The sequence below is a fragment of the Methylobacterium terrae genome (assembly GCF_003173755.1).
Taxonomy (GTDB): domain Bacteria; phylum Pseudomonadota; class Alphaproteobacteria; order Rhizobiales; family Beijerinckiaceae; genus Methylobacterium; species Methylobacterium terrae.
The window spans coordinates 1,042,607-1,268,452 of the sequence record NZ_CP029553.1; the positions used below are offsets into that span (position 1 = coordinate 1,042,607).

Genomic DNA, 225,846 nt, shown 5'->3' on the forward strand with positions numbered 1-225,846 from the left:
CCGCACCGGCTTCAGCCTCAAGGGCGACGGGCGGCTCGCCGGGGCGCCCCTGACCGTCGATCTGCACCAGTCGAAGGCCGGCGCGCCGGGCGAGGCGGTGGTGACGATGGCCCTCGACGACGCGGCCCGCGCCCGCAAAGGCCTTCCGAGCGCGCCCCAGCTCGCCGGTCCCGTCAACGCCCGCTTCGTCGTGCCGGTCGGCCGGCCGGGCAAGAACCCGATCCGGGTCGAGGCCGACCTCGCCCGGGCGAGCGTCGACGGGCTCCTGCCGGGCTGGACCAAGCCCGCCGGCAAGCCGGGCCGCCTCACCCTGTCCCTCACCGAGACCGGCCAGGGCAGCGACCTGCGCGACATCGCGCTCGATTCCGGCCCGGTGCAGCTGCGCGGCAGCGCCTCGCTCAACCCCGAGGGCGGCTTCGAATCGGCCGACCTCACTAGCCTCAAGCTGTCGCCGGGCGACGACATCCGCGCCCGGGTCGAGCGCAGCGGCAACGGCTACCGGGTCAGCGCCAAGGGCGGCGTCGCCGATGCCCGGCCGTTCCTGCGGGCGCTGACCGCGCCGCCGCGCAAGGGCGGCAAGGACGGCCCTGCCCGCGACGTCGAGGCCGATCTCAGCTTCGCGATCCTGACCGGCTTCAACGAGGAGGCACTGACCAACGCGACGCTCAAGCTGTCCCTGCGCGGCGACGACGTCCGCCAGGCCCGGATCCAGGGCCGCCTGCGCTCGGCCGGGGTGAGCCTCGAAGTGGCCAAGCCCGATCGCACCACCCCGCCGGTGCTCAACGCCGAGACCACCGACGCTGGCGCGGCCCTGCGCTTCCTCGACATCTACAAGCGCATGCAGGGCGGGTCCCTGTCGCTGCAGATGACGATGAACGACGGGCCGCAGACCGGCCTCGTGCAGGTCCGCTCCTTCGCGCTGCGCAACGAGCCGGCGCTCGGCCGGATCATGGCCCAGGGCGAGACCGAGGACCGACGCAGCGACGCCAACGACGTCGGCTTCGACCGCCTGCGCGCCGCCTTCCAGCGCAACGGCACCCGCATCGCCTTCTCGGAAGCCGCGATCTCCGGCCCGGCGATCGGCTTCACCCTCGGCGGCTGGATCGACACGGGCAAGGACCGCACCGACGTCTCCGGCACCTTCGTGCCGCTCTACGGCCTCAACAACGTGGTGTCGCAGGTGCCGATCTTCGGCCCCCTGCTGGGCGGCGGCCACAACGAGGGCCTGTTCGGCATCAACTTCCGGGTCGCCGGCGCGATGAGCGCGCCCAACATCAGCGTCAACCCGCTCTCGGCGATCGCCCCGGGCTTCCTGCGCAAGCTCTTCGGCGCCGGCGGCGGCGACCCGGGCACCGCGCAATCCGGCCGCATGGAGCGCTGACCCGGACCCTCCCGGCGAGCGCGGCATTTCAGGGTGGACAGCGCCGGGGCGACCCCGTATGACGATCCCCGACGCGGGCGTAGTTCAGTGGTAGAACGTCAGCTTCCCAAGCTGAATGTCGTCGGTTCGATCCCGATCGCCCGCTCCAGTAGATCTTTGGAACCGAACGCCTTTTGTCGGTCCGGGAGGACCGGTGTTCCCATGTTCCCCGTGGCGTTCCTCGCCTTTCGTGATCCGGTCCTCGGCGCCCTTTGCGATAGCCGCAGCTCGGCCACGGCGGCGAGACGTGGCCGGGGCCGACCTTCCTCGCCGGCCGGTTGCGACCCCGGAGAACGCATAGTTCCGATCGTTACAACCGGATCTTCCTCGGGGCCATCGCCCGGGGATCCCTGGCGGGGCTCAAAGCCGCTGCGGTTCCGTTTTCAGACTGGCCGGAGCGGCGTGCGCCAGGGGCCGTGCGGCCGACAGCCCGGACTTCGCCGCGCCGGTCATCGCGCAATGCGGCGCCTGCACCGTGCTGATGGACGGGCAGGCGACGCGCTCGTGCCAGGTCACGGTGGATTCCGTCGGCAACGCCAAGGTCGAGACGATCGAGGCGGCGGGGGCCGATCCGGTCGGCCGCAGGGTGGTCGGGGCCTGGATCGCCGCCCCGGTGCCGCAATGCGGCTACTGCCAGTCGGGCCGGGTGATGGCCGCGACCGCGCTGCCGCGCGAGCCGCCCAAGCCCAGCGACGACGACATTGCCAGCGCGATGACCAACCTGTGCCGCTGCGGCACCTGCAACGCCATTGCCGCCGCCGTGCGGCACGCCGCGGCGTGAGGGGAGGCGATCATGGATCGGATCCTGCGCACGCCATCCCGGGCTCCCGCCGGCCCCGTGAACCTCTCGCGCCGCAATCTCCTCGGCGCCGCGGCCGGTGCCCTGGTGCTCAGCATCGCGCCTCCCCACCGGGTGCGCGCCGAGGCACAGGGGCCGGCGGAAGGCGCCGGCGCCATCGCGCAAATGCCCGGCCCCCCGCGTCCCGGCCTTCCTGGAGATCCGGCCCGACGGCACGGTGCGCTTCCTCTCGCCCTTCGTCGAGGGCGGCCAGGGCGTCGCCACCGGCATGATCCAGATCGTCGGCGAGGAACTCGACGTCGATCCGGCGCGCTTCGTGGTCGAGTGCGCCCCGCCCGGGCCGGATTACGCGGGGGGATCAACGGCATCCGCATGTCCGGCGGCAGCGTCTCGACGCGCTCCAGCGACCCGCTGATGCGCCAGCTCGGCGCCACCGCCCGCGACATGCTGATGCGCGCTGGCGGCGCGCCTCAAGGTGCAGCCGGCCGAGCTCACCACCCGCGACGGCACCGCGGTCCGTGCCGCGGCCGGCCGCATCCTCGCCTACGGGGCGCTCGCCGCCGACGCGATGGCGCTCGAGCCGAACGAATCCCCAGCCCTGCGCGACGCCGAAACCTTCCGCGATGTCGGCAAGCCGGTGGCCCGGATCGACGTGCGCGACAAGTCGACGGGCCGGGCCGTCTACGCCGTCGATCAGACGGTCGAGGGCATGCTCTCCGCCGCGGTGGCGCACGCGCCGCATCCCGGCACGGAGCCGGTCGGGCTCGACAACGAGGCGGCGGTGCGCGCGATGCCCGGCATGCACTCGGTCCACCGCCTGCCCGGTGCCGTCGCGGTCGCCGCCGACAGCTGGTGGCGCGCGCGCAAGGCGGTCGGGGCGCTGACATTGCGCCGGAGCGCCCTGAAACCGATCGGGCTCGATCACCGTCGCGGCCGGCTTCACCTCCGACGGCCTGCTCGCGGCGCTGTAGGCCCCGGCGGAGGCCGGTCACGCCGCGGAAGCGGAGGGTGACGTCGCCGGCGCCTTCGCGCGGGCCGCCAAGGTGGTCGAGGCTGAGTACGCCGCGCCCTACCTGGCCCACGCCCAGCTCGAGCCGCCCTCGTCGGTCGCCCGCTTCAACCCCGACGGGACCCGCGCGGCCGAGCGCGTCGCCTCCGACATCGCCGCGCAGATCTCCATCCTCGAGACCGAGGCTGCCTCGGCCACGCTCCACGGACCGGACCTCGTCGCGCTCTACACCGAGGCCGAGCGGTTGCGACAGTCGCATCCGCTGTGGGCGACCGTCGAGCTCGCCGGGCCCGAAGGCACCCGGGTCGTCACCCTGCTCCGCTCCCTCGACGAGGAGCTCGGCCCGACGGCCGATCGCAAGAGCTTCGATACGGTCGTGCGGATCCATCGCGCCGTCATCGGCGGCATCGGACCGGTCGGGTCGATCTCGGGCAAGCGCCTCGTCGCGCTGCGCGTGCCCGTCCCCCGGGACGGACGCCTCCGCTGCGTCCTGTCGGTCCGGCTCGCCACCAATGCCGTCAGCGCGATCCTGCGCGACCCCGGCTGCCCGACGAGACCCCGACCGGCCTGTTCTACGGCGTCGTGTCGGACATCGGACCGCGCAAGCGTGGCGAGGCCGAGCGGCAGGAGTTGCTGCGCCGCCTCGGCGAGGCCCAGGAGAACGAACAGCGCCGGATCGCGCGCGTTGCACGATCAGGTCGGACGGACGGTGACCGGATTGTCGCTCGCCTTGAAGAGCCTGGAGCGGCTGCTCGCGCCAGACTCCAGCTGCGCGGCGTCCGGCGGCGCGAGCCCTCCGGTCGGCGCTCACGACGGGTCGGAGGGATCGACGGGATCGGCGATCAGCATGCCGGCGGTCGGCATGCCCGTCTGCGCCCCCGGGGTGAGGCAGGCGAGCGAGGCTCCTCGACAGGCCCGGGCCAGTGCCGAGGGCCAGCTCCGGCCCTCGTCGAGGGCCGCTGCGAGAATACCCACGAAGGTGTCGCCTGCCCCCGTGGTGTCGACGGGCCGAATCGATGCGGCCGCCGCGACCGTCCGCGCGCCGCCCGGATGGAGCGCGACGGCTCCCCGGGCGCCGGCCGTGAGGACGCAGACCGCGCCGCCCGCCTCGGCCAGGAGCCCGGCTGCGGCCTCGCTGCTCGATTCCTCGCGCCCCAGGCATGCGGCCGCGGCGCGGGCCTCGTGCTCATTGACGACGAGGACGTCCGTCACCGCCAGCAGCGCGCGCAGATCGTCGCGGTCGAGCGTCGCGGGCACGGGAGCGAGGTTCCAGAGCACGCGCCCGCCCGACATCCGCGCCCGCCGCGCAACCTCGTGCGATGCGGCGAGGGGCACCTCCATCTGAAGAATCAGCGTCGCCGCAGCGGGGACCTCCGTGAGGGCCCCCGCGCTCAGCGCCGCGTTGGCGCCGCTCGCCACCGTGATAGCGTTCTCGCCCTGCGCGTCGACGGTGATGAAGGCGCAGCCGGTCGCCTCCGGTCCGACGGTCACGCGAGCGACGTCGACGCCGTTCGCCGCGAGATTGTCCCTCGACATCCGGCCGAAGGCGTCGTCGCCGACGCGGCCGACCATCGCCACGGATCTCGGCGCCGAGACGCGGGAGGCGGCGACGGCCTGGTTCGCGCCCTTGCCGCCGAACAGGGTGGCGTAGCCCGGCGACAGGACCGTCTCGCCGGGACGCGGGATCGCCGCGACCTCGGCCACGAGATCGACGTTGATCGAGCCGAAGACGAGGATCATCGATCCCGCCTCCTCAGCCTTCCGCGTCCATGGCGTGAAGCTTCTCGACCCGGCGGCGGAAATCCGCGTCGGTGGAGAACTCGGCCTGGAGGTAGGAGGCAATCAGGTCCTTGGCGAGCCAGGGCCCGACGATCTGGGCGCCGATGCACATGACGTTGACGTCGTCGTGCTCGACGCATTGATGGGCCGAATGGATGTCGTGGCACACCGCGGCGCGGATGCCCTTCATCTTGTTCGCCGCGATCGAGGCGCCGACTCCGGTGCCGCAGACCATAAGGCCGCGATCCGCCTCGCCCGAGGTCACCTTGCGGGCGACCTCGCGGGCGATGTCGGGGAAGTCGACGGGTTGGTCGTCGAACGAGCCGACGTCGATGACCTCGTGCCCGAGGGCGCGCACGTGGTCGATCACGGCTCCCTTGAGCATCCAGCCGGCATGGTCCGATCCGATCACGAGCCGCATGTCACGTCACTCCGTTGGTGGCGGGCCGGGGCAGCAGCGCCGCGGCCCGGTTGGCGGTCACAGCCCGCGGTGTCACGAGCCGCGCATCTCGGGCGGCAGCTCGGCGCCGTGGTACTTCTTGTAGATCGCGTTGAGCTTGCCGTTCCGGAGGTTGTCGGCGATCCAGGCGTTCAGCCTCTCGACGAGCCGAGGCTCGCCCTTGCGCACGCCCATCGCGAGGTCGAAGGTCGTGATCGGCACCTTCGGCTCGAAGGCGCGCGATGGGTTCTTCACGCCGATCTGGCCCACGATCGTGGCCGAGGTCGCGACGCAGTCGGCCTGTCCCGACACCGCGGCGGTGACCATCGTCGCGTCGTCGTCGTAGCGCGCGATCTTGAGGTCGCGGTCGCGCATGTTCGTGAGCGTGGTGTCCTGCGTCGTCCCGCGCGACACCGCGATCGTCTTGCCCTTCAGGTCGGGCCAGTCCTTCGCCTGCATCGCCGTCAGGCAGCCGACGACCGACTGCAGCGCCGCGTAGGGCTTGGTGAAGTCGATCACCTTGGCGCGCTCCGGCGTGACGGAGAGCGTCGAGACGATGAGGTCCGCCTTGCTCGTCTGGACGTTCGGGATGCGGGTCGCCCCGGTCGTCTGGACGAATTCGAGCTCGAGGCCGAGATCCTTGGCGAGGAGCTGGGCCGTCTCGACGTCCGAGCCGATCGGCTTCAGGTTCGCGTCGATCATGCCCGAGGGCGGGATCGCGAGGTCGGTGGCGACCCTGATCTTCTTCGCCTTCATGACGTCGTCGAGGAGGTCGGCGCGTGCGGTGCCGTGCGCAGCGGCCAGCGCGGCGGCCGCGGCGAGTGCGGCGAGAAGCGGGCGTCCCATGGTCGTCTCCCTGTTGCGTCGTGGTTCTTGGTTCTAGAGACCGGAGCCCACGAACTGCCTCAGCTCCGGCGTGGTCGGGGCTCCGAGCATCGCGGCCGGACCCCGCTCGTGGACCCGTCCGCGATGCATGAACACCACCTCGTCGGCGATGCCGCGGGCGAAGCCCATCTCGTGCGTGACCATGACCATCGTCATGCCCGACGCGGCGAGCACCTCGATGACCTTCAGGACCTCGCCGGTCAGTTCCGGATCGAGGGCCGAGGTCACCTCGTCGAACAGCATCACCTTCGGCCGCATGGCGAGGGAACGGGCGATCGCGGCCCGCTGCTGCTGCCCGCCGGAGAGCTGCTCGGGATAGGCCTGGAGCTTGTCGCCGAGCCCGACCTGGGCCAGCACCTCGGCGGCGAGCGCGCGGGCTTGCGCGCGCGGCATCCCCTTCACCGCGGTCGGCGCGAGGGTGATGTTCTGCTCGATGGTGAGGTGCGGGAACAGGTTGTAGCTCTGGAAGACGATGCCGACGTCCTGGCGCAGGCGCCGCAGGTCGAGCCCCGGCGCGTCGACGCGGTGGCCGCAGACGCGGATCTCGCCCCGGTCGATGGTCTCGAAGCGGTCGATGCAGCGCAACGCCGTCGACTTGCCGGATCCCGAGCGGCCGATGATCGCCGTCACGGTCCCGCGCGGGACCTCGAACGACACGCCCTCGAGCACCTTGAGGGGCCCGAAGCTCTTGTGGACGTCGCGCAAGGTGACGACGGGATCGGGGGACGTGCCGGTCGCTTGGTTGAGCATGGCGCAGCGTCTCCGTCAGGCCGGCATGAGGGTGGTGCGCCCGCGCGCGCCCCGCCGCTCGAGGCGCAGGCTGAGGCGCGACAGCGGGAAGCACAGGACGAAGTACACGAGCGCGACGATCGCGTAGATCAGGAAGGGCTCGAACAGCGAGTTGTTGATGATCTGTCCGGCGCGCGCCAGCTCGACGAAGCCGACGACGGAGGCGAGCGAGGTGTTCTTCACGATCTGCACCATGAAGCCGACCGTCGGCGGCGTCGCGATCCGGACCGCCTGGGGCAGGATGACCTTGGCCATGCGCTGGGTGCGCGAGAGGGCGAGGCCCTCGGCCGCCTCCCATTGCGGGCGGGGCACGGACTGGATCGCGCCGCGCCAGATCTCGCCCAGATAGGCCCCGACGTAGATCGTGAGCGAGGCGCCGGCCGCCGCGAGCGGCGAGACGCTCAGGCCCAGCGGCGGCAGGCCGAAGAACGTCAGGAACATGATGACGAGCAGCGGCGTGCCCTGGACGAGCTGGACGTAGGCGCCGCTCGCGACGCGCACCGCGCGGAGCCCCGAGACCCGGCACAGCGCGATCAGGAAGCCGACGCCGCCGCCGCCGAGGAGGGCGATGAGCGAGAGCCCCACCGTCCAGAGCGCGCCCTGGCCGAGGAAGAGCAGGTGGTTGGCGTTGAGGGAGCCGGTCATCGCGAGCGCCTCACAGCGGGGTGCCGAGGCGCCGGCGGCGCGGGAACAGGACGAAGCTCAAGCCCCAGAAACCCGCTCGCATCAGGAACGAGAGGGCGACGTAGAACAGGGCCACCACGATGTAGGTCTCGAAGGCCCGGTAGGTGTCGGACTGGACGTAGTTCGCGACGGCGGTCAGCTCCTCGGCGGAGATCTGCGAGGTGACGGACGACGCGAGCATCAGGAGCACGAACTGACTGGTCAGTGCCGGATAGACGCGCTCGATCGCCGGCAGCAGGACGACGTGGCGGTAGATCTGCGCCCGGGACAGGGCGAGACCCTCGGCCGCCTCGATCTGGCCGCGGGGAATGGCGTCGAGCCCTGCGCGCACGATCTCGGTGGTGTAGGCGCCGACGTTGATGGTGAGCGCGAGCGCCGCCACCGTCACGGCCGAGAACTTGAAGCCGAGGCTGGCGAGGCCGAAATAGACGAGGAAGATCTGGACGAGGAGCGGCGTGTTGCGGATCGCCTCGACATAGACCTCGCAGAGCCGCCGGAGCGCGGCGTAGCGGCTGCGCCGCCCGATCGCCGCGATGCCGCCCAGCGCACCGCCCACGACCGTCGCGATGCCGGCGAGCTCCAGGGTGAGCCACGCGCCGTCGAGGAAGCTGGGCCAGCGCTCCAGGACGGCGCCGAAGTCGAGAGTGAGGGCCACGGCCGGCGATTTCCCTCTCTCAGCCCGCGATCCGGCCGGTCATGCGGTCGTAGACGCGAAACAGGGCCTGGTTCCCGTTCGCCCCCTCGCCGTGGGCGCGGGCCTCGATGTACTGGCTCGTGACGAGGGCGGTCCCCGGGAGGGGCACGTCAAGCGCGCCGGCCTGTTCGAGGACGAGCCGCAGGTCCTTCAGCATCAGGTCGATGCGAAAGCCGGCCGAGGCGTCGCCCTCGATCATCTGCGGGCCGAGCCGGTCGAGCATCCAGGAGGCGGCGGAGCCGCCGAGCAGGACGTGCCGCAACTGCTCGAGGTCGACGCCGGAGGCGCGGGCAAGCGCCAGCGCCTCGCAGATCGCCTGGATGTTGATGCCGCAGACGAGCTGGTTGCACAGCTTGACCGCCTGACCGGCGCCAGGGTCGCCGACATGGGTGATCGTGGTGCCCATGGCCTGGAAGTAGGGACGGGCCTTGGCGAAGCCCTCGGCGGAGCCGCCGACCATGATCGAGAGTGCGGCGTTCTTCGCCCCGACGGGGCCGCCCGAGACCGGGGCATCGAGGAAGGCGACGTCCACCGCCGCGAGATCCGCCGCCATGCGCCGGACGGCGACGGGGGAGATCGTGCTCATGTCGACGATGACGCGGCCGGCCGGGGGGGCCGCGAGGAGGCCGTGCTCGCCGTAGATCACCGCCTCGACGTGCGGCGTGTCGGGCAGCATCGTGATGGCGATCTCCGCGCCCCGCGCGGCATCGGCCGGGTTCGTCGCCGCGACGGCGCCTTCCGCCGCGAGTTCCAAGACGGCCTCCCCGCGCACGTCGTAGGCCCGCACGGCGTGGCCGGCCCTGAGGAGGTTGCGCGCCATCTCGCGCCCCATCGTGCCGAGGCCGATGAAGCCGATGCAGGCCGCGTGCTGGGTGTCCGTCACGTCGTCATCTCCCTGTCGCGCGGGCGGGCGCGGCGACGGCCAAGGCCGCCTGCCGGCGAAAGTCGTCGCCGATCGCGAAGTGCTCGCGCAAAACCGCGTCGGCCCGGACCGGATCGCGGGCCGCGACCGCGTCGAAGATCCGGCGGTGGTCCTCGATGAGGTAGGCCCGCATCGGCGCGACGAGCTGCACGAGCTCGCGGCGCGCGATGTGCGAGCGCATCAGGACGTGCGCCATGGCATCGTGCAGGACGCCGAGCGTGCGCGAGCCCCCCGCGGTGACGATCGCCCGGTGGAAGGCGTAATCCGCCGCGCCGCCCGCCTCGTGGTCGTCGATCGTCTCGACGATGCGCTGGAGCGCGCGCTGCAGGCGCTCGAGGTCGGCGACGGACGCGCTCGCGCAGGCGAGCCGGATCGATTGGCATTCGACCGCGATGCGCGCCTGCATCACGTCGTCCGCGAGACCGTCCTGCTGGGCGAGGGCGAAGGCGAAGAAGTCGTTGAGAACGGTGACGTCGGGCGTGCGGACCACCGTCCCGGACCGCTCGCGGATCTCCACGATGCCCAGGGCATTCAGCGCGCGCAGGGCCTCGCGCACGATGGGGCGGCTGACGCCCAGCAGCGCGGCGAGCTCGCGCTCGGGCAGCAGGCGGTCGCCCGGGCGCAGAGATCCGGCGAGCAGGCGTTCGCGGAGGAACGCGAAGACGAGCTCGAAGCCGGTCTGACCCTCGTTGGGGCGAGCGATATCCATCCCGTTCACGTTTTTCATACCTTGGTCATACCAGATAGGGGCCGAGGCGCGGTGCGTCAAGCTGCCTGTCATACCCTCGTGCCTTGGCATCGACACGTCGATGCCAAGGCGTCCCGCGCATGGCACATCGGCCTTGCTGCCTGAGGCCGTCGTCCCGCCCCGGGGCCGCGCGGACACGCAGGACCTGGGCCGGGCGGCCGCGGGAAGAGAACAGCGCCTGTGAACCGCGCGTCGGTGAACACGGTGCCGAGTTCATCCCCCGAGCCGCACGCAGGCACGGCCCCCGGGGAAAGCGGCTCGGGCCACGGCCGTGGTCCGGCTGGGAACCTTGGCGGGCGAGCTTGGCTGCAGCGACATCACGAGCCCCCGCGGGCGTCGGATTGCGCTGCCAGATCGACGAGCCGACCGGACAGGAGGATTCGCCGGCGGTATCGGAAAGAGGCAATCCCGGTTGACCCACGCGGTCGCTGATGGACCGCACGATCCTGATCCCAAACCCGTCGATGCCGTTGGTCCAGGGCGGCCTTCAAGTCGATGATCTGACTCTGGACACGTCAGGGCTGCTGATCACCGCCTCACGCCGCCGCGGACCAAGCGACCCGGCCGCGTTGCGAACGATCCTCGATGCGAGTGCCCGGCGCACGGCCCGCGCGCAGCGAGAGCCGACATGGGTCGCGGCTCCGAAGCGGGAAGCAGAGGTGGGCTTGGGCGTTGACTGCATTTCACCCCCCCTGGGAGCGATCGCTTTCGCCATCCCGCTCGGGGCCGGTCGCGCCCGATGTCGCGCTGGGGCTCCGGCAGAGGGTGTCGGGGGATTTATCGCGCGCAACGCCGGTAATCGACCCCCGTCGGGTCATGTTCGCCGTAGTAGCGCTTCAGACCGTCCGGGGGCGAGGCTGCCAGGAGGACCCTGACGTCGTTGGCCGCGACCGCATTGGCGCAGTCGAGGTGGAGAAGCTCACGGTCCCCGGCCGGGCGGACCGATCGGATCCGGCAGGTCGCCGCCGGGGTCGTGAGCCGCCGGCCGGAGACGATGAAGGCGGGAGCGAACATGTCGAGCGGCTTCTTGAACGACGCCTTCTTGCCCCCGGACGCGTACACGTCCTGGCAATCGTGTCCGCTCAGCACCCAGGCGCCCTGGTAGTCCGCGACCGCCGCTCCGGCGGCCGAGGCGCCGATCCCGACGGTGAACGCTCCGATGACGAGGGCGGCACCTGGACCAAGCATCGCGAGCTTCTCCTCGAGACAGACAGCAGAGTCGGCCGGACGCATCACCGGCCGGGCTCGACTCACCGATGACACTCGGCTCGTCGGTCATGTGGTCGATGGTCTCGTCGTTGATGGTCTTGTCGTTGATGGTCTCGTCGTTGATGGTCTTGCCGCCACGCGCCCGGTGCCGTTCCGGTCCAGCGTCGAAAGGCGTGCGTGAAGGCTGCCGGCTCGGAGAATTCCAGAGCAGCCGAGATTTCCGCAAGGCCCATCGTCGTGTCGGCGAGCAACTGCTTGGCGATGCCGAGGCGCGTCTGGTTCGTGATCGAACGGAACGGCGGTCCCTCCGCCCGCAGGCGGCGGCACAACGTGCGCGGATTGAGCGTCAGGGCCTGCGCGATCTCGTCCCGGTCGATGCGCGACCGGGTCGCCCTCGACCGCACGCGGCGTCGGACCTCGCGGCCGAGATCGACCGGGATCGCGGCCTTCGCGCTCCGAATGCGTTGTTCCGCGGCAGCCCGAAGAACCGGATCGGCGCCGGGGATCGGCCGCCCCAGGAGACGGGCGGGGAAGACCAGCGCGGCGATCTCCTGGGAGAAGCGGACCGGAGCCCGGAAGAAGCCCGTGTAGGGCGACGGATCGGCGGGTGCGGGCCGCGGGAGCCATACCTCGTCCGGGCACCAGGCGACGCCGCACAGGGACCGCATCACCCCGGTCAGGGCGCCGAGGGCGCACTCGCAATGATAGGCGATGCCTGCGGCTTCGGGATCGCAAGGCGCGCAGGTCACGGTTGCCACGAGACCGCCGGTCGACAGTTCGATCGCCGCGCCGCGGCCCGGCAGGACATGATGGGTCCCGAGAGCCTGCAGGGCATCGTCGATCGTCCGCGAGTGGCGGATCAGGGTGCCGAGCGGGCCGAACGACAGGAGATCCGTGCGTTGTCCGACGAGGAGGCCGAGATGCCCGCATCCGATCCGCCCGGCTGCCGCGGCCATCAGGTGGCCCAGCGACGCGAACGAGACGTCGTCCGTCTCGTACAGGGCGCTCAGGTCGATCGCTGCGTTCCGGCAGACTTCCTCGGGGCTCGTTCCCATCTCGGCCAGGACGGCGCGGATCGCCGGCAGCGCGTGGGCACCGATGAAGCGGTACCGAACGGCCGTCGAGCCGCGAAGGTCGCTGACGCGTAACGGCTCCGGCTCCAGGTCACGCCGCATCACCTGTGCATTCGACGCCAAAGAGGACATGGCTTTCCCTCTGGGCTGCGCAGATGAAAGGCGCCGAGGCATAGTAAAATTCTCGTCAGGACATCATGTAAGGTTAAGTCTGTTAAATGATTTCAGCGAGGGATTTATAGGTTGCAGGCATGAATCTCGTGTTCGAGACATCCGTTCGGGATTGACGGGTCGAGCGGCTCTCGCCGCCCCGGTCCCGCTCGCCGAGGATGTGGCGGTGCCGTCCAGCGGAAGCCTCGCGTCGTGCCGGCGACCTTCCGCAGGATCGTGCCGGCCTCGTGCTGAAAGTCCGAGACCGCCCGAGGGATGCCGCGATCGGCTTCCGCGCCTCGACAATCGATCCGCGGCGGGCCTGCCAGTCATCGGCGGCGGGGTCCGCGGCGATCAGGGCGATCATGGCCGTCGCCCTCGTCCCGTACTTCACCTCGCGGGAGCTCGGCGCCTCATCGGCCGCGACCGGTTGCGCGCCCTCGTCCTGTCCGGCACCGGGAGCCGCCGATCCGCCGCGCCGGCCGGGCGCCGCGCCGGATGATCGGCCGGGCTGTCCCGTCCGATCAAGCCGGAGGGCCGTGACCTGCAAGGATGGAGCGCTGCCCTCCGGCCTGAGGAACGATCATGCTCCGCCGCCTCGGGATCCTCCTTCTTCTGGGTCTGGCCTGGCCGATCTCCGCCCGCGCGCAGACGATCGAACCCGCCGCGGCGCTCCCGGTCGGCACGGTCGCGGCGCAGCGCAAGGCCATCGACAAGGCGCTCGACTTCGTCGGCCGGATCGAGGCGGTGAGCCGCGTCGAGGTGCGGGCGCGGGTCACCGGCTTCCTCGAGGCGGTCCTGTTCAAGGAGGGCGATCTCGTGAAGGAGGGCGCGCCCCTCTACCGGATCGAGCCCGACCTGTTCGAGGCGGCCGTCCGCGGGGCGGAGGGCGCGCTCGAGCGCAGCCACGCCGCCGAGACCCTGGCGGCGATCCAGCTCCAGCGCGCGCAGGACCTCCTCGACCGCAACTCCGGCACGGTCGTCGCCCGCGACCAGGCCCGTGCCGCCCTCGACCAGTCGCGCGGCGCCGTGATGGGTGACGAGGCCAGCCTCAAGACCGCCCAGATCAACCTCGGCTACACGAAGATCGTCTCCCCGATCGCCGGCCGCATCGGCCGTACCAGCGTCACCAAGGGCAACGTCGTGGGGCCCGACAGCGGCGTGCTGACCGCGATCGTCAGCCAGGACCCGATCTACGTCACCTTCCCGGTGAGCCAGCGCGAGTTCCTGCGCGTGCAGCAGGGCGGTGCCGCGCTGGATCGGAGCAAGATCGCGGTGCGCCTGCGCTTCCCGGACGGCTCGACCTACGACCAGGTCGGGCGAGTGAACTTCGTCAACATCAGCGTCGAGCGCGCCACCGACACGGTGCTGGTGCGCGCCACGATGCCGAACCCGGCCGGCGCCCTGCGCGACGGCCAGCTCGTGCAGGTGGCGCTCCAGACCGGCACGCCGGAGGAGAAGGTGGTGGTGCCGCAGGGCGCGCTCATCGCCGACCAGGGCGGCGTCTACGTCTTCGTCGTCGAGAACGACCGGGCGGTGACCCGGCGCGTGACGCCGGCCTCCGGCGCCGGAGGCACCGAGGCGGTGATCGAGAGCGGCCTCAAGGGCGGCGAGCTCGTCATCGTCGACGGGCTGCAGCGGGTGCGCCCCGGCCTCGCGGTCCGGGCGGTCCCGGCCTCTCCCGCGACCGGCAGGACGTGACCCGATGCTCTCGGCCATCTTCGTCGACCGCCCGCGCCTCGCGATCGTCATCGCCATCGTGACGGCGATCGCAGGCGCGCTCGCGCTCCTCACCATCCCGGTGGCGCAGTATCCCGACATCGTGCCCCCGCAGGTCTCGGTGACGACGACCTATCCGGGCGCTTCCGCCGACGTCGTCGAATCGACCGTCGCGCAGCCGATCGAGTCGCAGGTCGTCGGCGTCGACAAGATGATCTACATGAAGAGCGTGAGCGGCAACGACGGCAGCTACACGCTCACCGCCTCGTTCGAGCTCGGCACCGATCCCGACATCAACGCCGTCAACGTCAACAACCGGGTCCAGATCGCGCTCGCGAAGCTCCCCGAGGACGTGCGCAAGCAGGGCGTCACGGTCAAGAAGAAATCCTCGGCGCTGCTCGGCGTGCTGGCCGTCTACTCGCCGAAGGGCGCGCAGGACCCGCTGTTCATCTCGAACTACGTCACCATCAACCTGCTCGACCGGATCAAGAGCACGCCGGGCGTCGGCGACGCGACCTTGTGGGGGCCACAGGACTACGCCATGCGGGCCTGGGTGCGGACCGATCAGCTCACCGGGCTCGATCTCACCGCCGGCGATGTCATCGGCGCGATCAAGGCGCAGAACGTCCAGGCCCCTGTCGGCCGCATCGGCGCGCGCCCGGTCTCCGACGAGCAGCAGCTCCAGCTCAGCATCCAGACGCAAGGGCGGCTCACCTCGCCCGAGCAGTTCCGCAACATCGTGCTGCGCACCAACCCGGACGGCTCGCTCCTGCGCCTGGGCGACGTCGCCCGCATCGAGCTCGGCGCGGCGAGCCTCGACCGCGAGACGAGGCTCAACGGCAGCCCGGCGACCGTCATCGCGATCTACCAGTCGCCCGGCGCCAACGCGATCGCGACGCTGAAGGAGGTCAAGGCCCGGGTCGAGGCTCTCGCTCCTTCGTTCCCCGAGGGCCTCGCCTGGAAGGTCACCTACGACCCCACCGCCTTCATCACCGAGACCGTGCACGAGGTGCAGAAGACCCTGGTCGAGGCCTTCGTGCTCGTCGTCGTCGTGGTGTTCCTGTTCCTCGGCAGCCTGCGCGCGACGCTGATCCCGACCCTCGCCGTGCCGGTGAGCCTGATCGGCACCTTCATCGCGCTGAAAGCCGTCGGCTACTCGGCGAACTCGGTCTCGCTGCTCGCCATGGTGCTGGCCATCGGCATCGTGGTCGACGACGCCATCGTGGTGGTCGAGAACGTCGAGCGGGTGATGGAGGAGCACCCGGAGCTCTCGCCTCGCGAGGCGACGAAGCGCGCGATGGCGGAGATCACCGCGCCGATCGTCGCGATCACCCTGGTGCTGCTCTCGGTGTTCGTGCCGGTCGCCTTCGTGCCGGGCATCTCGGGCGAGCTGTTCCGCCAGTTCGCCGTGGCGGTCGCGGTCTCGATGGTCCTCTCGGCCATCAACGCGCTCACGCTCTCGCCGGCGCTCTGCGGCGTGCTGCTGCGGCCCCATCACGGGCCGCGGCGGGGCGTCATGGGCCTCGTCATGCGCTCGATCGACGCCGTGCGCGACGGCTACGGCGCCGCGGTCTCCCGCATCGTGCGCCTGTCGATCCTCGGGCTCGTGCTGTCGCTGGCGGCCGCCTGGGGCACGGTGGAGCTCGCCAGGATCACGCCGACGGGCTTCCTGCCCGAGGACGACCAGGGCGCGTTCTTCGTCGTGGTGCAGTTGCCCGAGGGCGCGGCGGTCGGGCGGACCTCGGAGGTCGCCGCGAAGGCCGAGGCGATCCTGCGCGAGGAGCACGCGGTCGCCGACACCACCACGGTCGTCGGGCTCAACTTCATCGACAACTACTCGCAGAGCAACGCCGCCTTCATGGTGGTGACGCTGAAGCCGTTCGAGGAGCGCAAAGGGGCGGGCGAGGGCGCGGCGGCGCTGATCGCGCGGCTCGGCCAGCGCTTCCGCACGATCCCCGAAGGCACGGTCGTGCCGATCGCGCCCCCGCCGATCATCGGGCTCGGCACCGGCGGCGGCTTCGCCTACGTGCTCGAGGACCTGCGCGGCGGCGACCCAGCGGCGCTCGCCCAGGTGCTGCGCGGCCTCGTCGTCGCGGCCAACCAGGAGCCGAAGCTCAACCGGGTGTTCAGCACCTTCTCGGCGACGAACCCTTCCGTCTTCCTCGACATCGACCGCAACAAGGTCCAGATCCTCGGCGTCTCGCTCGACGCGGTGTTCCAGGCGCTGCAGGCCTCGCTCGGCGGCTACTACGTCAACGACATCAACCTCTTCGGCCGCACCTGGCAGGTCCAGGTCCAAGCCGAGGCCGACGACCGCCGCCGGATCGACGACATCTACCGCATCAACGTGCGCAACAAGGACGGTGGGATGGTGCCGCTGCGCTCGCTGGCCGAGGTGCGGATCGTCGTCGGACCGCCCGCGCTCATCCGCTACAACAACCTGCGCGCCGTCACCGTGCAGGGCGGGCCGGCGCCGGGCGTCTCCTCCGGCCAGGCGCTCGCGGCGATGGAAGCGGTCGCCGTCCGCACCCTGCCGACGGGCTTCGGCGGTGAATGGACCGACACCGCCTTCCAGGAGAAGCGGGCCGAGGGCAAGACCGCGATCATCCTCGCCTTCGCGGTGCTGTTCGCCTTCCTGTTCCTAGTCGCGCTCTACGAGAGCTGGACGATCCCCGTGCCGGTGCTGCTCTCGGTCACGGTCGGGATCGTCGGCGCCTACGCGGCGATGGTGTGGGGCGGGCTCACCCTCGACCTCTACGCCCAGATCGGCATGGTGGTGCTGATCGGGCTGGCGGCCAAGAACGGCATCCTGATCGTCGAGTTCGCCAAGGAGCAGCGCGAGAAGGGCGTGCCCCTGCGCGAGGCCGCGACCGAGGGCGCGCGGCTGCGCTTCCGCCCGGTGATGATGACCTCCTTCGCCTTCATCCTCGGGCTGCTGCCGCTCGTCATCGCCACCGGTGCCTCCCAGCTCGCGCGGCGCGACGTCGGCACGCCGGTCTTCGGCGGCATGATCGCCGCGTCGTTCCTCGGCATCTTCGTGATCCCGCCGCTCTACGTCGTGTTCCAGGGCCTGCGCGAGCGGGCCTGGCGCCTGATGGGCGGAGGGAGAAGCGAGGCGCGTCCGCCCGCGAAACCCGATGCGCCCGCCGGCGCGCCCGAGCACTTGCCGCCGGAGCACCTGCCGGCGGAGTAGGGGAGGCGGGATAGGGAGGGATCCGCCATGGACGAGACCGACCAAGGGCTGCTGTCGGAAGCCCGCGACGAGGCGTCCGAGCCTGTCGCCGGGGAGGGACGGCTCAAGCGCAAGGCCTATGAGCGCGAACTGCACAAGCTCCAGGTGCAGCTCGCCTACCTCCAGACCTGGGTGCGCGAGACCGGCGCGCGGATCATCGTCGTCTTCGAGGGCCGCGACGCGGCGGGCAAGGGCGGGACCATCAAGGCGATCACCGAGCGGGTCAGCCCGCGGGTGTTCCGGGTCGTGGCGCTCCCGGCGCCCTCCGACCGGGAGAAGTCCCAGCTCTACCTGCAGCGCTACCTCGCCCACTTCCCGGCCGCCGGCGAGGTCGTGATCTTCGATCGCTCCTGGTACAACCGGGCCGGCGTCGAGACCGTGATGGGATTCTGCAGCGAGGCCGAGCGGGAGCGCTTCTTCGCCCTGTGCCCGCCCTTCGAGCGGGTGATCACCGGCAGCGGCATCCGTCTCGTCAAGTTCTGGCTCGAGGTCGGCCGGCACGAGCAGCGCCGACGCTTCGAGGCCCGCATCCACGATCCCTTGCGTCAGTGGAAGCTCAGCCCGATGGACGTCGAGTCGTACCGGCGCTGGTACGCGTACTCGCGCGCGCGCGACGCCATGCTGGCGGCGACCGATACCGAGGACCTGCCGTGGCACGTCGTGCGCTCCGACGACAAGCGGCGGGCGCGGCTGAACTGCATCGCGCATCTCCTCCACCTGATCCCCTACGAGGAGCGCGAGGCCGAGCCGGTGGAACTTCCCAAGCGCAGCAAGAAGGACACCTACGACGACGTCCTGCGCAACCGGCGCTTCGTACCGGAGCTGTATTGATCGGCCGATCATCCGGGTCGCGTCGCGGCCCGGGGCGGCCTCACAGCCCGAGGCTCGCCCTGATCTCCTCCAGCCGCCGGATCGCCGCGTCGCAGCGGGCGCGGCGGTCGTAGTCGCCCGTGCTGTCCTGCTCGAGGCGCAGCTCCGCGATCTCCTGGTCGAGCCGGTCGCCGTTCAGCTCCTCCATCGGCGTCACCCGCTCGGCCAGGATCGTGACCCGGTCCCCCGTCACCTCGGCGAAGCCCCCGCTGATGAAGGCCCGGCGGCCGGTGCCCGTTGCGTCGGTGGCGAAGACGATCCCGGCGAGAAGCGCGGTGACGAGCGGGACGTGGCCGGGCAGCACCGTCATGTCGCCCTCCGCGGCCGGCAGGAGAACGGAGCGGACCTCGCCCGAGAACATCAGGCGCTCGGGCGCGACGAGTTCGGCGAAGAGAAGGGCCATCGCGATCTCCTCATGCCATGATGCTGAGGCCGCCATCGACGTAGAGCGTCGTGCCGGTGAGCCGGGCTGCGTAGGGCGTGGTCAGGAAGGCGGCGGTCAGCCCGACATCGTCGATGTCGACGAGCTCGCCGATCGGCGCGCGTGCGACCGCCTCGTTGAGCAAGAGGTCGAAATCCTTGAGGCCCGAGGCCGCGCGGGTCTTGAGGGGACCCGGCGAGACGGCGTGGACCCGGATGTCGCGATCGCCGAGCTCGTAGGCGAGGTAGCGCACGGCGCCTTCCAGCGCCGCCTTGACCGGTCCCATCAGGTTGTAGTTCGGCACGACCTTGGCAGCGCCGTGGTAGCTCATCGTCAGGAGCGTGCCGCCCCCGGTCATCAGCGGTGCGGCGAGCCGGGCCATGCGGATGAAGGAGTGGCAGGAGACGTCCATCGCCACCCCGAACCCCTCGGCCGAGCTGTCGACGAGGCGGCCCTGCAGGTCGGCCCGCGGCGCGAAGGCGATCGAGTGGAGCGCGATGTCGAGACGGCCCCAGGTCTCGGCGATCCGCTCGAACACTCCCTCGAGGTCGCCCGGTGTCTGCACGTCGCAGGGTGCGAGGATCGGCGCGTCGAGCTCGCGCGCCAGGGGCTCGACGAAGGGCTTCGCCTTCTCGTTCAGGTAGGTCAGGGCGATCTCCGCCCCGAGCCGCCGGAAAACCCGGGCGCAGCCATAGGCGATCGAGTGCGCGTTGGCGACGCCGAGCACCAGGGCGTGCTTGCCGGCGAGGGCGTTGCCGTCGGGGATCTGAGTCATGGCTCTCGTCTCCGTTGCGCGTCGGCTCCTGGTTTCCCGGTCCGGGTCGTGACGTGTGCGGTCACCCTCGCGATGCGGCCGTCCTCGCTCAGCCGGCTTTCTGCCGGGGCACGCCGGATTCCACCGGAATGCCGGCGGGGGCGAGGCCGAGGAGGTCGCGGAACCGCGGCAGCAAGGCGCGCTGCTCCGGCCCCAGGCCGAGGCGGTTGCCCAAGCGATCGACGACGTCGAGGAGGCGGCGGCGCTCCTCCGCTTTCCGCACGAGGTCGGGCAGAGATGCCATCGCGGCGTCGGGCGCGTGCTCGACGATCGCCGCCTGCCGGCGGACCACCCGGGCCGCGTCGCTCGCCGACAGGGCGAGTAGGCCGACGTCGCGGCCGACGAGCTCGCGGATGCGCTTGAAGGTCGACAGCCGCCGCTCCTTCGGGCCGAGGCGGGCCATCAGCAGGCACGCCCGGACGGCCGCGTCGGTGAAGCCGCCTTCGTCAATGCGGGCCATCGCCTCGCGTAGCGCCGCCGTGCCCTCGGTCGCGGCGGCCGGTTCCTCGGTGCGGGGCAGGACGGTGCTCAAGCTCGCGTAGGTGGCGTAGAACAGGTTCTCGGCCGAGGCGTCGCGCATCTGCCGGTAGAAGTCCCAGGCTGCGGTGATCCCGGCGGCGCTCCTGCGCTCGGTCGCCGCCCAGAACCCGGCCTCGTCGCGGCGCACGCGGTGGCTCCGTGCGAGGTCGGCCCACGGCGCGAGGGCGGCGAGCGCCGGGTTGATGTCGGACAGCGCCCAGCGCCGCATCCGCAGCGGGTGCAGCGCCCTGAGCGCCGCGCCGGTCTCGCGCGGCACCCACGCGCTCACGACCGGGTGCACGAAGGTTTCGTAGGCGGCGGCGTTCAGCTCCGACACCCGGCGCACCGCCTCGAACGGCACCTCGTCCTTGCGGGCGTATTTCTGCAGCCGCTGCAGGTCCTCGACCTCGAGCTCGCGCAGTACCACGTCGTAAGCCGGCCCGCTTCCGTTTCCCGTCTCCTCGACCTTCATGCCGTAGAGGCCGGGCGGCAGGTGCTCGATGTAGTCGAGGAGGTCGACGATCTGGGCGTGCTCGCGCCGCGCCACGCTCCCTGAGACGAAGATGCCGAGATGGCCGACGCTCTCGTGCATCAGCCCGACGATGACCTGCCCGTTGGCCTTGAGGTCCGCGGTGGTCGGATAGAGGTCGGCGACCCAGTTGAAGGCCTGCTGCGGCGGCGTGATGGTGTCGCCGAGCGAGGCGAACAGGATGATCGGCGAGCGGATCGCCCGGAGATCGAAGGCCTTGCCCTCTTCCCATTCGGCGCGGCCGGCGGCGAGCCGGTTGCCGACGAACAGGTTGTCGACGATCCAGGCGATCTCCTGGCGGTTCATCAGGTAGTAGCCGCCCCACCACCGCTCGAACTCGAGGAAGCGCGCCGGCTCCGTGTCGATCTTCGAGAACAGCCCGTAGGCCTTACCGAAGTGGGTGTTGGCCGGATTCAGGGACTCGAAGTTCTCGACGAGGTGGGCGCCGTCGAAGACGCCGCCGCCGAGGTCGCTGGCCAGCAGCGCCGGCCACGACCCGCCAAGCAGCCCGCCAGCGTAGCGCATCGGGTTCTCGGCGTCGTTGCCGGCCCAGTACGACATCGGCGCGCCGTTGATCACCAGCGGGCCGGCATGCTCGGGATCAAGCGCCCCGACCAGCATCGCGGCCCAGCCGCCCTGGCAGTTGCCGACGATCACCGGCCGGCCGCGGGTCGGATGGCGCTCAGCCACGAGGCGCAGGAAGGCGGCCTCGGCCTGCGCCACGTCGGCGAGCGTCTGGCCCGGGACGGGCTCGGGGAAGAAGATCACCACGTAGACCGGGTGGCCGGCGGAGAGGGCCACGCCGACCTCGGATTCGGGCTTGAAGCCGCCGATGCCCGGACCGTGGCCGGCCCGCGGATCGATGATGATGTAGGGGCGCTTGTCGGCATCGATCGCGACGCCGTCCGGGGGCAGGATGCGCGCCAGCGCGTAATTCGCCGGCCGCTCGTAGCCGCGCGCGTCGGCGACGATCTCCCACGGGAAGGCGAGGAGCGGCGGCTTGCCGGCGGCCTCGTGCGCCAGCCAGTCGTTGCCGCGCCGGCGCAGCGTGTCCCAGAACAGGAGCGAGCGCTGGGCGAAGTCGGCCCAGTAGGTCGCCGCGTCACCAAGGCTTTGCGCCGGCGTGACGGGCTTGAGCGCCGCCGCCCAGGCGCTGTTGGCCGCGAGCGTCGCGTCGAGGCAGCCCTGGAAGGCCGCGGCGCAGCGCTCGCGGTAGAGCTCGGCCAGGCGGGCCTGGATCGCGAACGGGGAGGGCGGCACCCCGGTCGCGTCGGGGCGGGTCGTCCGGATCTCGGCCATGGTCGTCTCCCTCGCTCCGGCGCTCAGTGGCGCGTGTTCTCCCAGGTGAGGAAGAGGCCGACGTCACCCGGCATCCCGTCCGGCCAGTCGACGATCAAGGCCCGCAGGCCGTAGCCGGCCGGGTGCAGGCGCGCGTGCCAGAACTCGTAGGCCTGACGCGGCCGGCCGGTCAGGGTCGCGGGCCAGCCCGGCTCCGAATTGTTGATGGCTCGCCCCTTGTCGGTGCACATCAGGTTGGGGAAGCGCATCACCAGGAGCTCCTTCTTGCCCTGCTCGGCGGCGATGCGGAGCCGGTGCAGGAGCATCTGGGTGATCTCGTGCACCTTCTCGGGGGTCAGCGCGACCGGCTCGGCGAGCTGCTTGACGAGCTCGTCGCGCGCCTTGCCGGCGCGATCCAGCCCTTCCAACTCCTTCATCGCTTTGGCCGCCTTCACGCGGGCCGAGTAGGCGTCGAGGTCGTCGGCCGACATGAACGGCTCGTTGCCGAGGTCGACGGCCGGTTTCGTCGTCTGCGTCTCCATCGCGGGCTCTCCATCCTTCAGGGCGCCGGTCGGGATGCCGGCGCGAGCACCGCGCGCATCCCGCGCGCGATCATCGCCTCCTCGTCGGTGGGGATGACGAAGGCCTGCGGGCCGGGACCTCGCGTGATCCGCGGGCCGCCCGCTTCGTTGTCCGTCTCGTCGAGCCGGAAGCCGGCCCAGGCGGCGCCCCGCAGCACCTCGGCCCGGGTCGCGGCGTCGTTCTCGCCGATGCCCCCGGTGAAGACGAGCCCGTCGATGCCGCCCAGCGCCGCGACGAGCGAGCCGAGCTCGCGGCCGATCCGGTACACGAAGAGGTCGATGGCCTCGCGCGCGCCGCTGTCGGTCGCGGCGTGGGCGCGCAGGGTGCGCATGTCGTTCGAGAGGCCCGAGACGCCGAGGAGGCCCGAGCGGGTGTAGAGCATCCGTTCCGCCTCGTCCGGATCGAGGCGCATCTCCCGCAGCAGGAAGAACACCACGCCCGGATCGAGGCCGCCGCAGCGTGTGCCCATGGGCAGGCCGTCGAGGGCGGAGAAGCCCATCGTGGTGGCGATGCTGCGCCCGCGACGAAGGGCGCAGAGGCTGGCGCCGCTGCCGAGATGGGCGACGACCGTGCGGCCCTCCGCGAGGGCGGGCGAGCGCTCGCGCAGGGCCGCTGCGATGTAGGCGTAGGACAGGCCGTGGAAGCCGTAGCGGCGCACCCCGCGCGCCGTGACCTCGGCCGGCAGCGCGAAGAGCTGGGCCACCTCCGGCTGGCCGCGATGGAAGGCGGTGTCGAAGCAGGCGACCTGCGGCAGCGCGGGAAAGCGCCGCTGCACGACGCGGATCGGCGTCAGGTTGTGCGGCTGGTGCAGGGGTGCCAGGGGCACGAGCCGCTCCAGCTCCCGCATCACCGCGTCGTCCACGCGCAAAGGTGCGTCGTAGGCGATGCCGCCATGCACGACCCGGTGCCCGACCGCGGCGAGGCGATGGCCGCCGCGATGCGCGCGCAGCCACGCGGCGACGTGGAGGAGCGCCGCCTCGTGACCGTAGGCGTGCCCGTCCGGCCGCTCGTCGGCCACGACCGCGCCGTCACGATCGCGCACGACGAAACGCGGCGTGCCGCCTAAGCCCTCGACCCGGCCGCGGTAGAGGCGGTGCGGGATGTCGATCGCGTCCGGCCGCCGGTGGTCCGCTTCGACGCTGTCCGCCCTGAAGACCTGGAACTTCAGGCTCGAGGAGCCCGCGTTGAGGACGAGGTGGGCCGGGTTCATCGCTAGACCTCCGGCAGCGGCCCGCCCGCCCGCCGCGCCACGGCGACGAGCGAGGCGACCGCGCAGGACGCGAGCCGGGTCTCTTTCGAATCCGCCCGGCTCGTCAGGATGATCGGCACCCGGGCGCCGAGCACGATCCCGGCGGCGTCCGCCCCGGCCAGGAAGGTCAGGCTCTTGGCCAGCATGTTGCCGGCCTCGAGGTCCGGCACCACCAGCACGTCTGCCCGTCCGGCGACCGCGGAGCGGATCCGCTTGATCGCCGCGGCGCCGAGATCGATCGCGTTGTCGAGGGCGAGCGGCCCGTCGAGGACGGCCCCGGTGATCTGGCCGCGGTCGGCCATCTTGCACAGGGCGGCGGCGTCGATCGTCGAGGGGACCTTCGGGTTGACAGTCTCCATCGCCGAGACGATCGCGACCCGCACGGTCTCGAGCCCCAGGGCGTGGGCGAGGTCGACGGCGTTCTGGACGATGTCGCGCTTCTCCTCGAGGGAGGGCGCGATGTTGATCGCCGCGTCGGTGACGACGAGCGGACGATCGTGGCTCGGCACGTCCATCACGAAGCAGTGGCTCAGGCGCCGCGCGGTACGAAGGCCCCCCTCGCGCCGGACCACCGCGGCCATCAGCTCGTCGGTGTGCAGGCTGCCCTTCATGACCGCCTCGGCCGCGCCGGCATTCACCAGCGCCACCGCCTCCGCGGCCGAGGCGTGGCTGTGCCCGGTCTCCACGATCCGCCAGCCCGCCGGCTCGCGGGCCGGGCCGGCGCCGTCCTTCGCCGCGAGCGCGGCGGCGGCCGCGAGGATCCGCCCGCGCGGCCCGACGAGGATCGGCTCGATCAGCCCGAGATCGGCGGCGTCCAGCGCCGCGCCGAGCGCGGCCTCGTCGCAGGGGTGGGCGACCGCGACCCTGAGGCGGGCTTGCGCCTGCGCGGCCGCGATCAGGCGCTCGTACTTCTCGTGCCGGCGGCGGACCGGCGCCGCTCGCGTCGTCGCATGCACCACGGTGCTGCCTCCTGGCGAAGTGGGCCTCCTGAAGTGGACCCCTGGCGAAGTGGGCCCCCTGGCAAAGTGGGCCTCTTGGCGAACCGGGCCTCTTGGCGAACTGGGCCGCGGCCCGTCGCGCGATCGAGGCCCGGGCGCCGCCTCGACCAGAACGAGATCGCGACCGGAACCCTCCCCTGCGTGATCGGCCGGGCCGGCGGCCTGCGATCGGAACTCTCGCGAAGGGCGCTGGCTCGTGCTTGATCGGTCAGGACAGCCGGGACCGATTGACGACGGCGGTCCCCGGCATGCCGCGACGTCTCCCCGGGCGCGAGCCGGTCGTGCCTGCGACCGGGCCGGCGAAGCGGGGACACGCCGCCGCGCCGGCTCCTCGGCGGGGCGGCCGCGTCCCGCACGTGAGCGGCACGCCTGTCGGGGGGAGCCGCGGGAGCGCTGCTTCCTGCCCTAATGGGCGTACGCGGCCCGCACGTGTCGGTACGAGTGGGGATCGGCCCAGATCGGAGCCTCGATCGTCGCCGGATACGGAGAGGGATCGAAGGGCAGCGTCGAGGCGCTGAAGGCGACGAAGCCCGCCGCGTTCCTCACGTCGCCGGGCTGGCTCGGATCGCGCGAGATCAGGTCCGCCTCCCGGAACAGTCGCAGGTTGCAGCGCCGGGACGGTAGCCCGCCCATGGGCGTGCAGGCATCGTGCCGGGCGCAGGCCGCATCGAGCGCATCGACGGGTGGAAGCGGTGCCCGGTTGCCCAGGCCGCAATAGTTTCCGTGAAGCAGGAGGCTCGGCGCCGGAGCGTATCCTCCCGACTGGGCCAGAGCAGCCGGCGAGGCCAATCCTGCGACGACGACGCCCAGCGCAGCGATCGTGATGCGCATGACGAATACTCCGTATGTCTCCGAGGACCGTGATGGCAGAGACGGCTGAGCGGGCTGACGCTGGCCTCCCGCGCGGTCGCGCCGATCGCCGTTAGCCCGTCAGCCGCTCAATTTGGACGATAGTGTTCGAAATGTCAGTGCGCTTGATCGAATAGGACAGAAGGCGGTATCATCATCTGGTGGGAAGGCCGCGTTAGAAGCAATCAGGCGGATTTCGTGTGCGTCGACTCCGTTGCGCAGTTCACGGCCTCGATCTATGCTGGCGTAAGCCGCATTGTATCGGCGCACTTTGCCATCGGCGCGTCGATGGCAAAGCGTCCGGCGCATCAGCGCCGGCGCCCGTTCGGCCTTTGCCAGCGCCTTCGAACGACTCCGTTCGAAGGCGCCGCGGTATTCCTCCTCGGCGTTGCGAGGGCAGGCAATCGTGACGGCATCGACGCAGTGTTGCTCGAGCGGCGCCGAGATCGGGGCTGCCGACGCCGATATCGACCCGACGAAGTTCGATTCGATCATGTCGGACTCGCGGCTATTCGAGGTCAGGATCATCACGGGAGCCGCGGGCACGATCCTGCGCGCCGAGTCGGAGAGCGGGGCGGCGGGCAAGGCCGAGGAGCTCATCCGTCGAGCGCACCATCGCGGCAGCGACATCGCCCTGACCGTGTCGGGCCGCGACGTTCAGGCCGTCCATCGAATCGAACTCCATCTCGCGAGCACGATCCACGAGGTGGAGCGGGCTTAGAGCCTGTTCGAGCGGATTGTATCCGGGAAATCGGGTGGAATATGGGATATCCTACCGTTTTGCCTCATGATGAGGTGGCAGGGTATGACGATAAAAACTGCCTCGAGTCTTGAGCAGGAAAATCGTGCTCAAACAGGCTCTGAGTCTGGAGGACGGCGCATCGCGGCCGGATCGGCTCGCATGCGCATCCGGGACCGAGCTTCCCGGCGGGCCCCGACCGGATCGGTCGGACCCGGCGGGAGCGCCATCGATGGTCCCGGCGGGTTGCCGGGGGGCACGACGACCGGCAAGCACAGCCGCACGCTCGACGGCCATGCGCCCTGACGGTCCGGGGATCGGCCCCTGATCCCCGCGCGGCCCCTACTTCGCCCATTGTTCCTTGCGCCACGCGCTCGGCGCCGTTCCCGTCCAGCGCCGGAAGGCGTGCGTGAAGGCGGCCGGCTCCGAGAATTCCAGCACGGACGAGATCTGCGCCAGGCTCATGTCCGTGTCGGCCAGCAACTGCTTGGCGATGCCGAGCCGGGTCTGGTTGGCGATGGAACGGAACGTCGTTCCCTCCGCCTTCAGGCGGCGCCCCAGCGTGCGCTGATGGATCGCCAGATTCCGTGCGACCTCATCCTTCTCGATGCGGTTCTGAACGATCCTCGAGCGCAGGTGACGCCGGACCTCGTCCGTGACGTCGGACGGGATGGCGGCTTCGAACTGCCGGATCCGTCGCTCCGCGCTCGCGCGGACGAGAGGGTTGGCGCCCACGACGGATCGCCTCAGGAGCCGGGCGGGAAACACCAATGCGGCGATCTCCTGGGCGAAGCGGACCGGGGCTCGGAAGAAGCCGGTATAGGGCGTCGAGTCGAGCGGGTGGAGACGCGGCAGGAGAACCTCGTCGGGGTTCCACTTCATGCCGCAGAGCGAGCGGAGGACGTTGGTCAGGGTCGCGACGGCCCGCTCGCAATGCAGCGCGACGCCCTCGGTCTCGGGCTCGTAGGGAGCATAGCTCACGGTCGCGACGATCCCGTCGACGGCGATCTCGATCATGGCGCCGCGGTTCAAGAGATCGTGATGCGTCGCGAGGGCCTGCAAGGCCGTACCGACCGTTTCGGAATGACGCATCAGCGTTCCGAGCAGGCCGAGCGAGGTCAAAGTTGTGCGCTGGCCGACCAGAAGGCCGAAATGGGCGCACCCGACCTGATCGGCGGCCAGCGCGGTCAGGCGACCCAGCATCGCGAAAGAGACGGCTTCGACCGTTTGCAGGATCTGGGTATCTGTGCCGGCTCTGTCGAATATTGGTTCGGGATCTATCCCCATTTCCAATAATATATCACATACGGATTGAACTGAATGAATATGAACGAAATTATAAGGGATCAATCCAGTCGTCGTCTCTTGTGCGTCACGACATGGGAAGTCGCTCGTCGCTTTATGCAGTTCCTTCTCATGGCGCACCGGCAACATGTCGGGGGGCATGGCCGAAACTCCGCTGCTCCTCTATAGGGGTATCATTGTATATCGTCCATCTATGCCGTCGCAATGTTATCTTCAGCTATAAAATGGGAGCCCGTTCCAAGTATCTTGCCATCAAATTGAACGCGATTTTGTGGTGCGTCCCGGCCGACCGGTCGCAGGATGACGTGGCATCACATCGCGATGCGGGCGGTTCACGACGGATCCGGCCCGAGAGGGGTGGAGTACCCGCCTCCTTGAGCGGCGGGATCTCTCCGACACCTATGTCTCGGTGACGATGGTATCCTCCGGGTCTGCCCGGCAGCCTTCCGGCGTCCCGTCCTGCGGGGCATCCGCATTCGGGGTCGGGACGGGTGTCGCCAGCATGATCGCCGTTCTCACGGCCATGCGCATCTGCGCCTCGGTCGAGTCGCGCATGGCCAGTATCTCTCGGGCATGAGGATTAGTCTGCATGATTGCACAGACGTCGACCGCAATCTCCTGCGTCAGCGGGCGTGGGCCGGGTATCGGATCGTTCAGGTAGGCGGTCACGGCCGCGTCGATCTGCTCGTTGGTGATACGACCGCGCTTGTAGAGATCGCCGATCGTCGAGAATCCGGTCATTCTGACTTGCCTGGATACTGCGTCTGAGCGGGCGGTCGAGCCATGCGTCACAAGGTAAGTCGATCACGGCCGTCGTGGGTTCCAAGCGTCGTCGAAAATCCCGGCGAGCCGGCGTACGGGCGCACCGAGCCTTCCCCGCGAAGGCATCGGAAGCGAAGCGTCACGCCCTCCTCCGCTCGCGCCGGCAAGACCGGCGCCGCATGCCGAGGGCACGAGTGTCAGCCCCGAGCCGGAGACCTCGGGCGGGAGGACGGTCCGGCCGAAGGCGATGACACTTCATCGACTCCCCGACAGCCGGCGGCCGTTGCGAGCGTTCCGGAGCGGAGCGCTCCGCTCCAGGGATGGAGCCGGTCCGATGCGCCGCGGGCCTTGGTCGAGAGCCGATAAGTGGATGCGGGAGGGATCGATGATCGCCATGCGCCAGGGAGAGGAGCCTTACGGGCTCGGCGCGTCCGGCACGGCCGGCCCTCATCGCATTCCGGCTTTTCCTGCATGGCCTCGTAACGCTGGATCGCCAAGTGGACATCGAACAGCAGGCGATCCGGGCCGAGTTCGTCATCGAGGCCGTCGCCCCTCACCATGTCGAGCATCCCAGGATTCAGATCCGCGAGCCAGACCGTCACGTTGGTCTGCCTGACGCCCTCCTGGAGCATCGTCAGAGCCGAATACTCGATGTCCGGAACGCGGCTGAGATCGAGGGCGACCACGCGGGGCTCGTGTTGGTCCGGATGCGCTGTATGTCGGCGAGCACGGCGTTGAGCGCGGAAGCCATCAGCCGGTGCATCGCGGCCGGGTCGTCGCCCTCGACGAAGTGGGACGTGTAGCCGTAGCCGTGAGAGAGGTTGTCGAGTTCCTCGTGGCTGATCCGGGCCAGGACAGTGGGGCTGGCGATCTTGTAGCCGTTGAGGTGCAGGATCGGCCGCACCGTCCCGTCCGTTATGGGGTTGAGGACCCTGTTCGAGTGCCAGCTCGTCGTCAGCGGCCCGGTCTCGGCCTCGCGTCGCCGACCACGCAGGCGACGATCTGGTCGGGATTGTCGAAGGCCGCCCCGTAGGCGTGCGAGAGCGCGTAGCCCAGTTCGCCGCCCGGGAACGAGACCTGCTTGAACAGGCGCTTCATGCCCGCTTCGCCGCGGGAGATGTTCGGGTAGAGCTCGCTGTAGGTGGCTTCGAGACAGGCGTTGGCGATCAGGCCCGGTCCGCCGTGACCGGGGCCGGTGATGGACATCATGCTCAGGCCGTGCGGGCGGATCGATCGGTTCAGATGCACGCAGATGAAGTTGAGCCCGGCTTCGGCGCGGCGCCTCTGCGCCTCTGCGCCGAGGCGCTGCGAGTGTCGGTGAGCGATCATCGCTGGGTCTCCGGCCGATGCGACGCGCCCTCGGACGACGCGTCGGCCCATCGATGCGGCGCTGTCGCCGCGCTCGATCAAGCGGGGACGCGACCGTACCCGTCGCGCCGGCGCGTCCCTCAATAGGAGCGGCACGTGCCCGTATACGAATCGTAGTAGGCGTAGGGTCCGCAACCGCCGTGAGTCGAGCCGTAGTAGCCGGCCGCCGCGGCCCCGGCCGCGACGCCGACACCCGCCGCGGCCAGCCCGTAGCCGGGGCGGTAGCCGTACCCGTATCCGCCGTAGCGGTAGCCGTACCGACCGTACCCGGCACCGGGCCGACCCCATCCGGGCCGGCCGGCTATCGGGCCCGCCGCGCCCCAGCCCGGTCGTCCGATGCCGTGACGGAAGCCCGCGCCGCGATATCCGCCGCCGCGAAAGCCGGCCCCGTGGAACCCGCCGCCGCCGCGAAATCCACCGCCGCCGCCACGGAAGCCGCGAGCATCCGCCGCGACGCTCGTCAGGATCAGGGCGGCCATGGCCGTCATGCAGAGCATCGAGCGCTTCATGGGTATCCCTCCAGTCGCAATGATGTCTCGTCGCGCCGGGCAACACCCGGCGCGACGGTCGTGCCTGGCCGGCGAGACTCGGACACTGACGACTCGTCGACGGCGTGCCTTCGCCATCATGGTCGAACCCGGTGACGCCGCTTGATCGAAGAGGACACCCAGCGGCAGGGTCGGGTCTTGTGCGCGCAGTATCACCATAGCGAGTGCGCGTCTTGCTGTATCGCCGGCGTTATTTGCCTCAGGGAACTTTGATCCTGTCTTTTTGCTGCGGTACGGGCCGGGGGATCACCGGCTCCGCCGCCGTCAGGACGACCGGCTCCTCGCCATGCCAGATGTCCAGTTCCTGGCCATCGAGCAGAGTGGAGGCGGCGGCACGAGCGATCTCGATCCGGATTCGTCGACCGCGGACCTCCAGGGTGGAGCGCATCTTCATCCCACGCTGCGTCGCCAGGTAGCCGAGCGCGATCGCCGGATGGGTCTTGCCCGCGCCCGATGGCCGCAAGGAGCATCACGTTCTGCGCCCGCTCCACGAAGGCCAGGCTGGCCAGTTCCTGGATCTGCGCTCGCGGCGCCCCGGGGGCGAAGCCGAAGTCGTAGCCCTCCGGCGTCTTCACCGCCGGGAAGTCCGCCACCCGGGCGAAACATCTCCCGTGCCCGGGGGCGCCGGGCCTCGCGCCCGGCCCGCAGCGCCTCCTCCGGGAAGCGCCTCACCGTGTTGCGAGACAGTCCCGTCGCGCGGGCAACCTCGCGGATGCGCTTCCCGTGCCGATGGCAATACCCGGATCTCCAACGCTGCGGTTCGGGCGAACGCGCCCGGCGACATCACCCGGGATGGTGGCGTTCGCACATACCGGGCTCGTCGCCCCTGAGGCTCAGGCGAGCCGCGACAGTGCTGCGGCACCGCAGCATGATCCAGCCTCGCGACTTTCGCGCGAGCGGCGGGAACGTATCGAGCCCGAGACCGTAATCCGCGCAGACATGGCTCGTGCGATCCACGGCCGACATTTTTCTTCTGAAAGCCAGACTGTCATGTTGCTCTATGAAGTGACGGACGCCCTTGGCGTGGGCGGCCTCTTCCGTGATGTGATGAAGCCGCTCGACACCTACCTCTCCAACGGCGAGGTCGAGGCAGGACAGCCGATAGGGCGTGGCGATGCGGATGCCACGGCGACCGCGCTCCGCGACGGGACCATCCGGCGCAACGCCATTCGTCGCGTGCCGGAGACCGTTTCGGTTCGCGGGTGAGGCCCATGGCCTCACTGTGCCCTCGCCGATGAAGTGACCTGCCGGCCCCTCGCGGAACCGGGCGGACACGTGGGTCAACAGACACGCCCGATCGTCGTGGCCGATACCCCACCGACCTTCGCCAGCTTGCGCCGGCTCCGATGACGGGCGCCCTGCGGCCGCTCGGAGAGTGCGGTCGATCGGTTCGTCGCGATCCGGCGCGGCGCGCCTCGAGGGCGCGCGTCAAGCAGCCTGTCCGCGTGCCGACGGGCGAAGCGCCCGCGCCACTCGCCGACCCAGTGGCCGACCACGTGCTTGCCGGAGGCGAGTTCTGCCGCGATGGCGGTGTGGTTCCGCATGTCGGCGGCAAGCCGCACGGTTGAGGCCATCGGCGCTTCCCTGAACGCTCACCACTTCGACACAAAACTCAACAGCAAGACGCTCGATCACCTCGGTCCCGCCGGCCGCCGGCGAACGTGATTTTTCGCACGCGCGTCACGAGAAGGAGTAGATCAAACGCTATTCTTTGTCATCATGGATCTGGACCGTGCATCGAGCCGATCACCAAAGTCGCCGACTAAATTTCCGGGAATCGAGAGCATGCAAGCGATTAACCAGCAAAACTTCGCGCCGAAACGCATCCATTTGGCCTTGGATATTTCAGACATGCGTACACCCCTGCAAAATTTTTACAAAGCTTGTCGTCGCGCCCTCCAATAGACGCTGCAATTCTAAGCCGGCTGCAATAACATTTGCACCTGGGGTGGGGCATCAACACCGTTCAGATGGCCGGAAGCTTCGCCCCCTGCTCATCCGGCCGCCGCGCGTCCTGGCCGATGACGGGGGCGCAGCGGCTCGCGTATCCGGTCATGCGGAGTCCGGTCGATACCGCCGCCCCTTGGAACGGATCCGTTCCAAGGGGCCGGCTGAGCCCGGACGGGCGTCGGCGCTCATGCGCCGGACGCCTTGGCATCGACGTGTCGGTGCCAAGGCGCGAGTATGATTGGGTCGCCATGCCGGATCCCGGCTTCGCTCAGGCGTGGGGAGCCGTGGTCTCCACCGCGCGCGCTTGTGAGACCGTTTCCGGAAGCCATCGTCCGGACACGGTCTCATGCCCCGGAGCGGCGCCTTCGTCGTGCTGCACCGTGAGCGCGGCGCGGTGACCCCGTGCGCTGCCTGAGGGGTGCGCTCGGGATACGGCGCAGCAATAGCGGGATGCCCTCATCGGGGCCTGTTCGATCCGACTGACCCGCCCGGCACTCTCCGAGGCGGGTTTTTCGTGCATGCGGCCAGACCCCGGCAGGTCCCGATCGGCAACGAGCTGCCGGGGTTCGGGCGACAGCCAGTCGGTCGCCTTCGCGAGCATCTGGCGCGCCCGGACGGGCGTGCGCGGGCCGAAGCGCGACGAGCCCGTCGAGGAGGAGCATCGGCTGTTCTCGGTTCCTGACGACCGAGGCGAACGGCGTGGTCGGGCCGGCGCATCCGAAGGCGATGCCGGTGCTGCTCACCACCGTGGAGGAGCGGGGCACTTGGTTGGAGGCGCCAGGCGAGGGAGGCTTGCGGCGGCAGCGCCGGCTTCCGGACGAGAATGATGGTCGAAGTCGCGCGTGGCTCGCGCCAGGACGGCATCTAGGGGGCAGGAGGCGAGCCGCTGACCGGGATGAACTCCCGCGCCGTCTCGACGTGCCAACCGGATCGGACCGGCCTCATGGGGCTCGGCCATGTCCGGATTCCCCAGGACGGAGAACCCTCGACGCGCTGGCGCGCGTGCTCGTGCAGCTCGCGGGCGTTGCCGTCGAAGGACGCTGGGATGGCGGGTGAGCGATTGCAAACGACACCGCTCCGACCCGGGTGTGAAGCGGGGCGGGCTCTACGAGGCGTTTGTCTCGGATGAACCGCCCAAGGCAACCTCACGCGAGGCCATCCTCTGGTACGATGCAAGCAGAGCCTCCGCCCCCTGCTCATCGAGATCGGCGATGACTACCTGGCTCCCGATAAACACCGTCCAGCGGCCGTCGTAGGTTCTCTCTTTGCGAACGTCGGGCATAGCCTGGCTCCTCGTCTCTCAGAGAAACGCCAAGGTGCCGCTTTTGTGCCATCGTTCGCAAGCCGACTTTAGCGTCCGGGCATAGGCCGAAAGTGGGGATCGTAGGCCGTCGCCTGCGCGCGGGCGGAGTCCGGCGCCTGGCGAACGGTACGGTCATGCCGCGGGAAGTGCGGGTCGAACGCATCCGCAACCGGCCTGCGGCTCGGCACGGTCTTGGAACTCGCTTCCGCTCGCGCGTGATTTCTCTGCATCGTCGCCCCCAAACTTATGATGGTCGTACCCGTAGATGGTTAGCGATCTCTAATCTGTAGCGGCATCGCCACACTGGTTCAGGACTGGGCGCTCCCATGCCATCGCATCCCAGGCGCAGGACAGGACCGGGGTGGAAGCGGGGAGGCAGGTCGGGACGGTCAACGCGCGATGCCGTCCGTCGTGATCCGGTGCGGCGCTTCCGCGAAGGTCGGATACTGACCCTCGACCCGCATGTGGAAGGCACCTGCCATCGGCTCGGCGACGAACCACTCCCGGGTGAGGCCATCCTTGACTGCCGGCAGCGCACGGCCCGATCGGCTCGGCGTTGCGGCAAACCTGTCGCCAGCGAGAGCGTCCGCGCGGTTCTGATGCCCAGAATCAGTCAACGGTGATCACAGGCGCTCGCGTCTGCCCGGGCACGGGACGCGCTCGGCGCCTCGCACGACAGGTCGGTCTGCCTGGCACAAGCATCCCCCGATCGCGTCAGCAGGTCGCGCAAGCCGGCCACGAGATCCCGGAGGTTCCACTGATACTCGTCGGCGACAGCCGGGGTCATGCGGCGTCCATCGCGGATCGATAGAGTGCGTCCGGACGGGGTCTCCACGATCCTCACGTTGCCCTCGCCGAGGATGGCGCGCAGCCGCGCAAGGTACTGGCTCTCGGACATCCTGCGCGGCTGAAACAGGTAGCGCGCGCCGAAAGGGCGGGTGCGGCGCGGCCGCCCTGAATAGTCGCCCCGTCCTCGCATCGTGGTCCTCTTGCCTTCCGCCATCTTCTCGTCCCGCCGCCTGCCTCAGGCCATCGCCACGCTCCAGACGCGGTACAAGACCAAGTCATTCTCTATTTCGAGTCGGGGCGGCCTATTCGAAAGAGTGTAAAGCCTGCATGCGGTAGCCGTCCTTCCTGTGCTCCATAGATGTAAAAATGCTCGCTCGCATTTTTGCATACGCCGCTTCTTATGGCGGTCATCACATCTGGATATTTTAAGAGGTAGAATTTTTCATCTACTGGTATACGATAGGGCAATCTGCCCTCGAAATATCCGTGCTCGACAAAATGGTCTTTAGCGTTCAGGAAGATTCCCTCTTTTATTGCAGTACCAACATCTTTATATCTATCAAGATACCAATTTTCGTCAAAATCAATTTGTTTCAACGCAAATCGAACGATTTCAGAAAATATTTCATCGACGATAACATACTCTCTATTTCCATCTGAGATGCGTTGAATCGCGAGATTTTTATTTATACGGGATGAAAATTTCTTACGCTTTTTTAATACTATCATCTGGATTTCCCGTACGTAGCGATAATCTGCGATTTTATAGTATATGATTTAAATATCAAAATGAAGAAGATTTCAATAACGGAATTTGCCTCTGCGTTCCAAAATCCTGGCGTGGCATCCAAAAAATCGCCGAGACCAACAGCGCCGCCGTCTACACCGCATTCCGACGCCGCTTCGGTGTCGTACCCTCGACCGTCGGTTCGCCGGCTGAGCATCCAGCTCACGGCCAACGCCCCCGACCTGACGCGGTCGATGGCCTCATGTGCAGGGCAAGTGCGACAGGGAACAAGGTTCGGAAAGATCGGACAGGGACGATCGTGTACCACGCTGAATGGCGTCGGCTCGATCCCGATCGGCCGTTCCCTCTCGCGCTTCGAGGCGGCAGCCGTTTTTTGATCTGGCATTGACCTGGCGTTCCCCGCCCCTGTTTCGACCGGAGCATTCTCGCCGGGCTCACGTCGCCTGGAACGTGAGGACCGGCGCCGTGTCCGCGAGATGGATCGTCGCCGGTACGAATGACGTCGATGGTGACGGCATGTCCGACCCGACCCGGAGCGACACGACCGGCGGCAGCCGGTGGCTGGCGACCGGGTCGAGCCTCACCGGGAATGCCGCGACGGGGTCGGTCCCGAGGGACTGGACGGTCCAGGCGCATGGCTGACATCGGGCCGTGGCGGACGTGCCGTCGTCCCGCTGTGGAGCGTGCCGCTGATGGCGGATGCGGTCCGGCCGGCGCGTGGGAGGCGAGGCAGGTCGGCGAACCGCGTCACGTCGCGGCGAGCGTGATGCCGGCCGGCAGCGGCATGCCGGGCGGGTACCACGCCATCTCGTAATGCGGCGGCCGGATCGCCGTCACCCGGAAGCCGAGGCGCTCGTACAGGGGACGCGCGTCGGTGCCGTAGATCGGGGTGGACAGGGTGAGGGGCAGGCGCATGCGCTCGGCCCCGATCTGCAGGCTGCGCACGACGTCGCTGCCGATGCCCTTGCCGCGGGCCGCGGCCAGGATCCCGAGTTCGGAGATGCGCCAGTCGGCCTGGCCGAGATCGACGGCGAGGCGCCCGACCGCCTGGCCCGTGCGCTCGACGATGAAGTCGAGGTGCTCGGGATACATCGCCTCCAGTCCCGCCCGCAGGGTCCGGTATTGCTGCTCGTAGAGCGCCTGAAGGAAGTCGCGGTCGCCCGATGCCCAGGAGAGCCAGGGCCGGGTCTCGACGAAGAGGTCCAGCAGGAAGGCCTGATCCGCCGGTCGGACGGGGCGTAGGCCCAGGCCTCCGACCAGCGGGATGGAGCCGGCGTAAGCGACCATGCGGCGGATGTCCTGCTGCGCGAGCCCGGCGGTTGCCCGGGTGAGGTGGAACGAGGACGCCCCCGCCCGAGGGGGCGGGAGCGCGGGACGTGGCGGGTCGAGCCGCCGCTCAGATGAAGATCACCTGGTAGGCGGCGGAGCCCGGCGGGAAGCCCACCGGCAGGATGCGCCCGGCATAGAGCGGCCCGAACTCCCCGAGCGCGTCGTGCGACAGCACGCAGTCACCGTCCGGGAAGCCCTCGGCCGCGTCGGCCGGGCAGGTGAGGACGAGGTCGAACGCCGTCCGGGCGCTCCCCGGCATCGTCGAGCGGGGGTGCTCGACGCAGCGCGCCAGGGTCACGGCCAGGGTCCGGCCGTCCGGGCCGCGCAGCGCGAACGCCTCGCCCAAAGCCGGGGCGAAGAGCCCGGCGGACAGGGTGGCGAGCGCGGCGGTCACGGACGGCTCGGGTAGATGCCGGTCATCGTGATGATGAAGTTCAGCGCCATCGAGGGCTGGAGGTTGGTGAAGGCCTGGCCGGATCCGGTAACGGCGATCGCCACGGTGCCGCCGGTGACGGTGGAGATGTTGACGTTCTGGGCCGCGGTCGAGGCGTTGCCCGAGACCGTGGCCGCGGCGTCGGCGAGGGCCGTCATGGCGGTGGCGCCGCCGTAGAACTTCGGGCTGAGGCCCGTATTGGCCAGCACGACGGAGGAGGACGGCGTGCCGGTGCTCGGCGTGCCGGTCGAGGCGTTGACCTGGACCTTCAGGGTCCCGGTCTGGGCCGGGATGGTGACGGCCTGGCTGCCGGTCACCGGCGAGAACGTCGCCCCGTGGTTGTGGGGCGGCAGGTTGTTGAGCCCGAGCGTCGTCGTCTCGCTGCCGACCGTCGTGCCGATGCCGTAATTCGTCGGGCTGCCCGGGAACTGGCCGATACCGATCTGCGTGCGTCCCCGCAGGTCCGGCAGGGCGAAGCTGCCCTGGTTCATGCTGCCGCCGAAGCTGTTGCCGATCAGCGAATACAACGCCTGGTATTGGTTGATGGAGAGCACCTGGCCCTGGCAGTTCAGCCAGCCGTTCGGCGCCCAATTGTACGGCACCGTGAAGATCATGCCGGTCATTGCGTCCATGAGATCGATTCCCTGACGTTTTCGTGCGGAACAGACCGATGACGCGAAATCCAGTTGGCCCTGACTCGCGAATCACCCGGCGCTGAGACTGATAAACGACCGCGGTGGTCTCTCGCAAGCGAGTGCATGGAAAACATATTTGCGCTACGCGGGCATGAAGCCAGATCATTGCGGCCCGAGATGATCAAGAGCCCGGGATCACGCGCGCTCCAACCCCTCCGTCACGCCGACCGGACGTTCCGCCGCGCCGGACGGCGGGATGCGGGCCGGGGCGACGATGCCGCATGGGAGATATCCAGGGATGTTCACAAGTTACGGCGTCCGGATGGCGCAGGGGGCGGGCGGACATATGCAGGAATAGAGATGAAAAGCCATTATCATGCGAGTACGTGCGATTTCTTGGACTCCGCTCGCGCCAGACTGGAAAAAATTCCCCTATAGGTTGAATTACTGTCTATTATAGAATAAAAATCAACTATCAAAGATATTTTATTATCGTTCAAATTGTTTTCATGGCAAAAATGCCACTGATGCGCGAAACGCGTCCTGCCTCCCGGCCGAAGCCCGCAATTCTCCTTTCCTGGTATCGAACCGGCGGGCATCTTGCCGGCGGAGCAGGGACGACGATTCACGGCGCGGACGCGCCCGAGATGTGCTCGTCATCGAACGGCGTGGGACCTCCAAATGCCTCAAACACTGATAACACTGACCGGTACGAGCGTTCCTGCCAACAACGTCTACGATTTCTTCTACGGTCCCACGGGAGGAATTTCGAATACGACGTATCTCGGAACGGTCAATGGCAGCCTCAACGGTGGGACCAGCCCGTATCCGTACTCGTTCCAGTACATCGCGGATTCGGCCAGCGCTGCCGCCACGGCGACCGTCTATTCGGTTCGGGACGCGGCGGGTAACATCTTCCAGGACTCGACCGCGCCGGGCGCCACCTCGTCTGCGGGCAACCAAACCACCTTAGAGGCCACCCAGACCGGTCTGACCACCGGTCCGACAGGACCTCAGGGTGCGACCGGCGCCCAGGGTGCGACGGGTGCCCAGGGCGCGACCGGCGCGCAGGGTGCCACCGGCGCCCAGGGCGCGACGGGGACGCAGGGCGCGACCGGCGCCCAGGGCGCGACCGGCGCGCAGGGTGCGACGGGTGCCCAGGGCGCGACGGGGACGCAGGGTGCGACGGGCGCCCAGGGCGCGACCGGCGCGCAAGGCGCGACGGGTGCCCAGGGCGCGACGGGCGGCCAGGGCGTCACCGGTCCGCAGGGTGCGACGGGTGCCCAGGGCGCGACCGGCGCGCAAGGCGCGACGGGTCCCCAGGGTGCGACGGGCGGCCAGGGCGTCACCGGTCCGCAGGGTGCGACGGGTGCCCAGGGCGCGACGGGCGCCCAGGGCGCGACGGGTGCCCAGGGTACGACGGGCGGCCAGGGCGTCACCGGTCCGCAGGGTGCGACGGGTGCCCAGGGTACGACCGGCGCGCAAGGAGCCACGGGTGCCCAGGGCGCCACGGGCACGCAGGGCGCGACCGGCCCGCAGGGTGCGACGGGTGCCCAGGGTGCGACCGGCGCGCAAGGTGCCACTGGCGCCCAGGGGGCGACGGGTACGCAGGGCGCGACTGGCCCGCAGGGTGCGACGGGTGCCCAGGGTACGACCGGCGCGCAAGGTGCCACTGGCGCCCAGGGGGCGACGGGTACGCAGGGCGCGACTGGCCCGCAGGGTGCGACGGGTGCTCAGGGTACGACCGGCGCGCAAGGTGCCACGGGTGCCCAGGGCGCCACGGGCACGCAGGGCGCGACCGGCCCGCAGGGTGCGACGGGTGCCCAGGGTGCGACCGGCGCGCAAGGTGCCACTGGCGCCCAGGGGGCGACGGGTACGCAGGGCGCGACTGGCCCGCAGGGTGCGACGGGCGCCCAGGGTACGACCGGCGCGCAGGGCGCCGCGGGTGCCCAGGGCGCCACGGGCACGCAGGGCGCGACCGGCCCGCAGGGGGCGACGGGTGCCCAGGGTACGACCGGCGCGCAGGGCGCCACGGGTTCCCAGGGCGCCACGGGCACGCAGGGCGCGACCGGCCCGCAGGGTGCGACGGGTGCCCAGGGTACGACCGGCGCGCAGGGCGCCACGGGTTCCCAGGGCGTCACGGGCACGCAGGGCGCGACCGGCCCGCAGGGGGCGACGGGTGCCCAGGGTACGACCGGTGCGCAAGGTGCCACGGGCACGCAGGGCGCGACCGGTCCGCAGGGGGCGACGGGTGCCCAGGGTACGACCGGCGCGCAGGGCGCCACGGGTGTCCAGGGCGCCACGGGCACGCAGGGCGCGACCGGCGCGCAGGGGGCGACGGGTGCCCAGGGTACGACCGGCGCGCAGGGCGCCACGGGTGCCCAGGGCGTCACGGGCACGCAGGGCGCGACCGGCGCGCAGGGGGCGACGGGCGCTCAGGGTACGACCGGTGCTCAGGGTCCCGAGGGTGCGACCGGTGACATCGGCCCGACGGGCGCAACCGGTGCTGGTGCCACGGGCGCGACCGGCGGCACGGGCGTTGCCGGTGAGACTGGAGCTACGGGTGCGACGGGTGCTGCCGGAGCGACGGGTGCCACGGGAGCTGGTACCACGGGTGCGACCGGTTCTACCGGCGCCACCGGAGCGACAGGTAACGCGGGTGCGACCGGTTCTGCCGGTGCCACCGGAGCGACGGGTACCACGGGCGCGACCGGCACTGCCGGAGCGACCGGCGCCACGGGTGCGACTGGTTCTGCCGGTGCTACCGGAGCGACGGGTACCACGGGCGCGACCGGCACTGCCGGAGCAACCGGCGCCACGGGTGCGACCGGTTCTGCCGGTGCCACCGGAGCGACGGGTACCACGGGCGCGACCGGCACTGCCGGAGCGACCGGCGCCACGGGTGCAACTGGTTCTGCCGGTGCCACCGGAGCGACGGGTACCACGGGCGCGACCGGCACTGCCGGAGCGACCGGCGCCACGGGTGCGACCGGTTCTGCCGGTGCCACCGGAGCGACGGGTACCACGGGCGCGACCGGCACTGCCGGAGCAACCGGTGCCACGGGCGCGACCGGTTCTGCCGGCGCCACGGGTGCCACCGGCGCCACGGGCCCAACCGGTCCGGACGGAGCCACGGGTGCCACCGGTGCGACCGGTCCGGTCATCTGCTTCGCGGCAGGAACGATGATCCTGACGCCGCAGGGCGAGCGTCCGGTCGAGGCCCTGCGGCCCGGCGACGCCGTCGTCACGGCCTCGGGGGAGACGGTCCGCATCGCTTGGGTCGGTCACCGTCACGTCGACCTGCGGCGTCATCCGCATCCCGAGCGGGCCCAGCCGGTCCTGATCGCCGCGGATGCCTTCGGCCCCGGCCTGCCGCACCGCGACCTCGTCGTCTCGCCCGGCCACGCGATCTTCGTCGACGGCGTGCTGATCCCGGCCGGGGTCCTGGTCAACGGCACGTCGGTCGCGCAGCTCGACCGGGCCGAGGTCGTCTACCACCACGTGGAACTGCCGGTTCACGACGTGCTGGTGGCCGACGGGCTGCCCGCCGAGAGCTACCTCGATTGCGGCAACCGCGGCACCTTCGAGAACCACGACGGCCCGGTGACCCTGCATCCGGACTTCGTCGCGGTGGCGCTGAACCTGGAACTGGCCTGCGCGCCGTTCCTACTCCACGGCCCGGTCGTCGACCGCGTCCGGGCGCGGCTCGCCGCGGGGGCGGCGAAGGCCGGCGCCACGGTGAAGCCGGAGCGCTCGCTCCTCGCGCGCCTCATGCGGCGAGCGTGAGCCGCGCCGGCCTCCGGCCGGCCTGACGCAACCGCCCTGACACGGCCCGCGGCGCCTCCGAAGGAGCGCCGCGGGCCTTCAACGTGAGGGGGCTCGCCGCCGCCCGGCTCCCCTCGCGCAGGCGCGCGAGGGAAAACCCCGCTCCCGGAAAAGACCGTCCCCGCGCCTTCAGCAGGACTCCCATGACCCCGTCCGGCCAGACCCTCTGCCTCGCGATGATCGTCAGGAACGAGGCCGCGGTGATCCGCCGCTGCCTCGAGTCGGTACGCCCGGTCATCGACCACTGGATCGTCGTCGATACCGGCTCCACCGACGGGACCCAGGACCTGGTGCGGGAGGCGCTGGCCGATCTCCCGGGACGGCTCGTCGAGCGCCCCTGGGTCGATTTCGCCCATAACCGCTCCGAGGCCCTGGCGCTGGCGCGCCCGCACGGCACCTACACCCTGGTCATCGACGCCGACGACGAGCTGGTCCTGCCGCCGGGCTTCGTCGTGCCCGACCTCGCGGCGGACGGCTACGACGTCGCCATCGCGGATGCCGGGCTCGTCTACCGGCGCACGCAAGTGCTGCGGAACGCCGTGCCGTGGCGATACCGGGGGGTGGTGCACGAATTCGTCGACGGCCCGGCGGCGGCGACGAAGGCCTTCCTGGACCTGCCGATGCGGCGCAACCACGACGGCGCCCGCCGCCGCGACGGCGAGACCTACCGGCGCGACGCCGCGATCCTCGAAGCCGCCCTGCGGACGGAGACGGATCCGCTCCTCGTCGCGCGCTACACCTTCTACCTCGCCCAGAGCTACCGGGATTGCGGCGCCTACCGGGAGGCCCTCGACGCCTACCTGCGGCGGGCCGAGCTCGGGTTCTGGCACGAGGAGGTCTACATCGCCCTCGTCGTCGCCGCCGACTTGATGGGGCGCCTCGGCCGGCCGGCCGACGAGGTCGTGGCGACCTACCTCCGCGCCATCGCGGTCTGTCCCGACCGGGCGGAGGCGCAACACCGCGCCAGCCGGTACTGCCGCCTCGCCGGCCGGCCCGAGGAGGGCTTCCTCCTCGCCGAGGCGGCCCTGCGCCTCGGCCTGCCGGAGGCCGGGCTGTTCCTCGAGCCCTGGGTCTACGCCTACGGCCTGCGGGACGAGTACGCGGTCAACGCCTACGTGACCGGGCGCCACCGGCACTGCCTCGCGGCCTGCCTCGACCTCCTGGCCTGCCCCACGGCGCCGGAGGCCGAGCGCCCGCGCTACGCCGCCAATGCGCGCGCCGCCCTCGAGATGATGCCCGTCTCCCCCGCCGGGAGCGCCGCCGCGATCCCCGGCACGGCATGACGCCGGCCAAGACGCTGACCATGACACCGGCGGAGGAGTACCGCCTCATCGCGCGCTCGGGCCTGTTCGATGTCAACCACTACCTGCTCGAAGCGCCCGACGTCGTCGCGGACGGGGCCGACCCGCTGGTCCATTTCTGCCGGTTCGGCGCCCGCGAGGGCCGGCGCCCGAACCTCTACTTCGATCCGGCCTGGTACGCCGGCCTGTATCTCGGCGGGAATCCGGGCGGCGTGAACCCGGTCTGCCACTATATCCGCCTCGGCGAGCGCCGGGGCTTGCGGCCGATCGGCTACTTCGAGCCGGGCTGGTACGCGCGAACCTACCGCCTGCGCCGCGGCACCTCGCCCTTGCGTCACTACCTCACCCACCGCCGCAGCCAGCTCTACGCGCCGAACGCGCTGTTCGACGTCGCCTGGTACCTGGAGCGCCACGGCGCCGAGATCGGCCGCAACCGGGACGCCTTCGCGCATCTCCTGCGCCACGGCGCGCGGCGCGACCTCGCCGGGTCGCCGGGGTTCGATGCGGGCGCCTACCGCGCGCGCCACGGCCTGTCCGCCGCGCCCGCTTCGGCGCTCGTGGTGGACCAGGAGGCCTGCAACCCCCTGGTCCACCATCTGAAGGCGCAGGCCGCCCAAGAGTTCGCTAGCGGAGAGTTCGCTAGCGGAGAGTTCGCTAGCGGAGAGTTCGCTAGCGGAGAGTTCGCTAGCGGAGAGTTCGCCAACGAGGAGCTCGCCCGGCACGGGGCCGTGCGGCGCCCCTGGTGGCGGCGGATCCTGCGCTGATGAAACGCCGTCCGGGCCGGACGGTCCGGACGGCGGCGCGCTCAGAACGGCTTCGGCTTCATCAGCGAGCCGCGGCTCGACACGATCGCCACGACGATCCACGGACAGACGAAGACCAGGAAGAACAGCAAGCCCATCGCGAGCCTCCCTTCGATGTTGTCGCAACCAACCCCATCAATGCCGCGCGGCCGGCGGGGGTTGCACGCCGCCGCGGCCTACTCCTCCCCCGCCGGCGCGTCGGTGTCCTTCGCGCGGTGGAGCAGGAAGATCGACACCACCATCACCAGGATCAGCCCGGCCAGCACGCCGAGTTCGATCATCGAGGCGCGAAACAGCGCCTCCTTCTGCGGGCTCCACTCGGTGGCGTGCATCTGCTCGGCGGTCTGGAGCGTCAGCACCAGGACGCGCCGGATCGAGGCGATCAGCCCGACGATCAGGAACGGCTCGCAGGTGAGCCTGCCCGAGCGCATCGACACCCGCACCGTGTGCAGGATCTCGACCAGCATCAGCAGGAACAGCAGCCGGTCGACCACGTCGAGGAGCTGCGAGGCGCCGCCGACCGCCAGGATCGCCTTGCCCGTCAGGCCGGCGGCGTCGACGAGCGCCATCACGGCGGTGAGCGCCAGGAGCACGCCGAGGGCGGCGTAGATCGCGTGCTCGGTGTGCAGGAAGACGAAGGCGGAGAGCCGCGTCAGGCGCCCGCCCTCTTCCTCGGCCTTCTCGAGCTTCGTGGTCTCGACCATGCTCGTCTCCCGGGGCTCGCTACGGAGCCTGCCAATCGCGGATCGGTGGGGGAACGCGCTCAGCGCAGGTCCCGCGGCATGCGGAAGGGCAGCATCGCGCGCACCAGGGGGTTCGTGAACCGGTCGAGGTCGAGCGCCTCGTGCACCGGCTGCACCGCCTCGCCGCAGATCCGCGCCGAGAGGAGCGAGCGGGAGTAGAACGGCGCGTCCTCGAACCGGCGCAGCACCGAAGCCGTCCCGTCGTCGCTGCGGGTCGCCCGCTCCAGGCGCCAGAGCGTCGGCGGCAGGGCGGCGGGGACCGGCGGGTCGATGGCCTGCGGGGTGCCGTCGGGGGCAAAGCGCAGCGATAGGTCCTGCCGGCTGCCGTCGCGGCGCAGGACGTCGTAGAGGATCGCCGCGCCGTGGCGCAGGGTCGAGCGCGACCACGTCCAGCTCCGGAACGAGTCCTCGAGCGCGACGTCGCCGTCGTTGGTGTCGAAATAGGCGTGGCCGTTCCAGCGCAGGGACGGCCGGTCGAGCGCGACCTCGACCCGCGAGGCGGGCGCGAGCGGCCACCAGCGGTGGCGCCCCTCCGCGTCGAGGGCGAAGGGGCCGGGCGTGATCCCGGCGGGCCGCACCCGGATCGTCCCGGAGAGCCGCGCGGGCAGGGGGCTCGTCACCTCGTCGACCCGGATGGTCAGCACCGTGCCGTCCCAGTCGAGCGAGCTCGGCCCGATGGCGAGCGAGGTCGCGGTCCGGCTCACGCGGCCCCGGCGCCGCTCGGTCATCGCCCAGGCCTTCGGCCGCCCGTACAGGACCACGTTGACGGCGCAGTGGTCGATCGGGTCCTTGTCCCGGCTCCAGGCGTAGTAGGGCGAGAACACGCTGCCGAGGAACGCGATGATCGTGATCCCGTGCCGCCCGTCGTCGCTCACCCCGTCGACGTACCACCAGGCGTAGCCGCCGGGCGGCACGCTCAGGTCGAACCGAGGTCCCGGAGCACGCTCGCCGCCGCGAGCCGGCCCGACTGCGCCGCCATCGGCACGCCCGGCCCCGGATGGATGCTGCCCCCCGCGAGGTAGAGGCCCGGCAGCCGCGTGCGCGCCCCCGGCCGGCGGAACGACGCCATCCAGCCGTGCGAGGCCCGGCCGTAGAGCGCCCCGCCCGTCGCCGGGAACAACGCCGCGAACTCCGCCGGCCCCGTGACCGTGCGCGCCGTCTCCGGGATTGTCAGGCCGCAGGCGGCGAGCCGCCGGCTCATCGTGTCGTGGCATCGGGCGATCTCCTCACGGCTCAGGGTGGCGCCGCCGGCGGGCGCGTTGACGAGGCAGAGCAGGGCTTCGGGGGAGCGGGACGGCACGCCGTCATCCTCCCGGTCCTGGGCGCAGACGTAGACCGTGGGGTCGCGCGGCAGGCGGCCGGCGCGCAGGTCGGCGAACTCGGCCGCGTAGTCGCCCGAGAAGAACACGTTGTGCCGCACGAGGCCGAACCCCTCGGGCGAGCCCGCCGCCGCGAAGGTCACGGCCGAGAGCGAGCGCTCGCCCGCCGGCACCCGGTCGACCGTCCGGGCGGCCTCCCGCCCGAACAGCCCGTCGGCCAGGGCCGCGGCGTCGGCATTGACCACCACCCGGGTCGCCGGCAGCCGCTCGCCGGTCTCGAGCGCGACGCCGGTCACGCGTCCGCCCTCGACGACGATGCGATCCACCCCCGTGCCGTAGCGCAACTCCGCCCCGCGCTCGGCGGCGAGGCCGGCCACCGCGGCGGCGAGCCCCGAGAGCCCGCCGGCCACGGTCCAGACGCCCTCCATCTCGACATGGGCGACGAGCATCAGGGTCGCGGGCGCGGAGAAGGGCGAGGAGCCGCAATAGGTGGCGTAGCGGCCGAAGAGCTGGCGCAGGCGGGGATCGCGAAAATGCTCGGCCAGCGCGGCCCACAGCGTGGTGAAGGGCTGGATGCGCAGCAATCCGGGAAGGCCCGAGGGCCCGGCCCGCAGCGCGAGGTCGACCGGGCTCGGCCGCTGGCCGCGGATGAACGGCTCCTCCAGGGTGCGGTAGATCTCGGCCGCGCGGGCGCGGAACTGCCGAAACCCCTCCGCCTCCCGCGCATCGGCGAAGTCCGCGATGGCCGCCTCGGAGCGGGCGGGATCGGCGAAGAGGTCGAGGCGCTCGCCCGCGTTCCAGGCGTGGCGGGCCAGCACGGCAGTGGGGGCGAGGGCGACGCGCGCGCCGAGATCGGCGCCGCACTCGGAGAAGATCTCCTCGAAGACCCAGCGCATGGTGAAGACCGTCGGGCCGGCCTCGACCGCGAGCGGGCCGGCCTGGACCCGGCGCATCTTGCCCCCCGGCGCGGCGGCCTTCTCGAGGACGGTCACCGGCAGGCCGGCGGCGGCAAGCCTCAGGGCGGCGACGAGCCCGCCGATCCCCGCCCCGATCACCACCGCCCGCTCGTCCGCCACGCCGTTGATCTCCCGCGGCAACAGTGTCAATCTAAGTTGACAGTTTGAAATGTTCAAACGAAATGACAGCTAGGGAGAGATGCCGTGGATGACGGTCGGCGCATCGAACGGGCCCTGGACGTGGCCGTGGCCTACGCGGAGGCGCCCGGCGCGCCGCCGCTCCTGGCGGAGGCGATCCGCTACGCGGTTTTTCCCGGCGGCCACCGCATCCGCCCGCGCCTCTGCCTCGCGGTCGCCCGCGCCTGCGGCGACGACGACCCGGCCGCCTCCGACGCCGCGGCCGCGGCGATCGAGCTCCTGCACTGCGCCTCGCTCGTCCACGACGACCTGCCCTGCTTCGACGACGCGGCGGAGCGCCGGCGCAAGCCCAGCGTCCACGTCGCCTTCGGCGAGCCCCTGGCGGTGCTCACCGGCGACGCCCTGATCGTGCTCGCCTTCGAGACGCTCGCCCGCGGCGCCGCGCGCTCGCCGACGCGGCTCGCCGCCCTCGTCGGCCTCGTGGCCCGGGCGGTCGGCTCGCCGGCCGGCATCGTGGCGGGGCAGGCCTGGGAATCCGAGCCGCAGGTTGGGCTCTCGGTCTACCAGCAGGCGAAGACCGGCGCGCTCTTCGCCGCCTCCACCGTCACGGGCGCCGCCGCCGCCGGGGCCGAGCCGATGGCCTGGCGGTTGCTCGGCGAGTATCTCGGCGAGGCCTACCAGGTCGCCGACGACCTGCGCGACGTCGCCTGCCGCCAGGAGGAGATCGGCAAGCCGGTCGGGCGCGACGTGACCCTCGGGCGTCCCAACGCGGCGGCCTTGCTCGGCATGGACGGGGCGCTGCACCGCCTCTCCGACCTCGCCCACGAGGCGATGGAGGTGATCCCCGACTGCCCCGGCGTCGCGGCCCTGCGCGCCGAGATCCTGGCCCAGACCCGGCTGTTCCTGCCGGAGCGGCTGGCGAAGAGCCTGGTGGCGTAGACGATGGACCGGGAAGGCTCGCGCCCGAACCCTCCCCCCTCTGCGGGGGAGGGTGCCCGGCAAGGCCGGGCGGGAGAGGGGCAGCTCGACGCCGATCCAGTGGGCGCCCCTCAGACCGGTTCGGTCTTTTCCGGAAGCGGCGTCCCCTCTCCCGGCCTCCGTCGGGGGCCTCCCTCCCACGCGAAGGGCAGGACTGTCCGGGAGAATGAAAAGACGCGGGTTTCCCCTCTCCCTGCGGGCGGGGAGAGGCTTGAGCACCCCTTGTCGGGTGCTCGAGGAGCCCGCAGGGCGAGGGTGAGGGGGTGTTCCCGGAAGAGTCTCACTCGTCGAGACCCCCTCACCCTCGCTCCGGCTCCGCCTGCGCTCCTTTCACCCCCGGCAAGGGGGGCGAAAGCCTCTCCCCGCCCGCGGGGAGAGGAGAGAACCCGCGCCATTCTTTTCCCCGGACAGCCCTGCGCGGAGGGGGCAGGGTTGTGACGCCCGAACCTCACGCCCTTCCGGCAAGCTCTGCCGCCCCGCCCTCCTGGCGCGACCGCCTCCTCGCCTGGCGCCACGGCCTGATCGCGAGCCCCCGCTTCCAGCGTTTCGCGGCCGCCTTCCCGCTCACCCGGCCGACCGCGCAACGCAATGCCCGGGCGCTGTTCGATCTCTGCGCCGGCTTCGTCTACGCGCAGGTGCTCGCCGCCTCGCTTCGCCTGGACCTGTTCCGCATCCTCGCCGACGGGCCGATGACGGCGGAGGATTTGTCCCGCCGCCTCGACCTGCCGCCGGATCGGGCGCTGTGCCTCTTGCGCGCCGCCGCCTCCCTGGGGCTCCTGACAGCCTTGCGCGACGGCCGATTCGCGCTGGGCGATCTCGGCGCGGCGCTCATCGGCAATTCCTCGGTCGCCGCGATGGTCGCCCACCACGCCATGCTGTACGACGACCTGCGCGACCCCGTCGGCCTGCTGCGCGGCACGACCGGCCCGACGACGCTCTCCGGCTACTGGGCCTATGCAGGCACCGACGACCCGGCGGCGATCGGGGAGGCGGCGGTGGCGCCCTACGGCGCGCTGATGGGCGCCTCGCAGGCGCTGGTCGCCCGCGACATCCTCGACGCCTATCCGCTCGCCCGCCACGCCCACCTCCTCGAGATCGGCGGCGGGGAGGGCGCCTTCGCGGTCGAGGCGGCCCGCAGCGCGCCCGATCTTCGCGTCACGCTGTTCGATCTGCCGCCGGTCGCGGCCCGCGCCGCGCGCCGCTTCGCGGAGGCCGGCCTCGCCGACCGCGCCGCGACTCTCGGCGGCAGCTTTCACGACGGGCTGCCGCGGGGCGCCGACGTCGCCTCGCTGGTGCGCGTGGTCCATGATCACGACGACGCGCCGGCCCTCGCCCTGATGAAAAGCGCCCGCGCGGCGCTCGAGCCCGGCGGCACGCTCCTCGTCGCCGAGCCGATGGCCGGAACCCCCGGCGCCGAGCCGGTCGGCGACGCGTATTTCGGATTCTACCTCCTCGCGATGGGCAGCGGCCGGCCCCGCACCGCGACCGAGCTCACCGGCATGCTGCGCGAGGCCGGCTTTAAGCAGGTGCGCGAGTGCCGGACGCGGCGCCCGATGCTGGTGCGCCTGCTCGTCGCCACGGCCTCGCGAGCCGCCGTCCATGTCGAAAGTGTAAAGCAAACTTGACGCACAGAGCTGTCCATCTAAGATGACGGAAGCCGCGACGAGCGGCACGCATCGCCACCAGGCGGGGGCCGTACCGCATGCACGCGCAGGCCGTGATCCTCGACCGTCCCGAACGGCTCGGCCTCGCCGAACTCGCTCTCGACGCACCCGGTCCCGCCGACGCGACCGTCGAGGTCGCGTGGAGCGGGATCAGCACCGGCACCGAGCGCCTGCTGTGGTCGGGCCGGATGCCGGACTTCCCCGGCATGGGCTACCCGCTGGTGCCGGGCTACGAATCCGTCGGTCGCGTGGTCGAGGCGGGTCCCGAATCCGGCCGCCGCGTCGGCGAGACGGTGTTCGTGCCGGGCGCCCGCTGCTTCGGGCCCGTCCGCGGTCTCTTCGGCGGCGCGGCCTCGCACCTCGTCTCCGAAGGCCACCGGCTGCGGCCGATCCCCGAGACCCTGGGCGAGCGCGGCATCCTGCTGGCGCTCGCCGCCACGGCGCACCACGCGCTGGCGGGCAGCGGCGCCTCGGGGCGCCAGCTCATCGTCGGGCACGGCGTGCTCGGGCGGCTCATCGCGCGCATCGCGAGGATCGACGGTCTCGACCCCGTGGTCTGGGAACGCGACCCGGCCCGCCGCGGCACTGAGACCTACCCGGTGATCGACCCGGGCCAGGACGACACGACCTACACGCGCATCATCGACGCGAGCGGCGATGCCGGCCTCCTCGACACCCTGATCGCCCGGCTCCGGCCCGGCGGCGAGGTGGTGCTGGCCGGCTTCTACGAGGCGCCGCTCTCCTTCGCCTTCCCGCCCGCCTTCCTGCGCGAGGCGCGCATCCGCGTCGCCGCCCAGTGGCAGCCCGCCGACCTCGACGCCGTGGCGGCGCTCGCCGGCAGCGGCGCCCTCTCCCTCGACGGCCTCGTCACCCATCGCCGACCGGCGGCAGCGGCGTCGGACGCCTACCGCACCGCCTTCGGCGATCCCGACTGCCTCAAGATGATCCTCGATTGGAGAGCCCGGCCATGAACGCTTCGCTGAACGGCGCCGCTCTCCGGCAGGCCACGCTCCTGCGCGCCGAGGCCGCGATGCCCCAGGACCCGGTCCCGACGGCCGCGACCCGCGAGACGCAGATCATCGCCATCTACGGCAAGGGCGGCATCGGCAAGAGCTTCACGCTCGCCAACCTGTCCTACATGCTGGCGCAGCAGGGCAAGCGGGTGCTGCTGATCGGCTGCGACCCGAAGAGCGACACGACCTCGCTGCTGTTCGGCGGCCGGGCCTGCCCGACGATCATCGAGACCTCGACCAGGCGCAAGCTCGCCGGCGAGGCGGTGGCGATCGGCGACGTGTGCTTCAAGCGCGACGGGGTGTTCGCGATGGAGCTCGGCGGGCCGGAGGTCGGCCGCGGCTGCGGCGGGCGCGGCATCATCCACGGCTTCGAGCTCCTGGAAAAGCTCGGCTTCCACGAATGGGGCTTCGACTACGTCCTGCTCGACTTCCTGGGCGACGTGGTCTGCGGCGGCTTCGGCCTGCCGATCGCCCGCGACATGTGCCAGAAGGTCATCGTCGTCGGCTCGAACGACCTGCAGTCGCTCTACGTCGCCAACAACGTCTGCTCGGCGGTGGAGTATTTCCGCAAGCTCGGCGGCAATGTCGGCGTCGGCGGCCTCGTCATCAACAAGGACGACGGCACCGGCGAGGCGCAGGCCTTCGCCGAGGCCGCCGGCATCCCGGTCCTCGCCTCGATCCCCGCCGACGACGACATCCGCAAGAAGAGCGCCAACTACGAGATCATCGGCCGGCCGGACGGGCGCTGGGGCCCGCTCTTCGCCGAACTCGCCGAGAACGTCGCCGGCGCCCGGCCGCACCAGCCGGCGCCGCTCACCCAGGACGCCCTGCTCGGCCTGTTCAAGGGCGAGGCGGTCGGGCGCGGCGTCGTGCTCGATCCGGCGAGCGACGAGGACATGCGCGGTCGTCCGATCGAGCGCCGGCCCTCCCTCGAAGTCGTCTACGAGGCGGTCTGACCATGGGCGCCTCCCTCGATCTCGCCGCCCTGCGGGCACGAACACCGGTCGACGCCCCGGTCAACCTGGAGGCGACGCGCCAGGACGGGCTCGGCTGCCATTCCGGCAAGGAGACGATGCGCCAGGCCGCGCAGGCCGCCGGCATGGGCGAGACCCTGGACGCCTTGAGGCGCGACTATCCGGCCGGCCCGCACGACCAGCCGCAGAGCATGTGCCCGGCCTTCGGCTCGCTCCGGGTGGGCCTCAGGATGCGCCGCACCGCCACGATCCTGTCCGGCTCGGCCTGCTGCGTCTACGGCCTCACCTTCACCTCGCACTTCTACGGCGCGCGCCGGACCGTCGGCTACGTGCCGTTCAACTCCGAGACCCTGGTCACCGGCAAGCTGTTCGAGGACATCCGCGACGCGGTGCACGAGACTGCCGATCCGTCGCTGCACGACGCGGTCGTCGTCATCAACCTCTGCGTGCCGACCGCCTCCGGGGTGCCCCTGCGCCTGCTGCCGCGGGAGATCGACGGGGTGCGGATCATCGGCATCGACGTGCCGGGCTTCGGCGTGCCGACCCATGCCGAGGCCAAGGACGTGCTCGCCGGCGCCATGCTGAAGGTCGCGCGGGCGGAAGCCGAGCAGGGCCCCGTCGCGGCGCCGCGCCAGGGTGTACCGAACCAGGGCCGCGACGGGCGCCCGACCGTCGCGCTGCTCGGCGAGATGTTCCCGGCCGATCCGATGCAGATCGGCGCGCTCCTCGAACCGCTGGGGCTTGCCGCCGGTCCGGTCGTGCCGACGCGGGAATGGCGCGAGCTCTACGCGGCGCTCGATTGCACGGCGGTGGCGGCGATCCACCCTTTCTATACCGCGTCCTTACGCGAGTTCGAGGCGGCGGGCCGCCCCGCGGTCGCCTCGGGCCCGGTCGGCTACGACGGCACCGCCGCCTGGCTCGAGGCGATCGCCGAGGCCTGCGGCGTCGCGCCCTCCGCCGTCGCTGCGGCCAAGAACCGGTTCCTGCCGGCGATCCGCGGGGCCTTGTCCGCCAACCCGATCCGCGGCCGGATCACGCTCACCGGCTACGAGGGCTCGGAGCTGCTGGTCGCCCGCCTCCTCGTCGAGAGCGGCGCCGAGGTTCCTTACGTCGGCACCGCCTGCCCGCGCACGGCGATGTCGGAGATCGACCGCGACTGGCTCGAGGCGAGGGGCTGCCGGGTGCAGTTTCGCGCCTCCCTCGAGCAGGACCTCGCGGCGGTCGAGGAGTTCCGGCCCGACCTCGCCGTCGGCACGACGCCGGTGGTGCAGAAGGCCAAGGAGCGGGCGATTCCCGCGCTCTACTTCACCAACCTGATCTCGGCCCGCCCGCTGATGGGCGTCGCCGGGGCCGGCTCGCTCGCCCAGGTCGTCAACGGGGCGATGGCGCAAGCCGAGCGATTCGACGCCATGCGGTCGTTCTTTGCGGGCGTCGGGACGGGCCACGCCACCGGCATCTGGGAGGACGTGCCGAAGAAGCGCGCCGCCGTGAAGCGGGCGGCGCCCGAGAAACCGATCGGGGAGATGGCCTGATGCTCGTCCTCGATCACGACCGCGCCGGCGGCTACTGGGGCGCCGTCTACGTCTTCACCGCGGTGAAGGGCCTGCAGGTGGTCATCGACGGTCCCGTCGGCTGCGAGAACCTGCCGGTGACCTCGGTGCTGCACTACACCGACGCGCTGCCCCCGCACGAATTGCCGATCGTCGTCACCGGGCTCGCCGAGGAGGAGCTCGGCCGCCACGGCACGGAAGGCGCGATGCGCCGCGCCCACGCGACGCTCGATCCGACGCAGCCGAGCGTCGTCGTCACCGGCTCGATCGCCGAGATGATCGGCGGCGGCGTGACGCCGGAGGGCACCAACCTCCAGCGCTTCCTGCCCCGCACCATCGACGAGGACCAGTGGCAGGCCGCCGACCGCGCCCTGTCGTGGCTCTGGGCCGAATACGGGGCGAAGAAGGCGGCCAAGAAGGGCGTGATCCCGCCGCGGCCGGCGCGGGCGGAAGGCGTCAAGCCGCGGGTCAACCTGATCGGGCCGGCCTACGGCACCTTCAACATGCCCTCCGACCTCGCCGAGATCCGCCGCCTCGTCGAGGGCATCGGGGCCGAGGTGAACCTGGTGTTCCCGCTCGGCACCCACCTCGCCGACATCCCGCGCCTCGTCGAGGCCGACGCCAACATCTGCCTCTACCGCGAGTTCGGGCGCCTCCTCTGCGAGGCCCTCGACCGGCCCTACCTCCAGGCGCCGATCGGCGTGCACAGCACGACGAAGTTCCTGCGCGCGCTCGGGGAAATCCTGGGCGTCGATCCCGAGCCGTTCATCGAGCGGGAGAAGCACACGACGCTGAAGCCCCTGTGGGACCTCTGGCGGTCGGTGACGCAGGACTTCTTCGCCTCGGCGAGCTTCGGCATCGTCGCGACCGACACCTACGCGCGGGGGATGCGGAACTTCCTCGAAGGCGAGATGGGCCTGCCCTGCCGGTTCGCGGTCTCGCGCAAGGCCGGGGCCAAGCCCGACAACGCCGCCGTCCGGCAGGCCATCCGCGAGACGCCGCCGCTCGTCCTGTTCGGCTCCTACAACGAGCGCCTCTACCTCGCCGAGAGCGGGGGGAGGGCGGTGTTCATCCCGGCCTCGTTCCCCGGCGCGGTGGTGCGGCGCCACACCGGCACGCCGTTCATGGGCTACTCGGGCGCGACCTACCTGGTGCAGGAGGTCTGCAACGCGCTGTTCGACGCGCTCTTCCACATCCTGCCGCTGTCCCGCGACATGGACGCCGTCGAGGCGACGCCGGCCCGCGCCCGGCGCGCGCTCCCCTGGGACGACGACGCCCGCCTCCGCCTCGACGCCTCGGTGGAGGAGAGCCCGGTCCTGGTGCGGATCTCCTTCGCCAAGCGCCTGCGCGACGCCGCAGAGCGCGAGGCGGCCCGGACCGGGGCCGAGCGCGTGACCGGCCCTTGCGTCGAGCGCGCGCGCGCCGCGCTCGCGGCGGCCTGACGGCCGCTGCCCACCCGGCGCGGCCTGGGAGCTGCGCCGGTCGTCGAGATGCCTCGCGGAGTCCCGCAGGCAGGGAGGAGATCCGAGATCATGTCCCGTCCGTTCGTCACGGTTTCGCGGTCCCGTTCGGAAGCGGTCCAGTTCCGGGCCATTCTGGCGGCGACCTACCCCGTCTTCCTGGTCGCCGCCATCCTCCAGCGCCTGCGCCCGGGCGCGCCGGTGCCCGTCCCCCGGCGCTCGGTCTTCGGCGAGGCGCGGGCGATGGCGCTCTCGGCGATCCCCTTCGCCTTCATGGGCTGAGGCCCCCCAGGCGTCACGCCCGGGCCCGCCTCCCCATGGGGCCGAGTTTCCGCCGCCGACACCTGCGGCGGAGAGACCGCCCGTCCGTCGCGGCCGGGCAAACCCGCGCGGGAGCCCCCGCGCGGATCCGCATCCGGAGGTTCGGCAATGGCCAACGGCATGGACAAACCCAGCGTACTGTCAGGACTCACCGAAGAGGAGGCGAAGGAGTTCCACGGCATCTTCGTCACCAGCTTCATCATCTTCACGGCGATCGCGGTCGTCGCGCACTTCCTCGTCTGGCTGTGGCGGCCCTGGCTGCCGGGGCCGAACGGCTACTCCGCGCTGGAGAGCGGCGTGACGTATGCCGCCAACGGCATCCTGCCCTTCATCTCGTGAAGAAGGAACACACGCCATGCACAAGGTCTGGCTTCTCTTCGATCCGCGCCGCACGCTCGTGGCGCTCTTCACCTTCCTGTTCGTGCTCGCTCTGATCATCCACTTCATCCTGCTCAGCACCAACCGGTTCAACTGGCTGGAAGGTCCGGCGGCGAAGAGGGCGGAGATCGCGCAGACCCACGTTCTGCCGACCTGACGTCCCGCCGACCGGACCGGCCGGCGGACCGGGCGCCCATCTCCAGGCACCTTCGCCCCGGGCGTCCTCGCACCGCGGACGGGCGTGACGCCCCGCCCGCGGCCACCACGCATTCTCGCGGACGGGGAGGGCCGCGCCCATGGCCATGCTGAATTTCGAGCGCAAATACCGGGTCCGCGGCGGCACTCTGCTCGGCGGCGACCTGTTCGATTTCTGGGTCGGGCCGTTCTACGTCGGCTTCTTCGGGGTGACGGGCCTGTTCTTCACCCTGCTCGGCACCGGCCTGATCGTCTGGGGCGCGGCGATCGGGCCGACCTGGAACGTCTGGCAGATCAACATCGCGCCCCCCGACCTCAAGTACGGGCTGGCGCTCGCGCCGCTGCGCGAGGGCGGGCTGTGGCAGATCATCACCTTCTGCGCCGTCGGGTCCTTCGGCTCCTGGGCCCTGCGCGAGGTCGAGATCTGCCGCAAGCTCGGCATCGGCTACCACGTGCCCTTCGCCTTCTCGGTGGCGATCTTCGCCTACGTCACCCTGGTGGTGGTCAGACCCCTGCTGATGGGCGCCTGGGGCCACGGCTTTCCCTACGGGATCCTGAGCCACCTCGACTGGGTGTCGAACGTCGGCTACCAGTATCTCCACTTCCACTACAACCCGGCGCACATGCTCGCCGTGACGTTCTTCTTCACGACGACCTTCGCGCTGTCGCTGCACGGCTCGCTGATCCTGTCCTCGACGAACCCGCCGAAGGGCGAGGTGGTCAAGACCCCCGAGCACGAGGACACCTACTTCCGCGACACGATCGGCTACTCGATCGGCACGATCGGCATCCATCGGCTTGGCCTGTTCCTCGCCCTCTCGGCCGGGTTCTGGAGCGCGGTCTGCATCGTCATCAGCGGCCCGTTCTGGACCCGCGGCTGGCCCGAATGGTGGGGCTGGTGGCTGAGCCTGCCGATCTGGCGCTGAGTTCTTCGCCGCGTTCGCGAGACACCACCCTTCAGAAGGCACCCGCCGCCATGGGGTACTACCAGAACATCTACACCCAGGTTCAGGTCCATCCGCTCCACCCCGAGGCCGGCGTCACGGTCCCGGAGATCGAGAACCGCGTCGGCAAGGGAGGCTTCAACTACCTCGCCGGCCTCGTCGGCAACGCCCAGATCGGGCCGATCTATCTCGGCACCCTCGGCACGCTGTCCCTGGCCTGCGGCTTCATCGCCATCGAGATCATCGGCCTCAACATGTGGGCCTCGGTGAACTGGGATCCGATCCAGTTCATCCGCCAGCTGCCCTGGCTCGCCCTCGAGCCGCCCCGACCCGAATACGGGCTCCAGATCCTGCCGCCGCTCGCCGAGGGCGGCTGGTGGCTGATGGCCGGCTTCTTCCTCACCGCCTCGATCGTCCTGTGGTGGGTGCGGCTGTTCCGGCGCGCCCAGGCGCTGGGCCTCGGCTACCACGTGCCCTGGGCCTTCGCCTCGGCGATCTGGCTCTACCTGGTGCTCGGCTTCATCCGGCCGATCCTGATGGGGAGCTGGAGCGAGGCGGTGCCGTTCGGGATCTTCCCGCACCTCGACTGGACCGCGGCGTTCTCCTTGCGCTACGGCAACCTGTTCTACAATCCCTTCCACATGCTCTCGATCGTCTTCCTGTACGGATCGACGATGCTGTTCGCCATGCACGGCGCCACCATCCTGGCGGTCAGCCGCTACGGCGGCGAGCGCGAGATCGAGCAGATCGTCGACCGCGGCACCGCGACCGAGCGCGCCGCCCTGTTCTGGCGCTGGACCATGGGCTTCAACGCCACGATGGAATCGGTCCATCGCTGGCTGTGGTGGTTCGCGTTCCTCACCACGCTCACCGGCGGCATCGGCATCCTGCTCACCGGGACGGTCGTCGACAACTGGTACCTCTGGGCGGTCAAGCACGGCGTCGCCCCGCACTACCCGCAGATCTACGGCCCGGTGGTGGATCCGCTCGCGAACCCGGGAGGCACGCCATGAAGCTCGCCCTGCAGATCCTCGGCGTCGTGGTGGCGGTGCTGCTCACCGGCGCGATGTTCGGCACCGCGGGCTGGACACGGCCCCCGGTCCGCTCCGAGCAGACGGGTTTTCGCGGCACCGGCATGGTGCAGGTGCAGAACCCCCGCACGCTCGCCGCCAAGATCGACGAGAACGCCGCGCCGGCGCCGCAAGATCCCGTCCCGCCCGGCGGCGAACCCGCGACGCAGACCTACCAGAACGTCAAGGTGCTGACCGACCTCTCGACCGACCAGTTCAACCGCGTGATGGCCTCGATCACCGAGTGGGTGGCCCCCGAGCAGGGCTGCGCCTACTGCCACAACGTCGAGAACATGGCCGACGACAGCGTCTACGCGAAGACGGTCGCGCGCTCGATGCTGCGGATGGTCCGCCACATCAACGCGGACTGGAAGAACCACGTCGGCGAGACCGGCGTGACCTGCTACACCTGCCATCGCGGCAACCCGGTGCCGAAGGCGGTCTGGCACGACAATCCCGGACCTCCGCACGCCCTCGGCTTCGCCGCCCGCGACGGCGGCCAGAACCACCCGGCGCCCGAGGCCGGCCTGACGTCGCTCAACTACGATCCCTACAAGGAGCTGCTCGGCGATCAAAACATCGACCAGAACGCCGTGCGGGTCGCCGCCAGGACGGCCCTGCCGACGAGCCCGTCGAAGCCGATCCAGACCACCGAGCGGACCTACGCCCTGATGATCCACATGGCGGAGGGCCTGGGGGTCAACTGCACCTACTGCCACAACAGCCGCGCCTTCTTCTCCTGGGAAGAGAGCACCCCGAAGCGCGTCACCGCCTGGCACGGCATCCGGATGGTGCGCGACATCAACGGCAACTTCATCGAGCCGCTGACGCCGGTGCTGCCCGAAGCGCGCCTCGGGCCGGAGGGCGATCCGCCGAAGGCGAACTGCACCACCTGCCACCAGGGCCTGGTCAAGCCCCTCAACGGCGCGCAGATGCTCAAGGACTACCCGGAGCTCGCCGGAGGGCCGATGCCCGCGGCCGAGAACCCGGCGGCCAAGTAGCCGGCGGCCAAGGAGCCGGCCGGCAAGTAGGCCCGCCGCGTCCCCGCCACGCCGCCATGAAGAGACCCCGGTTCCGACAGGAACCGGGGTCTTCTCGCATCCCGGAAACGATGATGCACGATCGATTGTTTGCGATCGGTCGCTCATCGGCGCTCGAAGCAGCGCCATGGATCGTCGGATCATCTCACGGCGATTTGCCGCATCGGCACATTGTCAGGTTCGAGGAGTTGGATTGACACGTGCGACGGCGGTTCGCTGCCCGTGCGCCCGTCAACCCCCGCCCCCCGAGGGCGCTCAACGGAGGCAACGGCCATGGGCGATTCCGGCCTGATCTACATGCTCGCCTTCACGACCTTCGCGCTGGTCATCCTGTTCCTGATCTGGCAGCGGATGCGCGTCCAGCGCGCCAAGGAGACGGGGGAGCGCTCGAGCTTCACGGATCACCACGGCGGCCCGCCGCGGCCGCAGCACGGGGTGGATCCGAAGTGAGGCGACAGGCGATCTGAATGGTGGGGCTTGCCGCGCGTCCGAACCCTCCCCCCTCTACGGGGGAGGGTGGCCTCCGAAGGGGGCCGGGAGAGGGGACGCCGCTTCCGAATAGATCCGACCCGTTCTGAAGCGGGCTCCCTGGATCGGCGTCGCGCTGCGCCACTCGGCGGGACTTCGTCCCGCTTCGCTCGCCACCCTCCCCCGCAGAGGGGGGAAGGGGTTTCGCGCGAGACCTTGATGAGGAAAAACCCTACTTCTCCGCCCGGTTCGGAGTCTTGATCTGCCCGTAGACCACGCCCGCGAAGCTGCCGAGCGTCGTCGGCCAGTCGAGCCCGGTGGCGTTGCGGTCGGCCACCTGGCAGAAGGTGGCGGTCAGCCCGTTGACCAGTTCGGCCGAGCTCGCCTGCGGGGCGGCTTGGCGCACGGCCGGCAGCAGGGTGGCGATGCGGGGCAGCATCTGCTCGGCCTTGAGATCCTTGAGCTGGCCCGCGGCATCGGCGGTTTTCAGCGCCTCGGCGAGGGTGGGATTGGAGACGGTCTCGCAGGGCGCGTTGCCGGCGAGCATCGTCTGGGTCTCGGCGCGCAGGCTCGCCACCTGGCCGGGCTCGGCGGTCGGCGGGGCCTGGTTGCCGAAGGTCTGGCGGACGTAGTTCGTCACCGCCGCCACGTCCGCGTCGCTCATGCCGACGCCGACCGCCGGCATCGCCGCGTACTCGCCCTTCGCGTCGAGGCCGCCGAGGATCACCCGGATCACCGTCTCCGGCCCCTTGGCCAGCACCGCGCCGTTGCCGGCCAGCGCCGGGATCGCCCCCGGCATGCCCTGGCCGTCCGGCCGGTGGCAGGCGACGCAGCGGTTGAGGTAGACGTCGGCGCCGGGCGCGGAGGACGCCTGCTTGAAATCGGACTTCACGTCGGGCGTGTAGGTGGGCTTGGGCGCCAGGGTCTTGAGGTAGGCGGCGATGGCGCGCACGTCGCCGTCGCTCATCTTGCTCAGGCTCTCCTCGATCACCTGGCGCATCGGCCCGGCGACCACGCCGGCGCGGCCGGGCGCGGCGCCGGTCTTGAGGTAGGTGAAGAGCTGGTCCTCGCTCCACAGCCCCAGGCCCTCCTTGTCGTCGCCCGACAGGTTCGGCGCGTACCAGCCGTCGATCGTGCCGCCCTCGAGGTAGCCGCTCCACTGCGAGGCGCCGACGAGCTTGCTGCCGTTGTGGCAGGCGCCGCAATGGCCCGGCCCCTCGACCAGGTAGGCGCCGCGGTTGACCTGCTCGCTCGCCTTCGGGTCTGGCTTGAAGCGGCCCTCCGTGAAGAAGGCGAGGCGCCAGGCGAGCAGCCCGTCGCGGATGCTGAACGGGAAGGCGATGTCGGCGGGCTTGCGCGGCGCGTTCACCGGCTCGAGGGAGAACAGGTAGGCCTTGATCGCCCGCACGTCGTCGTCGGTGAGGCGGGTGTACCAGGGGAAGGGAAAGGCGGGGTAGAGGTAGCTGCCGTTCTTGGTGATGCCCTCGTGCATCGCGCGCTTGAAGTCGTCGTCGCTCCAGTTGCCGATGCCGGTCTCCTTGTCGGGGGTGATGTTCGGCGTCGCGAGCTTGCCGATCCCGCCCGGGAAGTTGATGTAGAGGCCGCCCGCGTAGGGCTTGCCCCCCGGCGCGGTGTGGCAGGCGACGCAATCGCCCGCCGTCGCGAGGTAGCGCCCCTTCTCGACGAGATCGGACGAGGCCGGCTGCGCCAGGGCTGCGCCGGCCGCGAGGGCGACGGCGCTGGAGCCGAGCAGGACGGCGAGCGCGCGACGGATGACGGGCTTGCGACGAGTGACGGGCTTGCGGCGCATGAGGCTTCCTCCGACAGGGTTATGGGGCGGCGGATCGCAGCCGCAGCCAGAGATCGGCGACGTGGGCGGCGCCCGCGCCTGCGAGCGCGGCGGCGAGCCAGTATCCCGGGGCGCCCACCAGCACGGCGCGCAGGGCCAGCATCAGGCAGGCGCCGGAGGCGAGGTTGACGAGGAGCGCGCCTCGTCCCGGACCGGAGCGGCGGCGCCACAGGACGAGCAGGCCGGCCTCCGCGGCGACGATCAGCAGCGCGGCGTCGACGATGTGGCCACTCGTGAGGAGATCCGGCACGCGTGAATACTCCCATCCACACCGAAAACGCCCAGTCGATCGGGGAACTAACCTAGGACACGCGGCGATCCAGCCCTGCAAACCCGAAAAGGGCGTGTGCGTTCACGCAAAACCGCGCGACGGTTCACGATGTCGCATCAGCGGCAGTCCGGTATCGAGCGATCAGATCGCCCACCATGCGAAGTCGGTGTTCGACATCGCACCCGGTCGGCCGCCCCGGATCCTCCGCGAATGCTCAGAACGGCCCGTTGAGGCGCACGATCGACCAGTTGAGGCAGGCCGCGATCCCGACCCAGACCAGGTAGGGCAGGAGCAGGACCGCCCCGAGCCCCGAATGGCGCCCGACCGCGACGATCAGGAGCGCCACCGACAGCCAGAGCGCCGCCACCTCGATCAACGCCCAGTCGGGACGCTGCATCCGGAAGAACACGCCGCTCCAGGCGATGTTGAGCACGCCGTTGAGCGCGAAGGCGGCCAGCAGCCATCCGCGCTCGGCCCCCTCCGGCGCGGCGTTCCAGGCCAGCACCCCGGCGATGGCGGTGAGCGTGAAGATGGTGGTCCAGACCGGGCCGAACGCCCAGTCGGGCGGCTTCCAGGACGGCACCTGCAGGCTCCGGTACCAGGGCCCGAGCGCCGTGAGCCAGGCCCCCGCGCCCGCCACCACGATGGCGCAGAGCGCCGCCACCGCGATCGGCCCCCAGCGTCCCCCGAGCGCCTCCATCACGGCGACACCCAGCGGAACAGGTGGGCGAGATCCTTGAAGAAGATCCGGGCATGCGCCGCGGGCTTCGCGCGCACCAGCTCCTTGTTCATGTAGGCGTCCCAGGTGAGCGACTGCACGTCGGGGTCGCGGCAGATGCTGACGAAGCGCTCGCGCAAGGCGTCGTTGCGGTACCACACCGTCTGCATCATCCGCAGGATCCAGAACACCCGGCCGTGCGCCTTGAGGAAGCGGCGCCGCGCCTGGGCGAGGGCCCGGGCGTCGCCGGTGGCGAGGAAGGCGTGCGCGGCCTCGGCCGCGAGGCGCCCGCCGAACATCGCGTAGTAGATGCCCTCGCCCGAGGCCGGGGCGACGAGGCCGGCGGCGTCGCCGGTGAGCAGCACGTCGCGGCCGTTGTCGAAGCGCGAGAGCGGCTTGAGCGGCAGCGGCGCGCCCTCGCGCCGGACGGTCTCGCCGTGTTCGAGCCCGGTCGCGGCGCGAAGCCGCCCGACCGCCCCGCGCAGCGAGAAGCCCTTGCGCGCGCTGCCGGTGCCGATGCTGAGCGTGTCGCCGTGCGGGAAGATCCAGGCGTAGAAGTCCGGCGAGAGGACCCCCTGGTAGTAGACGTCGCAGCGCGCGCCCTCGAAGGCGCCGGAGGGCGGCGTGCGCACGATCTCGTGGTAGGCGAAGACCTGGCGCATGCGGGCATGCGCCGGGATCTCCTGTCGCCCGACCGCCGAGTTGGCGCCATCGGCCCCGATGACGAGGCGGGCGCGCAAGGCCCCCTCGGCGCCGGCGGCGTCGCGGTAATGCACGGTGACCGGCCCGTCGCCCGCGCGGGTGAGGCGCAGGTAGGTGCCGGTCACCCGCCCGGCGCCCGCGAGCGCGGCGCGCACCCGCAGCCACTCGTCGAACGGCCCGCGATCGACCATGCCGACGAACCCCTCGCCGACCGGCATGTCGACCGCCCGGTCCCGCGGCGAGACCATGCGGGCCGAGCGGATCTTGGCCACCAGCAGGTCGTCGGGGATCGCGAAGTCGCGGATCAGCCGCGGCGGGATCGCGCCGCCGCAGGGCTTGATGCGCCCGGCGCGGTCGAGGAGGACGACCCGGCGCCCGAGCCGCGCCAGGTCGGTCGCCGCCGTCGCCCCGGCCGGTCCCCCTCCCACCACCACCGCGTCCAAGATCGTCCCGTCCAAGATCGTCCTGTCCATGGCCGTGCCTCCCGTCCGGGCCGGGTCCGGCCGGATCGTTCGTGTCAGACCGCGTGCCGCATCGTCAGGCCGGCGACCGGTCGCGCGCGCGTTCCCGGCCGCCCGATCCGGGACGCCAGCCCGGCCGCGACGAGGAACAGGGCCGCCTCGGCGACGAACACCGCCGCGTAGGCGGGCACGACGGTGCCGAAGGCGAGCCGCGCGAGGTCGACGCCCGCCGCGCCCAGGAAGCCGCCGAGCCCGAAGGCCACTCCTTGCGCCGCGCCCCAAACCCCCATGCGGGTGCCGTGGCGGCTCTCGCCGTCGGGCGCGCCGCCGGTGCCGGCGAGCGCCATCATCGAGCCGATCGCCGCGACCGCGAAGATGCCGTTGAACAGCCCGAGCCCGGCGACGCACGCCCGCAAGGGCGCGTCCGGACCGGCGAAGCCGCAGGCGGCGATGCCCGCGAGCGCGGCCGCCGAGCCGAGGCAGCCCGCGACCGTCCAGAGCCGCAGCGAGGCGAGCGGCCCCCGCCCGTTGGCGGTGACAAGCGCCACCAGCACCATGCCGGCGAGCACGCCGCCGTTCTGGAGCCCCGAGAGCTTGGTGGTCGCGCCCGGGGACATGGCGAAGACGAGGCCGGCGAAGGGCTCGAGGATCAGCTCCTGCGCGCTGTAGGCCAGCATCGCCAGGAAGACGAAGACCGTGAAGCGCCGCGCCTCCGGCTCGGCCCAGACCTCGGCGAGAACCGTCGCGAAGGGCCGCGCCGGTCCGGGCCGGTCGGGGGCCCGGGAGCGCGTCGGCTCGACGCCCCACAGGGCCGCGACCGCGACCAGGAAGGCGATGAACGACACGCCGCCCGAGACCGCGACGAGGCGGGACGAGGAGAACGGGTCGAGCAGGTGCCCGGCGGTCGGCGCCGTGACGACGAAGCCGGCGATCATCATGATCCAGACGATCGTCGCGGCCGCGCCCCGGCGGTGGGGTGCGACGCCGGTGGAGAGCAGGACGAGGAGCGAGGTGCCCGCCGCCCCGACCCCGACCCCGACGGCGAGGAAGGACAGGACCAGGAGCGCGAAGCCCGCGCCCGGCCGCGGGCCGACGAGCACGGTGCCGCAGGCCGCCCCGATGCCGCCCAGCGCCAGGAGCGCCATGCCGCCGACGATCCACGGCGTGCGGCGGCGGCCGAGATCCGAGCCGTAGCCCCAGCGCGGGCGCAGGACCTGCACGGCGTAGTGCAGGGCCACCAGGCCGCCGGGCAGGGCGGCGGGCAGCGCCAGCTCCACCACCATCACCCGGTTGAGGGTCGATGTGATCAGCACCACGATGGCGCCGAGCGCGGTCTGGACGAGGCCGAGGCGCAGGATGGTGCCCCAACCGAAGGCCGAGGGCGCGCTCACGCGAGGCCTCCCCGGAGCGCCAGCGCCGCGGTGAGCATGCCGAGGACGTAGAGGAGCGTGCCGGTGCCGTTGTACCAGGCGGCGCGCCCGTGCGGATCGGCGAGGAAGCGGCGCATCAGCAGCCCTTGCCCGGCCAGCAGCGCGGCGACGAGGGCGGCGTGCCAGGGCGCCCCCCAGGCGGCGAGCAGGAGCACCACCACCGCCTGCGGCGCCGCCATGACCCGGCAGGCGAGGCGGGCGGCGGATTCCGCGCCGAGACGGACCGGGAGCGAGCGGATGCCGGTGCGCCGGTCGCCCTCCATCGACTTGAAGTCGTTGAGGGTCATGATGCCGTGGGCGCCGAGGCTGTAGAGCGCGGCGAGAAGGACGATCCGCCCCTCGGGCAGGGCGCCGGCCATCACGGCGGCGCCGGTGAACCAGGGCAGGCCCTCGTAGCACAGGCCGCAGGCGGCGTTGCCCCACCAGCCGTCGCGCTTCAGCCGTACCGGCGGCGCGCTGTAGAGCCAGGCGAGCGCGAGCCCGAAGACCGCCGCCCCGAGCACCCAGGGCCCGAGCACGGAGGCCAAGGCGAGCGACAGCCCGGTCCAGGCCATGGCGACGTACAGGCCCCAGCGGCCCGGGATGCGGCCCGACGGAATCGGGCGCTGCGGCTCGTTGATGGCGTCGACGTGCCGGTCGAACCAGTCGTTGACGGCCTGGCTGGTGGCGCAGACGAAGGGGCCGGCGAGCAGGATGCCGGCGACGACCAGGGGCCAGCGACCCTGGACCGCGACCCCCGAGGAGACCACCCCGCAGCCGAAGGCCCACATCGGCGCGAACCAGGTGATCGGCTTCAGCAGCTCCAGCAGCGCCCGGGGCGCCGGGACCGCTCGGGGCGTGATCAGGGGCTCGATCAGCGGCTCGGTCGTCATGCCGCGAGGGTGGGACGCCCCCGGGAAAGTGTCAAGTGAACTTTACACTCGCGCCCCGGAACGGCGCGCGATCGTGCGCGCTCACTCGTCGCTTTCCTCCGTCTCCTCGGCGCCGTCGAGGTCGCCGAGGCCGTAGCGGCGCATCTTGGCGTAGAAACCCTGCCGGCTGAGGCCGAGCATCTCGGCCGCCGAGGCGCGGTTGTCGTGGGTGATGCGCAGGGCCGCCTCGATGCACAGGCGCTCGATCAGGTCGGTCGTCTCGCGCACCAGCGCCTTCATCGAGACCCGGCCGACGAGCTCGGTCATGTGCTCGACCGAGCGCGGCAGCTCGCGCCCGCCCGGGCTCGCGGCGGCGACGCGGCGGGGCAGGGCGCGCAGGGTGAAGCCGAAGCAGGGCCGCTCGCCCCCCGGCACCGAGACCGCCGCGACCTCGACCTCGTCGACCGCGCCGAACTCGCCGCGCACCACGGTGGCGAAGTGGCGGACCGAGCCGTGCTCGGCGAGCGTCGTGAACAGGGCGCCGATCTCGGTGCCCTCGCGCCCGAGCCAGCGCTCGATCGGCTCGCCCTTGGCCTGGTGCTCGGTCGCGAGCTGCGCGAGGTCGAGGAAGGCGGCGTTCGCGCCGATGATGCGCCGGTCGCGGTCGGTGACGACGAAGCCCTCGGGCATCGCCTCGATGACCTCGATGGCGCCGGAGCGCGCCGCAACCGGGCTCGCCGCCGGCGTCAGGGGGCTGAGGCGGACCAGGATGCTCGTCCCGGCCTCCTCGCGGAAGAGGGTGGCGGAGAGCCGCGCCTCGCCGCGCCGCTGGCCGAGGCGGGCGACGAGGTCCTCGGCCTGGCCCGTGAGGCGCAGGCCCACGAGCAGCGCCTGGACGGCGCGGGCGCCCTCGGGCTCGAACAGGTCGACGAGGTCGCGCCCGACGATGCGCTTGACCGCCCGGCCGAGGAGGCGTGCGGCGGCCGGGTTGATCTCGGCGATGCGCCGCGTGGCGGCATCGACGATCAGGATCGGCTCGCCGGCGAGCTGGAACAGCACCCGGTAGCGCGTCTCGGCGCTGCGCAGGCGGGCGTAGTCGCGCTCTAGCGCCTGCTGCGATTCGGCCAGGCGCTGCTGCAGCGCCGAGAGCGCCCTGAGGTCCCGGCCGATCACGATGATGCGGTCGTCGTCGGGCACGCGCAGGGCCGCGTAGCGGATCGGCACGTCGGCGCCGCCCTGGGCGGAGGGGTGGTTCACCTGGCGCCAGCGCGTCACCGCGCCGGGCGCGGCGTCCTCGATGAGGCTCGCGACCTTCGGCCGGCTCTCGACCGTGACGGTGTCGATCCAGCGCCGGCCGAGCCAGGTCTCGCCCGCCTCCTCGGACAGGCCGTCGGCCCCGAAGGCGGCGTCGCGGATCACGCCGTCACGATCGACGACGAGGGACACGTCGCTGGCGGCAGCGACGAGGCTGCCCGTCGACCGGGGATCGAGGCGGGAGACGGCGTCTCGCAGCACCGCGAACGTTTCCTTCGCAGCTGGGCTTACGGGTCTGTTCAAGGGCCACCAACACACGCCGACCGCATCGAACAGGTCTTTCAGCAGGCTCTAATCCGCAGATCAAGCAAGCTTTGTACGATTCCTGGCGCATCGCGGGCGTCGTCGACAGCCGCGTCGGCGCCGACGAGCCGGACCCGGTCCGGCCGGCCGTCGAAGGCGGGCCCGCCGACGATCACCCGCAGGTCGCGGTTGCGCGAGGCGCGCCGCAGGGCCGGCACCGCCGCGACCAGCCGGTCGAGGCAGACGTCGCAGGAGAGCGACAGGCCGACGGCGTCGAACCACTCGCCCCGCAGGCGCTCCAGCGCGTCGGCGAGCCCGAGCTCGAAGCTCGTCGTCACCTCCCAGCCGGCCTCGGCGAGGAAGTGGGCCGCCAGCGTCAGCCCGAAGGTGTGCGTCTCGCCGGGCGCGGGCGCGAGCAGGACGCGCCGGCTCGCCGGGTCGACCGGCCGCGGCTCGAGGCAGAGGGTCTCCAGGTCGTGGACGAGGCGGCGCAGCCGCGCCATCGCGGTCGTCACCTGGACGAAGTCGCAGGCATCCTCCTCCCACAGCCGGCCGATATGCCGGGCCGTCGGCGCCATGAGGCCGACCAGCACCTCCTCCAGGCTCATGCCGCGGGCGAGGAGGTCGCGGATCTCCGGCAGCGCGTCGCGGTCCCCCTGCGCCAGCATCAGGGCGGTCAGGCGGCCGATGTCGTCGTCTCCGGTCAGGCGCAGGGCCGGACGCCGCGGCCGGTTCTCGCCGCGATGGGCGAGCATCAGCCGCGGGATGATCTCGGCCTCGACGACCTGGGCGAGGTCGTCGCGCCAGCGCGGATGGCGCTGTACTCCCTTGGAGTTCCTATCGAGGCAAGTCCGGTCACGGAAAGTCCGATCGCGGGGACTCGGCCTCTCGCCCGGCAAGGTGCCGGGCTGTGCTTGATCTCCCACCGGCACCTCCCCGATGCGCAGGAAAATCGGGTTTGCTCGACCTTGTGTCGCGTATTCTACATTGGGAACGCCGTCGAGACAGCGGCGTCATCCGGATTCATTCCAGGATACATCTCCGGCGCCGTGCCGCAAGGCGCATTCGCGAGGGGCTCCCCGGAATGTCATCACCGGTGACTGTCAACTTAGGTTGACACTCCGGCACCGCCGGTCCTAGGCTTCCCCCATCGGCATCCGCGGACAACGCGGGTCGTACAGGTGAGGGCAGGCGCGATGGCGACGTCCACGGACCGGCCGTTTCTCTACAGCGAGGCCGAGCGCCGACGCCGCGACGCCTCGCCCTGGACCCTGGTCCAGGGGGTGCTCGCCCCGCTCCAGTTCGCGATCTTCCTGGTCAGCCTCGCCCTGGTCTCGCGCACGCTGGCGACCGGGGAGGGGGCCTTCCTCGCCAACGCCTCGGTGGTCGCCAAGACCCTCGCCCTCTACGCCATCATGGTCACCGGCTCCCTATGGGAAAAGGCGGTGTTCGGGCGCTACCTGTTCGCCCCGGCCTTCTTCTGGGAGGACGCGGTCAGCATGCTGGTGCTGGCGCTGCACACCGCCTACCTGGTGGCGCTCGCGACGGGCGCGTTCGGCACGAGCGGGCTGATGCTGCTGGCGCTCTCGGCTTACGCCACCTACCTCGTCAATGCCGGCCAGTTCCTGCTCAAGCTGCGCGCCGCCCGGTTGCAGACGCCGGCCAAGGTGCGGTTGTCCTCCGCCCTGGGGGCAGCGCGATGACGGCGCTCGCGACCCCCCTCGCATCCCCGGCTCCTTGCGGCCCCGAGATCCGCCACGAGCGCGGCCAGCGGGCGGTCTTCTGCGGGCTCACTGGCATCGTCTGGCTGCACCGCAAGATCCAGGACGCCTTCTTCCTGGTCGTCGGCTCGCGCACCTGCGCCCACCTGATCCAGTCGGCCGCCGGCGTGATGATCTTCGCCGAGCCGCGCTTCGCCACCGCGATCATCGAGGAGCGCGACCTCGCCGGCCTCGCCGACGCGCACGAGGAACTCGACCGGGTGGTGCGCCGCCTGCTGGAACGCCGGCCCGACATCCGCCTGCTGTTCCTCGTCGGCTCCTGCCCGTCGGAGGTGATCAAGCTCGATCTCGGCCGCGCCGCGGCGCGGCTGTCCGGCACCTTCGCCCCGGACGTGCGGGTGCTGAGCTATTCCGGCAGCGGCATCGAGACGACCTTCACGCAGGGCGAGGATGCCTGCCTCGCCGCCCTGGTGCCGGATCTGCCCCGCGGCACCGACGAGTCGCTCCTCGTCGTCGGCGCGCTCGCCGACGTGGTCGAGGACCAGTTCTCGCGGCTCTTCGCCGATCTCGGCATCGGCACCGTGCGCTTCCTGCCCGGGCGGCGCGCCGCCGACCGGGCGCCGGTCGGCCCCGGCACCCGCTACCTCCTCGCCCAGCCGTTCCTCACCGACACCGCCCGGGCGCTGGAGGATCGCGGCGCCGTCCGCATCCCGGCGCCGTTCCCCCTCGGCGCCGAGGGCACGACCCTGTGGCTCGCCGCCGCCGCCCGCGCCTTCGGGGTGTCGCCGGCCCGCGTCGTCGCGGTGACGGAGGCCGGCCGGGCCCGGGCCGCGCGGGCGCTCGGGGCGCACCGCGCCGCGCTCTCGGGCCGGCGGGTGTTCTTCTTTCCCGATTCGCAGCTCGAAGTGCCGCTCGCCCGCTTCCTGTCGCGGGAGATGGGCGCGGAACTCGTCGAGGTCGGCACGCCCTACCTCCACCGCGGCCACCTCGCCGAGGAACTGGCGCTCCTGCCCGACGGCACCGCGGTGACGGAGGGCCAGAGCCTCGACGACCAGCTCGACCGCTGCCGGGCGGCGCGGCCCGACCTCACGGTCTGCGGCCTCGGCCTCGCCAATCCGCTCGAGGCGGAGGACCTGGCCACCAAGTGGTCGATCGAGCTCCTGTTCACCCCGATCCAGGGCTACGAGCAGGCCGGCGACCTCGCCGGGCTGTTCACCCGTCCCCTCGCGCGCCGCGCGCGGCTGGAGGGTTAGCGGCATGCAGCTCACGCTCTGGACCTACGAGGGTCCCCCCCATATCGGCGCGATGCGCGTCGCCACCGCGATGCGCGGCCTGCACTACGTGCTGCACGCGCCGCAGGGCGACACCTACGCCGACCTGCTCTTCACCATGATCGAGCGGCACGGCGCCCGCCCGCCGGTGACCTACACCACCTTCCAGGCCCGCGACCTCGGCGCCGACACCGCCGAGATCTTCAAGGGAGCGGTGGCCGCCGCCTACGGGCGCTTCAGGCCCCAGGCGATGATCGTCGGCGCCTCCTGCACCGCCGAGTTGCTGCAGGACGATCCGGGCGGGCTGTCGCGGGCGCTCGGCCTGCCGATCCCGGTGATCCCGCTCGAACTCCCCGCCTACCAGAAGAAGGAGAACTGGGGCGCGTCCGAGACCTTCTACCGGCTGGTTCGCACCCTGGCCCCGGCCGCTCCCGCGGCGGAGCGGGCGAGGGCCAGCTGCAACATCCTCGGGCCGACCTCGCTCGGATTCCGCCACCGCGACGACCTGCGCGAGGTGCGGGGGCTCCTCGGGGACCTCGGCATCGCCGTCAACGTCGTGGCGCCGCTCGGCGCGACGCCGGCCGACCTCGGGCGCCTGGCGCAAGCCGCCTTCAACGTCGTGCTCTACCCGGAAGTGGCCCGCAGCGCCGCGCAGTGGCTGGAGCGCACCCACGGCCAGCCCTTCGTCGAGATCGCGCCGATCGGCGTGAAGGGCACGACCGCGTTCGTCAAGGCGGTGGCGGCGCTCGCAGGCGTCGATCCTGCGCCGGTGCTGTCGGGGGAGGGCTCGCGCCTGCCCTGGTACGCGCGCTCAGTCGATTCGACCTATCTCACGGGCAAGCGCGTCTTCGTCTTCGGCGACGCCACCCACGCGGTCGCGGCGGCGCGCGTCGCGACGGGCGAGATCGGCTTCAACCTCGTCGGGCTGGGCACCTACTCGCGCGAATTCGCCCGCGAGGTCCGGGCGGAGGCCGCCGAGCACGGGATCGAGGCGCTCGTCACCGACGATTACCTCGCGGTCGAGGCGGCGATCGCCGCGGCGCAGCCGGAACTGGTGCTCGGCACCCAGATGGAGCGCCACGTCGCCAAGAAGCTCGGCATCCCCTGCGCGGTGATCTCGGCGCCGATGCACGTGCAGGACGTGCCGGCCCGCCACGCGCCGCAGATGGGCTTCGAGGGGGCCAACGTCCTGTTCGACACCTTCGTCCACCCGCTGATGATGGGGCTGGAGGAGCACCTGCTGGCGATGTTCCGGGACGACCCGGAATTCCACGATCGCGTCGCCCCCTCGCATCTCGGCGGCCGGCCGCGCGAGGAGGAGGCCGGGACCGTCGTGGTCTCGGCGCCCGCCGCCGCCGCGACGCCGGTGGTCTGGTCGATCGAGGCCGAGCGCGAGCTGAAGAAGGTCCCGTTCTTCGTGCGGGGCAAGGCCCGCCACAACACCGAACGCTTCGCCCGCGAGCGGGCGCTCCCGCTCATCACCGTCGAGACCCTGTACGATGCCAAAGCGCATTTCAGCCGGTGACCGACCGGACGCGCTGCCGGAGCTGCGCGTCGTCATCGTCACCCTCGACAACCACCTCGCCGGGGCGGTGGAGCGGGCGCGCCGGGTGCTGGCGACGACCGCACCCAACCTCGTCCTGGGCTTCCACGCCGCCGCCGAGTGGGACACCGACCCCTCGGCCCTGGACGCCTGCCGGGCCGACATCGCCCGGGCCGACATCGTGCTCTCGGCGATGCTGTTCATGGACGAGCACGTCCGGGCCGTGCTGCCGGCGCTCCTCGCCCGCCGCCCGGATTGCGACGCGATGGTGGGCTGCCTCTCGGCGGCGGACGTGGTCCGCACCACGCGGATGAACCGCTTCGCCATGGACGGCTCGCAGCGCGGCGCCCTCGACTTCCTCAAGCGCCTGCGCGGCAAGTCCGGCCCCGGCGGCGCGCAGGGCAGCGGCGCGCGCCAGATGGCGCTGATCCGCCAGATCCCCCGCATCCTGCGCTTCATCCCGGGCTCGGCCCAGGACGTGCGGGCCTATTTCCTGACCCTGCAATACTGGCTCGCCGGCTCCGACGAGAACGTCGTCAACCTCGTGCGCTTCCTCGCCGGCCGCTACGCCGCGGGACCTCGCGCCGCCTGGCGCCGGCACCTCTCGGCCGCCGAGCCGCTGGCCTACCCCGAGACCGGCCTCTACCACCCGCGGATCGCGGAGCGCGTGACCGAGCGCCTCGAGCGGCTGCCGGCGGACGGAAGGGCGGGCCGCGTCGGGCTGCTGCTGATGCGCTCCTACGTGCTCGCCGGCAACACCGCGCATTACGACGGGGTGATCGCGGCGCTCGAGGCGCGCGGGCTCACCGTCGTGCCGGCCTTCGCCAGCGGGCTCGACAACCGCCCGGCGGTCGAAAAATTCTTCCTGCGCGACGGCCGGCCGGCCATCGACGCGCTCGTCTCGCTCACCGGCTTCTCCCTCGTCGGCGGGCCGGCCTACAACGACGCCGCTGCCGCGAGCGCCATGCTGGCGAGGCTCGACGTGCCCTACCTCGCCGCCCAAGCCGTCGAGTTCCAGACCCTGGAGCAGTGGGAGGTCTCCGCCCGCGGCCTGTCGCCGGTCGAGGCGACCATGATGGTGGCGATCCCGGAGCTCGACGGCGCCACCGCCCCGATGGTGTTCGGCGGCCGCGCCGCCGGTGCTGGCGATTCCCGCGATATGGCGGTGCATCCCGAGCGAACCGCCCGCCTCGCCGATCGGGTGGCCCGCCTCGTCGCCTTGCGCTCGCGCGCCCGGGCCGAGCGCCGGGTCGCCGTGGTCCTGTTCAACTTTCCCCCGAATGCCGGCGCCACCGGCACCGCCGCCTTCCTGTCGGTGTGGGAGTCGCTCCACCGCGTGCTCCAGGGGCTGAAGGCGGACGGCTACTCGGTCGAGGTGCCGGAGACCGTCGACGCCCTGCGCGCCCGGGTGCTGGCGGGCAACGCCGCCCGCTACGGCACGCAAGCCAACGTCGCCCATCGCATCTCCGCCGACGAGCACGTGCGGCGCGAGGCCCACCTCGCCGAGATCGAGGCGCAATGGGGGCCGGCCCCCGGCCGTCACCAGAGCGACGGCTCTTCGATCCTGGTGCTCGGTGCCCACTTCGAGAACGTCTTCGTCGGGGTGCAGCCGGCCTTCGGCTACGAGGGCGACCCGATGCGCCTGCTGTTCGAGCAGGGTTTCTCGCCGACCCACGCCTTCTCGGCCTTCTACCGCTACCTGCGCGAGGATTTTCGCGCCGACGCCGTCCTGCATTTCGGCACCCACGGGGCGCTCGAATTCATGCCCGGCAAGCAGACCGGGCTGTCGGCCGCCTGCTGGCCCGAGCGAATGATCGGGGCACTCCCGAACGTCTACCTCTACGCCGCCAACAACCCGTCCGAGGGCACCCTCGCCAAGCGCCGCACCGCCGCGACGCTCGTGAGCTACCTGACCCCGAGCCTCGCCCAGGCCGGTCTCTATCGCGGGCTCATCGACCTCAAGGCCTCGCTGGAGCGCCGCCGCGCCCTGCCGCCGGAGGATGCGGCCGAGCGGGCGAAGCTCGCGGTCCTCATTCACGGCCAGGCCTCCGGCCTCGACCTCGCCGAGGGCGACGGCTGGGGCGCGGAGGCGGAAGCGCGCATCGCCGACCTCGCGATCCGGCTGATCGAGCTCGAACACACCCTGATCCCGCACGGGTTGCACGTCGTCGGCCAGGGCACGCCGCCCGAGGAGCGCGCCGACCTGCTGCTGGCGCTCGCCGAATCGGTCCACGGCCTCGTGCCGGATCGCGCCGGCATCGCCCGGCTGGTCGCCGGTGCCTTGGCGGAGGAGGCGGCCGGGCCCGGTGCCGACGACGCCACCCTCGCCGCCTTCCGGGCGCTCGCCGAGACCGACCGGTTGCTCGCCGAGGACCACGAGATCCCGGCCCTGCTGCGCGCCCTCGACGGCCGCTTCGTCGCCCCGGTCGCCGGCGGCGACGTGCTGCGCACGCCCGCGATCCTGCCGACGGGGCGCAACCTGCACGGCTTCGATCCCTACCGGATCCCGAGCGCCTTCGCGCTCGCCGACGGCCGTGCCCAGGTCGAGCGGCTGCTCGCCCGCCACGCGGCCGATGGCGGCGCCTACCCGGAGAGCATCGCCCTGGTGCTGTGGGGCAGCGACAACCTGAAGAGCGAGGGCGCGCCGATCGCCCAGGCCCTGGCGCTGATGGGCGCCGCGCCGCGCTTCGACGGATACGGCCGGCTCTGCGGCGCAACCCTGATCCCGCTCGAAGATCTCGGTCGCCCGCGCATCGACGTCGTCGCGACCCTGTCGGGCATCTTCCGCGATTTGCTGCCGCTCCAGACAAAGCTCCTGGCCGAGGCCGCCTACCTCGCCGCCAGCGCCGACGAGCCGGAGGCAATGAACTTCGTGCGCAAGCACGCGCTCGCCCACCAGGCCGCTCAAGGGCTCGACCTCGAGACGGCGGCGCTCCGGGTCTTCAGCAACGCGGAAGGAGCCTACGGCGCCAACCTCAACCACCTCGTCGATTCCGGACGCTGGGAGGACGAGACGGAGCTGTGCGAGACGTTCTCGCGCCGCAAGAGCTTCGCGTATGGCCGCACGGGCAAGCCGGAGCCCCGCCGCGCCCTGATGCAGGCGGTGCTGGCGGGCGTCGACCTCGCCTACCAGAACCTCGATTCGGTCGAGGTCGGGGTGACCAGCGTCGACCACTACTTCGACGGGCTCGGCGGCATGGCCCGCGCCGTGGCGAAGGCCCGGGGCACCTCGGTGCCGGTCTATATCAGCGACCAGACCCGCGGCGAGGGCCGGGTGCGCTCGCTGTCCGAGCAGGTCGCTCTGGAGACCCGCACCCGCATGCTCAACCCGAAATGGGTCGAGGGCATGCTGGGCCACGGCTACGAGGGCGTGCGCCAGATCGACCAGCACCTCACCAACACGGTGGGCTGGTCGGCGACCACCGACGGGGTCGCGCCCTGGATCTACCAGCGCATCACCGAGACCTACGTCCTCGACGAGGCGATGCGCGAGCGCATGGCGGCGCTCAACCCCGCCGCGTCGGCCAAGGTCGCCCATCGCCTGATCGAGGCGCATCGGCGCGGCTTCTGGACCCCCGACCCCGAGACCCGTGCCGCCCTCGACCGGGCCGAGGAGGCCCTGGAGGACCGGCTGGAAGGCATCACCGCGGAGGCTGCCGCATGAACATCGCGATCCGAAACCCCGTGCCGGCGCGCCGGGAAGAGGGGAGCCTCCAGGTCGCCCTCGATCCGGACATCCGCATCGAGACCGCCAAGGTCTTCGCCGTCTACGGCAAGGGCGGCATCGGCAAGAGCACCACCTCGTCGAACCTCTCGGTCGCCTTCTCGAAGCTCGGCAAGCGCGTGCTGCAGATCGGATGCGACCCGAAGCACGATTCGACCTTCACGCTGACGAAGCGCCTGGCGCCCACCGTCATCGATGCGCTCGAGGCGGTGCAGTTCCACTCGGAGGAACTGCGCGTCGAGGATTTCGTGGTCGAGGGCTATAACGGCGTGCGCTGCGTCGAGGCCGGCGGTCCCCCTGCCGGAACCGGCTGCGGCGGCTACGTCGTCGGCCAGACGGTGAAGCTCTTGAAGGAGCATCACCTGCTCGAGGACACCGACGTGGTGATCTTCGACGTGCTGGGCGACGTCGTCTGCGGCGGCTTCGCCTCGCCGCTCCAGCACGCCGACCGGGCGCTGATCGTCACCGCGAACGACTTCGACTCGATCTTCGCGATGAACCGCATCGTCGCGGCGATCCACGCCAAGTCGAAGAATTACGGCGTGCGCCTCGGCGGCGTCATCGCCAACCGCTCTGCCAAGACCGACGAGATCGACCGGTTCAACGACGCGGTGGGCTTGAAGCGCCTGGCGCATTTCCGGGACCTCGACGTGGTGCGCCGCTCGCGCCTGAAGAAGGCGACGCTCTTCGAGATGGATCCCTCGCCGGAGCTGCTCGCGGTGCAGGCCGAGTACCTGCAGCTGGCCGAACAGCTCTGGGCCGGCGTCGATCCGCTCCCGGCGGTGCCGATGAAGGACCGCGACCTATTCGAGTTCCTGGGTTTCGACTGATGACCAGCCCCACCTACGCCGCCCGCCGGGCCCAGCTCGAAACCTACTTCGACCGCACGGCCGTCGAGGCCTGGGCGCGGCTGACCTCCGACGCGCCGGTGAGCCGCATCCGCGCCACCGTGCGGGCCGGCCGCGACGCGATGCGGGCCGAACTCCTCTCCTGGCTGCCGGCCGACCTCACCGGCCGGCGCCTGCTCGATGCCGGCTGCGGCACCGGCGCGCTCGCCGTCGAGGCGGCGCGGCGGGGCGCCGAGGTCGTCGCGGTCGACGTGTCGCCGACGCTGGTCGGTCTGGCCCGCGAGCGCACCGCCAGCCTCAGGCTGAAGGGATGCCTCGACTTCCAGGTCGGCGACATGCTCGACGAGGGCTTGGGCGGCTTCGACCACATCGTGGCGATGGATTCGCTGATCCATTACCGCACCCCCGACATCGTCCGGGCCCTCGACCGGCTCGGCCGTCGCACCGACGCCTCCGTCCTGTTCACGGTAGCGCCACGCACGCCGCTCCTGACGATCATGCACATGGCCGGGCGCCTCTTCCCCCGCGGCGACCGCGCGCCGGCGATCGAGCCGGTCGGGGAGGGCTCCTTGCGCCGCCGCATCGCCGCCGAGCCGGGGCTGGCTGCCTTCACCCTCGCGCGCAGCCGGCGGATCAATTCCGGCTTCTACCTCTCCAACGCCCTGGAGCTGGCGCGCCGATGAGACCTGCGAGCCGCCTCGCCCGGGCTCTCGCCGAGGTCGGGCCCCGCTACCTGCCCTTCGCGGATGCCGCGACGAAGGAACTGCCCCTCGGCCGGTTGCTTCGGCTGTCGCTGTTCCAGGTCACGGTCGGGATGGCGGCGGTTCTGCTGATCGGCACCCTCAACCGGGTGATGATCGTCGAGCTCGAGGTGCCGGCCTGGATCGTCGCCGTGATGCTGGCGCTGCCGCTGCTCGCCGCCCCGTTCCGGGCGCTGGTGGGCTTTCGCTCCGACACCCACCGCTCGGTGCTGGGCTGGCGGCGCGTGCCCTACCTGTGGTTCGGCACGCTGCTGCAATTCGGCGGCTTCGCCATCATGCCGTTCGCGCTCCTGATCCTGTCGGGGGACACGACCGGGCCGATCGTCGTCGGCCAGGCGGCGGCGGCGCTCGCCTTCGTGCTCGTCGGCGCAGGCCTCCACACCACCCAGACGGTGGGCCTCGCTCTCGCCACCGACCTTGCCCCAGCCCACGCTCGCCCGAAGGTGGTGGCGCTCCTCTGCGCCATGCTGCTCGCCGGCATGATGGCGAGCGCCGTGGTGTTCGGGCTGGCGCTGCACAACTTCTCGGCGATCCGGCTGATCCAGGTGATCCAGGGCGCGGCACTCGCGACGCTGATCCTCAACGGCATCGCCCTGTGGAAGCAGGAACCGCGCGACACCTCCCGCAAGTCCGTGCCGGTGCGCCGCTTCGGCGAGGCTTGGACGGCTTACGCGGCCCAGCCGCAGGCGCGCCGCCGCCTCATCGCCACCGGCCTCGGCACGGCGGGGTTCAGCATGCAGGACATCCTGCTCGAACCCTATGGCGGACAGATCCTGCACCTGCCGGTCGCAGCGACGACCGCGCTCACCGCCGTGCTCGCGGTCGGGGGCGGGGCGGGGCTCCTCACCGCGGCGCGCTGGCTCAACCGCGGCGGCGATCCGTTCCGGGTCGCGGCGGCCGGCGCGGTGGTGGGCATCGCGGCCTTCTCGGCGGTGGTCTTCGCCGCGCCCCTCGGCTCCGGCGGGCTGTTCGCCTGCGGCGTCGCGCTGATCGGGCTGGGCGGCGGCCTCTTCGCCCACGGCACGCTGACCGCCTCGATGGCCGGCGCGCAACCCGAGCAATCCGGTCTCGCCCTCGGCGCCTGGGGCGCGGTCCAGGCGACCGCCGCCGGTGCGGCCATCGCGGCGAGCGGCATCCTGCGCGACCTCGGCTCGGCGCTCGCGGTCTCGGGCCGCCTCGGCGAGGCGCTCGCCGAGGCGTCCACCGGCTACCTCGTCGTCTACCACATCGAGATCGGGCTGCTCTTCGCCACCCTGGTGGCGATCGGGCCGCTGGTGCGCCGGCCCGATCGCGCCCCGCTCTCCGCCCGCCCGGCCCTACCGTAGGAGGCCATCATGCCCAAGGGTGCCCTCACAGGCTATCTCGACGTCGCGCAAGTGGTGCTCTACGCGTTCTGGATCTTCTTTGCGGGTCTCGTCTTCTACCTGCGCCGCGAGGACCGCCGGGAAGGCTACCCGCTCGAATCGGAGGTCCATGGCGGCCTCAAGGGCTGGGACTGGCTGTTCGTGCCGTCGCCCAAAACCTTCCTGCTCGCCGACGGCTCGACCGTGCTGGCGCCGCGCCCGCACGAGGGCCCGGTCGGCCCGCTCAAGGCGGTCAAGCTCGAGCCCTGGCCCGGCGCGCCGATCGTGCCGACCTCGACCGACGATTCCCGCCTCGCCGACGGCGTCGGCCCGGGCGCCTACGCGCTGCGCGCCGAGCGGCCGGACCTGACCTGGGAGGGCAAGACCCGCATCGTGCCGATGCGCGTCGCCGACGAGTTCACGGTCTCGGCCGACGATCCCGATCCGCGCGGCATGCCGGTCTTCGGCGCCGACGGCGTGCTGGCCGGCACCGTCACGGAGATCTGGATCGATCGCGGCGAGTCGCTGCCGCGCTACTACGAGATGGAGCTGGAGGGGGCCCGCGACCGCACCGTGCTGATCCCGGTGACCTTCGCGGACGTGCAGCGCTTCAGCCGGAACAAGACGATCGTCGTCGAGGCCCTGCTCGCGCGCCAGTTCGCCGGCGTGCCGCAGCAGCGCGACCCCGACAGCATCACCCTGCGGGAGGAGGAGCGGGTCATCGCCTATTACGGCGCCGGCACGCTCTACGCCACCGATCGCCGCCAGGAGCCGCTGCTGTGACGGACCTTCTCCCTCAAGGGCCCATCCCGGACGGGCTGCCCGGCCCGCTGCCCAAGGGCGAGCGCCTGCTCTGGCAGGGCCGCCCGGCGCCGATGAGCCTCGCGCGCCGCGCCTTCCACGTCGATCTCGTCGCGCTCTACTTCGGCGGGCTCGCGGCCTTCCAGGCCTACTCCTCCGGGCGGCTCGCCGCGTCCTGGCCGGTGCTGCTCGCCGGCGCCCTGGCGCTCGCGATCCTGTTCGCGCTGGCCTTCGGCGCCAGCCGCACCACGGTCTACAGCCTGACCGACCGGCGGCTGATGCTGCGCATCGGCATCGCGCTGCAGATGGACATCAACCTGCCGCTCAAGGAAATCGAGGGTGCCGGCTTCCACCGCTTCGGCGACGGCAGCGGCGACCTGCCCCTGCGGCTGAAGCCCGGGGTGCGGCTCGCCTACCTGCACCTCTGGCCGCATGCGCGGCCCTGGCGCCTGACCCGGCCCGAGCCGATGCTGCGCTGCGTGCCCGAGGCGGAGGCCATCGCCAAGCGCATCGCCGCGGCCCTCGCCGAGGCGAACGGCCAGCCGGTCCAGGCCCTGCCGCCGGCGCCCGTCGCCAGCCCCGTCCTGCCCGGCCGCCTCGCGGCGGCGGGCCACTGAGGGAGCGCGCGATGGCGCACGACATTCCGGTTCCCCGCGCGCTGCTTCGCAATGCCGGCCTCCTCGTCGCCTTCTCCCTCGCCGCGGTGGCGATCGGCCGGTTCGGTGGCGTCGGCACCACGCAGATGCCGCCGGCCCGGGCGCTCCAGGTGCTCGACCTCGCGATCGAGGACCGCCCGGACGGCCGCGTGGCCCTGCGCGACGCCGCGAACGGTCACCTCGTCGCCGAGGTGCAGCCCGGCGAGGACGGCTTCCTGCGCGCGACCCTGCGGGTGATGGCCCAGGCGCGCCTGCGCGAGGGGTTGTCGCGAACCCCGCCGTTCCGGCTCACCCGCTGGGACAACGGCACGCTCTCGCTCGACGACGTCGCGTCGGGCCGGCGGATCAACCTCGAAGCCTTCGGGCTCGGCAACGCGGCCGCCTTCGCGCGGCTGCTCGAACAGGGGAGGGGCGCATCGTGATGCAGTGGCTCAGCGGCAAACGCCGCATCGAGGTGCCGTGCACGGTCGAGATCGAGCAGACCGCCGAGAGCCTGCACGCCCACGTCACGCTGGACGGGGGCCTGCTCATCGCCCCGGGCGACGAGGTGACGGTGCACGACGCGCCGACCTCCGTGCCCTACGGCGACCGGATCGTGGTGCGCCGCACCGCCACCGTGGTGCGCGCCGGCGCCATGGAGCGCCTGTGGACCCGCATCGCGGGCCATTTCGAGCTCACCGAACTCTACGAAGTCAGCTTCTCGGAAAGGACGCGGCTATGAGCGCGACGACCCTGAAGACCCCGAACGAGAGCACCCAATCGGCCCAGGAAACGACGTTCCTGAGCCCCCGCTTCTACACCACCAACTTCGAGGAGCTCGACCGCACCGACGTCGAGCCGGTGCGGGCCGAGTGGGACGTGCTGATCGCCGAGATGCGCAGCGATCCCAACAAGCGCCACTTCGTCCGCAATTCCGACTTCGACCTCGACCTGTCCGGCCTCGACCCGGAGCTGCGCAAGGAATTCCTCGACTTCCTGGTCTCGTCGATCACCGCCGAGTTCTCGGGCTGCGTGCTCTACGCCGAGATGCGCAAGCGCGCCAAGAACAAGGACATCCGCGAGCTGTTCGGCTTCATGAGCCGCGACGAGGCGCGCCACGCCGGCTTCATCAACGACACGCTGAAGGATTTCGGGGTCGGCATCGACCTCGGCTTCCTGACCAAGGCCAAGAAGTACACCCATTTCCGGCCGAAATTCATCTTCTACGCGACCTACCTCTCGGAGAAGATCGGCTACGCCCGCTACATCACGATCTTCCGCCACCTCGAGCGTCATCCGGACAAGCGCTTCCACCCGATCTTCAAGTGGTTCGAGAAGTGGTGCAACGACGAGTTCCGCCACGGCGAGGCCTTCGCGCTGCTGATGCGCGCCAACCCGAAGCTGCTCACCGGCATCAACTACTACTGGATCAAGTTCTTCCTGCTCGCGGTGTTCTGCACGATGTACGTGCGCGACCAGTGCCGGCCGGCCTTTCACAAGGCGCTCGGGGTCGATCCGAAGGAGTACGACTTCCAGGTCTTCGCGATCACCTCGGAGATCTCGCGCCAGGTCTTCCCGCTCACCCTCGACATCGACCATCCGGGCTTCCGGGCCGGCCTCGAGCGGCTGCTGTCTTGCGCCCGCGGCATCGAGGAGGCGAGGGCGCGGGGCGGGATCGTCGGCAGGATCCTGCATGCCGGCCACGCCGCGAAGGCGGCGCTCGCCTTCGCGCGGCTGATGGTGATGCCGGCGAAAGCCAACCCGATGCCCGCGCAGATCCGCCTCAGCCCCGCCTGGTAGCGCCCGCATGTCCGACTACGCCGCGCCGATCCTCTACGCCGTCGTGATCTGGTGGTTCCTGACCGGGGCGATCCTCTGGCTGAACCATCGGCCGCGCCGCACCCATGCCTGGAGCTTCGGCGCGACGACCCTGGCGCTCGTCGGTGCCCTCTGGGTGATCGCCTGGAGCGCCAGCCAGGAAAGCGAGGCGGGGGCCTACGCGGCCTTCACGGCGGCGCTGATCGTCTGGGGCTGGCAGGAGATGGCCTTCTACATGGGCTACCTCGCCGGTCCCCGGCGCACCCCGGGCTCGGCCACCGATCGGGGCCTCGCCCGCTTCGGCGCCGCGGCGGCGACCAACCTGTGGCACGAGGCGGCGATCATCCTGGGGTTCGTCGCCATCGCTTGGGCGACGGCGGGCTCTCCGAACCGGATGGCGCTCTGGACCTACCTGGTCCTGTGGGGGATGAACCTCAGCGCCCGTCTCAACCTGTTCCTCGGCGTGCGCAACCTCAACGCCGAGTTCCTGCCCGAACACCTGCGCTATCTCGGCAGCTTCTTTCGCCGCGCGCCGATGAATGCCCTGTTCCCGGTGGCGATGATCCTCGCCACCGGCTTTCTCCTGGTGCTGCTGCACCCCGCCGTCACCGAGAGCGCGTCCGCCTTCAAGCGCTCCGGCCACACCATGATGGCGACCCTGATGGCGCTCGCCATCCTGGAGCACGGCTTCCTGATGCTGCCGCTGCCCTCCGCCGCGCTCTGGGGCTGGGGGCTTCCCGCCCGCCGCCCCGGGGCCGACGCCGCTCCGTGAGAGAGACCAAGAACACGACCACAAGAACATCGTACAAGGGGACGCTCGATGGACTACGAAGCGCATTTCTCCGCCGCTCTCCAGGGCCTGCACCGCGAGGGCCGCTACCGGGTCTTCACCGACCTCGAGCGCCAGGCCGGCCGGTTCCCCTACGCCACCCAGCACGGGGCCCACGGCACCCGCGAGGTGACGGTGTGGTGCTCGAACGACTATCTCGGCATGGGCCAGCACCCGGCGGTGACGGGGGCGATGCACGAGGCGATCGACCGCTGCGGCGCGGGCGCCGGCGGCACCCGCAACATCTCGGGCACCAACCACTACCACGTGCTCCTCGAGCGGGAGCTCGCCGACCTGCACGGCAAGGAGGCCGCACTCCTCTTCACCTCGGGCTACGTCTCGAACTGGGCCGGGCTCGGGACGCTCGCCTCGAAGCTGCCGGGCTGCGTGGTCTTTTCCGACGAGGGCAACCACGCCTCGATGATCGAGGGCATCCGCTCCAGCCGCGCCGAGCGCCACATCTTCCGCCACAACGACCCCGACGACCTCGACCGCAAGCTCCGCCTCGTCGATCCCGCCCTGCCGAAGCTCGTCGCCTTCGAGTCGGTCTACTCGATGGACGGCGACATCGCGCCGATCGCCGAACTGTGCGACGTCGCCGAGGCGCACGGCGCCATGACCTATCTCGACGAGGTCCACGCGGTCGGCCTCTACGGCCCGCGCGGCGGCGGCATCGCCGAGCGCGAGGGGCTGATGCACCGCCTCACCGTGATCGAGGGCACGCTCGGCAAGGCCTTCGCGGTCTCGGGCGGCTACATCGCGGCCTCGACGGCCTTGTGCGACTTCGTGCGCAGCTTCGCCTCGGGCTTCATCTTCACCACCTCGCTGCCCCCCGCCATCGCGGCGGGCGCGGCGGCGAGCATCCGCCACCTCAAGGCGAGCGGCGCGGAGCGGGCCCGCCACCAGGACCGCGTCGCGGCGGTGCGCCGGCGGCTCGCGGCGATCGGCATTCCGCTCCTCGACAATCCGAGCCACATCGTGCCGGTGATGGTCGGCGATCCCGTCCAGTGCAAGCAGATCAGCGATACCCTGCTCGACGAGTTCGGGATCTACGTCCAGCCGATCAACTACCCGACCGTGCCCCGGGGCACCGAGCGACTGCGCATCACACCCTCGCCGCTCCACAGCGACGCCGACATCGACCACCTGGCCATGGCGCTGGGGGCGATCTGGGGACGGATCGGCCTGGCCCGGGCGGCCTGAGGCAAGCGCGACGTCCCCTGAACCCTCCCCCTCTGCGGGGGAGGGTGCCCGGCTGCCAGTGCGAAGCACTCGTGCCCCGGGCGGGGGAGGGGACGCCGCTTCCGAAGAGGTCGCGACCATCATGACGGGCGCGACCTGGATCAGCGTCGCGGTCCCCTCTCCCGGCTCGCTCCGTTCGCCACCCTCCCCCGCAGAGGGGGGAAGGGATCGGGCGCCCGGTCGTCGCCGTTCATCGGACACCGTCCTGTAACCCGAGCGTCAACCCCATTGAGCGTCATTTTCATTAGACAATCACGCTGCTCCCGCCGATCCTGCCTTCCCGACCCTGACCCGCGAGGACCAACCGTGGCCCCCACCCAATCGGCCCTGTCCCGGCGGGCCCCGAAGCCGGGCTTCGCCAAGCCGAGCGTCGTGACGCCCGCCGTGCTCCCGGAGGCCGCGCCCCGCCCGCCCTATCCGTTCTCGGCCATCGTCGGGCAGGACGCGATGCGCCGCGCGCTGCTGGTCGCGGCGGTCGATCCCGCGGTCGGCGGCGTGCTGGTCTTCGGCGACCGCGGCACCGGCAAGTCCACCGCCGTGCGGGCGCTCGCCGCCCTGCTGCCGCCGATGCGGGCGGTGGCGGGCTGCGCCTATTCCTGCGACCCGGTCGAGGCCGGCGGCCTCTGCCCGGCCTGCGCCGCCCGGCGGGGGCAGGGGCTCACCGTGAAGACCGTGCCGGTGCCAGTGGTCGACCTGCCGCTCGGCGCCACCGAGGACCGGGTCGTCGGCGCGCTCGATATCGGCCGGGCGCTCGGGGCCGGCGAGAAGGCGTTCGAGCCGGGGCTGCTCGCCCGCGCCAATCGCGGCTTCCTCTACATCGACGAGGTCAACCTGCTCGAGGACCACCTCGTCGACCTGCTCCTCGACGTGGCGGCCTCGGGCGTGAACACCGTCGAGCGCGAGGGATTGAGCCTGCGCCACCCGGCGCGCTTCGTGCTGGTCGGCAGCGGCAACCCGGAGGAGGGCGAGCTGCGCCCGCAACTCCTCGACCGCTTCGGCCTCGCGGTCCAGGTCGCGACGCCCACCGATCTCGCGACACGGGTGACGATCGTGCGCCGGCGCGATGCCTACGAGCGCGATCCCGCCGCCTTCGCGGCCGAGTGGGCGCCCGAGGAGGCGCGGCTCGGCGCGCAGATCCTCGCGGCCCGGGCGCAGCTCGCCGAAGTCGACGTGCCCGACGCGATCCTCGAAGCCGCCGCTCGCCTCTGCCTGGCGCTCGGCACCGATGGGTTGCGCGGCGAGCTGACCCTGATGCGCACCGCACGCGCCCTCGCGAGCCTCGACGGCGCCGGGACCGTCACCCTCGCCCACCTGCGCGAGGTCGCTCCGAGCGCGTTGAGCCACCGCCTGCGCCGCAACCCCCTCGACGAGGCCGGGTCCGAGGTCCGCATCGCCCGGGCGTTCGCCGAGGTTCTCGGGTGAGCGCGGCGCCCGACGCGATCTGGGGCCAGGCCTGCCTCGCGGCGGCGCTCGTCGCCCTCGATCCGGCTGGAACGGGCGTCGTGATCCGCGCCCGTCCCGGTCCGGTCCGGGAGGCCTGGCTCGCCCACCTGCACGCCCTGCTCGGGCCCGACAGTCCGGTGACGCGGCTGCCCGCGGCGACCACCGACGACGCGCTCCTCGGCGGGCTCGACCTGCCGGCCACCCTGCGGACCGGACGCCCGGTGGCGCAACCCGGGCTGCTCGCCCGCGGCGATGGCGGCGTGATGGTGGTGCCGATGGCCGAGCGCCTGGGTCCCGGCACCGCCGCGCGGATCGCGCAGGCCCTCGATACCGGCGCCGTCGAGGTCGCCCGGGACGGGATCGCGGTCCGGCAGCCGGCACGGTTCGGCCTGGTGCTCCTCGACGAGGGAGAGGGCGAGGACGAGGCCCTGCCGGCCTGCCTCGCCGACCGCGCGGCGATCCACCTCGATCTCGACCCCGTCCCGCCAGGGGTGCTTGCCGCCACGCCGCCGCCGCCCGACCTCGCGGCCGCCCGCGCGGCCCGGCCGGCCGTGCCGGAGGAGAACCCCGAGACGCTCTGCGCCCTCGCGGCCCGGCTCGGGATCGCGTCGCTGCGCGCGCCCCTCCTCGCCCTGCGGGTGGCGCGGCTGCACGCGGCGCTCGCCGGCCGGGACATCGTCGCCGACCCCGATCTCGCCGCCGCATTCGGCCTGGTGCTCGCGCCCCGCGCGCGGGCCTGGCCGCAGGACGCCGAGGAGGCACCACCGGCCGAGCCTCCACCGCCGGAGGGCGACGAGGCCGAACCGCGGACAAGCGACGTGACCGGCGAGGATCGCATCCTCGCCGCCGCCGCAACGAGCCTGCCGCCCGGCCTCCTCGCCCGCCTCGTCGCGGGCGAGGGGCCCCGCACCCGCAGCCCCGGCGCCGGCCGCAGCGGGGCCACGGCCACGGCGCGGCGCGGCCGCCCGGTCGGCGCCCGGCCCGGCGATCCGCGCCGCGGACGCCTCGCCCTGATCGAGACCCTGCGGGCCGCGGCTCCCTGGCAGCGCCTGCGCCGGGGAGAGGGCGAGGCGCGCCTGCGCATCGCGGCGGACGACCTGCGCATCCGCCGGCTGGTGCAGCGGCGCGAGACGACGACGATCTTCGCGGTCGACGCCTCCGGCTCCGCCGCCCTGGAGCGGCTGGCCGAGGTCAAGGGCGCGGTCGAATCGCTCCTCGCCGAGTGCTACGTGCGCCGCGACCGCGTCGCGCTCGTGGCCTTCCGGGGTGCCGGCGCCGACCTGCTCCTCGCCCCGACCCGATCCCTGGTGCGGGCGAAGCGCGCGCTGGCCTCCCTGCCCGGCGGCGGCGGCACGCCGCTCGCGGCCGGCATCGAGGCGGCGGGGCGCCTCGCGGCGGCCGAGCGCCGGGGGGGACGCAGCCCCGTGGTGCTGCTCCTCACCGACGGGCGCGCCAACATCGCCCGCTCCGGCGCGCCCGGCCGGGCACAGGCGGCGTCGGACGCCCTCGCGGCCGCCCGGACGCTCGCCCGGGAGGGCACCCGCGCCCTGGTGATCGACACCGCCGCGCGCCCGCAGGAGGCCGCCCGGGGGCTCGCCGCCGCGATGGCGGCGCGCTACCTGGCGATGCCCCAGGCCGACGCCGCGCGCCTGACGAAGGCCGTGCTGCGCGAGACCGCCCCGCCGGGTTGAGCGATGCCCTCCTCCGACGACAGGCCCGCCTTCGCGCGGGAGGGCCGCGACTGGCCGAACCGCGAGGCGAGCTGCTTCGTCGCCGCCGGCGGGCTGACCTGGCACGTGCAGGAGGCGGGCGCCGGCCCGGCCCTGCTCCTCGTCCACGGCACCGGCGCGGCGACCCATTCCTGGCGCGGGCTCCTGCCGCTGCTCGCCCGCGACTTCCGGGTGATCGCCCCGGACCTGCCGGGCCACGGCTTCACCGATCCCCTGGCCACCCCGTCGCTGCCGCGGATGGCGCGGGCGCTCGCCGACCTCCTGCGCGTCCTCGGCGCGAAGCCCGAGGTCGCGGTCGGCCACTCCGCCGGCGCCGCGATCCTGGCCCGGCTCTCCCTCGACGGCGGGATCGCGCCGCGCCTCCTCGTCGGGCTCAACGCGGCGCTCAAGCCGTTCCCGGGCATGGCCGGCTTCATCTTCCCGGCGATGGCCCGCGCCCTGTTCCTGAACCCGGTGACGCCGCGGGTCTTCGCCTGGTCGGCCGATCGCGCGGCGGTGGAGCGGCTGATCGGGGGCACCGGCTCGACCCTCGACCGCACCGGCCTCGACCTCTACCGCCGCCTGTTCCAGACCCCGGCCACGTCGCCGGCGCGCTCGGCATGATGGCGCACTGGGACCTCACCGCCCTCGACCGCGACCTGCCCCGCCTCGCGACCCCGCTCCTGCTGATCGTCGGCGGCCAGGACCGCACCATCGCGCCCGACGTCTCCTTCGGCCTCGCCGACCGCCTCGGCGGGCGGGCCGGGTCGAGCTGCTGCGCGGCCTCGGGCACCTGGCGCACGAGGAGAGGCCGGAGGTCGTGGCGGCGTTGATCCGGGACGGGGCGGCGCGCGAGGGAGCGGTGGCGTGATCGCCCACGATCCTCGCTGACGCCCGATGCGGCGTTTCCTTTCCCGCTTGCCAGCCGCCCCGACCGCGATGATAGTGTCAACTTATGTTGACACTCGACGACGCGCCACCGCGGGTCACGTCCGCCCGGCGCCGGCCCCGTGCGGTGGTGATCGGCAGCGGCTTCGGCGGGCTCGCGGCGGCGGTGAGGCTCGGCGCGCGGGGCTACCGGGTCACCGTGCTGGAGCGGCTGGAGCAGCCGGGCGGCCGGGCCCGGGTCCATCGGCAGGACGGCTTCACCTTCGATGCCGGGCCGACCATCGTCACCGCGCCGTTCCTGTTCGAGGAGCTGTGGCGCCTCTGCGGGCGCGACCTCGCCGACGACGTGACGCTCGTGCCGATGCGGCCGTTCTACCGCATCCGCTTCGACGACGGCGCCACCTTCGCGATGTGCGGCGAGGCCGACGCGATGCGCGCGGAGGTGGAGCGCCTCTCGCCCGGCGAGGCGCCCGCCTACGACCGCTTCATGGCGCTCTCCGACGCGCTGTGCCGGGTCGGGTTCGAGGAGCTCGGCGCGGTGCCGTTCGGGCGGCTCACCGACATGCTGCGCATCGCCCCCGACCTCCTGCGCCTCGGCGGCCATCGCAGCCTCTACGGGCTCGTCTCGTCGGTGTTCCGCGACGAGCGCCTGCGCACCGCGTTCAGCTTCCACCCGCTCCTGATCGGCGGCTCGCCGTTCCGGGCGAGCGCGCTCTACGGCCTGATCGCCGCGCTCGAGCGGCGCTGGGGTGTCCACTCGGCCCTCGGCGGCACCGGCGCCCTGGTGCGCGGGCTCGTGTCGCTGATCGAGGGGCAGGGCGGCGAGGTCCGCTGCCGCGCCGAGGTCGCCCGGATCCTCGTCGAGGGCGGCACCGCCCGGGGGGTCGCCCTCGCGGACGGCACGCACATCCCCGCCGACGTGGTGGTGTCGAACGCCGATTCGGTCGTCACCGCGCTCGACCTGCTGCCGCCGGAGGCGCGGGGGTGGCGCGAGCGGCGGCTCGCGGGGGCGCATTCCTCGATGGGCCTGTTCGTGTGGTACTTCGGCACGCGCCGCACCTATCCGGACCTCGCCCACCACACGATCCTGCTCGGGCCCCGCTACCGCGGGCTCCTCGACGACATCTTCTCGCGCAAGGTGCTGGCCGAGGACATGAGCCTCTACCTCCACCGCCCGACCGCCACCGATTCCGGCGTGGCGCCTCCGGGTCACGACGCGTTCTACGTGCTGGCCCCGGTGCCGAACCTCGCCGGAGGGCAGGACTGGGCGGCGCTCGCCGAGCCGTACCGGCAGCGCATCGCCGCGCGGCTCGAAGCCACCGTCCTGCCCGGCCTGTCGGAGGCGCTGGTCACCTCCCGGGTGACGACGCCGCAGGATTTCTCCGACGATTTCCTGGCCTATCGCGGCTCGGGCTTCGGCCTCGAGCCGATCCTGACCCAGAGCGCGTATTTCCGCCCGCACAACCGCAGCGGGGTGCGCCACCTCTACCTCGTCGGCGCCGGCACCCATCCGGGGGCCGGGCTGCCGGGCGTGCTGTCCTCGTCGAAGATCCTCGATCGCGTGGTGCCCGATGCTGCCGTCTTCGCCTGATGCGCGCCGCCAAACGCCCTTCGCCGCGTCCCTGGCCCGCTCCGCCGACCACGCCGCCTGCCGGGCGGCGATCCGGGCCGGCTCGCGCAGCTTCTACGCCGCCTCGTGGCTGCTGCCCGCGGCCGTGCGCCGCGACGCCTACGGGCTCTACGCGTTCTGCCGCCTCTCGGACGACGCCGTCGACGGGGCGGGCGCCCGGGCCGACGCGGTGCCGGCCTTGCGGGCACGCCTGGCGGCGGCTTATGCGGGCCGCCCCGCCGACGCGCCCGCCGACCGGGCGCTCGCCGAGATCGTGGCCCGCCACGCGATCCCCCAGGCGCTGCCGGCCGCGCTCCTCGAGGGCCTCGCCTGGGACGCCGCCGGGCGGCGCTGCCCGGACCTCTCCGCCCTCGTCGCCTACGCGGCCCGGGTCGCCGGCTCGGTCGGCGCCATGATGACGCTCCTGATGGGCGAGCGCTCGGCCGAAGCGCTCGCGCGCGCCTGCGACCTCGGCATCGCCATGCAGCTCACCAACGTCGCCCGCGACGTCGGCGAGGATGCCCGGGCCGGGCGCCTCTACCTGCCCGAAGCCTGGCTGCGCGAGGCCGGGATCGACCCCGACGCCTTCCTGGCCCGGCCGGAGCCGAGCCCCGCCCTCGCCGCCGTGGTGGCGCGCCTGCTGGAGGCCGCCGACCTCCTCTACGCCCGGGCCGAATCCGGCATCGCGATGCTGCCGCCCGCCTGCCGTCCGGCCGTGCGCGCCGCCGGGCTGATCTACGCCGAGATCGGCCGCGACCTCGCCCGGAGCGGGCTCGATCCGGTCACCCGCCGCGCCCGGGTGCCGGGCGCCCGCAAGGCCCGGCTGCTGGCGCGCGCCCTCGTCACTCCCTCGCACCGGCGCGCCGACTGGCCGGCCCTGCCGGAGGCGGCCTTCCTGCTCGACGCGGTGGCGGCGATGCCCGTGCCCGCCGCGATCCCGCGCCCGGCCTGGTGGAACCTCGGCGGGCAGGTCGTGCGCGTGCTCGACCTGATCGAGAGGTTGCGCGAGCGTGAGCGGCTGGGCGGTGCGGCGCCGTCGTGACCGGGTTGTCGTTCGGGCAGGTCGCTCTCGGGCTGGTCCTCGGGGTGGTGCCGTTTGCGCGTCCACGTCATAATCGTCTATCACAACCCGAACGGCATTCCCACTTCTCGCGATCTCAATGAGGAGGGATGCAAGGTTCTAAATGTAATCTATCAAGTATAAATTATTTGACTTGGGGAAACAGCAATGAATATCATTGCTGGCCCAGCAAGAAGTAGGGTTGTAATTTACATATCGTCTGTTTTGAGGTACGAAAATTTTCTTTGCAAGTGTGTCGCATCGAGCATTGATTTTACTTGCGGTGTCTTTCGATTGATCGATTCGGCCGCGCGACCATTCGAGGATATTGAAAATTTCCGTTGGGGCGGGATGCATGGCCTCGATGAGGATATCGGGAGGCGTTTGTTTTCGTCCCTGACTGCGAAATCGTATCGCATACTGGTTATAAACGATGTCATGGGGAATATCTCAAGCAAGCACGATCGCTGCGCCGTACATGACGGACAGCTTTATCACTGGCTTCATGGCGAGGGTGCTGCCGAGGAGGAAATCGATGAGATGGTTTGGATGACCGCCTTACCCTGGCATTCCCTGGCTGTCATCTTTTCCAGCGAACCAGACATCGATGTCGGTCGGTGCATCGCAGAGGGACGATGGTCCGATCTCGGGGAAACAGTCGAAGTCATATTTGGTGCCTACGGTGGAGAAGGTTTCATTCATTGGACACCCGACTGAGGGCCTGTGCGATCGGACAGACGGAATCGACGTCAATCCTCGTCATCCCGGTTTCTCGCCGAGGCTCGCCGGAGGACGACGCGGCGAGGTGTCGGGATGTGCGCCGGATCGACCGTCCCAGTCCATCGAACGCAATGTGACCGGCGTCGCCAGGGTCTTCAGCCGTCGCATCGAGGCGCTGACGTGACACCCGTCCACCTCTCGCCAAGTGCAACTGGCCCATGGCGAGCGGATCGAGGCTCGCCGCGCAGTCAGGACCGATCCAAGGTTTGTCGATCGAGCGGGCGAGACAGTCGGTCGGAGGCGGGACTTGCGGGGGACGAACCTCAGCATGACGGCGGCACTCGCCGCGATCCTGTTCCTGCGCCTTCGCGATCCAAGGCCCCCGGGCCATGCCGGCCCCGGCTTCCATGTCGGCGGCAAGCGACGACGTTCGTCCCGCCGCGTCCCGGGTTCGGGCGCTCCTATGCCGTGCCTCGCTCTACGCATCCCCATCGCATCCCCGCCCTTCAGCGAGCGGGATGCGACGGGTGAGAGCAGGTGGGGCCGGTGAAGCCGGCCGCCCCTCACTCCAGCTCCAGCACCACGCTGCGGAACCCCTGCGGCTTGCGCGCCGGGCAGATGTCGGCGTCGTCGCTGAGGATCTGCACCTTCTTGCCGTCCGGGGCGACGATCAGGCCCTCCGGCTGGAAGTCGGGGATCGCCGCGAGCGCCTCCGCCACCCCCGCGACGCGGGTCGGGGCCTCGCCGGCCTTGCCGGACCAGCGGTAGAGGTCGGCGGCCTCGCCGCCGCTGCCCGAGCCGCCGGCGATCACGAAATAGGCCTTGATCCCGGGCGCGTAGGCGATGTCGCGGATGCCGCGGCCCTTCAGGTCGAGGGCGATCGGCTTGCCGAGCTTCGGGCCCGCGCCGCCGGCCAGCACCTCGGCCGGGTTCTCGAACGGCACCACCAGGGCGTCGTTGTCGGCGTTGAGCGGGTTGCGCAGGCCGACGAGCAGGCCGCGCCCGTCCGGGGCCGGGCTCAGGCCCTCGAGGGCGAGGCCGCGCCGCCGTGGGCTCAGGCTGGGCTTTGCCGCGAGGTCGACCGCGATGCGCTCGGACAGGCGCGGGTCGAGGTCGGCGATCGCCTTGGACAGTCCCCCGAACGCCTTGCCCTTCGGCGCCAGTGCGGGCGCCTTGGGGTCGCCGCCGACCGTGAGGTCGAGCATCCGGCGCGACGCCTCGCGGGTGCGGCCGTCCGCGTCGCGGGCGTGGGAGCCCATCACCACCAGGTCGGACCCGAGCCAGGCGAGGGATTCGAGGTCGGCCTTCACCGGCTCCTCCCGGGCATTGGTCGCGAGCGCCGCGTCGAGGTCGCCGCCCTTGAGGGCGAGCGGCGGCCCGGATTCGTCGGCCTTGTAGAGGCGCACGGTGTTGTCCTGGTCGCTCACCACCAGGACGCGGTCGCCGAAGCTGCCGGCGGGGTAGGGGACGGCGCCGGAGGCCTCGCACAGGCCCCAATGCATCAGCACCGGGCCCGCCTTCACCTCGGCGCGCGCTCCTTGCGCCGCGAGACAGAGGGCGAGCACGGAAACGACTTTCTCCAGGCGCAGCGTGCCCAGGCCCGTCATGGCGATCCTCCGGATGGCGCGGCCCGTCTGCGCGAACCGTCTTCGGAGTATTTCACGCGGCCAAGGATCTCTTCAATACAGCGGCGGAAAATTCTTCGTGTTCCAGCCCTGGCGAGCCCGGGCCCGGGTGGCTGCTGCGGCAGCGGACCCGTCAGGCCTCCTCCGGCGCGGCCGCGTCGCCGGCGGCCCGGTGCTGCGCGGCGACGAAGCGGCGGCGCGCCGCGGCGGCGTCGCGAAACGCCCGCGAGCGCGGGGCCTCCTGCGCGAGCCGGCCGATCTCGCGCAGGATCAGCTCGGCCTCGAACGCCGCGGCGCGCTCTCCCGCGGCGGCCCGGCTGTCGGCGCCGTGGGAGGCGGTGTAGCGCTCCAGCCCGTCGCGGCAGACCGCGACGCGGTATTCCAGCCACTCGATCACGTCGCCGAAGGCCCGGTCGCGGATCTCCACCGCCGTGGCCCGGCGCTTCTTCTCGCTCACCCCTCGTTCCTCCGCGGTCCGGACGAGGGATGGTCTCGCATATCCTGCCGCGATTCGCCGACTCCGCCGGTCCGCCTCCACCGGGCGCTACCGCGAGACCCGGGCGAGCAGGGCGATCAGCTCGCCCTGGCTCGTCGCGCCGGTCTTGGCGAACACGCTCTTGAGCTGGCTGCGGACGGTCGCGATGGCGACGCCGCGTGCCGCCGCCACGGCGTCGAGATGGCCGCAGGCGAACAGCAGCGAGGCGAGCCCGGCCTCGCCCGGCGTCAGGCCGAAGGCCGCCACGAGAGGCTCGGGCGCGACCTCCCGGCCGCGATCGAGGTCGGTCACGCTCACCAGCATCCGGGTGGGAGCACCGGGCCGCGCCGGCCCGTGCGACAGGGGCGACACGGTCACGATGTAGGGCCGCCTGCCGTCCGGGCGGGCGACCGCGAGGAACCGGCCGCCCTCCGCGGTCTCGCCCGCGAGGGCCCGTGCGGCGGCGCAGAGCTGCACGAAGCGGAGCTGGTCGCCCGGGCGCAGCAGCCGCAACTGGCTCGTCGTCGCCAGGAGGCCGTCCCGGGCCCGGGACAGGGCGAGGAGGGCGGAATTGGCGAAGGCGAGCCCGCCGTCGCCGTTCAGGATCGCGGCCGGGTGCGGCAGCCCCTCGAGATGGGCCTCGATCCCGTCCTCGATGGGGGCCGCGCCCGTGAGCGTGCCGAGGCGGTGGGCCGTCGCCACGGCGCGGCGCAGGTGGCGCATCAGCTCGTGGAACAGCGCGACCTGCGCGCTCGAGAGCGGGCCGGTCCGCTCCGAGCCCGAGAAGGCGAAGGCGTAGGTCAGGCCTTCGTCCGGCCGGCAATACCCGGTGGCGTGGTAGCGGATGCCGATCCGGTCGGCCTCCCATCGCGAGAAATCCGGGTAGTTCTCCGCGGTGAAGACCGGATCGAGGCCGTCGAGGTAGTGGTCGGCGCCCGGATGGGCCCGCTCGAACAGGGCCTGGGGATTCCGGGCGTGATAGTGCTCGGCGTATTCGGACAGGATGCGGTCGAAGGCGAGGTCGCGATACCCCGCCATCGCGGAGGCCAGGACCTCGGGGCGGTCCGCCCGATGCAGCACCGTCGCGACCCCGTAGGCGCCAAGGCGCTCGGCGACGGCGCCGGCCGCCGAGATCCAGGATTCCTCGCCCAGGGGCACCCCGTGGATGCGCAGGATCAGGCGGCTGAGATCGTCGTCGAGCGACATGCCAATCCGGGAGACAGCGTCGCCGCATAGCGGCTGGATTGCCCTCTATTGCCCTGGCGCTGTCGTAGACAGCAACGGGAAAAATCAGGCGGCCTCGCCGGGCAATGCATCCGGTTCGGCCTCGCCGCACTCACGATACGACGCCGCCGCTATCCTTGGCTTCCCCCGGATAGGGGATGCCGATGCCCGTCATGACGCTACGGTACCTGGGTGATGTCAGGGGGACGACGATGACGAACCGGCGATCCGTACTGGTGCTGGCACTTCTCCTTCCGGCGGCCGGTGCTTCTGCACAGCAAGGCAGGCCGGTGCAGACGGCCATGCGAGCCTGCAAGGAAGTCCATCAGACTTGCGTGGCGCGGTCGGACCCGCGCTACGCTGCGGGATGCGACGGGTATTACGAGGAAGCCAAGCGGACCGGTATCTGGCCACCTTTCCGGCAGAACCCGGCTTTCGCCTGCGCCCGATGACGAGGGCCCTGCCCGCGGCAGGACCCCGTCCGCGCGAACGCCTTAGATGTGCAGAGCTTCCCCGAGCGCCCTGAGATTCGCCTCGTGGAAGGCCTCGCCGAGGGTCGGGTGGGCGTGGATCGTGCCGGCGATATCCTCCAGCCGCGCGCCCATCTCGAGCGCGAGGCCGAAGCCGGCCGCCAGCTCCGAGACCCCCGCGCCCACCGCCTGGATGCCGAGGATCAGGTGGTTGTCGGCGCGCGCCGTCACCCGCACGAAGCCGTCCTCGGCGCCGAGCGTCATGGCGCGGCCGTTGGCGGCGAAGGGGAAGAGGCCGGTCCGGATCTCGTGGCCCGCGTTCCGGGCCTCCTCCGGCGAGAGGCCGGCCGAGACCACCTCCGGGTCGGTGAAGCAGACCGCGGGGATCGCCACCTTGTGGAAGACGCGGCGGCGCCCCGCCACGAGGTCGGCCACCATCTCGCCCTGCGCCATGGCGCGGTGGGCCAGCATCGGCTCGCCGGTGACGTCGCCGACCGCCCAGACGTTGCGCATCGAGGTGGCGCAGCGCTCGTCGATGCGGATGAACGGCCCGCTCATGTCGAGGTCGAGCCGGTCGAGCCCGAGATCCTGCGTGCGCGCCTTGCGCCCGACCGCGACCAGGATCACCTCGGCCGGAATCGTTCGGGCTTCGCCGCCGACCTCGACGGAGAGCGCGTCGCCCGAGAGCCCGGTCGCCTTCGCGCCGAGCAGAACCTCTATCCCGAGCGCCCCGAGGCGCCGCGCCACCGGCCGGGTCAGCTCGGCATCGTAGGCCGGCAGGATCCGCTCGGCCATCTCGACCACCGTCACCTTGGCGCCGAGCTTGGCGAAGGCGGTGCCGAGCTCGAGCCCGATATAGCCGGCGCCGACCACCGCCATGGTGGCGGGGACCTTCGGTAATGAAAGCGCCTCGGTCGAGGAGATCACCCGCCCGCCGAAGGGCAGGTGGGGGAGCGCCGCCGGGACCGAGCCGGTGGCGAGAACCACGTGCTCGGCGCGCACCCGCTCGGGGCCGGTATCGGTCTCGACGAGGCAGGTCTTGCCGTCCACCATCGTCCCGCGCCCGCGCAGGATCTTGACCCCGCCGCGCTTCAGGAGCGAGGCGACTCCGGTGTTGAGCCGCCCGACGATGCCGTCCTTCCAGGCGACCGTGCGGGTAAAATCGAGGTTCGGCGGCCCGGCCGAGAGGCCGAAGGGCGAGGCATCCTCGGCCTGGAGCACGGCGGCGTGGAAGGCTTCCGCCGCGTGGATCATCGCCTTCGAGGGGATGCAGCCGACGTTGAGGCAGGTGCCGCCGAGCCGGTTCTCCTCGACCAGCACGGTGTCGACGCCGTGCTGGCCGGCGCGGATCGCCGCGACGTAGCCGCCCGGGCCGCCGCCGAGCACCAGGAGCTTGGTGGTGATCTCGCTCAACGATCAGGCCTCCATGAACAGGGTCGCGGGCGTCTCGAGCAGGCTTTTCAGCGCCTGCACGAACAGGGCGGCGTCGTAGCCGTCGACCACCCGGTGGTCGAAGGACGCCGAGAGGTTCATCGTCAGGCGCGGCACGAAGGCGCCGTCGCGCCAGACCGGGCGCATCACCTGCTTGTTGACGCCGATGATCGCGACCTCCGGCCGGTTGATCACCGGCGTCGTCACGATGCCGCCGAGAGCCCCCAGCGACGTGATGGTGATGGTCGAGCCCGAGAGCTCGTCGCGGGCGGCCAACCCGTTGCGGGCGGCGTCCGCCAAGCGCCGGACCTCGGCCGCGGAGTTCCAGACGTCCCGGGTCTCGGCGTGGCGGAGCACCGGCACCATCAGGCCGGACGGCGTCTGCGTGGCGATGCCGACATGGATGCCGGCATGGCGGTGGATCACCTCCGCCTCGTCGTCGTAATGCGCGTTCATCTGCGGGAAGTCCGGCAGGGCGCGCACCAGGGCCTGGACCAGGAACGGGATCAGGGTCAGCTTCGGGCGGCTCGCGCCGTGGCGCTGGTTGAGGCTGGCGCGCAGCTCCTCCACCGCCGTCACGTCCACCTCCTCGACGTAGGAGAAATGGGCGACGCGCCGCTTGGCGTCGGCCATGCGCTGGGCGATGCGCCGGCGCAGGCCGATGACCTTGATCTCCTCCACGCCCGTGCGCGGGGCGCGGCCGGCGGGAGCGGGGGCCGCATCCTCCGGCGGGGCGTTCAGGTAGGCGTCGAGGTCGTCGTGGCCGATGCGGCCGGCGGGACCCGTGCCGCGAACCTGGCGCAGGTCGATTCCCGCTTCGAGCGCCCGCCGGCGCACGGCCGGGGAGGCGACCGGCTTCTCGCCCGCGGGGCGCGGCGGGCCGGAGGACGGCGCCGCCGCGGCGGGGCGCGCGGCAGGAGCCGCAGGTTTGGCCGGCGCAGGCTTCGGCGGCTCGGCCGACTTTGTCGCCCCGGCGGCTTTGGGCACTGCTGCGGATTGCAGGGCCGGCGCGGGCTGTGCCGGCTCCAGGCCGTCCGCGGCCGGGACCAGGGCGGCGGCAGATTGGCCGGCGGCCTGATCCTGCGCCTTCGCGACCTCGGGCGCGACCGCGACCCCGGCCTCGGGCGCCGCCGCGGCCTGGGGTGCCGCCGCGGCCTGGGGCGCCGCTTCCCCGCCCTCGATCTCGAGCCGCACCAGCTCGGCGCCGACCGCCAGCATCTGGCCGGCCTCGGCGCCCAGCGCCGCGACGGTCCCGCTCACCGGCGAGGGAATCTCGACGGTCGCCTTGTCGGTCATCACGTCGGCCAGCGGCTGGTCCTCGCGAACCACGTCGCCGACCTTGACGTGCCAGGCCGAGACCTCGGCCTCGGCCACACCCTCGCCGATATCGGGGAGCTTGACGATGCGAAATCCCATGGATCAGCCCTCCAGCGCGGCGCGAAGGGCCCGGCCGACGCGCTCGGGACCCGGGAAGTAGGCCCATTCCTGGGCGTGCGGGTAGGGCGTGTCCCAGCCCGCGACCCGGACGATCGGCGCCTCCAGGTGGTAGAAGCAGGTCTCCTGCACGAGGGCCACGAGTTCGGCGCCGAACCCCGAGGTCAGGGTCGCCTCGTGGGCGATGACGCAGCGCCCGGTCTTGCGCACCGAGGTCTCGATCGTCTCCATGTCGAGGGGGAGCAGCGTGCGCAGGTCGACGATCTCGGCGTCGATGCCCGTCTCGGCGGCGGCAGCCTCGGCCACGTGCACGATGGTGCCGTAGGCCAGCACCGTGACGGCGCTCCCCTCGCGCCGGATCGCCGCCTTGCCGAGGGGCACGGTGTAGTGCCCGTCCGGCACCTCGCCGAGGTCGTGGCGGGCCCACGGGGTCACCGGCCGGTCGTGGTGGCCGTCGAAGGGGCCGTTATAGAGGCGCTTGGGCTCGAGGAAGATCACCGGGTCGGGATCCTCGATCGCCGCGATCAAGAGGCCCTTGGCGTCGTAGGGGTTCGACGGCACCACGGTCTTCAGGCCCGCCACGTGGGTGAACAGGGCCTCGGGGCTCTGGCTGTGGGTCTGGCCGCCGAAGATGCCGCCGCCGGTCGGCATCCGCACCACCATCGGGGCGGTGAACTGGCCGCCCGAGCGGTAGCGCAGGCGCGCGGCCTCCGACACGATCTGGTCGTAGGCCGGGTACATGTAATCGGCGAACTGGATCTCGACGCAGGGCTTCAAGCCGTAGGCCGCCATGCCGACGGCGGCACCGACGATGCCGAGCTCGCTGATCGGCGCGTCGAAGCAGCGGCTCTTGCCGAAGCGGGCCTGGAGTCCTTGCGTGCAGCGGAAGACGCCGCCGAAATAGCCGACGTCCTCCCCGAACACGACCACGTCGTCGTCGCGCTCCATCGCCACGGCCATCGCCTCGCGGATGGCCTCGATCATCGTGCGGCGCGGCATGTCAGTACCCCGCCTGCTGGCGCTGGCGGCGCAGGTGGGGGGGCATCTCGGCGAACACTCCTTCGAACATGTCGCGCGGCGACGGCTTGCCGCCGGCATGCAGCGTGCCGTGGGTCTCGGCCTCGCGTTGCGCCGCCACGACCTCGTCGAGGATCTCGGCCTCGCCCTGGCGGTGGCGCTCCTCCGACCAGGCGCCGCGGGCGATGAGGTGGTTCTTGAGCCGCGCGACGGGATCGCCGAGGGGCCAGGCGTCGAACTCGGTCTTCGGCCGGTAGGCGGAGGGGTCGTCGGAGGTCGAGTGCGCGCCGGCCCGGTACGTGACGTACTCGACGATGGTCGGCCCGAGGTTGCGCCGCGCCCGCTCCGTCGCCCATTTCGCCACCGCGTGGACGGCGAGGTAGTCGTTGCCGTCGACCCGGAGCGCCGGAATCCCGAAGCCGTGGCCGCGCGCCGCGAAGGTCGAGGAGCCGCCGCGGGCGAAGCCCTGGAAGGTCGAGATCGCCCACTGGTTGTTGACGACGTTGAGCACCACCGGCGCCCGGTAGGTCGAGGCGAAGACGAGGGCGGCGTGGAAGTCGGATTCGGCGGTCGAGCCGTCGCCGATCCAGGCGGCGGCGATCTTCGTGTCGTTCTTGATCGCCGAGGCCATCGCCCAGCCGACCGCCTGGACGTACTGGGTCGCGAGGTTGCCGGAGATCGAGAAGAAGCCGTGCTCCTTCGACGAGTACATCACCGGCAATTGCCGGCCGTGCAGCGGATCGTTCTCGTTCGAGTAGATCTGGCACATCATGTCGACGAGCGGGTAGCCGCCGGCGATGAGGAGGCCCGCCTGCCGGTAGGTCGGGAAGTTCATGTCGCCGGGTTGGAGCGCCCGGCGGAAGGCGGTGCTCACCGCCTCCTCGCCGAGATGCTGCATGTAGAACGAGGTCTTGCCCTGGCGCTGGGCCATCAGCATGCGGGCATCGAAGGCGCGCAGCTTCATCATGTCGCGCAGGCCCGCGAGCAGCTCCTCGTCGGTGAGCGAGCCGGCCCAGGGGCCGACGGCCCGCCCCTCCGCATCGAGCACCCGGATCAGCGTGTAGGCGAGGTCGCGGATATCGGCCGCCGCGACGTCGACCTCGGGCCGGCGGACCGCGCCGGCCTCCGGGATGTCGAGATCCGAGAAGCTCGGATTGCCGCCCGGGCGGACGGCCGGCTCGGGCACGTGAAGGCTCAAGGGGTGCGGGAGGCTCACGGGATCTGGCGGCATGGTCGAGGCCCTGGCGGGGAGGGGGATCGCGATCGGGCGGGGGACGTGCCGACCTGCGCCGCGACCACCGCCGGGTGGCGCGAGAGGCGTGCGGCGAGGAAGGCGAGGTCCGTGCCGTCCGGGACCACGATCGAGAGGGTGACGGCGGAAGTGGTGCTGTCGGCGTCGAGGGCGAGGGTGCGCACGGGATGGCCGGCGCGCTCGACCTCGCCGAGCCATCGCGTGACGCCGTCGAAGACGTGCGCGATCCGGGCCCGGATCTCGACGGAATGCCCCTCGGCGTGAGCCATGCGCGTCCTCCCGCGACGCTTGGTTTGATCCATTTGTAGCCCGGTCCGGCCGGATGGTCCTCGCCGATTTTGCGGGCTAAAGCGGGTTGCGGGAGAACACGCGATGGCCCCGAAGGGCGAAACACCGAACAGGCGTTCTGCACGCATGCAGGCCCCGAAGGCCGCGGAGCCGCACCGGCTCGACGATATCGACCGAAGGATCCTCGGCGCCCTGCGGGCCGACGGGCGGTTGACCATCGCGGCCCTGGCCGAGCGGGTCGGCCTGTCGCAATCGCCGTGCTGGACGCGCATGCGGCGCCTGGAGGAGGCGGGGCTGATCCGCGACTACGTCGCCGTCCTCGACCACCGGGCACTCGGCTTGCCCGACGTGGTCTTCGTCGAGGTCACCCTCGACAAGCACGACGATTCGGTGCTGGAGGCCTTCGGCACCGAGATCCTGCGCATCCCGGAGGTGCTGGAGGCGCATCTGGTGAGCGGCGAGTACGATTACATGATCAAGGTCGCGGTCAGCGGCACCGCGCATTACGAGCGCTTCCTGCGCGAGAAGCTCTACCGCCTCCGCGGCATCCGCCAGTCGCGCTCGGTCTTCGCGTTGCGCACCCTCAAGCAGGAGGTCTCGGTCGATCCGGTGGCGATCGCCCGGCAGCCCTGAGCCCGCATCTCCGGCGACCTCGCGGCAGATCGGCGATTGTCCGCCGGCCGCCACGCGGTAAGCTGCCGGCAAAACACCGGGAGGACGCCATGAACCGTCGCGCGACGCTGCTCTCTGCTGTCTTCGTCTCATGGGGCCTCGCCCAGAACCCCGCCCATGCCGCCGATCCCCTGCGGATCGGGGTCGCGGCGGCGATCACCGGGCCGGGGGCGGAATCCGGCAAGTACCTCGTCCAGGGGGCGAAGCTCGCCGCCGAGGAGGTCAACAAGGCCGGCGGCGTGCTCGGCCGCCCGCTCGAATTCGTGATCCAGGACGACCAGAGCACCAATCCGGGCGCCATCCTGGCCTTCAGCAAGCTCGCGGCCGACCCGACGCTGCCCGCCTTCATCGCGCCGGTGCGCAGCACCCAGGTCCAGGCCATCGCCCCCGACGTGGCGAAGACGGGGAAACCCGCGATGATCGGCGGCACCGACCCGCAGCTCACCGCCGTCGGCAACCCGTGGCTGTTCCGCTTCCGCCCGAACGACCGCTACTCCGCCCGGGTCATCGCCGAGTTCGGCGTGAAGACGCTCAACCGGCGCAAATGGGCGCTGGTCCATTCGAGCGATACCTTCGGTACCAGCGGGATGCGCAACCTCGCCGCCGCCCTGAAGGAGCAGGGGATCGAGCCGGTCGTGGTCCAGGCCTTCCCGAACAACTCGCAGGACTTCACCGCGGTCGCGCTCGCGGTGAAGCAGTCCGGCGCCGACGTGCTCGGCACCTACATCCCGTTCGAAACCGACCAGGGCATCTTCGCCCGGCAGTTGCGCCAGCTCGGGGTGAACATCGACTGGGTCGGGTCGTCGACGACGTCGAGCGCCACGGCGCTGAAGCTCGCCGGCGCGGCTCTGGAGGGCGCCTACGCGGCCTCCGACTTCCACCGCGACGCCAACCCGGTCGCCAAGGCCTACGCGCAGAAATACGAGGCCGCCTACAAGGCCGCGCCCGACTTCTTCTCGGCCTGGGCCTACGACGCGGTGACGATCCTGGCCCGGGCGATTAACCAGGCCGGCAGCGTCGAGCCGGGCAGGATCCGGGACGCGCTGCTCGCGACCACGGGGATCCAGGGGGCGGAGGGGATGTACAAGTTCGACGGCAACGGCGACGGCCTGCACGGCTACAACGTGGTCCGCAACGAGCGCGGCGCCGTGACGTTCATCAAGCGGGTCGAGTTCGAGCAGTAGACCCGCTGCGTTCGACCCGCCTCCCGCGCGCCGCGCCCTCTCGGCCGGCGCTCCGACGAGGCGGACGATCAGGGGGCGATCAGGCGACCGCCCGCGCCCGCATCAGCTCGGGGCCGTTGCCGACCACGCGGGTGTAGAGCGAGGAGTACCCGTCGGCGGCCTTGTCCCAGCCGAACTCCCGCGCCATCGCGTTGCGGCGCATCGTGCCGAGGCGGCGCTTCGACGCGAAGGTGTCGAAGGCGCGGCGGATGGCGCCGCTCAGGCCCTTGAGCGAAGCCTCGCCGAACAGGAAGCCGGTGACGCCGTCCTCGACGGTATCGGCGAGGCCGCCGGTGCGGTGGGCGATCGGCAGCGAGCCGAAGCGCTGGGCGTACATCTGGGCGAGGCCGCAGGGCTCGAACCGCGACGGCATCAGCAGGAAGTCGCTGCCGGCGAACATCCGGTGGGCGTCGGTCTCCTCGAAGCCGACCCGCACCCCGACCGCGCCGGGATGGCGCCGGGCGAGATCGAGGAAGGCGGCCTCGAAGCGAGGCTCGCCCTGGCCGGTCACGACGAGCTGACCGCCCTCGGCGACGATCGACTCGGCCGCCGCGAGCGTCAGGTCGACGCCCTTCTGGTGCACGAGGCGCGACACGATGGCGAAGAGCGGTCCGCGCGACACGCCGAGGCCGAAGCGGGTGCGCACGGCGTCCGCATTGGCGCGCTTGCCCTTCCAGTCGTCGGGCTCGAAACGGGTGGCGAGGTGGGGATCGGTGCGGGGATCCCAGCTCTCGTCGATGCCGTTGAGGATGCCGGCGAGCCGGCCCTGATGCGCGCGGGTGCGCAGAAGGCCGTCGAGGCCGCAGCCGAATTCCGGCGTGGTGATCTCGTGGGCGTAGGTCTCGCTGACGGTCGTGACGTGCGAGGCGTAGAACAGGCCGGCCTTCAGGAAGGACAGCTTGCCGTAGAACTCGACGCCGTCGATCTGGAAGGCGCTCTCGGGCACGCCGAGGCGGCCGAGATTCTCCCACGGGAACAGGCCCTGATAGGCGAGGTTGTGGATCGTCAGCACGGTCGGCGTGCGCTGGCCGCGCCAGGCAAGGTAGGCCGGCGCCAGCGCCGTCTGCCAGTCGTTGAGGTGGAGGAGGTCGGCGCGCCACTCGGGGTCGGCGCCCCCGGCGAGCTCGGCCGCCGCGAGGCTGAGCCGGCCGAAGCGCAGGTCGTTGTCCGAGAAGTCGACGCCCTGGTCGCCGTAGGGCGAGCCGTCGCGCTCGTAGAGGTCGGCGCAGAGGATGACGTAGACCGGCAGGCCGTCGCCGGTCTCGATCAGGCCGAGGTCGCAGGGAGGCATCTCGGCGTTGCCGGGCAGCTGGGCCACGACCGCGATGTCGGGGTGGCGCTCGACGACCTGGCGGTAGCCCGGGATGAGGATGCGAACGTCGTAGTGCTGGCGCAGGGCCCGGGGCAGGGAGGCCGCGACCTCGCCGAGGCCGCCGGTCTTCACGAAATCCGCCATCTCGGGCGTGGCGTAGAGGATGCGCGGCTTGAGCGAGCCGCGCAACGCCTCGACGGTCCCGCGCGGGGAGCCGCCGGACGACACCGCCGGCGCATGCGAAGCCGACCGTGCCGACGCCGGAAATGTCATGAAAGAGCCCCCACGCCGCGAGCCGGACGGTTTACGAGCGGGCAATGCCGCGGCGAACTGCGTCGTCAACGCGCCACTCCCGCTCCGGTTCCAGTGCACTGCACAATATCACGCGGTTTTTGGACGGCAAGACGAAAGTCGTAGAACGGAAGAAAAATCTACGATCTTGCGCCGTTTCGAAAAGCTGTGCCGCGTCAGGCGCAGAGCTTAGGCGGGTAAAGGTCGATTCACCCCTCCGCCGCCGGCGCGCGCCGGATCAGCACCAGGGCCTCGTCTCCCGCAAGTGCGAAGTGCCCGTCCCGGGGCCTCTCGCCGCGCCGGCCGCCGGCGCTCGAGAGCAGCACCTCCCAGGGCGGTCCGCCCAATGCCTCTATGAGGCAAGTCTCGTGCCCGAAATTGAGGGCGACCCGGATCGCCTCGTCGCCGTGCAGGCGCTCGTAGACCAGGACGTCGCCGGAGACCGACACCACCCGGTAAGCGCCGATGCTGAGCGCCGGGTGCTCGCGCCGGAGCGCGATCAGGCGGCGGTGCAGGGTGAGGATCGAGCCGGAGTCGTCGCGCAGGCACTCGACGTTGCGGGTCTCGGATTCCGGGTCGAGGGGCAGCCACGGCTCGACGGTCGAGAAGCCGGCATGCGGCCCGGGCTGCCACTGCATCGGCGTGCGCTCCGGGTCGCGGCCGCGGCCGGGCTCGTTGTGCTCCCAGGGGTCGCGCACCCGCTCGGGCGGGATCGGCACGCGGCCTAAGCCGATCTCGTCGCCGTAATAGAGCGTCGGCGTGCCCCGCAGGGTGAGGAGCAGCACGGCGGCCACGCGCGCCTGCGCCTCGCCGACCCGCGCGGCGATGCGCGGCTGGTCGTGGTTGCCGAGGACCCAGTTCGGCCAGCCGCCCGGGGGCAGGGCCGCCTCGTACTCGGCGACCAGCTCCGCCACGGCTCGCGCGTTCCACGGCGTCTGGATCAGCTGGAAGTTGAACGGCAGGTGCGCGCCCGACAGCTCGACCCCGTAATACGCCACCAGCCGCTCCAGCGGCAGGTAGATCTCGCCGATCAGCACCCGGGCGTCGTACTCCTCCAGCACCGCCCGCATCCCGGCGATGACCTCCATCACCTCGGGCTGGTCGGCGGAATGGAGCTGGACCAGGGTGTTGATCTCCGGCTCGCCCGGCACGTAATCCGGGTTCGCCGGGTTGTCGCGGAGGAACTCGTCCTTCATCAGGTGCCAGATCACGTCGACCCGGAACCCGTCGACGCCGCGGTCGAGCCAGAAGCGCAGCACGTCCATCATCGCGGCGCGCACCTGCGGGTTGCGCCAGTTCAGGTCCGGCTGCTCGCGCAGGAAGGCGTGGTAGTAGTACTGCCCGGTCGCCGGATCGAGCGTCCAGGCCGGGCCGCCAAAATTGCTGATCCAGTTGTTCGGCGGTCCGCCGTCCGGGGCGGGGTCGCGCCAGATGTACCAGTCGCGCTTCGGGTTGTCGCACGAGGCGCGGGCCTCGCGGAACCACGGATGCTCCTGCGAGGTGTGGTTCGGCACGAAGTCCATGATGACGCGCAGGCGGCGCCGATGCGCCTCGGCCACCAGGGCGTCGAAATCGGCGAGCGTGCCGAAGAGCGGGTCGATGTCGCAGTAATCCGAGACGTCGTAGCCGTAATCGGCCATCGGCGAGCGGCAGACCGGCGACAGCCACAGGGCATCGACCCCGAGCCAGGCGAGGTAGTCGAGTCGCGCGGTCACGCCCCTCAGGTCGCCGACGCCGTCGCCGTTCGTGTCCTGGAACGAGCGCGGATAGACCTGGTAGACGACGCCGGCCTTCCACCACAGCTCGCCCGCCAGCAATCGCGCCGGCGATGCGGGAGAGGTGGCAGACTTCGCGTCCTCGGTCATGCTGGGCTCCCGGCGAGCGCTTCGTTGGGCGCGATGGAATTGGGCACTGGGGTTGAGCGGGCGGGCGGCCGTCGCTACATGGAGGTCAGCGGCGGTGCAGTGCGTGGAAGACGCGCCGTTGCGTCCGGTTCCCGCGCCCGCGTGCGCGAGGCTCCGAGCGTGGCGCGCCTGCATCACCGGCGGCCGCGACACCATGATGACACCGCCGGCGCGCCCGGGCAGGGCCGTCGCTGCGGGACCGATCCGCCGGACGGGCCGCTCACCGCGTCCGCGAGGCTGGACCGCGCGAGGTTAGACCGAAGGTGCAACCCTGCTCTGACGGTGGGTCCTTCCCCAAGGGCATCTTCTAACTCTAAGGTCCGGCATGCGGGCGGCGTGACGCGCGTTCACACTCGCTTCAGGCGGCTTCGCCAAAATCAAGTCTCGTTTCCGTGAGACGTGTCGGCACAGCAACACGCCGTCAATCGCGTGCTCAAGCTTGTCGTGGCGTCTCGACATCGCCGTTCCACAGCCACACGATGCTGCCGTGGCCGAAGGTTTGCTGCACAGCACGCGACGGTAGATCGCGCTGCAGCATCACGAGACCTGCGGTAGCGAAGGGGGTTCCCAAGTGCTGAACGAACTTATTCTGTCCGGTCGCCAGCGTGAAGAGAATCGGCAGGACGCGGCTCCGCGCGATGCCGAGGCGCCGCGCTCCTGGATGCCGCAGGCGGCGCCCGCCGCCCCCGCGGGCGACGAGGTCGCGGTGATGCGCGCCGCGATCCTGGCCAGGCTCGCCTACGGCTTGGGCAAGACGCCCGCGACCGCCCGCGACCGCGACTGGTTCGCGGCGACCGCGCTGGCGCTCCGCGACCGCGCCGTGGCCGCCGCCGCGATCACCGCCGGCACCGTGCCGGTGAAGCGCGTGCACTACCTCTCCCTCGAATTCCTGATCGGCCGCCTGCTCTCCGACGCGATGGGCAATCTCGGCGTCGCCGAGACCGTGCGCGAGGCCCTGGCCGGGCTGAACGTCGACCTCGACGCGGTGGCGGGCGCCGAGCCCGACGCGGCGCTCGGCAATGGCGGCCTCGGGCGGCTGGCCGCCTGCTTCATGGAGAGCATGGCGAGCCTCGCGATTCCCGCCTACGGCTACGGCATCCGCTACGATCACGGCCTGTTCCGGCAGGTGATCGAGGACGGCGTGCAGCGCGAGGTGCCGGAGACCTGGCTCTCCGAGGGCAACCCCTGGGAGTTCGAGCGGGCGGAGGCCGCCTGCGAGGTCGGCTTCGGCGGCGACGTCGCGATGAGCGTCCAGCCGGACGGGACCCTGCGCCGCGTCTGGCGCCCGGCCGAGACCGTGCGCGCCGTGCCCTACGACACCCCGGTGATCGGCCGCGGCGCCAAGCACGTCAACGCGCTGCGCCTCTGGGCCGCCCGCGCGCCCGAGGCGATCGACCTCGCCCGCTTCAATGCTGGCGACCATGTCGGGGCGGTCGCCGAGCGCGCCCGGGCCGAGGCGATCTCGCGGGTGCTCTATCCCAGCGACGGCACGCCGGCCGGCCAGGAGCTGCGCCTGCGCCAGGAATTCTTCTTCACCTCCGCCTCGCTGCAGGACCTGGTGCGCCGCCACGTCGCCGAGCGCGGCGACCTGCGCTCGCTGCCGGACCACGCGGCGATCCAGCTCAACGACACCCACCCGGCCATCGCCGTGCCGGAGCTGATGCGGCTCCTCGTCGACGTGCATGGCATGGCCTGGGAGGATGCCTGGCACGTCACCACCCAGACGCTCGGCTACACCAACCACACCCTGATGCCGGAGGCCCTGGAGACCTGGCCGGTGGAGCTGATGGAGCGGCTGCTGCCGCGCCACATGCAGATCATCTACCTGATCAACTGGATGCACCTGGAAGAAGTGTCGAAGCACGGCGCCTCGGTCGAGCAGCTCGCCGAGGTCTCGCTGATCGACGAGAGCCACGGCAAGCGGGTCCGGATGGGCCATCTCGCCTTCCTGGGCGCCCGGCGGGTCAACGGCGTCTCGGCGCTCCACACCGAGCTGATGCGCCAGACGGTGTTCGCGCCGCTCCACGCCCTCGACACCGACAAGATCGTCAACAAGACCAACGGCATCACCTTCCGGCGCTGGCTCCACAACGCCAATCCGGGCCTGACCCGGCTCGCCGTCGAGGCGGTCGGCGAGAGGGTGCTCGACGATCCGCGCCACCTCGAGGGGCTGGCGGCGCTCGCCGACGATGCCGGCTTCCAGGCGCGCTACGCGGCGGTGCGCCGCGAGCGCAAGGAGGCGCTCGCCCGCGTCGTCGAGGACCGCACCGGCATCACGCTCGATCCGGAGGCCTTGTTCGACGTCCAGATCAAGCGCATCCACGAGTACAAGCGCCAGCTCCTCAACATCCTGGAGACGGTGGCGCTCTACCAGGCGATCAAGGCCGAGCCGCACCGCGACTGGACGCCCCGGGTCAAGCTCTTCGCCGGCAAGGCGGCGCCGAGCTACCACCAGGCCAAGCTCATCATCCGGCTCGCCAGCGACGTCGCCAAGCGCGTCAACGCCGATCCGGACGTGGCGGGGCGCCTGACGGTCGCCTTCGTGCCGAACTACTCGGTGAGCCTGGCCGAGGCGATCATCCCGGCCGCCGACCTGTCGGAGCAGATCTCGACCGCCGGTCTCGAGGCCTCGGGCACCGGCAACATGAAGCTCGCTCTCAACGGCGCGCTCACCATCGGCACGCTCGACGGCGCCAACATCGAGATCAAGGACCATGTCGGTCCCGACAACATCTTCATCTTCGGCCTCGACGCGGCGGGCGTCCAGCGCGTCCAGTCCCAGCCGGGCTACGCCGCGCGCGCCATCGCGGCCTCGCCCCGGCTGCGCGGTGCCCTCGACATGATCTCTGCTGGCGGGTTCTCGCCCGGCGAGCCGGGCCGGTTCCGCCCGCTGGTCGACGAGCTCACCCACGGCGACCGCTTCCTGCTCACCGCCGATTTCGACGATTACTGGCGCGCCCAGCGCGCGGTCGACGCCGCCTGGCGCCGGCCGAAGACCTGGTGGCGCTCGGCGATCCTCAACACGGCGCGCACCGCGTGGTTCTCGTCGGACCGGACGATGCGGGAATACGCCGAGGAGATCTGGCGGGTGCGGGTGGGCTGAAGCGGCCTGATCCTCTGACGAAAAGAGAAACCCCGCGGTGCGAGCCGCGGGGTTGTCTTCTATGTGCAGATATACGAACCTGCTTGTTGCTGGCGACGTATGTCACGACTTATATTTGATCTGGTAAGTGTAGGTAGGGCGATTCTCCCCTCTCCCGTGTGGGAGAGGGGTCGGGGGTGAGGGTGACACGCTTCCGTGTAAAGGTCTGATCGTCGTGCTGGCAGCGTACCGACCTGATCCAGACTCAGAGCCATAGCACCCTCACCCCTACCGCTCTCCCACACGGGAGAGGGGATCCCGCGCTTTGTTGGTTTCAGAGCGGATCAAGCGGAATTCATCTGAAGCTAGCGTCGCTGCATGGCCGCGATGAACGGCTCCTTCAGCGATAGATACCGCTTCATGTCCAGGCTCTCGTCCGTGGCGATCTTCTGCTTGAACGCGCCGTAACGCTCACGTGCGGCGGGATCAGCCCGCAGCAGGTTGCGAAACGCAAGCACCTTCTGGGCGTCGGGATGATGCGCGGTGCAGACGTGCAGCTTGTGCGTTCGCACGCCGTTCACGTCCCGCTTGAAGAAGAGGTGATCGGGAGACAGATCACCGCCGCGCCGATAGCCCAGATCCGCGAGCGGCGAATCCCATTGCTGGGTGTCGGCGCCTTCACCGACCTCGGCGAGGATATCGATCTCCGGCTTGGCGACGAGGCCGGGCACAGCCGTGCTCCCGACGTGGTGAAGGGCGATAAGCCTGTCCGCGAACACCGCAGCGAGGCGCGCCGCCTCGTCCGCATACATCTGCGGCCATCGCGGATCATACGAGACGAGGGCGCTCGTGAGCGGCATGGCGCCGGCCCCGCTCACGCCGCCGGAATATACTGGTACGTCCAGGTCTCGCTCAGCGTCTCGTCCCCACGCCGCAGGAACAGCCGCAGTTCCACCGGATCCGCGCCCGCCACCGCGAGATCGAACTCGGCCCGCCAATGGCCGGGCACGTCGTCCGGCACCGCCTCGGTGCGGGCGAGCGGGAAGGTGCCGCGCGACGCGGTGAGCACCGGCTCCGGCTTCACCCCCGCCGGCAGGCGGCCGAGCGGCTCGCCCAGGAACTCGACCACGAACTTGCGCACACCCTTCGGCCGGTCGGTGCCGGCCTGGCCGCCATTGCCCTCGCGGGTGGCGACGACGCGGGCGAGGTTGCTCGGATAGGGCTCGTCCGCGACCCAGTGCAGGCGGTAGGCGAGATCGTGCGAGGACCCGGCGCGGGCGGGCTCACGGGGCACCCACATCGCCACCACGTTGTCGTGGATCTCGTCGTCGGTGGCGTTCTCGACCAGCTGGACGCTGCCCTTGCCCCAATCACCCAGGGGCTCGACCCAGAGCGAGGGCCGGCGGTCGTAATAGACGCCGTCCTGGTAGTGGTCGAACAGGCGGTCGCGCTGCATCAGCCCGAAGCCGCGCGGGCGCTCGTCGGAGAAGGCCGAGACCATGGTGCGGGGCGGGTTGCGCAGGGGCCGCCAGATCCGCTCGCCGGTGCCGGTCCAGAGCGCCAGGCCGTCCGAATCGTGCACCTCCGGGCGCCAGTCCACGGCGGTGGGCTTGGCGGTCTCGGAGAACCAGTACATCGAGGTGAGCGGCGCCAGGCCGAAGCGGCCGACATCCTTGCGCAGGTGCAGGCTCGCCTCGATGTCCATCACCACCGAACGGGTGCGGCGCATCCTGAAGCGGTAGGCGCCGGCGGCCGAGGGGCCGTCGAGGAGCGTCAGGACCGTGACGGTGTCGGAATCAGGCGCCGGGGTCTCGAACCAGACGTGGGTGAAGTCCGGGAACTCCTCCGGCCGGTCCGGCATCACGGTATCGAGGGCGAGCCCCCGCGCCGACAGGCCGTACTGGTAGAGCTCGCCGATCGCGCGGAAATACGAGGCGCCGAGAAAAGCGACCCAGTCGTTGCGGCGCCAGTCGAGGGGGCCGCCGCGGCGCTCCTGGAAGCGGAAGCCGGCGAAGCCCGGATTGGGCGGAAGGCGCCGTGCCGGCGAATCCGCCGGCATCTCGAAGGCGGCCGGGTCGTAGATGATCTCGCGCGCCTGGGCCCCCTCGACCACGTGCATCCGCACCGGCTTCTGGAAGTAGCGGCCGAGGTGAAAGAACGTGACCGGAAAGGCGCTCGGGCCCTCGGCCCAGAGCGCGTGGTCGGGCTTGTACTTCAGCTTGCCGTGGGCGTCGTAGTCGATCGCCTGCAAGACGTCGCGGTCGGGCACCGCCGGCGCCGCATAGGGCCGGGCGGCGAGGTCCCGCGCCCGCGCCTTGAGGGCGTCGAAGCTGAAGGCCTCGGGCTGGCCGAGGGGCAGCTCGGCGCTCAACGCCTGGCTCAACCCCTGGGGGCCGGAGCCGAGCAGGAGCGCGGCGCCGGCGAGCAGCGTGCGGCGGTCGATCATCCCTGCGCCCTCAGCGGATCGGCTCGATGCTGGTGGCCCGACGCCAGAGCTGGATCATGATGGAGAGGGCGAGGAGGCTGAACAGCACCATCAGCACGTGGCCGACCATGTCGCCGAGCTCGAAGATGCCGGCGAGCGCCCAGCCCGCCGCGATCGCCACCGCGAACACCTCGACGCCGACCAGCACCATGATGCTGAGGATGGTGACGAGGCTGCGGGGCTTGAGGGAACCTGATGCGGGCACGCGGCCTGACCCTTGTCGAGTGTGGCGGGGCGACGGGCGTGCGAAGCGCCTATCGTTTCATGGTTGCGGGCACTAGCCTGAACCGCGGGGCCGGCGCAACCGCGCGGACCCCCGCCCCGCCGTTTCGTCACCTCGTCCTAAGCCCAGAGTCGTCCAAGCGCCCCGATGCCCGAGACCCCCGTCTTCTCCCGCGCGGCTTGCGCGGCTCCCCACCACCTCGCGGCCGAGGCCGGCCGGGCGATCCTCGACGAGGGCGGCAACGCGCTCGAGGCGATGCTCGCCATGGCGGCGACCATTGCGGTGGTCTATCCGCACATGAACGGCCTCGGCGGCGACGGCTTCTGGCTGGTGCGCGGCCCGAACGGCGTCGTGCGGGCGATCGAGGCCTGCGGGCCGGCCGGCAGCCTCGCCACCATCCGGCGCTACCGCGACAAGGGCTACGACGCGATCCCCGAGCGCGGGCCGGACGCGGCGCTCACGGTGGCGGGCGCGGTCGGCGGCTGGGCGCTGGCCCACGGGATCGCCCGCGACCTCGGCGGGCGCCTGCCCCTCGACCTCATCCTCTCCGACGCGGTCCGGCACGCCCGCGAGGGCGTCGCGGTGTCGGCCTCCGAGGCGCGCTACGTGCCGAAGGAGCTCGACACGCTCCACGACCAGCCGGGTTTTCGCGAGACGTATCTCGTCGACGGCAAGCCGCCGAAGGCCGGGACCCTGCGCAGGCTGCCGGTGCTCGCCGCCACCCTGGAGCAGCTCGGCCATGCCGGGCTCGACGACTTCTACCGCGGCGATGTCGGCCGCGAGGTCGCCGCCGACCTCGAGCGGGCCGGGAGCCCGGTCACCCGCGCCGACATCGAGCGCTACCGGGCGGTGTCGCGGGCGCCGCTCTCGCTGAAGCTGTCGGGCGCCACGGTCTACAATTGCCCGCCGCCGAGCCAGGGCCTCGCGGCGCTCGTGATCCTCGGCCTCTACGAGCGCCTGGGCACCATCCGCCCCGAGACGGCGGCCCACTACCACGGGCTGATCGAGGCGACGAAGCGCGCCTTCCGGATCCGCGACGCGGTCGTCACCGATTTCGACCGCCTGCGCCACGACCCCGCGACCTTCCTGGCGCCGGAGCGCCTGGAGGCGGAGGCCGCGGCGATCCGGATGGACCGCGCGTCGCCCACCCCCGTGCGCCCGGTCGGCGACGGCGACACGGTGTGGATGGGGGCGATCGACGGCAACGGCGTCGCGGTGTCCTACATCCAGTCGGTCTACTGGGAGTTCGGCTCCGGCCTCGTCCTGCCGCGCACCGGCCTCACCTGGCAGAATCGCGGGGTCGCCTTCTCCCTCGATCCGAGCGCGGTCAACCCGCTGGAGCCGGGGCGGCGGCCGTTCCACACCCTCAACCCGGCGCTCGCGGTCCTCGCCGACGGGCGGGTGCTGTCCTACGGCAGCATGGGCGGCGACGGGCAGCCGCAATTCCAGGCCCAGCTCTTCACCCGCTACGCCCAGTACGGGATGGGCGTCGCCGAGGCGGTCGACGCACCGCGCTTCCTGTTCGGCCGCACCTGGGGCGCCGAATCGATGACCGTGAAGGTCGAGGACCGGTTCGAGTCCTCCTGCATCGCGGCGCTCGCGCGGATGGGGCACGAGGTCGAGGAACTGGGCGGGCCGTACATCGACTCGCTCGGCCATGCCGGCCTGCTGGTGCGCCATCCCGGCAACGGGCGGGTCGAGGCGACGCACGATCCGCGCTCGGATGGCGGGGCGGCGGGGGTGTAGGCCGCCCCGTCCGATCGGGCCGGCCCGAGGATCACCGCATCTCCCATCCGACGCGGGACGAGGGCGAAGCGATGTCGTGCAGCGCGTGGCCGGACGTGCGCCGCGAGAGCCTGTCTCGTCGGAGCTGGCCGTCGCATCGGCCGTCACGACCGCGGGGCGGTGAGGGTGCCGGCAATCGGGCCGTAGCGGCTGCGCCTTGCCAGAATATTGCGCGATGCTTTCGGGTCGTTCCTCACTTGTGAGGATGGCCCGCAGCCACACCTGAAGTCAAAGTTACCTCGTGGTGCAGACAAGGCCAGTCGCGACGCCGCCGTCAGTCCGACGGCCAACGCTCTCCACTGGATTGGAGGCGCCGTTCTCCACGAAGGGAGGCGGTCGATGAGCAGGATCAGGATCTTCTCGGTACTGGTATGTGGTGCGTTGACGATTCCCGTCGCCACGGCGAAGGCACAAGGGACGCTCGCACCCCAGCGGCCCACGCTGCCTCAGCAAGGACCGCGCTTCGGCACTCCCGGTGCCTTGCCGGGCGGGGGCGCGAAGGTCCCGCAGGTCCAGCCTACAGGCACATACAAGCCCGCCGGGCAAGATCGCTTGAACGCCCTCGCGCAAGAGAGGGAAAGAGCGAGGATCATCGGTCCGAGCTACAGGTATTAGTCATCACATCGAGATGCCGGAATCGTTCTGGCGAGGCCGGCATGCTTGGCACGACATTTCGAAGACATCCATTGATATCGACTATGGAGGTGATCAATCATGATGAAACTGCTGATCGCTGGCGCGTTCGCCGGCGCCGCGCTGTTCGGCTCGTCCGACACACAGGCGCAGACTCGCGTCGTCGCACCCAGGACCCCGCTGCCGAGCACCGGCAGCGCCTTCGCCGTCAAGAACGGCGGTGCCTTCGCCAACCAGGGCGGTATCGCGGCGCAGCCGGGAAGCGTGCGGGGTGGAAGCCTCATCGGTGAGAATACCGGGACATGGATCAAGAACAACAATGGGGCTGGTTTCAGAGGACGTTGAGCGTCACGGGCGGAGGCGCACGCATCGACCGGCTCCGGTTCCCGCCGGAGCGACCGGATCCGCTGCCCCGCAGGCGTCCCGAGACGCGAAGAGCCCGGCACCTCCCGGTGCCGGGCTCTTCGCGCGCCCTTCATCGCTCCCGTCTCAGCGCGGGGCGCGCTTGGCGAGGATGCGCTGCAGCGTGCGCCGGTGCATGTTGAGCCGGCGCGCCGTCTCGGAGACGTTGCGGCCGCACAGCTCGTAGACCCGCTGGATGTGCTCCCAGCGCACCCGGTCGGCCGACATCGGGTTCTCGGGCGGGTCGGCCCGCTCGCCCGGCTCGGCCATCAGGGTGCCGTGGATCTCGTCGGCGTCGGCGGGCTTCGCCAGGTAGTCGAAGGCGCCGAGCTTCACCGCGGTCACCGCGGTCGCGATGTTGCCGTAGCCGGTCAGGATGACGCCGCGGGCCTCGGGCCGGCGCTCCTTGAGGCGGGCGATCACGTCGAGGCCGTTGCCGTCGGCGAGCCGCATGTCGATCACCGCGAAGGCGGGCGGCTGCGCCTCGACCGCCGAGACGCCCTCGGCCACGCTCTCCGCCACGTGCACCCGGTAGCCGCGCGCCTCCATGGCCCGGGCCAGCCGGGTCGAGAACGGCTTGTCGTCGTCCACGATCAGCAGGCTGCGGTCGGCGTGGTTGAGGAGGGCGTCGCCCTCCGGGATGGTGCCGGCCGAGGCCTCCGGGCTGAGTGTTCCGTACTGCGTCATCAAACGACGCTCCTCCAGCTTTCAATCAGCAAGTTCAGAGCGTTATATAGGAACGTCGCGGCCCTGCGTCAGGGGTGCGGCCCCCGCCGTGCCCGGGTTTCGCCGGCCTTTCGCCTCCCTCTCGAAAACGTGACGCGGCCAGGCGATCCGCACCACCGCGCCGGTCGAGGGATCGACCGCGTTGGCGAGGACGAGCTGCGCGCCGGAGCGCTCGATCAACGTCTTGGCGATGAACAGCCCGAGGCCCAGCCCCGTCCCCCCAGCCGCCCCGGCCTTGGCGGCGCTGCGGGTGCTGACATAGGGCTCGCCCACCCGCAGCAGCACGTCCGGGGCGAAGCCCGGGCCGTCGTCGCGGATCTCGAGCGAGACCCGCTCCGCGCTCCAGCGCGCCTCGATCGCCACGCAGCTCTCCGCGAAGTCGACCGCGTTGTCGACGATGTTGCCGAGCCCGAACATCACCCCGGGATTGCGCCGGCAGGCCGGCTCCGGCCCGTCCCCCTTGGTCGTCACGTCGAGCACGATGCCGAGCGCGCGCTGGGGCGCCACCAGCTCCTCGACGAGGTGGCTCAAGGAGATGGTCTCGATGAAGCCGCCCTGGTCGGCGTCGAGCGAGGTGAGCTTGGACAGGATCCCGCGGCAGCGCTCGACCTGGTCGCGCAGCAGCGCCAGATCCTCCGCGACGCTCGGGCTCGCCGCGGGCCCGAGCTGCCGGTCGAGCTCCTTGGCCACCACCGTGATGGTGGCGAGCGGGGTGCCGAGCTCGTGGGCGGCCGCCGCCGCCAGCCCGTCGAGCTGCGACAGGTGCTGCTCGCGGGCGAGCACCAGCTCGGTGGCGGCCAGCGCCTGGGCGAGCTGGCGCGCCTCCTCGGCGACGCGCCAGGCGTAAACGCCCGTGAAAGCTGTTCCGAGCAGGATCGCGGTCCAGACGCCCGAGACGTACAGGAACGGCAGTTCGAGCGTCTCCCCGGAGAACCACGGCAGCGGCCGGTAGACGAGGGCGAGCAGCGTCGAGAGGCCCACCGCCAGGAGGCCGAGCGCCAGGGTGCGGGCCGGGGGGAGGGCGGTGGCGGAGATCAGGACGGGGGCGAGGAACAGGAGCGCGAACGGGTTCTGCAAGCCTCCGGTGAGGAAGAGCAGGGCGGCGAGCTGGATGATGTCGAAGGCCAGCAGCAGCGCCGCGGCGTCGTCGCTGAGCCGGTGGCTCGCCGGGTAGCGGATGCGAAGCGTGAGGTTGAGCCAGGACGAGGCCGCGATGACGAGGAAGCACCAGCCGAAGGGCAGGGGCAGGCCGAGCCCGAGATGGGCGCCGGCCACCGCGGCCCCCTGGCCGGCCACGGCGAGCCAGCGCAGCCGCACCAGGGTCTCGAGGCGCAGGTGGCGCGCGTCGCGCACCAGATCGGTCGGCGAGGTGTCGAACATGGCCGAGACGATAGTGCGGAGGAGCCCGCCGCCCAGGGCGGGGGGGCGGAAACCCTCCGCTATCCGGTGCGTTCTCCCTGTCCGTGCCGGCACCGGCTCGAGGCGGTCCTCCCGCCTTCGGGTCCGGTTTTCCGAAAAGCCGGCATGCTCGTGGGGGTTGCGGTAAAAAGGGCACAGTTCCACCTTTTGACAGCTTGGTTTTCCGTAGATGTTGCCCTTGAATACCGATACTCTATTGTCTGACTCCCTATCGAGTCAGGCGTCTCTCGGCGGCGGATGCGCGCGCCGCTGGGTCAATCGTGGACGGTGGCGTCATGGATCTCTCGTATTTCTGGTATGAAGCAGCGCACTGGATGTTGACGCCCGCCCGGGCGGCCGCCGACGCCACGCAGCTCGTGTTCAAAAATCCCGTCAACCCGATGACCTACACGCCCTATGGCCGGACCGTGACGGCGGCGTGCGAGATGTTCGAGCGAACCACGCGACGCTACGGCAAGCCGGCCTTCGGCCTGCCCACGACGGTCGTGGAGGGCATGACCGCCGAGGTCACCGAGCGGATCGTGTGGTCGAAGCCGTTCTGCCAGGTGATCAAGTTCGATCGCGCGCTGAAGCGCCCGCCGGCCCAGGCGCAGCCAAAGGTGCTCGTGGTGGCGCCGATGTCGGGCCACTACGCCACGCTGCTGCGCGGCACGGTCGAGGCGCTGCTGCCGGCCCACGAGGTGATGATCACCGACTGGATCGACGCCCGCATGGTGCCGCTCGAGGCCGGCCGCTTCGACCTCGACACCTACATTGACTACCTGATCGAGATGTTCCAGGCCTTCGGCCCGGACCTGCACGTGATCGCGGTGTGCCAGCCCTCGGTGCCGGTCTTCGCCGCGGTCGCCCGGATGGAGGCCGACGGCCTGCCCGGCGTGCCGACCTCGATGACCCTGATGGGCGGCCCGATCGACACCCGCCGCTCGCCCACCGCCGTGAACTGCCTCGCCGCCGAGCGCGGCTCGGAGTGGTTCAAGCGCAACTGCATCACCGTGGTGCCGCCGGGCTATCCGGGCACCTGGCGCGAGGTCTATCCGGGCTTCTTCCAGCTCTCCGGCTTCATGGGCATGAACCTCGACCGTCACCTGACGGCCCATTGGGACATGTTCAAGCACCTCGTGCGCCACGACGGCGACTCGGCCGAGAAGCACCGCGAGTTCTACGACGAGTACCTGTCGGTGATGGACCTGACGGCGGAGTTCTACCTCCAGACCGTCAACACCGTCTTCGTCGAGCACTCGCTGCCGAAGGGCGAGATGCGCCACCGCGGCGAGCGCGTCGACCCGACGGCGATCCGCCACTGCGCCATCATGGCGGTCGAGGGCGAGAAGGACGACATCTCGGGCGTCGGCCAGACCCTCGCGGCCCTCGACCTGACGACCAACCTGGCGGCGGAGCGCAAGCTCTACCACCTGCAGAAGGGCGTCGGCCATTACGGCGTCTTCAACGGCTCGCGCTTCCGCGCCCACATCGCGCCGCGCATCTCGGCCTTCATGCACGAGATGCAGGGCACGCAAGTCCTCGCCGACCTGCGCGAGGCGTCCTGAGCCGTCCCATCCGGCGCCGCCCCGGCGGCGCCGGCCCCTGAGCGACGCGTGTCGCCGGTCAACACACTGCGCGCCTGGCTCGCGAGCCTCCTCGCCGCCGCGCGACGAACGGGGGCGCTGACACGCCCGGTCCCTCCCGGCTACAAAGGCGGCATGCGAGTCGCGCTCCTGCGCCGGTCGGCGCCCGAACCCACCCACGTCACCGTCATCCACGCCGGCACCTGCTATCCGGTCGCCGTGCGCCGCCGGTCCGCCGCCCGGCGCATCACCCTGCGGGTCTCGAGCGCCACCGGCGAGATCGTCCTGACCCTGCCCGAGCGCACCGACCTCGCCGCCGCCCAGCGTTTCGCCGATTCGCACGGCGCCTGGATCGCCGCGCGCGTGGCGAAGCTGCCCGAGCGCGTCGCCTTCGTGCCGGGCGCGGTCGTGCCCCTGCGCGGCGTGCCGCACCGCATCCTGCACTGGTCGACCACGTCCGGCCCGACGACCGCCACCACGGCGCCGGACGGCGCGCCGGTGATCGCGGTCTCCTGCGGGCTGCCCCACGTGGCGCGCCGGGTGCGCGACTTCCTGGAAGCCGAGGCGCGCCGCGACCTGACGGCGGCGGTCGCCCGCCACGCCGGCGCGATCGGGCGGAATCCGAAGCGCCTGACCGTGCGCGACACCCGCAGCCGGTGGGGCTCGTGCTCGGCGGCCGGGCAGCTCAACTTCTCCTGGCGCCTGATCATGGCGCCGCCCTCCGTGCTCGACTACCTCGCCGCGCACGAGGTCGCGCACCTCTCTGAGATGAACCACTCGGACCGGTTCTGGCGCGTCGTCGCCGGGCTCTACCCGGATTACGAGGAGCCCGAGGCCTGGCTGAAGCGGCACGGCACCGAGCTGCACCGCTACGGCTGAGCGGGGGAAGCGTCAGCCCTTGGTGCGCACCACCACCACGCGTTCCGCCGGCCAGGCCGGGCGCGGATCGACGTGGCCGGGATAGAGGGTGCGGGGCGCCACGCTGTCGCAGAGCTCGCGCTGGCGCAGGATGATCTCGCCGTTCTCGCCCCGGCGCCGGATCACGCCGCCGTCGCGGCAGAAGCCGGCGATCTCCGCCGAGCGCGCGGCGCGGCGCCCGCGCGGGTTGCGCGCCACCGGCGGGTGCTCGATCGTCAGCGTCGCGTCCCGATTGAGCGAACGCTCGACATAGGTCGTCTCGCCGACCGGCAGCGGTTCCGCCGCGGCGGCACCGGCGGCGAGGACCAGGAGGGCGAGGGAGGTGGCGGCGCGTCTCATCGGGCGGCTCTCGCGAGGGGGGAGGGACGGTCGTGACGAAGATCGGTCTGCCCGGCGGGGCGAAGCGTTATGGACCGCAAAACCGTGTGAAACCACTAACAGGTGCCGATCGCGGGGGCGGCGGACCGTGTCATACAGCTAAGCCCGCATCCGCGCACGGGTTCCCGGTTGCGGCGCGATCGGGCGGTCCTCGGCTTGACAGCATCCCGGCCCCGTGGTCGGAACGCCCCGGACCGGCGGATGGCCGGGGCAGCGGAGCGGTGAGCGGCGTGGGAGACAGCTTGCAACGGATCGGACGCCGGGTGCGGGCCGCCAGCCTCGGACTCGCGCTCGGCTTAGGGTGGGGGCTGGCCCTGCCGGCCTCCGGTGCCCTGGCGCAGGGCGCGGTGAAGCAGAGCTTCGACGACTGGCAGCTGCGCTGCGAGACGCCCGCCGGGGCCAAGGCCGAGCAATGCGCCCTGGTGCAGTACGTCGCCGCCGAGGACCGGCCGAATCTCTCGCTGGTCGTGATCGTGCTGAAGACCGCCGACAACCGCGGCACGCTGCTCAGGGTCGTGGCGCCGCTCGGCGTGCTCCTGCCCTCGGGCCTCGGCCTCAAGGTCGACCAGGCGGAGATCGGCCGCACCTCGTTCGTGCGCTGCCTCTCCACCGGATGCGTCGCCGAGGTGGTGATGGACGACAAGCTCATCACCCAGCTCAAGACCGGCCAGCAGGCCACCTTCATCGTCTTCCAGACGCCCGAGGAGGGGGTGGGCATCCCGCTCTCCCTCAAGGGGTTCAAGGAAGGCTTCGACAGCCTGAAGTGATGGACGATCGGGAGAGGACCGTGACGGCTCGTTGTCTCCTCAGCCTCGCCGTGGCGCTGGCGGCGCTCGCATCCCCCGTGCGGGCCCAGACCGCCGCGCCGCAGGACGACGGCAACCCCCTCATCAACATCTTCAAGTACGGCGGCACCACCAAGCCGCCGGAGGCGCCGCCGAACCTCGACGACGTCTACTGCCCGCTCATCGACATCACCGAGGGCGGCTCCTCGCTGCAGACCATGGCGGGCGGCGCGGTGCGGACGCAGATCCGCCTCGGCCAGATCAGCCGCGCGTGCCGGCCGTCGCCGGACGGCAGCACGGTGGTGACCGTCGGCGTGCAGGGCGTGGTCCTGCTCGGGCCCGGCGGCGCCCCCGGTCGCTTCGCCGCCCCGGTCACCGTCACGGTGAAGAACGGCACGCAGGTCATCGCCCGGCGCTCCCACCAGGGCGTGGCGACGATTTCCCCGGGCCAGGCCAGCGGCACCTTCACGGTGGTGGAGGAGGGCTTCACCGTGCCGGCCGCCCTGGCGAAGGACTTCGAGATCGAGGTCGGCCTCGGCGCCGCGTCGAAGCCCGCGCGGGCACCCCGGCGCAAGCCCGCCGCCGCCGCGCCGCCGGCCGACGGTTGACCGCGCGGTCGGCGCCGGCGGCCTGCCGCATCATACCCTGCGCGGACGATCCGGACTTCACCCGCGAGCTGATCCCCGGGCGGCCCACGGCCGGGCGCTGGCTCGCCCTCGATTACGCCCTCGACCGCTTCGCCGACCCGGTGCGGCCGCTGCTGCGCTTCGCGCGGGCCGACGGCGCCCACGAGGACGCGCTGCTGCCGGGCCCGGTGCTCGGGCGCGCCGCCTGGCTCGGGCCGGTGCCGCCCGGCACCGAGCACATCCTCCTCGCCGCCCCCGCGCAGGGCTTCCGGATCGAGGCCGCGCGGCTCCTCTCCCGCACGGCCGTGCTCGCCCTCTGCGCCCGCCGGCGCCCGGACAAGCTGCCGGTGGCGCTCTACCAGTGGCTGCGCCGCGACGCGCGCCGCCTGCGCAACACCCTGCGCATCGCCGCGGGCGTGCGGCCGCTCGCGCACTACGCCGCCTGGAAGGCGGAGCGCGCGCGGCCCTTCGAACCCGCCCTCGACCGGGTGCCGGCCGGGCCGCTGCCGCGCCTCGGCCTGATCCTGGAGGCGGCGCCCGGGGAGGCGGAGGCGGTGCGTCGCAGCCTCGCGGCTCTTCTGGCCCAGACCCACCGCGACTGGCGCCTGTCCCTGCGCTGGCAGGGGCCGGCGCCCGCCGGGCTCCCCGCCGATCCGCGGATCTCCGCCGGCGCCTCGCCGGACGGGATCGCGGTCGGCCATCTGCGCCCCGGCGACGTGCTGGCGCCGGACGCGCTGACCCACCTCGCCGCCGCCTTCGCGGGGGCCGAGCCGGCCGAGCTGGCCTATGCCGACAGCGAGACCGACACGGCCGAGGGCCTGCGCCCGAGCCTCAAGCCGGGCTGGAGTCCCGACCTCGCCCTGACGACCCTCTATCCCGGACGGCCGCTCCTCGTCGCGGCGGACCTCGCCGCCCGGGTCGGCTGGGAGCCGGGGCAGGGCGCCCGGGCGCTCCTGCTCGCCGCGACCCTGGCGGGTCCGGCGCGGGTGCGCCGCATTCCCCGCATCCTCTGCCGCACGGTTCCCGACGCGCCGGATCCCGACGGTCACGCCGCCGCGCTCGAGGCGGCCCTGCGCCGGGCGGGCGGACCCGCCGCGCCGGTGCGGACGGGCGATGCGCTCGACCTCGACTGGCCGCTGCCCGGGCCGGCGCCCCTGGTCTCGATCGTCATCCCGACCCGCGACCGGCCGGACCTGCTGCGCGTCGCGGTCCGGGGCGTCCTGCACGACACCGCCTATCCGGCGCTGGAACTCGTCATCGTCGACAACGGCTCCACCGATCCGGCGGTCGCCGACCTCTACGCCGAGTGGGAATCCGATCCCCGCGTGCGCCGCCTCGACCGGCCCGGCCCGTTCAACTTCTCGCGCCTCGTCAACGACGGAGCGGCGGCGAGCCGCGGCGCGGTCCTGGTGCTCCTCAACAACGACGTCGAGGTGCTGCATCCCGACTGGCTCGCCGCGATGGTGCGCCAGGCCCTGCGGCCGGAGGTCGGCGCCGTCGGGGCCAAGCTCCTGTTCGGCAACGGCCGGATCCAGCATGCCGGCGTCGTGGTCGGGCTCGGCGGCCGGGCCGGGCACATCCTGCGCAACCGCCCGGCCGACGCCCCGGGCCATCTCGGCCGGCTCACCGTGGCCCACGAGGTCGCGGGCGTCACCGCCGCCTGCCTGGCGGTGGCGCGGGAGAAGTTCGAGGCGGTCGGCGGCCTCGACGCCGAGGCGTTCCCGGTCGACTTCAACGACATCGACCTCTGCCTGCGTCTCGGCGCCCGGGGCTGGAAGGCGGTCTGGACCCCGCGGGCGGTGCTCGCCCATCACGAATCGGTCAGCCGCGGCCCGAGCGTCGGACCGGCGCGGATCCGGTTCGACGCGGAAGGAGACCGCTTCGCCGCGCGCTGGCGGGCGATGATCCGGGACGACCCCTATTATCACCCGGCCTTCTCGGTCACGACCTTCGGGGAGGAGCTGGAATGAGGCTCCCGCCTCACCCGGCCCTCGATCCCTTGCGCTTCACGGACGGACAGCCCGGTCCCGTCCGGCGCTGGCTCCTGCGCCTGCTCCTCGCGGCCCGGCGCCCGGGCGAGGCCTGGGCGGTCCTGCGCGCGGCGCTCGCCGGCAAGCGGGTGCGGGCGCGCGACCGGGCCGCGATCCTCTGGGGCGCCCGCCACGCGCTTGCGGTGCCGCCGCTCCCAGGGGGCGAGCCGGAGACGGTTGCCAGCCTTCGCGTCGCCGCGCCTGCCGCGATCGTGGCGGAGGGACTGGGATCCGTCGCCATCGTGGTGCTGACCGCGCCCGGTCACGGATTGCTGCCCGGGGCGCCCACCGCCATCGCGGAGGCTTTCGCGGCCGATCCCGACCTCGGTGCCCTCTACGGCGACGCCGTCGTGCTCGGGCCGGGGGCGAGGCCGTGGCTGCCGGTGCTGCGCCCGGCCTTCGACCCCGACTACCTGCTCGCCGCCGACTATGTCGGTCCGGTGGTCGCGGTTCGCCGGGCGGTGCTCGACCGGCTCGGGCTCGATCCGTCCCTGCCCGGCGCCGAAATCCCGGACCTGCTCCTGCGGCTCGCGGCGGAGGGCAGACGGGTCCGGCACCTGCCCCGTCCGCTCTCGACCTGGGCGCCACTCGAGGCCGCGCCGCCCGAGGACGGGGTGCGGTCGCGCGCGCTCCTCGCCGCGCGCCACCGCGGCGGCCCGGGCCGGGTCGAGGCGGCGGGCGGCATCCTCGCCCTACGCCGCGACCTCGCCGACCCGCCGCTCGCGACGCTAATCATCCCGACCCGCGACCGGGTCGAGCTCCTGCGCGCCTGCATCGAGAGCCTGCGCGCCCACACCGACTGGCCGTCCCTCGAGATCGTCGTCTGCGACAACGACAGCCGCCATCCGCGCACGCTGGCCTATTTCCAGCACCTCGCCCGCGAGGGCGTGCGGGTGCTGCCCTGCCCCGGCCCGTTCGACTTCGCGGCGATGAACAACCGGGCCGCCGCCGAGGCGGGCGGCGGGCTCCTGGTCTTCGTCAACAACGACGTGGTGGCGTTTCGCGACGACTGGTTGCGCCGGATGGCCGAGGAAGCCCTGCGGCCGGAGGTCGGCGCGGTGGGCGCGAAGCTCCTCGACGGGCGTGGGCGGATCCAGCACGGCGGCATCGTGCTCGGCACCGGTGGTCTCGTCACCCATGCCCACCGCCACTTTCCCGGCACGGCGCCCGGCTACCTCGCCCGCCTGCGGGCGACGCACCGGGTCTCCGCCGTCACGGCGGCCTGCCTCGCCGTCGAGGCGCGCAAGTTCCGGGCGGTCGGCGGCTTCGACGCGCAAGCCTTCGCGGTCGACTTCAACGACGTCGACCTCTGCCTGCGGCTGGAGGCCGCCGGCCACCGCACCCTGATGGTGCCCGGCGCGGCCCTGCACCACCACGAGGCGGCGAGCCGGCGCTGGACCCCGGAGGCGCGCGAGCGCCACGAGGGCGAGGTGGCGCGCTTGCGGGCGCGGTGGGGGAAGAGGCTCGACGCCGATCCCTGGTACCACCCCGGCTTCGACCCGCGGGCGGGGACCTACACGCGATTGCGGGCGTGGGAGGGCGCGGCGCCGCGCTGAACCCCGGCTCGCCCGCCGAACCCACGACCGGCGTGGCGGAATGAGAACGGGGCCGCCTCCCCCCGGAAACGGCCCCGCCCTCATCGCATCCCGATCCGGCGCGAGCCGGAGCGCGTCACTGCACGAGCCGCGGCCCGCCGGTCTGCACCTTCTCGTTCTCGCCCAGGATGCCGAGGCGGCGGGCCACCTCGGAATAGGCCTCGATCAGGCCGCCGAGATCCTTGCGGAAGCGGTCCTTGTCGAGCTTGTCCTGGCTCTTGATGTCCCACAGGCGGCAGGAATCCGGGGAGATCTCGTCGGCGACGACGATGCGCATCATGTCGCCCTCCCAGAGCCGGCCGGTCTCCATCTTGAAGTCGACGAGGCGGATGCCGACGCCGAGGAAGAGGCCGGACATGAAGTCGTTGACCCGGATGGCCAGCGCCATGATGTCGTCGATCTCCTGCGGCGTGGCCCAGCCGAAGGCGGTGATGTGCTCCTCCGACACCATCGGGTCGTTGAGCTGGTCGTTCTTGTAGTAGAACTCGATGATCGAGCGCGGGAGCTGCGTGCCCTCCTCCAGGCCCAGCCGCGTCGCCAGCGAACCGGCCGCCACGTTGCGCACCACCACCTCGAGCGGGATGATCTCGACCTCGCGGATCAGCTGCTCGCGCATGTTGAGCCGGCGGATGAAGTGCGTCGGCACGCCGATGTCGTTGAGGTGCTGGAAGACGAACTCGGAGATCCGGTTGTTCAGCACGCCCTTGCCGTCGATCACCTCGTGCTTCTTGGCGTTGAAGGCGGTCGCGTCATCCTTGAAGTGCTGGATGAGCGTGCCGGGCTCGGGACCCTCGTAGAGGACCTTCGCCTTGCCCTCGTAGATGCGACGGCGGCGATTCATAGGCGTGTACCGTGGTTTGAGGAAGTCCATGGGGCCGAGGCTCCTGACGACGTGTGGGACCCGCGGCGCGGCGACCTCTGAGGAGAAGGTCGGGCCGAGGGACGCGTCGATCCGGGGCGTCCCGGCGGCCAGGGGCAAATTACCCGAACCGCGAAGGCAGCACAACGCGTTAGCCGGAACGCCCGGGATGGGCCCGGCCGCCGCTGCGGTGAGTTGCGGTCGTTGGTCGCGCCGATATGCGCATGGGTCGGCCGCGATGCAAGCGTGGCGGGAAGGGGCGGCATGTCGCGGGCGCGCGGGCGGCGCCTCGACGGCGGCCTCGCGCCTGACCTAAGCTCGCGCGAGCGCGAGCCGCGGTCGAACGCGCGGCGCAGCCGGGAGGACGAAATGGCGGAACGGGGTGGAGCGGTGGCCGCGCTGGCGGCGCGATTCCGCGAGGGCAAGCCGCTGATCACGGCCTGGTGCGGCATTCCCGAGCCCGCGGTCGCGGGGCTGCTCGCGGCGGAAGGCTTCGACGCCGTCACCCTCGACATGCAGCACGGCGCCCACGACTTCGACAGCATCAGCCGCACCATCGCCCTCGTGGCGGCCCGCGGCAAGCCGACCCTGGCGCGGGTGCCGGTCGGCGGCTTCTCGACGGTGTCGCGCCTGTTCGATGCCGGGGTCTCGGGCGTGATCGCCCCGATGGTCAACACGGTGGAGGACGCGCGCCGCTTCGCGGGCCTCGCCAAGTATCCGCCGCTCGGCGAGCGCAGCTGGGGCCCGGCCCCGGCGCTCGCCCTCTCGGGCCTGTCCCCCGACACCTACCTGAAGGAGGCCAACGGCGTCTGCCAGACGCTGGCGATGATCGAGACCCGCGAGGCGCTCGCCGCCCTCGACGACATCCTGGCGGTGGACGGGATCGACGGCATCTTCATCGGCCCTTCCGACCTCTCGATCGCGCTGTCGAACGGGGCCGGCCTCGACCCCGACGGCGCGGCGGTGCGCGACGCCCTCAAGCACGCCATGAGCCGCACCCGCTCGGCGGGCAAGCGCATCGGCATCTACTCCCTGTCGGGCCCGCGCACCCGCGAGCTGATCGGGGAGGGCTTCGACCTCATCGCGCTCTCGGGCGATTCGGCCCTGCTGCGGGCCGGCGCCGCGGCGGCGCTCAAGGAGGCGCGGGGCTAGCCCCGCAGCTTCGCCTGGGCGAAGCCGGCGGCCAGGAACCGACCGCCATGGTGCAGGGCGCCGTCGTCGATGCCGTGGCCGATCCCGGCGGAGAGGTGCCACTCCGCCGGAACGTCGGCCGCCGCCAGCGCCTCGGCCGAGAGGAACAGCGCGTCGACCGGGATCACCTCGTCCTGGTCGCCATGGGCCAGCAGGACCGGCGGTGCTGCCCGGACCTGCGGCTTCAGGCTCTCGGGTCCCCGGCCCTCCTCCATCACCAGCATGCCGGACAGGCCGACCACCGCCGCCACGGGGGCGGACCGGCGCAGGGCGACGTGCAGGGCCATCATGCAGCCCTGGCTGAACCCGACGAGGGCGAGCTGGTGATCCGCGAGACCGTGCGCCTCGAGCTCGGCATCGAGGAAGGCATCCAGCGTCGGACCGGCCCGGTTCACGCCGCGCCAGCGCTCGTGCGGGTCGCGGAAGGTGAGGGAGAACCATTGCCGGCCGAAGCCCTGGATGCAGGGCTCGGGCGCGTGCGGCGCCACGAAGGCGGCATCGGGCAGGAGCGGCTGCCACTCCTGCGCGAGGTCGATCAGGTCGCTGCCGTCGGCACCGAAGCCGTGCAGCAGGACGACGAGCTGGCGCGCTCTTGCACCCGAGCGGGGCATCAGGCGCGGGCCGGTGAGGATCGGCATCGGGTCGGGCTCCGTACGGTTTGGGAGGGCGTCGCGCGGCTCACGTCGATACGGGCGCGCCGTCGCGCGCCTTGGCGACCCGGTAATAGGCCCACAGCACCTTGGCGGCGACCCCGCGCCAGGGCCGCCAGCTCTCGGCCCGCGCCGTCAGGGCGGCGGCGCTCGGACGCACCTCCAGCCCGTCGGCGAGGCGCGCCGCCTCCTGGAGCGCGAGGTCGCCGGCCGGGAAGGCGTCCGGGTGGCCGAGGCAGAACAGCAGGTAGACGTCGGCGGTCCAGGGCCCGATGCCGTGCACGGCCACCATCCGGCGATGGGCTTCGTCCGCCGGCAGGGCGTGCAGGGTGTCGAGGGGCAGCGAGCCATCGATCACCGCCTGCGCCGCCGCCCGCAAGGTGCGGATCTTCGGTGCCGACAGGCCGGCCTCGCGCAAAGCCTCGTCCGGTGCCGCGGCGAGGGCGGCGGCGGTGAGGTCCGGCAGGCGGGCGGTGAGCCGGGCCCAGATCGCCGCGGCGCTGGCGGTCGAGATCTGCTGCGACACCACGATGCCGGCCAGCCCCTCGAAGCCGGGCGCGCGCTTGCGCAGGATCGGCGTCGCGCCCTCGGCCACCAGCCGCGCCATCACCGGATCGCGCGCCGCCAGGGCCAGGGTGCCGTCGCGCAAGGCCGCCTCGGAATCGAGCAGCGGGCCGGTGACGCCGGCATCCGGCGGGCCTATGGCGGGAGAAACCCTTCGCGTCCGCATCCTGCCGTGCCGTCTCCCCGCCTGCGCTTCGCCCCGAGCCCGAACGGGCGCCTGCATCTCGGCCACGCCTACTCGGCCCTCCTCAACGCAGATGTCGCCCGGGCGCTGCAGGGCGAGCTGCTGCTGCGCATCGAGGACATCGATCCCGCGCGCTGCCGGCCCGAGCTGGCCGACGCGTTGGTCGCCGATCTCGCCTGGCTGGGGCTGACCTTCCCGGAGCCGGTCTGGCGCCAGTCGGCCCGGATGTCCACCTACCGCGCCGCCCTCGACGATCTTCGGCGGCGCGGCCTGATCTATCCCTGCACCTGCACCCGCCGGCAGATCCAGGCGGCGGCCGGCGAGGCACGCGACCCGGACGGGGCGCCGCTCTATCCCGGCACCTGCCGCGGCCGGTCCGTGCCGGAGGAGCCCCATGCCTGGCGCCTCGACATGGCGCGCGCGCTCTCCGCCTGCCCCGGGCCGTTCGCCTACACGGCCTTCGCGCCGGGTGAGCCCGACGCGGTTCGCGCCGCCGATCCGGCCCGCTGGGGCGACGCGGTGCTCGGCCGCAAGGACGTGCCGACGAGCTACCACCTCGCCGTCGTCCTCGACGATGCCGCACAAGGAATCACCCACGTCATCCGCGGCCAGGACCTCGAAGCCGCCACCGACCTCCACGTCCTGCTCCAGCGCCTGCTCGGCCTGCCGACCCCGCGCTACCACCACCACGGGCTGATCCGCGATGCGGGCGGCGACAAGCTGTCGAAGAGCCTGCGGTCGGAGGCGCTGGCGGCGCTGCGCGAGCGGGGGGTGAGCGCCGGGGAGGTGCGGACGCGGCTGGGCTTCTAGCGCCGAGCCGCACCAGGAGGGAGCGCCGGTCTCGTCCGGCGACGGGTGGACGCGACAACCCCGGGGGAGGGAGATCCGCCTCGCCTCCAGCCGTCCGCGCGTGTTGCGCCAGCGACGGGGAAAGACCGGCTCGGCACACTTGCAACCCCGCACCCCGCATACGATCCTGCCGTGAAAACGGGAGGTCGTCCCATGTCGCTCAGCTTCGGAATCCTCGTCTTCCCGCAGGTCCAGCAGCTCGACCTCACCGGACCCTACGAGGTCTTCGCCTCGGTGCCGGACAGCGCCGTCCACCTGATCTGGAAGGACGGCGAGCCGGTGCGCTCCGCGACCGGGATCTCGTTCACGCCGACGGCGACCTTCGCGACCTGTCCGCCCCTCGACGTGCTCTGCATCCCCGGGGGTGCGGGCGTGAACGCGCTCCTCGAGGACGAGGAGACCCTGGACTTCGTCCGGACGCGCGCGGCCGGAACCCGCTACCTCACCTCGGTCTGCACCGGGGCGCTGGTGCTCGGCGCGGCCGGGCTCCTGAAGGGCCGGCGGGCGACGACGCACTGGTACGCGCACGACTTCCTCTCCCGCTTCGGCGCCGAGCCGGTACAGGGGAGGGTGGTGCGCGACGGCAACCTGATCACCGCCGGCGGCGTGACCTCGGGCATCGATTTCGGCCTCGCCGTCGTCGCCGAACTCCTCGGCCGCGAGGAAGCGGAGACGGTGCAGCTCGCCCTCGAATACGCGCCCGCGCCGCCCTTCGAATCCGGCACGCCGGCCGAGGCGCCGGCGGCGGTGCTGGAGCGGGCGAAGAAGCGCCTCGCCGGCTCGCGGGCGGCGCGGGAGGCCATCATCGGCCGGATCACCTGAGGCCACGCCTCGCCCGGTCCGGGCGAACCATCGTCGAGGCAAGGACAGGCGAGACCGCTCTCAGCACTGCGGCCCCGCGCGCGTCCGGCTTTCTAGATCGAAAGACGCGCTCGACAAGCGCTGCCACTTTCGGTTCTATCCGGCACCCCGATCCCCGCCCGCCAAGGTCGGGACGGCAAGAAACGGTCCCCGGAGGAATCCAGATGCGCTCATCCCTGACCGCTCTCGCGGCGGCGCTCGCCTGCGCGACCGCCTTCGCGGTCCCGGCCCTGGCGGCCGACCCGATCAAGATCGGCGTGACCGGCCCCTATACCGGCGGCTCCTCCTCGATGGGCGTGTCGATGCGCGACGGCGTGCGTCTGGCCGCCGACGAGATCAACAAGAGCGGCGGCGTGCTCGGGCGCCAGATCCAGCTCGTCGAGCGCGACGACGAGGCCAAGAACGAGGTCGGCGCCCAGGTCGCCCAGGAGCTGATCAACAAGGAGAAGGTGGTCGCCACCCTCGGCTTCATCAACACCGGCGTGGCTCTGGCCGCCCAGCGCTTCTACCAGGAAGCCGAGATCCCGGTGATCAACAACGTCGCCACCGGCACGATCATCACCAACCAGTTCAACCCGCCGGATTACGACAACAACTACGTCTTCCGCACCTCGGCCTACGACGTGCTGCAGGCCGGCATGATGGCCGACGAGGCGGTCGCGCAGGGCTTCAAGAAGATCGCGATCCTCGCCGACTCGACCAATTACGGCCAGCTCGGCCGCGAGGATCTCGAGAAGTACTTCAAGGCCAAGAACATCAAGCCGGTCGCCGTCGAGAAGTTCAACATCAAGGACGTCGACATGACGCCCCAGCTGTTGAAGTCGCAGGCCGCGGGCGCCGACGTGATCCTGGCCTACGGCATCGGCCCGGAACTGGCCCAGATCGCCAACGGCATGGCCAAGCTCGGCTGGAAGGTGCCGATGATCACCTCGTGGCCGGCCTCGATGCAGAGCTTCATCGATATCGCCGGCGCGAACGGCAACGGCGTGATCATGCCCCAGACCTTCATCGAGGATAAGACGCTGCCGAAGCGCAAGTCGTTCCTCGACGGCTACTACGCCAGCTTCAAGGTCAACAAGATCCCGACCCCGGTGGCGGGCGCTCAGGGCTACGACTCGGTCTACCTGCTGGCCGCCGCGATCAAGCAGGCCGGCTCCACCGACGGCGCCAAGGTGCGCGCCGCGCTCGAGAACCTGAACACCAAGGTCGAGGGCGTCGTCACCACCTACGACAAGCCGTTCACCCCGAAGGACCACAACGCCATCAGCCGCAACATGGTGGTGTTCGGCAAGGTGCAGGACGGCAAGATCGTCTACGCCAAGGACGAGGACGCCAAGAACGCCGGCGTCGTCCGCGTCAAGGAGAAGGCCTCGAACTGAAGGCCGTAAACCCGGGCCCCGCGCATCATGGTGCGCGGGGCCTGCCCGTCGAGACGAGACCTCCCCCCGAGCTTTTTTCCCATGCAGATCTTCCTTCAGCTCGTGGCGAGCGGCGTCGCCGTCGGCATGATCTACGCCGCGATCGCGTTCGGCTATCAGCTCACCTTCGCGACCTCGAAGACCCTGAATTTTGGCCAGGGCGAGGCCCTGATGCTCGGCGCCCTGTTCGGCCTGACGCTGGTGCCGTTCACCGGCTACTGGCTGATGCTGCCGCTCGTCCTCGTCTTCGGCTTCGCCCTCGGCGCGGTGGTCGAGCGCCTGGGCGTGCGCCCTGCCGTGAAGATCAAGTCCGAGTACGGGTGGATCATGGCCACCATCGCGCTCGGCATCATCTTCAAGAACGTCGCCGAGAACATCTGGGGCCGCGACGATCTCAAGTTCCCCTCGCCGCTGCCGGAACAAGCGCTGACCTTCGGGGGCGTCCGGATCCTGCCGATGGAGCTGATGATCGTCGCCGGCGCGCTCCTGATGATGCTCGCGGTCGAATTGTTCAACCGCCGCTCGATCTGGGGCAAGGCGGTGGTGGCGACCTCGAACGACATCGACGCCGCCGGCCTGATGGGCATCAACACCCAGAAGGTCATCACCCTGTCCTACTCGATCAGCGCCATGACCGCCGCCTTCGCGGGCGTGCTCGTCGCCCCCGTCACCCTCACGGGTGCCACGATGGGCTCGGTGCTGGCGCTCAAGGCCTTCGCGGTGGCGATCATCGGCGGCCTCGAATCCGGCCTCGGCGTCATCGTCGGCGGGCTGATCCTCGGCGTTGCCGAGACCCTGACCGGCTTCTACATCTCGACCGGCTACAAGGACGTGCCCGGCCTGATCCTGCTGCTCGCCGTGCTGGCGGTGCGCCCGGTCGGCCTGTTCGGCAAGGCCGTGATCAAGAAGGTCTGACCCCTCTTTTTCCGCGCCGCTCCCGGATCGCGGGAGCGGTCCTCGATGCTCCCCGTTCATTCCAGGGTTCTTCACCACCATGGCGCAGTCCGCCCCCGCGCCGGCCCTCGCCCGGCAAACCGCCCCGCCGGTGCCCCAGGCCGGGATCGGCCGCTTCGTCGGCCTCCTCGGGGCCGTGTGCCTCGTCGTCTTCCTGGCGGCCTTCCCGCACGTCGTCACCAGCCAGTACTACATCCACCTGCTGGTGGTGATCGCCATCTACGCGATCCTGATCCTCGGCCTCGACATCGTCGTCGGCTATACCGGCCAGGTCTCCCTGGGCCATGCCGGCCTGTTCGGCATCGGCGCCTACGCGGCGGCCGTGCTGTTCCTCAAGTTCAAGCTCGGGCTCTGGTTCGGCCTGCTCGCCGGCATCGGCGTCACCGCCGCCTTCGGGTTGCTGCTGGCGATTCCCGCGCTCCGGGTCAGCGGGCCCTACCTCGCTATGGTGACGCTTGCCTTCGGCACCATCATCCAGATCTTCATCAACGAGATGACCGATCTGACCAACGGGCCGCTCGGCATCACCCTGCCGCCGGCCCGCGTGCTCGACTTCTCGCTCGTCGGCATGCAGGCGCCCTGGGGCGCGGCCGGCCGCAAGCTCGAATTCTACTATCTCGTCTGCGCCTGCCTGCTCGCCACGATCCTGGTGGTCAACCGGGTGGTGCGCTCGCCCTTCGGCCGCGCCTTCGAGGCCCTGCGCGACTCGCCGATCGCCTGCGACTGCATGGGCGTCAGCGTCTACCGCTACAAGGTCTACGCCTTCGTGATCTCGGCGGCCCTCGCGGGTCTCGCCGGCGCCCTGTTCGCCTGGTCGGAGCGCTACGTCGCGCCGAACTCCTACGGCTTCGAATTGACGGTGCTGTTCCTGCTCGCCGTCACCATGGGCGGGCGGAAATCCCGCGCAGGTCCCCTGATCGGCGCCGCGATCATCGTGATGATGCCGAACATCCTGGCCGATATCGGCCTCGTGCGGATCATGGCCGGCATCATCGCCGCGCTCGCGGTCGTCGTGGTCGGCCTCGCCTTCCTGCGCCACCAGGACAACCGGATGACCCTGCTCATCCCAGGCGCGCTCTGCCTCGCCTTCTTCCCGGCGACGCTGGCGATGGAATCGGTGACGGATTTCCGCCTCACCGTCTTCGGCCTGATGATCCTGTTCGTGGTCTACTACCTGCCGGACGGTATCGTCGGCTTCTTGCGCGAGAAGCTGCCCTTCCTGCGCCCACACCATACTGGCGCCACCCAGGAACTGTCGGCCTCCGGCGAGGCGCTGATCCGCCAGGGCGGCGGCTCCGGCGCCGACCCGCTGCTCAAGGTCGAGCGCGCGGTGATGCAGTTCGGCGGCCTCAAGGCCCTCAACGAGGTCGACCTCGCGGTGCGGCCGGGCACGATCCACGGGCTGATCGGCCCGAACGGCTCGGGCAAGAGCACGATGATGAACGTGCTCACCGGCATCTACAAGCCGACCGCCGGCAGCGTCTCGCTCGCCACCGGCACGGATGGGGTGAAGCGCCTCGACGGCCGCACGCCGTCCGAGATCGCGCTCTCGGGCGTCGCCCGCACCTTCCAGAACGTCCAGCTCTTCCGCGAGATGACGGCGCTCGAGAACGTGCTGGTCGGCCTGCACCACAGCTTCCAGGGCACGCTGTTCGACGCGATCCTCGGCACCCCGCGCCGTCGGCGCGAGGAGCGCGAGGCGCGCGCCCGCGCCATGGCGATCCTGGACTTCGTGGGCCTCGGGCCGCTGGCCCAGGTCGAGGCGCGCAACCTCCCCTACGGCAAGCAGCGCCTCCTCGAGATCGGCCGGGCGCTCGCGCTCGATCCGGTGCTCCTCCTCCTCGACGAGCCGGCCGCAGGCCTCACCGCCCCCGACATCGCCGAACTCACCCTCATCATCCGCAAGATCCGCGACGCCGGCATCACGGTGATCCTGATCGAGCACCACATGGACGTGGTGATGGGCCTGTGCGACCGCGTCAGCGTGCTCGATTTCGGCCACAAGATCGCGGAGGGCGGCGCCCGCGAGGTCCAGTCCGACCCCAAGGTCATCGAAGCCTATCTCGGCAGCCCGGTTGCCGACGCCGCGGAGTAGAGAGATGCTCGATGTCAGCGGCCTGTCGGCCGGCTACGGCCAGATCGAGGTCCTGCACGGCCTCACCTTCTCGGTGCCGAAGGGCCAGGTCGTCACCCTGATCGGCTCCAACGGGGCCGGCAAGACCACCACGATGCGGGCGCTGTCGGGCATGATCAAGCCGCGCGCCGGCTCGATCAAGCTCAACGGCCGCGAGATCGGCGGCCTGGAGAGCCACGACGTCGCCCGCACCGGGCTCGCCCACTCGCCCGAGGGACGGCGGGTCTTCCCGACCCTCTCGGTCGAGGACAACCTGACGCTCGGGGCCTTCCCGCGCCTCACGGGCTCGCGGCCGAAGGGCGACGTCAACGCCGACCGGGAGCGGGCCTACACCCTGTTCCCGCGCCTGCGCGAGCGCCGCACCCAGCTCGCCGGTACCCTCTCGGGCGGCGAGCAGCAGATGCTCGCCATGGGCCGGGCCCTGATGCTGCGCCCGGAGATCCTGCTCCTCGACGAGCCCTCGATGGGCCTCGCCCCGAAGCTGGTCGAGGAGGTGTTCCGCATCATCCGCCGGCTGAAGGAAGAGCAGGTGACGATGCTGCTCGTCGAGCAGTTCGCCATGGCGGCTCTGGGCGTGGCCGACCACGCCTACGTGCTGGAGAACGGCCGCATCCGCTTCCAGGGCCCGGCGGCGCAGCTGCGCAACGATCCGCAGGTGCGTGCGGCGTATCTCGGCGGCGGCCACTGAGGCGGCCGGACCGGCGGCCGACGTTGCGTCACCGCCGGTTCATCGCACGCTCGTATCGTGGCGGCAGATTCGGGATCGGGAGTAGAACCGTGAAGTCGTTGCTTGCCGCCGGCGCGCTCGTCACGATTGCCGGGACCTCGCAGGCCTGGGCCCTGGGAAACCCGGCTTCGGCCTACTGCACCTCCGTCGGCGGGCGGCTGGAGATCCGCAAGGAGACGAAGGGCGAGGTCGGCTACTGCCACCTTCCCGACGGGCGCGTCGTCGAGGAGTGGCAGCTGTTTCGCGAGGCGAACAAGGCGAGGAATTGAGAGCCTGTTCGCATGGCTCGACGATATCGACACTCGTCCCGGGACGCGCAGGACTGTCCGGGAACAAGAAGAGGCGCTGGAAATCCCCTCTCCCCGCGGGCGGGGAGAGGGCCATGTCGCCGTTCAGGTGACATGGCGAGCGGAGGCGCAGCCGGAGCGAGGGTGAGGGGGGTTCGACGAGCGAGGCTCTTCCGGCCCTCCCTCACCCTCGCGGCGAACCTGCGGTTCCCAGCTCCCTGAGCCCCTTCGGAGTTCGGGCCTCTCCCCGCCCGCGGGGAGAGGGGGAGACCCGCGCCTCCACTTTTCCCGGACACCCCTGCGGGACGCGGGGCCTCGCACGCTACTTCGCCTTCAGGAACTCCCCCACCTCCAGGAGCACGAACTCGTTGTCGTCGACCTGGTGCGGATCGCGGCTCGCCGAGTACGGCAGGTTGTTGTCGTTGCCGACGACGATGTGGGTCTCGTCGACCGTGTCGACGTTCTCGATGGTCCAGAACGGCATGGCCAGCGCGCCGTCGGTCAGCGGCTTGCGCGCCTTCTTGCCCGGGTCGGCGATGCGCATCAGGTCGATGAAGCCGATCTTGCGCACCGGAGCGCCCTGGTTGGCGTCGGTCATCTCGATCTTGTAGACGCGCTTGAACTTCGCCGGGACCGAGAAGCAGTCCGGCCCCTTCCGGTCCGCCGGGCAGGCCCGGTCCATGGTGCCCTCGCCGTCGTCGCGCTCGATGATCAGGCCGGTCGTGCCGTCGATCAGGTTGAAGTCGCCGATGGCGTTGCCGGCCTGCTCCAGCGGGTAGAGCCACGAGCGGCCGGTCCACGTCTCGGCCTGGGTGTTGAATTCGAGGATCCGCAGGACCTCGCGGCCGTCGCGCGTCTCGAATTCCTTCGTCTCGGCGTTCCAGAGCGGGCCTTCGAGCAGGGCGTAGAGCCGGCTGCCGTCGGGCGAGGCCGCCATGCCCTCGAAGCCCTTGGACCGCCGGGCGTTGAACGCCACCGTGCCGCCGGGCATCGCCGGCGTCGTCACCGCCGGGTTGTCGGGGGAGCGGACGGGCTTCCCCGAGGCCAGGGTCTCCACCACCGCCTGGACCTTGCCGGTGCGGTCGGCCTTGATCAGGAACGGGCCGAACTCCTCGCCGATCCAGATCTGGTCGCCGACGAACTGGAAGCTCTCGGGATCGAAGTCGCTGCCGGTCAGGTAGCGGCTGTCCGTCGCCTCGTTGACGATCCGGAACGGCACCTTCTTGTCGGGATCGCGCAGGAAGATCGTCTCCAGGCGCTCGACCCCGCCGGTCCCGAAGTCGATCCGGTAGCGGTTGAGGTAGAGCATCGAATCGGGCGAGCTCGCCTTGGTGCCGAAGCCGTTGTCGGTCAGCCCCCGGTAGGTCCCGTCGGGCATGTGCCTGATGCCGGAATGGCCCTGGAGCGGCTGGCCCTTGAGCGGCAGCTTGAGGCTGGTGGCGCGGCCCATCGATTGCGCCTCGAGCGTGCCGACCGCCTCGACCCGGCGGCCGGTGGTGAACTTGCCCGGTGTGGCGAGGTCCTTCGGCGCGTCGGCCGGGACCGGCACGAAGCTCTCGGCCGGCAGCACGGCGTGGCCGGCGAGGGTGGCGGGGAAGGCCCGGGGCTCCTGGGCGAGGCCGATTGCGGTACCCGAGAGCAGGAGCGAGAGAGCGAGCAGGGAGCGGCGCGGCAGGGGAGAGCGGGACATCGGATCCTCGGAGGATGAGCGCGGCCGTTCTGCTCACGCCCGATGTCACTGAAGTGACGACACCCCGGTTTCCGAGCCTGCCCGTGCCTCAGCCGTGATGGGGCTCGCCCGGGGCCGGCATGGCCTTCACGCCGCGGTCGAGGGCGGCGCGGATCCGGTCGGCGAGCTCGGCCTTGCGGTAGGGCTTGCCGAGCACGTCCATGGTCGGGACGCTCGGGCCCTCCGCCACCAGGTCCTCGTTGTAGCCGGTGGTGAGGAGCACCGGCAGGTCCGGGCGCATCCTCTGCGCCCGGTCGGCCAGGATCAGGCCGTTGACGCCGCCCGGCATCACGATGTCGGAGAACAGGAGGTCGATCCGCGCCTCGCGCCCCAGGATATCCAGGGCCTCCTCGCCGTCGCGGGCCGCCAGCACCTGGTAGCCGAGGCTCTCGAGGTACTCGCGGGCGAGCGCCCGCACGTCGTCGCTGTCCTCGACCACCAGCACCGTCTCGTCGCCGCGCCGCAGGATCGCCCTCTGCTCGGCGGGCTCCTCCTCGGCCGCCGCGCCGGGTCCGGCCGGGAACAGCATCGTGATGGTGGTGCCGCCCGGATTCGTGCCGGTCTTCGGCCGGCTCTCGATCTCGAGCCGCCCGCGCGACTGCTGCACGAAGCCGTGCGCCATGGCGAGCCCGAGCCCGGTGCCCTTGCCCGGGCCCTTGGTCGAGAAGAACGGCTCGGTCGCCCGCTCGGCGACGTGGGGCGGCATGCCCTCGCCCTCGTCGCGGACCCGGAGCGCCACGTAGTCGCCGGGAGGCAGGTTGCGGGCCCGGGCGTTGCCGTTGAGGTGGACCGACGCGGTCGAGATCGTCACCGTGCCGCCCGCCGGCATCGCGTCGCGGGCGTTGATCAGCACGTTGAGGAGCGCCATCTCGAGGTTGGTGCGGTCGAGGGTGACCGCCGGCAGCCGCGGGGTGAGATCGAGGCGCACCGAGACGGTGCTGCCGAGCGTGCTCTCCGCCACCTCGGCGAGGTTGAGCACCAGGGCGTTGAGGTTGAGCGAGCGCGGCTCGAGCCGCGCCTTGCGGGCGAAGGAGAGGAGCTGCTTCGTCAGCTTCGCGCCGCGCTCCGCGGCGCCGGCCGCGTTGGCGAGCTGGCGCTGCGCCCGCTCCGCCGTGACCGAGCCCCGCGCCAGCTCCAGGTTGCCGGTCACGACCTGCAGCAGGTTGTTGAAGTCGTGGGCGAGGCCGGCGGTGAGCTGGCCGATCGCCTCCATCTTCTGCGCCTGGCGGAAGGCCTGCTCGGACACCCTGCGCCGGGTCACGTCGAGCTGCGAGGCGAAGAAGTAGACGATCTCCCCGGCCTCGTCGAAGACCGGGCCGATGAAGATGCCGTTCCAGAACGGCGAGCCGTCGCGCTTGTAGTTGAGGATCTCGGTCGCGATCGCCCGGCGCTCCGCGACCGCCTGGCGCAGCTCGGCCACCGTCTCGCGGCTGGTCTCCGGGCCCTGAAGGAAGCGGCAATTGCGGCCGACGAGCTCGGATTCGGCGTAGCCGGTGAGGTCCTGGAACGCCCGGTTGGCGAAGGCGATCGGGTTGTCGGGCTGCCGCGGATCGGTGAGGATCATCGGCATCCGCGTCATCTCGATCGCGGCGAAGAACACGCTGCCGCGGTCGTCGAGCCCGGGCTCGCGGATCGTCGCCGATTTCAGATGCGCCAGGGACGGCGCCTGCGCGGAATGCGACGCTTCCGGCTCCGGCATTCCGGCCTGATCGTCCTCGCTCACGCCGCCACCCGGCTCGCCATCCGCCACCCCGCCGGTGCCGCCTACTCTTTGAAGCGCGACAATGGGGGGCGGGAGCCAATCGCGCAAGGCCTTCCCGGACGGCGCGCCCGGGCCTTGGGGCCGCCGTCCGGGAGCCGGGCTCCAAGAAACTCGGCCATCCCGCACGAACGGCCTTGCGGCCCCCGGGAGCCCTCGCTATAAGCCCCCTCGTCGGCCAGCGGCCGGCCGTTCGGAGTGTAGCGCAGTCTGGTAGCGCACCACGTTCGGGACGTGGGGGTCGCAGGTTCAAATCCTGCCACTCCGACCAGCGCTCTCACGAGCCTGAGTCTTCCCGAGATCACGAACATCTGTACAGGATGTTGTGACGATACAAACCGCCTTCGGGCGCGTCGGAGTGTAGCGCAGTCTGGTAGCGCACCACGTTCGGGACGTGGGGGTCGCAGGTTCAAATCCTGCCACTCCGACCATTCATCCGCCGACCGGGCGGATCCTTCCACACCTCATCCACAGATCGCTCGGACCGGCACTGTGCCGCCTCGGCCACGTGACCGACGACGCCCGCGACGCGGCCGGCGCGCCGTCGGCGCGAGCGCGCCGACACCGTCCGGGCGGGCCACGTACATCCAAGAGCGTAGCCTGCCTCATAAACATAAGTTAGTCTTGTCCCACCGTACTTGACTGATGAAGAGCCGCTACGTCCACAGGCTTAACCCGCCGTCGACGCTCAGTCTGTTTGACGTTCGACCGTTGTCGTGCATTCTTTCGACAGGAAAGAAGACGGGGTGGGATGATGAACGTCGAGGAGAACGGCTCTGGTGACCGCGTGGTCGATCTTTGCGCCGCCATCATCACGGCTTACGTATCGAACAACGCGGTTCCGCCGAACGAATTGCCGCCGATGATCGGCGCGATCCACTCGACCTTGACCCAGCTCATGGCGCCGCCCGCGCCCGAGCCGGCGAAACCCGAGCCGCCGATCCCGATCCGCCGGACGGTCACGCCGGACCACATCATCAGCCTCGAGGACGGCAAGCCCTACAAGACGCTCAAGCGCCACCTCGCCGGCCGGGGCCTCACGCCGGACGAGTACCGCGAGAAGTGGGGCCTGCCGCGCGACTACCCGATGGTCGCGGCGAACTACGCCTCGCAGCGCTCCGAGCTCGCCAAGAACAGCGGGCTGGGCCGGCGCCGCCTGCGCGGGGCCGAGGGCAACGGCGACGGCGCCCCGGGGATCGCGCCCGCGGCACGGCGCGGGCGGCCCAAGGGAAGCCGGACGACGTGAGAAGCCGGACGACGTGAGAAGCAGGACGACCTGAAGAGCCGGACGCCCCGACGCCGTCCGCTCCCGCTCCGTCTCGCCTTGTCTCCGGCCCGGCCCGGGCGGTACCGTCCGCGGCGAATGCGAGACGAAAGGGACGCCGATGCCGGAGCCGATCTCCCAGGTGGATTACTGGAACGGGGCCGTCGGCGAGCGCTGGACCACCATGCAGGAGGAGCTCGACCGCGTCTTCGCGCCCCTGACCGAGGCGCTGCTCGCGGGAGCGGGCCTGCGCCCCGGCGAGCGCGTGCTCGATGTCGGCTGCGGCTGCGGCGACACCGCCCTGCGGGCGGCCGGGCAGGTCGGCGCGGGCGGTGCGGTCACGGCGGTGGACGTGTCGCGGCCGATGCTGGCCCGGGGACGCGCGCGGGCGGAGGCCCGGGCGGGATCCGGCGCCCCGGTGGCCTTCGCCCCGGTCGCCTGGATCGAGGCCGATGCCCAGACCCATCCCTTCGAGCCCGAGCACGACCTCGCCCTGTCGCGGTTCGGGGTGATGTTCTTCGATGCCTCGCTGCCGGCCTTCGCCAACATCCGGCGGGCCTTGCGGCCGGGAGGGCGCTTGGCCTTCCTGTGCTGGCGCGCCCTGCCGGAGAACCCGTGGGTGAACGTGGCGCGGGAGGCGGTGCTGAGCGTGGTGCCGGCGCCCGCGCCGTCGCCGCCGGACAGTCCCGGGCCGTTCCGGTTCGCCGACGGCGAGGCGCTGGCCGGCCTCCTGGAGCGGGCGGGATTCGCGCGGGTCGCCGTCGCGGCGATCGACCGGGACATCGAGATCGGCGGCGACGCCGAGGCGGCGACGCGGTTCGCCGTCACGGTCGGGCCGGTCTCCGGCCTGCTGCGCGACCTCGACGATCCGGATCTGCGGGCGCGCGCCGTGGCGGCGGTGCGGGCGGCGATGCCCGGGGGTGGGCCGGTGCGCCTCGGCGCGGCCTGCTGGCTCGCCACCGCCCTCGTCCCCGGCTGAGCGCAAAGTCCCGGGCCGCGTGCATTCGGCCGCGACGCCGTCGCGCCTCAATCCTGAGCCGTCGCGCCTCAATCCTGACATGCTGGCGCCGGAGAGACCCGCGATGCTCCGGTCCCGTCCCCCTGGGGATGCGGAACCGGCCCGGCGTTGATTTCCCTGCGTGCGCCACGCATGGTCGCGGCGGCGCGGAACGCTCCCCGCCCGGCCGCGGCGCCCGCCGTCGCGCCACCCCGGGCGCCCGAAGCAAGGCTTAGGAGTTACGGTGAAGCGCGCGCGCCTCGACCCGGCCGGATCCCAGCAGGCGCCCCGCGGCCGGTCGGCCGATCCGGGCCGCGAGCCGCCGCTCGACCTCTCCGGCGCCGCCTCGCCGCGGGCCGACCGCCGCGACGTCAACCTGCGCTGGCTCACCGCCTGCGTGCTCACCGGCATGACCGGCGCCGCGCTGATCGGCTCGGCGATCTGGGTGTCGCTGCAGGGCGAAATCACCTTCGCGGAACTGCCGCAGGCCGTGACGGTGGCGCCCCGGCCCGTCGCCAGCGAGGGCGGCACCAACCTCGTCCGGAAGGGCGACCGGCTGGTGCGCAACCCGATGGTGGCGCTCGCCAAGCAGAGCTTCAAGGCGCCGGTGACCCTGCGGGCGGGCGAGCGCGAGATCATCAAGGTCCGGCCCTTCGTGCGGATCGCCACCGCGCTCTCGGCCACCGCCGGGATGGCCGCGACCGACATTCCGCCCTTCGACCCGATGCGCTTCTTCACCGATCCGGGCATCGACCGCGCCCCGGAGGTGCAAGGCTCCACGGACGCGCCGGACGCCGAGGTCTCGGTGGTCAAGCGCGACCTCGGCGACCTCGCGGTCCCGGCCGGCGCGCTCGCCCTCTCGGACGAGGACGTGGCGGCGCAGATCGAGGAGGAGCGGCGGCTCGCCGCGGAAGCCGGCCGGCGCGCGGCCCTGCCCATCGCGCCCCAGCTGATGCTCTCGCGGACCCTGCGCAGCATGACGTCGCTGCCGGGGCTCGACGGGGGTGGGGATTTCGGCGGTTCGTCCGGCCCGTTCAAGTCGATCGAGGTCCGGGTGATGCGCGAGAACGTCACCGACCTCGCCAAGATCGAGCGCGAGCGCGACGCGCCGCTGGTCGAGGAGCGCGACGTCGCGATCAAGCGCGGCGAGACCCTCGAGGGCGTGCTCCGGGCCAATGGCGGCCTCGACGAGCAGGTCCGCCCAATTCTCGCGGCTCTCGGCACCCGGGGCCGGTCCGGCGCGGTCGGGGAGGGGCAGCAGATGCGCCTCCAGATCGGGCCCGGCCCGCGGGCCGGCGACCCGCGCCAGCTCACCCGGGTGATCCTCTACGGCGAGTCCGGCGTCGAGGCGATCGCCGCGATGAACGACCGCGGCGCCTTCGTGTCGGTGGCCCCGCCGGTGCCGGAGGGCGCCGCCCAGAAGCCGGCCCCGAAGCCGGAGGCCGACGACGACGAGGAGGGTTCGGGCGCCCGCCTCTACGCCAGCCTCTACGAGACCGCGGCGCGCCACGACCTGCCGCGCTCGACCGTCGAGGACCTGGTGCGGATCTTCGGCTACGACGTCGATTTCCAGCGCCGCGTCGCCACCGGCGACGGGATCGAGCTATTCTACACCTACGACGAGGAATCCGGCGGCTCGGCCGAGCGGCCCGACATCCTGTTCGCGGCGCTCAACCTCGGCGGCGAGGCGCGGCGGATCTACCGCTTCCAGTCGCCCGACGACGGCAGCGTCGACTACCTCGACGAGGCCGGCCGATCGCTCAAGAAGTTCCTGCTGCGCAAGCCGGTGGCCGACGGCAACATGAGCTCCGGCTTCGGCTACCGCCGTCACCCGGTGCTCGGCTACGCCAAGCTCCATACCGGCGTCGACTGGTCGATCCGCATCGGCACCCCGATCTTCGCCGCCGGCAACGGCACGGTCATCAAGGCGGAGTGGGATTCGGGCTACGGCCGCCGGGTCGAGATCCAGCACGCCAACGGCTACGTCACGACCTACAACCACATGTCGCGGTTCGGTCGCGGCGTCAGCGCCGGCGCCAAGGCGCGCCAGGGCCAGATCATCGGCTACGTCGGCTCGACCGGCCTCTCGACCGGCGCCCACCTGCACTACGAGGTGATCATCAACGGCCACTTCGTCGACCCGATGAAGATCCGCGTGCCCCGCGGCCGCGAGCTCGACGGGCGGCTTCTCGCCGAGTTCCGCCGCCAGCGCGACCAGATCGACGGGCTGATCCAGAAATCGGGCGCACCGACGACGCTGGCGCAGCGCGAGGCGATGCGCTGACGGAAGCGGGCCCGTCGGTGGGCGTCGGCGGGATCACAGCCCGGTCCGGTGGACCATTCGGGGGTTCCGAGCGAGGTGCAGCGCGGATGGCCCTTCTTCGGAGGGGATACCCTCCGGGTCGTTCGGGGCCGCGAAAGCGCGGACCGGAATCCGGAACCGAAGCTGCGTCTTCAGGAAGCGGAATCGCCCGCCCGTTTCACCCTCGGCCACCTGCGTGTCGTGGTTTCGGGCTTCGCGGCGCGGCCCGTGAACGACGAGGGGGAACGTGGGTCCGGCCGGCCAAATCGAGCGCGCCGAGACATCAGGGTCACGTCAGTGTAGATTATAATTAAAATTATATGTAACAGATCAAATCAATGTCAAATCGAGGAAATCCAACCCTCTCGTCCGCGACCTCATCCTGAGGTGGCAGTCGATCAGGGATCGACCGACCTCGAAGGAGGGCTCCAGGGATCGCGAGGCTTCCGGAGCCCTCCTTCGAGGCCTACGCTCCGCTGCGGCGCCGCAGGATGAGGCCGCGAACGGGATGGCTGGTCGATCCCCGTCGAAGAGGTCAATCCTTCGCCGGCTCGTCCTTGCCCGGGACCTGCGTGACGCCGCCGATCACCCGCACCGGGCGGTTGCCGTCCGGCGGGGTCTTCCAGCCGCCATCCTTCTCCGCAGGCTTGGGCACAGCGGCCTCGGCGGCCCTCGCGGGCGGGGCTTCCTTCGCCGCGGGCTCCGCCTTGGGGGCCAGGGGCGGGACGAGGGCCGCGGGGGTCTCGATCTTCTCGGGCGGCTTCGTGCGGGCGGCGGACCGGCGGGGTGCCTCGGGCTTCCCGCCCTCTGGCACGCTCTCCCGGCGCGGCGCGGCGCCGGTGCGGGCGGCCTGGCTGTCGGGGTTCAGGCCGAGCGGGTTCGGGCCGCCGGCGCGCGGGGCCGAGGGGGCCGGCGCGACGCGGGCGGCGGGGGAGGGCGCTTCGGTAGGGGGCGCCGCCGGCGGCAGCGGGCGGGCGGCGACGCGGCGCTCCTCCGGGCGCTCGCCGACCGGCGGCAGCGGCACGCCGCGGGAGAGCGGAGCCGGCGCGTAGGCGTCGCCGTCGCGCAGGCCGCCGTCACGCAAGCCGCCATCGCGCGGGCCGCGCTCGCGAAAGATCCCGTCGCGCGGCGCCGGCGGGCGCATATCGGCCTCGGTCCAGCCGTAGCCGGGGCGGCGGCCGCCGGGAATCGTGCCGGGGGGAATCAGCGGCGCCTCCAGGCGCTCGCGGTCGAGGATGCGGCCGGTGCGGGCATCGACGACGAGCTGCACCCGGTTGCCCCACGGGCTGTCGGCCTCGACCCGGTAGGTCTCGCCGTCGAAGCGCGGATGGCTCATGCCGGAGAAGCCGGCCCGGCCGAGGCGGAAGATCACCGCTCGCGGCGGCAGGATCGCGTCGTCCTCGTCCTCGATGACGACCCGGTAGCCCTGCGCCTGCGCGGGCCGGATCGTCGCCGCGCTGCCGAGCAGCGTGGCGGCGAGCGCGGCGAGGAACGCCGCGCCCGTCACGGACCGCGGTCCCGTCTTCGACGGCTTTGCAGTCATCGTCCCGCATTCCCTTGTTTCCGGGGTCGTGCCGGGCTCTCTCGAGACCCGCATTCCCCTCGTGCTCGGACAAGGGTCTGTTAACCGCGGGATTGAGGCGGGAATGCGGGAGCGCGGCCGCAGCGGGGGTCCGCCTTTCGGCGGAAGGCACCGCGTCACGCCGCGCGCCGGGCGAGCCCTAGGAACTCCTCCACCTCCGCCTCGGTGGTCGAGAAGGCGGTGATCAGGCGAATCATCCGCTCGCCCTCCCGCACCATCTCTCCCGCGGGCAGGCTGCGGCTCGCCCAGTCGTAGTAGACCGCTCCGCCCCGGCGCAGCGCCTCGTCGAGGCCGGCCGGCAGGATCGGGAACAGCTCGTTGCCCCGCACCGGCCAGGCCAGGCGCAAGCCGGGAATCTCGGCGAGGCCGGCGGCGAGGCGGGCCGCCATCCGGTTGGCGTGGGCAGCGTTGGCCAGCCAGTGGTCGTCGGCGAGGTAGGCGTCGAGCTGGGCTGCGAGGAAGCGGCCCTTCGACAGGATGTGCCCGGCGCGCTTGCGGCGGAACTCCAGCGTCTCGGCGAGGTCGGAGCGGAAGACCAGGATGGCCTCGGCAGCGAGCGCCCCGTTCTTGCTCGCCCCGAAGGACAGGATGTCGATGCCGGCGCGCCAGGTCATCTCGGCGGGCGAGCAGCCGAGGGCCTGGAGCGCGTTGGCGAAGCGCGCCCCGTCCATGTGGACCGTGAGCCCGTGGGCGTGGGCGATCCGGCTCAGGGCCGAGATCTCCTCGACCGTGTAGACCTGACCGCTCTCGGTGAGCTGCGACAGGGTGAGCGCGCGCGGCGGCATCTGCTTCACGTGGCGGGTCAGGCCGCTCAGGAACCCGTCGAGGGTGTCGGGCGCGATCTTTCCGCCGGGACCGGGCAGGCCGTGCAGCTTGGCGCCGTGGGTGTAGAATTCCGGCGCGCCGCACTCGTCCTCCATCACGTGCGCCTCCTCGTGGCAGAGGCATAGGCCGAAGGGCGGCACCATGACCGAGAGGGCGAGCGCGTTGGCCGCGGTACCGGTGGCGACCGGGAAGACCGCGAGGTCGGGATGCTCGAACAGCGTCCGGAAGCGCGGGGTCAGCCCGAGCGTCAGCGGGTCGGCGCCGTAGGCCGGCATCGCGCCGCCGTTGTGGCGTACGATCGCCTCCAGGACCGGAGCGCTCGCGCCCACCACGTTGTCGCTCGCGAAATTCATGGGTCTTCCGGGCTCCTCGATCCTGCGGACCGGCATCATGCCGGCCGGGACCGGGCGGGACGAGACGCCGCCGCTCATGCCGGCCATGTCCTGTCCGGCATGCCTTGCCGGTCGCGCCTCGTCGATCATGTCGGTCCCGTCACGGGGGAAAGATGCGCAGCTCCATCCGAATTCGGCATTTCGTTGCGGCTCCCCGGCGCGAAACGCAAGAAAAGCACAAGCCCGGACGGAATGGCCTCTTGCTGGACCGATTGAAATCTGGCAGGTTCCGCGAGTTAGGACAGTACCGCTGTCCCATTTTCCCGGCCGGGCCCCGTGCCCCCGGGTCGCAAGGGCGCTGGCTTGTGGCTTGCACGACGGCCAAACGAGATACCAAACGCGCCGCCATTCGGGCGGTGCGGGCGCACGCGGCCTGAAACCAGGCCTGCCGGGCGCTCGCGAGGTGCGGGCGCTCCCTTCGCGAGACGCGACCGACCCTCCCGCGGCTGAAGAACGATAAGGCGGTGGCCGTGCCCTCGGCCGAGCCGCCCGCGGCGCCGCTCGCGGCTGTCCGCACCACTTCGCCCGCCCGTGACGGCGGGATAGCCTGCCGCTGAGGCAGGTTCGCCTGCCCGAGAGGCAGGCCGCCCTATTCGCGGCCGGTTCGCCCGGCCCTTGTCGACCATCACCGAGCGCCCGCGCCCGCGCGCCTCGATACGAAGAACCGGACCTTGGGAGACCAGACCATGAGCGGCACGGACCAGTCCCAGCACCCCTCCCGCGGGCAGGCGGTCCCCGCCCTCGTCGTGCGCGACCCGGCCCTGCCGGCGCGCCAGGGCCTCTACAACCCGGGCAACGAGAAGGATGCCTGCGGCGTCGGCTTCATCGCCGACATGCACAACCGCCAGACCCACGCCATCGTCCAGCAGGGCCTGCAGATCCTCGAGAACCTCGACCATCGCGGCGCCGTCGGCGCCGACCCGAAGATGGGCGACGGCTGCGGCATCCTGGTGCAGGTCCCGCACGGCTTTTTCGCGGCGGAGGCCGAGCGCCTCGGCATCAGCCTGCCGGAGGCCGGGCATTACGGCGTCGGCCAGCTCTACATGCCGCGCGACGAGGAAGGCTTTCAGACCGTCGAGAAGATCGTCGAGAAGGCGATCGCCGACGAGGGTCTAGCGCTGCTCGGCTGGCGCGACGTGCCGGTCGACCCGAGCGACCTCGGCGAGAGCGTCCGGCTGAGCGAGCCGCGCCACCGCCAGGTGTTCATCGGCCGCCCGGCCTCCAGCGCCGACCAGGACGCCTTCGAGCGCCGGCTGTTCCTCGTCCGCAAGGTGATCTCGAACGCGGTCTACACGCTCAAGGACGAGCGGCTGAAGGAATTCTACCCGGTCTCGTTGTCCTCGCGCACCATCGTCTACAAGGGCATGGTGCTGGTGAACCAGCTCGGCCACTACTACCTCGACCTGAAGGACGAGCGCTTCGTCTCGGCGCTGGCGCTCGTGCACCAGCGCTTCGCCACCAACACCTTCCCGACCTGGCGCCTGTCGCACCCCTACCGGATGGTGGCCCATAACGGCGAGATCAACACGCTGCGCGGCAACGTGAACTGGATGGCGGCGCGCCAGGCCAGCGTCGATTCGGAGCTGTTCGGCAACGACATCTCGAAGCTCTGGCCGATCTCCTACGAGGGCCAGTCCGACACTGCCTGCTTCGACAACGCGCTCGAATTCCTCGTGCAGGGCGGCTACCCGCTCGCCCACGCGATGATGATGCTGGTGCCCGAGGCCTGGGCCGGCAACCCGCTGATGAGCGAGGAGCAGCGCGCCTTCTACGAGTACCACGCCGCCCTGATGGAGCCGTGGGACGGCCCGGCCGCGCTCTGCTTCACCGACGGCCGCCAGATCGGCGCCACCCTCGACCGCAACGGCCTGCGCCCCGCCCGCTACCTCGTCACCGACGACGGGCTCGTCGTGCTCGCCTCCGAGATGGGCGTGCTGCCGATCCCGGACGAGAAGATCGTCTCGTCCTGGCGCCTGCAGCCGGGCCGGATGCTGCTCATCGACCTCGAGAAGGGCCGCATCGTCTCCAACGAGGAGATCAAGAGCGAGCTCGCCGCCGCCCATCCCTACAAGGAGTGGCTGAAGCGGACCCAGATCGTGCTCGAGGACCTGCGCCCGGTGCAGCCGCGCGAGTCGCGCACCGACGTGTCGCTGCTCGATCGCCAGCAGGCCTTCGGCTACACCCAGGAAGACCTCAAGCTCCTGATGCAGCCGATGGCCGTGACCGGCCAGGAGGCCGTCGGCTCGATGGGCACGGACACGCCGCTCTCGGCGCTCTCCGACAAGCCCAAGCTCCTCTACACCTACTTCAAGCAGAACTTCGCGCAGGTGACGAACCCGCCGATCGACCCGATCCGCGAGGAGGCCGTGATGAGCCTCGTCTCGTTCATCGGGCCGCGGCCGAACATCCTCGACCTCGAGGGCACCTCGCGCAAGAAGCGCCTCGAGGTGCGCCAGCCGATCCTGACCAACGCGGACCTCGAGAAGATCCGCTGCATCGGCCATTTCGAGGACCGCTTCGACACCAAGACCCTCGACATCACCTACGCGGCCGAGACCGGCGCGCAGGCGATGGACGGCGCCCTCGACCGGCTCTGCGACCGCGCCGAGGCGGCGGTGCGCGGCGGCTACAACATCATCGTGCTGTCCGACCGCGCGGTCGGCCCGGACCGGATCCCGATCCCCGCGCTCCTCGCCACCGCGGCGGTGCACAACTACCTGATCCGCAAGGGGCTTCGCACCTCGGTCGGGCTCGTGCTCGAATCGGGCGAGCCGCGCGAGGTGCACCACTTCGCGTGCCTCGCCGGCTACGGCGCCGAGGCGATCAACCCGTACCTCGCCTTCGAGACGCTGATCGCGATGAAGGACGAGCTGCCGCCCGAGCTCACCGACGAGGAGATCGTCTATCGCTACATCAAGTCGATCGACAAGGGTCTGCTCAAGGTGATGTCCAAGATGGGCATCTCGACCTACCAGTCCTATTGCGGCGCGCAGATCTTCGACGCGATCGGCCTGAACTCGACCTTCGTCGAGCGCGACTTCTTCGGCACGGCGACGACCATCGAGGGCATCGGCATGGCCGAGATCGCCGAGGAGACGGGCCGGCGCCACCAGGACGCCTTCGGCGACGCACCGGTCTACCGCACCGCCCTCGATGTCGGCGGCGAGTACGCCTACCGCCTGCGCGGCGAGGCCCATACCTGGACGCCCGACACCGTCGCGACGCTCCAGCACGCGGTGCGGCTCAACCTGCCCGACCGCTACCGCGCCTACGCGAAGATGGTGAACGAGCAGGAGAACCACCTTAAGACGATCCGCGGCCTGTTCCGGATCAAGAGCGCGGCGGAGATCGGCCGGGCGCCGGTCGAGATCGACGCGGTCGAGCCGGCGGTCGAGATCGTCAAGCGCTTCGCCACCGGTGCGATGTCCTACGGCTCGATCTCCAAGGAGGCGCACGAGACGCTCGCGATCGCCGTCAACTCCTTCGGCGGCCGCTCGAACTCGGGCGAGGGCGGCGAGGAGCGCGAGCGCTACCGGCCGCTGCCGGACGGCCGCTCGCGCCGCTCGGCGATCAAGCAGGTGGCCTCGGGCCGCTTCGGCGTCACGGCGGAGTACCTCGTCAACGCCGACATGATGCAGATCAAGGTGGCTCAAGGAGCGAAGCCCGGCGAGGGCGGCCAGCTGCCCGGCCACAAGGTCGACGCCAAGATCGCCAAGGTCCGCCACTCGACCCCGGGCGTCGGCCTGATCTCGCCGCCGCCGCACCACGACATCTACTCGATCGAGGATCTGGCCCAGCTGATCTTCGACCTCAAGAACGTCAACCCGGCGGCCGACGTGTCGGTCAAGCTGGTGGCGGAGGTCGGCGTCGGCACGGTGGCGGCCGGCGTCGCCAAGGCGCGCGCCGACCACATCACCATCTCCGGGTTCGACGGCGGCACCGGCGCGGCGCCGCTCACCTCGATCAAGCATGCCGGCGGGCCGTGGGAGATCGGTCTGGCCGAGACCCAGCAGACCCTGGTGCTCAACCACCTGCGCGGCCGGGTGGCGCTCCAGGCCGACGGCGGCATCCGCACCGGCCGGGACGTGCTGATCGCGGCTTTGCTCGGCGCCGACCAGTTCGGCTTCTCGACCGCGCCCCTGATCGCGGCCGGCTGCATCATGATGCGCAAGTGCCACCTCAACACCTGCCCGGTCGGCGTCGCGACCCAGGACCCGGTGCTGCGCAAGCGCTTCAAGGGCACGCCTGAGCACGTCATCAACTACTTCTTCTTCGTCGCGGAAGAGGTGCGCGAGCTGATGGCCAGCTTGGGCGTGACGAGGCTCGACGACCTGATCGGGCGGTCCGAGTACCTCGACAAGCTCGCGGCGATCTCGCACTGGAAGGCCAAGGGGCTCGACTTCACCCGGCTGTTCCACAAGCCGGACGTGCCGGAGACCGTGGCGCTTCGCCACGTCGAGACCCAGAAGCACCCGATCGACCAGGTCCTCGACCGGCGGCTCCTGTCCGCCATCGGCGACGCGATCGAGACCTGCACGGCCGTGACCGTCGAGGACGTGATCCGCAACTCCGACCGGGCCGCGGGCGCGATGCTGTCGGGTGCGGTCGCCAAGGCGCACGGCCACGAGGGCCTGCCGGACGACACCCTGACGGTGAAGCTCACCGGCACCGCCGGCCAGAGCTTCGGCGCCTGGCTCGCCGCCGGCGTGACGCTCAGCCTGACCGGCCACGCCAACGACTACGTCGGCAAGGGCCTGTCGGGCGGCAAGCTGATCATCCGTCCCTCGGATGCGCTGGGCTCGCCGTCGGACCGGACCATCATGGTCGGCAACACGGTGCTGTATGGCGCCATCGCCGGCGAGGCCTACATCCGGGGTTCGGCCGGCGAGCGGTTCGCGGTGCGCAACTCGGGCGCCATCGCGGTGGTCGAGGGCATGGGCGACCACGGCTGCGAGTACATGACCGGCGGCGTCGTCGTGTCGATCGGCGAGACCGGGCGCAACTTCGCGGCCGGCATGTCGGGCGGCATCGCCTACGTGCTCGACGAGGACGGCTCGTTCGCCAAGCGCTGCAACCTGTCGATGGTCGATCTCGAGCCGGTCGAGGAGGAGGACGAGTTCATGCGCCGCTTCCACCAGGACGGCGACCTCGAGACCAAGGGGCGCATCGACATCCTGGCCGACATGTCCGGCCACGACGAGGAGCGCCTCGTCGGGCTCATCAACAACCACCTGAAGTATACCGGCTCGGTGCGCGCCAAGGCGATCATCGACAACTGGCAGACCTACCGCACCAAGTTCGTGAAGGTGATGCCGGTCGAGTACCGGCGGGCTTTGCGCGAGATGGAGCGGGCCCGGATGCCGGTGGCGGCGGAGTAGCGCAGACCTGAACCCTCCCCCCTCTGCGGGGGAGGGTTGTCCGGGGAAGGAGAAGGCTCAGCTTTCCCCTCTCCCCGCGGGCGGGGAGAGGGCTACGGACCCCTTGGCGGGTCCGTAGCAAGCGGAGGCGCAGCCGGAGCGAGGGTGAGGGGGTGTCGACGGATGAGGCTCCTCCGGAAAAACCCCCTCACCCTCGCCCTGTGGGCTCGCTGCTGACCCGGCAAGGGGTCAGCAGCCCTCTCCCCGCCCGCGGGGAGAGGAGAGAACCCGCGGCATTTCTTTTCTCCGGACAGCCCTGCGCAGAGGGGGGTAGCGCCGTGTCGACGATCGGGGATGTACAGGAGGGACCGCGGTGAAGGTCTACGGCGACATGATGTCGGGCAACTGCCTCAAGGTGCGGTACGTCGCCGATCACCTCGGGCTCGCCTATACCTGGATGCCGGTCGACATCATGCAGGGCGAGAGCCGCACGCCCGAGTATCTGGCCCGCTTTCCTGTGGGCCAAGTCCCGGGCGTGGTGTTCGACGATGGGCGGACGCTCGCCCAATCGAACGCGATCATCCGCTACCTCGCCCGCGGCTCAGCCCTGCTGCCGGACGATCCCTGGACACAGGCGAAGATCGACGAGTGGCTGTTCTGGGAGCAGTACAGCCACGAGCCGACCATCGCGGTCTGCCGCTTTCACATGCGCTACCGTGGCGAACCGGCCGAGACCCGCGACCCGAAGCGGGTATCCGGGGGCGAGGCCGCCCTCGACCTCATGGAGCGACACTTGACCGCCGCTCGGTGGTTCGTCGGCACTGCGGTCAGCATCGCGGATGTCGCATTGTTCGCCTATACGCAATTCGCCGACGAGGGCGGATTCGATCTGACATCCCGGCCCGCCATCCGGGCCTGGCTCACCCGCTGCGGGGACGCGCTCCCCACATCCGCCACCGTCGCCGGGGTCGCTTAAGACCCGCCGCCGGCCCGATCACTTCACGAACTGAGCACTTCACCGATGGGCAAGGTCACAGGCTTCCTCGAATTCGACCGGCAGGAGCAGAAGTATCAGCTCGCGGCCGACCGCGTGCGCCACTTCCTCGAATTCACCCTGCCGCTCGACGAGCACGACCTGAAGAAGCAGGCGGCGCGCTGCATGGATTGCGGCATCCCGTTCTGCCACGGCCCGACCGGCTGCCCGGTCCACAACCAGATTCCGGACTGGAACGACCTCGTCTTCAACGCGGATTGGGAGGAGGCGGCGCGCAACCTGCACTCCACCAACAACTTCCCGGAATTTACCGGCCGCATCTGCCCGGCTCCCTGCGAGGAGGCCTGCACGCTCAACCTCGAGAACCAGCCGGTCGCGATCAAGACTATCGAGCAGGCGATCGCCGACAAGGCCTGGAGCATGGGCTGGGTCGTGCCCGAGCCCGCCGCGGTGAAGACCGGCAAGCGCGTCGCGGTCATCGGCTCGGGGCCGGCCGGCCTCGCCGCGGCCCAGCAGCTCGCCCGCGTCGGCCACGACGTCCACGTCTTCGAGCGCGAGCCGAAGGCCGGGGGCTTGCTCCGCTACGGCATCCCCGACTTCAAGATGGAGAAGCGCCACATCGACCGCCGCGTGCGGCAGATGGAGGCCGAGGGCGTGCAGTTCCATTACGGCGTCAATATCGGCGTCACCCGCTCCTTCGCCAGCCTGCACAACGAGTTCGACGCCGTGCTGTTCGCCGGCGGCGCCGAGGCGCCGCGCGATCCCGGCCTGCCGGGCCAGGATCTCGAGGGCGTGCACTTCGCCATGCCCTACCTCGTCCAGTCGAACCGCCGGGTCGGGCAGGAGGCCGCAACGCCCGAGGAGCCGATCCTCGCCGCCGGCAAGAACGTGGTGGTGATCGGCGGCGGCGACACCGCCTCGGACTGCGTCGGCACCGCCTTCCGCCAGGGCGCCCTCTCGGTCACCCAGCTCGACATCCGCCCGCGCCCGCCGGAGCGCGAGGACAAGCTGACCGTGTGGCCCTACTGGGCAACCAAGATGCGCACCTCGTCGAGCCAGGCCGAAGGCGCCGAGCGCGAGTTCCAGGCCGCGACCTTGCGCATCGAGGGCAACAAGAAGGGCAAGGTGAAGGGCGTGGTCTGCGCCCGGGTCGACGAGACCCGCAAGCCCATCGCCGGCTCCGAGTTCCTGCTGCCGGCCGACCTCGTCTTCATGGCGATCGGCTTCGCCGGCCCGGTCGCCCAGGGCCTGATCGAGGAGTCGGGCGTCGCCCGCGACAAGCGCGGCAACGTGCTGGCCGACGACGTCCAGTATCGCACCTCGGCCGACAAGGTCTGGGTGGCGGGCGACATGCGCCGCGGCCAGTCCCTGGTGGTCTGGGCGATCCGGGAGGGCCGGCAGGCCGCCCGCTCCATCGACGCGGCGCTGATGGGCGCGACGACCCTGCCGGTCTGACGGAGTACGTAGGCGAGGCGATGGTCCTCGCCGGACGGGGTTGATGACGGCAACGGGATCCGCTCCGATCGGCGCGGGTCCCGTCTCGTTTCCAGGCGGCAGGCCGTTCGGGCACCGCCGTGGCAGGATCGGCACCGCGTCCCCCGCCCGCGGGGAGCGGGGAACCCCGCGCCTCCTCTTTCACCCGACCGCCTGACGGCGCTTGGGGTGGGACGCGGCGTCTGACGAAATCTCGCTCTCGATCGTCCCCGGCATCATCGACCGCGATCCAACGCAATTCGCTGTATCTATTCTAATGAAAATTCGGCCTGTCGAGGGATTCGCTGCTTCCGAGTGCTGGCGAACATTGGGATAGGTGCGCAAAAGCAACATGACGGGCGATTGCGACCGGTCCTGGAATCGTTCCAGACCTTGCCGGGATGAAGCGATTGATTGCCGCAGGTCTGGGGCTTACGCGGCGGGAGGTCGCTTCTTCCGCCCGAGGTTCCTGTGCTCTCACGTCCATGCCCCGTCAGCCGGCGTCGCTCGCCGCTGCTCGTCGCCCTGCTCGCGGGCGCGGCGCCGATTCTCGGGGCGGGTCGCGCGGGCGCGCAGGAACCGGCTGAGGCCATCGCCCTCGACACGATCACGGTCGCGGGCGCGCCGGCCTTCCGGGAGACCGCCGCCGGCCCGGTCCAGGGCTACCGCGCGACCCGCAGCGCCACCGCGACCAAGACCGATACGGCCCTGCGCGACCTGCCCCAGACCGTCAACGTCATCCCGCGGGAAGTGCTCGTCGACCGCCAGGAGACGCGGCTCACCGACGCCTTGTTCAACGTCAGCAACGTGCAGCCCGCCGGCACGCTCCAGGGCCGCACCGAGACCTACAACATCCGCGGCTTCAACACCCAGACCTACGCCATCGACGGCGTGTTCCTGAACCAGGCCAGCAACTTCTTCGTCACCAAGCGCGACCTCGCCGATGTCGAGCGGATCGAGGTGCTGAAAGGGCCGGCCTCGGTGCTCTACGGCCGCGGCGACCCCGGCGGCGTCATCAACATCGTGACGCGCCAGCCGAGCCTGGTGCCGACGGCGGATGCGAGCGTGCAGGGCGGCAGCTTCGGCTTCCGCCGGGTGCAGGGCTCGGTGTCGGGCCCGATTCCGAGTGCCGAGGGCCTGGCCGGCCGGGTCAGCTTCGCGACCGAGGCCGATCCGACGTTCCGCAACTACGGCGGACGCGACAACTCCCGCAACTTCGTCGCCCCGGCCTTCTCCTGGAACCCGAGCCCCGACACCCGGGTCACGTTCCTCGGCGAGTTCACCAAGCAGGACGGGCAGTACGACGAGGGCCTGACCGCCTTCCGCGGCCGCGTGCCCCTCGACAACATCGCGCGCTACTACGGCGAGCCTTTCGCCCGCTACAACGCGATGGCGAATTTCGGCACGCTGAAGATCGAGCACGACTTCAACGAGAACCTGATGATCCGCCAGGTCCTCAACGCGCAGGGCGGCGGCTTCGACCTCATCTCGCCGCGGGCCACCGGCGTCAACGCCGCCGGCACCGTGCTGACCCGGCGGCTGACCGCCACCAACTCGACCTACGCCTCGGTCGACAGCCAGACGGAACTCGTCGCCAAGTTCGACTGGCTGGGCCTGCGCCACACCGCCCTCGTCGGGATCGAGTACATCAACGGCTATCGCCACTCCTACTCGACGCAGGGCAACATCGCGTCGGTGAGCTTCCTCAATCCGGTCTTCGGCGCGTTGCCGGGCGCGCTCTCGCTGCAGAGCGACCTGAGGCAGAAGAACGAGCTGACCGGCCTCTACGCCCAGGACCAGATCGAGCTCGGCTACGGGCTGCAGCTGCTCCTGGGCGTGCGCTACGACACCGGCGAGCAGTTCTACTTCAGCCGCCTGCCGACCTCGCGCAGCCTGCCGCCGACGCAGGAATTGTCGGGCGTCTCGCCGCGCGTCGGCCTGATCTACCGGCCGGCCGAGCCGCTGGCGCTCTACGCCAGCTACTCGACCTCGTTCAAGCCGCAGACCGCCAACGTGCTCGGGGCCGTCAACCCGTCGCCCGAGACCGGCGAGCAGTACGAGGTCGGCGCCCGCTACGACATCAACCCCGGCCTGACGCTCAGCACCGCCGCGTTCCGGATCACCCGCAACAACGTTGCGGCGAGCGATCCGGTCAACAGCGGCTTCTCGGTCATCACCGGGCAGCAGCGCTCGGAAGGCGTCGAGGCCGACCTCGCCGGCACCGTCCTGCCGGGCTGGAAGGTCATCGGCGGCGTCGGCTACCTCGATGCCCGCATCACCCGCGACACCACCTTCGCGATCGGCAACCGCCTCGTCGGCGTGCCGGCCTTCAGCGGCAGCGTCTGGACCACCTACCAGGTCCAGGAGGGGCCGTGGCGCGGCCTCGGCGTGGGCGCCGGCGTGACGTATGTCGGCAAGCGCACCGGCGACCTCAACAACAACTACACGGTCGGGGCCTACGCGCGGGTGGATGCGGCCGTGTTCTACGATCTCGACGAGCACGCCCGGTTCTCGCTCAACCTGCGCAACCTGACCGACGCGCGCTACGTCGAGCAGCCCTACAACCAGTTCAACAACGTGCCGGGGGCGCCGTTCACGGTGCTGGCGACGATCACGGGGCGGTGGTAGGCCGATGTCCCGCCGGCTCCGTCTCGCGATCCTGCTCCTCGCGGCGCTCCCCGGCGCCGCGGCCGCCGCGGCCGCCGCGGAGCGGACGCCCACGATCCTGATCGTGGTCAAGCCGGACAATCCTCGCGTCCAGGCGGACCGCGCCATCAAGGCGCATCTGGAGGGCCGCGGCTACCGGGTGGCCCTGGGCAGCCAGTACGATTCCCCGGCACAAGCCGCCGCCTACGACCTCGTGCTGCTGTCCTCCAACATCCGCAGCCGCGACCTGCTCGGCGCCTACCGGCAACTCGCGGTGCCGGTGATGACCTGGGAGAGCGATCTCCTCGACGACATGGGGATGGCCGGCAAGAAGGCCGGGCGGGATTTCGGCAAGGCCTCGGCCGAGCATTTCGTCTGGCTCGTCAATGCTCCGCACGCCCTGGCGGGCGGCCTGCCCGCCGGCATCAACACCGTCTACGTCAAGGACGCACCGATGAACTGGGGCAAGCCGGGACTCGGCGCCGCCATCATCGCCACGGTGCCGGGCGAGCCGGACCAGGCGGTCGTGTTCGGCTACGAGAAGGGCGCGACCATGGACTACGAATCGATCGCACCGGCCCGCCGGACGATGTTCCTCCTCGACAACGAGACCTTCGCCAACCTCGCGCCGGCCGGGCTCGCGCTGTTCGACGCCGCGATCGACTGGACGGCCGGCCGCGCGCGCTAGCGCCTCACCCCCGCGGCCAGCGGAAATCGTCCGCCCGGCCGGGCTGGGGCGGGGGCGCCACGCCGCGGGTCAGGCTGCGCTCCAGGGTGTAGCCGGCATCGCGGTCGAGCCGGGGCCGGCCGGTGACGAGCGTGCCGTTCGGCGCGACCTCGTTGCGGGTCAGCGGCAGGACCGGGCCTGCGGCCGGCTTAACCGGCAGGGCCGGGATGCCCGGTGGCTCCGGCAGGCTCGGCAGCATCGCGGTGATGAGCCGGTCGATCGCCGCGTCGTCGTCGAGCTTCGCCGTGCCCGCGGCCGGCGGCGCCTCCGGGGTGAGCGAGGAGACCGCGTCCGGCAGGGCAGGGGTGCCGCCCTTCGCCTCGATCAGGCGCTTGATCTCGACATCGGCGAAGTGGGCCGCCTTGCGGGCGCCGGCCTGGGTGAAGTGCACGCCGTCGGCGGTCCGGAGCTTGGCCTGCTGCCCCTCGAGGTCCGGGCCGCTCGCGGCGTAGCGGTTGTTCTCGTCGACGAAGGCCGGCCAGATGTCGACGTAGACGCCGCCCGCGCGCTGGACGCGGTCGCGGACGATCTCGTTGAGCGAGGTGATGTCGGCCGAGAGCGTCTCGCTCTTCATCGGCGGCTCGCCGACCCAGATCACCGGCACCTTGCGGTCGGCGAAGACCTTCAGCAGCCCGTCGACCCGGTCGCGGTAGAGGGCACGCCAGCGCTCGCTCAAGGGCTCGAGGGTCTGGTCGCCGTCGCGCAGGGGCTGGCGGTCGTTGGCGCCGACCATCACGACGGCGAACGTCACCTTCGGATTGGACTTGAGGTAGTCGTCCGCCGCCTTCGGCCAGTCGATCACGTCCCGGCGCACGAGGCCGCTGTCGCCCTTGGCGCGGCGGATCACCACGACGTCCGGGTTCGATTCGTAGACGGTGTCGAGGCCCTGGCCGAGCAGGTCGGCGAGGGAATCGCCGAACACCGCGATCTGGGTGTGCGGGTCGGCCTTCGGCTTCGGGGCGGCGGGGCGGGCGGCGACCGGGGCGGGGCGGGGCTTCGGCCGCTGCACGGAGCGGCCCTCGCGGCTGTGGACGACCTCGCGCTCGCGCTCGCGCCGCGGGCGGGGCGTGCGGTAGGCGCCGCGATAGGCCGGCCGGCCCTGATCCTGCGCCTGGGGCTGGGCGGAGGGACGGTCCTCCCACGGCCAGTAGAATTGCCGCTGCGACTCGGGCGCGGGGGCCGGCCGGTAGGCGGGCGCGCGACGGTAGCCGTAGCCGTCGTCGTAGTACTGCGCCCGGGCCGTCCCGGGTCCGGCGAGGCCTCCGAGCAGGCCCGCGAGCAGGCCCTGAGCGAGGAGGCGCGACAGCGTCCGTCCCGTCCGCCACCCCATCCGCATCGATCCCGGCTCCGTCCGCATCCTCGTGGGGGATGAGTATAGCGCGGGCGCAGGCTCCTTCCCACCCCCGCGCCCTCGACGAGGCCGCGCGTTCGCGCTCCGTCAAGGTTATGGGACGATGAAGGACAGTGTAAAACCTCCGTTCAGCATCGCCGACAATCGTCGAGATCCCAACAGGACGCCGCTCGCGCCGACGACCGCTCGTTAAGCGGTGCCGGCCGATGGTGAGACCAAGCGAGCGACGGACACACAACACGTCGCCGCATGACAGGCGAGTGCTTCGAATGTTTCGGACCGTACGGCGGCTGGTCTTCCAGGCCGCGCTCATCGTCGCGATCGGGTCGGCCGTCCTGTTGAGCAGGGGCGGCCAGGAGGCGGCGGCCCTCGCCCTGCGCCCGGCGCTCGACCCGGCGCCGATCAGCGCGCCCCTGGCGCGCCCGGCCCCTCCCGCACCGGCGCCCGGCGTTCGGGTGGTGCTGGCGCTGCCCTGGACGAACGGCAGCGCCGAGCTGGCGAGCGAGGCCCTGGCGGCCCAGTTCGGGGCCGGCCTCAGCGGTTCGCGGTGACGACCGGCGACACCGCCCGGCCGAGGGAGACCCAGCGCACGCCCTCGTCGCCCTCGCGCTTGATGTAGGTGTAGCCGGTCTTGTGCCAGGGCAGCACGGCGCTGGTCTTGTTGTCGAGGACGAGGTCGCCGCGGTCGGTGCGCAGCATCAGCACGGCGTGGCCCTCGCCCTTCTCGTCGATCACCACCGTCATCCGCATCGCGCGCCGCGGCAGGCCGGCCTGGGCCAGCAGCTTGCGCTTGAGCAGCTGGAAATCCTCGCAATCGCCCGAGCCGTCCTCGGCGAGGTCCCAGCGGTCCGGGACGCCCCAATGCTCCATGTCGGTCACGGCGCGCAAGCTGGTGTTGACCTGGCGGTTGACGCCGGTGACCGTCTGCCACAGCCGCGGGGTGAGCGTCACCTGGGCCGGCTCGCTCGGATCGACCGCGCATTCGGAGGCGTAGCGGGCGCAGAACTCGGTCCAGGCCGGGACCGGCCGGGCCTCGCCGACCGGGGCGGCCGGTACGGTGACCGCGGGAAGCGCGGCCAGGGTCTGGCTGCCGGCGCCGCCGACCGAGGCGAGGAGCGCGGCGGCGAAAGCCGCGACCCGCGCGATTCCGATTCCATTCCGGCGACCCGCGATACGCATCCGACCCGCACCCGCAACCGTTAAGCTCTCGTTAACGAGTTGGTCGCACGGCGGCTCCGCCGGGGCAACGGCCGAGTTAAGAAAAGGTTAACGTGTGTTCACAGGTCCGCGTCGCCCGCCGCGGGCCCGTTTCGAACCCGTCGCAGCGAGAGCGCGGCGATCACCGACGCCGCGAGCAGGGTCGCCGCCACAGGGGTCGCCGAGCCGTCGTGCCAGGTGGCGACCGCGAGGGTGAACAGCGCGCCGAGCGCCATCTGCATGAAGCCGTAGAGGCTCGAGGCCGAACCGGCGGCGTGGGGGTCGACGTTCATCAGCCCGGCCACCGCGTTCGGTCCCAAGAGCCCGATGCCGACCGCGTAGAGTACCAGCGGCGCGAGCAGCGTCACGACGGTGAGCGCCCCGGCGCGGTCGATCGCCAGGAGCGCCAGGGCGGCGGCGAGGCAGACGCCGTTGCCGACCTTGGCGGCGCGCAGGATCGGCACGCGGCCGGCGAGGCGCCCGGCGAGGGCGGAACCCACCACCATCCCGGCCACCACGATCAGGCAGTCGAGTCCGACCTCCTGCGACGAGCGCCCGAGCCGGTCGACGAGGAGGAACGGCGCCACCGCCAGGAAGGCGTAGAGGCTGGTGCCGGCGCAGGCCCCGGCGAGCACGTAGGCCCGGTAGACGGGGTCGCGCAGGAGCCGCAGGTAGGCCCCGGCCACGGCGCCGATCCCCGGGAGCGCGACCGGCCGCCGGTTGGTCTCCGGCAGGGTGAGCACCACGAGCGCGCCGAGGCCCGCCACCACCGCGGCGAGAACCACGAACACCGCCCGCCAGCCGAAGGCGCCGGCGACGAGGCCGCCGATCGCCGGCGCGAGCGCCGGCGTCAGCGTCATCGCCATGGTGAGGATCGCGATCTTGCGGGCCGCGTCGGTGGCGGTCGAGACGTCGCGCACCATCGCCCGGCCGAGGACCAGGGAGCCGCAGGCCCCGAGCGACTGCAGCACCCGGGCGAGGATCAGCACCTCGATCGAGGTGGCGGGAATCGCGAGGAAGAGCCCCGCGAGGTAGAGCGACAGGCCGGCGATCAGCACCGGGCGGCGGCCGAACCGGTCCGAGAGCGGGCCGTAGACCAGCTGCCCGCAGGCGAGGCCGACGAGGTAGAGGGTGATCGTCAGCTGCGCCGCGACCGGCGTGGTCCCGAGATCGGCGGCCGCCGCCGCGAGCGCCGGCACGAAGATGTGCAGGGCCACCGTCCCGGTCATGGTCACGGCGACGAGGAGGGTGAGCGACGCCTGTCCGGAACGCCGTGGTGACATCTTCATCGCTCGGTCCGCTCGCGATCCTCTCGCCGGCCTCTCGGTGCCGGGCTCTCGATGCCGGGCTCTCGGGACGGGCCGTCCGGGGCAGGGCCTACCCTCTGTAGGCGCCGACGGCCGCGGGAGACATGCCGACCGCGAATGGCTGGGCCCTGCCGCCGGCGCCGCTCCGCACCCGGGGCATCCGTTCGATCATGGCCCGGCCCCTCATTCTCGTTTGCCTGCGAATGACCGCGACCGTAACCTGCGACCCACGGTGCGGCGGTCGGGGCGCGAGCCCGCGGGACGCGTCGCACCTCGATCGAGGGGCGGGAGGAGCCGATGTCCGATGGCGCGTTCGATCCCGGCGGCAGGCCGCGATCCTCCCGTGGGCACGCCGCAGCGTCAGCCGGGAGCCTGTCGGTATACCGCCTGCGCGAGATCGAGGCGCTGCTCGGGGCAGCCATCGGACCGGCCTACGACGCGGCGCCGGCGAGGGTGGGCGCCGAGCCGGATTTCGCGCGCCAGACGATCCGGCTCCTGCGCGCCTTCAACCGGATCGCCGATCCCGAGACCCGGCGCGCGGTTCTGCGCCTGGTCGAGGCGGCCTCACGCCGGGAATGCATCTGAGCGGTGCGCCCGCCGCGCGGTGCGACATCGCGGCGACGATCCCGGTCGCGAACCGCGACCGCCCGAGAGCCGTTGCTCCCCGTCGCCGCCCGCCGAAGGCGGTTCCAGGCAGGAGAACGCCGTCATGCGAGCCGTGCTGATCGGGGCAGGGATCTTGGTTCCGCTCGTTGCCACTCCGCTCATGGCCACCACCGCCGCCGCGACCCCGTGCGCGGAGCAGATCGCCACGATCGAGCGCCGGCTCGAGAGTCCCGGGGCCGCGTCGGTCACCGGCAGCACGCCGACATCCCAAGGGTCGCCCAAGGCCCTCGCGGCCCCGCCCGCGGGCCGCCCGAGCGACCCCGCGACCGTGCCGGATGCGGGGCGGATCGCCGAGGCGCGGGGCCTGATCGCCACGGCGCGCGAGCAGGACCGCGCCGGCAACGAGCGGGCCTGCGAGGACACCATGACCCGCGCCAAGGAGCGGATCGGCGCGCTGCCTTGAGCGTCGTTCAGGACGTCGCGCGCCCAGGACGTCGCGCTCACAGCGTCTCGCGCAGGCGCCGCATCGTCTGCACCCAGTCCCGCGGGCCGAGGCCGGGCGCGGCCGGGCGGAGCCCGTCGCGGGCGAAGCGGCGGGCGTCCCGCGGGGTCATCCCGAAGCGGCTCCGGAACGAGCGGCTGAAATGGGTCTCGCTCGTGAATCCGCTGCGATAGGCCACCTGGGCGATGCCGCCCCTTCCGTCGTCGGGCCGGCTGAGGGCCGCGAAGGCCCGGTCGAGCCGGCGCCCGGCGACGTAGGCCATCACGCCGCCGTCGAACCCGAACAGGCGGTACAGCGTCGCCCGCGACACCCGGCACGCTGCCGCGATCCCCGCCGGGCTGAGGCTCGGGTCGTCGAGGTGCTGATCGATGTAGGTGCAGATCCGCTCGTGCACGCTGGCGCTGGCGGCGGCCCGCACGAGCGGATCGGCCTCGCGCAGATCGCTGCCCGAGAGCATCAGGCAGAGAGCGTCGAGGGCGGTGCTCGCCTCCCGCGGCGACAGGAACGGCGCGTGCGCGGCGAGGCTCCGCAGGTGGCCGCCGATCACCGGTGCGAGCCCGTTCGCCCGGCCGATCCCGTGCCCGTGCAGGTCGTGCGACGCGGCGATCGGAAGCCGGTCCCGCGGCAGGATCAGCGTGAGGTTGGAGAAGTCCGTCGATCGCGTGCGCAGGGTGCGGTTGAGGTCGAGGACGTTGATGTCCCCGGCCGCCACCGCCACGGCCCTGTCGCCGCACAGCCCCTCGAAGCTCCCCGCGACGTAATGCTGGATCACGATGTGATCCCAGCCGGAGTTGCGCACGTCGCCCGCGTCGCGCTCGAAACCCTGCGCCCGCGACGCGCAGGTCGTCAGCAGCGCATCGGAGACCGCCACGGCCTGGATCTCGGCCCGGAACGATGCCGCGCAATCCCGGTCGAGGCTGACCCGGAACAGGGGCTGCACCAGGTCGTGCCACAGGGTGAATTGCTGCTCGGCCACGAGCCGGTCGAGCCTGAAATCCGTCGCGTCCCGCTCCACCATCGCGCTGGCATCCGCCTCTCTCGTCAGGCTCGCTCCGTCAACCTGCGATGTGGGAGCGGATCCTCAGCGTCAATCCGCAACCTGACGCCACGAACATCTTCGGCGATCATCGCTTCGTCCGCCGCGGCGGACCGGACGCCCTGCGGCGATCGTCGGCTGACCGGGAGGCGCCACCCCGGACCCCGTCCGGAAACAATCCGCGCCGGTCCGATGCCGCAGCGCCTTCGAACGGATCCGTTCGAAGGCGCTGGCCAAGCAAGAACGGGCGTCGGCGCCGATGCGCCGGACGCCTCGGCATCGACGGGTCGATGCCGAGGCGCGAGGGTATGAGACGCCCGGGCAAGTGTTCGAGACGCTGCGTCTCGTCGCGCCGCCGCGAAACGGATCGGTTGTGCTATGACGCGGCCGATCACTCCTCGTCGGCAAGCAATCTCGTCATGATCGGGCCGTGTTTCGCATCCCTGCCGCAGAAGGACCTTCTGATGCGGACGGATCTGCCGGGCGCCGCCGGGCGCTGCGCTTCCTTCGTCCTGGCGCTCGCGCTCGCGCTCGCCATCACCCTCGTGGTCACGGCACCGCTGCTGACCGCGCCCTGAGCCGCGATGCGCCGCGTCAGGCGCCCGGGCGCCGCGCGAGCCAGACCACGTGGGGCGTGCGCCCGGGGCGCTCGGAACGGATGCGGTGCTCCGTCACGCGCAAGCCGGTGCGCTGCAGCCGCGACTTGAACTTCCGGTCCGGGCAGCCGGACCAGATGCCGAGCACGCCGCCCGGCCGCAGGCTCCAGCGCGCCCGCTTGAGGCCCCAGGCGTCGTAGAGCCGGTCGTTCCCCCGGCTCACCAGGCCGCGCGGCCCGTTGTCGACGTCGAGCAAGACCGCGTCCCAGGCTTCCGGCCCGGACTGGATCACCCGGTTGACGTCGCCCGCGCGGATCTCGACCCGCGGATCGTCGAGGCAGTCGCCGAAGACATGCGCCAGGGGGCCGCGGGCCCAGGCCGCCACCGCCGGCACCAGCTCCGCCACCACGACCCGGGCCTGCGGCCCGAGGACGGCGAGGGCCGCCCGCAGGGTGAAGCCCATGCCGAGCCCGCCGATCAGCACCCGCGGCGCCGGATGGCCGCGCAGCTCCTCGCACGCCAGGGCCGCGAGCTCGCGCTCCGAGCCGCTGCGATGGCTGCCCATCAGCTCCATCCCGTCGACGACGATCAGGAACTCGTCGTCGCGCCGCACGAGGCGCAGGACGCGGTCCGTGCCGGGAATCGGGCCGGTGTCGAGTTCGGTCCAGGCGGCCAACCGGGCCGCCTCGGACGCGCCGGGGGCGAGGGAACGCCTCATCGCACTCTCGCTCTGTCGTGGGGAAGAGAGACGGACTTCGGGGCTGCCTCGCATCGCGAAGCGCTCGTCCGTTCGATCGTCGGGGGAAAAAGTGGTGCCGCAAGAGGGATTCGAACCCCCGACCCCCTCATTACGAATGAGGTGCTCTACCAGCTGAGCTATTGCGGCGCCGACCGGGCCGGGTGAGCCGGCGATCGATGGGCGCCGTCATAGCCGGGGCGCGGCGGCTTGGCAAGCGATTCCCCTGGCGAACCGCGCGGCAGCAGCCTGCGGAGCGTCGGACGGGCGGGTCGGAAGGCGTGGGCGCTCCCACCGTCCGGCGCGTGGACGCAGACCCCCGGCGCAGGGCTCGCGGGCCTGGCCCGGCGCCCTTGGCGCTTGACGTGGCGTCGGCGAATCCCGACCATAAGCGGGCCGAATATCCCAATTCCCTCAATGCCCCTGATCGCCCGCCTTCGCGCCTACGCCACCGAGATGTTCGGCGCGCCCGCCTCGCCGCCCGACGCCGCCGACGAGCAGCACCTCGCCGCCGCGGCCCTGCTCGTCCACGTGGCGCGGGTCGACGGTACCCTCGCGGCGGTGGAGCGCGATCGCCTCGCCCGCCTGCTGACCCACCGCTTCGCGGCCACCGAGGCCGGGGCGAAGGCCCTGATCGAGCGCGCGATCGACTTCGACGACGCGACCCGCGACGTGGCCGAACTCGTCGAGATGATCGGCCGCGACGTGCCGGAGGAGGAGCGGCGCGGGTTGCTCGGCCTCGCCTGGGCGGTCGCGGCCGCCGACGGGCAGGTGCACGAGTTCGAGGACGACCTCGTCTGGCGCGTCGGCCAGCTCCTCGGCTTCGACGACGCCGCGATCACCGCCACCCGGGCGGTCGCCCTCGCGGGGCTGCCGACGCCGCACGTGCCGGCCCGGTAAGTCCCGCCATGGTGAGCCCCTTCGCGATCCCGCAGCCCGGGCGCAGGCCGGTGCTGCTGATCCTGCACCAGGAGCAATCGACCCCCGGCCGCCTCGGCCGGCTGTTCCAGGAGCGCGGCCATCCCCTCGACATCCGCCGTCCCCGCTTCGGCGATCCCTTGCCGGAGACGCTGCGCGACCATGCCGGCGCGGTGATCTTCGGCGGGCCGATGAGCGCCAACGACGGCGACGCCTTCGTGCGCCAGGAGATCGACTGGATCCGGGTCCCCTTGCGCGAGGGGCGGCCGTTCCTCGGCCTGTGCCTCGGCGCGCAGATGCTGGCGAAGTGCCTCGGCGCCACGGTCTGCGCCCATCCGGAGGGCCGGGCCGAGATCGGTTACTATCCCCTGCTGCCGACCGCGGCGGGGCGGGACTTCGCCGGCGAGATCGGCCAGCCCTGGCCCTCCCACGTCTACCACTGGCACCGCGAGGGCTTCACCTGCCCGTCCGGGGCCGACACGCTCGCCACCGGCGACGACTTCCCGACCCAGGCGATCCGGGTCGGGCCCTCGGCTTTCGGCCTCCAGTTCCACCCGGAGGTCACCCACGCCATGATCTGCCGCTGGACCGTGCGGGCCGCCGAGCGCCTGCGCCTGCCCGGCGCGCAGGACCGGGCGCGGCAGATCGAGGGCCGGCTGATGCATGACGGCCGCGTCGCGGCCTGGCTCGACGCCTTCCTCGACCACTGGCTCGCCGGAGCCGGGACGGGGGAGGGCGCGGGGGCGCTCGCGGCGTCATGATCCTCAGCCTGACCCTGCTGCTGCTGTGCCAGCTCGCCGGCGAGATCCTGGCTCGGACCTTCGCGCTCCCCGTCCCGGGCCCGGTCGTCGGCATGGCGCTCCTCCTCGGGGTGCTCGCCCTGCGCGACCGGCGCCCCGGCGGCCTTCCGGCTCCCCTCGTCGACGGCACGCTCGAGCGCACCGGCAAGGGGCTGCTCGCCCACCTGTCGCTGCTGTTCGTGCCGGCGGGCGCGGGCGTGATCGGCCGGCTCGACGTCCTGGCCGCCCACGGCGTCGCCCTCGCGGTGGCGCTGGTGGTCTCGACGGCGCTCGCCCTCGTCGCCACCGTCTCCACTTTCTCGTACGTCGCCAGACGGGTCGGGCGATGAGGACGGGGCGATGAGGACCAGGCGGTGACCGGGGATTTCGCCCTCTGGGTGTTCCTGTCGCGCACGCCGCTCCTGTGGCTCACCGTGACGCTCACCGCCTACGTCGTCGCCGACCGGGTGTCGGCCGCCACCGGCCGCCACCCGCTCGCGAACCCCGTGCTGCACGCGATCTGGATGGTCGGCCTCGTCCTGGTCGTCACCCGCACGCCCTACGCGGTGTATTTCGAGGGCGCGCAGTTCGTGCACTTCCTGCTCGGTCCCGCCACGGTCGCCCTGGCGATCCCGCTCTACGAGCACCGCAAGACCGTGACCCGGGTGCTGGTGCCGATGCTGGCGGCCCTCGTGGTCGGCTCCACGGTGGCGCTCGCCACCGGCATCGGCACCGCGAAGCTGCTGGGCGTGCCGGATTCGATCCTGATCGCGCTCGCGCCGAAATCCGTCACCGCCAGCGTCGCCATGGGCATCACCTCGGCGCTGGGCGGCGATCCGACGCTGACCGCCGTGCTGGTCATCCTCACCGGCATCCTCGGCGCCATCATGGTGACGCCGCTCCTCGACCGCCTCGGCATCCGGGATTACCGCGCCCGCGGCTTCGCGGCGGGCCTCGCCGCCCACGGCATCGGCACCGCCCGCGCCTTCCAGGTCAGCGAGGTCGCCGGCACCTTCGCGGGCATCGCGATGGGGCTCAACGCCTTCCTGACCGCGGTGCTGGTGCCGCTGGCGCTGGCGTTGCTGCGCTAGGACAACGCCCGATCGCGGCGCGATGCCGCGAGCGCGAGGCGGCTCGTGCCTGCGCGAGACGTTCCCTCGTCCCCACCTGCCGCTCGACCAGGTCGGCTGACCGTTCGAGGGCCGAATGCGAGATCGATTACACGTTATTTCTTGTCTGATGTCAGTATCGCGCGGATAGTGGCTCAGTCAGAGATGGCATAGGAAGGGGACAGCTGCCATGCGGTGCGCCTTGCTCGCTTCTATCCTCGTCGTCACCTGTGGAATTCCGGCGCTCGCCCAGGCGCCCCTGCCGCCCGCCGAGACGTTGGGCGTCTATTCCGGGGCCGCCGTCGAGACCCGCACGGTGCTCACCTTCAAAGTCAGGGACGACGTCGTGCAGAAGCTCCTGCCGGAGGGATGGACACTCGCGCCGGTCGCGCAAGGACCCGCCAAGGGAGCCAATCTCTCCATCGTGTTCGCCGAACGACTGGCGACGATCGACCAGGGCGGCAAGCCGGTCGGAGGAGAAGAGGCGACCGTCATCCTGTCGGTTCCGGCCAGGAACGCCGCGGAGACGGCCTTCGCCATCGTCGAGGCCTACGGCGATGGCGAGACCGCGCCCGGTTTCTACAAGGTCGGCAAGCCGGCGAAGGTGACGGTCGAGAGGACCCTGCGGGCGACGAACCTGAAGGGGAGCGTCGAGGAGACATGGTCGGTCGCGGGCGAGGGCGGCGAGCAGATCGCGTTCCAGATCGGCTACGAGCGCTCCCAGCCGAGCCGCGTGCAGGCCGATTCGCGCAACGTCTCGGCGGTCGACGGCCGGGTCCGGCGGACCTACCGGATCGATCAGGGGCTGGTCGTCCTGGCGAGCGCGCCGAACGGCGTCGACAAGGCGAGGGGCCTCACCTTCAGGGCCTCGGGCGGCCTGCTCGGCAAGATCTTCGACGGCTCGCAGCAGCTGGTGAGCGCCGTCTCGCTCCCGTGGTACTCACGACAGCTATACGTGCCGGCGAGCCAGTGAGCGGACCGGCCTCGCGCCCCCGCCCCTCGTCGCCGTCGCGGGACGTCCGCGTCCCGCCCTCCGCACGCGATCACGACGCCGGGCCCGCGCTCAGGGCGCCTCGGTCGCCGCCCGCAGCGCACCGACGAGGTGGAGCGAGCCGGTCACCAGCAGCCAGCCGCCGCGCCGGGCGGCGAGGTCCGCCGCCCGGGCGAGCGCCGCGTCCGGGATCGCCACCGCCTCGGCCTCCAGCCCCTCGGCGGCGGCGAGCGCCCGGAGCGCCGCAGCGCCGTGGCCGCGCCGTTCCGGCATCTCGGTGCACACGACCGCCGCGGCGTGCCGGGCCAGCACGGCGAAAAACCCCGCCGCGTCCTTGTCGCCGGCGAGCGCCACGAGCGCGGTGCAGGTCCCCGGGAGGCCCGGGTCGCGATCGAGGTCGCGCAGGACCGCCGCGAGGTTGAACGGCACGTGGGCGCCGTCGAGCACCGCCGGCACCGGGCCGCGCGCGGTCGGGACGACCCGGCGCTCGAGCCGCCCGGGCAGGCGGGCGCCCGCGCACGTTTCGGCATCGAGGAGGTCCGCGCCGAGCCGCGCGCCGTCGCGGCCGCACGCCCCGCCGGCGCCGAGACGGTCGAGGACGAGGCCGGCGAGCGCCGCGTTCTCCCCGGCGATCGAGCCCGCGTCCGGAAGCGTCGGCCGCAGGACCGGGCAGCCGAGGGCGGCGGCGCGCGCGGCCAGGACGGCACCGGCCTCGTCGTCGGGAGCGAGGGTGGTGACGAGCGCCGCGCCGGGCTTGAGGATGCCGACCTTCTCGGCGGCGATGGCCGCGCGGGTGGTGCCGAGAATCTCGGTGTGCTCGAGCCCGACATTGGTGACGACCGCGACCGCGCCGTCGACCGCGTTGGTCGAATCGAGGCGCCCGCCGAGCCCGACCTCGACCACCGCCCAGTCGAGTCCGGCCTCGCCGAAGATCGCGAGGCCCGCGGCGGTCAGGACGTCGAACCAGGTCGCCTCGAGGCCCGCGGTGCCGTCGCGGCGCGCCGCCTCGTGGGCGTCGAGCGCCCGGGCCAGCGCCCCGGCGAGCACGGCATCCTCGACCGGCCGGCCCTGGAGGCAGACCCGCTCGGTAATCGCCTCGACGTGGGGCGAGGCGTAGCGCCCGACCCGCAGGCCCGCCCGCATCAGCCCGGCCTCGACGAGCGCGCAGACCGAGCCCTTGCCCTTGGTGCCGCCGACATGGACGACCTTCAGGCGCGCCTGCGGCGCGCCGAGCCGGTGCAGCAGGTCGCGCATCGGCGCGAGCCCGACCCGCATCCCGCCCCGCGGCCGCTTCTCCCAGTCGGTCAGGCGGTCGAGGCGATCCAGCACCTCGGGCAGGGATCCGGTCGGCGCGTCCGGCGAGGCGGCGGCGGGTCCGGCGTTCGAGAGTGCGGCGTTCGACAGTGCGGCGTTCATGGGTCACCCCGTGGTCGGCTCGGGAAGGGTGCCCAGGCGAGCGGCGGAAACGATGCCCGCGCTCCCCGGTGGTCGGACCACCTTGAACCTCGCCAGTCACGCGGGACATCCCCCATAAGAGACGAGCCGGCGCGGAGCAACGGGCCGCGAGACCGCGCGCACCGTGCGGGCGCCTTGTGCCGGCCCCGCCGGGCGGCTACTCACCCTCGACCCGTCACCCGCCAGGATCGCGTAGCCGCCTTGCCCGCCCGCCTCGACGCCATCGACTGGGCGATCCTCCGGGAGCTGCAGGCCGACGGCTCCATCACCAACGTGGAGCTGGCGCGGCGCGTCGGCCTGTCGGCGCCGCCCTGCCTGCGCCGGGTCCGCGCGCTCGAGGAGGCCGGCATCATCCGCGGCTACCGGGCGCTCCTCGAGCCCAAGGCGCTCGGCTACGAGGTGGTGTGCTTCGCCATGGTGCAGCTCGCCGCGCAGGGCCAGGCGGAGCTCGCCGCCTTCGCGGCGGAGATGCGCGGCTGGCCGCTGGTGCGCGAGTGCTGGACCCTCTCGGGCGAGACCGACTTCCTGCTCAAATGCGTCGCGCCGAATCTCGGCGCCTTCCAGCAGCTCGTCGGCCACCTCACCGGCCTGCCCAACGTGCGCACGGTGCGCACCGCGCTCGCCCTCGACCAGATCAAGGACGAGCCGATCGCGCCCCTCGACGACGGTGCGCTCGACGCGTAACGGCGCGGCCTGCGCACACTTTACCTGTGAAAACCTGACTCCTGCACCAGTCATGCCCTAAAACGGGGATGCGTCGAACCGCGGCTTGCGCTGTCATGGCGCCGTTCGCCAGAGTTCAGCGAGTGCGTTTCGGTGCGCAGATATAACTCTGAGTTGTCAATTGTGACCGCGGCGGCGATCGTAGGGTGTATTGTCGCCGCTATTACTCGGCTTCATTGTCAGAGTTGCAAGACTGGAGGATGACGATGCCGGAAAGCCACGACTCCTCCGCGCCGGCCCCGCGCCCGGGCCGGGATCCGGTGAGCCTGTTCGCCGACCCGATCGGCCGGACGACGAGTCCGCCCGGCGACCCCGTACCGGTGACGCAGACGCTCTACCGCACGCCGGACGGCCGCTACGTGATCCGCACCTGCCTGCATCGCGGTGCGGATCCGGTGGAGGAGGCCTGCGACGTGATGGTCTATGACGGCGAGGCCGCCTTGCGCGAGGCGCTCTCGGCCGGCGGCGACGGCCTCGACCGGGCGCTGATCGCCGCCGGGCTCGACCGGGCCGGGTCGTGACGCGGCGCGATCAAGGATCTGGACGAGGACCTGGACAAGGATCTGGAGCGCAGCCCGACGGCAGCCCGACCGCGCGCTGCATCAGTCCCGCGCGCCGACGTCGGTGACGACGATCCGCGGGCGGCGGCCGGCACCGATCGCCTTCAGCGCCCTGTCGACCGCGGCCAGCCGGCCGCGCCGGGCGCTCACCGCGAGGAGGAGGACCGGGATGCGCTCGTCGGCGATGAGGCGCTCGGTCACCACGTTGCCGCCGACGAGGCCGAGATCGACGACGACGAGGTCGGCGTCGCTGCGCAGGAGCGCGTCGGCGAGCCGGCCGGCGAGGTCGCGCGGCAGGTCGGAGGGCCGCGGCAGGACCTGCAGGCCCGACGCGAGGGTGATGAGCGCCTCGCCCAGGGTCCCGCGCTCGCGCAGGGTCGCGGGGAGGTCGCGCGGCGCCGCGGCGCCGAGGTCGCGGGTGACGAGGCCCTTCGGGTCGGTATCGACGAGGATCACCCGCTCGCGGTCGGACGCGGCCGAGAGCGCCAGCGCCCGGGCCAGCACCGACTTGCCGGTCCGGTCGTCCGCCGCGGTGACGAGGACGACGAGCGGCCTCTGCCCCGGCGCGGCGGCGGCGAGGCGGTGGCGCAGGCGCGCGAGCGCGACCTCGTAGGAGCCGTCGCCCCGCGCGGTGCCGAAGCTGGCGCGGAACGCGCCCGCGCCGGCGACGCCGCGGGGTGCCCGGGGCAGGGCGTCGAGGCCGGAGCGGCCGAGATGGCCCTCGAGGCGCCGGCGCGAGCGGACGCGGCCGGCCAGGAGCTCGAGGCCGAGGCTGCCGACGAGGCCGAGCCCGAGCCCGGCCACCAGGGCGGCGGCGAAGACCACCGGGGTCGGGGGGCCGAGGCGCTTCTCCGGCGGCGAGGCCGGCGAGATGATCCGCGAGGCGGAGGTGTCGAGGCGCTGCTGCTCCTGCAGCTCCCGGGCGCGGACCAGGAAGGCCTCGTAGACCGCGCGGCTCGCCTCGACCTGGCGCTCGAGCTCGCGCAGCTGCACGAAGTCGTCGCCGACCTTCAGGGCGTCGGCCTTGCGCCGCTCCAGGGTGTCGGCGAGGGTCCGGGCGCTGGCGAGCGCCGCCTGGTAGTCGTTGCGGCTCGCCGCCGCGATGCGGCGGATCTCGGCCTGGATCGTGCCGCGCACGGCCTTCTCCTGCACCAGGGCGGCCTGGTAGCTCGGATGGCGTCTCCCCAAGGTCTCCTCGGCGTCGGCGCGCAGGCGCTCGACCCCGGCGAGCTGGCCGCGGAGCGCGGTGATCGTCGGGTTCTGGACGATCTCGTTGACGGAATCGGAGGGACCGCCGGCGAGCACGCCCTCGATCTGGCGCAGGCGGGCGCCGGCCTCGAGCGCCTTCGCCCGGGCGGCGCCGAGCTGGTCGCTGAGCTGGGTCAGCTGCTGCTCGCTCACGAGCTGGGCGCGGGTGCCGACGAGGTTGTGCCTGGCCCGGAATCCTTGCGCCTTGTCCTCGGCCTTGCGCAGGGCGTCGCGCAATTCGGCGAGCCGGCCCTCGATCGCCTCGCCGGCGCGCCGGGTCGTGTCGGAGCGGGTGGCGGCGTCGCGGGCGAGGTAGGTCTCGGCGACGCCGCGGGCCAGCCGAGCGGCCTTGTCGCGGTCCTCGGAGGTCACCCCGAGCTCGAGCACGAAGCTGCGCTCGAGGCGCCGCGCCCCCGTCCGGTCGCGCAGGATCCTGAGCGCCGCGAGCCGCGGGTCGGCCGGGGGCTCGGTGCGGCCGGTGAGCCGCGCGACCAGGCCCTTGAGGGCGCCGAGCAGGGTCTCGCGGCCCTGGAACTCGGGATCCTGCGCGAGGTCGAAGCGGTCGACGACGCGGCCGAGCACGTCGTCGGAGGTCAGGACCCGGAGCTGGCTGTCGACGAGGAGGAGGCTCGCGTCGCTCGCCTGGTCCGGCGGCGTCAGCCCGTCCTTGACCACCTGGAGCCCGCGCGGATCGATCAGGATCTGGGTCGAGGCCGCGTATTGCGGCGGGTTCAGGTGGGTCCAGGCCGCGGCGAGACCGAGGAGGAGGAGCACGGGCAGCAGCACCGTGATCCAGCGCAGGCGCACGGTGCGCAGGATCTCCCGCGGATCGAGGAACCAGGGCTCGCGCCCCTCCTCGCCCCGCGGGCCCGCGCCGATCAGCAGCCCGTTTCGGACGTTCTCGACCATGGTCATGACGTGCCCAAGGCTCCCACAGGCTCTCGTTACGGGGCGGAAGTGGTCCGTTCCGGGACGAGCGGAGCGGACGACATTCCCGTTGCCCCAGGGGCTTCAAGCCGCGGGCCAGGCCCGGCCCGTCCCGCCGTAGGACGGCGAGGGGATCGTCGCCTCGGCCACGCTCGCCGTCGCCTCGGCCTCGCGCCGCGCCGCCCGCGCGGTGGCCAGCACCGCCACGTAGGCGAGCACGTTGACGTTCCAGTCCTGGAACAGGCCCGGCGTCGTCATCCCGTTGAGGGCGAGCATCAGGATCAGGCAGGCGACGATGCGGCGCGTGCCGCGATCGGCGCGGGCCGCGAAGCGGATCGGCTCGATCAGGGTCGCGAGCGCGAAGCCCAGGCCGACGAGGCCGGTGCCGGCCCAGGCGCTCAGGAACATGTTGTGCGAGCTCGTGATGAACACCGCGTCGCGGCCGAGCTCGTCGGCGAGCCCGGTCGTCGGGATCAGGAGCTGCACGAAGCGGTCCGCCGCCGAGAAGCCCGAGCCGAGCAGGCGGTCCTGCGTCGCCGCGATGAAGACCGGCCAGAACTGGCCGCGGCCGGTAGCGTTGGCGAGCTCGACCCGGGGCTTCTGGAGGATGACCGAGAGGGCGTCGAGGAGGGCCGGGAAGCTCGACAGGCCGACCATCAGGAACAGGAACACGGCGATCGCGACGAGGGCCAGCACGATGCCGGCGAGCCGCAGGCCGGGCCGGCGCGAGGCGATCATCAGCGCCGGCCCGACCGCGACCAGCGCGCCGGTCGAGGCGGCGGAGCCCGCGATGACGAAGCCGGCCGCCGCCAGCATCAGGTAGCGGCCGCGCCGCGGGTTGGGCGGGCCGAACCAGGCGGCGAAGCCGAGGAGCGCGCAGACGAGCGGCATCATGTTGTTCTTGGCCGAGGAGAACACGATGCCGTGGGCGAGGCTCTGGAGGGTTTCCGGGATCACCGAGACGAGCCAGGCGACCGTCACGATGGCGAGGAGGTCGGCCAGCCGCCGCCGGATGTCGGGCCGGTCGAAGATCAGGATCGAGGCGAGGGTGAACACCGCGAGCTCGGCGGTGCGGTAGAGCGTGTAGGCCGGCACGATCGACCAGGCGGCGCTCAGGCCGTTCACCCCGATCATCATCGTGAACGGCAGGTAGGGCATGGCGAAGGGCAGGGTCAGCACCCGGCGGTCGGCGGCGATCTTGGCGAGCAGGTAGAGCGCCGTGAGGCCGGTGAGCACGATGGTGACGACGTTCGAGGCCGTCAGCCCCTGCTCCAGCACCGCGTTGCCGTCCTCGCGCGGCACCGTGAAGACGAGCGGCATGAAGGCGAACACCGTCACGAGCGCGAGCGGCCAGAAGACCGGCGCGTTCGCGGACGCGGCCCGCACCGCGAGGCGGCGGCGCAGGACCGGGTAGGCGACCGTGAACCAGGTCGCCGCCGCGATTGCGATCAGGGCGTTCAGCATCGCTCGGGGCTCCCGGCCTCCGGCACGGTGCCGCGGCGGAGAGCCGCGAGCAGCGCCAGCAGCGAGGCGGCGTGGGCGAGCGCCACCACGGCCGCCGCCCCCGTGGCGCCGTAGCGGGTGAGCAGCGGCTGGATCAGCGCCAGCGACACCGCGAGGCTGACCGCGAAGGCGCGGAAGATCACGTCGGTGCGGCGCCGGGCCCGGAAGATCTGCGCCACCATGTCCCGCAGGAAGATGAACACGACCCCGAGCGCCAGCCAGCGCAGGCACGGCGCGAAGGGAACGTAGGGCGCGCCGAAGACGAGGCGCAGCCAGAGATCGGCCGGCACCGCCACCACCGCGAGGAGGAAGCCCACCGGCACGCCGAGGCGGCGGGTGACGCCGAGGAGATAGGCCCGCAGGGCCGGCTCGCCGCCGGTCGCGTAGGCCCGGCCCGCGCCCGTCGGCACCACGTTCTCGGTCGCGGCGAGCATCAGGAGCACGATGCCGACGAGGTACTGCGCCGCCCGCAGGCCGCCGAGCGCCTCGTCGCCGAGCGCGCCGCCGGCGATGATCCAGACCAGCTGCTCCTGCCCGAAGGTGACGAGCACGACCGGCAGGAGCCAGCGCGCCATCTGCCAGTGCCGACGGGTGGCGGTCGCCAGCCGCCGGCGCCCGGGATCCGAGGCCCGGCCGAGCAGCGTCGGCAGCGTCGTCACGAACGCCGTCAGCGCCAGGATCTCGACGAGCCGGGCGGCATCGAGCGGGACCCCGAGCCCCCACAGGCCGGCGACGCCGAGCGGGAAGGCCACGGCCCGGGCGAGGTCCATGGCGAGGGCGGAGCCCCCGCCGTCATAGGCGAACAGCAGGCGCCGGGCGGTGAGCTGGAGATTCTGGGCGAGCGTGAGCGCGCCGGCCGCGGTGACGAGGTCGAGAGGAACCGCCTCGCCGCGGGCGGCGAAGTACAGGGCGAGCACGCCCGCGACGCCGAGCGCGAGGCCCGCCGCCAGCACCAGGGCGCCGGCGCTGACCGCCGCGGCGTAGCGGGCCGGGTCGCGGACGCTGCCGGCGAGCGTCATCAGCGGCGCGGTGACCAGCGCGTTGTGGAGCCCCTGCGCGAAGCCCGCGACGATGAGCACGAGGGCGAAGCGCCCGAACGCCTCCATGTCGATCAGGCGGGCCGCCGCGATGCCGGCGAGGAAGCCGAAGCCGCTCACCGCCCCCTGGTCGAGGAGCGAGAGCAGGGCGGGTCCGCGCAGGCGGGCGAGGAGGGCGGAGGCCATCGTCACCGGGCGAGCAGGGCGCCTGCCGCCGCGGTCACGAGGCGGCTGCGGCCGTGGAGCCAGAGCGGCCCGCTCGAGGCGACGTTGCGGGTGAGCCCGCGCTTGAAATCGTAGACGCCGCGGTTGCCGGCCGGGTCGATCCCGCCGAAATCGAACACCCGGCAGCCCGCCTCGGCGCCGCGGCGGAGGAAGCTCCACACCGCGAGATAGGCGGCGGCGTTCGCCTTGGCGCGCTCGGTCGAGGCGGTGAAGAAGTCGGTGAAGCGGTCCCGGCTGAGATGCGCGATCCGCACCAGGCAGAGCTCGCCGTCCTCCCGGATCTCCAGCATGACGTGGTGCGGGTCGTTCGCCGCGAGGTCGCGGTAGGCGGCGGTATCGAAGTCGTTCGAGAACCCCTTCCGGGTCTTCAGGGCCGCGTACATGCCCGCGAAGGCGTCGAAGGCGGCGAGCCGCTCGGCCGGGTCGTCGAGGAAGCGGGCGGCGAGCGCCGGGTTGCGCTCGGCCTTGCGCAGACGCTGGCGCCACCGCGGGTCCGTCTCGGCCAGCACCGCCTCGAGCCCCGGGTGAGGTCCACCTCCAGGGTGTGGCGCCCCGCGGTCGCGACCGGCTTGAACCCGGCCGCCAGGAGCCCGAGCACGGCGCCCGGGCTCTCGGCACGGGCGAAATCCACGACCGCGAGGTCGAGCGGACCGAGGCCGAGATGGGCGAGGAGCGCGCGCACCACCGCCTCGCCGTGGCGCTCGCCCTTGTCGGTGAGGAGCGGCCCGCCCTGGATGTAGACCTGCCGCGCCGGACCGCGGCGGCGCAGCTGGACCTGGGCCAGGCCGAGGAGATCGCCCGCGTCGTCGAGGACGCTCAGCCGCGCGAGGCCGGCGCCGCGGCGCGCCTTGTAGGTGCCCCAGCCCGAGGCGGCGAAGATGCTGCCGCGGGGGAGCGCCCACACGGCCTCGTCCCAGGACGGCACATCGGCCGCCGCGACGACCCGCAATCCCGTCTCACGTTCCGTTCCGGTCATGGGATTCCCGTGCCAGGATGCGACAGATCTCGCCGCCCTGGCCCCCACCACGCAAGCGGCGCACCGTGGGCGGGCCGCGCGGCTCCCGGTCGCGCCGGAGCGGCGGCCGGACGGCGAAAGCTGGGGACATCGGGCAACCGCCCCCCGGAATCTCGGTAGTCTCGTCGGCTTGTTCCGACGCCGGACCGGGCTCACCTCTGGGGGCGGCGCTTCGACGACGGCGGGCTGGGATGCTGCAACCGTTCAAGACCCTCGCCCGCGACCATCCGGTGGTCCGGGCGCTGCTGCTGCGGGCGCTGGCGCGAATGCGCCGCCTCGCCCACGCGCCGCCGGGACTCTACACCCTGTGCTATCATCGGGTGCCGGAGCGGCACCGCGCCGGCTTCGCGGCCCAGATCGCCTTGCTGCAGCGTCACGGCCGCTTCGTCTCGGCCGACGAGGCGGCGGCGCTCCTGGCGCGCGGGGAGGCGGGGCGCGAGCGCCACTTCCTCGTCACGTTCGACGACGGCTACGCCGACACGGTCGAGGTCGCGCTGCCGGTCCTGCGCGAGGCCGGCGTGCCGGCGATCCTGTTCCTCGTCGGCGCGTGGCTCGACGCGCCGCCGGCGGACCCGCCCGGTCCCTACGCCGATCGCGGCCTCGTCGCCGCGTGGCTCGCGGCCGGCATGGAGGTCGGCTCGCACAGCCTCAGCCACGCCCGCATCGCCACGCTCGGGGATGCCGAGGCCGAGCGCGAGATCGGGGCCTCGCGCACCCTCCTCGAGGCCGAGTTCGGCCGGCCGGTCCGGCACTTCGCCTGCCCCTGGGGTGTCGCGGGGCGCGACTACCGGCCCGGGCGCGATCCCGGCCTGGCGCTCGCCCACGGCTACACGACCTTCTTCACCACCCGCCGCGGCGCGGCCGCCAGCGTGGAGGATCTCGCGGCGATGCCGCGCCACGTGCTCGAGCCGGAATGGCCGCTCCACGAGCTCGACGCCCTGATGGGAGCCCGCGTTGCGCGACGATAGGCGACCGGTCGTCGTGGTCACCGGGGCGCTCGCCCCCTACACGCAGGTGCTCTACCGCGCGCTCGCCGCCGCCCTCGACCGGCCGCTCGCGGTTTTGGCCTGCGCCGCCCGCGAGCCGGCGCGGCAATGGGAGCTCGCCGCGGCGGACGGCTACGCCGTCGCGGTGCTGCCGGGCCTGCGCTGGCACCGCGACGCGGTCCGCAACCTCTACGTCAATCCGAGCATCGTGACGCGGCTCGCCGCCGCGCGGCCGGCGGCGGTGATCCTGAACGACTTCTCGCCCACCATGGCGATGGCCGCGCTCACGGCGCGTGCCCTGCGCATCCCCTACGCGATCCGCACCGACGGCGTGCCGGAGACCGATCCGGGCGCGCGCTCGCCGGCCCACCGAGCGCTGCGGCGGCTGATCGTGCCGGGCGCGGCCTTCGGCCTGGCGCCGAGCGCGGGCAGCCGGGCGCTGCTCGCCGCCTACGGGCTCGCGCCGGAGCGGATCGTCCGCGCGCCGCTCTTCCCGGCCTGGGAGGCGCGGCCGCCGCTGCCCGCGCCCGAGGCGAGGGCCTACGACGTGCTGTTCTGCGGCATCCTCAACGAGGAAGTGAAGGGCGCGCGCTTCTTCACCGACGTGATGCGGGCCTGCGCCGCCGCCGGCCGTCCCCTGCGGGTGCGGGTGGCGGGCGACGGGCCGCTGCGGGCGGAGATGGCGGAGCGCCTCTCCGAGGCCGGGATCGAGGCCCGGTTCGACGGCTATCTCGGCCAGGACGCGCTCGCCGAGGCCCACGCCTCGGCGCGACTGCTGCTGTTCCCGAGCCGCGGCGACGTCTGGGGCATCGTCGTCAACGAGGCGCTCCAGAGCGGGGCGGCGGTCCTCGCCTCGCCCCATTCCGGTGCCGCCCGCGAGCTGCTGGAGGGGCGCGGCTGCGGCGTGGTGCGGCCGCTCGACGTCGAGGACTGGGCCGGGACGACCCTCGCCCTCCTCGACGATCCCGCCCGGCGGGCGGTCCTGCGCGAGGCCGCCGGGCGGGCGCTGCCGGACTTCTCGCTCGGCGGCGCCGTCGAGGGCTACCGGGCCGGGCTCGCCTCCCTCGCCTGAGGCGGGCGAGCCTGCGCCCTTCAGGCCGCCGCCGGAGCGGTCTGGCGCATCCGGCCGATCATCAGCGACATCAGCGCCGCCATGAGCGCGGTGAGGCCGGCGGCGAGGAACGCCTCGAGGTAGCGCCCCTCGGAGGCCCGCACCAGCCCGGCGCCGAAGGCCGCGGTCGCGGCCCCCAACTGGTGGCCGGCGGCGATCCAGCCGAACACGATCGGGGCGTCGCGCTCGCCGAAGGCCTCGTTGGCGAGCCGCACCGTCGGCGGCACCGTGGCGATCCAGTCGAGGCCGTAGAACACCGCGAAGATCGACAGGCTGTAGAACGAGAAGTCGGTGAAGGGCAGCGCCATCAGCGACAGGCCGCGCAGGCCGTAATACACGAACAGGAGCTTGCGCGGGTCGTAGCGGTCGGTGAGCCAGCCCGAGCCGGTGGTGCCGATGAGGTCGAACACGCCCATCAGCGCGAGCAGCCCGGCCGCCCGCACCTCCGGGATGCCCTGGTCGGCGCAGAACGAGATCAGGTGGGTGCCCACGAGCCCGTTGGTGGTGAGCCCGCAGATGAAGAAGGTGCCGAACAGGAGCCAGAAATCCCCCTTGGCGCTCGCCCGCACCAGCCCGTCGATCGCGGCCCGGAACGGGTTGGCGCGCCGCGGCGGCTCGGACGCCGTGCCGGGGGCCGCGCCGTAGGGGGTGAGCCCGATGTCGGAGGGGCGCTCCGGCAGCAGCCAGGCGACGACCGGGATCAACGCCGCGATGGCGCAGGCGACGGTGAGCACCACCGGCTGCCAGCCGCCGGCCTGCGCGATCGCCGCGAGGCCCGGCAGGAAGACCAGCGTGCCGGTGGCGGTGCTGGCGGTGAGGAGGCCCATGAACAGGCCGCGGCGCACGGCGAACCAGCGGTTCACGACCGTGGCGCCGAGCACGATGGCGACGCAGCCGCTGCCGAGGCCCGACAGCACGCCCCAGGTGGCGATGAGGTGCCAGGGCTCGCTCATCAGCGCGCTCGATGCCGTCGAGGCCGCCATCAGTGCGAGCGCGCAGAGGAGCGTGCGGCGGATGCCGAAGCTCTGCATCAGGGCCGCCGCGAAGGGACCGACGAGCCCGTACAGGAAGATGCCGAGCCCGGCGGCGAAGGAGGTGGTGGAGCGGCTCCAGCCGAAGGCCTGCTCGAGCGGCAGGATCAGCACGCCCGGCGAGGCCCGCAGGCCCGCCGCCGCGAGCAGGCACAGGAAGATCACGCCCACCACCACGAAGGCGTAGTTCTGCCCGAACGGCCGCGGCCGCGGCGCGGTGGGGGAGGCGAGGCCTTGCGGCGACGTCGTCGAACTCATGCTGGGACACCCTCCCCGAATCGTGCTAGGACGTTACGTACCGGTCAGTAACATCGTCAAGGGGCACGAGGGTGAAACGGATGGCGGGCAGCCAAGGGACGGACGGGCAAGGGACGGACCGGAACGAGCCGGTCCGGGCCGGCGACCGGATCCGGGCGGCCGCCCGCGAGCTGTTCTACGATCGCGGCATCCGCGGCGTCGGTGTCGACGAGATCGTCGCCCGGGCCGGGGTGACGAAGCCGAGCCTCTATCGCGGCTTCGCCTCGAAGGACGCGCTCGTCGTCGCCTGCCTCGAGGATTACGCCGCGGGCCTGCTCGGCCGGCTCGACGAGGCCCTGGCCGCCCATCCGGGCGACCCGCGGGCGGGCCTCGCGGCCTTCCTCGCCGGCATCGCGCAGCGCAGCGCCCGGCCGGGCTTTCGCGGCTGCGGCCTCACCAACGCCGTCGTCGAGTACCCGGAGGCGGACCATCCGGTCCGCCTCCGGGTACTCGACAGCAAGCACGCCCTGCATGCCCGCCTCGCCGAGGTGGCCGGATGGGCCGGCGCCCGCGCGCCGGAGCACCTCGCCGACGCCCTGCTGCTCCTCATCGAGGGCGCCTTCGCCTGCGGGCAGATCTTCGGGACCGAGGGGCCGAACCGCTCGCTCTCCGCCGCCGCCGAGACCCTGATCGACGCCAGCCTGGCCTGAGCGGCTCCAGCCCCGTTCCAATCCCCGCACCCGACGCATCGAGGCCCCGCCACGGATAGAATTCCGTCAATAATCCGGGGGGCGGCGGCAGCATGGTCTTGATTCCGTCGCCTTGATCGGTCGATACGCGAGAGTTGACGCCGATCGCGGTCCATCGCCTCACAGGCAGCCTCTGGGCCGCGACCCCCGTGGAGTTGAGCGTATGACCCTCGTACGACGTTTCCAGGTTGCGCCGGCGCTGGTCCGCCTGATCCGCAAGGAGCGCGGCTCCTCCCGCATCACCGAAGGTTACTTCCCGCCCCAATCCGGCCGGACGTCGTTCGTGCGCGTCGACGGCGGCCAGTGCCACCTCGTGCTGGTCACCTCCGACAACGGCGCCTCGAGCGAGGAGCGGACCGAGGTGCCGCGCGCCCACGGCGACGCGCTCCTCGACGTCTGCGCCGGCCGCGCCGCCTACGACCGGACCCAGGTGGCGCTCGGCAACGGCTGCGACGCCCTGATCGACCGCTACGTCGCCCCCGGCAACGTCGACGTCGTCACGGTGGTGTTCGACAATCCCGACGAGGCCAGCGGCTTCCCGGTCCCGCCGTGGTTCGGCCCCGAAGTGAGCGCCGACCAGGCCTACGAGGGCCGCAGCATCGCGCTCCAGGGCGTGCCGCATCCGGGCGAGATCGCCCTCTCCAACGCCGCCCTCGACGCCGTGCTCGACCTGATCGAGCCCCGCTACGGCTTCGGCCGCTACGCCGCGCCGAGCCGCAACGGCGAGGAGACCGGGGTGGTCAACGCCCTGCGCCGCATCGCCACGCCGCCGGCGCCCGAGCCGGCTCCCCCGCCGCCCGAGCCCGAGCCGGTTCACGAGCCCGTCCACCAGGCCGTGCACGAGCCGGCGCCGCCCCAGGCCGAGGCGTCCCCCGAGACCGCTCCGCCGCCCCTGCCGCCGGAGCCCCACCCGGACACCCGCATCGACGACGTGATCGAGAGCCTGTCCCAGGCGCTCGGCGCCGCGGTGCCGGGCGGCGACGCCGCCCGCGACGACGGCACCCCGGCCTTCGAGCGCTGGACCGTGCGCCCGCGCCGGACCCAGCCGACGCCCTGACCATTCCGGCCCCCGCGGCCGTCGCACGAAGGATCGATCCCGGGTTCCGCCCTGCCGGAGCCCGGGATTTTTCGTGACCGGGCCGCACCGAGGCGTCGCGGGCCCGGGCCGGCACGGTCAAGCGTGGCAGCACGATCGAACCGTCCCGCGTAATCCATGAGACCGTTGACGCGGCCGCACTTGCGCGTCATGCCGCGCTTTGTCCCGGTCGCGCGCGGTTTCGGAACGGGCGGGGCGGGCAACAGCGAGGCAGGACGACCGTCGGCCGCGCCGGTCCCGGGTGCCGCAAGGCAACAGGGGCCGGAACGGGGATGACCGACGCGAAATCTTGATTTTCTACTTGGATCTTGCGGCTCGGACTTCCTACACTGTCCGGGCCGTGGCCGGTTTCACACGACAGACACGCGGCGAAGGCCGCACCGCGACGGCCGAGCGAGAAGCGGCCGGCACCGTGGGGAGAGAACGATCATGCAGCACGCCACGCCCTCCGCGGCGGCCCCGGGCTCGTCGCAGCCCTGGTACAAGGTCCTCTACATCCAGGTCCTGATCGCCATCGCGCTCGGCGTCCTGCTCGGCTACGTCGCGCCCGACACCGCCAAGGCGATGAAGTGGCTCGGCGACGCCTTCATCGCGCTCATCAAGATGATGATCGCGCCGATCATCTTCTGCACCATCGTGCACGGCATCGCGTCGATCGGCGACCTCAAGAAGGTCGGCCGCGTCGGCCTGAAGGCGCTCATCTACTTCGAGGTGGTGTCCTCGCTCGCCCTCGTCATCGGCGTCGTCGTCGGCGAGATCGTGCAGCCGGGCGCCGGTTTCGGCGTCGATCCGGCCAAGCTCGACGCCAAGGCGGTCGCCGGCTACGCCAGCAAGGCACAGGCCGATTCGACGATCGCCCACATCATGGCGATCATCCCCAAGAGCTACTTCGACGCCTTCGCGGGCGGCGACCTCCTGCAGATCCTGCTGATCGCGGTCCTGACCGGCGTCGTCATCACGGGCCTCGGCGAGCGCGGCAAGCCGGCGATCCACGCCATCGAGGCGGCGGGCGAGATCTTCTTCCGCATCATCGGCATGATCGTGAAGCTCGCGCCGATCGGCGCCTTCGGCGCCATGGCCTACACGATCGGCGAGTACGGCATCGGCAAGCTCGGCAACCTCGCGGGCCTCGTCGCCACCTTCTACCTCACGAGCCTCCTCTTCGTGCTGGTGGTGCTCGGGCTGATCGCGCGCTTCTCCGGCTTCTCGATCATCAAGTTCCTGGCCTACATCAAGGACGAGCTGCTGATCGTGCTCGGCACCTCCTCGTCCGAGACGGTGCTGCCGCACATGATGCAGAAGATGAAGCGGCTGGGCGCCTCGGATTCGGTCGTCGGCCTCGTCATCCCGACCGGCTACTCGTTCAACCTCGACGGCACCAACATCTACATGACGCTGGCGACGCTGTTCCTGGCGCAGGCCGTCGGGGCGGATCTCAGCTTCGGGCAGTACGCCACCATCATCGCGGTCGCGATGCTGACCTCGAAGGGGGCGTCCGGCGTCACCGGCGCCGGCTTCGTGACGCTCGCCGCCACCCTCGGCGCCATCCCCGGCAACCCGGTCCCGGTCGCCGCGATGGCGCTGATCCTCGGCATCGACAAGTTCATGTCGGAGTGCCGGGCGCTGACCAACCTCGTCGGCAACGGCGTCGCCTGCGTGGTGGTGAGCCGCTGGGAGGGCGAGCTCGACCCGGTCAAGCTGCGCGAGGTGATGGCCAACCCGCTGGCGATCGGCACCGAGATCGCCGACGAGAAGCCGGTTCCGGTCGCGCCCTGACCGGATGACGGCCTTGCGCCTCGGCATCGATCTCGGCGGCACCAAGATCGCCGGGATCGTCCTCGACGAAACCGGCCGGGTGCGGGCCGAGCGGCGGGTCGCGACCCCGCGGGGCGACTACGACGCCTCGCTCAGGGCCATCGCGGCCCTCGTCGCGAGCCTCGAAGCCGAGGCCGGCGGCGGCGCTACCGTCGGGATCGGGATTCCCGGCGCCCTGGTGCCGGAGACCGGCCGGGTCAAGAACGCCAACTCGACCTGGCTCAACGGACGAGCCCTCGGGGACGACCTCGCGACGATCCTCGGCCGCCCGGTGCGGCTCGAGAACGACGCCAACTGCCTCGCCGTCTCCGAGGCCGTCGACGGGGCGGGGGAGGGGGCGGCCGTGGTCTGGGCGGTGATCCTCGGCACCGGCGTCGGCTCAGGGATAGCGCTCGCGGGCCGGGCCCTGTCGGGGCGCCTGCGCATCGCCGGGGAATGGGGTCACACCCCGCTGCCCGCCCCCCGCGACGACGAGCGCCCGGGGCCGGCCTGCTATTGCGGCCGCCACGGCTGCCTCGAGACCTGGCTGTCCGGTCCGGGGTTGGCCGCCGACCACGCCCGGCGCACCGACCGGGCGATGACCGGCGAGGCGATCGTGGCGGCGATGCGCGCGGGCGACGCGGCGGCGCGGGCGAGCTTCGCGGCCTGGCTCGCCCGGCTCGGCCGCGGCATCGCGGGCGTCGTCAACCTCCTCGACCCCGACGTGATCGTGCTCGGCGGCGGTCTCTCGACGATTTCCGAGATCTACGACGCACTCCCCGAACGCGTCGCCCCGCACGTCTTCGGCGGCGGCTTCGACACCCCGATCCGGCGAGCCCGCCACGGCGACGCCTCGGGGGTGCGCGGGGCGGCGTGGCTGTGGAACGACCGGGATGCGCCTGCCGCGTGAGGCGTGGTAGACGGTCGTTTCCACCGCGATTTCCCCGCCAGGAGGCACGGCGTGCCGGCCAGACCCGTCGATCTCGACCCGGCCTCGATCCGCATCCTCGAGCACCTGCAGCAGGACAGCGAGATCGGGATGGGCGACCTCGCCGAGGCGGTCGGCCTCTCGACCTCGCCGTGCTGGCGCCGGGTCGCCGACCTCAAGGCGCGCGGCATCATCCGGCGTTGCGTCGCGGTGGCCGACCCGCAGGCGCTCGGCCTCCACGTCAACGTCTTCGTCCACGTCTCGCTGGAGAAGCAGACCCAGGCCGCCCTCCAGGCCTTCTCCGACGCCATCCGCCACCGGCCGGAGGTGATGGAGTGCTACCTGATGAGCGGCGAGGCGGACTACATGCTGCGCGTCGTCGTCGAGGACCTGGCCGAGTACCAGCGGCTCATCGTCGACCACCTGACCCGGATACCCGGCGTGGCGAAGATCCGGTCGAGCTTCGCGCTCGATCAGGTGAAGTACACGACGGCGCTGCCGCTGGATCATCTGAAGGAGTGAGGCTCCGGCTCTCCCGGTCTCCGGGAGCCCGCCCCTCAGGCGCTCTGCACCGCCTTCGCCCGTCGGGCGAAATACGCCTGACGCTCGGCCTCCGCCCGCCCGAACGCCGCCCGCACCTGCAGCAGGTCCTTGCGGGTGAGGAGGCCGACCAGCACCCCGCTCGACGGATCGACGACCGGGAGCCGGCTCTGGCCGCTCGCGAGCATCAGGTCGATGGCGTGCGCGGTGACGTCCTCCGGGTGGGCGAGGGCGAGGCCGGCATCCGACACCCGCTCGTCGAGGCGCTCGTCGGCGTGGCCGCCCTCGGTCTTCCACAGGAGCGCGTCGGCCCGCGAGACGAGGCCGACCGGCCGGCCGGCCCGGTCGACGACCGGGTAGATCCGGTGGCGGCCCGTCTCCATGACCGCCACCGCCTCCGGCACGGCCATGTCGCCCGGCAGGGTGTCGACATTCTGCACCATCACGTCCTTGACGCGGGTGAACTCGTGCGGGTCGATGCCGTATTCGCGGGTGATGTGCTGGCCGCGCCGGGCGATCTTCTCCGTCAGGATCGAGCGCTTGAGCAGCAGCACCGTCACCGCGTAGGCCGCCGCCGAGGCGGCGAGCAGCCCCGGCAGCGCGTGGACGTCGCCGGTCAGCTCGACCGCGAACAGCGCGCCGGTGAGCGGCGCCCGCATCGTGCCGCCCAGCATCGCCGCCATGCCCAGCAGCGCCCAGTAGCCCGGTGCGCCCGGCATGACGGTGCCGACGAGCCAGCCCATCGCCCCGCCGAGGATCAGGAGCGGCGCCAGCACTCCCCCCGAGGTGCCCGAGGACAGGGCGACGAGCCAGATCGCGGCCTTGACCACGAGGATCAGCAGCACGGCCTTCAGCGCGAGGTTGCCGCCGAGCAGGTCGGCGATGACGTCGTAGCCGACGCCGAGCGCCCGCGGCTCGATCAGGCCGCCGAGGCCGACCGCGACACCGCCGAGGGCCGGCCACCACATCCAGTGGATCGGCAGGCGCTCGAACGCGTCCTCGCAGGCGTAGAGGAGCGTGGTGAGCACGCCCGACAGGAGCCCCGCCGCGACCCCGAGGCCCGCGCAGGCGATCAGGCCCCACCACGGCAGGGCCGGATCGGCCGCGAAGGGGAACAGGGGACCGGCGCCGAACAGGGTCGGGCGCAGCACCGTCGCGGTGATGGCGGCGGCCGCCACGGGGATGAAGCTGCGCGGGCGCCACTCGAACAGCAGGAGCTCGACCGCCAGCAGCACGGCGGCGACCGGCGTGCCGAAGATCGCCGTCATGCCGGCGGCCGCACCGGCGACGAGGAGCGTCTTCCGCTCGGCGGCGCTCATGTGGAAGAACTGGGCGAAGAGCGAGCCGAGGGCGCCGCCCGTCATGATGATCGGCCCCTCGGCGCCGAACGGTCCCCCGGTCCCGATCGAGATCGCCGAGGAGACCGGCTTGAGCACCGCCACCTTCGGCGACATCCGGCTGCCGCCGATCAGGATCGCCTCGATCGCCTCCGGAATGCCGTGGCCGCGGATCTTCTCCGAGCCGAACCGCGCCATCAGCCCGATGACGAGCCCGCCGAGCGGCGGAAGGCAGACCATCCACAGGGAGGGCTTCGCCTGCGCCAGGGACGCGACCCCGGCATCGAACCGCCCGAACCAGGCGAGGTTGGTGACGAGGGCGATCAGCGCCAGAAGCCCCCACGCGGCGACGGTGCCGGCGATGCCGATCACGACCGCCATGGCGACGAGGACGAGGAGGCGCCGGTCGGCGCGGAAATCGGCGAGGGCGCGGCGCCCCGGGGGCGCGGCTTGACGGGAAACGGACATGCGGCGGCGCTCGGGCGTGGGCTGCGACGCCGATCGATATATATCGTAATACGATATTTTCAAACGGGACGGGGGGCCGATGGGCGAGGAATCCGGAGAGGGGCTGTCGCGGGAGGAATACGCGGCGATCGCGGCGTTCCGGCTCGAGCTGCGGCGCTTCCTCGCGTTCAGCGAGGCGGCGGCGGGCAAGGTCGGCCTGCCGGCCCAGCAGCATCAGGCGCTGCTGGCGATCGCCGGGCATGACGGCCCGCCGACCGTCGGGTTCGTGGCCGAGCAGCTGCTGATCGCGCCGCAGACGGCGGCCGAGCTCGTCTCGCGCATGGTCGAGGCGGGGCTCCTGACGAAGGCCGCCTCGGTCCAGGACCGCCGCCGGGTCGCCCTGACCCCGACGCCGAAGGCCGAGGCCCTGCTGGCGCGGCTGACCGCGGCGCATCTGGAGGAATTGCGCACCCTGGAGCCGGCGCTGACGCGGGCGCTCGGCCGGATGCGCCGCCACGCGACCGAGGGATGAAGAGGTCTTCAGGGGTGCAGGGCCGCCCCCTTCGTCGCCTTGTCGACGTCCTTCCTCGGGCCGTGCAGGGCGAGGCCGACGAGGTCGGGCGCGTCGGCGGGTTCCTGCCGGAACACCTCGCGGTTGGCGGCGTCGTGCCCGGTCTCGAACATCGCCCGGACGTAGGCGCTGCGGGTGAGGTCGCGCTGGATCGCCTGCTGCCAGGCGCGCTGCAGCACCTCGGCGGAGGCGGCGAAGATCAGCATCGGCTGGCCGAGCAGGCGGGCGTGCCGGCGCCCGGCGGCGTCGAGGTAGGGCTCGCCCATCGCCTCGGGCACGGCGCCGGCGATGCCGGTCGCCAGGAAGGCGGTGACGTTGAGCTTCTGCCACACGGCCAGGTCCTCGCGGACCAGGATCGCCACCTTGGTGTCGAACATCTCGGATCTCCCTCGCGGTGATCCACGAGGGCTACCCGAGCGCTCCGGCGGCGTCTGGAACGTTCGTGCGCCCGGAGCGGTAGGCGGCGGGGGTGAGACCGTAGGCGCGGCGGAACCAGCGGCCGAGATGGCTCTGGTCGGAGAAGCCCGCCGCCGCCGCCGCTTCCGCCGGCGGCACCTGGGCGCGCAGGAGCGCCCGGGCGCGGGCGAGGCGCAGCTCGACCAGACAGGCATGCGGCGCGGTACCGAAGCGCCGGCGGAAGGCCCGGGCGAGCTGGAACCGGTCCGCGGCGCCGGCGGCCCGGGCGAGATCGTCGAGGCCGAACGCCGTCGCGGCGTGGGCGCGGATGAAGTCCATGGCCCGCTCGGCGACCACCGGGTCGCCGTCGGGCGGGGGCACCGGAGCGGCGAGGCTGAGGTGGCGGCGCAAGCCCCCGGCCAGCCGGTCGAGGGCGGCGTCGGTCCCGAGCGGGGAGGCGGCGTCGAACACGGCGCGGCAGGATGCGAGGATCGCGTCGCCGAGGGCGCGGTCGTCGGCGAGCGTGCGGCGAAAGCCGATTCCCGCGTCGCTGCCGGATATCTCGCGGCGGACCCAGGCTTGCGGCAGGTAGAGCATGCTGTAGCGAAAGCCCGGCTCGCGGAGGGCCTGCCCGTCGTGGCGCTCGCCGGGCTCGATCAGGATCACCCGCCCGGCCGTGCTCTGCCGGCGCGCGCCGCGGCAGTAGAAGTCCTGGACGCCGTCATGCGTCACGCCGACCAGCCACTCGTCGTGGTGGTGCATGTCGTAGGCGTGGCCGAGGAACCGCGCCGTCACCGCCTCGACGCCGCTCGCGGCGTCGCGCCGGAGGTGCATGAAGTCGCGGGGCGGCGGGCGGTCGTCGCCCGGACCTCGTGCCACGGCGGTCGTACCCGATCCCCTCATCCTCGACCCCGACGCCGGCGCGCCCGCGCATCCGACGCGAACGGCCCCCGGAGCGCGCTCCGAGGGCCGCGTCCCGCCTCAGGCGGACCGCATCAGTTCTTCTTCTCGTCCGCCTTCGGCGCGGCCGGCGCCGCCGCGGTCTTCTCGATCTTGGCGCTCTCGCGCAGCTTGGTGATGATGTCCTGCTGCGTCTTGCGGGTGAGGTAGGCCTCGACCTGCTCCTTCATCTCGTCGAAGCTCGGCACCGGCTTGGTGCGCTTCTCCTCAACCTTGATGACGTGCCAGCCGAACTGGGTCTTCACGGGATCGGAGATCTTGCCGGCCTCGAGCTTGAACGCCGCGTCGGCGAAGGGCGCGACCATCCGCTCCTTGGTGAACCAGCCGAGGTCGCCGCCCTCGGCCTTGGAGCCGGGATCCTTTGAGGTCTCGGCCGCCACCTTGGCGAAGTCCTCGCCGCCCTTCAGGCGCGCGGCGATCTTCTTGGCCTCGGCCTCGTTGTCGACGAGGACGTGGCGGGCGTGAACCTCCTCCTCGGGCTTCATCGCCTTGACGGTCTCGTCGTAGAGGGCCCGCTCGGCCTGCGGGGTCACCGCCTTCTTGGCCTCGCGCTCGAGGTACTCGTCGAGGAGGAGCTTGTCGCGGAAATAGGCGAGCTTGCGGGCGAAGTCCGGGTTGTCGCCGACCTTGGCCTTCTCGGCCGCCTGGGCGCCGATCTTCAGATCGACCATGTAGTCGACGAGGAGACCCTTCTTCTGCGCCTCGTCGACGCCGGGCAGCGACAGCGCCGGATCGTCGGCCGCCACCGCGAGGTCGCCGGCGGTGATGGGCGCGCCGTTGACCTTGGCGACGACCGTGTCGGGCGACGGGGCGGCGGGAGCCGGAGCGGCCGCGGGAGCGGCGGCGGGCGCCGGCGCCTGGGCGAGAGCCGCGCCCGGCAGGAGGAGCCCGAGGGCGAGCGCGCCGTTGCGCCAGAGGGGGGAGAGGGTCGGCATGGCGTGATCCTTGGGGCCCGTGCGCGAAGTCGGTCGTAAGACCGGCGGACAGGTGGCAAAGATCGGCCGACAAGACAAGCACCCCGCGCGCCGCAGCGGCAGCAACGGGCGGCGCCCCCACGGATCCGTGATCCGAGGGGGCGAGGGCTCAGTAGCCGGTCGAGGCGACCTCGACCCGGTCGCCGCGGCGGGCGAAGGCCACGGACGCAGCGGCGCCGTCCCGGGTGCCGGGCACCGAGAAGCTGACGACCTGATCGGAAGCGAGCGTGGTGATGACACGCAGCGGGGTCGCGGCCGCGGTCTCGGACGGCGCGAGCGTGGCGACGACGCGCAGGCCGTCCTTCTCGACCGTGTAGTAGGCCGAGCCGCGCACCGGGCCGAGATCGAGGCTGTGGGCCTGGCGCGGGTTCAGCTCGGAGGCGCCCGACGCGGTCGCGAGGACGAGGCCGAGAGCGGTGAGGGCGAGGAGACGCATCGGTGGTCCTGGGGGTTCTGTCCGGCGCGAGGAGCGCGTCCGGAAAGCCGGGATTCGCCGGGAGGCCTCAACTAACCCTTCATTATGATGCAGCGCAATAGAATTATGTTGCATTGCACAATCAAACGTTAGCACTTCAGATCATCCTGCGCGGTCCGGCGTGACCTCCGGGCGCCGCCGCCCTACCTGCGGGTCCTGATGAGTCCTGTCGCCGGGACCACGCCGCACCCGCCGCGGACCCGGACGCCCGTGAAGCCCGGAGGCCCATGAGACCCGCATGAGCACCTATCGCTTCGACAGGCTCCTCAGCCCGCGCTCCGTGGCGCTGGTCGGCGCGAGCGCGCGGCCGAACGCCTTCGGTGCCGCGATCCTGCGCAACCTGCGCGAGGCCGGGTTCGCGGGCCCGATCTGGCCCGTGAACCCGCGCCACGACAGCGTCGACGGCGTGCAGGCCTTCGCCGACCTCGCCGACCTGCCCGAGCCCGCCGACCTCGTGGTGATCGTCACCCCGCCCGAGACGGTGCCGGAGGTGGTGGCGGCGGCGGGCCGCCGGGGCTGCGGCGCGGCGGTGATCATCACCACCGGCCTCGGCAGCGGACCGGGCTCGCTCGCCGAGGCGGCGCGGGACGAGGCGCGGCGCCATTCCCTGCGCCTCGTCGGGCCCGACAGCATGGGCCTGGCGGTGCCGGCCGCCTCCCTCAACGCCAGCCTGCTCGCCCGGGCGCCGCTCCCCGGCGACCTCGCGCTGATCTCGCAGTCGCGCACGGTCGCGGCCGGCATCGTCGCCTGGGCGCAAGCGCGCGGCACCGGCTTTTCCGGTATCGTCTCGCTCGGCAACGCGATCGACGTCGACATCGCCGATTGCCTCGACCACTTCGCCGCCGACATCCGCACCCGGGCGATCGTGCTCTCGATCGACAGCGTGACGGACGCGCCGAAATTCATGTCGGCGGCCCGGGCGGCCGCGCGGGCAAAGCCCGTCGTGGTGCTGCGCTCAGGGCGCCACGACACCGCGCGGGCGATCGACGGACGGGCCGCCGCCCAACAGGGCAGCACGCATACCGGAACGCTGGCGAGGACCGACGCGGTCTACGACGCCGCCTTCCGGCGGGCCGGCCTCTTGCGGGTGCAGGACCTCGACGAGATGTTCTCGGCGGTCGAGACGCTGGGGCGCCAGCGCCCGTTCCCCGGCCGGCGCCTGGCGATCCTCGCCAACGGCCGCGGCGTCGGCGCCATCGCGGTCGACCGGCTCCTCGATCTCGGCGGCACGCTCGCGAGCCTCTCCGAGACGACCCGCGAGCGCTTGGCCGTGGCGGTGCCGGGGACCGAGGCGGAGGCCTGGCGCAACCCGGTCGATATCGGCGCCGACGCCGACGGCCCGCGCTACGCCGCGGCGCTGGAGGCGCTGATCGCCGACCGCGGCAACGACGCCGTGCTGGTCATCAACGTGCCGACCGCCCTGTCGGGCGGCAGCGCGGTCGCGACCGAGATCGTCGAGGCGGTCGGGCGCGGCCGGAAAGGGGCCTTCCGGGCCCGGCCGGTCTTCGCCGTCACCGTCGGCGACGAGGCCGCCGGCGAGATCCTGAGCCAGGCCGGCATCCCGCGCTTCGCCACCGACGCCGACGCGGTCGAGGGCTTCACCCACCTCGTGCGCTACCGCGAGGCGCAGGACGACCTCACCACCACCCCGGCGGTACTGCCCGACGACCTCGTGCCGGATGCCGGCGCCGCCCGGACGATCGTCGATCGCGTGCTCGCCGAGGGGCGCACCTGGCTCGACCCGCGCGAGATGGCGGACCTGCTCGCCGCCTACGGCATCCCGGCCCAGCCGGTGACCCTCGCGCCCGACGCCGACGCCGCGGCGGAGGCCGCCTGGCCGATCATCGCGGCGGGCGGCACGGTGGCGCTCAAGCTCGCCTCGCCGGACGTGGTGCACAAGTCCGACGTCGGCGGGGTGCGGCTGGGGCTCACCAGCGAGGCGGCGGTGCGGGAGGCCGCGAGCGAGATGCGGGCCCGGGTGGCGCGGGAGCGGCCCGACGCCCGGATCACCGGCTTCGTCGTCCAGGCGATGCTGCGGCGCACGGAAGGGCGGGAGCTGATCGCCGGCCTCGTCGACGATCCGGTCTTCGGCCCGGTCGTGGTGTTCGGCCGCGGCGGCACCGCCGTCGAGGTGATCGACGACCGGGCGCTGGCGCTGCCGCCCCTCGACCGGCGGCTCGCCGCCGACCTGATCGGCCGGACCCGGGTGGCGCGCCGGCTCAAGGCCTATCGCGACGTGGCCGCCGCCGACGAGGCGGCGGTCGCCCTGGTGCTGGTCAAGCTCGGCCAGCTCGCCGCCGACCTGCCGGAGCTGCGCGAGCTCGACATCAACCCCCTGCTCGCCGATCGCGACGGGGTCATCGCCCTCGACGCGCGCGCCGCCGTGGCGCCCCTGCCGCCGGAGCGCCGGCGCGACGCGGGCGCGGGTCCCAGCCACGCGCGCTTCGCCGTGCGGCCTTATCCGCGCGCCTGGGAGCGGCGCATCACCCTCGACGACCAGGGAATCCTGGTGCGGCCGGTGCGGGCCGAGGACGAGGGGCTGTTCGAGGCGTTCTTCGGCCAAGTCAGCGCCGAGGACTTGCGCCTGCGCTTCTTCGCGCCGGTGCGCGACTTCAGCCACGCCTTCCTGGCGCGGCTCACCCAGCTCGACTACGCCCGCGCCGTCGCCTTCGTGGCGATCGAGGAGGCGACGGGCACGATGATGGGGGCGGTGCGCCTCCACGCCGACGCCAACCATGAGACCGGGGAATACGCGATCCTGGTCCGCTCCGACCTCAAGGGGCTCGGCCTCGGCTGGTCGCTGATGGCGCTGATGCTCGACTGGGCCAGGGCCGAAGGTCTGCGCCACGTCGAGGGGCAGGTGCTGCGCGAGAACACCACCATGCTGGCAATGTGCCGCAAGCTCGGCTTTACGGTGAGGACGGACCCCTCCGACCCCGACCTGATGCTGGTGCGCCGCGCGCTCACGGAGGAGAGTGCCGCACCCGAAGCTTGAGACCCGTCACGGCTTCATGCGCGACACCCCTCCCACCGACATCGCCGGCGGCCTGCTCCTCACCGCCGCCGCCGGCTACGTCGACGCCGTCGGCTTCCTGCGGCTCGACGGGCTTTACACCTCGTTCATGAGCGGCAACTCGACCCAGTTCGCGGTCTCGCTCGCGCAAGCAGGCCACCCGGTCGCCTGGGAGATCGGCCTATTGTTCGCGTGCTTCCTTGGCGGGGGCTTTGCCGGCAGCCTCGTCTCGCTGCGCCTGCCCGGACGCTGGGGCCCCGTCGCGGTGCTCGGCCTCGAACTCGGCCTCTTGACGGTCGCGCTCCTCATGGCGGTGAGCCCGGTCCAGGGGCCGGCGCCGCCGCTGCTTGCCGCCGCCATGGGGGCGCAGAACGCGGCGCTCCGCCGGAGCGCGGGCTTTCGCCCCGGCGTCACCTTCGTGACCGGCACCCTGTTCAGCCTCAGCCACACCCTCGCCCAGGCCGCGACGAGGACCGGCCCGGCGCTCGGCTGGGTGCCGGATGCCTGCACCTGGCTCGCCCTCGTCGGCGGCGCGGTGGCGGGAGCCCTGGCGTATCGGAGTTACGGGCTCGCGGCGCTGGCGGCGGCGGTCGCCGGGGTCGGGCTGGTGCTCGCCGTCGCGGTCGGGCGGGCGGTGCGACGGGGCGCGACCGCGTGATCGGAGAGCGGGGGGCGGGACCGAGCCCCCCGCCGCACCGCCCCTACCGCAGCACCTGCGACAGGTTCGGGCCCCGCAACGCCGCGAGCGCCGCCATCCGCACCGGGGCGTTCGGCGCGCCGTAGAGGTCGTAGCCGCCCTTGCGCTGCACGACCTCGAAGTAGAACCGCTCCTCGAACGGCGTCGTGTAGAATTGCAGGAACTCGCCGTCGCCGACCCGGTCGTAGAGGATGCTCAGGGACTGCATCCGGGCGATGGTCGCGTCGTCGAGGCCGAAGCGGGCGGCGACGTCGTCGTAGTAGTTCGCCGGGATCGGCAGCAGCGTCGCGCCTGCGGCCTTCAGGGCTTGCGCCGCCGCGAAGATGTCGTCGGTGGCGAGCGCGATGTGGTGGACGCCCGCTCCCGCGAAGCTCGTCACCAGCCGGGCGGTGGCGGTGTTGCGGCTCTCCGAGATGTTGAGCGGCAGCCGCATGGTCCGCTCGGCGTTCGACATCGCCTTGCTGCGCACCAGCCCGTAGGGGTCGGGCAGCACCACCACGTCCTCCGGCTCGAGGCCGAGCACCGCGCGGTAGAACAGCACCCAGGAATCGAGCTGGCCCTCGGGCAGGGCCTGCGCCACGTGGTCGACCCGGGTCAGGAACCCCGCCGGCTCCGCGCCCTCGTCCATCACGAAGTCGCGCTCGAAATCGCCCCCGGTCTGCGGGTCGGTGAGGATGATCAGGCTGCCGTCCGGCGCCCGGATCGACGGGAAGGCGTTCTCGTCCGGCCCGATCCGGCCGCCGAAGCGGGCGGCGCCGTAGGATTCGGCCCGGCCGAGCGCGGCGAGCGCGTCGTCGGTGGCGATGGCCTGCGCGCAGACCGAGGGGCCGTGCATCAGGAAGTAGGACGAGGCGAAGGAATCCGGCTCGCGGTTGAGCACGATGCGGATCTCGCCCTGGCCGTAGAGCGTCACCGCCTTGCTGCGGTGCCGGCCGAGCCGCGCGAAGCCGAGCTGGCCCAGCAGCCGCGCCAGCGCGCCCTCGCAGCGCTCGTCCACCGCCACCTCGATGAAGCGGTGGCCGGCGATCGCCGGCGGCAGCGGCGGATCGAACAGCTCGACCCGGCGGCGGGGGCGCTTCACGGGGGAGGGCGCCAGGGCGGCGGCCTCGTCCGTGCGCCGGACCCGCTCCTCCAGGAACAGCAGCGAGCGGTGGCCATCGGCCGCGGTCTGGCGCGGGGGAGCGGCGCGCATGTCGTCGTTGAAGATCTCGAGCGAGATCGTGCCGGTATAGCCGCAGGCCAGCACCGCCTGGAGGAAGCCCGGCACGTCGAGGTCGCCCTGGCCCGGCAGGCAGCGGAAGTGGCGGCTCAAGGTCAGCGGGTTCATGCCGATGCGCGGCGCATCCGCCAGCTGGACGAAGAACACCCGCTGGCCCGGCAGCGCCGCGATGCCCGACCAGTCGTCGGGGAGCGCCAGCGTGTGGAAGCTGTCGAGGATCAGGCCGAGATGCGGGTGGTTCGCCCGCTCGACGATGCCCCAGGCCCGGTCGAAGGTGCGCACCTTCGTGCCCCAGGACAGGGCCTCGAAGCCGATCTTCAGGCCCCGCTTCGCCGCCCGCTCGGCGAGCTGGTAGAGCTGGTCGGCCATCCGGGAATCGTCGTCGGACACCTCCGTGCCGACATTCGAGCAGACGAGGATCAGCGGCGCGCCGAGCTCCTCCATCAGGTCGAACTTGCGCTCCGCCCGGTCGAGGTTGCGCTTCAGCTGCTCGTCCGACACGCCCTCGAAATCGCGGAAGGGCTGGAACAGGTCGATCGACAGGCCGAGGTCGGAGGCGTAGCGGCGCACGTCGCGGGCGGCGCCGGTGTGGAACAGGAGGTCGTTCTCGAAGATCTCGACCCCGTCGAAGCGCGCCGCCGCGATCGCCTCCAGCTTCTCGATCAACGTGCCGCTCACCGACACCGTGGCGATCGCCTTCCTCATCGCGCCCTCTCCCATCCGTTCGTGCCGGCTCTCATCGCAAACGGGGCCGGCGCCGTCGAGCCCGGAGCGGCGGCCTGACGCCTGCGGCATTTCCAGGTTGACATGAACGTACTGGTTCGTACATTTGGATTCAAGCGCGTCGCAATCGCGCCATCCGAGGAACGCTAGAGAGGAGCCCGCATCATGGGTGCTGCCCCCCAATCCGTCCTGGCCGGCCTGATCGGCAACGGCATCCAGGCCTCCCGCACCCCGGCGATGCACGAGCACGAGGGCGACGCGCAGGGCCTGCGCCTCGTCTACCAGAAGATCGACCTCGAGAAGCTCGGCCTTGGTGCCGACGCGCTGCCCGAGCTGCTGCAGGCCGCCGAGCGGATGGGCTTCTCCGGCCTCAACATCACCCATCCCTGCAAGCAGGCGGTGCTCGCCCATCTCGACGAGCTGTCGCCCGACGCGGCGGCGCTCGGCGCGGTCAACACCGTGGTGCTGCGCGACGGCAAGCGGGTCGGTCACAACACCGACTGGTGGGGCTTCGCGGAGGCGTTCCGGCGCGGCCTGCCGGACGTGGCCCTGGACCGCGTGGTGCAGCTCGGCGCCGGCGGCGCCGGCGCGGCGGTGGCCCACGCGCTGCTGACCCTCGGCGTGCGCGACCTCGTCCTCAACGACATCGACCCGGCTCGCGCCGCCTCGGTCGCGGCCTCGCTCTGCGAGCGCTTCGGCGCCGGCCGGGCGCGGGCCTGCACCGACCTCGCCGCCGAGGTGGCGGCGGCCGACGGCCTCGTCCACTGCACGCCGACCGGTATGGACAAGTATCCAGGCCTGCCGCTGCCGGCGGAATACCTGCATCCGAAGCTCTTCGTCGCCGAGATCGTCTATTTCCCGCTCGAGACCGCGCTCCTGCGCGAGGCGCGGCGGATCGGCTGCCGCACCCTCGACGGCGGCGGCATGGCGGTGTTCCAGGCGGTCGAGGCGTTCCGGCTCATCACCGGCCTGACCCCGGATCCGGAGCGGATGCTCCGCCACTTCGCCGAGCTCGGCCGGACGGCCTGAGCCTCCCCCGATCCGAATCCATGCGGCCCGAGACAACGGGCCCGTCTCCTCCCTCTCCCCACCACAGGAAACGCCCGATGACCTCCTCCGCCTTTCCGGCGGCCGCCAGCGCCGCCGCCGAGCCCGAGGCCGTGAAGACTCCGAAGAAGGCCGCCCTCGCGAGCTGGATCGGCAGCGCGGTCGAGTATTACGACTTCTTCATCTACGGCACCGCCGCGGCGCTGATCTTCCCGAAGCTGTTCTTCTCGCCCGACAACCCGCAGGCGGCGGCGATCGCCTCGTTCGCGACCTTCGGCGTCGCCTACATCACCCGGCCGCTCGGCGCGGTGGCGCTCGGCCATATCGGCGACCGCTTCGGCCGCAAGAAGGTGCTCACCTTCACGCTGCTCCTGATGGGCATCTCGACCTTCATGATCGGCTGCCTGCCCACTTACGACCAGCTCGGCATCCTGTCGCCGATCCTGCTCGTCATCGCCCGCCTGCTCCAGGGCATCTCGGCCGCCGGCGAGCAGGCCGGCGCCAACTCGATGACCCTCGAGCACGCGCCCGCCAACAGGCGCGCCTTCTTCACCAGCTTCACCCTGAGCGGCACGCAGGCCGGGCTGATCCTGGCGACGCTCGTCTTCCTGCCGGTCACGCAGCTGCCCGAGGCGCAGATGCTGTCCTGGGGCTGGCGCATCCCGTTCTTCCTCAGCGCCCTCGTCGTCGCGGTCGGCTTCTGGGTCCGCCGCACCCTGCCGGAGACCCCGGTCTTCGAGAAGGAGCAGCAGGCGCACACCCTCGAGAAGGAGGGCTTGCCGGTCGCGGTCCTGTTCCGCAAGCAGTGGGACGACGTGCTGCGGGTGATCTTCGCCGCGCTGGTCTCGGTGGTGAGCACGATCTTCAGCGTCTTCACCCTGTCCTACGCCGTCAACACCATGAAGATCGACCGGTCGATGATGCTGACCGTGCTGATCCTCGCCAACATCGTGGCGCTCGGCGCGATCCCGGCCTTCGCGGCGCTCGCCGACCGCATCGGCCGCCGCCCGGTCTTCATCTTCGGGGCGCTGGGCTCGGCCGCGCTGATCTGGCCCTACATGTGGGCGATCAGCCAGGGCAACCTTCCGCTCATCTTCGCCTTCGGCATCCTGCTCTCGGGCGTGGTCTACAGCGCCGCCAACGGGGTGTGGCCGTCGCTCTACGGCGAGATGTTCGACACCAAGGTCCGTCTGTCGGGCATGGCGATCGGCACCCAGATCGGCTTCGCGCTCGGCGGCTTCGCCCCGGTGATCAGCGCCTCGCTGCTCGGCACCGGCCCGACCGGCTGGGTCCCGGTGGCGACCTTCGTCACCGCCACGGCGGCGATCGCCGCGGTGTCGATCTTCACGGCGCGGGAGACCTACCGCACGCCGATGGAGAGCTTGGGCAAGCGGTGACGCAGCCTCGCTCCATTCGATGAGGAAGGACCCGCCGCCTCTGCCGAGGCGGCGGGTCCTTCCCGTTTCGCCCCGTCAGAACCGGTAGGTGAAGTTCCCCTTCACCGCGTGGTCCTGCGCCCGCTCGCCGGCCTGGCCGGTATAGGAGACGCCGAGCGTCGCCGCGGACGACACCGCCCAGTCGATGCCGGCTTGCGCCACCACCGCGTCGCGGTTGATCGGCACGCCGGCGACCAGGAAGCCGGTCTGGCCGGCGCCGAAGGCGAGGAGGGCCTTGGGCACCACGTCGCCGTAGGCCCGGCGCCAGCCGACGAGGCCGGTCAGGGTCACCGGCAGGTCGGCCGAGAGCCGGGTCGAGCCCCGCACCCCGACGGTCGTCGCGGCGAGGTCGTTGTCGCGGCCGAGGCCGGAGAGCGCCCCGGGACCGCCGCGCTCCGCGAACGCGTCCTGGCCGATGCGGATCGCGGCCGCGCCGACGAAGGGCTCGATCACGGCCGCCCCGAAGGCCACCCGGTAGCCGACCTCGCCGAAGACCTGCGCGGTGATGCCGCCGTAGCGGGCGCTGAGGCCCTGGGCGAAGCCGGGGGCCAGGATGCTGCGCCGGAGCGACAGGCTGTTGCCCCCGGCGACGCCGCCGAAGCGGAGCGCCAGCGGTCCGAGCGTCGTGCCGGCATAGAGGCCGCCGAAGCCGCTCTCGATCACCCCCGAGGAGGCGCGGCCGGTCACGTCGAGGCTGGTGTTGGTGTAGCCGCCGGCCACACCGACCCGCCAGCCGCCGGGCACCCCGCCGAGATCCATCCGCGTGTCGGCGCCGAGCACGAAGCCGCTGATCTGGCGCGACAGCGAGGCGGCGTTGCCGTCGCCCCGCGTGCGCCCGAAGGCGCCGAAGCCCTGGCCCCAGACCGCGTAGGGGCGCGGCTCGACGAGTTGCGCCGGCACCTGGACCGGCGGCGCGACCCGGCCCGGCAGGTCGGCCGAGTAGGCGGCCGGCAGGCCGGGGGCGGAGAGGCCCGGGAACGGGTTTGCGTCCGACAGGTCGCCGCGACGCAGCCGGTCGAGGATCGCCTCGCGGACGAAGAACGCGGTCTCGAACTGCGCCGTCACCGCGCTGGCGTGGACCTCGCCCGACAGGGACGCGAAGGCGTTGCGCGCCGCCCCGGCATCGGCGTTGACCAGCACGGTCTCGTAGAGCGCGTTACCGGTCCCTAGCGCCTCGATCGCCCCGCCCGTCGCCGCCTGGTTGCGGGTGGCTCCGATCGACGCGAAGGTGGTGGCGTTGCGTGACAGCGTCAGCCCGACGCTGTCGATGCCGTAATCGAGGCTCGCCCCGATGAAGGTGTAGCCCGGACCGGCCGCGTCGAACCGCCCGGTGACCCCTTGCGCCGCCGACAGGATGGTGGTGCGCTGGCCGAGGAGCCCGCGCAGGGCCCCGGGGCTCAAGGGCGCACCGCTCCCTTCCGCCGCTACCGTCACGGTGCCGCCGTCGATCCGCGCCGCGCCGGTGGCGCTGATGCGGTCGCTCACGCCCGGCGCGACCTCGACGGCGTAGAGCGAGCCCGACGCGAAGCTCACGTTGCCGGCGACGTTCAGCGTGCCGATGCTGTTGCCGGGCGCCACCGTGCCGCCCGAGCGGACGGCGAGCCCGCCGACCGTGCCGGTGCCACTGATCGTGCCGCCCGCATTGACGTTCGCCAGCGAGGTGATCGAGCCGTTGACCGCGAGCAGGCCGCCGTTGATCTCGGTCGCGCCCGTATAGGTGCTGGCGCCGGTCAGGATCAGGGCGCCGTCGCCGGCCTTGGTCAGCCCGCCCTGGTAGATGCGGGTGAGGAAGGCCTGGTCGCGGGCCTCCCGCCAGGTGTACTCGGTCTGCTGGTCGGCGGTGGCGCCCGCCGGCAGGCCGGCGCTCCAGCCGCGGGCGGCCTTGTCCTGGATCCAGGTCGCGTGCTCGGCGCCGTCCTCGACCTGGCGCTGGCGCAGGGCCGCGTCCGAGATGTCGTTCGACCAGGTGTCGACGGTGCCGCCCGGCAGGGTGGCGGTGAAGCGGCCGAGGAACTGGCCCGGCCCGTTCATCGCCCGGCCGAGATCGATCTTGCCCCAGCCGAAGGTCTCGTTCGGACGGTCGGCCGGGCCGCTGCCGAGATGGGTCGCCGTGGTGAGCAGCACGTCGCGCGCCTGCTCGTTGGTCATGTAGGGGTAGCGCTCCATCACCAGCGCCAGCGCGCCGGTGACGTGGGGCGCCGACATCGAGGTGCCGCTCTTCGTCCCGTAGCCGGCCACGCCCGTGGTCGAGGTGACGGTGCTGAAGATGTTGCGGCCGGGTGCCGCGATGCACCAGTACTTGGCGAGACCGCAGCGGTTGAACGCCGTGCCGTCGTCGATGGTCAGGCCCGAGGCGGCGATCCAGCGCGATTCGAGGTCGGGCTCGAAATAGGGCAGGGCGGCCCGCACGGTCGGGTTGTTCACCCCGGCATTGCCGGCGGCGAAGACCATGATCGTGCCGTATTGCCGGGCCGTCTCGGCCACCGCGTCGAGCCAGTCGAGCCGGCCCTGGAACTTGGCGTAGCCGGACGCGACCCCGGCGATGGTGTTGTAGTTCTCCGAGGGCGGCGGGCTGCCCCAGGACGAGTTGATCGCCCGCGCGCCGGACGCCGCCAGGTTGCCGTAGGCGGCCTTGAAGTAGGTGTAGTCCTGGTTGGCGCCGTAGATCGAGGAATCGGTGGCGTTGGTGTTGGTGGCGAGCAGGCTGGCGCCGAAGGCGACGCCGTGCATGCCGGTGCCGTCGCGCCGCGCCACGATCGTCCCGTCGACATGGGTGCCGTGGTCGTCGTTGGTGCCGCGGATCCAGGTGCCCGGCACCGAGAACGACGCGCCCGCCGAGAACAGGTCGCTGCGCACGCCCGCGGCGGTCTCGTAGCGGTAGCCGTTCGCGAGGTAATTGCCCTGGACGGTGAGCGGCGTCACCTGACCGGCGAATTCCGGATGGGTGGCGAGGAAGCCCGAATCGACCGAACCGACCACGATTCCGCGGCCGGTGATGCCGCGGGCATAGGCCTGGTCGGCCCGCATCGAGGTCAGGCCCCAATCACCCAGATATTCCGGCGTGCGCCAGCTCGCGGCGTCGCCGAGGCGGCCGGGATCCTGGTAGCCGGACGACTGGGCCAACGCTGCGTAAGAGATCGTCGAGCAGAGGAGCGAGATCAGGCCGCGGGCGGCCATCGTCTTGCGTCTCGTCTGTATCCTGACTTGCATCGAATTTCCTCGATCTGACCGTGGGCTTTGCAGCCTTCTTCTTCAGAGACGGCGCGTGAAAGCGCTAACGATGATGCTAGCCGCAAAAATGCCGGATTGGTGCCGCGATCGTTTCGCAATCGTGTCTTTCCGAGCCGTCGTGGCAGAAACATCACGCGGCTCGACCGTCCGGGCGCGGGCGCGCGGGAACCGATACTCCGGTAGGGCATTAGCCGGGCGTTCCCGCGCGAGGTGCCGGCATGACCCAGCAGATCCCGATCGGCCCCGATTGCGTCGTCGACGAGCCCGCCGGCCCGGACGGCACCCACGCGCTCCGCCCGGACCTCGCCTACCAGCGCCACGCCATCGTCAACGTCGCCTATCTCGGACCGCCGGGGGCCGGCGACCGCGGCTGGGTGCTGGTCGATGCCGGGATCATGGGCTCGCGGGGCGCGATCGAATCCGCCGCGTCCGCCCGCTTCGGGGAGGGCGCGCGGCCGGCCGCGATCGTGCTCACCCACGGCCATTTCGACCATGTCGGCGTGCTGGAGGACCTGGCGGAGGAATGGGACGTGCCGGTCTGGGCGCACCCGCTCGAGCGCCCCTACCTCGACGGCAGCGGTGCCTACCCGGCCCCGGACCCGAGCGTCGGCGGCGGCCTCGTCGCCCGGCTGTCGCCGCTGTTCCCGACGAAGCCCGTCGATGTCGGCGCCCGCCTGCACCTCCTGCCGGAGGACGGCAGCGTGCCGCCGCTGCCGGGCTGGCGCTGGATCCACACCCCCGGCCACGCGCCGGGCCACGTCTCGCTCTGGCGCGCCGCGGACCGGACCTTGATCGCCGGCGACGCCTTCGTCACCACGGCGCAGGAATCGGTCTACGCCGTCGCGACGCAAGCGCCCGAGATGCACGGGCCGCCTCGCTACCTCACGGTCGACTGGGACGCCGCCGGGCGCTCGGTCGAGGCGCTGGCGCAGCTCGAGCCGGAACTGGCGCTGACCGGCCACGGCCGGCCCCTGCGGGGCCCCGGCCTGCGCGAGGCCCTGCACCGGCTCGCCCGCGACTTCCAGGCTGTGGCGGTGCCGGACGAGGGGCGCTACGTCGAGGCGCCGATCCGCGCCGGCGATCCGGCGATGACGCGAAAGCCCTGACGGGCTCTCTCCCCGCTATCCACATCGCCGCCCTCATGGTGGCCGACAGGCGCGAACACAGCTTGACCGCATCGCCCTCGCCGTGGCTTGTTCATGGTATGTTCTAGCGTGAGTCGGCGGTGCCGGCGGCGTGCAGCTTTGGGCGACGATCCATGAACCACGAGCCGGCGGAGCGACGGGACGCGAGGGCGCCCGGCGTCGAGACGATCGCGGCGGCCTACCTCACGGCCGCCGGGGGCGATGCCGGCCTCGCCCTGCGCCGGGCGATCGCCGACGCGCTCGCCGATCTCGGCGAGGCCGAGCGGCGCACGCGCCAGCGCGACCGACTGATCTCGCGGGGCTACGTGCGGGCGGGGCCGATCGGGCGAGCGTGATGAAGGTCCTCGGAAGCGCGTCGCCCCTGAACCCTCCCCTCTGCGGGGGAGGGTTGGGCGTCGCGCTTCACCGTCGGATCGTCTGCCCGCCGCGCCGCGTGCGCGCCGGCACATCGACCCTGCCCTCACCGGACTACGCCATCCCTCACCAGCCGGGACGCTCACCCATGTCGATCCACGCCATCCGCTACGACATCCGCCGCGACCGGGACGGCTGGACCGTCTACGACGTGCGCTCCGGCGCGATCGCGGTGATCGAGGACGTGCTGCAGGTCGGCCTCGCGATGGAGGAGGCCGACGCCGTGGCCGACGCGCTCGCCGCCGAGTGCCCTTGCGCCTCGCTCGCCGGCCTGGTGCCCCGGTTCGCCTGGTTCCAGGTTCCCGCGCGTCCGTGACTCAGGGCCGGAAGCCCTCGAACACCATCTGGTCGGCATGGGCCCGGGCGAGGCGCACCTGTGCCTCGGTCCGCACGGTCCAGGTCATCACCGGCATCCGGCCGAGCAGGCGGCAGAGATGGGTGGCGGCGTTCGGCAGGTCGTCGACGCGCCAGGACAGGAAGTCCGGCCGGCTCTCGGAAAAATGCAGGAGCTGGCCGAGCCCGTGCCGCTGCGCCTCCGTGAGGGCGGCGTAAGCCGGGTCGTCGTGCCCGCTCTCGGCGACGATGCCGCGCGGGATGCCGGGGACGAGGTCGGCGAGCGCCCCGACGACGATCGGATCGAACGACTTCACCGCCACCGGGCCGTCATAGGCCGCCACGACCTCGGCAGTGCGCCTCGCCAGCGCGAGGTCGCCGTCGTGCCGGGTCTTCACCTCGACGATCAGCGGCGTGCGGCCGGCGATGCGGCTCAGGAACTCCGGCAGGGTCGGGACGGCTTCCCCGCTGCCGAGCACCGTGAGGGTCTTGAGGTCGGCGGCGTCGCGCTCGCGCACCGGGCCGTCGGCGCCGGTGAGCCGGCCGAGGCCGGCATCGTGGAAGACCATCGCCTCGCCGTCCCGGCTGAGCTGGACGTCGCACTCGATCGCGTAGCCGCCACTGATCGCGGCTTCCGCCGCCGCGACCGTGTTCTCGGGGATGCCGGCGGCCCGGTCGTGCAGGCCCCGGTGGGCGATCGGGCGGGCGGTCAGCCAGTCGGGGGCGAGTCGGTCTGTCATTGCTTCACAGGTCTCGGCTTCCGGAGTCTCGGCTCTCAGCGGAGCTCGAACATGCCCTCGACTTCGACGACGGCGTCGAGGGGGAGCTCGGCGACGCCGATCGTCGAGCGGGCGTGGCGGCCGCGCTCGCCCAGCACCTGCACCATCAGGTCGGAGGCGCCGTTCATCACGCCGGCGATGGCCGAGAAGCCCGGCGCCGCGTTGATGAAGCCGCCGAGCCGCAGGCAGGACACCACCGCGTCGTCGAGGTTGCCGGCCGCCGCGCGCAGCTGCGCCAGCACGTTCAGGGCGCAGTGCTTCGCCGCCTCGGCGGCGGCCTCGGGCGAGACCGCGGCCCCGACCTTGCCCTTGTGGCCCGGGTCGATCTGGCCGTTCGCCCCGAAGGGCAGCTGGCCCGAGATGATCACCAGGTTGCCGCTGCGCTGGAAGCCGACGTAGTTCGCCACGGGGGCCGCGGCCGGCGGCAGGGCGAGGCCGAGCTCCTTCAGGCGGTCGAGGGTCGCGCTCATCTGTCTGGTCTCCCACCAGGCCCGTCCGGGGCGTGACGCCCGCCGGATTCGAAGGCCGGTCCGTCGTCCCGCGGCGCCCCGCCGCGGCGCGGCCGAGACCGGCCGCCCGCCGGTCTGTGCCCGGAAGGAAGTCCGGCCGCAACCCCGAGCGAGGGGCATCTCGCCGTCGTCTCGGCGTCATCTTCGCTCCCCGGCGTTGACAGGGCGCGCTCGTTCCATAGTATCCGCGCGCGCCGCCCTTCGAGGCGGCGCTTTGTTTTCCGGTCGACCGACTCACTCGACCGCGACGGAGACGAGATCGTGACCTCCTCGCTGCTGCCGACCTACGCCCGGGCCAAGGTGTCCTTCGAGCGCGGTGAGGGCGCTTGGCTCATCGCCCGAGACGGCTCGCGATACCTCGATTTCGGCGCCGGCATCGCGGTCAACTCGGTCGGCCACGGCCATCCGCACCTCGTCGCCGCGCTGACCGAGCAGGCCCAGAAGGTCTGGCACGTCTCGAACCTGTTCGAGGTGCCGGAGGCCGAGCGGCTGGCCCAGCGGCTGACCGAGGCGAGCTTCGCCGACGTGGTGTTCTTCGCCAATTCCGGTGCCGAGGCCAACGAGGCCTGCATCAAGATGGCGCGCAAGTACCACGCCGCCGGCGGCCACCCGGAGCGCTACCGGATCGTCACCTTCGAGGGCGCCTTCCACGGCCGGACGCTCGCCACCATCGCGGCCGGCGGCCAGCAGAAGTACATCGAGGGCTTCGGCCCGAAGGTCGAGGGCTTCGACCAGGTGCCGTTCGGCGACCTCGAGGCCCTGAAAAGCGCCATCACCCCCGAGACCGCCGCCCTGATGATCGAGCCGATCCAGGGCGAGGGCGGCCTGCGCGTGGTCTCGCACGAGTGGCTGCGCACCCTGCGCTCGCTCTGCGACGAGCACGGCCTGCTGCTGATCATGGACGAGGTCCAGACCGGCATCGGCCGCACCGGCAAGCTGTTCGCCCACGAATGGTCGGGCGTGACGCCCGACATCATGTCGTCGGCCAAGGGCATCGGCGGCGGCTTCCCGATGGGCGCCTGCCTCGCCACCGCCGAGGCCGCCCGCGGCATGACGGTCGGCACCCACGGCACCACCTTCGGCGGCAACCCGCTCGCCATGGCGGTGGGCAACGCCGTGCTCGACGTGATCCTCGCGCCGGGCTTCCTCGACCACGTCCGGCAGACGGGCCTGCTCCTGAAGCAGCGCCTCGCCGCCCTCAAGGACCGCCATCCCGACGTGGTCGACGAACTGCGCGGCGAGGGCCTGATGACGGGCCTGCGCCTCGTCGTCACCAACACCGACTTCGCCGCCGCCGCCCGGGACGAGCACCTGCTGGTGATCCCGGCCGGCGACAACGTCGTGCGCCTCCTGCCGCCGCTGACCATCGGCGAGGACGAGGTGAACGCCGCGCTCGACAAGCTGGAGGCGGCCTGCGCCGCCATGGAAACGAGGGGCCGGAGGGCCGCCGAGTGATGAATGCGCCCGTGAAGATCGCGCCGGCCCCCCGGCATTTCCTCGACCTGACCGACTTCTCGAAGACCGAGCTGCGCACGGTCCTCGACGCCTGCGCCGAGCTGAAGCGGCGGCGCCGCAAGGGCGAGCCGCCGGCGGAGCGGCCCCTCGCCGGCAAGTTCCTGGCGATGGTGTTCGACAAGCCCTCGACCCGCACGCGCGTCTCGTTCGACGTGGCGATGCGGGAACTCGGCGGCGAGACCCTGATGCTCACCGGCCGGGAGATGCAGCTCGGCCGCGGCGAGACCGTCGCCGACACCGCCCGCGTACTGTCGCGCTACGTCGACGCGATCATGATCCGCATCCTCGACCACGGCATGATGCTGGAATTGGCCGAGTACGCCACCGTGCCGGTGATCAACGGCCTGACGAAGGACTCGCACCCGTGCCAGATCATGGCCGACGTGCTGACCTTCGAGGAGCATCGGGGGCCCATCAAGGGCCGCACCGTCGCCTGGTCGGGCGACGCCAACAACGTGCTGGCCTCCTGGGCCCACGCCGCGGCGCGCTTCGACTTCCGCCTCAACGTCGCGTGCCCGCCCGAGATGCCGGTGCCGGAGAGCCTGATCGCCCGGGCCAAGGCCGAGGGCGCGGACCTCACCATCACCGCCGATCCCTTCGAGGCGGTGGCGGGGGCCGACGCGGTCGTGACCGATTGCTGGGTCTCGATGGGCGACGAGGACGAGGCGCACCGGCACAACCTCCTGATGCCCTACCAGGTCAACGGCCGGCTGATGGCGGCCGCCGCCAAGGACGCGGTGTTCATGCACTGCCTGCCGGCCCACCGCGGCGAGGAGGTCACCGCGGAGGTGATCGACGGGCCGCAATCGGTGGTGTTCGACGAGGCCGAGAACCGGCTGCACGCCCAGAAGGGCATCCTGGCCTGGTGCCTCGGCGCGGTGCTCTGACAGCCTGCTCGACCGGTCGATCCGGTCGCTCCGGCCGACGCCTCGACCATCCTCGACGTCATCCCGCGTTCCGCTTCGCGGCCCCGGGGTGAGGAAGAGGGTGCGAGTGCCGTGGACCGGTCGGGGTCCGACGCGTCGGCTCGGGCGTAACCCCTTCGAAAACATCGCCCGGGCCTCCATATAGCGGGATACGCCGGTCTCTCGCCGCGGCGTCTCCCGCCCTCGCTCCGCCAGCCCGCTCCCCGCGAGGCCCTGCGGTGCGGCTCGCGCGGAAGGCCCCTCGCCGGGAGACCTTCAGATCGTGCGCGAGAGCCGGCCGACAGACGCGCCGGCGGCGGTGAGAGCATGTCCGACACCACATCTTCCCAAGGTCCCGCGTCCCAGGCTCCAGAGGGCCGCGACGATGCGATCCTGCCCTTCGCGGTCGAGCCCCTCGACGTGCGCGGCCGGGTCGTGCGCCTCGGCCCCTCCGTCGACACGATCCTGCGCCGGCACGGCTATCCCGACACCGTCGCGCGCATCCTCGGCGAGGCCGCGGCGCTGACGGTGCTGCTCGGCTCCTCGCTCAAGTTCGAGGGCCGGTTCCAGCTCCAGACCAAGTCGGACGGCCCGGTCGACATGGTGGTGGTCGATTTCGAGGCGCCGGACCGCGTGCGCGCCACCGCGCGCTTCGACGCGGACCGCGTCGCGGCGGCCGGGCCCCGCGCCGGCACCGCCGAGCTTCTGGGCCGCGGCCACCTCGCGATGACCATCGACCAGGGCTCGGCCCAGAGCCGCTACCAGGGCGTGGTGGCCCTCGAGGGCCAGGGCTTCGAGGAGGCGGCGCACCAGTATTTCCGCCAATCGGAGCAGATCCCGACCCGGGTGCGCCTCGCCGTCGCCGAGCAGGTCGAGGGGGAGGGCGGCAACTGGCGCGCCGGCGGGCTCCTGATGCAGTTCCTGCCGCATTCGCCCGACCGCGCACGGCTGGCCGACCTGCCGCCCGGCGACCTGCCGGAGGGGCACGCCCTCCTCGACGAGGCCACGACGCGGGAGGACGACGCCTGGGTCGAGGCCAAGTCCCTCGTCGCGACTATCGAGGATCACGAGCTCGTCGACCCGACGGTCTCGAGCGAGCGCCTGCTCTACCGCCTGTTCCACGAGCGCGGCGTACGGGTATTCGAGGCGCAAGGGGTGCACGAGGCCTGCCGCTGCTCGCGCGAGCGGGTGATGGGGATGATCCGCAACTTCTCGGCCGAGGAGCGCCGCCACATCGTCGGCGACGACGGCCGCATCGGCATCACCTGCGAATTCTGCTCGCGGCACTACGACCTCGACCCGGCCGAGGTCGAGGCCGAGATCGCCGGCGGCGCGAACGCCTGACCCTCGGGCCTGACGTGGGGAAAGCGCGTGCGGGAGGGAACCTTTCGCACCGCAACCGACTCATCAAGCGCCCGAGCGTGTCGGGCGCTTGATGCCGGAGCCGTCGATGTCCCGCCCCCTCCTCGCCGCCGCGTTCCTCCTCGTCGCCGGCGCAAGCGCCGGCCTGGCGCAGGGTGCGAGCGGTCCCACACCGGTGCCGGGGACGCCCGCCACCCTCGCCAACGACCTGCGCCCGACCTTCGTCGCGCAGGAGCCGAGCGACCTCGTCGCCTCGAAGCTGATCGGCCAGAGCATCCAGAACGGCGCCAACGAGACGATCGGCTCGATCGCCGACATCGTGCTCGGGCCCGATCTCGCGGTGAAGTCCTACGTCGTCGGCGTCGGCGGCTTCCTCGGCCTCGGCACCAAGTACGTGTCGGTGGCGCGCGAGGCGCTCAAGGTCACCCGGGTCGACGACAAGACCCTGAAGGCGGTGATCAACACCGACAAGGACCAGCTCCGCGCCGCGCCGGAATACGTCTATCTCGGCCAGCAGCCCGACAAGGCCAAGTCCGACGCCCCGAAGACCGCCGATGCGCCGAAATCCGACGCGCCCGCCGCCACCGGCACCACCACGACCCAGCCGGCGCAGCAGTAAGGACCTCGTCCGGCTGGCCGGACGGCGGCGCGCGTGGCACGCTGCCGGCCGGGTTCACCGCCGGACGCATCATGCCCCTCGACCTCTATCTCGGCTTCGTCGCCGCCACGATCGTCCTGATCCTGATCCCGGGCCCGAACGTCGCCCTGATCGTCGCCAACAGCGTGGCCCACGGCACCCGCTACGGGCTGATCACGGTGGCGACGGTCGGCGCCGCGCTCACGGTCCAGCTCGCCCTCACCGTCGCCGGCCTCTCGGCGATGCTGGCCGTGATGGCGGCGTGGTTCGAGACCCTGCGCTGGCTCGGCGTTCTCTACCTCGTCTGGCTGGCGTTTTCCGCCTGGCGTGCGCCCGCGACCGACCTCGCCCGGACCGCGCCCGAGCCCCGGGCCGTCCGGATCGTCGCCCTGCGCGGCTTCCTCGTGGCGCTCACCAACCCGAAGACGCTCCTGTTCTTCGGCGCGTTCCTGCCTCAGTTCGTCAGCCGCGACGCCGAACCCCTCGGACAGTTGCTGCTGCTCGCCGCGACCTTCCTGGTGCTGGCGATCGGCGGCGACGTGGTCTGGGCGCTGGCGGCGGGACGCGCCCGGGTGGTCCTGGCGCGCGGACGCTGGCGCAACCGGGTGACGGGCGGGTTGCTGCTCGGCGCCGGGGTGGGCTTGGCGCTGGCGCGGCGGCCTTGAGGATCCAAGAGCCTCCTTCATCCTACCCTGATCCTCATCCTGAGGTGCTGGGCGATCGTCGATCGACCGACACCTCAGGATGAGGTCGAGCATCGGAAGACGCGAAAGCGGACGGGCCGAGGCGACCAGTTTCGCCTCACACCGGGCTCCACCCCGCCGCGCAATCCCGCACCAGCTGGCGCAGGAAAGCCTCGCCCGCCTCGAACGCCGCCAGCGTGATGTACTCGTCCGGCTGGTGCGCCTGGTCGATCGAGCCCGGGCCGCAGACCACGGTCGGCAGGCCGGCGAGCTGGAAGCGGCCGGCCTCGGTGGCGTAGGGCACCGTGATGGTGTGGTTGCGGCCGGCGAGCCGCAGGGCCAGGCGCTCGGCCGGGGAGCCGGGCTCCGGCGCCAGCCCCGGCACCGCGGCATCCTCCTCGGTCTCGATGCGGCCGTAGGCGCCGAAGCGGTTGAGCCGCTCGCGGGTCACCCGCTCGACTTCCCGATCGAACAGGGCCGGGATCTCGTCCCGGGGAAGGTCCGGCAGGCCGCGGAACTCCCACTGGAACTCGCAGGCCTTGGGCAGGATGTTGCGGGCGGTGCCGCCGCCGATCACCCCGACATGGACCGTGGTGTAGCCCGGATCGAACCGGCCGCCGGCGTCGCCCCGCGCCGCCATCTGGTCGGCGATGCGGTTGAGGCCCGCCACCAGCTCGGCCGCCGCCATCACGGCGTTGGCGCCGAGCGCCGGCTTCGAGGAATGCGCCTCGTGGCCGTGCACGGTGGTGCGGTAGGTGTAGATGCTCTTGTGGGCGTCGGCCACGTCGAGGTCGGTCGGCTCGCCGACGATCACCGCGCCCGGCCGCGGGAGGTCGACGCCGAAGCGCGCGATCACGTCGGCGACGCCGAGGCAGGTCAGCTCCTCGTCGTAGGAGAGCAGGATGTGGATCGGCGTCTTCAGGTCGGCCGCCAGCATCTCCGGCACGAGCGCGAGGCACAGCGCGTCGAAACCCTTCATGTCGACGGCGCCGCGGCCGTAGGCCCGGCCGTCGGCGATGCGCAGGGTGTAGGGATCGCTGGTCCAGTTCTGGCCGGCCACCGGCACCACGTCGGTATGGCCCGACAGCACCACGCCGCCGTCCCGCATCGGCCCGACCGTGGCGAAGAGCGCCGCCTTGTCGCCGGCCTCGTTGGGCGCGATCACGTAGGGAACGCCCCAGGCGTCGAGGTACTCGGCCACCCAGCGGATCAGGGGCAGGTTCGACTTCTGGCTCTCGGTATCGAAGGAGACCAGCCGGGCGAGGAGTTCGAGCGGGGTCAGGCGGGGGCCGGTCTTGGTCATCGGGCGGGCTGTCTCGCGGGGAGGGAATGCCCCGGTCTTAGCGCAAGCTCAGCCCCCTCGACAGCCGCGCCGGCGCAAGGTTCCCCAGACGCCGGAGCACGGGTGCCCGTCAGTGCATCACCCGGCGCACGTGGGGCGAGTCGAGCGAGAAGGCGGGAATCGCCGCCTCGAAGCTGCTGCCGTCGGCGGTGGACATCGTGTAGGTGCCCTCCATCGTGCCGTCCGGCGTCGTGAGGGGGCAGCCGCTGGTGTAGCTGAACGACTCGCCGGGCCCGAGCACCGGCTGCTTGCCGACGACGCCGGCACCGCGCACCTCCTGCAGCTCGCCGCGGCCGTCGACGATGCGCCAGTGGCGGGAGCGCAGCTGCACCTGCTCGCTGCCGTTGTTGGTGATCTCCACCGTGTAGGCGAAGAAGTACCGGCCGCTGTCGGGCGAGGATTCCTCCTCGACGAAGCGCGGCTGCACGGACACGCTGATGCCGCGGGTCTCGGCCTTGTACATCAGGGAACCTCCGCTGGCGGCCCGCGCGTGAGCGCGACGGCCGGCGGGGGGCGTGGTACGTCCGGCCTTCCGGATCGTCAATCACCGGCGATGGCAGTCGGTAATCCTGCACGAGGCATCCTCCCCCGTCATGCGGCTTCTCCCCTCGTCCACAGCCGCCGCCGGCGCCGCCGCGGGGCTGGCTGCCGCCGCGGCGCTCGCCCTGCGCGCCGATCCCGCGGCGCTCGTCCTGCTCGCGGCCTGGTGCGGCCTGGCGCTCCTCGCGAGCCCGGGGCAGGGGAGAGGGGCCGGGAGCGGGCCCTGGCTGCGCGCCGCCCTCGCCGTCGCGCTCGCCTGGCGGATGCCGGGCTGGCCGGCTGCGGCGCTCGTCGCGGCGCTCCTCCTCGAGGTCGCGGCGGGGCGCCTGACCGCGCTCGCCGCCGCCCGGACCGGAATCGCTCTGCCCGGCCTCGACCTGCACACCCTCGTGCTGGCCGGCGGACGGGCGGCCGACGTCGTCGCGGCGCTCGCCGTCGCGGCCATGATCCTGCTGCCGGAGCGGCAGCCCCTGATCGCGAGCGCGCTCGCCGGCCTCACCGCCATGGGGGCGATCGCCCGGGCGAGCCTCGCGCTCGCCGTCGTCCGGGGGGTGCGCGACGAGGCGTGAGCCTCTTCACCTCATCGAAACCGTGGCATACGACGATGGCCCGTTGAGGATGGACGGATCATGGTGCAGCTCGAGGACGGGATTCAATCGGCGGAGAGCATTGCGGCGCTCGCCGCCGCCGGGGTGATCCGCCCCGCCGCCGCCTTCGCGGACGACCAGATCCAGCCGGCGAGCCTCGACCTGCGCCTCGGCGCCCGGGCCTGGCGGGTGCGGGCGAGCTTCCTGCCGGGGCGCACCCGCGACGTCGCCGCCTGCCTCGACAAGCTCAAGCTGCACGAGATCGACCTGCGCCAGGGCGCGGTGCTGGAGACCGGCTGCGTCTACATCGCCGAGCTGCAGGAGGGGCTGGCCCTGCCGCCCGACGTCGCGGCGAGCGCGAATCCGAAGAGCTCGACCGGGCGCATCGACGTGTTCACCCGCGTGATCACCGATCAGGCGCGGGAATTCGACATGGTCGAGGCCGGCTATGCCGGCCCGCTCTTCGCCGAGATCTCGCCGCGCACCTTCCCGGTGCTGGTGCGCACCGGCTCGCGCCTGTCGCAGCTGCGCTTCCGCCGCGGCGCGGTGCGGCTCGACGATGCGGCGCTCGCGCGCCTGCACGCGACGACGCCCCTCGTCGACGCCGCCGATCCGTCGTTCCAGGGCGGCGTCGCGGTCTCGGTGGACCTCTCGGGGTTCGACGGGCTGATCGGCTACCGCGCCAAGCGCCATACCGGCCTCGTCGACGTCGACCGACCGCGCTCCTACCCGGCGGGCGAGTTCTGGGAGCCCCTGCGGGCCGACGGCTCCGGCACGCTGATCCTCGATCCGGGCCAATTCTACATCCTGGCCTCCAAGGAGGCGGTGCAGGTGCCGCCGGACTTCGCCGCCGAGATGGTGCCGTTCGATCCCCTCGTCGGCGAGTTCCGGGTCCACTACGCCGGCTTCTTCGATCCGGGCTTCGGCCACGCCGAGGCCGGCGGCACCGGCGCACGGGCGGTGCTCGAGGTGCGCTCCCGCGACGTGCCGTTCATGCTGGAGGACGGCCAGATCGTCGGCCGCCTCGTCTACGAGCGCATGGCCCGGCGCCCGGCTGCCCTCTACGGCAGCGCCGCCGGCTCGAACTACCAGGCGCAGGGGCTGAAGCTGTCGAAGCACTTCGTCTGACGCCGCCCGTCGACTCGCCGGCAGGACCCGAAAACCCTCCATCGTCATCCCGGATTCCGCTTTTGCGGCCCCGGGATGACCCGGACGGTGTGACAAGGGAGCGCTCGTCACGCCGGCTCCGTCACGCCCGCCCCCGCCGGCGCGACCTCGGCCGCCGGGCGGGCCGGCGGCACCAGCAGGGTCAGCAGGGCGCCGAGCAGGCCGAGCCCGGCCAGGATGCCGAAGATCGTCTCGAGCGCGAAGCCGCCGCCCGCCAGGACCCCGCCCAGGATCGGGCCGCCGACGCCCCCTAGGCGCCCGAAGCCCGCGCACCACGCCACGCCGGCGCTACGCACGTTGGTGCGGTAGTAGTTCGCCGTGAGCCCGTAGATCAGCGTCTGCGTGCCGCTCGTTCCCATGCCGACCAGCGCCACGATGGCGAGGAGGACGCCGAGGGAGAAGCCCATCGTCAGGAGCAGGATCGCGACGGCCCCGATGGCGAAGCAGGCGGCGACCGCGAGCTTGGCCCCGAAGGCGTCCGCCACCTTCGATCCGAGCAGGGCGCCGAGCACCGCGCCCCCGTTGAGGACCACCAGGAAGGACAGGGAGCCGCGGGCGTCGAACCCGGCGCGCAGCATCAGCTCGGGCAGCCAGGTGTTGAGCGAGTAGACCAGCATCAGGCCGGTGGCGCTCATCAGGCCGAGGAGCAGGGTGGGGAGGGGGTAGGTGGCGAACAGGCCGGCCCAGCCCGCCCGTCCGGCCTCCGCCGCCTCGGGCGCCGCAGCGGCACCGCCCGGCACCGCGGCGATGCTCGGCATCGCGGCGATGCTCGGCACCGTGGCGATGCTCGGCACCGTGGCGATGCCCGGCATCGCGACGCCGGTCCGCTCGGCGATCGCCCGCGCCTCGTCCAGCCGGCCCCGGGCGACGAGCCAGGCCACCGATTCCGGCATCTTGACGTAGGCCAGCGGCAGCAGCGTCACGAGGGGCAGGGCGCCGATCCAGAACAGGCCGCGCCAGCCGATCGCTCCCAACAGCGCGATGGCCAGGGCGGCGGCCATCAGGCTGCCGAGCGGCACGCCCGAATACACGACGGCGTTGCACAGGTTCTTCCGGCCCCGCGGCGCGAACTCGGAGACGAGCGCGGCCGTCGTCGCCACCAGCGCGCCGACGCCGAGCCCGGTGAGGAAGCGCATGAGCCCGAACGTGGCGGTCGTCCCGGTCATCGCCGTGACGGCCATGCCGACCGAGAACCACGCATAGGCGACCAGCATCACCTTGCGCCGGCCGACGATGTCGCCGACCGAACCGGCCAGCAGCGCCCCGACCAGGACCCCGAGGAGCGCGTAGCTGCCGAGCTGGCCGGCGATGGCGGGCGTCACCGCGCCGAGCTGCGTCGGGTCGCGCAGGAAGGTCGACACGCACGCGCCGTAGATGACGAGGTCATAGCCGTCGAAGATCAGTCCGACCAGGGCGAGGCTCATCACCCAGAGGACGGTGCGGAACTGTTTCGCCTGCCGGGCAGCATCAGGCGTCGTCGCGGTGATCGACATGGTGCGCTTCCTCTTCCGTCATGTTTTGGTTTTTCAAGTCGCTTGCTGGTTCCGCTCGACGAGCGCGACACCCTCATGGTCATTCCCGGGGGCGCTGAAGCGGAGCCCGGAATCCAGGTGCGCAGGACGATCAGGATGACGCGGACAGCGTCCCGATCTGTGCGGCACCGCCGGCGGTTCCGGGGCTGCCTCCGGCAATCCGGGCTCCGCTTTCGCGGTGCCGGAACGACGCGGTGGTTGCCGGGTCCCGTGGAGGGGAGGGTCCTTGTCTCGACCGTCCGCCTCACCGCCGGTCGAGCAGGATCCGCCCGAGGAAGTCCGCCAGCGCCGCGTGCCCGTCGAGCGGCAGGACGTTCGCGACGAACTGGTCCGGCCGCACGACGACGAGCGCGCCGCGCGAGCGGTCGATGCCGCGCAGATCGAAGATGTCCGGCCCGGTCTTGAGGTCGGGGGTGTAGGCCTTCTCGTAGTCGATCAGCCCGAACCGGCCCTTGCGCGGCAGCAGCAGCGGCGGCAGATCCTCGACGCGCAGGTCGCGGTGGCCGCGCTGGAAGATCGCCCGCACGTCGATGACGCTGTCGATGTCGGCATCCCGCGGGGTGTGGCGACGGACCGGCGAATCCTCGGATTTCCACAGGACGTGCATCAGCGCGTCGAGCCGTGCGCCTTCCGCATCCGCGAAGGCGTAGAGCCGCCAGGCGCCGTCGGCCCGGGCGGCGTGGCCGAGCTGCACCGGCTTGGCATCGGCCAGGCGGACCACCGGGGCGGAGTGGAAGCGCATCCCGACGGGGAAGCCGGTCGCGAGGGCCTGATGCGTGCCGTCCGCGGTGAGGCAGGTCTCGGGCGCGTAGCGCGTCGCCACGCCGGCGGTGTAGCGGCCGGATTGCGTGAAATACGCCTGCAGCTCGGCCGGGTCGACGCCGGCGCGCTCCGGATGCCTGGGATCCCGCGGCGGCGAGGCCATGATCTTCGACCATTCCTTGTCGAAGTCGATCAGCTCCTGGGCGACCGCGTGGCGCTCGACCGTGTAGGTGCGCAGGAGTTCGGGCCCGGCGCGCCCGTCGAGCACCGCGGCGAGCTTCCAGCCGAGGTTGAACGCGTCCTGCATCGACACGTTCATGCCCTGGCCGGCCTTGGCGCTGTGGGTGTGGCAGGCATCGCCCGCGATGAAGACCCGGGGCGCGCGAGACCGATCCTCGCCGACGTCGTCGAACCGGTCGGTGACGCGCTGGCCGACCTGGTAGACCGCGAACCACGCCACGTCCTTCACCTCCAGGGTGTAGGGGTGCAGCACGCGCCGCGCCGTCTCGATGACCGTCTCCTGCGTGATGCTGCGGAACGCCTCGCGGTTCTCCGGGTCGATGACGCCGAGATCGACGTAGAGGCGCACCAGATGGCCGCCCTCCCGCGGGATCAGCAGGATGTTGCCGGCCTCCGCGGACTGGATCGCCGCCTTGAGCCGGATGTCCGGGAAGTCGGTGACGGCGAGCATGTCGACCACGCCCCAGGCGTGGTTGGCGAAGTCGCCGCGTGGAACGGCCCCGATTGCGTCACGTACCCGGCTGCGGGCGCCGTCGCAGCCCACGACGTACTTCGCCCGCACGATCCGCTCGCCGCCCTCCGCGTCCCGCAGGGTGACCGCGACCGGGTGGTCGCCCGCAGGGTCGATCGCGAGCGTCGCGAAGTCGAGGCCGTGATCCGGCGCGAGCCGCGTCGGCGACTTGGCCATGAACTCCGACAGGTATTGCAGCAGGCGGGCCTGGTTGACGATCAGGTGCGGGAACTCCGACAGGCCGTCCTCGGTGTCCTGGACGCGGCCGGTGCGGGCGATCCGGCCGCGATCCTCTGGTGCCGGGCGCCAGAACGCGGTCTCGTTGACCCAGTAGCCCTCCCGCACCAGCCGTTCGCTCAGGCCGAAGGCCTCGAACATCTCGACCGTGCGGCAGGCGACGCCGTCGGCCTGGCCGACCTGGAGCGGACCGTCGCGCCGGTCGACGATCCGGGTGCGGATGCCGGGAAAGACCGAGAGCTGCGCGGCAAGCAGCATCCCGGCCGGGCCGGTGCCGACGATCAGCACGTCGACGGTCTCGGGGAGGGGACCCGGCCCGGCCTCGAGGCCCGGCGCGGCCGCCTGGATGTCGGGATCGCCCGGCGCGTAGCCGTTCAGGTAGAACTGCATGGTTTCCTCCCGGAATGTCTCTCGCCGCGCAGGGCGAGGATCTCTTGTGCGGGCGCAGCCGCATCGGGCCGTGTCGGCGCGCAGGCCCGGCGCGATCGCCCGCGCAGGGGATGCCGGATCGTGCCGACCCGACCACATAAAGACCGTATACGTTCAATCAGTGTACTGTCAATATCGGTTGCGGATCGGCCGTGGGCATCCCCGCGTGGCCGGACGGGGCGCGAGGATGCATGGCCGCCTCGTGCCGAAGGGGTCGCCAGCAGGATTCCGGCACGCTGGATTTCCTGCCCGGATGAAGTACGAGGCCCCGATGAGCGACCTCTACGGGATGCCCGGCCACCTCGTCCGCCGGCTGCACCAGATCTCGACCGCCCTGTTCGCCGAGGAATGCGCCGAATCCGGCCTGACCTCGGTCCAGTACGCCGCCCTCACGGCGATCCGCGAGAATCCGCAGGTCGACGCGACGCGGCTCTCGGCCCTCATCGCCTTCGACCGGTCGACCCTCGGCGACGTGCTGGAGCGGCTGGAGGCGAAGGGCTGGGTGCAGCGCGGCCCGAGCCCTCAGGACAGGCGGGTCAAGCTCCTGCGCCTCTCGCCGGCGGGCGCGCAGGTGCTGCGCGAGATCGAGCCGGCGGTGGCCCGCGTGCAGGAGCGCCTGCTGGCGCCCCTCGAGGCGGGCGAGCGGGCCGGGATGGTCCGGCTGCTCGCGCGGCTCGTCGATCTGCACGGCCATCTCGGCGGGGACGCGCCGTAGGGAAGTGGACCGTACCGGCGCGGACGCGCCGGGATAGACGGGGCGGCGGGCCCCCCGCGTCAGGCCGCCTTGACCTGCCCGATGAAGCGCGTGACCTCCTGGCGCAGCATCTCCGATTGCCGCGACAGCTCCCGGGCCGCGCCGAGAACCTGGGACGCCGCATGGCTGGTCTGGCCCGCACCGTCGCGCACGCCGGCGATGCTGCCGGTGACCTGCTCGGTGCCGCGGGCGGCCTGCTGCACGTTGCGGGTGATCTCCTGCACGGCGCTGCCCTGCTCCTCCATCGCCGCCGCGATGCTGGAGGCGTAGGTCGACATGTCCTCGATGACCTTGGCGATCTGGCGGATATCGACGACCGCCTCGCGGGTGGCGCCCTGGATCTCGCCGATCCGGGCCCCGATCTCGTCCGTCGCCTTGCCGGTCTGCCCGGCGAGCTCCTTGACCTCGGCGGCGACCACCGCGAAACCGCGTCCCGCCGCTCCGGCCCGCGCCGCCTCGATCGTGGCGTTGAGCGCCAGCAGATTGGTCTGGCCGGCGATGCTCGACACGGTGGCGACGAAGTCGCCGATCCGGTCCGCCGTGCCGGCGAGGCGCTGCACCGTCGCGTTGGTGCGCGCGGCGTCCTCCACGGCGCGGGCCGCGATCCGTGACGACTGGCTCACCTGCTGCACGATCTCCTGGATCGAGGCCGTCATCTCCTCGCTCGCCGCCGCCACCGTCTGGACGTTGGCGGAGGTCTGGGACGCCGCGCTCGCGACCGTGACGGTCTGGCGCGTCGTCTCGTCGGCGACCCCCGTCATGGCGCGGGCGGTGGCCTCCATCTCGGTCGCGGCGCCGGAGAGGCCCGCGGTGAGGCCGGAGACCGTCTGCTCGAACCCTTTCGCCAGGTCGTCGAGGGCGCGGGCGCGGCGCATCCGCGCCTCGTCCTCGGCGGCCTGCGCCGCGGCCAGCCGCTCGGTCTCGACGGCGTTGCGCTTGAACACCTCGACGGCCTGGGCCATCGCCCCGACCTCGTCCCGCCGCGCGAGTCCCGCGACCACGATCGTCCTGTCGCCGTCCGCCAGCCGCGCCATCAGCGCGGTGATCGCCCGGATCGGCGACACGAGCGTGCGCGAGACCATGACCGCCATCAGGAGGGCGAGCGCCAGGCTCGCGGCGGTCCCGGTCAGGGTCATGGCGTAGGCGAGCGTGAAGCTCGTCTCCTGCTCCTTCACGCGCCCGGCCATCAGGTCCGCCTCGACCGTCCGGATCTCCGCGGCCTTGGCCCGCAGCGCGTCCATCATCGCCTTGCCGGCGCCGCCGGCCTCGAGCGCGCGGGCCTGCTCGCGCGTGCCCGCCGCGGCCATCAGGGCGATCTCCCTCTCGGCGACGTCGCGGGTCCAGGCGCCGGCGCTGCGGTCGAGGGCGTCGAGGCGCGCCTGCTGCGCCGGGTTGTCGGCGGTGAGGCGCCTGACCTCGTCGAAGGCGGCCCGGTAGGCCGTCTGCCCGCCGCGGTAGGGGGCGAGGAAGCTCGGATCGGCCGAGACCAGGTAGCCGCGCAGGCCCGTTTCCTGGTCGACCATGCCCGCCAGAATGCCGTCGACACCGTGGAGCACGGCCTGCGTGTGGTCGGTCCAGCCGATCCGGTCCTGGATCGTGCGCAGGCTGCCGTAGCTCACCGCGCTCATCGCCAGGGTGACGGCGACGAGGCTGCCGAAGGCGAGGCTCAGCTTGGGGAGAATCTTTAGATTGTTGAGCGCGCGCATCGGGTGGCTCGCAAGGGATCGCCGAGAGGTGGCCGGCGGCGGGTCGGCCGCGCTGGGTGACGCAGTGCCAAAATCCAAGTCAAAGATTAACGACCCGCAATGAGTTGGGCGCGCCCGATGCTAGGCGCGATCAGGTAACGGTTACCGAGATCAAATCTGCAATTCAAAATTGAAGCGCCGGACGGATTTTGCCCGTCGGCCGATGACGGACGATTGTTGCTATGAAAATCTTCCGCTCACCCTCATCCGGTCCGGCGAAGGCGCTTCCATGGCGGCGCGCGACCGCCATGGAGGTCGGTGCGCCGGCGCCCTGCCGGGGCGGGACGCACGGGCCGGCGTCAGCCCGCCGCTCGCCTGTCGAGGAGCCACACCGTCTCGCCCCGGGCCTTCGCGCGGCCGGACGGCAGATCCTCGCCAGCGGCGAGGCGCGCGAGCGGGGCCCGCTTGCCCTCGCCGGTGACCAGGAACAGGATCAGCGGCGTCGCGCCGAGCGCCGGCAGGGTCAGGCTGACCCGCGGCACGAACGGGCTGAGGCCCGCCTCCGGCACCGCCACCACCCAGGCCTCGCTCTCTTCCACCTCGGACTTTCCCGGGAACAGCGAGGCGGTGTGGCCGTCCTCGCCGAGGCCGAGGAGCACGAGGTCGAAGAGCGGCCGGGCCGGATCGAGCCGGTCCGCGCCGTACCAGATCCGCAATTCGGCCGCGTAGGCCGCGGCGGCGTCTCGCGCCGGCCGATCGGTCGGGATCGGGTGGAGGCGGCCGGGGGGGACGAGATCCCCGAACGCCTCCTCCGCCAGCCGCCGGTTGCTGCCGGCCTCCGGCCCGTCGCCGACCCGCTCGTCGCCGAAGAACCAGTGCAGGCGCGCCCAGGGGAGGCTGTCCCGAAAGTCCGGCCCGGCGAGCAGGCGGTAGAGGAGCTTCGGGGTCGAACCGCCCGACAGGCAGACCCCGACCTCTCCCGATTTCGCGGCCGCGACCGCGACCAGCCGCTCGGCCGCCGCGCGGGCGACGGCGTCCGCATCGGGCAGCACCTCGTGGTCCGCGGGGCGCGCGCTCACGGCTGGTGCTCCAGCGAGCGCCACGCCCGCCTGTCGCGGGTCAGGAGCTCGTCGGCTTGCCCGGGGCCGGCGCTGCCGGCCTCGTAGGGGATCGTCGCGAGCTCGCCCTTGGCCGCCGCGTCGAGGATCGGCTGCACGATCCGCCAGCCGGCCTCGATCATGTCGGCGCGCTGGAACAGCGTCGGATCGCCGATCATCGCGTCATAGATCAGCGTCTCGTAGCCGGTGCTGGGCTCGGCCTTGAAGTAGTCCTTGTAGCAGAATCGCATGTCGACGCTGCCGAGCCGAACTGCCGGGCCCGGGATCTTGGCGCCGAATTGCAGCGAGATGCCTTCGTCGGGCTGCAACTGCAGCACCAGCCAGTTCGGCACGTCCTCGCGCACGGTGGTGCCCTTGAACAGAGACAGCGGCGCCTGCTTGAAGCGGATCGCGATCTCGGTGTCGCGCCTTGTCATCGCCTTGCCGGTGCGCAGGTAGAACGGCACCCCCGCCCAGCGCCAGTTGTCGATGCCGAGCTTCAGGGCCACGAAGGTCTCGGTATCGGAATCCTTCGCGACGTCCGGCTCCTCGCGGTAGTCCTTCACCGCCTTGCCCTGCACCGTCCCGGCTTCGTAGCGGCCCCGCACCGCGTCCTCGGGGCGGGCGGAGGGGGTGGCGAGCAGCACCTCCTCCTTCTTGTCGCGCACGGCCTCAGCCTCGAACGAGATCGGCGGCTCCATCGCTACCAGCGTGTAGAGCTGGAACAGGTGGTTCGGCACCATGTCGCGGAGCGCACCGGTGGCCTCGTAGAACTTCCCCCGTCCCTCGACGCCGACGGTCTCGGCGACGGTGATCTGCACGTGGTCGATGTGGTCGCGGTTCCACAGCGGCTCGAACAGGCCGTTGCCGAACCGGAACGCCATGATGTTCTGGACCGTCTCCTTGCCGAGGAAGTGGTCGATGCGGAAGATCTGGCCCTCGGACAGGACCTTCAGGATGTCGGCGTCGAGCCGTTCCGCGGAAGGAAGGTCGTGGCCGAACGGCTTCTCGATGATCACCCGGCGCCAGCGATCCTCACCTTCGTCGGTCAGCCCGGCCTCGCCGAGCTTGGCGATGGTCGGCCCGAACAGGCTGGCGGCGACCGCGAGGTAGAACAGGACGTTACCGCCGTCCTCACGTCCCGACACCTCGGCGATGGCGCCCTTCAGTTCCTCGAAGGCGGCGGGTTCCGACAGGTCGCCCGAGCGGTAATGCACCCGCGAGACGAGATCGCTCCATACGCCCTCGTCGAACGACCCGCCGCCGGCCTCACCGCCCTTGGCGGTGATGAAGCCGCGCACGGTCTCGCTCAGCTCGGAGCGGAACTCCTCCGACGACATCGCCGAGCGGCTGACGCCGATGACTGAGAAGTCTTTCGGGAGCAGCCCCCAGCGGCCGAGATTGTACAGCGCCGGCATCAGCAGCCGGTGGGTGAGGTCGCCGGTCGCCCCGAAGATCACCAGGGTGCAGGCGGGCGGGGGGGCTGCCCCCTCGGCCATGGAACTCGTCATTTCGGCTCCTGGTGGCCGCCGAAGCCCTTGCGCATCGCCGAGAGCAGCTTGTCGGCGTAGGTGGCGCTCTGGCGCGAGCGGAAGCGGGCGTAGAGGGCGGCCGACAGCACGTGGGCCGGCACCGCCTCCTCGATCGCGGCGTTCAGCGTCCAGCGGCCCTCGCCCGAATCGGCGACGTGGCCCGAGAAGGCGTCGAGGTTCTCGTCGCCGGCGAGCGCCGTCGCCGTGAGGTCGAGGAGCCAGGACGAGACCACGCTGCCCCGGCGCCAGACCTCCGCGATGTCGCCGATGTTGAGGTCGAAGCGCTGCGCCTCCGGCAACTCCGAGGAATTGGCGTGCTTGAGGATGTCGAAGCCCTCGGCATAGGCCTGCATCAGGCCGTACTCGATGCCGTTGTGGATCATCTTGACGAAGTGGCCGGCACCGCTCGGGCCGGCATGGATGTAGCCGTGCTCGGCGCGGGCATCGCGCCCGTCGCGGCCCGGCGTGCGCGACACCTCGCCGAGGCCGGGGGCCAGGGTCTTGAAGATCGGGTCGAGCCGGTCGACCGCCGCCTTGTGGCCGCCGATCATCATGCAGTAGCCGCGCTCCAGGCCCCAGACGCCGCCGGACGTGCCGACATCGACGTAGTGCAGGCCCCGCTCGTCGAGGATCGCCGCGCGGCGGATGTCGTCCTTGTAGAACGAGTTGCCGCCGTCGATGATCACGTCGTCGGGCTGCATCAGCCCGGCGATCTTCATCACCGTGACCTCGGTCGGGTCGCCCGCCGGCAGCATCACCCAGGCGGTGCGGGGCACCTCGAGCTTCGACACGAAGTCCTCGAGGCTGTCGGCGCCGACCGCGCCCTCCTGCACCAGGGCCGCCACGGCCTTGGGATCCTGGTCGAACACCACGGCCGTGTGTCCGTTGCGCAGGAGCCGGCGGACGATGTTGCCGCCCATCCGACCGAGACCGACCATGCCGAGTTGCATCGCGTCACTCCTCGCCGGCGAGGCCGGGGCCGGCGGCCCGTGGGCACGAAGGCCCGTCGTATCTGTGCGGCGCGGTTCCCCTCTCCGGGCGATCCCGGGCTGGCCCGGGATCGCTGCGAGGCGTGGGAGAGGGGAGACCGGGTACCTGCCTAACTAAGGGCCGACTTCAGCCGGTCGAGCCCCTCGGCCACATCGCCCTTGATGTGGACCCGCAACGCCCGGCGGCCGCGCTCCGAGAGCACGCCGAAATCGCCCCGCGCCTGGGCGGCGATCACAGTGGCGAAGCCCAGGCTGCGGCCCGGGATGGCGAGATCGGGCGCCTCCGAGGTGATCTGGAGGAAGACGCCGGTGTCGGGCCCGCCCTTGTAGGCCTGGCCGGTCGAGTGCAGGAAGCGCGGCCCGAACTCGGCGCAGGTCGCGACGTGCTTCTTCTCGCGCAGGGCCACCCGCGCCTCCTGGAGCGGCCTGAGGTGCTCCGGGTTGCGGGTGACGTAGGCGAGGAGCGCGACGTAGTCGCCGGCAGAGACCCTGCCCACCTGCGCCTTGATCCAGCTCTCCGGATCCGAGCCGGCACCGGCCCGGCGCAGGGCCTCGGCGTTGGCGTCGTCGGTGTAGAGGGCGAAGTTCTCGTCCTCCGCCACCGGCGTCTCGGGCGGCAGCGCGCCGTCCGTCTCGGCGGCCGAGAACAGCTCGCGGGTCTTGATCTTGCTCGCCTCGACGTCGGGCTGGTCGAACGGGTTGATGCCGAGCACGGCGCCCGCCACCGCCGTGGCGATCTCGAAGCGGAAGAATTCCTGCGGCAGGCTCGCCTTGGAGGCGAGCGCGATCCGCACCACCGGGTGCCCGGCCTCCTCCAGCGCCCTCACGGCCGAATCCTGGGCCGGATCGGCGCCCGCGTCGATGCGCAGGTACACGAAGACCCGGTCCTTGCCGTAGGCGGCGGGCGCGGCCAGCGGCTCGTCGTCGATCGGGATGAGGCCCTTGCCCTCCTTGCCGGTCGATTCGGCGATCAGTTGCTCGGCCCAGGCGCCGAAGGTGCCGATGCCCGGGGAGGCGATCAGCGTGACCTTGTCTCGACCCTGCTCGGTCGCCGCCTTGCCGAGCACGAGGCCGAGCTGCACGCCCGGGTTCAGGTCCGGCGGCACGTCGGAGCCGCAGGAGCGCACCATGGTGCGGGCGCTGGCGAGGAACGCCTCGACGTCGAGGCCCATCGCGGCGGCCGGCACCAGGCCGAAGGCCGAGAGCACGGAGTAGCGCCCGCCGATCTGCTTCACGCCGTAGAAGATGCGCCGGAAGCCGTCGTCCTTGGCCGCCTTCTCCATCGCCGAGCCCGGATCGGTCACGGCGACGAAGTGCCGGCCGGCCTTCTCGCGGCCGACCGTGTCGCGCATCCGGCCGAGGAAGTAGTCGCGAAACACGTTGGGCTCGAGGGTCGAGCCCGACTTCGAGGCGACGATGAACAGGGTGCGCTCGAGGTTCACCGCGGCCTCGACCGCCCGCACCTCGTCCGGATCGGTCGAATCGAGGATGCGCAGGCGCGGGAAGCCCGCTTGCGGCCCGAACGTCTCGGCCAGCACCTCCGGCCCGAGGCTGGAACCGCCCATGCCGAGCACCACCGCGTCGGTGAAGCCCTCCTGCTTCACCTCCGCCGCGAAGGCGGCGTAGTCGGCCGCCTTCTTCGCCTCGTCCTCCACGATGGTGAGCCAGCCGAGCCACTGCGCCTCGTCGGCACCGCTCCACACGGAGGCGTCGCGCTGCCACAGGCGGCGCACCAGCCCGTCCTTGCGCCAGGTCTCGATGGCCTTCTTCACCGGCTCGTCGAGGCTGCCGAGCGCGAGGGCCTGGCGGTCGAGCCCGGTGTCGAGGAAGGTCTGGCGCTTGCCGGCGACGGCGCCCAGCACCTTGTCGGCGGCGTCGACGAAGAGCTGCACGCCCTCCTCGACGAGCTGGCGCGCCACCGCGTCGATGTCGATCCCGGTCTTGGCGAGGTGCGCCATCACCCGCTCGGCCTCGTCGACGCCCTCTTCCAGGCTCGCCCGCACTTTGCCGTGGTCGCGGAAGGCGTCCATCGTCGCCGGCGGGATGGTGTTGACGGTGTTGGGGCCGATCAGTTCCTCGACGTAGAGCACGTCGGAGTAGGCCTTGTTCTTGACGCCGGTGGAGGCCCAGAGCAGGCGCTGCGGATGGGCGCCCTTGTCCGCGAGCCGCTTCCAGCGCTCGCCGGCGAACAGCCGCTTGTAGCGCTGATAGGCGAGCTTGGCGTTGGCGATCGCGACCTTGCCCTTGAGGCCTTCCAGCGCCGCCTTCTCGTCCGGATCGTTGGCCGCCGCGATCTTCTGATCGAGGAGCTTGTCGACCGCCGCGTCGATGCGGCTGATGAAGAAGCTCGCCACGCTGGCGACCCGGCCGATATCGCCGCCGCTCGCGGCGAACTTGTCCAGGCCCTCGATATAGGCGTTGGCGACGTCCTCGTAGGGCCCTTGAGCGAAGAGCAGCGTGACGTTGATGTTGATGCCGTCGGCCGTGAGGTCGCGGATCGCCGGGATGCCTTCCGGCGTCGCCGGCACCTTCACCATCAGGTTGTCGCGGGCCACCGCCTTGTGGAGCCGGCGCGCCTCCTCGAGCGTCTCCCCGGTATTCAGCGCCAGGTAGGGCGAGACCTCCAGGCTGACGAAGCCGTCCTGGCCCCCGCTCGCCTCGTAGACCGGGCGCAGCACGTCCGCGGCGGCCTGGATGTCGGCGATGGCCAAGCCCTCGTAGAGGTCGATCACCCGCTCGTCGCCCGCCGCCTTGAGGGCGTCGTCGTACTCGTCCGAGTGGCCGATCGCCTTCTCGAAGATCGCCGGGTTCGAGGTCACCCCGCGCAGACCGT

Annotated in this window: 193 protein-coding genes, 4 tRNA genes, 6 pseudogenes and 1 riboswitch (2 of these 204 only partly in view); of the genes and pseudogenes, 109 read left to right on the top strand and 94 right to left on the bottom strand. The window is 71.9% G+C overall.

All coding sequences use genetic code 11. The features are described 5' to 3' along the window. From DK419_RS04685 to DK419_RS29950, 4 genes and pseudogenes are all read left to right on the top strand, one after another. Nucleotides 1-1,381, top strand: the end of a protein-coding gene (locus tag DK419_RS04685) for a DUF3971 domain-containing protein (RefSeq protein WP_245442827.1). 2,051 nt of this gene lie to the left of the window's left edge; the window shows 1,381 of its 3,432 coding nt (coding positions 2,052-3,432); the start codon falls outside the window, past its left edge; the stop codon is at nucleotides 1,379-1,381. A 73-nt stretch (nucleotides 1,382-1,454) separates the two neighbouring features. Then, nucleotides 1,455-1,529, top strand: a tRNA-Gly gene (locus DK419_RS04690). Between the two features lie 342 nt (nucleotides 1,530-1,871). Continuing rightward, nucleotides 1,872-2,201: pseudogene (locus DK419_RS04695) on the top strand ((2Fe-2S)-binding protein); the annotation flags it as partial. Nucleotides 2,202-2,213: 12 nt separating this feature from the next. Continuing rightward, nucleotides 2,214-3,778: pseudogene (locus DK419_RS29950) on the top strand (molybdopterin cofactor-binding domain-containing protein); the annotation flags it as partial. Between the two features lie 257 nt (nucleotides 3,779-4,035). On the opposite strand, the gene DK419_RS04705 reads toward DK419_RS29950, so the two are convergent. From DK419_RS04705 to DK419_RS04750, 10 genes are all read right to left on the bottom strand, one after another. Continuing rightward, nucleotides 4,036-4,968: a ribokinase gene (locus DK419_RS04705; RefSeq protein WP_109958066.1), complete on the bottom strand. Its 933-nt coding sequence runs from the start codon at nucleotides 4,966-4,968 to the stop codon at nucleotides 4,036-4,038. Between the two features lie 13 nt (nucleotides 4,969-4,981). After that, nucleotides 4,982-5,428, bottom strand: coding sequence for a ribose 5-phosphate isomerase B (gene rpiB / locus DK419_RS04710; RefSeq protein WP_109958067.1), 447 nt, complete (start codon nucleotides 5,426-5,428; stop codon nucleotides 4,982-4,984). A 72-nt stretch (nucleotides 5,429-5,500) separates the two neighbouring features. Further along, entirely contained in the window at nucleotides 5,501-6,292 is a 792-nt protein-coding gene (locus DK419_RS04715; protein WP_109958068.1) for a transporter substrate-binding domain-containing protein, read from the bottom strand. 33 nt (nucleotides 6,293-6,325) lie between these two features. Continuing rightward, nucleotides 6,326-7,081, bottom strand: a complete 756-nt coding sequence (locus DK419_RS04720) for an amino acid ABC transporter ATP-binding protein (protein ID WP_109958069.1) — start codon at nucleotides 7,079-7,081, stop codon at nucleotides 6,326-6,328. A 15-nt stretch (nucleotides 7,082-7,096) separates the two neighbouring features. Then, nucleotides 7,097-7,765 (bottom strand): amino acid ABC transporter permease, encoded by a 669-nt coding sequence (locus tag DK419_RS04725; protein WP_109958070.1) that lies wholly within the window; start codon nucleotides 7,763-7,765, stop codon nucleotides 7,097-7,099. A 10-nt stretch (nucleotides 7,766-7,775) separates the two neighbouring features. Further along, nucleotides 7,776-8,459, bottom strand: coding sequence for an amino acid ABC transporter permease (locus tag DK419_RS04730; protein ID WP_109958071.1), 684 nt, complete (start codon nucleotides 8,457-8,459; stop codon nucleotides 7,776-7,778). A 19-nt stretch (nucleotides 8,460-8,478) separates the two neighbouring features. After that, complete coding sequence (locus DK419_RS04735) at nucleotides 8,479-9,330, bottom strand: NAD(P)-dependent oxidoreductase (protein ID WP_109962128.1); 852 nt, start codon at nucleotides 9,328-9,330, stop codon at nucleotides 8,479-8,481. A gap of 55 nt (nucleotides 9,331-9,385) precedes the next feature. Then, nucleotides 9,386-10,129: a FadR/GntR family transcriptional regulator gene (locus DK419_RS04740; protein WP_109958072.1), complete on the bottom strand. Its 744-nt coding sequence runs from the start codon at nucleotides 10,127-10,129 to the stop codon at nucleotides 9,386-9,388. Between the two features lie 816 nt (nucleotides 10,130-10,945). Continuing rightward, nucleotides 10,946-11,356, bottom strand: coding sequence for a hypothetical protein (locus DK419_RS04745; RefSeq protein WP_109958073.1), 411 nt, complete (start codon nucleotides 11,354-11,356; stop codon nucleotides 10,946-10,948). A gap of 62 nt (nucleotides 11,357-11,418) precedes the next feature. Further along, the gene (locus DK419_RS04750) at nucleotides 11,419-12,552 is read right to left on the bottom strand and encodes an AraC family transcriptional regulator (RefSeq protein WP_245442828.1); all 1,134 of its coding nucleotides are present in this window, start codon (nucleotides 12,550-12,552) and stop codon (nucleotides 11,419-11,421) included. Nucleotides 12,553-13,185: 633 nt separating this feature from the next. Here DK419_RS04750 and DK419_RS04755 point away from each other — a divergent pair. From DK419_RS04755 to ppk2, 3 genes are read left to right on the top strand one after another with little or no spacing between them, the layout of a single operon-like run. Beyond that, nucleotides 13,186-14,301, top strand: coding sequence for an efflux RND transporter periplasmic adaptor subunit (locus DK419_RS04755; protein WP_109958074.1), 1,116 nt, complete (start codon nucleotides 13,186-13,188; stop codon nucleotides 14,299-14,301). A gap of 4 nt (nucleotides 14,302-14,305) precedes the next feature. Next, on the top strand, nucleotides 14,306-17,512 hold the full coding sequence (locus DK419_RS04760; RefSeq protein ID WP_109958075.1) for an efflux RND transporter permease subunit: 3,207 nt from the start codon (nucleotides 14,306-14,308) through the stop codon (nucleotides 17,510-17,512). Between the two features lie 27 nt (nucleotides 17,513-17,539). Continuing rightward, nucleotides 17,540-18,382, top strand: coding sequence for a polyphosphate kinase 2 (gene ppk2, locus DK419_RS04765; protein WP_109958076.1), 843 nt, complete (start codon nucleotides 17,540-17,542; stop codon nucleotides 18,380-18,382). Nucleotides 18,383-18,422: 40 nt separating this feature from the next. Here the strand turns inward: ppk2 and atpC are convergent, their stop codons facing one another. The 8 genes from atpC to DK419_RS28500 all read right to left on the bottom strand — a co-directional run bounded on the left by atpC (nucleotide 18,423) and on the right by DK419_RS28500 (nucleotide 26,155). Next, complete coding sequence (gene atpC / locus DK419_RS04770) at nucleotides 18,423-18,824, bottom strand: ATP synthase F1 subunit epsilon (RefSeq protein WP_109958077.1); 402 nt, start codon at nucleotides 18,822-18,824, stop codon at nucleotides 18,423-18,425. Nucleotides 18,825-18,834: 10 nt separating this feature from the next. After that, nucleotides 18,835-19,617 carry an enoyl-ACP reductase FabI gene (gene fabI, locus DK419_RS04775; RefSeq protein WP_109958078.1) on the bottom strand — a complete coding sequence of 261 codons (783 nt, stop codon included), beginning with the start codon at nucleotides 19,615-19,617 and terminating at the stop codon, nucleotides 18,835-18,837. An 88-nt stretch (nucleotides 19,618-19,705) separates the two neighbouring features. Then, nucleotides 19,706-22,003 (bottom strand): DUF3141 domain-containing protein, encoded by a 2,298-nt coding sequence (locus DK419_RS04780; RefSeq protein WP_109958079.1) that lies wholly within the window; start codon nucleotides 22,001-22,003, stop codon nucleotides 19,706-19,708. 23 nt (nucleotides 22,004-22,026) lie between these two features. Further along, the gene (locus DK419_RS04785; RefSeq protein WP_109958080.1) at nucleotides 22,027-22,524 is read right to left on the bottom strand and encodes a hypothetical protein; all 498 of its coding nucleotides are present in this window, start codon (nucleotides 22,522-22,524) and stop codon (nucleotides 22,027-22,029) included. A 17-nt stretch (nucleotides 22,525-22,541) separates the two neighbouring features. Continuing rightward, a complete protein-coding gene (locus tag DK419_RS04790; protein WP_109958081.1) occupies nucleotides 22,542-23,774 on the bottom strand; it encodes an acetate/propionate family kinase in 1,233 nt (410 codons plus the stop codon). 2 nt (nucleotides 23,775-23,776) lie between these two features. Continuing rightward, the gene (locus DK419_RS04795; protein ID WP_109958082.1) at nucleotides 23,777-24,772 is read right to left on the bottom strand and encodes a phosphate acetyltransferase; all 996 of its coding nucleotides are present in this window, start codon (nucleotides 24,770-24,772) and stop codon (nucleotides 23,777-23,779) included. A 444-nt stretch (nucleotides 24,773-25,216) separates the two neighbouring features. Next, nucleotides 25,217-25,642, bottom strand: coding sequence for a phospholipase A2 family protein (locus DK419_RS04800; protein ID WP_109958083.1), 426 nt, complete (start codon nucleotides 25,640-25,642; stop codon nucleotides 25,217-25,219). Between the two features lie 99 nt (nucleotides 25,643-25,741). Beyond that, nucleotides 25,742-26,155, bottom strand: coding sequence for a hypothetical protein (locus DK419_RS28500; RefSeq protein WP_162561147.1), 414 nt, complete (start codon nucleotides 26,153-26,155; stop codon nucleotides 25,742-25,744). Here DK419_RS28500 and DK419_RS04805 point away from each other — a divergent pair. Next, the gene (locus DK419_RS04805) at nucleotides 26,154-26,381 is read left to right on the top strand and encodes a hypothetical protein (protein ID WP_109962130.1); all 228 of its coding nucleotides are present in this window, start codon (nucleotides 26,154-26,156) and stop codon (nucleotides 26,379-26,381) included. The two genes, DK419_RS28500 and DK419_RS04805, sit on opposite strands and share 2 nt — an antisense overlap. 360 nt (nucleotides 26,382-26,741) lie before the next feature. On the opposite strand, the gene DK419_RS04810 is transcribed toward DK419_RS04805, so the two are convergent. The 5 genes and pseudogenes from DK419_RS04810 to DK419_RS29770 form a co-directional block, all read right to left on the bottom strand. Further along, nucleotides 26,742-27,845: an AraC family transcriptional regulator gene (locus tag DK419_RS04810; RefSeq protein ID WP_245442829.1), complete on the bottom strand. Its 1,104-nt coding sequence runs from the start codon at nucleotides 27,843-27,845 to the stop codon at nucleotides 26,742-26,744. Nucleotides 27,846-28,103: 258 nt separating this feature from the next. Further along, entirely contained in the window at nucleotides 28,104-28,445 is a 342-nt protein-coding gene (locus DK419_RS29155; protein ID WP_245442830.1) for a hypothetical protein, read from the bottom strand. A 718-nt stretch (nucleotides 28,446-29,163) separates the two neighbouring features. Beyond that, nucleotides 29,164-29,732: pseudogene (locus DK419_RS04825) on the bottom strand (phosphoketolase family protein); the annotation flags it as partial. Nucleotides 29,733-29,914: 182 nt separating this feature from the next. Further along, entirely contained in the window at nucleotides 29,915-30,343 is a 429-nt protein-coding gene (locus tag DK419_RS04830) for a hypothetical protein (RefSeq protein ID WP_109958085.1), read from the bottom strand. Between the two features lie 421 nt (nucleotides 30,344-30,764). Further along, a pseudogene (locus DK419_RS29770) lies at nucleotides 30,765-30,978 on the bottom strand (ATP-binding protein); the annotation flags it as partial. 196 nt (nucleotides 30,979-31,174) lie between these two features. Between DK419_RS29770 and DK419_RS28505 the strand changes: the two are divergent. Beyond that, the gene (locus DK419_RS28505; protein WP_162561148.1) at nucleotides 31,175-31,588 is read left to right on the top strand and encodes a hypothetical protein; all 414 of its coding nucleotides are present in this window, start codon (nucleotides 31,175-31,177) and stop codon (nucleotides 31,586-31,588) included. Between the two features lie 74 nt (nucleotides 31,589-31,662). Here the strand turns inward: DK419_RS28505 and DK419_RS28510 are convergent, their stop codons facing one another. Beyond that, on the bottom strand, nucleotides 31,663-31,956 hold the full coding sequence (locus tag DK419_RS28510) for a hypothetical protein (protein WP_162561149.1): 294 nt from the start codon (nucleotides 31,954-31,956) through the stop codon (nucleotides 31,663-31,665). 948 nt (nucleotides 31,957-32,904) lie between these two features. Here DK419_RS28510 and DK419_RS29350 point away from each other — a divergent pair. Continuing rightward, nucleotides 32,905-33,200 (top strand): annotated as a pseudogene (locus tag DK419_RS29350) (SOS response-associated peptidase); the annotation flags it as partial. Nucleotides 33,201-34,248: 1,048 nt separating this feature from the next. Here the strand turns inward: DK419_RS29350 and DK419_RS04850 are convergent. Continuing rightward, on the bottom strand, nucleotides 34,249-34,638 hold the full coding sequence (locus DK419_RS04850) for a hypothetical protein (RefSeq protein WP_109958087.1): 390 nt from the start codon (nucleotides 34,636-34,638) through the stop codon (nucleotides 34,249-34,251). 68 nt (nucleotides 34,639-34,706) lie between these two features. Further along, nucleotides 34,707-35,153, bottom strand: a complete 447-nt coding sequence (locus DK419_RS28515; RefSeq protein ID WP_162561150.1) for a hypothetical protein — start codon at nucleotides 35,151-35,153, stop codon at nucleotides 34,707-34,709. Nucleotides 35,154-35,688: 535 nt separating this feature from the next. Here DK419_RS28515 and DK419_RS29775 point away from each other — a divergent pair. After that, complete coding sequence (locus DK419_RS29775) at nucleotides 35,689-35,814, top strand: hypothetical protein (RefSeq protein WP_280953928.1); 126 nt, start codon at nucleotides 35,689-35,691, stop codon at nucleotides 35,812-35,814. A gap of 105 nt (nucleotides 35,815-35,919) precedes the next feature. Here DK419_RS29775 and DK419_RS04855 read toward each other — a convergent pair whose 3' ends face one another. The 3 genes from DK419_RS04855 to DK419_RS04865 all read right to left on the bottom strand — a co-directional run bounded on the left by DK419_RS04855 (nucleotide 35,920) and on the right by DK419_RS04865 (nucleotide 37,566). Continuing rightward, nucleotides 35,920-36,459 (bottom strand): GNAT family N-acetyltransferase, encoded by a 540-nt coding sequence (locus DK419_RS04855; protein WP_109958088.1) that lies wholly within the window; start codon nucleotides 36,457-36,459, stop codon nucleotides 35,920-35,922. Between the two features lie 109 nt (nucleotides 36,460-36,568). After that, nucleotides 36,569-36,895: a DUF6916 family protein gene (locus DK419_RS04860; RefSeq protein WP_109958089.1), complete on the bottom strand. Its 327-nt coding sequence runs from the start codon at nucleotides 36,893-36,895 to the stop codon at nucleotides 36,569-36,571. Then, on the bottom strand, nucleotides 36,892-37,566 hold the full coding sequence (locus DK419_RS04865; protein ID WP_109958090.1) for a phage tail protein: 675 nt from the start codon (nucleotides 37,564-37,566) through the stop codon (nucleotides 36,892-36,894). The genes DK419_RS04860 and DK419_RS04865 overlap by 4 nt, the downstream gene beginning before the upstream one ends. Nucleotides 37,567-40,752: 3,186 nt before the next feature. Between DK419_RS04865 and DK419_RS29955 the strand changes: the two genes are divergently transcribed. From DK419_RS29955 to DK419_RS04880, 3 genes are all read left to right on the top strand, one after another. Beyond that, nucleotides 40,753-41,355 (top strand): Hint domain-containing protein, encoded by a 603-nt coding sequence (locus DK419_RS29955; RefSeq protein WP_245442831.1) that lies wholly within the window; start codon nucleotides 40,753-40,755, stop codon nucleotides 41,353-41,355. A gap of 182 nt (nucleotides 41,356-41,537) precedes the next feature. Next, entirely contained in the window at nucleotides 41,538-42,677 is a 1,140-nt protein-coding gene (locus DK419_RS04875; RefSeq protein ID WP_109958092.1) for a glycosyltransferase, read from the top strand. Then, nucleotides 42,674-43,459 (top strand): hypothetical protein, encoded by a 786-nt coding sequence (locus DK419_RS04880; protein WP_109958093.1) that lies wholly within the window; start codon nucleotides 42,674-42,676, stop codon nucleotides 43,457-43,459. Before DK419_RS04875 ends, DK419_RS04880 begins: the two co-directional genes overlap by 4 nt. A gap of 215 nt (nucleotides 43,460-43,674) precedes the next feature. Here the strand turns inward: DK419_RS04880 and DK419_RS04885 are convergent, their stop codons facing one another. The 3 genes from DK419_RS04885 to crtD are packed head-to-tail and all read right to left on the bottom strand — an operon-like array spanning nucleotide 43,675 to nucleotide 46,636. After that, nucleotides 43,675-44,202 carry a phosphate-starvation-inducible PsiE family protein gene (locus DK419_RS04885; RefSeq protein ID WP_109958094.1) on the bottom strand — a complete coding sequence of 176 codons (528 nt, stop codon included), beginning with the start codon at nucleotides 44,200-44,202 and terminating at the stop codon, nucleotides 43,675-43,677. A 59-nt stretch (nucleotides 44,203-44,261) separates the two neighbouring features. Continuing rightward, entirely contained in the window at nucleotides 44,262-45,155 is an 894-nt protein-coding gene (locus DK419_RS04890; RefSeq protein WP_109958095.1) for a carotenoid 1,2-hydratase, read from the bottom strand. 2 nt (nucleotides 45,156-45,157) lie between these two features. Further along, nucleotides 45,158-46,636: a 1-hydroxycarotenoid 3,4-desaturase CrtD gene (crtD, locus tag DK419_RS04895; RefSeq protein WP_109962131.1), complete on the bottom strand. Its 1,479-nt coding sequence runs from the start codon at nucleotides 46,634-46,636 to the stop codon at nucleotides 45,158-45,160. An 84-nt stretch (nucleotides 46,637-46,720) separates the two neighbouring features. Between crtD and DK419_RS04900 the strand changes: the two genes are divergently transcribed. The 13 genes from DK419_RS04900 (at nucleotide 46,721) to DK419_RS29015 (ending at nucleotide 58,691) form a co-directional block, all read left to right on the top strand. Then, nucleotides 46,721-47,593, top strand: coding sequence for a polyprenyl synthetase family protein (locus DK419_RS04900; RefSeq protein ID WP_109958096.1), 873 nt, complete (start codon nucleotides 46,721-46,723; stop codon nucleotides 47,591-47,593). Between the two features lie 473 nt (nucleotides 47,594-48,066). Further along, nucleotides 48,067-49,257 carry an acetylserotonin O-methyltransferase gene (locus DK419_RS04910; RefSeq protein WP_245442832.1) on the top strand — a complete coding sequence of 397 codons (1,191 nt, stop codon included), beginning with the start codon at nucleotides 48,067-48,069 and terminating at the stop codon, nucleotides 49,255-49,257. Nucleotides 49,258-49,334: 77 nt separating this feature from the next. Further along, nucleotides 49,335-50,267, top strand: a complete 933-nt coding sequence (gene bchC / locus DK419_RS04915; RefSeq protein WP_109958097.1) for a chlorophyll synthesis pathway protein BchC — start codon at nucleotides 49,335-49,337, stop codon at nucleotides 50,265-50,267. Next, entirely contained in the window at nucleotides 50,264-51,265 is a 1,002-nt protein-coding gene (locus DK419_RS04920) for a chlorophyllide a reductase iron protein subunit X (protein WP_109958098.1), read from the top strand. Before bchC ends, DK419_RS04920 begins: the two co-directional genes overlap by 4 nt. Before the next feature lie 2 nt (nucleotides 51,266-51,267). Continuing rightward, complete coding sequence (bchY, locus tag DK419_RS04925) at nucleotides 51,268-52,815, top strand: chlorophyllide a reductase subunit Y (protein WP_109958099.1); 1,548 nt, start codon at nucleotides 51,268-51,270, stop codon at nucleotides 52,813-52,815. Then, nucleotides 52,815-54,275: a chlorophyllide a reductase subunit Z gene (gene bchZ, locus DK419_RS04930; RefSeq protein ID WP_109958100.1), complete on the top strand. Its 1,461-nt coding sequence runs from the start codon at nucleotides 52,815-52,817 to the stop codon at nucleotides 54,273-54,275. The genes bchY and bchZ overlap by 1 nt, the downstream gene beginning before the upstream one ends. A gap of 90 nt (nucleotides 54,276-54,365) precedes the next feature. After that, a complete protein-coding gene (locus DK419_RS04935) occupies nucleotides 54,366-54,575 on the top strand; it encodes a hypothetical protein (protein WP_109958101.1) in 210 nt (69 codons plus the stop codon). Between the two features lie 147 nt (nucleotides 54,576-54,722). Next, complete coding sequence (gene pufB, locus DK419_RS04940; protein WP_109958102.1) at nucleotides 54,723-54,953, top strand: light-harvesting antenna LH1, beta subunit; 231 nt, start codon at nucleotides 54,723-54,725, stop codon at nucleotides 54,951-54,953. A 16-nt stretch (nucleotides 54,954-54,969) separates the two neighbouring features. Beyond that, entirely contained in the window at nucleotides 54,970-55,149 is a 180-nt protein-coding gene (gene pufA / locus DK419_RS04945) for a light-harvesting antenna LH1, alpha subunit (protein ID WP_109958103.1), read from the top strand. Nucleotides 55,150-55,288: 139 nt separating this feature from the next. Then, nucleotides 55,289-56,113 (top strand): photosynthetic reaction center subunit L, encoded by an 825-nt coding sequence (pufL, locus tag DK419_RS04950; RefSeq protein ID WP_109958104.1) that lies wholly within the window; start codon nucleotides 55,289-55,291, stop codon nucleotides 56,111-56,113. A 50-nt stretch (nucleotides 56,114-56,163) separates the two neighbouring features. Next, a complete protein-coding gene (gene pufM / locus DK419_RS04955; protein WP_109958105.1) occupies nucleotides 56,164-57,144 on the top strand; it encodes a photosynthetic reaction center subunit M in 981 nt (326 codons plus the stop codon). Beyond that, complete coding sequence (pufC, locus tag DK419_RS04960; protein WP_109958106.1) at nucleotides 57,141-58,202, top strand: photosynthetic reaction center cytochrome PufC; 1,062 nt, start codon at nucleotides 57,141-57,143, stop codon at nucleotides 58,200-58,202. Before pufM ends, pufC begins: the two co-directional genes overlap by 4 nt. A gap of 312 nt (nucleotides 58,203-58,514) precedes the next feature. Continuing rightward, complete coding sequence (locus DK419_RS29015) at nucleotides 58,515-58,691, top strand: hypothetical protein (RefSeq protein WP_167450828.1); 177 nt, start codon at nucleotides 58,515-58,517, stop codon at nucleotides 58,689-58,691. Between the two features lie 250 nt (nucleotides 58,692-58,941). Here the strand turns inward: DK419_RS29015 and DK419_RS04965 are convergent, their stop codons facing one another. From DK419_RS04965 to DK419_RS05000, 8 genes are all read right to left on the bottom strand, one after another. Next, nucleotides 58,942-60,519 carry a cytochrome c gene (locus DK419_RS04965; RefSeq protein WP_109958107.1) on the bottom strand — a complete coding sequence of 526 codons (1,578 nt, stop codon included), beginning with the start codon at nucleotides 60,517-60,519 and terminating at the stop codon, nucleotides 58,942-58,944. 19 nt (nucleotides 60,520-60,538) lie between these two features. Next, the gene (locus tag DK419_RS04970) at nucleotides 60,539-60,808 is read right to left on the bottom strand and encodes a hypothetical protein (RefSeq protein ID WP_109958108.1); all 270 of its coding nucleotides are present in this window, start codon (nucleotides 60,806-60,808) and stop codon (nucleotides 60,539-60,541) included. Nucleotides 60,809-61,043: 235 nt separating this feature from the next. After that, complete coding sequence (locus DK419_RS04975) at nucleotides 61,044-61,532, bottom strand: TspO/MBR family protein (protein WP_109958109.1); 489 nt, start codon at nucleotides 61,530-61,532, stop codon at nucleotides 61,044-61,046. Next, nucleotides 61,529-62,722, bottom strand: a complete 1,194-nt coding sequence (locus tag DK419_RS04980) for a geranylgeranyl diphosphate reductase (protein WP_109958110.1) — start codon at nucleotides 62,720-62,722, stop codon at nucleotides 61,529-61,531. Before DK419_RS04980 ends, DK419_RS04975 begins: the two co-directional genes overlap by 4 nt. Nucleotides 62,723-62,766: 44 nt before the next feature. Beyond that, nucleotides 62,767-64,101: a BCD family MFS transporter gene (locus tag DK419_RS04985; protein ID WP_109958111.1), complete on the bottom strand. Its 1,335-nt coding sequence runs from the start codon at nucleotides 64,099-64,101 to the stop codon at nucleotides 62,767-62,769. Continuing rightward, the gene (gene chlG, locus DK419_RS04990; protein ID WP_109958112.1) at nucleotides 64,098-65,012 is read right to left on the bottom strand and encodes a chlorophyll synthase ChlG; all 915 of its coding nucleotides are present in this window, start codon (nucleotides 65,010-65,012) and stop codon (nucleotides 64,098-64,100) included. Before chlG ends, DK419_RS04985 begins: the two co-directional genes overlap by 4 nt. 81 nt (nucleotides 65,013-65,093) lie before the next feature. Beyond that, entirely contained in the window at nucleotides 65,094-66,506 is a 1,413-nt protein-coding gene (gene ppsR, locus DK419_RS04995) for a transcriptional regulator PpsR (RefSeq protein ID WP_109958113.1), read from the bottom strand. Nucleotides 66,507-66,586: 80 nt separating this feature from the next. Then, entirely contained in the window at nucleotides 66,587-67,474 is an 888-nt protein-coding gene (locus tag DK419_RS05000) for a cobalamin B12-binding domain-containing protein (protein ID WP_245442833.1), read from the bottom strand. Between the two features lie 270 nt (nucleotides 67,475-67,744). On the opposite strand from DK419_RS05000, the gene bchF reads away from it, so the two are divergent. The 20 genes and pseudogenes from bchF to DK419_RS28520 all read left to right on the top strand — a co-directional run bounded on the left by bchF (nucleotide 67,745) and on the right by DK419_RS28520 (nucleotide 90,510). Beyond that, complete coding sequence (bchF, locus tag DK419_RS05005; protein ID WP_109958115.1) at nucleotides 67,745-68,251, top strand: 2-vinyl bacteriochlorophyllide hydratase; 507 nt, start codon at nucleotides 67,745-67,747, stop codon at nucleotides 68,249-68,251. Beyond that, nucleotides 68,248-69,522, top strand: a complete 1,275-nt coding sequence (locus tag DK419_RS05010) for a ferredoxin:protochlorophyllide reductase (ATP-dependent) subunit N (protein WP_109958116.1) — start codon at nucleotides 68,248-68,250, stop codon at nucleotides 69,520-69,522. The genes bchF and DK419_RS05010 overlap by 4 nt, the downstream gene beginning before the upstream one ends. A 4-nt stretch (nucleotides 69,523-69,526) precedes the next feature. After that, a complete protein-coding gene (gene bchB / locus DK419_RS05015; RefSeq protein WP_109958117.1) occupies nucleotides 69,527-71,065 on the top strand; it encodes a ferredoxin:protochlorophyllide reductase (ATP-dependent) subunit B in 1,539 nt (512 codons plus the stop codon). Continuing rightward, a complete protein-coding gene (locus DK419_RS05020; protein ID WP_109958118.1) occupies nucleotides 71,040-74,747 on the top strand; it encodes a magnesium chelatase subunit H in 3,708 nt (1,235 codons plus the stop codon). The genes bchB and DK419_RS05020 overlap by 26 nt, the downstream gene beginning before the upstream one ends. Then, entirely contained in the window at nucleotides 74,744-75,637 is an 894-nt protein-coding gene (gene bchL, locus DK419_RS05025) for a ferredoxin:protochlorophyllide reductase (ATP-dependent) iron-sulfur ATP-binding protein (RefSeq protein WP_060845451.1), read from the top strand. The genes DK419_RS05020 and bchL overlap by 4 nt, the downstream gene beginning before the upstream one ends. Further along, on the top strand, nucleotides 75,637-76,338 hold the full coding sequence (bchM, locus tag DK419_RS05030; RefSeq protein ID WP_109958119.1) for a magnesium protoporphyrin IX methyltransferase: 702 nt from the start codon (nucleotides 75,637-75,639) through the stop codon (nucleotides 76,336-76,338). The genes bchL and bchM overlap by 1 nt, the downstream gene beginning before the upstream one ends. After that, complete coding sequence (locus DK419_RS05035) at nucleotides 76,335-77,741, top strand: BCD family MFS transporter (RefSeq protein ID WP_109958120.1); 1,407 nt, start codon at nucleotides 76,335-76,337, stop codon at nucleotides 77,739-77,741. The genes bchM and DK419_RS05035 overlap by 4 nt, the downstream gene beginning before the upstream one ends. 9 nt (nucleotides 77,742-77,750) lie before the next feature. Continuing rightward, a complete protein-coding gene (gene puhA / locus DK419_RS05040; RefSeq protein ID WP_109958121.1) occupies nucleotides 77,751-78,542 on the top strand; it encodes a photosynthetic reaction center subunit H in 792 nt (263 codons plus the stop codon). Continuing rightward, on the top strand, nucleotides 78,539-79,177 hold the full coding sequence (gene puhB / locus DK419_RS05045) for a photosynthetic complex putative assembly protein PuhB (RefSeq protein ID WP_245442834.1): 639 nt from the start codon (nucleotides 78,539-78,541) through the stop codon (nucleotides 79,175-79,177). Before puhA ends, puhB begins: the two co-directional genes overlap by 4 nt. A gap of 11 nt (nucleotides 79,178-79,188) precedes the next feature. Beyond that, on the top strand, nucleotides 79,189-79,638 hold the full coding sequence (gene puhC, locus DK419_RS05050; RefSeq protein WP_109958122.1) for a photosynthetic complex assembly protein PuhC: 450 nt from the start codon (nucleotides 79,189-79,191) through the stop codon (nucleotides 79,636-79,638). After that, nucleotides 79,638-79,937, top strand: coding sequence for a hypothetical protein (locus DK419_RS05055; protein WP_109958123.1), 300 nt, complete (start codon nucleotides 79,638-79,640; stop codon nucleotides 79,935-79,937). The genes puhC and DK419_RS05055 overlap by 1 nt, the downstream gene beginning before the upstream one ends. Next, nucleotides 79,934-80,995, top strand: a complete 1,062-nt coding sequence (acsF, locus tag DK419_RS05060; RefSeq protein ID WP_109958124.1) for a magnesium-protoporphyrin IX monomethyl ester (oxidative) cyclase — start codon at nucleotides 79,934-79,936, stop codon at nucleotides 80,993-80,995. Before DK419_RS05055 ends, acsF begins: the two co-directional genes overlap by 4 nt. A 7-nt stretch (nucleotides 80,996-81,002) precedes the next feature. Continuing rightward, nucleotides 81,003-81,785 (top strand): putative photosynthetic complex assembly protein PuhE, encoded by a 783-nt coding sequence (gene puhE / locus DK419_RS05065; protein ID WP_109958125.1) that lies wholly within the window; start codon nucleotides 81,003-81,005, stop codon nucleotides 81,783-81,785. Between the two features lie 48 nt (nucleotides 81,786-81,833). Next, nucleotides 81,834-83,045: a 5-aminolevulinate synthase gene (hemA, locus tag DK419_RS05070; protein ID WP_109958126.1), complete on the top strand. Its 1,212-nt coding sequence runs from the start codon at nucleotides 81,834-81,836 to the stop codon at nucleotides 83,043-83,045. A gap of 411 nt (nucleotides 83,046-83,456) precedes the next feature. Further along, a complete protein-coding gene (gene bchI / locus DK419_RS05075; protein ID WP_425352660.1) occupies nucleotides 83,457-84,506 on the top strand; it encodes a magnesium chelatase ATPase subunit I in 1,050 nt (349 codons plus the stop codon). Continuing rightward, nucleotides 84,503-86,218 (top strand): magnesium chelatase subunit D, encoded by a 1,716-nt coding sequence (locus tag DK419_RS05080; protein WP_109958128.1) that lies wholly within the window; start codon nucleotides 84,503-84,505, stop codon nucleotides 86,216-86,218. The genes bchI and DK419_RS05080 overlap by 4 nt, the downstream gene beginning before the upstream one ends. A gap of 3 nt (nucleotides 86,219-86,221) precedes the next feature. Further along, nucleotides 86,222-87,107: pseudogene (gene bchO / locus DK419_RS05085) on the top strand (alpha/beta fold hydrolase BchO). An 84-nt stretch (nucleotides 87,108-87,191) separates the two neighbouring features. Further along, nucleotides 87,192-88,715 (top strand): phytoene desaturase family protein, encoded by a 1,524-nt coding sequence (gene crtI, locus DK419_RS05090; protein WP_109958129.1) that lies wholly within the window; start codon nucleotides 87,192-87,194, stop codon nucleotides 88,713-88,715. After that, the gene (locus DK419_RS05095) at nucleotides 88,696-89,775 is read left to right on the top strand and encodes a phytoene/squalene synthase family protein (RefSeq protein WP_109958130.1); all 1,080 of its coding nucleotides are present in this window, start codon (nucleotides 88,696-88,698) and stop codon (nucleotides 89,773-89,775) included. Before crtI ends, DK419_RS05095 begins: the two co-directional genes overlap by 20 nt. A gap of 312 nt (nucleotides 89,776-90,087) precedes the next feature. Beyond that, nucleotides 90,088-90,510, top strand: a complete 423-nt coding sequence (locus DK419_RS28520) for a hypothetical protein (RefSeq protein WP_162561151.1) — start codon at nucleotides 90,088-90,090, stop codon at nucleotides 90,508-90,510. 566 nt (nucleotides 90,511-91,076) lie between these two features. Here DK419_RS28520 and DK419_RS05100 read toward each other — a convergent pair. The 8 genes from DK419_RS05100 to DK419_RS05135 form a co-directional block, all read right to left on the bottom strand. Continuing rightward, entirely contained in the window at nucleotides 91,077-92,120 is a 1,044-nt protein-coding gene (locus tag DK419_RS05100; RefSeq protein ID WP_109958131.1) for a DUF3616 domain-containing protein, read from the bottom strand. A gap of 151 nt (nucleotides 92,121-92,271) precedes the next feature. Then, nucleotides 92,272-92,595 (bottom strand): hypothetical protein, encoded by a 324-nt coding sequence (locus tag DK419_RS05105; RefSeq protein WP_109958132.1) that lies wholly within the window; start codon nucleotides 92,593-92,595, stop codon nucleotides 92,272-92,274. An 87-nt stretch (nucleotides 92,596-92,682) separates the two neighbouring features. Then, nucleotides 92,683-93,819, bottom strand: a complete 1,137-nt coding sequence (locus DK419_RS05110) for a helix-turn-helix transcriptional regulator (protein ID WP_109958133.1) — start codon at nucleotides 93,817-93,819, stop codon at nucleotides 92,683-92,685. Between the two features lie 512 nt (nucleotides 93,820-94,331). Beyond that, a complete protein-coding gene (lpdA, locus tag DK419_RS05115; protein ID WP_109958134.1) occupies nucleotides 94,332-95,720 on the bottom strand; it encodes a dihydrolipoyl dehydrogenase in 1,389 nt (462 codons plus the stop codon). A gap of 3 nt (nucleotides 95,721-95,723) precedes the next feature. Continuing rightward, nucleotides 95,724-97,154, bottom strand: a complete 1,431-nt coding sequence (locus DK419_RS05120; protein WP_109958135.1) for a dihydrolipoamide acetyltransferase family protein — start codon at nucleotides 97,152-97,154, stop codon at nucleotides 95,724-95,726. 3 nt (nucleotides 97,155-97,157) lie between these two features. Next, the gene (locus DK419_RS05125; RefSeq protein ID WP_109958136.1) at nucleotides 97,158-98,171 is read right to left on the bottom strand and encodes an alpha-ketoacid dehydrogenase subunit beta; all 1,014 of its coding nucleotides are present in this window, start codon (nucleotides 98,169-98,171) and stop codon (nucleotides 97,158-97,160) included. A 1-nt stretch (nucleotide 98,172) separates the two neighbouring features. Continuing rightward, a complete protein-coding gene (locus DK419_RS05130; RefSeq protein ID WP_109958137.1) occupies nucleotides 98,173-99,420 on the bottom strand; it encodes a 3-methyl-2-oxobutanoate dehydrogenase (2-methylpropanoyl-transferring) subunit alpha in 1,248 nt (415 codons plus the stop codon). Next, nucleotides 99,402-99,710 (bottom strand): hypothetical protein, encoded by a 309-nt coding sequence (locus tag DK419_RS05135; RefSeq protein WP_109958138.1) that lies wholly within the window; start codon nucleotides 99,708-99,710, stop codon nucleotides 99,402-99,404. The genes DK419_RS05130 and DK419_RS05135 overlap by 19 nt, the downstream gene beginning before the upstream one ends. A 145-nt stretch (nucleotides 99,711-99,855) precedes the next feature. Between DK419_RS05135 and DK419_RS05140 the strand changes: the two genes are divergently transcribed. Together DK419_RS05140 and DK419_RS05145 are read left to right on the top strand one after the other, a co-directional pair. Continuing rightward, nucleotides 99,856-100,362: an Lrp/AsnC family transcriptional regulator gene (locus tag DK419_RS05140; RefSeq protein WP_109958139.1), complete on the top strand. Its 507-nt coding sequence runs from the start codon at nucleotides 99,856-99,858 to the stop codon at nucleotides 100,360-100,362. 89 nt (nucleotides 100,363-100,451) lie between these two features. Further along, a complete protein-coding gene (locus tag DK419_RS05145; protein ID WP_109958140.1) occupies nucleotides 100,452-101,585 on the top strand; it encodes an ABC transporter substrate-binding protein in 1,134 nt (377 codons plus the stop codon). 79 nt (nucleotides 101,586-101,664) lie between these two features. Here DK419_RS05145 and glgA read toward each other — a convergent pair whose 3' ends face one another. Both glgA and DK419_RS05155 read right to left on the bottom strand, forming a co-directional pair. Further along, complete coding sequence (gene glgA / locus DK419_RS05150) at nucleotides 101,665-103,080, bottom strand: glycogen synthase GlgA (RefSeq protein WP_245442989.1); 1,416 nt, start codon at nucleotides 103,078-103,080, stop codon at nucleotides 101,665-101,667. A gap of 356 nt (nucleotides 103,081-103,436) precedes the next feature. Then, on the bottom strand, nucleotides 103,437-105,041 hold the full coding sequence (locus tag DK419_RS05155) for an alpha-amylase family glycosyl hydrolase (protein WP_109962134.1): 1,605 nt from the start codon (nucleotides 105,039-105,041) through the stop codon (nucleotides 103,437-103,439). Nucleotides 105,042-105,702: 661 nt separating this feature from the next. Between DK419_RS05155 and DK419_RS05160 the strand changes: the two genes are divergently transcribed. Then, nucleotides 105,703-108,234: a glycogen/starch/alpha-glucan phosphorylase gene (locus tag DK419_RS05160; RefSeq protein WP_425352633.1), complete on the top strand. Its 2,532-nt coding sequence runs from the start codon at nucleotides 105,703-105,705 to the stop codon at nucleotides 108,232-108,234. A gap of 344 nt (nucleotides 108,235-108,578) precedes the next feature. Here the strand turns inward: DK419_RS05160 and DK419_RS05165 are convergent, their stop codons facing one another. From DK419_RS05165 to DK419_RS05175, 3 genes are read right to left on the bottom strand one after another with little or no spacing between them, the layout of a single operon-like run. Continuing rightward, nucleotides 108,579-109,073: a GrpB family protein gene (locus tag DK419_RS05165; protein ID WP_109962135.1), complete on the bottom strand. Its 495-nt coding sequence runs from the start codon at nucleotides 109,071-109,073 to the stop codon at nucleotides 108,579-108,581. A gap of 14 nt (nucleotides 109,074-109,087) precedes the next feature. Further along, entirely contained in the window at nucleotides 109,088-110,659 is a 1,572-nt protein-coding gene (locus DK419_RS05170; RefSeq protein ID WP_109958143.1) for an OpgD/OpgG family glucan biosynthesis protein, read from the bottom strand. Nucleotides 110,660-110,669: 10 nt separating this feature from the next. Beyond that, nucleotides 110,670-110,849: a hypothetical protein gene (locus DK419_RS05175; protein ID WP_167450858.1), complete on the bottom strand. Its 180-nt coding sequence runs from the start codon at nucleotides 110,847-110,849 to the stop codon at nucleotides 110,670-110,672. Between the two features lie 219 nt (nucleotides 110,850-111,068). On the opposite strand from DK419_RS05175, the gene DK419_RS05180 reads away from it, so the two are divergent. Both DK419_RS05180 and DK419_RS28525 read left to right on the top strand, forming a co-directional pair. Next, nucleotides 111,069-112,667: a gamma-glutamyltransferase family protein gene (locus tag DK419_RS05180; RefSeq protein WP_109958145.1), complete on the top strand. Its 1,599-nt coding sequence runs from the start codon at nucleotides 111,069-111,071 to the stop codon at nucleotides 112,665-112,667. A 753-nt stretch (nucleotides 112,668-113,420) separates the two neighbouring features. Beyond that, on the top strand, nucleotides 113,421-113,684 hold the full coding sequence (locus DK419_RS28525) for a hypothetical protein (protein WP_162561152.1): 264 nt from the start codon (nucleotides 113,421-113,423) through the stop codon (nucleotides 113,682-113,684). A gap of 144 nt (nucleotides 113,685-113,828) precedes the next feature. Here DK419_RS28525 and DK419_RS05185 read toward each other — a convergent pair whose 3' ends face one another. Continuing rightward, nucleotides 113,829-114,428 (bottom strand): ActR/PrrA/RegA family redox response regulator transcription factor, encoded by a 600-nt coding sequence (locus tag DK419_RS05185; RefSeq protein ID WP_109958146.1) that lies wholly within the window; start codon nucleotides 114,426-114,428, stop codon nucleotides 113,829-113,831. Between the two features lie 42 nt (nucleotides 114,429-114,470). Further along, nucleotides 114,471-115,847: an ActS/PrrB/RegB family redox-sensitive histidine kinase gene (locus tag DK419_RS05190; RefSeq protein ID WP_109958147.1), complete on the bottom strand. Its 1,377-nt coding sequence runs from the start codon at nucleotides 115,845-115,847 to the stop codon at nucleotides 114,471-114,473. 314 nt (nucleotides 115,848-116,161) lie between these two features. Between DK419_RS05190 and DK419_RS05195 the strand changes: the two genes are divergently transcribed. Beyond that, on the top strand, nucleotides 116,162-117,433 hold the full coding sequence (locus tag DK419_RS05195; RefSeq protein WP_109958148.1) for a polyhydroxyalkanoate depolymerase: 1,272 nt from the start codon (nucleotides 116,162-116,164) through the stop codon (nucleotides 117,431-117,433). A 153-nt stretch (nucleotides 117,434-117,586) separates the two neighbouring features. Next, nucleotides 117,587-118,330: a M48 family metallopeptidase gene (locus DK419_RS05200; protein ID WP_109958149.1), complete on the top strand. Its 744-nt coding sequence runs from the start codon at nucleotides 117,587-117,589 to the stop codon at nucleotides 118,328-118,330. Between the two features lie 12 nt (nucleotides 118,331-118,342). Here the strand turns inward: DK419_RS05200 and DK419_RS05205 are convergent, their stop codons facing one another. After that, the gene (locus tag DK419_RS05205; protein ID WP_109958150.1) at nucleotides 118,343-118,708 is read right to left on the bottom strand and encodes a hypothetical protein; all 366 of its coding nucleotides are present in this window, start codon (nucleotides 118,706-118,708) and stop codon (nucleotides 118,343-118,345) included. Between the two features lie 281 nt (nucleotides 118,709-118,989). On the opposite strand from DK419_RS05205, the gene DK419_RS05210 reads away from it, so the two are divergent. The 4 genes from DK419_RS05210 to DK419_RS05225 are packed head-to-tail and all read left to right on the top strand — an operon-like array spanning nucleotide 118,990 to nucleotide 123,744. Continuing rightward, nucleotides 118,990-119,514, top strand: coding sequence for an invasion associated locus B family protein (locus tag DK419_RS05210; RefSeq protein WP_425352634.1), 525 nt, complete (start codon nucleotides 118,990-118,992; stop codon nucleotides 119,512-119,514). 20 nt (nucleotides 119,515-119,534) lie between these two features. Next, a complete protein-coding gene (locus DK419_RS05215; RefSeq protein ID WP_245442835.1) occupies nucleotides 119,535-120,140 on the top strand; it encodes a hypothetical protein in 606 nt (201 codons plus the stop codon). Further along, nucleotides 120,137-122,128: a glycosyltransferase family 2 protein gene (locus DK419_RS05220; RefSeq protein ID WP_245442836.1), complete on the top strand. Its 1,992-nt coding sequence runs from the start codon at nucleotides 120,137-120,139 to the stop codon at nucleotides 122,126-122,128. Before DK419_RS05215 ends, DK419_RS05220 begins: the two co-directional genes overlap by 4 nt. After that, nucleotides 122,125-123,744, top strand: a complete 1,620-nt coding sequence (locus DK419_RS05225) for a glycosyltransferase family 2 protein (protein WP_109958153.1) — start codon at nucleotides 122,125-122,127, stop codon at nucleotides 123,742-123,744. The genes DK419_RS05220 and DK419_RS05225 overlap by 4 nt, the downstream gene beginning before the upstream one ends. A gap of 115 nt (nucleotides 123,745-123,859) precedes the next feature. Here DK419_RS05225 and purC read toward each other — a convergent pair whose 3' ends face one another. Next, complete coding sequence (gene purC, locus DK419_RS05230; protein WP_048429422.1) at nucleotides 123,860-124,654, bottom strand: phosphoribosylaminoimidazolesuccinocarboxamide synthase; 795 nt, start codon at nucleotides 124,652-124,654, stop codon at nucleotides 123,860-123,862. A gap of 357 nt (nucleotides 124,655-125,011) precedes the next feature. Here purC and DK419_RS05235 point away from each other — a divergent pair, with 357 nt between their 5' ends. Then, on the top strand, nucleotides 125,012-125,794 hold the full coding sequence (locus DK419_RS05235; protein WP_109962137.1) for an HpcH/HpaI aldolase family protein: 783 nt from the start codon (nucleotides 125,012-125,014) through the stop codon (nucleotides 125,792-125,794). Here the strand turns inward: DK419_RS05235 and DK419_RS05240 are convergent. Together DK419_RS05240 and DK419_RS05245 are read right to left on the bottom strand one after the other, a co-directional pair. Next, entirely contained in the window at nucleotides 125,791-126,471 is a 681-nt protein-coding gene (locus tag DK419_RS05240) for an alpha/beta hydrolase (protein ID WP_109958154.1), read from the bottom strand. The two genes, DK419_RS05235 and DK419_RS05240, sit on opposite strands and share 4 nt — an antisense overlap. Nucleotides 126,472-126,511: 40 nt before the next feature. Then, nucleotides 126,512-127,213, bottom strand: coding sequence for a DNA-3-methyladenine glycosylase family protein (locus tag DK419_RS05245; RefSeq protein WP_109958155.1), 702 nt, complete (start codon nucleotides 127,211-127,213; stop codon nucleotides 126,512-126,514). Nucleotides 127,214-127,219: 6 nt separating this feature from the next. Here DK419_RS05245 and gluQRS point away from each other — a divergent pair, with 6 nt between their 5' ends. From gluQRS to DK419_RS05280, 7 genes are all read left to right on the top strand, one after another. Beyond that, nucleotides 127,220-128,041, top strand: a complete 822-nt coding sequence (gene gluQRS, locus DK419_RS05250; RefSeq protein WP_109958156.1) for a tRNA glutamyl-Q(34) synthetase GluQRS — start codon at nucleotides 127,220-127,222, stop codon at nucleotides 128,039-128,041. A 192-nt stretch (nucleotides 128,042-128,233) separates the two neighbouring features. Further along, nucleotides 128,234-128,902, top strand: coding sequence for a DJ-1/PfpI family protein (locus DK419_RS05255; protein ID WP_109958157.1), 669 nt, complete (start codon nucleotides 128,234-128,236; stop codon nucleotides 128,900-128,902). Between the two features lie 203 nt (nucleotides 128,903-129,105). Then, nucleotides 129,106-130,320, top strand: coding sequence for an ABC transporter substrate-binding protein (locus tag DK419_RS05260; RefSeq protein ID WP_109958158.1), 1,215 nt, complete (start codon nucleotides 129,106-129,108; stop codon nucleotides 130,318-130,320). A gap of 81 nt (nucleotides 130,321-130,401) precedes the next feature. Then, nucleotides 130,402-131,274: a branched-chain amino acid ABC transporter permease gene (locus DK419_RS05265; protein ID WP_109958159.1), complete on the top strand. Its 873-nt coding sequence runs from the start codon at nucleotides 130,402-130,404 to the stop codon at nucleotides 131,272-131,274. A gap of 79 nt (nucleotides 131,275-131,353) precedes the next feature. Beyond that, complete coding sequence (locus DK419_RS05270; protein WP_109958160.1) at nucleotides 131,354-133,408, top strand: branched-chain amino acid ABC transporter ATP-binding protein/permease; 2,055 nt, start codon at nucleotides 131,354-131,356, stop codon at nucleotides 133,406-133,408. A 4-nt stretch (nucleotides 133,409-133,412) separates the two neighbouring features. Then, nucleotides 133,413-134,135: an ABC transporter ATP-binding protein gene (locus tag DK419_RS05275; RefSeq protein ID WP_109958161.1), complete on the top strand. Its 723-nt coding sequence runs from the start codon at nucleotides 133,413-133,415 to the stop codon at nucleotides 134,133-134,135. 89 nt (nucleotides 134,136-134,224) lie between these two features. Next, on the top strand, nucleotides 134,225-134,443 hold the full coding sequence (locus DK419_RS05280; protein ID WP_109958162.1) for a putative hemolysin: 219 nt from the start codon (nucleotides 134,225-134,227) through the stop codon (nucleotides 134,441-134,443). 340 nt (nucleotides 134,444-134,783) lie between these two features. On the opposite strand, the gene DK419_RS05285 is transcribed toward DK419_RS05280, so the two are convergent. Then, the gene (locus DK419_RS05285) at nucleotides 134,784-136,151 is read right to left on the bottom strand and encodes an esterase-like activity of phytase family protein (RefSeq protein ID WP_109958163.1); all 1,368 of its coding nucleotides are present in this window, start codon (nucleotides 136,149-136,151) and stop codon (nucleotides 134,784-134,786) included. Between the two features lie 88 nt (nucleotides 136,152-136,239). Continuing rightward, nucleotides 136,240-137,913, bottom strand: coding sequence for a histidine kinase famiy protein (locus tag DK419_RS05290; RefSeq protein ID WP_245442837.1), 1,674 nt, complete (start codon nucleotides 137,911-137,913; stop codon nucleotides 136,240-136,242). A 230-nt stretch (nucleotides 137,914-138,143) separates the two neighbouring features. On the opposite strand from DK419_RS05290, the gene DK419_RS05295 reads away from it, so the two are divergent. The 5 genes from DK419_RS05295 (at nucleotide 138,144) to DK419_RS05315 (ending at nucleotide 142,494) form a co-directional block, all read left to right on the top strand. After that, a tRNA-Pro gene (locus DK419_RS05295) sits at nucleotides 138,144-138,220 on the top strand. 83 nt (nucleotides 138,221-138,303) lie between these two features. Beyond that, nucleotides 138,304-138,380: transfer RNA gene (locus tag DK419_RS05300), tRNA-Pro, on the top strand. Nucleotides 138,381-138,703: 323 nt separating this feature from the next. Beyond that, a complete protein-coding gene (locus DK419_RS05305; protein WP_109962138.1) occupies nucleotides 138,704-139,195 on the top strand; it encodes a Ros/MucR family transcriptional regulator in 492 nt (163 codons plus the stop codon). A gap of 139 nt (nucleotides 139,196-139,334) precedes the next feature. Beyond that, on the top strand, nucleotides 139,335-140,192 hold the full coding sequence (locus DK419_RS05310; protein WP_109958165.1) for a class I SAM-dependent methyltransferase: 858 nt from the start codon (nucleotides 139,335-139,337) through the stop codon (nucleotides 140,190-140,192). A gap of 262 nt (nucleotides 140,193-140,454) precedes the next feature. After that, entirely contained in the window at nucleotides 140,455-142,494 is a 2,040-nt protein-coding gene (locus DK419_RS05315) for a M23 family metallopeptidase (protein WP_109958166.1), read from the top strand. A 553-nt stretch (nucleotides 142,495-143,047) separates the two neighbouring features. Here DK419_RS05315 and DK419_RS05320 read toward each other — a convergent pair. Both DK419_RS05320 and DK419_RS05325 read right to left on the bottom strand, forming a co-directional pair. Continuing rightward, nucleotides 143,048-144,019, bottom strand: coding sequence for a hypothetical protein (locus tag DK419_RS05320; protein WP_109958167.1), 972 nt, complete (start codon nucleotides 144,017-144,019; stop codon nucleotides 143,048-143,050). 191 nt (nucleotides 144,020-144,210) lie between these two features. Continuing rightward, entirely contained in the window at nucleotides 144,211-145,272 is a 1,062-nt protein-coding gene (locus DK419_RS05325) for a threonine aldolase family protein (protein WP_109962139.1), read from the bottom strand. Nucleotides 145,273-145,997: 725 nt separating this feature from the next. Between DK419_RS05325 and gltB the strand changes: the two genes are divergently transcribed. The 5 genes from gltB to DK419_RS05350 all read left to right on the top strand — a co-directional run bounded on the left by gltB (nucleotide 145,998) and on the right by DK419_RS05350 (nucleotide 156,469). Next, a complete protein-coding gene (gene gltB, locus DK419_RS05330) occupies nucleotides 145,998-150,689 on the top strand; it encodes a glutamate synthase large subunit (protein WP_109958168.1) in 4,692 nt (1,563 codons plus the stop codon). Between the two features lie 352 nt (nucleotides 150,690-151,041). Beyond that, the gene (locus DK419_RS05335; protein WP_109958169.1) at nucleotides 151,042-151,644 is read left to right on the top strand and encodes a glutathione S-transferase family protein; all 603 of its coding nucleotides are present in this window, start codon (nucleotides 151,042-151,044) and stop codon (nucleotides 151,642-151,644) included. Nucleotides 151,645-151,689: 45 nt separating this feature from the next. Continuing rightward, the gene (locus DK419_RS05340) at nucleotides 151,690-153,117 is read left to right on the top strand and encodes a glutamate synthase subunit beta (protein ID WP_109958170.1); all 1,428 of its coding nucleotides are present in this window, start codon (nucleotides 151,690-151,692) and stop codon (nucleotides 153,115-153,117) included. 489 nt (nucleotides 153,118-153,606) lie between these two features. Continuing rightward, nucleotides 153,607-155,763, top strand: a complete 2,157-nt coding sequence (locus tag DK419_RS05345) for a TonB-dependent siderophore receptor (RefSeq protein ID WP_109958171.1) — start codon at nucleotides 153,607-153,609, stop codon at nucleotides 155,761-155,763. Nucleotides 155,764-155,767: 4 nt separating this feature from the next. Continuing rightward, on the top strand, nucleotides 155,768-156,469 hold the full coding sequence (locus DK419_RS05350; protein ID WP_109958172.1) for a response regulator: 702 nt from the start codon (nucleotides 155,768-155,770) through the stop codon (nucleotides 156,467-156,469). A 4-nt stretch (nucleotides 156,470-156,473) separates the two neighbouring features. Here DK419_RS05350 and DK419_RS05355 read toward each other — a convergent pair whose 3' ends face one another. Then, complete coding sequence (locus DK419_RS05355) at nucleotides 156,474-157,838, bottom strand: SGNH/GDSL hydrolase family protein (protein ID WP_109962140.1); 1,365 nt, start codon at nucleotides 157,836-157,838, stop codon at nucleotides 156,474-156,476. 290 nt (nucleotides 157,839-158,128) lie between these two features. Here DK419_RS05355 and DK419_RS05360 point away from each other — a divergent pair, with 290 nt between their 5' ends. Then, nucleotides 158,129-158,410 carry a hypothetical protein gene (locus DK419_RS05360; protein ID WP_109958173.1) on the top strand — a complete coding sequence of 94 codons (282 nt, stop codon included), beginning with the start codon at nucleotides 158,129-158,131 and terminating at the stop codon, nucleotides 158,408-158,410. On the opposite strand, the gene DK419_RS05365 is transcribed toward DK419_RS05360, so the two are convergent. Together DK419_RS05365 and DK419_RS05370 are read right to left on the bottom strand one after the other, a co-directional pair. Next, nucleotides 158,394-159,038 carry a transglutaminase-like cysteine peptidase gene (locus DK419_RS05365; protein WP_109958174.1) on the bottom strand — a complete coding sequence of 215 codons (645 nt, stop codon included), beginning with the start codon at nucleotides 159,036-159,038 and terminating at the stop codon, nucleotides 158,394-158,396. The genes DK419_RS05360 and DK419_RS05365 overlap by 17 nt on opposite strands. 98 nt (nucleotides 159,039-159,136) lie before the next feature. Continuing rightward, nucleotides 159,137-160,339 (bottom strand): multidrug effflux MFS transporter, encoded by a 1,203-nt coding sequence (locus DK419_RS05370; protein ID WP_109962141.1) that lies wholly within the window; start codon nucleotides 160,337-160,339, stop codon nucleotides 159,137-159,139. A 321-nt stretch (nucleotides 160,340-160,660) separates the two neighbouring features. Here DK419_RS05370 and DK419_RS05375 point away from each other — a divergent pair, with 321 nt between their 5' ends. Both DK419_RS05375 and DK419_RS05380 read left to right on the top strand, forming a co-directional pair. Further along, on the top strand, nucleotides 160,661-160,948 hold the full coding sequence (locus tag DK419_RS05375; RefSeq protein ID WP_109958175.1) for a hypothetical protein: 288 nt from the start codon (nucleotides 160,661-160,663) through the stop codon (nucleotides 160,946-160,948). Nucleotides 160,949-161,129: 181 nt separating this feature from the next. After that, a complete protein-coding gene (locus tag DK419_RS05380) occupies nucleotides 161,130-161,432 on the top strand; it encodes a hypothetical protein (protein WP_109962142.1) in 303 nt (100 codons plus the stop codon). Nucleotides 161,433-161,469: 37 nt separating this feature from the next. On the opposite strand, the gene DK419_RS05385 is transcribed toward DK419_RS05380, so the two are convergent. The 3 genes from DK419_RS05385 to DK419_RS05395 form a co-directional block, all read right to left on the bottom strand. Further along, nucleotides 161,470-162,489 (bottom strand): helix-turn-helix domain-containing protein, encoded by a 1,020-nt coding sequence (locus DK419_RS05385; RefSeq protein WP_109958176.1) that lies wholly within the window; start codon nucleotides 162,487-162,489, stop codon nucleotides 161,470-161,472. A 612-nt stretch (nucleotides 162,490-163,101) separates the two neighbouring features. After that, nucleotides 163,102-163,821: a spermidine synthase gene (locus tag DK419_RS05390; protein WP_109958177.1), complete on the bottom strand. Its 720-nt coding sequence runs from the start codon at nucleotides 163,819-163,821 to the stop codon at nucleotides 163,102-163,104. A gap of 92 nt (nucleotides 163,822-163,913) precedes the next feature. After that, nucleotides 163,914-163,989, bottom strand: a tRNA-Thr gene (locus DK419_RS05395). Nucleotides 163,990-164,256: 267 nt separating this feature from the next. Here DK419_RS05395 and DK419_RS05400 point away from each other — a divergent pair. From DK419_RS05400 to DK419_RS05420, 5 genes are all read left to right on the top strand, one after another. Then, nucleotides 164,257-164,739 (top strand): tellurite resistance TerB family protein, encoded by a 483-nt coding sequence (locus DK419_RS05400; protein ID WP_109958178.1) that lies wholly within the window; start codon nucleotides 164,257-164,259, stop codon nucleotides 164,737-164,739. Nucleotides 164,740-164,747: 8 nt separating this feature from the next. Further along, nucleotides 164,748-165,518 (top strand): glutamine amidotransferase, encoded by a 771-nt coding sequence (locus tag DK419_RS05405; protein ID WP_109958179.1) that lies wholly within the window; start codon nucleotides 164,748-164,750, stop codon nucleotides 165,516-165,518. Continuing rightward, nucleotides 165,515-165,886 (top strand): CidA/LrgA family protein, encoded by a 372-nt coding sequence (locus DK419_RS05410; RefSeq protein WP_109958180.1) that lies wholly within the window; start codon nucleotides 165,515-165,517, stop codon nucleotides 165,884-165,886. The genes DK419_RS05405 and DK419_RS05410 overlap by 4 nt, the downstream gene beginning before the upstream one ends. Before the next feature lie 24 nt (nucleotides 165,887-165,910). Next, a complete protein-coding gene (locus DK419_RS05415) occupies nucleotides 165,911-166,627 on the top strand; it encodes an LrgB family protein (RefSeq protein WP_109958181.1) in 717 nt (238 codons plus the stop codon). Nucleotides 166,628-166,847: 220 nt separating this feature from the next. Continuing rightward, the gene (locus DK419_RS05420; protein WP_208642286.1) at nucleotides 166,848-167,618 is read left to right on the top strand and encodes a hypothetical protein; all 771 of its coding nucleotides are present in this window, start codon (nucleotides 166,848-166,850) and stop codon (nucleotides 167,616-167,618) included. A gap of 90 nt (nucleotides 167,619-167,708) precedes the next feature. Here DK419_RS05420 and DK419_RS05425 read toward each other — a convergent pair whose 3' ends face one another. Then, nucleotides 167,709-169,052, bottom strand: a complete 1,344-nt coding sequence (locus DK419_RS05425) for a bifunctional folylpolyglutamate synthase/dihydrofolate synthase (RefSeq protein WP_245442838.1) — start codon at nucleotides 169,050-169,052, stop codon at nucleotides 167,709-167,711. 23 nt (nucleotides 169,053-169,075) lie between these two features. Next, nucleotides 169,076-169,162, bottom strand: a riboswitch (ZMP/ZTP riboswitch). Nucleotides 169,163-169,292: 130 nt separating this feature from the next. Here DK419_RS05425 and DK419_RS05430 point away from each other — a divergent pair. Together DK419_RS05430 and DK419_RS05435 are read left to right on the top strand one after the other, a co-directional pair. Next, on the top strand, nucleotides 169,293-169,775 hold the full coding sequence (locus DK419_RS05430; protein WP_109958183.1) for an Lrp/AsnC family transcriptional regulator: 483 nt from the start codon (nucleotides 169,293-169,295) through the stop codon (nucleotides 169,773-169,775). A gap of 245 nt (nucleotides 169,776-170,020) precedes the next feature. Beyond that, a complete protein-coding gene (locus DK419_RS05435) occupies nucleotides 170,021-170,335 on the top strand; it encodes a hypothetical protein (protein ID WP_109958184.1) in 315 nt (104 codons plus the stop codon). Nucleotides 170,336-170,416: 81 nt separating this feature from the next. Here the strand turns inward: DK419_RS05435 and DK419_RS05440 are convergent, their stop codons facing one another. The 5 genes from DK419_RS05440 to DK419_RS29915 all read right to left on the bottom strand — a co-directional run bounded on the left by DK419_RS05440 (nucleotide 170,417) and on the right by DK419_RS29915 (nucleotide 176,218). Then, entirely contained in the window at nucleotides 170,417-172,537 is a 2,121-nt protein-coding gene (locus DK419_RS05440) for a GumC family protein (RefSeq protein WP_109958185.1), read from the bottom strand. Nucleotides 172,538-172,633: 96 nt separating this feature from the next. After that, nucleotides 172,634-174,013: an O-antigen ligase family protein gene (locus tag DK419_RS05445; protein ID WP_109958186.1), complete on the bottom strand. Its 1,380-nt coding sequence runs from the start codon at nucleotides 174,011-174,013 to the stop codon at nucleotides 172,634-172,636. Next, entirely contained in the window at nucleotides 174,007-175,275 is a 1,269-nt protein-coding gene (locus DK419_RS05450) for a lipopolysaccharide biosynthesis protein (protein ID WP_109958187.1), read from the bottom strand. Before DK419_RS05450 ends, DK419_RS05445 begins: the two co-directional genes overlap by 7 nt. 2 nt (nucleotides 175,276-175,277) lie before the next feature. Further along, the gene (locus tag DK419_RS29910) at nucleotides 175,278-175,787 is read right to left on the bottom strand and encodes a GNAT family N-acetyltransferase (RefSeq protein WP_342587223.1); all 510 of its coding nucleotides are present in this window, start codon (nucleotides 175,785-175,787) and stop codon (nucleotides 175,278-175,280) included. Next, nucleotides 175,682-176,218, bottom strand: a complete 537-nt coding sequence (locus tag DK419_RS29915; protein ID WP_342587217.1) for a hypothetical protein — start codon at nucleotides 176,216-176,218, stop codon at nucleotides 175,682-175,684. The genes DK419_RS29910 and DK419_RS29915 overlap by 106 nt, the downstream gene beginning before the upstream one ends. Nucleotides 176,219-176,520: 302 nt before the next feature. Here DK419_RS29915 and DK419_RS05460 point away from each other — a divergent pair, with 302 nt between their 5' ends. Together DK419_RS05460 and DK419_RS05465 are read left to right on the top strand one after the other, a co-directional pair. Next, the gene (locus tag DK419_RS05460; protein WP_109958188.1) at nucleotides 176,521-177,297 is read left to right on the top strand and encodes a polysaccharide deacetylase family protein; all 777 of its coding nucleotides are present in this window, start codon (nucleotides 176,521-176,523) and stop codon (nucleotides 177,295-177,297) included. After that, entirely contained in the window at nucleotides 177,284-178,387 is a 1,104-nt protein-coding gene (locus DK419_RS05465) for a glycosyltransferase family 4 protein (protein WP_109958189.1), read from the top strand. The genes DK419_RS05460 and DK419_RS05465 overlap by 14 nt, the downstream gene beginning before the upstream one ends. Before the next feature lie 20 nt (nucleotides 178,388-178,407). Here the strand turns inward: DK419_RS05465 and DK419_RS05470 are convergent, their stop codons facing one another. Beyond that, nucleotides 178,408-179,715: an MFS transporter gene (locus DK419_RS05470; RefSeq protein ID WP_109958190.1), complete on the bottom strand. Its 1,308-nt coding sequence runs from the start codon at nucleotides 179,713-179,715 to the stop codon at nucleotides 178,408-178,410. Between the two features lie 80 nt (nucleotides 179,716-179,795). Here DK419_RS05470 and DK419_RS05475 point away from each other — a divergent pair, with 80 nt between their 5' ends. The 5 genes from DK419_RS05475 to DK419_RS05495 all read left to right on the top strand — a co-directional run bounded on the left by DK419_RS05475 (nucleotide 179,796) and on the right by DK419_RS05495 (nucleotide 184,783). Then, entirely contained in the window at nucleotides 179,796-180,404 is a 609-nt protein-coding gene (locus DK419_RS05475) for a TetR/AcrR family transcriptional regulator (RefSeq protein ID WP_109958191.1), read from the top strand. Between the two features lie 202 nt (nucleotides 180,405-180,606). Continuing rightward, nucleotides 180,607-181,500, top strand: a complete 894-nt coding sequence (locus DK419_RS05480; RefSeq protein ID WP_109958192.1) for a CYTH domain-containing protein — start codon at nucleotides 180,607-180,609, stop codon at nucleotides 181,498-181,500. A gap of 468 nt (nucleotides 181,501-181,968) precedes the next feature. Continuing rightward, nucleotides 181,969-183,315, top strand: coding sequence for a dicarboxylate/amino acid:cation symporter (locus DK419_RS05485; protein WP_109958193.1), 1,347 nt, complete (start codon nucleotides 181,969-181,971; stop codon nucleotides 183,313-183,315). 4 nt (nucleotides 183,316-183,319) lie between these two features. Beyond that, nucleotides 183,320-184,243, top strand: coding sequence for an ROK family protein (locus DK419_RS05490; protein ID WP_109958194.1), 924 nt, complete (start codon nucleotides 183,320-183,322; stop codon nucleotides 184,241-184,243). Nucleotides 184,244-184,294: 51 nt separating this feature from the next. After that, entirely contained in the window at nucleotides 184,295-184,783 is a 489-nt protein-coding gene (locus DK419_RS05495) for an Lrp/AsnC family transcriptional regulator (protein WP_109958195.1), read from the top strand. 35 nt (nucleotides 184,784-184,818) lie between these two features. On the opposite strand, the gene DK419_RS05500 is transcribed toward DK419_RS05495, so the two are convergent. Beyond that, nucleotides 184,819-186,606, bottom strand: coding sequence for a chloride channel protein (locus DK419_RS05500; protein WP_109958196.1), 1,788 nt, complete (start codon nucleotides 186,604-186,606; stop codon nucleotides 184,819-184,821). Nucleotides 186,607-186,685: 79 nt separating this feature from the next. Here DK419_RS05500 and DK419_RS05505 point away from each other — a divergent pair, with 79 nt between their 5' ends. Continuing rightward, a complete protein-coding gene (locus DK419_RS05505) occupies nucleotides 186,686-187,117 on the top strand; it encodes a MarR family winged helix-turn-helix transcriptional regulator (protein WP_109958197.1) in 432 nt (143 codons plus the stop codon). Between the two features lie 8 nt (nucleotides 187,118-187,125). Here DK419_RS05505 and DK419_RS05510 read toward each other — a convergent pair whose 3' ends face one another. The 4 genes from DK419_RS05510 to DK419_RS05525 form a co-directional block, all read right to left on the bottom strand. Then, the gene (locus tag DK419_RS05510) at nucleotides 187,126-187,533 is read right to left on the bottom strand and encodes a DUF2000 domain-containing protein (protein ID WP_109958198.1); all 408 of its coding nucleotides are present in this window, start codon (nucleotides 187,531-187,533) and stop codon (nucleotides 187,126-187,128) included. 31 nt (nucleotides 187,534-187,564) lie between these two features. Beyond that, nucleotides 187,565-188,431, bottom strand: a complete 867-nt coding sequence (locus tag DK419_RS05515; RefSeq protein ID WP_245442839.1) for an AraC family transcriptional regulator — start codon at nucleotides 188,429-188,431, stop codon at nucleotides 187,565-187,567. A gap of 116 nt (nucleotides 188,432-188,547) precedes the next feature. Further along, entirely contained in the window at nucleotides 188,548-189,447 is a 900-nt protein-coding gene (locus DK419_RS05520) for a peptidylprolyl isomerase (protein ID WP_109958200.1), read from the bottom strand. 148 nt (nucleotides 189,448-189,595) lie between these two features. Beyond that, on the bottom strand, nucleotides 189,596-189,922 hold the full coding sequence (locus DK419_RS05525; RefSeq protein WP_109958201.1) for a hypothetical protein: 327 nt from the start codon (nucleotides 189,920-189,922) through the stop codon (nucleotides 189,596-189,598). 277 nt (nucleotides 189,923-190,199) lie between these two features. On the opposite strand from DK419_RS05525, the gene DK419_RS05530 reads away from it, so the two are divergent. Together DK419_RS05530 and DK419_RS05535 are read left to right on the top strand one after the other, a co-directional pair. Beyond that, nucleotides 190,200-192,956, top strand: a complete 2,757-nt coding sequence (locus DK419_RS05530; protein WP_109958202.1) for a bifunctional acetate--CoA ligase family protein/GNAT family N-acetyltransferase — start codon at nucleotides 190,200-190,202, stop codon at nucleotides 192,954-192,956. Nucleotides 192,957-192,972: 16 nt separating this feature from the next. Beyond that, complete coding sequence (locus DK419_RS05535; protein WP_109962144.1) at nucleotides 192,973-193,632, top strand: YoaK family protein; 660 nt, start codon at nucleotides 192,973-192,975, stop codon at nucleotides 193,630-193,632. Nucleotides 193,633-193,675: 43 nt separating this feature from the next. Here DK419_RS05535 and DK419_RS05540 read toward each other — a convergent pair whose 3' ends face one another. Next, complete coding sequence (locus DK419_RS05540; RefSeq protein WP_109958203.1) at nucleotides 193,676-195,595, bottom strand: bifunctional sugar phosphate isomerase/epimerase/4-hydroxyphenylpyruvate dioxygenase family protein; 1,920 nt, start codon at nucleotides 195,593-195,595, stop codon at nucleotides 193,676-193,678. A gap of 183 nt (nucleotides 195,596-195,778) precedes the next feature. Between DK419_RS05540 and DK419_RS05545 the strand changes: the two genes are divergently transcribed. Next, nucleotides 195,779-196,642 (top strand): shikimate dehydrogenase, encoded by an 864-nt coding sequence (locus DK419_RS05545; protein WP_109958204.1) that lies wholly within the window; start codon nucleotides 195,779-195,781, stop codon nucleotides 196,640-196,642. A 77-nt stretch (nucleotides 196,643-196,719) separates the two neighbouring features. Next, nucleotides 196,720-198,057 (top strand): MFS transporter, encoded by a 1,338-nt coding sequence (locus DK419_RS05550; protein WP_109958205.1) that lies wholly within the window; start codon nucleotides 196,720-196,722, stop codon nucleotides 198,055-198,057. Nucleotides 198,058-198,132: 75 nt separating this feature from the next. On the opposite strand, the gene DK419_RS05555 is transcribed toward DK419_RS05550, so the two are convergent. Continuing rightward, nucleotides 198,133-201,273 (bottom strand): autotransporter serine protease, encoded by a 3,141-nt coding sequence (locus DK419_RS05555; protein WP_162561154.1) that lies wholly within the window; start codon nucleotides 201,271-201,273, stop codon nucleotides 198,133-198,135. A gap of 272 nt (nucleotides 201,274-201,545) precedes the next feature. Here DK419_RS05555 and DK419_RS05560 point away from each other — a divergent pair, with 272 nt between their 5' ends. The 3 genes from DK419_RS05560 to DK419_RS05570 all read left to right on the top strand — a co-directional run bounded on the left by DK419_RS05560 (nucleotide 201,546) and on the right by DK419_RS05570 (nucleotide 203,202). Then, a complete protein-coding gene (locus DK419_RS05560; RefSeq protein ID WP_109958207.1) occupies nucleotides 201,546-202,433 on the top strand; it encodes an MBL fold metallo-hydrolase in 888 nt (295 codons plus the stop codon). Nucleotides 202,434-202,585: 152 nt separating this feature from the next. Next, nucleotides 202,586-202,807 (top strand): hypothetical protein, encoded by a 222-nt coding sequence (locus tag DK419_RS05565; protein WP_109958208.1) that lies wholly within the window; start codon nucleotides 202,586-202,588, stop codon nucleotides 202,805-202,807. A 167-nt stretch (nucleotides 202,808-202,974) separates the two neighbouring features. Beyond that, a complete protein-coding gene (locus DK419_RS05570; RefSeq protein ID WP_109958209.1) occupies nucleotides 202,975-203,202 on the top strand; it encodes a hypothetical protein in 228 nt (75 codons plus the stop codon). Nucleotide 203,203: 1 nt separating this feature from the next. Here the strand turns inward: DK419_RS05570 and DK419_RS05575 are convergent, their stop codons facing one another. Then, nucleotides 203,204-203,959, bottom strand: a complete 756-nt coding sequence (locus tag DK419_RS05575) for a glycerophosphodiester phosphodiesterase (protein WP_109958210.1) — start codon at nucleotides 203,957-203,959, stop codon at nucleotides 203,204-203,206. A gap of 35 nt (nucleotides 203,960-203,994) precedes the next feature. Continuing rightward, nucleotides 203,995-204,468, bottom strand: coding sequence for a RidA family protein (locus DK419_RS05580; protein ID WP_109958211.1), 474 nt, complete (start codon nucleotides 204,466-204,468; stop codon nucleotides 203,995-203,997). A gap of 300 nt (nucleotides 204,469-204,768) precedes the next feature. On the opposite strand from DK419_RS05580, the gene DK419_RS05585 reads away from it, so the two are divergent. From DK419_RS05585 to DK419_RS05605, 5 genes are all read left to right on the top strand, one after another. Beyond that, nucleotides 204,769-205,962 carry an aspartate aminotransferase family protein gene (locus tag DK419_RS05585; RefSeq protein WP_109958212.1) on the top strand — a complete coding sequence of 398 codons (1,194 nt, stop codon included), beginning with the start codon at nucleotides 204,769-204,771 and terminating at the stop codon, nucleotides 205,960-205,962. After that, nucleotides 205,962-206,909, top strand: a complete 948-nt coding sequence (argF, locus tag DK419_RS05590) for an ornithine carbamoyltransferase (protein WP_109958213.1) — start codon at nucleotides 205,962-205,964, stop codon at nucleotides 206,907-206,909. Before DK419_RS05585 ends, argF begins: the two co-directional genes overlap by 1 nt. Before the next feature lie 345 nt (nucleotides 206,910-207,254). Next, nucleotides 207,255-208,271 (top strand): Hsp33 family molecular chaperone, encoded by a 1,017-nt coding sequence (locus tag DK419_RS05595; RefSeq protein WP_109958214.1) that lies wholly within the window; start codon nucleotides 207,255-207,257, stop codon nucleotides 208,269-208,271. Between the two features lie 106 nt (nucleotides 208,272-208,377). Next, complete coding sequence (locus tag DK419_RS05600; RefSeq protein ID WP_109958215.1) at nucleotides 208,378-208,908, top strand: PRC-barrel domain-containing protein; 531 nt, start codon at nucleotides 208,378-208,380, stop codon at nucleotides 208,906-208,908. 71 nt (nucleotides 208,909-208,979) lie between these two features. Further along, nucleotides 208,980-209,591 (top strand): LysE family translocator, encoded by a 612-nt coding sequence (locus tag DK419_RS05605; RefSeq protein ID WP_245442840.1) that lies wholly within the window; start codon nucleotides 208,980-208,982, stop codon nucleotides 209,589-209,591. Between the two features lie 136 nt (nucleotides 209,592-209,727). On the opposite strand, the gene argE is transcribed toward DK419_RS05605, so the two are convergent. After that, complete coding sequence (argE, locus tag DK419_RS05610; RefSeq protein WP_109958216.1) at nucleotides 209,728-210,912, bottom strand: acetylornithine deacetylase; 1,185 nt, start codon at nucleotides 210,910-210,912, stop codon at nucleotides 209,728-209,730. Between the two features lie 109 nt (nucleotides 210,913-211,021). Beyond that, nucleotides 211,022-211,414 carry a Co2+/Mg2+ efflux protein ApaG gene (apaG, locus tag DK419_RS05615; protein ID WP_109958217.1) on the bottom strand — a complete coding sequence of 131 codons (393 nt, stop codon included), beginning with the start codon at nucleotides 211,412-211,414 and terminating at the stop codon, nucleotides 211,022-211,024. A 130-nt stretch (nucleotides 211,415-211,544) separates the two neighbouring features. On the opposite strand from apaG, the gene DK419_RS05620 reads away from it, so the two are divergent. Further along, nucleotides 211,545-212,060, top strand: coding sequence for a hypothetical protein (locus DK419_RS05620; RefSeq protein WP_109958218.1), 516 nt, complete (start codon nucleotides 211,545-211,547; stop codon nucleotides 212,058-212,060). 60 nt (nucleotides 212,061-212,120) lie between these two features. Continuing rightward, on the top strand, nucleotides 212,121-213,206 hold the full coding sequence (locus DK419_RS05625; RefSeq protein WP_109958219.1) for a 2'-deoxycytidine 5'-triphosphate deaminase: 1,086 nt from the start codon (nucleotides 212,121-212,123) through the stop codon (nucleotides 213,204-213,206). 107 nt (nucleotides 213,207-213,313) lie between these two features. Here the strand turns inward: DK419_RS05625 and DK419_RS05630 are convergent, their stop codons facing one another. Both DK419_RS05630 and DK419_RS05635 read right to left on the bottom strand, forming a co-directional pair. Then, entirely contained in the window at nucleotides 213,314-214,738 is a 1,425-nt protein-coding gene (locus tag DK419_RS05630) for an MFS transporter (RefSeq protein WP_109958220.1), read from the bottom strand. A 283-nt stretch (nucleotides 214,739-215,021) separates the two neighbouring features. Beyond that, nucleotides 215,022-216,917: an FAD-binding monooxygenase gene (locus DK419_RS05635; RefSeq protein WP_109958221.1), complete on the bottom strand. Its 1,896-nt coding sequence runs from the start codon at nucleotides 216,915-216,917 to the stop codon at nucleotides 215,022-215,024. Nucleotides 216,918-217,227: 310 nt separating this feature from the next. Between DK419_RS05635 and DK419_RS05640 the strand changes: the two genes are divergently transcribed. Beyond that, entirely contained in the window at nucleotides 217,228-217,671 is a 444-nt protein-coding gene (locus DK419_RS05640) for a MarR family winged helix-turn-helix transcriptional regulator (RefSeq protein WP_109962146.1), read from the top strand. A 59-nt stretch (nucleotides 217,672-217,730) separates the two neighbouring features. Here the strand turns inward: DK419_RS05640 and DK419_RS05645 are convergent, their stop codons facing one another. From DK419_RS05645 to DK419_RS05665, 5 genes are all read right to left on the bottom strand, one after another. Further along, nucleotides 217,731-219,416: a methyl-accepting chemotaxis protein gene (locus DK419_RS05645; protein ID WP_109958222.1), complete on the bottom strand. Its 1,686-nt coding sequence runs from the start codon at nucleotides 219,414-219,416 to the stop codon at nucleotides 217,731-217,733. Between the two features lie 338 nt (nucleotides 219,417-219,754). Further along, nucleotides 219,755-220,474, bottom strand: coding sequence for a 6-phosphogluconolactonase (gene pgl / locus DK419_RS05650; protein ID WP_109958223.1), 720 nt, complete (start codon nucleotides 220,472-220,474; stop codon nucleotides 219,755-219,757). Beyond that, nucleotides 220,471-222,003, bottom strand: coding sequence for a glucose-6-phosphate dehydrogenase (zwf, locus tag DK419_RS05655; protein WP_109958224.1), 1,533 nt, complete (start codon nucleotides 222,001-222,003; stop codon nucleotides 220,471-220,473). Before zwf ends, pgl begins: the two co-directional genes overlap by 4 nt. After that, a complete protein-coding gene (gene gnd / locus DK419_RS05660; protein WP_109958225.1) occupies nucleotides 222,000-222,974 on the bottom strand; it encodes a phosphogluconate dehydrogenase (NAD(+)-dependent, decarboxylating) in 975 nt (324 codons plus the stop codon). Before gnd ends, zwf begins: the two co-directional genes overlap by 4 nt. 149 nt (nucleotides 222,975-223,123) lie before the next feature. Beyond that, a protein-coding gene (locus DK419_RS05665; protein ID WP_109958226.1) for a bifunctional transaldolase/phosoglucose isomerase crosses the window boundary here: on the bottom strand, nucleotides 223,124-225,846 show its 3' portion. The gene runs 109 nt beyond the window's last position; 2,723 of the gene's 2,832 nt are visible here — the last part of the coding sequence; its start codon lies beyond the right edge, outside the window; it ends in the stop codon at nucleotides 223,124-223,126.

What these genes read in the sequence shown, in the direction of transcription:
- DK419_RS05545 (WP_109958204.1), top strand. Translation starts at nt 195,779, where the DNA reads ATGGGTGCTGCCCCCCAATCCGTCCTGGCCGGCCTGATCGGCAACGGC.
- rpiB (WP_109958067.1), bottom strand. Translation starts at nt 5,428, where the DNA reads ATGCGGCTCGTGATCGGATCGGACCATGCCGGCTGGATGCTCAAGGGA.
- DK419_RS04810 (WP_245442829.1), bottom strand. Translation starts at nt 27,845, where the DNA reads ATGCCCCCCGACATGTTGCCGGTGCGCCATGAGAAGGAACTGCATAAA.
- apaG (WP_109958217.1), bottom strand. Translation starts at nt 211,414, where the DNA reads ATGTACAAGGCCGAGACCCGCGGCATCAGCGTGTCCGTGCAGCCGCGC.
- DK419_RS04790 (WP_109958081.1), bottom strand. Translation starts at nt 23,774, where the DNA reads ATGAACCCGGCCCACCTCGTCCTCAACGCGGGCTCCTCGAGCCTGAAG.
- DK419_RS05350 (WP_109958172.1), top strand. Translation starts at nt 155,768, where the DNA reads ATGTCCCGCCGGCTCCGTCTCGCGATCCTGCTCCTCGCGGCGCTCCCC.
- DK419_RS05340 (WP_109958170.1), top strand. Translation starts at nt 151,690, where the DNA reads ATGGGCAAGGTCACAGGCTTCCTCGAATTCGACCGGCAGGAGCAGAAG.
- DK419_RS05255 (WP_109958157.1), top strand. Translation starts at nt 128,234, where the DNA reads ATGTCGCTCAGCTTCGGAATCCTCGTCTTCCCGCAGGTCCAGCAGCTC.
- DK419_RS05640 (WP_109962146.1), top strand. Translation starts at nt 217,228, where the DNA reads ATGAGCGACCTCTACGGGATGCCCGGCCACCTCGTCCGCCGGCTGCAC.
- DK419_RS28505 (WP_162561148.1), top strand. Translation starts at nt 31,175, where the DNA reads ATGGTGGCGTTCGCACATACCGGGCTCGTCGCCCCTGAGGCTCAGGCG.
- DK419_RS04880 (WP_109958093.1), top strand. Translation starts at nt 42,674, where the DNA reads ATGACGCCGGCCAAGACGCTGACCATGACACCGGCGGAGGAGTACCGC.
- DK419_RS04850 (WP_109958087.1), bottom strand. Translation starts at nt 34,638, where the DNA reads ATGGCGGAAGGCAAGAGGACCACGATGCGAGGACGGGGCGACTATTCA.
- DK419_RS05270 (WP_109958160.1), top strand. Translation starts at nt 131,354, where the DNA reads ATGGCGCAGTCCGCCCCCGCGCCGGCCCTCGCCCGGCAAACCGCCCCG.
- DK419_RS05570 (WP_109958209.1), top strand. Translation starts at nt 202,975, where the DNA reads ATGTCGATCCACGCCATCCGCTACGACATCCGCCGCGACCGGGACGGC.
- DK419_RS05625 (WP_109958219.1), top strand. Translation starts at nt 212,121, where the DNA reads ATGGTGCAGCTCGAGGACGGGATTCAATCGGCGGAGAGCATTGCGGCG.
- DK419_RS05125 (WP_109958136.1), bottom strand. Translation starts at nt 98,171, where the DNA reads ATGCCGCGCCGCACGATGATCGAGGCCATCCGCGAGGCGATGGCCGTG.
- DK419_RS05130 (WP_109958137.1), bottom strand. Translation starts at nt 99,420, where the DNA reads ATGCCGCCAGATCCCGTGAGCCTCCCGCACCCCTTGAGCCTTCACGTG.
- DK419_RS05550 (WP_109958205.1), top strand. Translation starts at nt 196,720, where the DNA reads ATGACCTCCTCCGCCTTTCCGGCGGCCGCCAGCGCCGCCGCCGAGCCC.
- DK419_RS05450 (WP_109958187.1), bottom strand. Translation starts at nt 175,275, where the DNA reads ATGGCCTCCGCCCTCCTCGCCCGCCTGCGCGGACCCGCCCTGCTCTCG.
- DK419_RS28525 (WP_162561152.1), top strand. Translation starts at nt 113,421, where the DNA reads ATGATGAAACTGCTGATCGCTGGCGCGTTCGCCGGCGCCGCGCTGTTC.
- DK419_RS05505 (WP_109958197.1), top strand. Translation starts at nt 186,686, where the DNA reads ATGGGCGAGGAATCCGGAGAGGGGCTGTCGCGGGAGGAATACGCGGCG.
- DK419_RS04715 (WP_109958068.1), bottom strand. Translation starts at nt 6,292, where the DNA reads ATGGGACGCCCGCTTCTCGCCGCACTCGCCGCGGCCGCCGCGCTGGCC.
- DK419_RS05390 (WP_109958177.1), bottom strand. Translation starts at nt 163,821, where the DNA reads ATGAGGCGTTCCCTCGCCCCCGGCGCGTCCGAGGCGGCCCGGTTGGCC.
- acsF (WP_109958124.1), top strand. Translation starts at nt 79,934, where the DNA reads ATGAGCGCGACGACCCTGAAGACCCCGAACGAGAGCACCCAATCGGCC.
- DK419_RS05540 (WP_109958203.1), bottom strand. Translation starts at nt 195,595, where the DNA reads ATGAGGAAGGCGATCGCCACGGTGTCGGTGAGCGGCACGTTGATCGAG.
- DK419_RS05225 (WP_109958153.1), top strand. Translation starts at nt 122,125, where the DNA reads ATGAGGCTCCCGCCTCACCCGGCCCTCGATCCCTTGCGCTTCACGGAC.
- DK419_RS05100 (WP_109958131.1), bottom strand. Translation starts at nt 92,120, where the DNA reads ATGACGGGCCTGGGCACGCTGCGCCTGGAGAAAGTCGTTTCCGTGCTC.
- bchZ (WP_109958100.1), top strand. Translation starts at nt 52,815, where the DNA reads ATGCTCGTCCTCGATCACGACCGCGCCGGCGGCTACTGGGGCGCCGTC.
- DK419_RS05205 (WP_109958150.1), bottom strand. Translation starts at nt 118,708, where the DNA reads ATGAGACGCGCCGCCACCTCCCTCGCCCTCCTGGTCCTCGCCGCCGGT.
- pufA (WP_109958103.1), top strand. Translation starts at nt 54,970, where the DNA reads ATGCACAAGGTCTGGCTTCTCTTCGATCCGCGCCGCACGCTCGTGGCG.
- DK419_RS04755 (WP_109958074.1), top strand. Translation starts at nt 13,186, where the DNA reads ATGCTCCGCCGCCTCGGGATCCTCCTTCTTCTGGGTCTGGCCTGGCCG.
- DK419_RS04805 (WP_109962130.1), top strand. Translation starts at nt 26,154, where the DNA reads ATGTCGGACTCGCGGCTATTCGAGGTCAGGATCATCACGGGAGCCGCG.
- DK419_RS04780 (WP_109958079.1), bottom strand. Translation starts at nt 22,003, where the DNA reads ATGGCCGAGATCCGGACGACCCGCCCCGACGCGACCGGGGTGCCGCCC.
- DK419_RS05500 (WP_109958196.1), bottom strand. Translation starts at nt 186,606, where the DNA reads ATGTCCGTTTCCCGTCAAGCCGCGCCCCCGGGGCGCCGCGCCCTCGCC.
- DK419_RS28510 (WP_162561149.1), bottom strand. Translation starts at nt 31,956, where the DNA reads ATGGCCTCAACCGTGCGGCTTGCCGCCGACATGCGGAACCACACCGCC.
- DK419_RS04735 (WP_109962128.1), bottom strand. Translation starts at nt 9,330, where the DNA reads ATGGGGCGCGAGATGGCGCGCAACCTCCTCAGGGCCGGCCACGCCGTG.
- DK419_RS05375 (WP_109958175.1), top strand. Translation starts at nt 160,661, where the DNA reads ATGTCCGATGGCGCGTTCGATCCCGGCGGCAGGCCGCGATCCTCCCGT.
- DK419_RS05360 (WP_109958173.1), top strand. Translation starts at nt 158,129, where the DNA reads ATGTTTCGGACCGTACGGCGGCTGGTCTTCCAGGCCGCGCTCATCGTC.
- DK419_RS05265 (WP_109958159.1), top strand. Translation starts at nt 130,402, where the DNA reads ATGCAGATCTTCCTTCAGCTCGTGGCGAGCGGCGTCGCCGTCGGCATG.
- DK419_RS05380 (WP_109962142.1), top strand. Translation starts at nt 161,130, where the DNA reads ATGGCCACCACCGCCGCCGCGACCCCGTGCGCGGAGCAGATCGCCACG.
- DK419_RS05565 (WP_109958208.1), top strand. Translation starts at nt 202,586, where the DNA reads ATGAACCACGAGCCGGCGGAGCGACGGGACGCGAGGGCGCCCGGCGTC.
- DK419_RS04885 (WP_109958094.1), bottom strand. Translation starts at nt 44,202, where the DNA reads ATGGTCGAGACCACGAAGCTCGAGAAGGCCGAGGAAGAGGGCGGGCGC.
- glgA (WP_245442989.1), bottom strand. Translation starts at nt 103,080, where the DNA reads ATGGCGGATTTCGTGAAGACCGGCGGCCTCGGCGAGGTCGCGGCCTCC.
- pufC (WP_109958106.1), top strand. Translation starts at nt 57,141, where the DNA reads ATGAAGCTCGCCCTGCAGATCCTCGGCGTCGTGGTGGCGGTGCTGCTC.
- DK419_RS05580 (WP_109958211.1), bottom strand. Translation starts at nt 204,468, where the DNA reads ATGAGCGCGACCCTCGACCGCCTGAAGGAGCTCGGCCTCGCCCTGCCG.
- DK419_RS04875 (WP_109958092.1), top strand. Translation starts at nt 41,538, where the DNA reads ATGACCCCGTCCGGCCAGACCCTCTGCCTCGCGATGATCGTCAGGAAC.
- zwf (WP_109958224.1), bottom strand. Translation starts at nt 222,003, where the DNA reads ATGACGAGTTCCATGGCCGAGGGGGCAGCCCCCCCGCCCGCCTGCACC.
- bchB (WP_109958117.1), top strand. Translation starts at nt 69,527, where the DNA reads ATGCAGCTCACGCTCTGGACCTACGAGGGTCCCCCCCATATCGGCGCG.
- DK419_RS05485 (WP_109958193.1), top strand. Translation starts at nt 181,969, where the DNA reads ATGCAGCACGCCACGCCCTCCGCGGCGGCCCCGGGCTCGTCGCAGCCC.
- DK419_RS04745 (WP_109958073.1), bottom strand. Translation starts at nt 11,356, where the DNA reads ATGCTTGGTCCAGGTGCCGCCCTCGTCATCGGAGCGTTCACCGTCGGG.
- DK419_RS04830 (WP_109958085.1), bottom strand. Translation starts at nt 30,343, where the DNA reads ATGAAGCGCTCGATGCTCTGCATGACGGCCATGGCCGCCCTGATCCTG.
- DK419_RS05405 (WP_109958179.1), top strand. Translation starts at nt 164,748, where the DNA reads ATGGTGAGCCCCTTCGCGATCCCGCAGCCCGGGCGCAGGCCGGTGCTG.
- DK419_RS05600 (WP_109958215.1), top strand. Translation starts at nt 208,378, where the DNA reads ATGTCCCGCCCCCTCCTCGCCGCCGCGTTCCTCCTCGTCGCCGGCGCA.
- DK419_RS05245 (WP_109958155.1), bottom strand. Translation starts at nt 127,213, where the DNA reads ATGCGGACGCGAAGGGTTTCTCCCGCCATAGGCCCGCCGGATGCCGGC.
- DK419_RS04740 (WP_109958072.1), bottom strand. Translation starts at nt 10,129, where the DNA reads ATGGATATCGCTCGCCCCAACGAGGGTCAGACCGGCTTCGAGCTCGTC.
- DK419_RS05630 (WP_109958220.1), bottom strand. Translation starts at nt 214,738, where the DNA reads ATGTCGATCACCGCGACGACGCCTGATGCTGCCCGGCAGGCGAAACAG.
- puhE (WP_109958125.1), top strand. Translation starts at nt 81,003, where the DNA reads ATGTCCGACTACGCCGCGCCGATCCTCTACGCCGTCGTGATCTGGTGG.
- DK419_RS04965 (WP_109958107.1), bottom strand. Translation starts at nt 60,519, where the DNA reads ATGCGCCGCAAGCCCGTCACTCGTCGCAAGCCCGTCATCCGTCGCGCG.
- DK419_RS05235 (WP_109962137.1), top strand. Translation starts at nt 125,012, where the DNA reads ATGGCGGAACGGGGTGGAGCGGTGGCCGCGCTGGCGGCGCGATTCCGC.
- DK419_RS05595 (WP_109958214.1), top strand. Translation starts at nt 207,255, where the DNA reads ATGTCCGACACCACATCTTCCCAAGGTCCCGCGTCCCAGGCTCCAGAG.
- DK419_RS05305 (WP_109962138.1), top strand. Translation starts at nt 138,704, where the DNA reads ATGAACGTCGAGGAGAACGGCTCTGGTGACCGCGTGGTCGATCTTTGC.
- argF (WP_109958213.1), top strand. Translation starts at nt 205,962, where the DNA reads ATGAATGCGCCCGTGAAGATCGCGCCGGCCCCCCGGCATTTCCTCGAC.
- DK419_RS04980 (WP_109958110.1), bottom strand. Translation starts at nt 62,722, where the DNA reads ATGGACAGGACGATCTTGGACGGGACGATCTTGGACGCGGTGGTGGTG.
- DK419_RS05240 (WP_109958154.1), bottom strand. Translation starts at nt 126,471, where the DNA reads ATGCCGATCCTCACCGGCCCGCGCCTGATGCCCCGCTCGGGTGCAAGA.
- DK419_RS05400 (WP_109958178.1), top strand. Translation starts at nt 164,257, where the DNA reads ATGCCCCTGATCGCCCGCCTTCGCGCCTACGCCACCGAGATGTTCGGC.
- DK419_RS29015 (WP_167450828.1), top strand. Translation starts at nt 58,515, where the DNA reads ATGGGCGATTCCGGCCTGATCTACATGCTCGCCTTCACGACCTTCGCG.
- DK419_RS05460 (WP_109958188.1), top strand. Translation starts at nt 176,521, where the DNA reads ATGCTGCAACCGTTCAAGACCCTCGCCCGCGACCATCCGGTGGTCCGG.
- fabI (WP_109958078.1), bottom strand. Translation starts at nt 19,617, where the DNA reads ATGACTCAGATCCCCGACGGCAACGCCCTCGCCGGCAAGCACGCCCTG.
- DK419_RS04920 (WP_109958098.1), top strand. Translation starts at nt 50,264, where the DNA reads ATGAACGCTTCGCTGAACGGCGCCGCTCTCCGGCAGGCCACGCTCCTG.
- DK419_RS29775 (WP_280953928.1), top strand. Translation starts at nt 35,689, where the DNA reads ATGTCCGACCCGACCCGGAGCGACACGACCGGCGGCAGCCGGTGGCTG.
- pufB (WP_109958102.1), top strand. Translation starts at nt 54,723, where the DNA reads ATGGCCAACGGCATGGACAAACCCAGCGTACTGTCAGGACTCACCGAA.
- bchF (WP_109958115.1), top strand. Translation starts at nt 67,745, where the DNA reads ATGGCGACGTCCACGGACCGGCCGTTTCTCTACAGCGAGGCCGAGCGC.
- purC (WP_048429422.1), bottom strand. Translation starts at nt 124,654, where the DNA reads ATGGACTTCCTCAAACCACGGTACACGCCTATGAATCGCCGCCGTCGC.
- DK419_RS05635 (WP_109958221.1), bottom strand. Translation starts at nt 216,917, where the DNA reads ATGCAGTTCTACCTGAACGGCTACGCGCCGGGCGATCCCGACATCCAG.
- DK419_RS05370 (WP_109962141.1), bottom strand. Translation starts at nt 160,339, where the DNA reads ATGTCACCACGGCGTTCCGGACAGGCGTCGCTCACCCTCCTCGTCGCC.
- DK419_RS05165 (WP_109962135.1), bottom strand. Translation starts at nt 109,073, where the DNA reads ATGCCGCTCACGAGCGCCCTCGTCTCGTATGATCCGCGATGGCCGCAG.
- DK419_RS05520 (WP_109958200.1), bottom strand. Translation starts at nt 189,447, where the DNA reads ATGCCGACCCTCTCCCCCCTCTGGCGCAACGGCGCGCTCGCCCTCGGG.
- DK419_RS05095 (WP_109958130.1), top strand. Translation starts at nt 88,696, where the DNA reads ATGCTGCCGTCTTCGCCTGATGCGCGCCGCCAAACGCCCTTCGCCGCG.
- DK419_RS05365 (WP_109958174.1), bottom strand. Translation starts at nt 159,038, where the DNA reads ATGCGTATCGCGGGTCGCCGGAATGGAATCGGAATCGCGCGGGTCGCG.
- DK419_RS05310 (WP_109958165.1), top strand. Translation starts at nt 139,335, where the DNA reads ATGCCGGAGCCGATCTCCCAGGTGGATTACTGGAACGGGGCCGTCGGC.
- pufM (WP_109958105.1), top strand. Translation starts at nt 56,164, where the DNA reads ATGGGGTACTACCAGAACATCTACACCCAGGTTCAGGTCCATCCGCTC.
- DK419_RS05190 (WP_109958147.1), bottom strand. Translation starts at nt 115,847, where the DNA reads ATGTTCGACACCTCGCCGACCGATCTGGTGCGCGACGCGCGCCACCTG.
- DK419_RS05560 (WP_109958207.1), top strand. Translation starts at nt 201,546, where the DNA reads ATGACCCAGCAGATCCCGATCGGCCCCGATTGCGTCGTCGACGAGCCC.
- DK419_RS05555 (WP_162561154.1), bottom strand. Translation starts at nt 201,273, where the DNA reads ATGGCCGCCCGCGGCCTGATCTCGCTCCTCTGCTCGACGATCTCTTAC.
- DK419_RS05605 (WP_245442840.1), top strand. Translation starts at nt 208,980, where the DNA reads ATGCCCCTCGACCTCTATCTCGGCTTCGTCGCCGCCACGATCGTCCTG.
- DK419_RS05055 (WP_109958123.1), top strand. Translation starts at nt 79,638, where the DNA reads ATGCAGTGGCTCAGCGGCAAACGCCGCATCGAGGTGCCGTGCACGGTC.
- DK419_RS05135 (WP_109958138.1), bottom strand. Translation starts at nt 99,710, where the DNA reads ATGGCTCACGCCGAGGGGCATTCCGTCGAGATCCGGGCCCGGATCGCG.
- DK419_RS04750 (WP_245442828.1), bottom strand. Translation starts at nt 12,552, where the DNA reads ATGCGGCGTGACCTGGAGCCGGAGCCGTTACGCGTCAGCGACCTTCGC.
- DK419_RS04785 (WP_109958080.1), bottom strand. Translation starts at nt 22,524, where the DNA reads ATGGAGACGCAGACGACGAAACCGGCCGTCGACCTCGGCAACGAGCCG.
- DK419_RS05010 (WP_109958116.1), top strand. Translation starts at nt 68,248, where the DNA reads ATGACGGCGCTCGCGACCCCCCTCGCATCCCCGGCTCCTTGCGGCCCC.
- DK419_RS05620 (WP_109958218.1), top strand. Translation starts at nt 211,545, where the DNA reads ATGCGGCTTCTCCCCTCGTCCACAGCCGCCGCCGGCGCCGCCGCGGGG.
- DK419_RS05200 (WP_109958149.1), top strand. Translation starts at nt 117,587, where the DNA reads ATGCGAGTCGCGCTCCTGCGCCGGTCGGCGCCCGAACCCACCCACGTC.
- DK419_RS05410 (WP_109958180.1), top strand. Translation starts at nt 165,515, where the DNA reads ATGATCCTCAGCCTGACCCTGCTGCTGCTGTGCCAGCTCGCCGGCGAG.
- DK419_RS05525 (WP_109958201.1), bottom strand. Translation starts at nt 189,922, where the DNA reads ATGCGTCTCCTCGCCCTCACCGCTCTCGGCCTCGTCCTCGCGACCGCG.
- DK419_RS05185 (WP_109958146.1), bottom strand. Translation starts at nt 114,428, where the DNA reads ATGACGCAGTACGGAACACTCAGCCCGGAGGCCTCGGCCGGCACCATC.
- DK419_RS05195 (WP_109958148.1), top strand. Translation starts at nt 116,162, where the DNA reads ATGGATCTCTCGTATTTCTGGTATGAAGCAGCGCACTGGATGTTGACG.
- DK419_RS05425 (WP_245442838.1), bottom strand. Translation starts at nt 169,052, where the DNA reads ATGAACGCCGCACTGTCGAACGCCGCACTCTCGAACGCCGGACCCGCC.
- DK419_RS05470 (WP_109958190.1), bottom strand. Translation starts at nt 179,715, where the DNA reads ATGAGTTCGACGACGTCGCCGCAAGGCCTCGCCTCCCCCACCGCGCCG.
- DK419_RS05385 (WP_109958176.1), bottom strand. Translation starts at nt 162,489, where the DNA reads ATGGTGGAGCGGGACGCGACGGATTTCAGGCTCGACCGGCTCGTGGCC.
- DK419_RS05120 (WP_109958135.1), bottom strand. Translation starts at nt 97,154, where the DNA reads ATGGGATTTCGCATCGTCAAGCTCCCCGATATCGGCGAGGGTGTGGCC.
- chlG (WP_109958112.1), bottom strand. Translation starts at nt 65,012, where the DNA reads ATGACGACCGAGCCGCTGATCGAGCCCCTGATCACGCCCCGAGCGGTC.
- DK419_RS28500 (WP_162561147.1), bottom strand. Translation starts at nt 26,155, where the DNA reads ATGATCGAATCGAACTTCGTCGGGTCGATATCGGCGTCGGCAGCCCCG.
- DK419_RS05575 (WP_109958210.1), bottom strand. Translation starts at nt 203,959, where the DNA reads ATGACAGACCGACTCGCCCCCGACTGGCTGACCGCCCGCCCGATCGCC.
- puhC (WP_109958122.1), top strand. Translation starts at nt 79,189, where the DNA reads ATGGCGCACGACATTCCGGTTCCCCGCGCGCTGCTTCGCAATGCCGGC.
- atpC (WP_109958077.1), bottom strand. Translation starts at nt 18,824, where the DNA reads ATGGCCCTTCTCTTCGCCGAACTCGTCGCGCCCGAGCGCCTGATGTTC.
- DK419_RS05170 (WP_109958143.1), bottom strand. Translation starts at nt 110,659, where the DNA reads ATGATCGACCGCCGCACGCTGCTCGCCGGCGCCGCGCTCCTGCTCGGC.
- DK419_RS04725 (WP_109958070.1), bottom strand. Translation starts at nt 7,765, where the DNA reads ATGACCGGCTCCCTCAACGCCAACCACCTGCTCTTCCTCGGCCAGGGC.
- DK419_RS05435 (WP_109958184.1), top strand. Translation starts at nt 170,021, where the DNA reads ATGCCGGAAAGCCACGACTCCTCCGCGCCGGCCCCGCGCCCGGGCCGG.
- ppk2 (WP_109958076.1), top strand. Translation starts at nt 17,540, where the DNA reads ATGGACGAGACCGACCAAGGGCTGCTGTCGGAAGCCCGCGACGAGGCG.
- DK419_RS05140 (WP_109958139.1), top strand. Translation starts at nt 99,856, where the DNA reads ATGCAGGCCCCGAAGGCCGCGGAGCCGCACCGGCTCGACGATATCGAC.
- DK419_RS04720 (WP_109958069.1), bottom strand. Translation starts at nt 7,081, where the DNA reads ATGCTCAACCAAGCGACCGGCACGTCCCCCGATCCCGTCGTCACCTTG.
- gnd (WP_109958225.1), bottom strand. Translation starts at nt 222,974, where the DNA reads ATGCAACTCGGCATGGTCGGTCTCGGTCGGATGGGCGGCAACATCGTC.
- DK419_RS04760 (WP_109958075.1), top strand. Translation starts at nt 14,306, where the DNA reads ATGCTCTCGGCCATCTTCGTCGACCGCCCGCGCCTCGCGATCGTCATC.
- DK419_RS29955 (WP_245442831.1), top strand. Translation starts at nt 40,753, where the DNA reads ATGATCCTGACGCCGCAGGGCGAGCGTCCGGTCGAGGCCCTGCGGCCC.
- DK419_RS05645 (WP_109958222.1), bottom strand. Translation starts at nt 219,416, where the DNA reads ATGCGCGCGCTCAACAATCTAAAGATTCTCCCCAAGCTGAGCCTCGCC.
- DK419_RS05440 (WP_109958185.1), bottom strand. Translation starts at nt 172,537, where the DNA reads ATGACCATGGTCGAGAACGTCCGAAACGGGCTGCTGATCGGCGCGGGC.
- DK419_RS05325 (WP_109962139.1), bottom strand. Translation starts at nt 145,272, where the DNA reads ATGAATTTCGCGAGCGACAACGTGGTGGGCGCGAGCGCTCCGGTCCTG.
- DK419_RS04800 (WP_109958083.1), bottom strand. Translation starts at nt 25,642, where the DNA reads ATGCGCATCACGATCGCTGCGCTGGGCGTCGTCGTCGCAGGATTGGCC.
- DK419_RS05175 (WP_167450858.1), bottom strand. Translation starts at nt 110,849, where the DNA reads ATGGTGCTGGTCGGCGTCGAGGTGTTCGCGGTGGCGATCGCGGCGGGC.
- argE (WP_109958216.1), bottom strand. Translation starts at nt 210,912, where the DNA reads ATGACCAAGACCGGCCCCCGCCTGACCCCGCTCGAACTCCTCGCCCGG.
- DK419_RS05260 (WP_109958158.1), top strand. Translation starts at nt 129,106, where the DNA reads ATGCGCTCATCCCTGACCGCTCTCGCGGCGGCGCTCGCCTGCGCGACC.
- DK419_RS05035 (WP_109958120.1), top strand. Translation starts at nt 76,335, where the DNA reads ATGAGACCTGCGAGCCGCCTCGCCCGGGCTCTCGCCGAGGTCGGGCCC.
- DK419_RS05530 (WP_109958202.1), top strand. Translation starts at nt 190,200, where the DNA reads ATGAGCACCTATCGCTTCGACAGGCTCCTCAGCCCGCGCTCCGTGGCG.
- DK419_RS05480 (WP_109958192.1), top strand. Translation starts at nt 180,607, where the DNA reads ATGACCCTCGTACGACGTTTCCAGGTTGCGCCGGCGCTGGTCCGCCTG.
- bchM (WP_109958119.1), top strand. Translation starts at nt 75,637, where the DNA reads ATGACCAGCCCCACCTACGCCGCCCGCCGGGCCCAGCTCGAAACCTAC.
- DK419_RS05285 (WP_109958163.1), bottom strand. Translation starts at nt 136,151, where the DNA reads ATGTCCCGCTCTCCCCTGCCGCGCCGCTCCCTGCTCGCTCTCTCGCTC.
- DK419_RS04705 (WP_109958066.1), bottom strand. Translation starts at nt 4,968, where the DNA reads ATGATCCTCGTCTTCGGCTCGATCAACGTCGATCTCGTGGCCGAGGTC.
- bchL (WP_060845451.1), top strand. Translation starts at nt 74,744, where the DNA reads ATGAACATCGCGATCCGAAACCCCGTGCCGGCGCGCCGGGAAGAGGGG.
- DK419_RS05445 (WP_109958186.1), bottom strand. Translation starts at nt 174,013, where the DNA reads ATGCTGAACGCCCTGATCGCAATCGCGGCGGCGACCTGGTTCACGGTC.
- bchC (WP_109958097.1), top strand. Translation starts at nt 49,335, where the DNA reads ATGCACGCGCAGGCCGTGATCCTCGACCGTCCCGAACGGCTCGGCCTC.
- crtI (WP_109958129.1), top strand. Translation starts at nt 87,192, where the DNA reads ATGTTGACACTCGACGACGCGCCACCGCGGGTCACGTCCGCCCGGCGC.
- DK419_RS05145 (WP_109958140.1), top strand. Translation starts at nt 100,452, where the DNA reads ATGAACCGTCGCGCGACGCTGCTCTCTGCTGTCTTCGTCTCATGGGGC.
- DK419_RS29155 (WP_245442830.1), bottom strand. Translation starts at nt 28,445, where the DNA reads ATGACCGGATTCTCGACGATCGGCGATCTCTACAAGCGCGGTCGTATC.
- hemA (WP_109958126.1), top strand. Translation starts at nt 81,834, where the DNA reads ATGGACTACGAAGCGCATTTCTCCGCCGCTCTCCAGGGCCTGCACCGC.
- pufL (WP_109958104.1), top strand. Translation starts at nt 55,289, where the DNA reads ATGGCCATGCTGAATTTCGAGCGCAAATACCGGGTCCGCGGCGGCACT.
- DK419_RS05110 (WP_109958133.1), bottom strand. Translation starts at nt 93,819, where the DNA reads ATGTCGCTCGACGACGATCTCAGCCGCCTGATCCTGCGCATCCACGGG.
- DK419_RS05180 (WP_109958145.1), top strand. Translation starts at nt 111,069, where the DNA reads ATGCCCGAGACCCCCGTCTTCTCCCGCGCGGCTTGCGCGGCTCCCCAC.
- DK419_RS05510 (WP_109958198.1), bottom strand. Translation starts at nt 187,533, where the DNA reads ATGTTCGACACCAAGGTGGCGATCCTGGTCCGCGAGGACCTGGCCGTG.
- DK419_RS05535 (WP_109962144.1), top strand. Translation starts at nt 192,973, where the DNA reads ATGCGCGACACCCCTCCCACCGACATCGCCGGCGGCCTGCTCCTCACC.
- bchY (WP_109958099.1), top strand. Translation starts at nt 51,268, where the DNA reads ATGGGCGCCTCCCTCGATCTCGCCGCCCTGCGGGCACGAACACCGGTC.
- DK419_RS04935 (WP_109958101.1), top strand. Translation starts at nt 54,366, where the DNA reads ATGTCCCGTCCGTTCGTCACGGTTTCGCGGTCCCGTTCGGAAGCGGTC.
- DK419_RS05475 (WP_109958191.1), top strand. Translation starts at nt 179,796, where the DNA reads ATGGCGGGCAGCCAAGGGACGGACGGGCAAGGGACGGACCGGAACGAG.
- DK419_RS04855 (WP_109958088.1), bottom strand. Translation starts at nt 36,459, where the DNA reads ATGGTCGCTTACGCCGGCTCCATCCCGCTGGTCGGAGGCCTGGGCCTA.
- gltB (WP_109958168.1), top strand. Translation starts at nt 145,998, where the DNA reads ATGAGCGGCACGGACCAGTCCCAGCACCCCTCCCGCGGGCAGGCGGTC.
- puhA (WP_109958121.1), top strand. Translation starts at nt 77,751, where the DNA reads ATGCCCAAGGGTGCCCTCACAGGCTATCTCGACGTCGCGCAAGTGGTG.
- DK419_RS04865 (WP_109958090.1), bottom strand. Translation starts at nt 37,566, where the DNA reads ATGGACGCAATGACCGGCATGATCTTCACGGTGCCGTACAATTGGGCG.
- DK419_RS05275 (WP_109958161.1), top strand. Translation starts at nt 133,413, where the DNA reads ATGCTCGATGTCAGCGGCCTGTCGGCCGGCTACGGCCAGATCGAGGTC.
- DK419_RS05490 (WP_109958194.1), top strand. Translation starts at nt 183,320, where the DNA reads ATGACGGCCTTGCGCCTCGGCATCGATCTCGGCGGCACCAAGATCGCC.
- DK419_RS05355 (WP_109962140.1), bottom strand. Translation starts at nt 157,838, where the DNA reads ATGGGGTGGCGGACGGGACGGACGCTGTCGCGCCTCCTCGCTCAGGGC.
- DK419_RS28515 (WP_162561150.1), bottom strand. Translation starts at nt 35,153, where the DNA reads ATGATAGTATTAAAAAAGCGTAAGAAATTTTCATCCCGTATAAATAAA.
- DK419_RS05020 (WP_109958118.1), top strand. Translation starts at nt 71,040, where the DNA reads ATGCCAAAGCGCATTTCAGCCGGTGACCGACCGGACGCGCTGCCGGAG.